The organism is Actibacterium sp. XHP0104, from assembly GCF_025751515.1.
GTDB lineage: Bacteria > Pseudomonadota > Alphaproteobacteria > Rhodobacterales > Rhodobacteraceae > Actibacterium_D.
Window position 1 is genome coordinate 110,180 of sequence record NZ_JAOWLE010000003.1, and the last position, 187,715, is coordinate 297,894.

The 187,715-nt window shown below is 62.6% G+C and carries 180 protein-coding genes and 2 tRNA genes (1 of these 182 cut by a window edge); 82 read left to right on the forward strand and 100 right to left on the reverse strand.

Annotated features, from left to right (window positions below; genetic code table 11):
- Positions 1-70: the beginning of a hypothetical protein gene (locus tag OE856_RS06715; protein WP_263715300.1), read on the reverse strand. 728 nt of this gene lie to the left of the window's left edge; 70 of the gene's 798 nt are visible here — the first part of the coding sequence; it begins with the start codon at positions 68-70; its stop codon lies off the left edge, out of view.
- 316 nt (positions 71-386) lie between these two features.
- Positions 387-992: a 3-isopropylmalate dehydratase small subunit gene (gene leuD, locus OE856_RS06720; RefSeq protein ID WP_263715301.1), complete on the reverse strand. Its 606-nt coding sequence runs from the start codon at positions 990-992 to the stop codon at positions 387-389.
- A 123-nt stretch (positions 993-1,115) separates the two neighbouring features.
- Between leuD and OE856_RS06725 the strand changes: the two genes are divergently transcribed.
- Together OE856_RS06725 and OE856_RS06730 are read left to right on the forward strand one after the other, a co-directional pair.
- A complete protein-coding gene (locus tag OE856_RS06725) occupies positions 1,116-1,769 on the forward strand; it encodes a CoA transferase subunit A (protein ID WP_263715302.1) in 654 nt (217 codons plus the stop codon).
- Positions 1,769-2,419: a 3-oxoacid CoA-transferase subunit B gene (locus tag OE856_RS06730; RefSeq protein ID WP_263715303.1), complete on the forward strand. Its 651-nt coding sequence runs from the start codon at positions 1,769-1,771 to the stop codon at positions 2,417-2,419. The genes OE856_RS06725 and OE856_RS06730 overlap by 1 nt, the downstream gene beginning before the upstream one ends.
- 57 nt (positions 2,420-2,476) lie before the next feature.
- On the opposite strand, the gene leuC is transcribed toward OE856_RS06730, so the two are convergent.
- On the reverse strand, positions 2,477-3,886 hold the full coding sequence (gene leuC / locus OE856_RS06735; protein WP_263715304.1) for a 3-isopropylmalate dehydratase large subunit: 1,410 nt from the start codon (positions 3,884-3,886) through the stop codon (positions 2,477-2,479).
- 242 nt (positions 3,887-4,128) lie between these two features.
- Here leuC and OE856_RS06740 point away from each other — a divergent pair, with 242 nt between their 5' ends.
- From OE856_RS06740 to OE856_RS06775, 8 genes are all read left to right on the forward strand, one after another.
- Positions 4,129-5,457 (forward strand): mechanosensitive ion channel family protein, encoded by a 1,329-nt coding sequence (locus OE856_RS06740; RefSeq protein WP_263715305.1) that lies wholly within the window; start codon positions 4,129-4,131, stop codon positions 5,455-5,457.
- Positions 5,458-5,527: 70 nt separating this feature from the next.
- Positions 5,528-5,992, forward strand: coding sequence for a ribosome silencing factor (gene rsfS / locus OE856_RS06745; protein WP_263715306.1), 465 nt, complete (start codon positions 5,528-5,530; stop codon positions 5,990-5,992).
- Positions 5,992-6,462, forward strand: a complete 471-nt coding sequence (gene rlmH / locus OE856_RS06750; RefSeq protein ID WP_263715484.1) for a 23S rRNA (pseudouridine(1915)-N(3))-methyltransferase RlmH — start codon at positions 5,992-5,994, stop codon at positions 6,460-6,462. Before rsfS ends, rlmH begins: the two co-directional genes overlap by 1 nt.
- A gap of 91 nt (positions 6,463-6,553) precedes the next feature.
- Positions 6,554-8,077 (forward strand): 2,3-bisphosphoglycerate-independent phosphoglycerate mutase, encoded by a 1,524-nt coding sequence (gene gpmI / locus OE856_RS06755; protein WP_263715307.1) that lies wholly within the window; start codon positions 6,554-6,556, stop codon positions 8,075-8,077.
- Positions 8,074-9,231, forward strand: coding sequence for a murein hydrolase activator EnvC family protein (locus tag OE856_RS06760; RefSeq protein ID WP_263715308.1), 1,158 nt, complete (start codon positions 8,074-8,076; stop codon positions 9,229-9,231). Before gpmI ends, OE856_RS06760 begins: the two co-directional genes overlap by 4 nt.
- Positions 9,228-10,562 carry a S41 family peptidase gene (locus tag OE856_RS06765; protein WP_263715309.1) on the forward strand — a complete coding sequence of 445 codons (1,335 nt, stop codon included), beginning with the start codon at positions 9,228-9,230 and terminating at the stop codon, positions 10,560-10,562. The genes OE856_RS06760 and OE856_RS06765 overlap by 4 nt, the downstream gene beginning before the upstream one ends.
- Positions 10,563-11,057, forward strand: coding sequence for an RNA pyrophosphohydrolase (locus tag OE856_RS06770; protein WP_263715310.1), 495 nt, complete (start codon positions 10,563-10,565; stop codon positions 11,055-11,057). It begins immediately after the preceding gene.
- A gap of 195 nt (positions 11,058-11,252) precedes the next feature.
- On the forward strand, positions 11,253-11,507 hold the full coding sequence (locus OE856_RS06775; RefSeq protein WP_263715312.1) for a YjhX family toxin: 255 nt from the start codon (positions 11,253-11,255) through the stop codon (positions 11,505-11,507).
- Between the two features lie 33 nt (positions 11,508-11,540).
- Here the strand turns inward: OE856_RS06775 and OE856_RS06780 are convergent, their stop codons facing one another.
- The 4 genes from OE856_RS06780 to dapE all read right to left on the reverse strand — a co-directional run bounded on the left by OE856_RS06780 (position 11,541) and on the right by dapE (position 16,755).
- The gene (locus tag OE856_RS06780; RefSeq protein WP_263715313.1) at positions 11,541-12,809 is read right to left on the reverse strand and encodes a lytic murein transglycosylase; all 1,269 of its coding nucleotides are present in this window, start codon (positions 12,807-12,809) and stop codon (positions 11,541-11,543) included.
- Between the two features lie 88 nt (positions 12,810-12,897).
- Complete coding sequence (gene rnr, locus OE856_RS06785; RefSeq protein WP_263715314.1) at positions 12,898-15,156, reverse strand: ribonuclease R; 2,259 nt, start codon at positions 15,154-15,156, stop codon at positions 12,898-12,900.
- A gap of 31 nt (positions 15,157-15,187) precedes the next feature.
- Positions 15,188-15,619 carry a GNAT family N-acetyltransferase gene (locus OE856_RS06790; protein WP_263715315.1) on the reverse strand — a complete coding sequence of 144 codons (432 nt, stop codon included), beginning with the start codon at positions 15,617-15,619 and terminating at the stop codon, positions 15,188-15,190.
- Positions 15,616-16,755, reverse strand: coding sequence for a succinyl-diaminopimelate desuccinylase (gene dapE, locus OE856_RS06795; protein ID WP_263715316.1), 1,140 nt, complete (start codon positions 16,753-16,755; stop codon positions 15,616-15,618). The genes OE856_RS06790 and dapE overlap by 4 nt, the downstream gene beginning before the upstream one ends.
- 209 nt (positions 16,756-16,964) lie before the next feature.
- On the opposite strand from dapE, the gene OE856_RS06800 reads away from it, so the two are divergent.
- A complete protein-coding gene (locus OE856_RS06800) occupies positions 16,965-18,056 on the forward strand; it encodes a Hint domain-containing protein (RefSeq protein WP_263715317.1) in 1,092 nt (363 codons plus the stop codon).
- A gap of 91 nt (positions 18,057-18,147) precedes the next feature.
- Entirely contained in the window at positions 18,148-19,149 is a 1,002-nt protein-coding gene (locus OE856_RS06805; protein ID WP_412174870.1) for a transporter substrate-binding domain-containing protein, read from the forward strand.
- Here the strand turns inward: OE856_RS06805 and OE856_RS06810 are convergent.
- Positions 19,146-19,514 carry a hypothetical protein gene (locus tag OE856_RS06810; RefSeq protein WP_263715318.1) on the reverse strand — a complete coding sequence of 123 codons (369 nt, stop codon included), beginning with the start codon at positions 19,512-19,514 and terminating at the stop codon, positions 19,146-19,148. The genes OE856_RS06805 and OE856_RS06810 overlap by 4 nt on opposite strands.
- Positions 19,507-20,334: a 2,3,4,5-tetrahydropyridine-2,6-dicarboxylate N-succinyltransferase gene (gene dapD / locus OE856_RS06815; RefSeq protein ID WP_263715319.1), complete on the reverse strand. Its 828-nt coding sequence runs from the start codon at positions 20,332-20,334 to the stop codon at positions 19,507-19,509. Before dapD ends, OE856_RS06810 begins: the two co-directional genes overlap by 8 nt.
- Before the next feature lie 85 nt (positions 20,335-20,419).
- On the opposite strand from dapD, the gene OE856_RS06820 reads away from it, so the two are divergent.
- Positions 20,420-21,238, forward strand: coding sequence for an LOG family protein (locus OE856_RS06820; protein WP_263715320.1), 819 nt, complete (start codon positions 20,420-20,422; stop codon positions 21,236-21,238).
- A gap of 58 nt (positions 21,239-21,296) precedes the next feature.
- On the opposite strand, the gene rlmN is transcribed toward OE856_RS06820, so the two are convergent.
- Complete coding sequence (rlmN, locus tag OE856_RS06825; protein ID WP_263715321.1) at positions 21,297-22,469, reverse strand: 23S rRNA (adenine(2503)-C(2))-methyltransferase RlmN; 1,173 nt, start codon at positions 22,467-22,469, stop codon at positions 21,297-21,299.
- Positions 22,470-22,531: 62 nt separating this feature from the next.
- Complete coding sequence (locus tag OE856_RS06830) at positions 22,532-23,071, reverse strand: invasion associated locus B family protein (RefSeq protein WP_263715322.1); 540 nt, start codon at positions 23,069-23,071, stop codon at positions 22,532-22,534.
- 177 nt (positions 23,072-23,248) lie between these two features.
- On the opposite strand from OE856_RS06830, the gene OE856_RS06835 reads away from it, so the two are divergent.
- Positions 23,249-24,247: an asparaginase gene (locus OE856_RS06835; protein ID WP_263715323.1), complete on the forward strand. Its 999-nt coding sequence runs from the start codon at positions 23,249-23,251 to the stop codon at positions 24,245-24,247.
- On the opposite strand, the gene OE856_RS06840 is transcribed toward OE856_RS06835, so the two are convergent.
- The 4 genes from OE856_RS06840 to serB all read right to left on the reverse strand — a co-directional run bounded on the left by OE856_RS06840 (position 24,248) and on the right by serB (position 26,279).
- Positions 24,248-24,562, reverse strand: a complete 315-nt coding sequence (locus OE856_RS06840; RefSeq protein WP_263715324.1) for a hypothetical protein — start codon at positions 24,560-24,562, stop codon at positions 24,248-24,250.
- Between the two features lie 3 nt (positions 24,563-24,565).
- Complete coding sequence (locus OE856_RS06845; RefSeq protein ID WP_263715325.1) at positions 24,566-25,018, reverse strand: SRPBCC family protein; 453 nt, start codon at positions 25,016-25,018, stop codon at positions 24,566-24,568.
- Positions 25,011-25,337, reverse strand: coding sequence for an ArsR/SmtB family transcription factor (locus OE856_RS06850; RefSeq protein WP_263715326.1), 327 nt, complete (start codon positions 25,335-25,337; stop codon positions 25,011-25,013). Before OE856_RS06850 ends, OE856_RS06845 begins: the two co-directional genes overlap by 8 nt.
- 66 nt (positions 25,338-25,403) lie before the next feature.
- Entirely contained in the window at positions 25,404-26,279 is an 876-nt protein-coding gene (gene serB, locus OE856_RS06855; RefSeq protein WP_263715327.1) for a phosphoserine phosphatase SerB, read from the reverse strand.
- A 158-nt stretch (positions 26,280-26,437) separates the two neighbouring features.
- Here serB and OE856_RS06860 point away from each other — a divergent pair, with 158 nt between their 5' ends.
- Both OE856_RS06860 and serA read left to right on the forward strand, forming a co-directional pair.
- Positions 26,438-27,580, forward strand: coding sequence for a phosphoserine transaminase (locus tag OE856_RS06860; protein WP_263715328.1), 1,143 nt, complete (start codon positions 26,438-26,440; stop codon positions 27,578-27,580).
- A gap of 66 nt (positions 27,581-27,646) precedes the next feature.
- Positions 27,647-29,239, forward strand: a complete 1,593-nt coding sequence (gene serA, locus OE856_RS06865) for a phosphoglycerate dehydrogenase (protein ID WP_263715329.1) — start codon at positions 27,647-27,649, stop codon at positions 29,237-29,239.
- Positions 29,240-29,308: 69 nt separating this feature from the next.
- Here serA and OE856_RS06870 read toward each other — a convergent pair whose 3' ends face one another.
- The gene (locus OE856_RS06870; protein WP_263715330.1) at positions 29,309-29,686 is read right to left on the reverse strand and encodes a hypothetical protein; all 378 of its coding nucleotides are present in this window, start codon (positions 29,684-29,686) and stop codon (positions 29,309-29,311) included.
- Between the two features lie 127 nt (positions 29,687-29,813).
- Between OE856_RS06870 and OE856_RS06875 the strand changes: the two genes are divergently transcribed.
- The 4 genes from OE856_RS06875 to OE856_RS06890 all read left to right on the forward strand — a co-directional run bounded on the left by OE856_RS06875 (position 29,814) and on the right by OE856_RS06890 (position 35,145).
- A complete protein-coding gene (locus tag OE856_RS06875) occupies positions 29,814-30,746 on the forward strand; it encodes a LysR family transcriptional regulator (RefSeq protein WP_263715331.1) in 933 nt (310 codons plus the stop codon).
- 30 nt (positions 30,747-30,776) lie between these two features.
- On the forward strand, positions 30,777-31,199 hold the full coding sequence (locus tag OE856_RS06880; protein WP_263715332.1) for a MarR family winged helix-turn-helix transcriptional regulator: 423 nt from the start codon (positions 30,777-30,779) through the stop codon (positions 31,197-31,199).
- A 115-nt stretch (positions 31,200-31,314) separates the two neighbouring features.
- Entirely contained in the window at positions 31,315-32,490 is a 1,176-nt protein-coding gene (locus OE856_RS06885) for an acetyl-CoA C-acyltransferase family protein (RefSeq protein ID WP_263715333.1), read from the forward strand.
- Between the two features lie 141 nt (positions 32,491-32,631).
- On the forward strand, positions 32,632-35,145 hold the full coding sequence (locus OE856_RS06890; protein WP_263715334.1) for a response regulator: 2,514 nt from the start codon (positions 32,632-32,634) through the stop codon (positions 35,143-35,145).
- Here the strand turns inward: OE856_RS06890 and yaaA are convergent.
- From yaaA to OE856_RS06905, 3 genes are all read right to left on the reverse strand, one after another.
- Positions 35,130-35,903 (reverse strand): peroxide stress protein YaaA, encoded by a 774-nt coding sequence (gene yaaA, locus OE856_RS06895; protein WP_263715335.1) that lies wholly within the window; start codon positions 35,901-35,903, stop codon positions 35,130-35,132. The genes OE856_RS06890 and yaaA overlap by 16 nt on opposite strands.
- The gene (gene recQ, locus OE856_RS06900; RefSeq protein ID WP_263715336.1) at positions 35,904-37,943 is read right to left on the reverse strand and encodes a DNA helicase RecQ; all 2,040 of its coding nucleotides are present in this window, start codon (positions 37,941-37,943) and stop codon (positions 35,904-35,906) included.
- 72 nt (positions 37,944-38,015) lie between these two features.
- Positions 38,016-38,306: a YggT family protein gene (locus OE856_RS06905; RefSeq protein WP_263715337.1), complete on the reverse strand. Its 291-nt coding sequence runs from the start codon at positions 38,304-38,306 to the stop codon at positions 38,016-38,018.
- A gap of 128 nt (positions 38,307-38,434) precedes the next feature.
- On the opposite strand from OE856_RS06905, the gene OE856_RS06910 reads away from it, so the two are divergent.
- The 6 genes from OE856_RS06910 to arfB all read left to right on the forward strand — a co-directional run bounded on the left by OE856_RS06910 (position 38,435) and on the right by arfB (position 43,502).
- Positions 38,435-38,965: an acyl-CoA thioesterase gene (locus tag OE856_RS06910; protein ID WP_263715338.1), complete on the forward strand. Its 531-nt coding sequence runs from the start codon at positions 38,435-38,437 to the stop codon at positions 38,963-38,965.
- A 74-nt stretch (positions 38,966-39,039) separates the two neighbouring features.
- Positions 39,040-40,413, forward strand: coding sequence for an MFS transporter (locus OE856_RS06915; protein WP_263715339.1), 1,374 nt, complete (start codon positions 39,040-39,042; stop codon positions 40,411-40,413).
- Positions 40,380-41,276 carry a penicillin-insensitive murein endopeptidase gene (gene mepA, locus OE856_RS06920; protein WP_263715340.1) on the forward strand — a complete coding sequence of 299 codons (897 nt, stop codon included), beginning with the start codon at positions 40,380-40,382 and terminating at the stop codon, positions 41,274-41,276. Before OE856_RS06915 ends, mepA begins: the two co-directional genes overlap by 34 nt.
- Positions 41,249-42,124: an esterase-like activity of phytase family protein gene (locus tag OE856_RS06925; RefSeq protein ID WP_263715341.1), complete on the forward strand. Its 876-nt coding sequence runs from the start codon at positions 41,249-41,251 to the stop codon at positions 42,122-42,124. The genes mepA and OE856_RS06925 overlap by 28 nt, the downstream gene beginning before the upstream one ends.
- Before the next feature lie 89 nt (positions 42,125-42,213).
- Positions 42,214-42,837 (forward strand): queuosine precursor transporter, encoded by a 624-nt coding sequence (locus OE856_RS06930; RefSeq protein ID WP_263715342.1) that lies wholly within the window; start codon positions 42,214-42,216, stop codon positions 42,835-42,837.
- A 239-nt stretch (positions 42,838-43,076) separates the two neighbouring features.
- Positions 43,077-43,502, forward strand: coding sequence for an alternative ribosome rescue aminoacyl-tRNA hydrolase ArfB (gene arfB, locus OE856_RS06935; RefSeq protein ID WP_263715343.1), 426 nt, complete (start codon positions 43,077-43,079; stop codon positions 43,500-43,502).
- On the opposite strand, the gene OE856_RS06940 is transcribed toward arfB, so the two are convergent.
- Positions 43,499-43,819 carry an antibiotic biosynthesis monooxygenase family protein gene (locus OE856_RS06940; RefSeq protein WP_263715344.1) on the reverse strand — a complete coding sequence of 107 codons (321 nt, stop codon included), beginning with the start codon at positions 43,817-43,819 and terminating at the stop codon, positions 43,499-43,501. The two genes, arfB and OE856_RS06940, sit on opposite strands and share 4 nt — an antisense overlap.
- A 62-nt stretch (positions 43,820-43,881) precedes the next feature.
- Positions 43,882-44,289 carry a universal stress protein gene (locus OE856_RS06945; protein ID WP_263715345.1) on the reverse strand — a complete coding sequence of 136 codons (408 nt, stop codon included), beginning with the start codon at positions 44,287-44,289 and terminating at the stop codon, positions 43,882-43,884.
- A gap of 136 nt (positions 44,290-44,425) precedes the next feature.
- Here OE856_RS06945 and OE856_RS06950 point away from each other — a divergent pair, with 136 nt between their 5' ends.
- The gene (locus tag OE856_RS06950; RefSeq protein WP_263715346.1) at positions 44,426-45,079 is read left to right on the forward strand and encodes a hypothetical protein; all 654 of its coding nucleotides are present in this window, start codon (positions 44,426-44,428) and stop codon (positions 45,077-45,079) included.
- Here the strand turns inward: OE856_RS06950 and OE856_RS06955 are convergent, their stop codons facing one another.
- Positions 45,080-45,670: a rhodanese-like domain-containing protein gene (locus tag OE856_RS06955; protein ID WP_263715347.1), complete on the reverse strand. Its 591-nt coding sequence runs from the start codon at positions 45,668-45,670 to the stop codon at positions 45,080-45,082.
- 86 nt (positions 45,671-45,756) lie between these two features.
- On the opposite strand from OE856_RS06955, the gene OE856_RS06960 reads away from it, so the two are divergent.
- Entirely contained in the window at positions 45,757-46,248 is a 492-nt protein-coding gene (locus tag OE856_RS06960; RefSeq protein ID WP_263715348.1) for a HugZ family protein, read from the forward strand.
- Here OE856_RS06960 and OE856_RS06965 read toward each other — a convergent pair.
- Positions 46,245-48,533 carry a glycosyl hydrolase family 28-related protein gene (locus OE856_RS06965; protein WP_263715350.1) on the reverse strand — a complete coding sequence of 763 codons (2,289 nt, stop codon included), beginning with the start codon at positions 48,531-48,533 and terminating at the stop codon, positions 46,245-46,247. The genes OE856_RS06960 and OE856_RS06965 overlap by 4 nt on opposite strands.
- Before the next feature lie 226 nt (positions 48,534-48,759).
- On the reverse strand, positions 48,760-50,406 hold the full coding sequence (locus OE856_RS06970) for a lysine--tRNA ligase (RefSeq protein WP_263715351.1): 1,647 nt from the start codon (positions 50,404-50,406) through the stop codon (positions 48,760-48,762).
- Between the two features lie 119 nt (positions 50,407-50,525).
- Here OE856_RS06970 and OE856_RS06975 point away from each other — a divergent pair, with 119 nt between their 5' ends.
- The gene (locus OE856_RS06975; RefSeq protein WP_263715352.1) at positions 50,526-50,948 is read left to right on the forward strand and encodes a tellurite resistance TerB family protein; all 423 of its coding nucleotides are present in this window, start codon (positions 50,526-50,528) and stop codon (positions 50,946-50,948) included.
- 4 nt (positions 50,949-50,952) lie between these two features.
- On the opposite strand, the gene dacB is transcribed toward OE856_RS06975, so the two are convergent.
- Both dacB and OE856_RS06985 read right to left on the reverse strand, forming a co-directional pair.
- Positions 50,953-52,443, reverse strand: a complete 1,491-nt coding sequence (gene dacB / locus OE856_RS06980) for a D-alanyl-D-alanine carboxypeptidase/D-alanyl-D-alanine-endopeptidase (protein WP_412174868.1) — start codon at positions 52,441-52,443, stop codon at positions 50,953-50,955.
- Positions 52,444-52,484: 41 nt separating this feature from the next.
- Positions 52,485-53,090, reverse strand: a complete 606-nt coding sequence (locus tag OE856_RS06985; protein WP_263715354.1) for a nicotinate-nucleotide adenylyltransferase — start codon at positions 53,088-53,090, stop codon at positions 52,485-52,487.
- A 185-nt stretch (positions 53,091-53,275) separates the two neighbouring features.
- On the opposite strand from OE856_RS06985, the gene ettA reads away from it, so the two are divergent.
- From ettA to cutA, 3 genes are all read left to right on the forward strand, one after another.
- Positions 53,276-54,931 (forward strand): energy-dependent translational throttle protein EttA, encoded by a 1,656-nt coding sequence (gene ettA, locus OE856_RS06990; RefSeq protein WP_263715355.1) that lies wholly within the window; start codon positions 53,276-53,278, stop codon positions 54,929-54,931.
- 2 nt (positions 54,932-54,933) lie between these two features.
- Positions 54,934-55,917 carry a PIN domain-containing protein gene (locus tag OE856_RS06995; RefSeq protein WP_263715356.1) on the forward strand — a complete coding sequence of 328 codons (984 nt, stop codon included), beginning with the start codon at positions 54,934-54,936 and terminating at the stop codon, positions 55,915-55,917.
- 148 nt (positions 55,918-56,065) lie between these two features.
- Positions 56,066-56,380: a divalent-cation tolerance protein CutA gene (gene cutA / locus OE856_RS07000; RefSeq protein ID WP_263715357.1), complete on the forward strand. Its 315-nt coding sequence runs from the start codon at positions 56,066-56,068 to the stop codon at positions 56,378-56,380.
- Here cutA and OE856_RS07005 read toward each other — a convergent pair.
- Complete coding sequence (locus tag OE856_RS07005; RefSeq protein WP_263715358.1) at positions 56,377-56,895, reverse strand: alkylphosphonate utilization protein; 519 nt, start codon at positions 56,893-56,895, stop codon at positions 56,377-56,379. The two genes, cutA and OE856_RS07005, sit on opposite strands and share 4 nt — an antisense overlap.
- Before the next feature lie 194 nt (positions 56,896-57,089).
- Between OE856_RS07005 and OE856_RS07010 the strand changes: the two genes are divergently transcribed.
- On the forward strand, positions 57,090-57,296 hold the full coding sequence (locus OE856_RS07010) for a cold-shock protein (RefSeq protein ID WP_166499652.1): 207 nt from the start codon (positions 57,090-57,092) through the stop codon (positions 57,294-57,296).
- Between the two features lie 65 nt (positions 57,297-57,361).
- On the opposite strand, the gene OE856_RS07015 is transcribed toward OE856_RS07010, so the two are convergent.
- From OE856_RS07015 to pncA, 4 genes are all read right to left on the reverse strand, one after another.
- Positions 57,362-57,437, reverse strand: a tRNA-Ala gene (locus OE856_RS07015).
- Positions 57,438-57,515: 78 nt separating this feature from the next.
- On the reverse strand, positions 57,516-58,808 hold the full coding sequence (pncB, locus tag OE856_RS07020) for a nicotinate phosphoribosyltransferase (RefSeq protein ID WP_263715359.1): 1,293 nt from the start codon (positions 58,806-58,808) through the stop codon (positions 57,516-57,518).
- A 21-nt stretch (positions 58,809-58,829) separates the two neighbouring features.
- A complete protein-coding gene (locus tag OE856_RS07025; RefSeq protein WP_263715360.1) occupies positions 58,830-59,219 on the reverse strand; it encodes a hypothetical protein in 390 nt (129 codons plus the stop codon).
- Between the two features lie 11 nt (positions 59,220-59,230).
- Positions 59,231-59,830 carry a bifunctional nicotinamidase/pyrazinamidase gene (gene pncA, locus OE856_RS07030; RefSeq protein WP_263715361.1) on the reverse strand — a complete coding sequence of 200 codons (600 nt, stop codon included), beginning with the start codon at positions 59,828-59,830 and terminating at the stop codon, positions 59,231-59,233.
- A gap of 105 nt (positions 59,831-59,935) precedes the next feature.
- Between pncA and OE856_RS07035 the strand changes: the two genes are divergently transcribed.
- Positions 59,936-60,850 carry a rhodanese-related sulfurtransferase gene (locus OE856_RS07035; RefSeq protein WP_263715362.1) on the forward strand — a complete coding sequence of 305 codons (915 nt, stop codon included), beginning with the start codon at positions 59,936-59,938 and terminating at the stop codon, positions 60,848-60,850.
- Here the strand turns inward: OE856_RS07035 and OE856_RS07040 are convergent.
- From OE856_RS07040 to OE856_RS07050, 3 genes are all read right to left on the reverse strand, one after another.
- Positions 60,840-61,658, reverse strand: coding sequence for a MaoC/PaaZ C-terminal domain-containing protein (locus tag OE856_RS07040; protein WP_263715363.1), 819 nt, complete (start codon positions 61,656-61,658; stop codon positions 60,840-60,842). The two genes, OE856_RS07035 and OE856_RS07040, sit on opposite strands and share 11 nt — an antisense overlap.
- A gap of 13 nt (positions 61,659-61,671) precedes the next feature.
- Positions 61,672-64,089 (reverse strand): DNA topoisomerase (ATP-hydrolyzing) subunit B, encoded by a 2,418-nt coding sequence (gene gyrB, locus OE856_RS07045; RefSeq protein ID WP_263715364.1) that lies wholly within the window; start codon positions 64,087-64,089, stop codon positions 61,672-61,674.
- Positions 64,090-64,219: 130 nt separating this feature from the next.
- Positions 64,220-65,134 carry a LysR family transcriptional regulator gene (locus OE856_RS07050; protein WP_263715365.1) on the reverse strand — a complete coding sequence of 305 codons (915 nt, stop codon included), beginning with the start codon at positions 65,132-65,134 and terminating at the stop codon, positions 64,220-64,222.
- A gap of 113 nt (positions 65,135-65,247) precedes the next feature.
- Here OE856_RS07050 and OE856_RS07055 point away from each other — a divergent pair, with 113 nt between their 5' ends.
- Positions 65,248-65,733: a cupin domain-containing protein gene (locus tag OE856_RS07055; RefSeq protein ID WP_263715366.1), complete on the forward strand. Its 486-nt coding sequence runs from the start codon at positions 65,248-65,250 to the stop codon at positions 65,731-65,733.
- 3 nt (positions 65,734-65,736) lie between these two features.
- On the opposite strand, the gene OE856_RS07060 is transcribed toward OE856_RS07055, so the two are convergent.
- From OE856_RS07060 to mutM, 8 genes are all read right to left on the reverse strand, one after another.
- On the reverse strand, positions 65,737-66,357 hold the full coding sequence (locus tag OE856_RS07060; protein WP_263715367.1) for a LysE family translocator: 621 nt from the start codon (positions 66,355-66,357) through the stop codon (positions 65,737-65,739).
- Entirely contained in the window at positions 66,354-66,770 is a 417-nt protein-coding gene (locus OE856_RS07065; protein WP_263715368.1) for a VOC family protein, read from the reverse strand. Before OE856_RS07065 ends, OE856_RS07060 begins: the two co-directional genes overlap by 4 nt.
- Positions 66,767-67,876: a DNA replication/repair protein RecF gene (recF, locus tag OE856_RS07070; protein ID WP_263715369.1), complete on the reverse strand. Its 1,110-nt coding sequence runs from the start codon at positions 67,874-67,876 to the stop codon at positions 66,767-66,769. The genes OE856_RS07065 and recF overlap by 4 nt, the downstream gene beginning before the upstream one ends.
- A gap of 50 nt (positions 67,877-67,926) precedes the next feature.
- Positions 67,927-69,045: a DNA polymerase III subunit beta gene (gene dnaN / locus OE856_RS07075; RefSeq protein WP_263715370.1), complete on the reverse strand. Its 1,119-nt coding sequence runs from the start codon at positions 69,043-69,045 to the stop codon at positions 67,927-67,929.
- A gap of 124 nt (positions 69,046-69,169) precedes the next feature.
- The gene (gene dnaA / locus OE856_RS07080) at positions 69,170-70,531 is read right to left on the reverse strand and encodes a chromosomal replication initiator protein DnaA (protein ID WP_263715372.1); all 1,362 of its coding nucleotides are present in this window, start codon (positions 70,529-70,531) and stop codon (positions 69,170-69,172) included.
- A gap of 606 nt (positions 70,532-71,137) precedes the next feature.
- A complete protein-coding gene (gene rpsT / locus OE856_RS07085; protein WP_263715373.1) occupies positions 71,138-71,404 on the reverse strand; it encodes a 30S ribosomal protein S20 in 267 nt (88 codons plus the stop codon).
- Between the two features lie 166 nt (positions 71,405-71,570).
- The gene (locus tag OE856_RS07090) at positions 71,571-72,347 is read right to left on the reverse strand and encodes an enoyl-CoA hydratase (protein WP_263715374.1); all 777 of its coding nucleotides are present in this window, start codon (positions 72,345-72,347) and stop codon (positions 71,571-71,573) included.
- Positions 72,348-72,410: 63 nt separating this feature from the next.
- Positions 72,411-73,262, reverse strand: a complete 852-nt coding sequence (gene mutM / locus OE856_RS07095; RefSeq protein ID WP_263715375.1) for a bifunctional DNA-formamidopyrimidine glycosylase/DNA-(apurinic or apyrimidinic site) lyase — start codon at positions 73,260-73,262, stop codon at positions 72,411-72,413.
- Positions 73,263-73,335: 73 nt separating this feature from the next.
- On the opposite strand from mutM, the gene ubiE reads away from it, so the two are divergent.
- Both ubiE and ubiB read left to right on the forward strand, forming a co-directional pair.
- Positions 73,336-74,079 carry a bifunctional demethylmenaquinone methyltransferase/2-methoxy-6-polyprenyl-1,4-benzoquinol methylase UbiE gene (ubiE, locus tag OE856_RS07100; RefSeq protein WP_263715376.1) on the forward strand — a complete coding sequence of 248 codons (744 nt, stop codon included), beginning with the start codon at positions 73,336-73,338 and terminating at the stop codon, positions 74,077-74,079.
- A gap of 1 nt (position 74,080) precedes the next feature.
- Positions 74,081-75,610 carry a 2-polyprenylphenol 6-hydroxylase gene (gene ubiB, locus OE856_RS07105; RefSeq protein ID WP_263715377.1) on the forward strand — a complete coding sequence of 510 codons (1,530 nt, stop codon included), beginning with the start codon at positions 74,081-74,083 and terminating at the stop codon, positions 75,608-75,610.
- Here the strand turns inward: ubiB and OE856_RS07110 are convergent.
- Entirely contained in the window at positions 75,607-76,263 is a 657-nt protein-coding gene (locus tag OE856_RS07110; RefSeq protein WP_263715378.1) for a flagellar hook capping FlgD N-terminal domain-containing protein, read from the reverse strand. The genes ubiB and OE856_RS07110 overlap by 4 nt on opposite strands.
- An 11-nt stretch (positions 76,264-76,274) precedes the next feature.
- On the reverse strand, positions 76,275-76,958 hold the full coding sequence (locus OE856_RS07115) for a flagellar hook-length control protein FliK (RefSeq protein ID WP_263715379.1): 684 nt from the start codon (positions 76,956-76,958) through the stop codon (positions 76,275-76,277).
- Positions 76,959-78,001: 1,043 nt separating this feature from the next.
- On the opposite strand from OE856_RS07115, the gene OE856_RS07120 reads away from it, so the two are divergent.
- The 6 genes from OE856_RS07120 to OE856_RS07145 all read left to right on the forward strand — a co-directional run bounded on the left by OE856_RS07120 (position 78,002) and on the right by OE856_RS07145 (position 81,951).
- Complete coding sequence (locus OE856_RS07120; protein ID WP_263715380.1) at positions 78,002-78,283, forward strand: rod-binding protein; 282 nt, start codon at positions 78,002-78,004, stop codon at positions 78,281-78,283.
- On the forward strand, positions 78,276-78,623 hold the full coding sequence (locus OE856_RS07125; protein WP_263715381.1) for a hypothetical protein: 348 nt from the start codon (positions 78,276-78,278) through the stop codon (positions 78,621-78,623). The genes OE856_RS07120 and OE856_RS07125 overlap by 8 nt, the downstream gene beginning before the upstream one ends.
- 200 nt (positions 78,624-78,823) lie before the next feature.
- The gene (locus OE856_RS07130) at positions 78,824-80,308 is read left to right on the forward strand and encodes a flagellin (protein ID WP_263715382.1); all 1,485 of its coding nucleotides are present in this window, start codon (positions 78,824-78,826) and stop codon (positions 80,306-80,308) included.
- Positions 80,309-80,378: 70 nt separating this feature from the next.
- Positions 80,379-80,756, forward strand: coding sequence for a flagellar biosynthesis regulator FlaF (flaF, locus tag OE856_RS07135; RefSeq protein WP_263715383.1), 378 nt, complete (start codon positions 80,379-80,381; stop codon positions 80,754-80,756).
- Complete coding sequence (gene flbT / locus OE856_RS07140; protein ID WP_263715384.1) at positions 80,753-81,157, forward strand: flagellar biosynthesis repressor FlbT; 405 nt, start codon at positions 80,753-80,755, stop codon at positions 81,155-81,157. The genes flaF and flbT overlap by 4 nt, the downstream gene beginning before the upstream one ends.
- The gene (locus OE856_RS07145; protein ID WP_263715385.1) at positions 81,154-81,951 is read left to right on the forward strand and encodes a DUF1217 domain-containing protein; all 798 of its coding nucleotides are present in this window, start codon (positions 81,154-81,156) and stop codon (positions 81,949-81,951) included. The genes flbT and OE856_RS07145 overlap by 4 nt, the downstream gene beginning before the upstream one ends.
- A 2-nt stretch (positions 81,952-81,953) precedes the next feature.
- Here OE856_RS07145 and OE856_RS07150 read toward each other — a convergent pair whose 3' ends face one another.
- Positions 81,954-83,273, reverse strand: coding sequence for a FliI/YscN family ATPase (locus OE856_RS07150; protein WP_263715386.1), 1,320 nt, complete (start codon positions 83,271-83,273; stop codon positions 81,954-81,956).
- A gap of 83 nt (positions 83,274-83,356) precedes the next feature.
- Here OE856_RS07150 and OE856_RS07155 point away from each other — a divergent pair, with 83 nt between their 5' ends.
- From OE856_RS07155 to OE856_RS07195, 9 genes are read left to right on the forward strand one after another with little or no spacing between them, the layout of a single operon-like run.
- Positions 83,357-83,743 carry a FlgB family protein gene (locus tag OE856_RS07155; RefSeq protein ID WP_263715387.1) on the forward strand — a complete coding sequence of 129 codons (387 nt, stop codon included), beginning with the start codon at positions 83,357-83,359 and terminating at the stop codon, positions 83,741-83,743.
- An 8-nt stretch (positions 83,744-83,751) separates the two neighbouring features.
- Positions 83,752-84,144, forward strand: a complete 393-nt coding sequence (gene flgC / locus OE856_RS07160; RefSeq protein ID WP_263715388.1) for a flagellar basal body rod protein FlgC — start codon at positions 83,752-83,754, stop codon at positions 84,142-84,144.
- 12 nt (positions 84,145-84,156) lie between these two features.
- Complete coding sequence (fliE, locus tag OE856_RS07165) at positions 84,157-84,450, forward strand: flagellar hook-basal body complex protein FliE (protein WP_263715389.1); 294 nt, start codon at positions 84,157-84,159, stop codon at positions 84,448-84,450.
- Between the two features lie 2 nt (positions 84,451-84,452).
- On the forward strand, positions 84,453-84,719 hold the full coding sequence (locus OE856_RS07170; protein ID WP_263715390.1) for a flagellar biosynthetic protein FliQ: 267 nt from the start codon (positions 84,453-84,455) through the stop codon (positions 84,717-84,719).
- 2 nt (positions 84,720-84,721) lie between these two features.
- Positions 84,722-85,438, forward strand: coding sequence for a flagellar hook-basal body complex protein (locus OE856_RS07175; protein ID WP_263715391.1), 717 nt, complete (start codon positions 84,722-84,724; stop codon positions 85,436-85,438).
- Between the two features lie 12 nt (positions 85,439-85,450).
- Positions 85,451-86,236, forward strand: coding sequence for a flagellar basal-body rod protein FlgG (gene flgG, locus OE856_RS07180; RefSeq protein ID WP_263715392.1), 786 nt, complete (start codon positions 85,451-85,453; stop codon positions 86,234-86,236).
- The gene (gene flgA, locus OE856_RS07185; RefSeq protein ID WP_263715393.1) at positions 86,236-86,664 is read left to right on the forward strand and encodes a flagellar basal body P-ring formation chaperone FlgA; all 429 of its coding nucleotides are present in this window, start codon (positions 86,236-86,238) and stop codon (positions 86,662-86,664) included. Before flgG ends, flgA begins: the two co-directional genes overlap by 1 nt.
- An 8-nt stretch (positions 86,665-86,672) precedes the next feature.
- Complete coding sequence (flgH, locus tag OE856_RS07190) at positions 86,673-87,401, forward strand: flagellar basal body L-ring protein FlgH (RefSeq protein WP_263715394.1); 729 nt, start codon at positions 86,673-86,675, stop codon at positions 87,399-87,401.
- 8 nt (positions 87,402-87,409) lie between these two features.
- Positions 87,410-87,871: a flagellar basal body-associated FliL family protein gene (locus OE856_RS07195; RefSeq protein ID WP_263715396.1), complete on the forward strand. Its 462-nt coding sequence runs from the start codon at positions 87,410-87,412 to the stop codon at positions 87,869-87,871.
- Here the strand turns inward: OE856_RS07195 and OE856_RS07200 are convergent.
- The 10 genes from OE856_RS07200 to fliL all read right to left on the reverse strand — a co-directional run bounded on the left by OE856_RS07200 (position 87,868) and on the right by fliL (position 97,478).
- A complete protein-coding gene (locus OE856_RS07200) occupies positions 87,868-88,212 on the reverse strand; it encodes a hypothetical protein (RefSeq protein ID WP_263715397.1) in 345 nt (114 codons plus the stop codon). The genes OE856_RS07195 and OE856_RS07200 overlap by 4 nt on opposite strands.
- Entirely contained in the window at positions 88,212-89,291 is a 1,080-nt protein-coding gene (flhB, locus tag OE856_RS07205) for a flagellar type III secretion system protein FlhB (RefSeq protein WP_263715398.1), read from the reverse strand. Before flhB ends, OE856_RS07200 begins: the two co-directional genes overlap by 1 nt.
- Positions 89,288-90,067, reverse strand: a complete 780-nt coding sequence (locus OE856_RS07210; RefSeq protein WP_263715399.1) for a flagellar biosynthetic protein FliR — start codon at positions 90,065-90,067, stop codon at positions 89,288-89,290. The genes flhB and OE856_RS07210 overlap by 4 nt, the downstream gene beginning before the upstream one ends.
- Complete coding sequence (flhA, locus tag OE856_RS07215) at positions 90,064-92,151, reverse strand: flagellar biosynthesis protein FlhA (protein ID WP_263715400.1); 2,088 nt, start codon at positions 92,149-92,151, stop codon at positions 90,064-90,066. Before flhA ends, OE856_RS07210 begins: the two co-directional genes overlap by 4 nt.
- A complete protein-coding gene (locus tag OE856_RS07220; protein ID WP_263715401.1) occupies positions 92,151-92,858 on the reverse strand; it encodes a transglycosylase SLT domain-containing protein in 708 nt (235 codons plus the stop codon). The genes flhA and OE856_RS07220 overlap by 1 nt, the downstream gene beginning before the upstream one ends.
- Before the next feature lie 55 nt (positions 92,859-92,913).
- Positions 92,914-95,067, reverse strand: coding sequence for a hypothetical protein (locus OE856_RS07225; protein WP_263715402.1), 2,154 nt, complete (start codon positions 95,065-95,067; stop codon positions 92,914-92,916).
- Entirely contained in the window at positions 95,064-95,930 is an 867-nt protein-coding gene (gene motA, locus OE856_RS07230; protein WP_263715403.1) for a flagellar motor stator protein MotA, read from the reverse strand. Before motA ends, OE856_RS07225 begins: the two co-directional genes overlap by 4 nt.
- A gap of 65 nt (positions 95,931-95,995) precedes the next feature.
- Positions 95,996-96,577, reverse strand: a complete 582-nt coding sequence (locus OE856_RS07235) for a MotE family protein (RefSeq protein ID WP_263715404.1) — start codon at positions 96,575-96,577, stop codon at positions 95,996-95,998.
- The gene (locus OE856_RS07240) at positions 96,574-96,975 is read right to left on the reverse strand and encodes a DUF6468 domain-containing protein (RefSeq protein WP_263715405.1); all 402 of its coding nucleotides are present in this window, start codon (positions 96,973-96,975) and stop codon (positions 96,574-96,576) included. The genes OE856_RS07235 and OE856_RS07240 overlap by 4 nt, the downstream gene beginning before the upstream one ends.
- Before the next feature lie 11 nt (positions 96,976-96,986).
- A complete protein-coding gene (fliL, locus tag OE856_RS07245) occupies positions 96,987-97,478 on the reverse strand; it encodes a flagellar basal body-associated protein FliL (protein WP_263715406.1) in 492 nt (163 codons plus the stop codon).
- Positions 97,479-97,606: 128 nt separating this feature from the next.
- Between fliL and fliF the strand changes: the two genes are divergently transcribed.
- From fliF to fliP, 4 genes are read left to right on the forward strand one after another with little or no spacing between them, the layout of a single operon-like run.
- Positions 97,607-99,160 carry a flagellar basal-body MS-ring/collar protein FliF gene (gene fliF, locus OE856_RS07250; RefSeq protein ID WP_263715407.1) on the forward strand — a complete coding sequence of 518 codons (1,554 nt, stop codon included), beginning with the start codon at positions 97,607-97,609 and terminating at the stop codon, positions 99,158-99,160.
- Positions 99,160-99,747 (forward strand): flagellar biosynthesis protein, encoded by a 588-nt coding sequence (locus OE856_RS07255; protein ID WP_263715408.1) that lies wholly within the window; start codon positions 99,160-99,162, stop codon positions 99,745-99,747. The genes fliF and OE856_RS07255 overlap by 1 nt, the downstream gene beginning before the upstream one ends.
- Positions 99,734-100,000, forward strand: a complete 267-nt coding sequence (locus OE856_RS07260; protein WP_166499325.1) for a FliM/FliN family flagellar motor switch protein — start codon at positions 99,734-99,736, stop codon at positions 99,998-100,000. The genes OE856_RS07255 and OE856_RS07260 overlap by 14 nt, the downstream gene beginning before the upstream one ends.
- Positions 100,001-100,032: 32 nt before the next feature.
- Positions 100,033-100,731 (forward strand): flagellar type III secretion system pore protein FliP, encoded by a 699-nt coding sequence (gene fliP / locus OE856_RS07265; protein ID WP_412174869.1) that lies wholly within the window; start codon positions 100,033-100,035, stop codon positions 100,729-100,731.
- A gap of 26 nt (positions 100,732-100,757) precedes the next feature.
- Here fliP and OE856_RS07270 read toward each other — a convergent pair whose 3' ends face one another.
- The 5 genes from OE856_RS07270 to OE856_RS07290 all read right to left on the reverse strand — a co-directional run bounded on the left by OE856_RS07270 (position 100,758) and on the right by OE856_RS07290 (position 106,591).
- On the reverse strand, positions 100,758-101,861 hold the full coding sequence (locus OE856_RS07270) for a flagellar basal body P-ring protein FlgI (RefSeq protein WP_263715411.1): 1,104 nt from the start codon (positions 101,859-101,861) through the stop codon (positions 100,758-100,760).
- Positions 101,858-102,871 carry a flagellin gene (locus tag OE856_RS07275; RefSeq protein ID WP_263715412.1) on the reverse strand — a complete coding sequence of 338 codons (1,014 nt, stop codon included), beginning with the start codon at positions 102,869-102,871 and terminating at the stop codon, positions 101,858-101,860. Before OE856_RS07275 ends, OE856_RS07270 begins: the two co-directional genes overlap by 4 nt.
- A gap of 2 nt (positions 102,872-102,873) precedes the next feature.
- Positions 102,874-104,331 (reverse strand): flagellar hook-associated protein FlgK, encoded by a 1,458-nt coding sequence (flgK, locus tag OE856_RS07280; RefSeq protein ID WP_263715413.1) that lies wholly within the window; start codon positions 104,329-104,331, stop codon positions 102,874-102,876.
- A 21-nt stretch (positions 104,332-104,352) separates the two neighbouring features.
- Entirely contained in the window at positions 104,353-105,648 is a 1,296-nt protein-coding gene (locus OE856_RS07285; RefSeq protein WP_263715414.1) for a flagellar hook protein FlgE, read from the reverse strand.
- 94 nt (positions 105,649-105,742) lie between these two features.
- Positions 105,743-106,591: a flagellar motor protein MotB gene (locus OE856_RS07290; RefSeq protein WP_263715415.1), complete on the reverse strand. Its 849-nt coding sequence runs from the start codon at positions 106,589-106,591 to the stop codon at positions 105,743-105,745.
- A gap of 154 nt (positions 106,592-106,745) precedes the next feature.
- Here OE856_RS07290 and purU point away from each other — a divergent pair, with 154 nt between their 5' ends.
- Positions 106,746-107,630, forward strand: a complete 885-nt coding sequence (gene purU, locus OE856_RS07295) for a formyltetrahydrofolate deformylase (protein WP_263715416.1) — start codon at positions 106,746-106,748, stop codon at positions 107,628-107,630.
- On the opposite strand, the gene rfbA is transcribed toward purU, so the two are convergent.
- Genes rfbA through OE856_RS07330 form a run of 7 tightly spaced genes read right to left on the reverse strand, consistent with a single transcriptional unit; the run spans position 107,631 to position 114,268 of the window.
- Complete coding sequence (rfbA, locus tag OE856_RS07300) at positions 107,631-108,497, reverse strand: glucose-1-phosphate thymidylyltransferase RfbA (RefSeq protein ID WP_263715417.1); 867 nt, start codon at positions 108,495-108,497, stop codon at positions 107,631-107,633.
- The gene (gene rfbD / locus OE856_RS07305) at positions 108,494-109,339 is read right to left on the reverse strand and encodes a dTDP-4-dehydrorhamnose reductase (RefSeq protein ID WP_263715418.1); all 846 of its coding nucleotides are present in this window, start codon (positions 109,337-109,339) and stop codon (positions 108,494-108,496) included. The genes rfbA and rfbD overlap by 4 nt, the downstream gene beginning before the upstream one ends.
- Entirely contained in the window at positions 109,336-109,803 is a 468-nt protein-coding gene (locus OE856_RS07310; RefSeq protein WP_263715419.1) for a metal-dependent hydrolase, read from the reverse strand. Before OE856_RS07310 ends, rfbD begins: the two co-directional genes overlap by 4 nt.
- Positions 109,804-109,806: 3 nt before the next feature.
- Positions 109,807-110,850: a dTDP-glucose 4,6-dehydratase gene (gene rfbB / locus OE856_RS07315; protein ID WP_263715420.1), complete on the reverse strand. Its 1,044-nt coding sequence runs from the start codon at positions 110,848-110,850 to the stop codon at positions 109,807-109,809.
- Positions 110,847-111,431, reverse strand: coding sequence for a dTDP-4-dehydrorhamnose 3,5-epimerase (gene rfbC / locus OE856_RS07320; RefSeq protein ID WP_263715421.1), 585 nt, complete (start codon positions 111,429-111,431; stop codon positions 110,847-110,849). The genes rfbB and rfbC overlap by 4 nt, the downstream gene beginning before the upstream one ends.
- A complete protein-coding gene (locus tag OE856_RS07325; protein ID WP_263715422.1) occupies positions 111,431-112,501 on the reverse strand; it encodes a glycosyltransferase family 4 protein in 1,071 nt (356 codons plus the stop codon). The genes rfbC and OE856_RS07325 overlap by 1 nt, the downstream gene beginning before the upstream one ends.
- A 15-nt stretch (positions 112,502-112,516) precedes the next feature.
- Positions 112,517-114,268 carry an ABC transporter ATP-binding protein gene (locus tag OE856_RS07330; RefSeq protein ID WP_263715423.1) on the reverse strand — a complete coding sequence of 584 codons (1,752 nt, stop codon included), beginning with the start codon at positions 114,266-114,268 and terminating at the stop codon, positions 112,517-112,519.
- Between the two features lie 323 nt (positions 114,269-114,591).
- On the opposite strand from OE856_RS07330, the gene OE856_RS07335 reads away from it, so the two are divergent.
- The 3 genes from OE856_RS07335 to OE856_RS07345 are packed head-to-tail and all read left to right on the forward strand — an operon-like array spanning position 114,592 to position 117,607.
- On the forward strand, positions 114,592-115,122 hold the full coding sequence (locus OE856_RS07335; RefSeq protein WP_263715424.1) for a serine acetyltransferase: 531 nt from the start codon (positions 114,592-114,594) through the stop codon (positions 115,120-115,122).
- A 48-nt stretch (positions 115,123-115,170) separates the two neighbouring features.
- A complete protein-coding gene (locus tag OE856_RS07340; protein ID WP_263715426.1) occupies positions 115,171-116,742 on the forward strand; it encodes a hypothetical protein in 1,572 nt (523 codons plus the stop codon).
- A gap of 52 nt (positions 116,743-116,794) precedes the next feature.
- Complete coding sequence (locus tag OE856_RS07345; RefSeq protein ID WP_263715427.1) at positions 116,795-117,607, forward strand: glycosyltransferase family 32 protein; 813 nt, start codon at positions 116,795-116,797, stop codon at positions 117,605-117,607.
- On the opposite strand, the gene OE856_RS07350 is transcribed toward OE856_RS07345, so the two are convergent.
- The 3 genes from OE856_RS07350 to OE856_RS07360 are packed head-to-tail and all read right to left on the reverse strand — an operon-like array spanning position 117,598 to position 120,886.
- Positions 117,598-118,458 carry a CpsD/CapB family tyrosine-protein kinase gene (locus tag OE856_RS07350; RefSeq protein ID WP_263715428.1) on the reverse strand — a complete coding sequence of 287 codons (861 nt, stop codon included), beginning with the start codon at positions 118,456-118,458 and terminating at the stop codon, positions 117,598-117,600. The two genes, OE856_RS07345 and OE856_RS07350, sit on opposite strands and share 10 nt — an antisense overlap.
- 14 nt (positions 118,459-118,472) lie before the next feature.
- The gene (locus OE856_RS07355; protein ID WP_263715429.1) at positions 118,473-120,026 is read right to left on the reverse strand and encodes a GumC family protein; all 1,554 of its coding nucleotides are present in this window, start codon (positions 120,024-120,026) and stop codon (positions 118,473-118,475) included.
- Complete coding sequence (locus OE856_RS07360; protein WP_263715430.1) at positions 120,023-120,886, reverse strand: ExeA family protein; 864 nt, start codon at positions 120,884-120,886, stop codon at positions 120,023-120,025. Before OE856_RS07360 ends, OE856_RS07355 begins: the two co-directional genes overlap by 4 nt.
- A 780-nt stretch (positions 120,887-121,666) precedes the next feature.
- On the opposite strand from OE856_RS07360, the gene OE856_RS07365 reads away from it, so the two are divergent.
- Both OE856_RS07365 and OE856_RS07370 read left to right on the forward strand, forming a co-directional pair.
- On the forward strand, positions 121,667-122,356 hold the full coding sequence (locus OE856_RS07365) for a sugar transferase (RefSeq protein WP_263715431.1): 690 nt from the start codon (positions 121,667-121,669) through the stop codon (positions 122,354-122,356).
- Positions 122,357-122,486: 130 nt separating this feature from the next.
- A complete protein-coding gene (locus tag OE856_RS07370; RefSeq protein WP_263715432.1) occupies positions 122,487-124,913 on the forward strand; it encodes a tetratricopeptide repeat protein in 2,427 nt (808 codons plus the stop codon).
- Positions 124,914-125,044: 131 nt separating this feature from the next.
- Here OE856_RS07370 and OE856_RS07375 read toward each other — a convergent pair whose 3' ends face one another.
- Complete coding sequence (locus tag OE856_RS07375) at positions 125,045-125,974, reverse strand: glycosyltransferase (RefSeq protein WP_263715433.1); 930 nt, start codon at positions 125,972-125,974, stop codon at positions 125,045-125,047.
- A gap of 295 nt (positions 125,975-126,269) precedes the next feature.
- Here OE856_RS07375 and OE856_RS07380 point away from each other — a divergent pair, with 295 nt between their 5' ends.
- A complete protein-coding gene (locus tag OE856_RS07380; protein ID WP_263715434.1) occupies positions 126,270-127,163 on the forward strand; it encodes a glycosyltransferase family 2 protein in 894 nt (297 codons plus the stop codon).
- Here OE856_RS07380 and OE856_RS07385 read toward each other — a convergent pair.
- The 3 genes from OE856_RS07385 to OE856_RS07395 all read right to left on the reverse strand — a co-directional run bounded on the left by OE856_RS07385 (position 127,160) and on the right by OE856_RS07395 (position 129,356).
- Entirely contained in the window at positions 127,160-128,104 is a 945-nt protein-coding gene (locus OE856_RS07385; RefSeq protein ID WP_263715435.1) for a glycosyltransferase family 2 protein, read from the reverse strand. The two genes, OE856_RS07380 and OE856_RS07385, sit on opposite strands and share 4 nt — an antisense overlap.
- Before the next feature lie 111 nt (positions 128,105-128,215).
- Complete coding sequence (locus OE856_RS07390; protein ID WP_263715436.1) at positions 128,216-128,857, reverse strand: VPLPA-CTERM sorting domain-containing protein; 642 nt, start codon at positions 128,855-128,857, stop codon at positions 128,216-128,218.
- A 274-nt stretch (positions 128,858-129,131) separates the two neighbouring features.
- Entirely contained in the window at positions 129,132-129,356 is a 225-nt protein-coding gene (locus OE856_RS07395) for a hypothetical protein (RefSeq protein WP_263715437.1), read from the reverse strand.
- A 279-nt stretch (positions 129,357-129,635) separates the two neighbouring features.
- Here OE856_RS07395 and OE856_RS07400 point away from each other — a divergent pair, with 279 nt between their 5' ends.
- The 3 genes from OE856_RS07400 to OE856_RS07410 all read left to right on the forward strand — a co-directional run bounded on the left by OE856_RS07400 (position 129,636) and on the right by OE856_RS07410 (position 132,360).
- Complete coding sequence (locus OE856_RS07400; protein ID WP_263715438.1) at positions 129,636-130,247, forward strand: polysaccharide biosynthesis/export family protein; 612 nt, start codon at positions 129,636-129,638, stop codon at positions 130,245-130,247.
- A gap of 91 nt (positions 130,248-130,338) precedes the next feature.
- The gene (locus OE856_RS07405; RefSeq protein ID WP_263715439.1) at positions 130,339-131,667 is read left to right on the forward strand and encodes a hypothetical protein; all 1,329 of its coding nucleotides are present in this window, start codon (positions 130,339-130,341) and stop codon (positions 131,665-131,667) included.
- A gap of 66 nt (positions 131,668-131,733) precedes the next feature.
- A complete protein-coding gene (locus OE856_RS07410; RefSeq protein ID WP_263715440.1) occupies positions 131,734-132,360 on the forward strand; it encodes a rhomboid family intramembrane serine protease in 627 nt (208 codons plus the stop codon).
- Between the two features lie 4 nt (positions 132,361-132,364).
- On the opposite strand, the gene OE856_RS07415 is transcribed toward OE856_RS07410, so the two are convergent.
- From OE856_RS07415 to OE856_RS07435, 5 genes are all read right to left on the reverse strand, one after another.
- Positions 132,365-133,714 (reverse strand): efflux transporter outer membrane subunit, encoded by a 1,350-nt coding sequence (locus tag OE856_RS07415; RefSeq protein WP_263715441.1) that lies wholly within the window; start codon positions 133,712-133,714, stop codon positions 132,365-132,367.
- Positions 133,715-133,883: 169 nt separating this feature from the next.
- Positions 133,884-135,191 (reverse strand): HlyD family type I secretion periplasmic adaptor subunit, encoded by a 1,308-nt coding sequence (locus OE856_RS07420; RefSeq protein ID WP_263715486.1) that lies wholly within the window; start codon positions 135,189-135,191, stop codon positions 133,884-133,886.
- 2 nt (positions 135,192-135,193) lie between these two features.
- A complete protein-coding gene (locus OE856_RS07425; RefSeq protein WP_263715442.1) occupies positions 135,194-136,927 on the reverse strand; it encodes a type I secretion system permease/ATPase in 1,734 nt (577 codons plus the stop codon).
- A gap of 156 nt (positions 136,928-137,083) precedes the next feature.
- Positions 137,084-137,953 carry a VPLPA-CTERM sorting domain-containing protein gene (locus tag OE856_RS07430; RefSeq protein ID WP_263715443.1) on the reverse strand — a complete coding sequence of 290 codons (870 nt, stop codon included), beginning with the start codon at positions 137,951-137,953 and terminating at the stop codon, positions 137,084-137,086.
- Positions 137,954-138,370: 417 nt separating this feature from the next.
- Positions 138,371-138,898, reverse strand: a complete 528-nt coding sequence (locus OE856_RS07435) for a VPLPA-CTERM sorting domain-containing protein (protein WP_263715444.1) — start codon at positions 138,896-138,898, stop codon at positions 138,371-138,373.
- Between the two features lie 605 nt (positions 138,899-139,503).
- On the opposite strand from OE856_RS07435, the gene xrtD reads away from it, so the two are divergent.
- Together xrtD and OE856_RS07445 are read left to right on the forward strand one after the other, a co-directional pair.
- Complete coding sequence (gene xrtD, locus OE856_RS07440; RefSeq protein WP_263715445.1) at positions 139,504-141,114, forward strand: VPLPA-CTERM-specific exosortase XrtD; 1,611 nt, start codon at positions 139,504-139,506, stop codon at positions 141,112-141,114.
- 18 nt (positions 141,115-141,132) lie between these two features.
- A complete protein-coding gene (locus OE856_RS07445; protein WP_263715446.1) occupies positions 141,133-142,092 on the forward strand; it encodes a sulfotransferase family protein in 960 nt (319 codons plus the stop codon).
- Between the two features lie 28 nt (positions 142,093-142,120).
- On the opposite strand, the gene OE856_RS07450 is transcribed toward OE856_RS07445, so the two are convergent.
- The 4 genes from OE856_RS07450 to OE856_RS07465 all read right to left on the reverse strand — a co-directional run bounded on the left by OE856_RS07450 (position 142,121) and on the right by OE856_RS07465 (position 148,966).
- Positions 142,121-146,125 carry a PA14 domain-containing protein gene (locus OE856_RS07450; protein ID WP_263715447.1) on the reverse strand — a complete coding sequence of 1,335 codons (4,005 nt, stop codon included), beginning with the start codon at positions 146,123-146,125 and terminating at the stop codon, positions 142,121-142,123.
- Between the two features lie 411 nt (positions 146,126-146,536).
- The gene (locus OE856_RS07455) at positions 146,537-146,806 is read right to left on the reverse strand and encodes a hypothetical protein (protein WP_263715448.1); all 270 of its coding nucleotides are present in this window, start codon (positions 146,804-146,806) and stop codon (positions 146,537-146,539) included.
- Positions 146,807-146,940: 134 nt separating this feature from the next.
- Positions 146,941-148,197 carry a glycosyltransferase family 4 protein gene (locus OE856_RS07460; protein ID WP_263715449.1) on the reverse strand — a complete coding sequence of 419 codons (1,257 nt, stop codon included), beginning with the start codon at positions 148,195-148,197 and terminating at the stop codon, positions 146,941-146,943.
- The gene (locus OE856_RS07465) at positions 148,187-148,966 is read right to left on the reverse strand and encodes a WecB/TagA/CpsF family glycosyltransferase (protein WP_263715450.1); all 780 of its coding nucleotides are present in this window, start codon (positions 148,964-148,966) and stop codon (positions 148,187-148,189) included. Before OE856_RS07465 ends, OE856_RS07460 begins: the two co-directional genes overlap by 11 nt.
- A 259-nt stretch (positions 148,967-149,225) precedes the next feature.
- Here OE856_RS07465 and OE856_RS07470 point away from each other — a divergent pair, with 259 nt between their 5' ends.
- Positions 149,226-151,799: an AMP-binding protein gene (locus tag OE856_RS07470; protein ID WP_263715451.1), complete on the forward strand. Its 2,574-nt coding sequence runs from the start codon at positions 149,226-149,228 to the stop codon at positions 151,797-151,799.
- On the opposite strand, the gene OE856_RS07475 is transcribed toward OE856_RS07470, so the two are convergent.
- The 4 genes from OE856_RS07475 to OE856_RS07490 form a co-directional block, all read right to left on the reverse strand.
- Positions 151,796-152,995 carry a glycosyltransferase gene (locus tag OE856_RS07475; RefSeq protein ID WP_263715452.1) on the reverse strand — a complete coding sequence of 400 codons (1,200 nt, stop codon included), beginning with the start codon at positions 152,993-152,995 and terminating at the stop codon, positions 151,796-151,798. The genes OE856_RS07470 and OE856_RS07475 overlap by 4 nt on opposite strands.
- A 4-nt stretch (positions 152,996-152,999) precedes the next feature.
- Positions 153,000-154,046 carry a Gfo/Idh/MocA family protein gene (locus OE856_RS07480; protein WP_263715453.1) on the reverse strand — a complete coding sequence of 349 codons (1,047 nt, stop codon included), beginning with the start codon at positions 154,044-154,046 and terminating at the stop codon, positions 153,000-153,002.
- Positions 154,039-155,187: a Gfo/Idh/MocA family oxidoreductase gene (locus tag OE856_RS07485; RefSeq protein ID WP_263715454.1), complete on the reverse strand. Its 1,149-nt coding sequence runs from the start codon at positions 155,185-155,187 to the stop codon at positions 154,039-154,041. The genes OE856_RS07480 and OE856_RS07485 overlap by 8 nt, the downstream gene beginning before the upstream one ends.
- 71 nt (positions 155,188-155,258) lie before the next feature.
- A complete protein-coding gene (locus OE856_RS07490) occupies positions 155,259-155,984 on the reverse strand; it encodes a sulfotransferase (RefSeq protein WP_263715455.1) in 726 nt (241 codons plus the stop codon).
- Positions 155,985-156,263: 279 nt separating this feature from the next.
- Here OE856_RS07490 and OE856_RS07495 point away from each other — a divergent pair, with 279 nt between their 5' ends.
- A complete protein-coding gene (locus OE856_RS07495) occupies positions 156,264-157,079 on the forward strand; it encodes a glycosyltransferase (protein ID WP_318527629.1) in 816 nt (271 codons plus the stop codon).
- Positions 157,080-157,081: 2 nt separating this feature from the next.
- Positions 157,082-157,885, forward strand: a complete 804-nt coding sequence (locus tag OE856_RS07500) for a sulfotransferase (protein ID WP_263715457.1) — start codon at positions 157,082-157,084, stop codon at positions 157,883-157,885.
- Here OE856_RS07500 and OE856_RS07505 read toward each other — a convergent pair whose 3' ends face one another.
- Genes OE856_RS07505 through OE856_RS07515 form a run of 3 tightly spaced genes read right to left on the reverse strand, consistent with a single transcriptional unit; the run spans position 157,886 to position 160,675 of the window.
- Positions 157,886-158,845 (reverse strand): glycosyltransferase, encoded by a 960-nt coding sequence (locus OE856_RS07505; RefSeq protein ID WP_263715458.1) that lies wholly within the window; start codon positions 158,843-158,845, stop codon positions 157,886-157,888.
- Positions 158,838-159,686 (reverse strand): sulfotransferase family protein, encoded by an 849-nt coding sequence (locus OE856_RS07510; protein ID WP_263715459.1) that lies wholly within the window; start codon positions 159,684-159,686, stop codon positions 158,838-158,840. The genes OE856_RS07505 and OE856_RS07510 overlap by 8 nt, the downstream gene beginning before the upstream one ends.
- A gap of 2 nt (positions 159,687-159,688) precedes the next feature.
- Positions 159,689-160,675, reverse strand: coding sequence for a glycosyltransferase family 2 protein (locus OE856_RS07515; protein WP_263715460.1), 987 nt, complete (start codon positions 160,673-160,675; stop codon positions 159,689-159,691).
- A 279-nt stretch (positions 160,676-160,954) separates the two neighbouring features.
- Here OE856_RS07515 and OE856_RS07520 point away from each other — a divergent pair, with 279 nt between their 5' ends.
- Genes OE856_RS07520 through OE856_RS07530 form a run of 3 tightly spaced genes read left to right on the forward strand, consistent with a single transcriptional unit; the run spans position 160,955 to position 164,143 of the window.
- Complete coding sequence (locus OE856_RS07520) at positions 160,955-162,490, forward strand: hypothetical protein (protein WP_263715461.1); 1,536 nt, start codon at positions 160,955-160,957, stop codon at positions 162,488-162,490.
- A gap of 7 nt (positions 162,491-162,497) precedes the next feature.
- Positions 162,498-163,535 (forward strand): glycosyltransferase family 61 protein, encoded by a 1,038-nt coding sequence (locus OE856_RS07525; protein WP_263715462.1) that lies wholly within the window; start codon positions 162,498-162,500, stop codon positions 163,533-163,535.
- Positions 163,532-164,143, forward strand: coding sequence for a sulfotransferase family protein (locus tag OE856_RS07530; RefSeq protein WP_263715463.1), 612 nt, complete (start codon positions 163,532-163,534; stop codon positions 164,141-164,143). Before OE856_RS07525 ends, OE856_RS07530 begins: the two co-directional genes overlap by 4 nt.
- Here OE856_RS07530 and putA read toward each other — a convergent pair.
- Positions 164,140-167,538, reverse strand: a complete 3,399-nt coding sequence (gene putA, locus OE856_RS07535; protein WP_263715464.1) for a bifunctional proline dehydrogenase/L-glutamate gamma-semialdehyde dehydrogenase PutA — start codon at positions 167,536-167,538, stop codon at positions 164,140-164,142. The genes OE856_RS07530 and putA overlap by 4 nt on opposite strands.
- A gap of 105 nt (positions 167,539-167,643) precedes the next feature.
- On the opposite strand from putA, the gene OE856_RS07540 reads away from it, so the two are divergent.
- Positions 167,644-168,120: an Lrp/AsnC family transcriptional regulator gene (locus OE856_RS07540; protein WP_263715465.1), complete on the forward strand. Its 477-nt coding sequence runs from the start codon at positions 167,644-167,646 to the stop codon at positions 168,118-168,120.
- Here the strand turns inward: OE856_RS07540 and OE856_RS07545 are convergent.
- The 5 genes from OE856_RS07545 to OE856_RS07565 all read right to left on the reverse strand — a co-directional run bounded on the left by OE856_RS07545 (position 168,089) and on the right by OE856_RS07565 (position 174,489).
- Complete coding sequence (locus OE856_RS07545; protein ID WP_263715466.1) at positions 168,089-171,211, reverse strand: efflux RND transporter permease subunit; 3,123 nt, start codon at positions 171,209-171,211, stop codon at positions 168,089-168,091. The two genes, OE856_RS07540 and OE856_RS07545, sit on opposite strands and share 32 nt — an antisense overlap.
- Entirely contained in the window at positions 171,208-172,509 is a 1,302-nt protein-coding gene (locus OE856_RS07550) for an efflux RND transporter periplasmic adaptor subunit (RefSeq protein WP_263715467.1), read from the reverse strand. The genes OE856_RS07545 and OE856_RS07550 overlap by 4 nt, the downstream gene beginning before the upstream one ends.
- Positions 172,506-173,114 (reverse strand): TetR/AcrR family transcriptional regulator, encoded by a 609-nt coding sequence (locus OE856_RS07555; RefSeq protein WP_263715468.1) that lies wholly within the window; start codon positions 173,112-173,114, stop codon positions 172,506-172,508. Before OE856_RS07555 ends, OE856_RS07550 begins: the two co-directional genes overlap by 4 nt.
- A gap of 97 nt (positions 173,115-173,211) precedes the next feature.
- Positions 173,212-173,790, reverse strand: coding sequence for a peroxidase-related enzyme (locus OE856_RS07560; protein ID WP_263715469.1), 579 nt, complete (start codon positions 173,788-173,790; stop codon positions 173,212-173,214).
- 39 nt (positions 173,791-173,829) lie between these two features.
- Positions 173,830-174,489: a TetR/AcrR family transcriptional regulator gene (locus OE856_RS07565; protein ID WP_263715470.1), complete on the reverse strand. Its 660-nt coding sequence runs from the start codon at positions 174,487-174,489 to the stop codon at positions 173,830-173,832.
- A 364-nt stretch (positions 174,490-174,853) separates the two neighbouring features.
- Between OE856_RS07565 and OE856_RS07570 the strand changes: the two genes are divergently transcribed.
- A tRNA-Thr gene (locus tag OE856_RS07570) sits at positions 174,854-174,929 on the forward strand.
- A 225-nt stretch (positions 174,930-175,154) separates the two neighbouring features.
- Positions 175,155-175,385, forward strand: a complete 231-nt coding sequence (locus tag OE856_RS07575; protein WP_263715471.1) for a hypothetical protein — start codon at positions 175,155-175,157, stop codon at positions 175,383-175,385.
- An 821-nt stretch (positions 175,386-176,206) separates the two neighbouring features.
- Here OE856_RS07575 and OE856_RS07580 read toward each other — a convergent pair.
- The 3 genes from OE856_RS07580 to OE856_RS07590 all read right to left on the reverse strand — a co-directional run bounded on the left by OE856_RS07580 (position 176,207) and on the right by OE856_RS07590 (position 179,203).
- Positions 176,207-176,830, reverse strand: a complete 624-nt coding sequence (locus OE856_RS07580; RefSeq protein WP_263715472.1) for a hypothetical protein — start codon at positions 176,828-176,830, stop codon at positions 176,207-176,209.
- Between the two features lie 390 nt (positions 176,831-177,220).
- Positions 177,221-177,835, reverse strand: coding sequence for a hypothetical protein (locus OE856_RS07585; protein ID WP_263715473.1), 615 nt, complete (start codon positions 177,833-177,835; stop codon positions 177,221-177,223).
- Between the two features lie 201 nt (positions 177,836-178,036).
- Complete coding sequence (locus tag OE856_RS07590; protein ID WP_263715474.1) at positions 178,037-179,203, reverse strand: tyrosine-type recombinase/integrase; 1,167 nt, start codon at positions 179,201-179,203, stop codon at positions 178,037-178,039.
- Positions 179,204-179,521: 318 nt separating this feature from the next.
- Here OE856_RS07590 and OE856_RS07595 point away from each other — a divergent pair, with 318 nt between their 5' ends.
- The 5 genes from OE856_RS07595 to OE856_RS07615 are packed head-to-tail and all read left to right on the forward strand — an operon-like array spanning position 179,522 to position 185,553.
- Positions 179,522-181,354 (forward strand): ATP-binding cassette domain-containing protein, encoded by a 1,833-nt coding sequence (locus OE856_RS07595; protein WP_263715475.1) that lies wholly within the window; start codon positions 179,522-179,524, stop codon positions 181,352-181,354.
- On the forward strand, positions 181,351-182,706 hold the full coding sequence (locus OE856_RS07600; protein WP_263715476.1) for an ATP-binding protein: 1,356 nt from the start codon (positions 181,351-181,353) through the stop codon (positions 182,704-182,706). Before OE856_RS07595 ends, OE856_RS07600 begins: the two co-directional genes overlap by 4 nt.
- Complete coding sequence (locus OE856_RS07605) at positions 182,703-183,857, forward strand: hypothetical protein (RefSeq protein WP_263715477.1); 1,155 nt, start codon at positions 182,703-182,705, stop codon at positions 183,855-183,857. The genes OE856_RS07600 and OE856_RS07605 overlap by 4 nt, the downstream gene beginning before the upstream one ends.
- Positions 183,857-184,405, forward strand: a complete 549-nt coding sequence (locus OE856_RS07610) for a phospholipase D family protein (RefSeq protein ID WP_263715478.1) — start codon at positions 183,857-183,859, stop codon at positions 184,403-184,405. Before OE856_RS07605 ends, OE856_RS07610 begins: the two co-directional genes overlap by 1 nt.
- Positions 184,402-185,553 (forward strand): ATP-binding protein, encoded by a 1,152-nt coding sequence (locus OE856_RS07615; RefSeq protein ID WP_263715479.1) that lies wholly within the window; start codon positions 184,402-184,404, stop codon positions 185,551-185,553. Before OE856_RS07610 ends, OE856_RS07615 begins: the two co-directional genes overlap by 4 nt.
- Before the next feature lie 613 nt (positions 185,554-186,166).
- On the opposite strand, the gene OE856_RS07620 is transcribed toward OE856_RS07615, so the two are convergent.
- Positions 186,167-187,715 (reverse strand): ATP-binding protein (locus tag OE856_RS07620; RefSeq protein ID WP_263715480.1); only part of this gene is annotated, 1,549 nt, incomplete at its 5' end.

Here is a 187,715-nt window from a genome sequence, read left to right on the forward strand (position 1 = left end):
CGAGGATCTGCTTGGAGTCGCCCGAAACGACGGGCAGCAGCACGGCGGGCATCACGATCAGTGATGCCACGAGAAATGCCCGTGCGATGGCTCCTGTCACTTTCGTGATCACTGCCCTGTTCCCATTTCTGGCCGGGCGCGGTTCGTTGCCGCCCCCTTGTTCCCGATGGTATCCCGCACATTATGGCGGGCTGCCTCAAACTTGCCCAATTTTTGCCATCTTTCATGTCATCCAGCAACATCTTGTTAAGGTTGATAATTTTTTTGAGGCAAATTGATGGAGAAACTGTCGCGGGATTGCATCATTTTCAAAACGAAAAAGGGCCGCCCCGAGGGACGGCCCAACATCTTGTGTCAGCGGCGTTTTTAGACGCAACTCTAGGCAGTTAGACCCAGGGGCGGTCGGCCGCGGCCTTGGCCTCGAAGCTGTCGATCGCGGCGGCCTTTTCCATGGTCAGGCCGATATCGTCCAGACCGTTCAGCAGGCAATGTTTCTTGAAGGCATCGACGTCGAACCCAAAGCTCTGGCCATCCGAGGTGGTCACCGTCTGGGCCTCGAGATCAACGGTAATGCGGGCGTTTTCGCCTTTTTCCGCGTCTTTCATCAGGATATCGACCTGCTCTTGCGGCAGGGCGATCGGCAGGATGCCGTTCTTGAAGCAGTTGTTGAAAAAGATGTCGGCAAAGCTGGGTGCGATCACGCAGCGGATGCCGAAATCAAGCAGGGCCCAGGGCGCGTGTTCACGCGACGAGCCGCAGCCGAAATTGTCGCCGGCCACCAGGATCTGGGCCTCGCGATAGGCGGGCTTGTTCAGCACGAAATCGGCGATCTCGTTGCCATTGTCGTCATAGCGCATCTCGTCGAACAGGTTCACACCAAGGCCCGAACGCTTGATCGTTTTCAGGAACTGCTTGGGGATGATCATGTCGGTGTCGATATTCACCAGCGGCATGGGCGCGGCGATGCCGGTAATCGTGGTAAACTTGTCCATACGGGCCTCCTTGGTCAGCGCCCGCTTTAACCACGGAAGGGCGCGCGAAACAAGGCCCGGCGAGTGTCGCAATCGCGTCAAATCACGGGCATAAGGTAGGGACGGCTGTAAAGGAGGCTGAATGTGAAACAGGCGATAAGTCTGGAGGACGCGATTGCCCTGATTCCCGATGGCGCATCGGTGATGGTGGGCGGCTTTATGGGCGTGGGCGCGCCGCGCAGGCTGATCCGCGCGCTGGCTGCGGCGGGGCGCAAGAACCTGACGCTGATCACCAATGATACCGCCATTCCCGGCGAAGGTCCGGGGCCGCTGATCTCGGGCGGGTGCGTGGCGCGGCTGATCACCAGCCATATCGGCAAGAACCCCGAGGCCCAGGCGCAAATGCTGTCGGGCCAGATCGAGGTCGAACTGGTGCCGCAGGGCACGCTGGTCGAACGCATTCGCGCGGCGGGTGTGGGCCTGGGCGGCGTGCTGACGCAAACCGGGCTGGGCACGCTGGTCGAGGACGGCAAGCAGGTGGTCAAGATCGACGGCCAGCGCTGGCTGCTGGAGACGCCGATCCAGGCCGATTTCGCGCTGATCCGCGCGCGGCGCTGCGATTACGTGGGCAATCTCGAATACACGCTGACCGCGCATAATTTTAACCCGATCATGGCGATGGCCGGGGCGACCGTGATCGCCGAGCCGGACGAGATCGTGCCGCTGGGCGTCATCCCGCCCGATGCGGTGAAAACCCCTGGCCTGCTGGTCGACCATGTCTTGCGGAGGGCGTGCTGATGGATGCCAAGGAACTGATCGCGCGTCGCGTGGCGCAGGAAATTCCGGCCGGGGCGATCGTCAACCTGGGGATCGGGCTGCCCTCGATGGTGGCCAATTACCTGCCCGTCGATCTGGGCGTGTTCTTCCAGGCCGAGAACGGCGTGATCGGGCTGGGCGCGCGTCCGCCCGAGGGGATGGAGGATATCAACCTGACCGACGCGGGTGGCGGCTTTGTCAGCGCGGTGCCGGGTGCGGCGGCGATCGATTCGGCCATGTCCTTTGGGCTGATCCGCGGGCGGCACCTGGATATCACCGTGCTGGGCGGCATGCAGGTCGATGCGCGCGGGCGGCTGGCCAACTGGATGGTGCCGGGCCAGATGGTGGCCGGCATGGGCGGCGCGATGGATCTGGTCGTGGGCGCGAAACAGGTGATTGTTGCGATGGCGCACGCCAACAAGGGCGTCTCGAAGATCGTGCCCGATTGCACCCTGCCGATCACCGCGCCGCGCCGGGTCAGCCTGATCGTGACAGAGCTGGCGGTGATCCGGCCCGAGGATGACGGGCTGCACCTGATCGAGACCGCGCCGGGGGTCACGGTTGACGATGTGCGCGCCGCGACCGAGGCCGATCTGATCGTCACCGGCGACGTGCCGGAAATGCGGATGTAAAAAAACGGGCGGTGAGGTAGCTCACCGCCCGTTTCAATTCCGACCCTTGCGGGTGGATTACATCATCTCGCGCACGTCGGTCAGGTGGCCGGTGATGGCAGCGGCGGCGGCCATCGCGGGCGACATCAGGTGGGTGCGGCCACCACGGCCCTGACGGCCCTCGAAGTTGCGGTTCGAGGTCGCGGCACAGCGTTCACCCGGCGCCAGCTGGTCGGGGTTCATCGCCAGGCACATCGAGCAGCCAGCCAGACGCCATTCGAAACCGGCGTCGATAAAGATCTGGGCCAGGCCTTCTTCCTCGGCCTGGGCACGCACCAGGCCCGAGCCCGGCACAACCATGGCCCGCAGACCATCCTTGATCTTCTTGCCCTTCAGGATCGCAGCGGCGGCGCGCAGGTCTTCGATGCGGCCGTTGGTGCAGGACCCGATGAACACGGTGTCGATCTGGATGTCGGTCAGTTTCTGACCAGCCTTCAGGCCCATGTATTCGATCGAGCGCGCGGCGGCCTCGACCTTGCCGCCCTTGAACGACTCGGGCGCGGGCACGGCAGCGGTGATCGGCAGCACATCCTCGGGCGAGGTGCCCCAGGTCACGACGGGGGCGATGTCTTCGCCTTTCAGGGTGATGACCTTGTCGAAATGCGCACCTTCATCGGTGTAGAGGGTCTGCCACCATTCCAGCGCCTTGTCCCAGTCGGCGCCTTTCGGGGCGTGGGGGCGGCCTTTGACATAGTCATAGGTTTTCTGGTCGGGCGCGATCAGGCCGGCGCGGGCGCCGCCCTCGATGGCCATGTTGCAGACGGTCATGCGGCCTTCCATCGACAGGTCGCGAATGGCCTCGCCGCAATATTCGATCACGTAGCCGGTGCCGCCGGCGGTGCCGGTCACGCCGATCACGGCCAGGGTGATGTCCTTGGCGGTGACACCGGGGCGCAGCTTGCCGGTGATCTCGACCTTCATGTTTTTCGATTTCTTCTGGATCAGCGTCTGGGTGGCCAGCACGTGTTCCACCTCGGAGGTGCCGATGCCGTGGGCCAGCGCGCCGAATGCGCCGTGGGTGGCGGTGTGGCTGTCACCGCAGACGACGGTCATGCCCGGCAGGGTCCAGCCCTGTTCGGGGCCGACGATATGCACGATGCCCTGACGCACGTCGGACACGGGGTAATAGTGAATGCCGAAATCCTTGGCGTTCTTGTCCAGCGCGGCAACCTGGATGCGGCTGTCCTCGGTCATGGTGGCCGGGTCGGCGCGGTCCAGCGTGGTGGGCACGTTGTGATCGGGCACGGCGATGGTTTTCTCGGGCGCCCGGACGGTGCGGCCGGTCATGCGCAGGCCTTCAAAGGCCTGGGGGCTGGTGACTTCGTGCACCAGGTGGCGGTCGATATACAGCAGGCAGGTGCCATCGTCGGCCTCGTGGGCAACATGGGCATCCCAGATCTTGTCATACAGGGTTTTCGAAGCGGTCATTGGGTCTCTCCCGCGGGGAATGATTGCATAGGGTCTGACAGAGCGAACAGGGGCGCGGCCTTATAGGCCTGCCAGCACCGACCGGGTGGCGCCAAAGAACCTCCAGGGCAGGCGCGCGCGGTCATCCATGTCGAAAATCCGTGTCATGGGCGCCCAGATACTCTTTTGACCCGAGTCTATCAAGAGCGCCCGCGCGCTTGCCGCCGCGCCCGCGCGTGCTAAGCTTGCCGAAAGGAGAGCCGATGCAGCCAGATACGCCCGACCTGATGGAGCAGATCGCCCAGCTTTTGGCGCGGGCCGAGTTCTTTCTGAGAGGGCTGGCAAGCCCCGGATGGCCGCTTTACCAGGTGCTGATCCTGTTCGGGCTGATCGTGCTGTCCTATCTGCTGTCGCTGGTGCTGCGGCCACGGCTGGATGCCTGGGTGCGCGGCAAAGAGGGCCTGTCGAAATGGCGGCTGCGGCTGTTCGTGATGGTTCAGCAGCGACTGAAGCTGATCCTGTTCACGCTGATGGCCTGGCCGCTGGTGGGGGTGATGCGCGAGATGATGCTGCCCTCGCGCAGCTATATCATCGCGTTGGCGGCGACGCTGGCGCTGTCCTGGCTGATCGTGCGGCTGGCGGCGCGGCTGATCGGCAATCGCACGCTGCGGCGGGTGGTGACATGGGGCCTTTTGGCCTATGTGACGCTGTTCTTCCTGGGTCTGACGGATGAGGCGATGGTGTTCCTTGACGGGCTGGCGATCACCTTTGGCGATTTCCGCCTGTCGGCGCTGACGGTGCTCAAGGCGCTGATCATCACCACGGCGCTGTTCGTGGCGGCGCGGGCGCTGACCCATACGGCGACGACACAGGTGCAGCAGAACGAGGACATCTCGCCCTCAATGCGGGTGCTGATCGTCAAGTTCTTGCAAATCGCGCTGTATTCGGGGGCGTTCTTTATCGGGCTCAAGGCCGTTGGGTTCGATCTGACCGGGCTGGCGGTTCTGTCGGGTGCGATCGGCGTGGGCCTGGGTTTCGGCCTGCAAAAGGTGGTGTCGAACCTGGTATCGGGCGTGATCATCCTGCTCGACAAGTCGATCAAGCCGGGCGACGTGATCAGCCTGGGCGACACCTTCGGCTGGATCGAGGCGCTGGGTGCGCGCTATGTCTCGGTCGTGACCCGCGACGGGCGCGAATACCTGATCCCGAACGAAGACCTGATCACCGGCCAGGTGGTCAACTGGTCGCATTCCAACGAATTCGTCCGCATCGACCTGTTCTTTGGCACCTCGTATCACGACGACCCGCATCTGGTGCGCAAGGTGGCGATCGAGGCCGCGCAATCGGTCAACCGGGTGCTGAAACACCGGCCCACCGTGTGCCATATCACGGGCTTTGGCGACAGCTCGGTCGATTACATCCTGCGGTTCTGGATCACCGACCCGGTCGAGGGGCTGACCAACGTGCGCGGCGCCGTCTACCTGGCGCTGTGGGATGCGTTCCAGGAAAACGGCATTTCCATCCCCTTCCCGCAGCGCGAAGTGCGCGTATTGGAAGGCAGCACATTGACCACCCGCAACGCATCAGAGTAAACGCGCAACACCCCGCCGGCCCCGGCCTGCAGCGGTTGAGAATGCACCAAACCGGTGTTACGCTTGAGATATGCCCAGCGCCGGGGTCAAGTCGGCGTCTTACAAGGAGGACAATGACCTGTCCCAAAACGCGAATGCGGCATCTGCCCAACCCGCACAGGGGCGGCCTATGACCCAGCCCCATGACGACGTTACAAGCGAAGTTCTGCTTGAACACATCCTCGCATCCCTCAATGACGACAAGGCCGAAGACATCGTGACCATCGACCTGCGCGGAAAATCCGCGATGGGCGATTACATGGTGATCTGCTCGGGCCGCTCGACGCGCCAGGTATCGGCGATTGCCGAAAAGCTGGCCGATCGGATCAAGGCTGATTTCGGGCGTCATTCAAAGATGGAAGGTAAAGACCAGGGTGATTGGGTGCTGATCGACACCGGCGATATCATCGTCCACGTGTTCCGCCCCGAAGTGCGCGAATTCTATCAGCTTGAAAAGATGTGGCTGCCCAGCGGGGCAACCGCGCCCAACAGCTGATGCGCGTGCAGATCTGCGCGGTGGGCCGCCTGAGGGCGGGGCCCGAACGCGCGCTGATCGACGATTATCTGACCCGTTTCGACCGCACCGGCCGGGCCCTGGCCCTGGGGCCGGCCTCTGTGCTTGAGGTCGAGGACAAGAAGGGCGGCGGCATGGCGGCCGAAGCCCCGCTGTTGGAGCGTGCGATCCCGAACGGCGCGCTGGTTTGCACCCTGGACGAGCGCGGCAAGGTCATGTCGTCACCCGAGTTTGCCGATCTGCTGGCGCGCTGGCGCGATGGCGGGCGCAGCGACGTGGCCTTTGTCATCGGCGGTGCAGATGGAATCGACCCCGCCCTGCGCGCCCGCGCCGATGCCAGCCTGTCATTCGGTCAGATGGTCTGGCCGCATATGCTGGTGCGGGTGATGCTGGCCGAGCAGCTGTATCGCGCCGCCTCGATCCTGGCCGGCAGCCCCTATCACCGGGTCTGAACAGGGCTTTTGGCGCTATCAGCCTCGCTGAACGGTTGTCCTGTCCGCGGGCCGCGCATACATAGGCGGCAACAGGCAGAAGGCTATTGCAATGACCACTCCGAAACCCGTCGTTTTGTGCATCCTCGATGGCTGGGGCAAGCGCGATGACCCCACCGCGAACGCACCCGTGCAGGCGAACACGCCGGCCTTTGACAGCCTGATTGCGAAGTGCCCGAACTCGACCCTGATCACCCATGGCCCCGATGTGGGCCTGCCGACCGGGCAGATGGGCAATTCCGAGGTCGGCCACACCAATATCGGTGCCGGCCGTGTGGTGGCGATGGACCTGGGCCAGATCGACCTGTCGATCGAGGATGGCAGCTTTTTCACCATGCCCGCGCTGGTGGCGTTCATCGACCGGCTCAAGGCCACGGGCGGCACCGCGCATCTGATGGGGCTGGTGTCGGATGGCGGGGTGCATGGGCACCTGACCCATATCATCGCCGCGATCAAGGCCATCTCTGACGCCGGTGTGCCGGTGGTGCTGCACGCCGTCACCGACGGGCGCGACGTGGCGCCGAAATCGGCGTTCTCGTATTTCTCGGACCTGGGCGCCGCCCTGCCCGCCAATGCCCGCGTGGGCACGGTAACCGGGCGCTATTTCGCGATGGACCGCGACAACCGCTGGGAACGCGTGTCCGAGGCCTATGCCGCCATGGTGCATGGCAAGGGCGGTCACGCCGTCACCGCCTCGGGCGCGGTTGATGCGGCCTATCAGCGGTCGGAAAGCGATGAATTCATCTCGGCCACGGTGATTGGCGATTATGCCGGCGCCCGCGACGGCGACGGGTTCTTTTGCCTGAACTTCCGCGCCGACCGCGCGCGCGAGATCCTGCGCGCCATTGCCGAGCCGGGGTTCGATGCCTTCGACGCGGCCCCACGCCCCGACTGGGCGGCGCTTTTGGGCATGGTCGAATATTCCGAGGACCACAACGCCTATATGACCACCGTCTTCCCCCCGCGCGAGATCAGGAACACGCTGGGCGAATGGGTGGCCAAGAAGGGCCTGCGCCAGTTCCACCTGGCCGAAACCGAGAAATACCCGCATGTGACGTTCTTTCTGAACGGCGGCAAGGAAGACCCCGAGGCGGGCGAAGACCGTTACATGGCGCCCTCGCCCAAGGTCGCGACCTATGACATGCAGCCCGAGATGTCGGCCGGCGAGGTGACCGACCAGTTCGTGAAGGCGATCGAGGGCGGATATGACCTGATCGTGGTCAACTATGCCAACCCCGACATGGTCGGCCATACCGGCGACCTCAAGGCCGCGATCAAGGCTTGCGAGGCCGTCGATCAGGGGCTGGCCCGCGTGCTGCCGGCGCTGGAAAAGGCCGGCGGCGCGATGATCGTCACCGCCGACCACGGCAATTGCGAGGTCATGGTCGACCCCGAAACCGGCGGCCCGCATACGGCGCATACGCTGAACCTGGTGCCGGTGATCCTGGTGGGCGGGCCCAAGGGCGCCCGGCTGCGTGACGGCGGCCGCCTTGCCGATCTGGCGCCGACGCTGCTGGAACTGATGGGGCTGGACCAGCCCGAGGAAATGACCGGCCAGAGCCTGATCGCCAGATGACCCTGCGCCGGGCCGGCCTGATCCTGGCACTGCTGGCGGGCCTTTGCGGCCCGGCCACCGCCCTTGCCCAGACCGATGACCCGGTGATCGCCGCCCGCCGCGCCGCGCAAAAGCTGGACCAGGCCGCCATGGCCCTGCAGGACGCCCAGCGCGCCGGCGACCGCATCGACGCCCTGACCCAGACCATCCGCGCCTACGAGGACGGGCTGGTCGCCCTGCGCGAGGGGCTGCGCCGCGCCGCGATCCGTGAACAGGCCATCCAGATGGAGCTGGACGCCCGCAGCGAAGAGGTATCGCGCCTGCTGGGGGTGCTGGTGACGATGCAGCGCGCGCCCGAGACGCTGTTGCTGCTGCACCCGTCGGGGCCGGTGGGTTCGGCCCGCTCGGGGATGTTGCTGACCGAGGTCACGCCCGCCCTTCAGGCCCGCGCCGAGGCGCTGCGGGTGACGCTGGAAGAGGTGGCCGTGCTGCGCGCCTTGCAGCTAGAGGCCGAAACCCGGCTGAACGACGGGCTGGCGGGCGTGCAACAGGCCCGGACCGAGCTGTCGCAGGCCATTTCCGATCGCACCGACCTGCCGCGTCGCTTTGCCTCTGACCCCGATCAGCTGCGCGCGCTGTTGCAAGGCAGCGATACGCTGGAAGGCTTTGCCAGCGGGCTGGCAACGCTGGGCCAGGGCGAGGCGCTGCCGCCGATTGCCGGGTTCGAGATGTCCAAGGGCGCGCTGCCGCTGCCGGTGCAGGGCGTCGTCCTGCGCAAGTTCAACGAGACCGATGCCGCCGGCGTGCGCCGCCCCGGTCTGATCGTCGCCACGCCGCCGCTGGCGCTGGTCACAACGCCCGCCCCGGCCACGATCCGTTATCTTGGGCCGCTCCTGGACTACGGAAACGTGATCATCCTTGAGCCCGCCAGCGACACGTTGCTGGTGTTGGCCGGGCTGGAACAGGTTTATGGTGCTGTCGGAGAGGTCTTGCCCGCCGGCGCCCCGGTCGGTCTGATGGGCGGGGCCGACCCCAATGTGACGGCCTTTCTGGACGACACGCAACAAGGCGGTGGCGCAACGCGTCCAGAAACGCTTTATATAGAGCTGAGACAGAACAATACCCCGGTGGACCCCAGCGCGTGGTTCAGTCTGAGGAAGGAAGACAGTCGATGAAAAAGTTCGCCATGGCCGCGTTTGCCGGCACCGTTGCAGGCGCCGTGCTGACCACCCAGTTCGCAGGGCCGCTGATCGCGCAGCAGGCCGACAAGACCAGCTCGGTCTATGAACAGCTGGATCTGTTCGGGGACATCTTTGAACGCATCCGCGCGCAATATGTCGAAGAGGTGGACTCGGCCGATCTGATCGAGGCTGCGATCAATGGCATGCTGACGTCGCTTGACCCGCACAGCAGCTATCTGCCGCCGAAAGATTTCGACGACATGCAGGTTCAGACCCGTGGCGAATTCGGCGGGCTGGGCATCGAGGTCACCCAGGAAGAGGGCTTTGTCAAAGTCGTGTCGCCCATCGACGACACCCCCGCCGACGAGGCCGGGATCGAGGCTGGCGATTTCGTCACCCATGTCGATGGCGAAAGCGTGCTGGGCCTGACCCTGGATCAGGCGGTCGAGATGATGCGCGGGCCGGTCGGCTCTGAAATCGTCATCACCGTCGTGCGCAAGGGCATCGACGAGCCGTTCGACGTGACCATCATCCGCGATACGATCAAGCTGACCGCCGTGCGCTCGCGCCTGGTAGGCAACACGATCGTGGTGCGCGTCACCACCTTCAACGACCAGACCTATCCCACCCTCAAAACCAAGCTGGATGAGGCCATCAAGGAACTGGGCGGGCTGGACAATGTCAGCGGCGTCGTGCTGGACCTGCGCAACAACCCCGGCGGGTTGCTGACCCAGGGGATCATGGTGTCGGATGCCTTCCTTGAGGCCGGCGAGATCGTGTCGACCCGCGGCCGCAACCCCGAGGACAGCGAACGCTATAACGCCACGCCCGGCGACCTGATCGAGGGTAAGCCGCTGGTGGTGCTGATCAACGGCGGCTCGGCCTCGGCGTCCGAAATCGTGACCGGCGCGTTGCAGGATCACCGCCGCGCCATCGTCGTGGGCACCAAGAGCTTTGGCAAAGGCTCGGTTCAGACCGTCATGCCGCTGAACGGCAACGGCGCGATGCGTCTGACTACGGCGCGCTATTACACCCCGTCGGGCCGGTCGATCCAGGCCCTGGGCGTGTCGCCCGATATCGTGGTGGCCCAGCCGCCGCGCGTGCCCGAGACCGAGACCGAGGAAGAGGCCAACCGCCGCATCCGGTCCGAGGCCGATCTGCGTGGCAGCCTGAACAACGACTCGATGACCGAGGACGAACGCAAGCAGGCGTTGGAAGAACAGCAAAAGGCCGAAGAGGCCGCCAAGCTGCGCGAAGAGGATTATCAGCTGGCCTATGCCATCGACATCCTCAAGGGTCTGTCGGCACTGGATACGGACAAGTAGATGACGCCCGAACAGATCGCGGCCCTGCCCTATCGGCCTTGCGTCGGTGTGATGCTGGTGAATGCCGACGGGCATGTGTTCGTCGGCCAGCGCAAGGATAGCGAGGTCGCCGCCTGGCAGATGCCTCAGGGCGGGATCGACCCGGGCGAAGACCCGTGCGATGCCGCCCTGCGCGAGCTGTGGGAAGAAACCGGCGTCACCGCCGATCTGGTCGATGTGGTCGGCCAGACCGGCGACTGGGTGACCTACGACCTGCCCGACAGCCTGGTCGGCCATATCTGGGGCGGCAAGTATCGCGGCCAGAAACAGCTGTGGTTCCTGCTGCGGTTCAATGGCAGCGATGACCAGATCAACATCGAAACCGATCACCCCGAGTTCAGCGAATGGGCCTGGCTGCCCGCCGATCAGCTGGTGGCCAACATCGTGCCCTTCAAGCGCGAGGTCTATGCCAGCGTGGTCGACAGCCTGGGCCCGCTGATCAAAGCCCGCGCCTGATCGCCTGCGACAATGGGCCGGTTGGCCCCGCCGCGCGGTTGCGTTATCATCAGTCACGCACCCAAGGTGCATGTGACGGAGATTGGATGTCAGAGCTTGTGTAAGACGGCCCTTCGCTAAGTCGAGGGCCTGATGAACGCCCCCGGAACCAAGTGGTTCGCGGGATATTTGCGTTTTCCTTACACGAGACCATCGATGAATTTATCCAAGATCGAACAGCGTGTTCTGCACGTTCTGGCGCAGGGCGGGCGTATTCTACACGAACGCCGCGGCGCCAAGGTGGCCCATGTCACCTGTTTCACCCGCGACGGAATGGTTCTGGCCGATTGCGACCTGGCGGTGTTTGCCCGCCTGCGCCGTCGTCGCCTGATCGAGTCGCGTCATGGCGGCCCCTATCGCATTTCGCGACGGGGTCGGCTGGGCGTGCGCGCCCAGCTCGACAACCGCTGAACCCAGACCAGAGGCCCTTGGGCCTCTGGTTGCTTACCGGGTTTTCAGGTGCTTCAGCAGCTCTTGCGAGGGGTATCCGTCGGGGGTGATGCCGCGGGCCTCTTGAAAGGCGCGGATGGCGTTGATCGTGTTGGGGCCGATGATGCCGTCGATCTTGTCATCCAGGTAACCCATCCGGGTCAGGCGGCGCTGCATTTCCTTTTTTTCGTTGAACGACAGCGGCTTGTACCCGCGCGGCCACGAGGCCTGAATTTCCGGCCCGCCTTTCAGACGATCGGACAGATGCCCCACGCCGATCACATAGGCATCGGCGACGTTATAGCGTTCGAGCACCGCGAAATTCTTGAAGATCATGAAGGCCGCGCCCTGCGACCCGGCGGGCAGCAGGATCGACGCCGCGCCGTGGTTCGGCACAGGGCGGCCCTGCATGTCGGTCACGCCCATTGCGGCCCAGTCTGAAGGCATCTTTTGGATCTTGCGGCTCGCCAGCCCATAGTTGAACCCGCGCGGCAGGCGCACCTCGACGCCCCAGGGCTGGCCCTTGACCCAGCCGTTGCGGGCCAGATAGGCGGCGGTCGAGGCCAGCGCGTCGGCGGGGTTATCCGACCAGATGTCGCGTTTCCCGTCGCCGGTGAAATCGACCGCAAAGGCCAGATAGCTGGACGGGATGAACTGGGTATGCCCCATCGCGCCGGCCCAGCTGCCCTTCATGTTGCGCGGGGCCACGTCGCCCGATTGCAGGATCTTCAGCGCGTCGATCAGCTGTGCCTCGAAAAATGCGCCGCGCCGCCCGTCGAAGGCCAGCGTCGCCAGCGCCTCGATGATCGGGATATCGCCCTTGTGGGCGCCATAGGCGCTTTCCAGCCCCCAGATCGCCGTGACGATTTCCTTGTCGACGCCGTATTTCGCCTCGACCGCGTTCAGCACGCGGGCCTGGTCGCGCAACGCCTCTTTGCCATTGGCCACCCGCGTGGGCGAGGCGGCGCTGTCGAGGTAATCCCAGATCTGCTTGGTATATTCCGACTGGTTCCGGTCCTTGGCGATCACGCTGTCATTGTAGCGCACCCCGGAAAAGGCATTATCGAACACCCGCGCCGAGATGCCCCGCGACAGGGCGCGCCCGCGAAAACCGTTGATCCAGCGGCCAAAGGCCTGGTTCGAGGTCGATACGCGAACATTGTTCTCGGGCTGCTGCATCTGGGGCCTGGCGGTCGGTTTCAGAACGGGCTCTGCCTGCACGGCCACGGCGCCTGCCGTAAGCACTGCCCCTGCCAGACCGAGCGCACCTATCCAACGTTTCATGGAGTTTACCTGCTTGCCTGTTTGTTATTTGCCGCAAGTGTAGCGCGATGTAGCGCGATTCCAAAGTGGGGTTGTGAGGGTCGGCAAGCTAGCGCCGGCGGCGTGCGACCTTGCGCTTGGTGGCGGCTGATTTCGCCTTTGACTTGGCCACCTTGCGACGCACGGCGCGGTTCTTGCCGCCCTTGGACCCTCCGCGCGGCAGCGGTTTGTCATCCAGAGACAGCAATTCCAGATGCAGCCCGCCGGTGACCGGCACGGCCTCGGTCAGGCGCACGGTGACGCGCTGGCCCAGCCCGATTTCGGTGCCGGTATCGGCGCCGATCAGGGTCTGGCTGTCGCGGTCGTGGTGGAAATATTCGCGCCCCAGCTCGCGGATCGGCACCAGGCCATCGGCGCCGGTGTCGTCCAGCTTTACGAACACACCAAACCGCGCGATGCCCGACACGCGGCCGGTGAATTCATTGCCGACCCGCTCGGACAGATAGGCCGCCAGGTAGCGGTCGGTCGTGTCGCGCTCGGCCGCCATTGAACGGCGTTCTGTTTCCGAGATGTGCTGCGCGGTGTCTTCCAGCCGGTCGACATCCTCGGGGCTGAGACCGTCGTCGCCCCAGCCATGGGCCGAGATCAGCGCGCGGTGCACGATCAGGTCGGAATAGCGCCGGATGGGCGAGGTGAAATGCGCATACGACCGCAGCGCCAGCCCGAAATGTCCAAAGTTTTCAGGGTTGTAATAGGCCTGCGTCATCGACCGCAGGGTCGACAGGTTGATCAGCTCGGAAAACTCGGTGCCCATGGCGGCATCGAGCAGCGCGTTCAGATGCTGGGTTTTCAGCACCTGCCCCTTGGCCAGCGTGAAGCCGCTGGCGGCGGCCACGTCGCGCAGGGCGTCCAGTTTCTCGGGGCTGGGTTCCTCGTGCACGCGGAACAGCAGCGGCCGGCGCATCTTGATCAGCTCTTCGGCGGCGGCGACGTTGGCGAGGATCATGAATTCCTCGATCAGGCGATGCGCGTCCAGCCGATCGCGGAAGGCCACGGAATGCACATTGCCATCGTCATCGAGAATGATCTGGCGTTCGGGCAGGTCCAGGTCAAGCGGCTGACGCGCGGCGCGGGCTTTGCGGGCGGCCTCGTAGGCGGCGTAAAGCGGGCGGATCACGTCATCAAGCAGCGGCTCGGTTTTCTCGTTCGGCGCGCCATCCATGGCGGCCTGCACCTCGGTGTAATTCAGCGAGGCCACCGATTTCATCAGCCCGCGCACGAAACGATGGCCGATCTTGACGCCATGGGCATCCAGCGTCATCCGCACGGCCAAGCAGGCGCGCGGCACGCCTTCGTGCAGCGAGCACAGATCGCCCGACAGGCGGTCGGGCAGCATCGGCACGACGCGATCGGGGAAATAGGTCGAGTTGCCACGCTTGCGCGCCTCGCGGTCCAGCGCGCTGCCGGGGGTGACGTAATGGGCGACATCGGCAATGGCGACCCAGACGATATGCCCGCCCTCATTTTTCGGGTCGTCGTCGGGCATGGCAAAGACGGCATCGTCGTGGTCGCGCGCGTCGGACGGATCGATCGTGACCAGCGGCATCTCGCGCAGATCCTTGCGGTCGCCCAGCCCGGCGGGCTTTTCCGCATCGGCCTCGGCGATCACGGCATCGGGGAAATCGTCGGGAATGCCGTGCTGGTGAATGGCGATCAGCGACACGGCCTTGGGCGCGGTCGGGTCACCAAGGCGTTGGATGATCCGCGCCTTTTGCAGGCCCAGACGCGCGCGCGGCCCGGCCTGTTCGGCCTCGACCAACTCGCCATCCTTGGCGTCCAGCGTGGCGCCGGGAGCGACCTGCCATTCCTTGTCGGCGCCCTTGTCGATGGGCATGATCCGCCCGCCCTCGGCGCCCTTGCGGAAGACGCCCAGAATGCGGTGCGGGTTGGTGCCGATGCGGCGGATCAGGCGGCCCTCATAGCTGTGGTCGTCGGCCTTGACCTCGGACACGCGGGCCAGAATGCGATCACCCGCGCCCAGCGCCGGGTCGTTGTCGCGCATCACCATCAGAATGCGCGGCGGGGTGCCCTCGCCCTGCCATTCCAGCGCGCTGGCGAACAGGTCGCCATCGTCATTGGGGCCGGTGACCTGCAACACCGCAACAGGCGGCAGCTTGTCGGTCTCGCGATAGGTCTTCTTGCGCTTTTGCAGATGGCCCTCGTCCTCAAGTTCCTTGAGGATACGCTTGAGGTCGATGCGGTCGGCCCCTTTGATCCCGAAGGCCTTGGCGATGTCACGCTTGGCGGTCAGGGTGGGGTTGTCGGTGATCCAGGCAAGGATCTGGTCTTTCGAGGGGATCTGGCTCATGACACCGCCGTAGCACGCGGCGGGTGCGGCGTCATGAGGAAAACAGCGGGCATTCCATGTCACGATGCGGAATGCCGGCATCGAGGTATTCATCGCCATAGGCGGCAAAGCCCAGCTTTTCGTAGAACCCCAACGCATGGGTCTGGGCCGACAGATAGGCGGTGGTCAGGCCAGGCTGATCGCGCAGCACCTCAAGGCAGGCCTGCATGATCTGCGCGCCCAAGCCGGTGCCGCGATGGCTGCGCAGCACGGCAACGCGGCCGATCTTGCCCACGGGCGGTTTCAGCAACAGCCGCGCGGTGCCGACGGGCACGCCATCGTCCAGCGCCAGCAGATGGATGGCGCCTGCGTCCAGATCGTCCAACTCCTCGGCCTCGGGCACCTGTTGTTCCTCGATGAACACCACGCGCCGGATGGCATGGCAGGCGGCCAGGTCGTCAGAGGGGCCAATGGTCAGCGTCATGCAAAATATCCTTGCAGAATGCGGGTATAGATCGCCTTTAGCTGTTCGATTTGTGCAACCGGCACGCATTCGTCGACCTTGTGCATGGTCTTGCCGACAAGGCCGAATTCGACCACCGGGCAGTGGTCTTTGACGAACCGCGCATCCGACGTACCGCCCGAGGTGGAATAGTCGGGTCGCACCCCGGTTTCGGCCTCGACCGCATCGGCCACAAGGCGCGAAAAGTCGCCCGGCGCGGTGAAAAAGCTGTCGCCCGAGACCGAGACCCGCATCTCGATCTTGGCGCCGGTCTCATCGGCGACCCGGTCGGCCTCGGCCTGCAACCACGCGGTCAGGCTGTCGGCGCTATGCGCGTCGTTGAAGCGGATATTCACCGTGGCGCGGCATTCGGCGGGGATGACATTGGTGGCGGCATTGCCGGTGTCGATGGTGGTGACGGCAAGGGTCGAGGGGTCGAAATGGTCGGTGCCCTGGTCCAGCTGATGCGAGGACAGGCGGTGCATCAGCGTCGCCGTGGCATGCGCCGGGTTCAGGGCGCGGTGCGGATAGGCGACATGGCCCTGCACGCCGCGAATGGTGAAATAGGCGGTCAGTGATCCGCGCCGGCCGATCTTCATCATCTCGCCCATGGTTTCGGGGCAAGTCGGCTCGCCCACGAGGCAGACCGACATGCGTTCGCCCTGTTCTGCCATCCAGTCCAGCAGGGCGACGGTGCCGTCGGTGGCGGGGCCCTCTTCGTCGCCGGTGATGGTCAGGATAATCGCGCCGTCGGGCGGGCTGTTGCGCACCAGGTCGATCGCGGCGGCGGCAAAGGCGGCCACGCCCGATTTCATGTCGGTCGCGCCGCGGCCATACATCACGCCGTCGCGGATTTCGGCGCCAAAGGGGTCGGCAGCCCAGTCATCGGGGTTGCCGACGGGCACCACATCGGTATGGCCGTTGAACCCAAAGGTGCGGGCCGCGCCCTTGTCGCCCCAGCGCGCGAACAGGTTCGACGTGTCGCCCCGATCGACGCGGGTGCAGGTGAACCCGGCCTGCGACAGCAGGCGTTCCAGCAGGACCAGCGCGCCGCCCTCGTTCGGCGTTACCGAAGGGCAGCGGATCAGGTCGGCGGTCAGGGCTACAGGGTCGGTCACGGGGTGCTCCTTGTGCGTTCCACCAGCGATAGCGCCAAGGCGGGGCGGGTTCAATGTTGCATACGGGTGACAAGCCCGCCCCCGCCGCGCGCGGCGCGCTTTCGTTCGGGCGCGGGCTGGGTCATCATGGCCTGCAATCACAGGCCCTTGCCGCGGGCGACCCGAGCAGACATGACACGCATCACCCCATATGCCCCAAAGGGCACCCGATGACCTGGCTTGCCCTGACAGGGGCAGAGTTCGGGCGCGGCCATGCCAACCGCCAGCCGGCGGCGATCTGCCTGGACATGCCCGCCGGGCAAGACCCCGAGGACGTGATCGAGCGCGGTAGCTTCTACCTCGAGGCCGCGATCAGCCGCACCCTGGCCGACGACCAGCCGCTGTTCGTGCTGCACCGCACCGGCGAGATCACCAGCCATGTCTCGGTGCAGATCTGCCGCGATGGCACCATCGTCTATGGCCGGCGGCTGGGCGACCAGCACGAACAGGTCAGCCTGACCCCAGACCGGATGCAGGCCGAGGGCTGTTTGCGGCTGACGGTGTTGTGGGATGGCCCGGCGCGGCAGGGGCTGATCACCGCCGAGTTCAGCGCCAATGGCGCCACGGTGCAAAAGGCGGTGCGCGACCCGCTGCCCTGGCTGGCGGGCGATGTCGCGGCCACCCCGCACGAGGCCGGGCTGGGCAAGGGGTTGATCTGCTTTGGCCTGTCTGACCAACACCTGCCCGTCGGCCCCGCCCCCAGCCTGGCCGCCGGCACGCCGGTGCGCACGCCGGGCGGCTATGCGGCCATCGAAACGCTTGGCGCGGGCGACCTGGTGCTGACACCCGGAGGCCAGACCGTGCCGATCCGCCGCGCCATGGCGCGCGAGGTTCCGGCGCGCGGGCGCTTTGGGCCGGTCCGGCTGCGCGCGCCCTATCTGGGGCTGCGCAGTGACGTGATCGTATCGCCGCATCAGCGGCTGCTGATCGACGGCCCCGAGGTCGAATACCTGTTGGGCGAAGATCAGGTTCTGATCGAGGCGCAGGCGCTGATCGGCACCAACTGTGCCTGGCCCGCTGGCTGCGGCCCGGCGATCACCTATCACCAGCTGATCTTTGACGACCATGTCATGCTGGATATTGCGGGCACGCCGATGGAAAGCCTGTTCCTGGGCGATCTGCGCGACGACCCCGTGCGGCTGGCGGCGACTGAGCTGGGCAAAGGCACCGGCACCGCCTTGCCTTTGCACAAGAAACTGGCCTATCGGGCGCTGCGCGAGTATGAGGCTATGACACTCAAGGCCGCGATCTTCAGCCCATGACCCCAGAAACGGACACGAACCGATGATGCGATTTCTGCGCAGCAAGCTGATCCTGCTTGCCCTGCCGATGTTGATTGCCGCGGGCAGCGGCATGGCCGTCGCGCAAGAGACCACGATCGCCACGGTCGAGCGCCCGCCGTTCTCTACCGTGGTCGATGGCACCCAGACCGGGTTCAGCATCGAACTGTGGGAAGCCGTCGCCAAGGAAATCGGGGCCAGCTCGACCTATCGGCGCCATGACAGTTTCGCCGCCATGCTGGGCGATGTGCGCGAGGGTGCGGCAGATATTGCCGTGGCCAATATCTCGATCACGGCCGAGCGCGAAAAGGTGCTGGATTTCAGCCATGCGATCTTTCAGTCGGGGCTGCAGATCATGGTGCCGCAGGGCAACCAGACCAGTGTGATCTGGCAGGCGCTGAAATCGCCCGACCTGCTGCTGGCGATCCTGATCGCGTTCCTGATGCTGTTCGGCGGCGGGATGCTGATGTGGGTGCTCGAGCGCCGCGACCAACCCTATTTCGACCGCCCGGCCAGCGAGGCGCTGTTTCCGTCGTTCTGGTGGGCGTTGAACCTGGTGGTAAACGGCGGGTTCGAGGAACGCGTGCCGCGTACCTTCCTGGGCCGGATCTTTGGCGTGATGCTGGTGCTGTCATCGCTGTTTCTGGTGTCGATCTTTGTCGCGAAAATCACCGCGATGATGACGGTCAACGCGATCCAGGGTTCGGTCAATTCGCTGACCGATCTGTATGGCAAGAATGTCGGCACGATCGCGGGTTCGACCACCGCCGCCTTTCTGCAAGAGCGCGACATAGACGGGCGCGGCTATGACGACCTTCAGGCCCTGCTGGCCGCCTTTGAACGGGGCGAGCTGGACGCGGTGGTCTTTGATGCGCCGGTGCTGGCCTATTACGCCAACCATCGCGGCAGGGGTAAGGCCGAGATGGTCGGCGCGCCCTTCCGCCGCGAAAGCTATGGCTTTGCCCTGCCCGCGGGCAGCCCGCTGTTGGAACCGATCAATCGCGCGCTGTTGCAGCTGCGCGAAGACGGCACCTATGACGCGCTGTACCGCAAGTATTTCGGGTCGCAGGGTTAAAGGGTCAGATCGTCGGGGTCGGCGGTTTCCTCGCCGTCGTAGAACGGCGTGAACTGCGCCACCACGACCGAGTTCTCCGCAAGCGCGCGATCCATCAGCGCCTGTTCGTCAGCGTCGATCTCATGCCCCTGCGCGCGGCGGTCGTCGGCGGTGCCATAGCCGGTGACATCCAGCGGGTTCATGTCGGCCTGTTTCAAGATCGCGACGGTTTCACGCACGGCCTCGGCCTCGTCCACGCCGCTGGCAAAGCACAACAGCCCGGCGCCGGTCGCGCGCGCGGGCAGGCCGTCGCCATCCTTGCGACCGACCTGCACCAGCAGGGTATAGACCTGCTGGCGCTTTTTCTTTTTGGGTTCGTCAGTCACGCAGCAGCTCGTTGATCGAGGTCTTGCTGCGGGTCTTGGCGTCGACGCGTTTGACGATCACGGCGCAATAAAGGCTGACGCCGTTCTTGGACGGCATCGAGCCTGCCACCACGACCGACCCGGCCGGCACTTCGCCATACATGACTTCGCCGGTTTCGCGGTCGACGATCTTGGTCGACTGGCCGATGAACACGCCCATGCCCAGAACCGAGCCCTCGCGCACGATCACGCCCTCGACCACCTCGGAGCGGGCGCCGATGAAGCAGTTGTCTTCGATGATGGTCGGGCCGGCCTGCATCGGTTCCAGCACGCCGCCGATGCCGACGCCGCCCGACAGGTGCACGTTCTTGCCGATCTGGGCGCAGCTGCCGACGGTCACCCAGGTGTCCACCATGGTGCCCTCATCCACATAGGCGCCCAGGTTCACGAAAGACGGCATCAGAACGGCGCCGGGGGCGATATAGGCAGACTTGCGCACCACGCAGTTGGGCACCGCGCGGAACCCCGCGGCCTTCCACTGGTCGGGGCCCCAGCCCTTGAACTTGCTGTCGACCTTGTCCCACCAGGTGCCGCCCTGCGGGCCGCCGGTCTGTTCTTCCATGTCCTTCAGGCGAAAGCCCAGCAGCACGGCCTTTTTCGCCCACTGGTTCACATGCCAGTCGCCGTTTTCCAGCTTTTCCGCCACGCGCAGGCTGCCGCTATCCAGCGCGGCCAGGGTGGTTTCGATCGCGTCGCGGGTTTCGCCGGTGGTGGCGGGGGTGATCGTATCGCGCGCGTCCCAGGCGGCTTCGATCGCGGCTTCAAGCTGGGCGTTGGACATCAGGATCCCTCCAAAACGTGACTGGTTTCATTAGGCCAGAGCCTATAGACCCAGAAGGGAACAGGCGCAATGCAAGCGAGGCGAGATGAAAGACGAACAAGGCCGGGTTTTCCCCGATGCGCAGCAGGATATCGAAAGCGCGCGCTGCATTCCCGACACCCCGCAATCGCGCTCGCCCGCCTATCGCCTGGCCTTTGCCGATGACGATTTCCTGTGCCGGGACGAATTGCGCCCGGTGCGGCTGCAGCTGGAGCTGATGAAGCCCGAGATGCTGATGACCGAGGCCGGGATCGACAGCACGATCGTGCTGTTCGGCGGCGCCCGCATCCCCGAGCCTTCGCAAAAGCACACCGCCCGCACCCAGACCCTGGCCGATCTGTCGCGCTATTACGACGAGGCGCGTGAATTCGCCCGGCTGATGACGCTGAAAAGCATGGAAAGCGGCGGGCGTGAGAACGTGATCGCTACCGGCGGCGGCCCCGGTGTGATGGAGGCCGGCAATCGCGGCGCCATGGATGCTGGCGGGCGATCGCTGGGGCTGAACATCGTGTTGCCGCACGAGCAATGCCCCAACCCCTATGTCACGCCCGAGCTGTGCTTCAACTTTCACTATTTTGGCATCCGCAAGATGCATTTCCTGATGCGCGCCCGCGCCATTGTCGCCTTTCCGGGCGGGTTCGGCACGCTGGACGAGCTGTTCGAAAGCCTGACGCTGATTCAGACCAACCGGATGAAGCCGGTGCCCTTCCTGCTGTTCGGGCGCGAATTCTGGGAAACCATCATCAACTGGGATGCGCTGGCCGAGGCCGGAACGATCGCCCAAGAGGATCTGGACCTGTTCCATTTCGTCGAGACCGCCGCCGAGGCGATCGAGATCATCGAGGCAGAACAAGCGGCATTATAATACCGCAAAATATACTCTAGATAATTGATAAATATAGCAGTCTATAACTGACCTATATTTACAGACCCGCCTCTTTCGCGATCTCGGCGCGGCTTTTGCGGGCGCGCTCGGTGGCCGATTTCAGCTGACCGCAGGCGGCCATGATGTCTTCGCCGCGCGGGGTGCGGATGGGGCTGGCGTAACCGGCCTTGTAGATGATGTCGGCAAAGGCCTCGATCCGGCTCCAGTCCGAGCGCTCATAGGGCGAGCCGGGCCATTCGTTGAACGGGATCAGGTTGATCTTGGCCGGAATGCCGGCGATCAGCTTGACCAGCCGGCGCGCGTCGGCGTCGGTGTCGTTCACGTCTTTCAGCATCACGTATTCAAAGGTGATGCGCTCGGAATTCGACAGTTTCGGATAGGCGCGCAGCGCGTCCAGCAGGGTCTTGATGTTCCAGCGCTTGTTGATCGGCACCAGCTGATCGCGCACCTCGTCGGTGGTGGCGTGAAAGCTGATCGCCAGCAAACAGCCGATTTCCTCGGCGGTCTTGGCAATCTCGGGCACGACGCCGCTGGTCGACAGGGTGATGCGGCGGCGGCTGAGGCTGATGCCCTCGCCATCCATGGCGATCTTCATCGCGTCGCGCACGTTGTCGAAATTATACAGCGGCTCGCCCATGCCCATCAGCACGACGTTCGACAACAGGCGCGGCCCGGCCTCGCCGCTGCCCACGCCGGGTTCGGGCCATTCACCCAGGTCATCGCGCGCCATCATGATCTGCCCGACGATTTCACCCGCCGTCAGGTTACGCACCAGTTTCTGCGTGCCCGTGTGGCAGAATGAACAGGTCAGCGTGCAGCCGACCTGGCTGCTGACGCAGAGCGTGCCGCGATCGGTTTCGGGGATATACACCACCTCGACCTCGTGCCCGCCGGCGATGCGCACCAGATATTTGCGGGTGCCGTCGGCCGACACCTGTTTCGACACCAGTTCCGGGATCTCGATCACGAAATTCTCGGCCAGTTGCGCGCGATAGGCCTTGGCCAGGTTGGTCATGGCGTCAAAGTCGCGCACGCCCCACTGGTAGATCCACTGCCAGATCTGGTTGACCCGCATCTTGGCCTGTTTTTCCGGCGTGCCGGCGGCGATCAGGGTTTCGCGCAGTTTGTCACGGGTCAGCCCGACAAGGTTGACCTTGCCGCCCTCGGGCAGCTTGCGGGGAATGGTCACGACATCCTGCGTAATGGTCATGGGGCGCGTCTCCGGTGGATCAAGTCGCGCTTCTTACAGGATTCGGGGGCGCAGATAAATACTCAGCCGCCGCAGTATTTCTCGGCCGAGTCGCTGGCGGCGGTAAAGCCCAGCAGCGAGAACGTATCCTTGGTGATGGTGCCCCGCGCCGAACGGGCGGTCAGCGTGGCATCCGATCCGCGCTTCATCGCGGCAAGGATCTTGGCATCGTCACCCGCCGAGGCCGGCCAGGCCCATTCGCCATCGGTAAACAGCTGATACTTGGCGCCGGCGACTTCCATCTCGACGAACGAGTCCTTGGCGAAGGGATAGCCTCCGGTAAAGGCGATCTCGCCCTTCACGCCGCTTTTCGGGCGATAGGTGACGAAAAGTAGGATTTCGCCACGGCTTACCGCCTTGATCCGGCCGCTTGAATCGGTGTTCACGGTTTTCTTGGGAACGGTCACGCCCCAGCATTCGGACGGCGATGCGGGAGGCTCTGCATAGACCTTCCAGTCGGTATGCGCCTCAACCTGATTTTCCGAGACCTGCTGTGCCAGAGCACCGGTCGCGATACATGCCACGAATGCGCCTGTAATGCCGCGTTTCACCCACGATTTCATTGATCTACAGCCTCCCAGCTGTGCTTGCCTCTGCGATGCGCCATACGGCCGTTCCCCGGAACTATTCAGGCGGCGCCGCACTTTTCAACTCGATATCGCGAGATTAACGTGAAACGGCCGATATGTGAAAGCCCTGTTGGCGGAAAATCGCGCAACACCCAGGCGGAGGCAGACCCGATGACCCGTGACATTCCCATGGTCGAGCTGACACGCGGGCCATTCGTGGAAACCGTGCATCGCGGGCAGGCGGTGATCTGTGATGCGCGCGGCGATATCGTGCGGGCCTGGGGAGACCCCGATCAGGTGATCCTGCCACGATCCGCGGCCAAGATGATCCAGGCGCTGGCGCTGGTGGAAAGCGGCGCGGCGGATGCGGCGGGTCTGACCGATCGGCATCTGGCCATCGCCTGCGGGTCGCATATCGCCGCGCCGGTGCATACCGGGCTGGTGGCGGGCTGGCTGGCCGATCTGGGGCTGGGTGACGATGACCTGTTATGCGGCGCCGAAAACCCGCGTGACCGGGTGACCAAGTTCGAGATGATCCGCGCCGGCGGACGGGCCTGCCAGGTGCATAACAACTGCTCTGGAAAACACGCGGGGTTTCTGACTGTCGCGCGGCATCTGGGCGCGGGGCCGGATTACGTTCAGCCCGATCACCCGGTGCAGCTGACGGTGCGCGCCGCCTTCGAAGAGGTCACCGGTGCGCGCAGCCCGGGCTATGGCATCGACGGCTGCGCGGCGCCCAATTTCGCCACCACCCTGCACGGGCTGGGGCGGGCGCTGGGCTATTTCGCCGGGGCGCGCGGCGGGTCAGGCGATCAGCGCGAACAGGCGGCGGCCCGGTTGCGCGATGCGATGGGCGCGCATCCCGATCTGGTCGCGGGTGAGGGCCGCGCCTGCACCGATCTGATGCTGGCCTCTGGCGGCCAGGCCGTGGTCAAAACCGGGGCCGAGGGCGTTTACGCCGCGATCCTGCCGCAGGCCGGGCTGGGCGTAGCGGTCAAGATCTCGGACGGGGCCACCCGCGCTGCGCAATGCGTGATTGCCGCGCTGTTGGCGGATCTGGGTGTGGTCGATCCGCAAGATCCGCGAGTGGCGCGCTATCGCACGCCCGACCTGAAAACCTGGGGCGGCGCGGTCACCGGACAGATGCGCCCCGCCCCCGGATTTCTCTAGTCACATCTCGATGGCCTGGGCCACCTCGACCGACCCGGTGCCCTGCACCACCATCGGACAGCCCTTGGCCATGCTGATCGCGGCGTCCATGTCGGCGGCCTCGACCAGCGAATAGCCCGAGATCGGGTTGGCGCCGCCATTGTCGGCCACACCACCGGTCGCGACGGTATAGGACTGGCCCACCGGGTTGCCCCCGTCCAGAACGGCGGCCCCCATATCGGCGAACCAGGCCTGCCATGCGGCCATGGCTTTCTGGCCCTCTTCGGGGGTCTCGGGCATCTTGCCGCCGTGATAGGCGAATACGAATTTCGGCATGTTTCAGTCTCCCTTGGTTAAAAACGCCTGCAACGCCTGTTCCAGACGGCGCAGGGTCGAAGTCCATCCCTGTTCGTGCTGTTTCGCGGCCTCGTCGCCGGGCAGATCGCGGTGGTCGATGATCAACACCGCCCCCTCTTCTTGCGCCTGCACCGTAAAGGTCACATGGCTTTCGGGGCCGCGCGTGTCGGTGTCGTCATGCCAGGCCCAGGTAAACCCGACCGAATGCGGCGGGCGCAGATGGGTGACATGACCCGTCACCTTGAACCGCTGGCCGCCGTCGCGCGCGATCATCACCGCGCGCCATGGCCCTTTGCGGGTAAAATTGATGTCATGTTCGACCATATCCACCCATTCGGTGCCAAACCACTGACCCAGCCGGTCGGGCCGCGTGACCCATTCGAACAAGGCGTCGGCGGAAATGGGGAAATAGCGTTCAAGCCTTACGTCAGTCATGTGTGCCCTCTGCTGCGATGGCCCGGGCCAGGCGGTCCAGCCCCTGGTTCCAGAAATGCTTGTGGGATATCGTCCAATCCGCGATGGCCTGCATCGCATCGGGGCGCACGGCGTAGATGCGCTGAGGGCCGCGAATGGTCTGGCTGACCAGCCCGGCCTCGCGCAGCACCTTGAGGTGGCGCGAAAAGGCGGGGGCGGAGATATCGGCCAGTTCGGCCAACGTGCCAGCAGGCTGCGCGCCGTCGGCCATCAGCTTTTCGACGATGGCAAATCGGGTGCTGTCAGCAAGGGCGGCGAATGTTTTGGTCAGATCGGTCATGAGGGCATCATGACGCGATTCGTTATTTTCGAAAAATGTTAATTAACTATTTCGCGAAATAGTGAGTCAGGCCGCGAACTCGTCACGGGTATAGCCCTGGATATAGAGCAGCGCCGACAGGTCGCCGAAGTTGATGCGAATATCGCATTCCGCCGCGACCGAGGGCTTGGCATGCAGCGCAACGCCAGCGCCGGCCAGCCCCAGCATGCCCAGGTCATTCGCCCCGTCGCCCACGGCCATCACGTCGGCATGGGTCAGCCCCAGCCGCGCGGTGATATCCTGCAACGCGGCGACCTTGGCCTCGCGCCCCAGAATCGGGTCGGCGACATGGCCGGTCAGCTTGCCGTTTTCGATCATCAGGGTGTTGGCGCGGTTTTCGTCGAACCCCAGCTCGGCCGCGACACGCGCGGTAAAGGCGGTGAACCCGCCCGAGACCAGCGCCGCATAGGCGCCGTTGGCCTTCATCGTGGCCAGCAGGGACTTGCCACCGGGCATGAACGTGATGCGGGTGTTCAGCACCTCGTCGATCACGCCGGCATCCAGACCCGCCAGCAGGCCGACGCGTTCGCGCAGCGCGCCTTCGAAATCCAGCTCGCCATTCATGGCGCGGGCGGTGATGTCTTTCACCCGCTCGCCCACACCGGCGACATCGGCCAGCTCGTCGATGCATTCCTGCTGAATCATGGTGCTGTCCATATCGGCCAGCAGCATCTTCTTGCGCCGCCCTTCGGCGGGTTGGATCACCAGGTCAACGCCCAGTTTCTGCATGTCAGCCCAGACATCCCAGCGGTTGCCCGGCAGCGCATCCAGCGGAAATTCGGCTGCGATTTCAGTGGCCAACCAGCGCGCGGCGCCCCCGCCCCAGGCATTTCGCAGCGCCTCGACGGTGGTTGCGTCCAGCGCGGGATTTGCGGGGTTGGTCAGCAGGGTGGCAACGAACATGGCGGCGGCTTTCGGTCTTTGGGATCGGATCAACGAAATAGTATCTACGCGGCGCAATAGCGCAGCTTTTTCTCTTGCGCCAGAGCAAGAACGGCCCTATCTGCGTCGACGGGACACCCCTCCCCAACGAGGGGCATATATCTGGAAGGATACCAGCAATGGCTATCGAAGCTCCGGCCGCGCGCCCGGCTAACCCGCGTTTTTCCTCTGGCCCCTGCGCCAAGATTCCGACCTTCTCTCTTGATCTGCTGGCTGATGCGCCCCTGGGCCGCTCGCACCGTGCCGCCATTGGCAAGGACAAGCTGAAAGCCGCGATCGAAACCACCCGCGAAATTCTGGGCATCCCCGCCGATTACAAGATCGGTATCGTGCCCGCCTCGGATACCGGCGCCGTTGAAATGGCCCTGTGGTCGCTCTTGGGTGCCCGCAAGGCCGAGATGCTGGCTTGGGAATCGTTCGGTTCGGGCTGGGTCACCGATGTGGTGAAACAGCTGAAGATCGACGCCGAAGTGAAAACCGCCGATTACGGTGACATCGTTGATCTGGCCTCGGTCGATTTCAACAACGACGTGGTGTTCACCTGGAACGGCACCACCTCGGGCGTGCGCGTCCCCAATGGTGACTGGATCGCCGCCGACCGCGCCGGTCTGACCATCTGCGACGCCACCTCGGCCGCCTTTGCGATGGACCTGCCCTGGGACAAGCTGGATGTAACCACCTTTAGCTGGCAAAAGGTGCTGGGTGGCGAAGCCGCTCACGGCATGCTGATCCTCAGCCCGCGCGCTGTCGAGCGCCTGGAAAGCTATACCCCCGCCTGGCCGATGCCCAAGATCTTTCGCATGACCAAGGGCGGCAAGCTGATCGACGGTATCTTCCGCGGTGAGACCATCAACACCCCGTCGATGCTGGCTGTCGAGGATTACCTGGTCGCGCTGGATTGGGCGAAATCGGTGGGCGGCCTGAAAGGCCTGATCGCCCGCGCCGACGCCAACACCGCCGCGATTGCACGGTTCGTCGACAGCCATGACTGGATCGCCAACCTGGCCAATGATCCGGCCACCGCGTCGAACACCAGCGTCTGCCTGAAGTTCACCGACGACCGCATCCAGGACGGCGCCGTTTTCGCCAAGGCCGTGGCCAAGCGCCTGGAAAAAGAGGGCGTTGCCCTCGATATCGGCGCCTATCGCGACGCGCCCGCCGGCCTGCGCATCTGGTGCGGCGGCACGGTCGAGACCTCGGATATCGAGGCTCTGTTGCCGTGGCTGGAATGGGCTTTTGAAGCCGAAATCGCAGCCCAGTGATGATCTGGCGGCCCGGTGAACGGGCCGCTCTTTCCCAAAGATTTCCCTATCAAGGAGCCTGAGACCATGGCACCCAAAGTTCTCATTTCCGACAAGCTGTCCGACGCCGCCATCCAGATCTTCAAGGATCGTGGCATCGAGGTCGATTTCCGCCCCGAACTGGGCAAGGACAAAGACGCGCTGGCCGCCGCGATCGGCGACTATGACGGTCTGGCGATCCGTTCGGCCACCAAAGTGACCGAAAAGCTGCTGGAAAGCGCCACCAACCTGAAAGTCGTCGCCCGCGCCGGTATCGGCACCGACAACGTCGACAAGGCAGCCGCCTCGAAAAAAGGCGTGATCGTCATGAACACGCCCTTCGGCAACATGATCACCACCGCCGAACATGCGATCGCGATGATGTTCGCCGTGGCGCGCCAGATCCCCGAAGCCTCGGCCAGCACCCATGCCGGCAAGTGGGAAAAATCGAAATTCATGGGTGTCGAGCTGACCAGCAAGACCCTGGGCGTGATCGGCGCCGGCAACATCGGCGGCATCGTCTGCGACCGCGCCCGCGGCCTCAAGATGAAGGTCATCGCGTTCGACCCCTACCTGTCGGAAGAACGCGCCGACGAGCTGGGCGTTGAAAAGGTCGATCTCGACACGCTGCTCAAGCGCGCCGATTTCATCACCCTGCACGTGCCGCTGACCGACAGCACCCGTAACATCCTGTCGCGCGAAAACCTGGCCAAGACCAAGAAGGGCGTGCGTATCATCAACTGTGCCCGTGGCGGTCTGGTTGACGAAGAGGCGCTGGCCGAGATGCTGAAATCGGGCCATGTGGCCGGTGCCGGCTTTGACGTGTTCTCGGTCGAACCCGCCACCGAGAACCCGCTGTTCAACCTGCCCAACGTTGTCTGCACCCCGCACCTGGGCGCCTCGACCTCGGAGGCCCAGGAAAACGTGGCCCTGCAAGTTGCCGAGCAGATGTCGGATTACCTGCTGACCGGCGCCGTGACCAACGCGCTGAACATGCCGTCCGTCACCGCCGAAGAGGCCAAGGTCATGGGCCCCTGGCTGAAACTGGCCGAGCATCTGGGCAGCTTTATCGGTCAGCTGACCGACGAGCCGGTCGAAGAGCTGAACATCACCTTTGACGGTGTGGCCGCGACCATGAACCTGGCCGCGCTGGAATGCGGCGCGGTTGCGGGCATCATGAAGGCCGGCAACCCCGACGTGAACATGGTTTCGGCCCCGGTGGTCGCACGTGAACGCGGGATGCAGATCTCGAAAACCACGCAAGAGGCCTCGGGCGTGTTCGAAGGCTATATCAAGCTGACGATCAAAACCCCGACCATCACCCGCTCGATCGCGGGTACGGTGTTCTCGGATGGCAAGCCGCGTTTCATCCAGATCAAGGGCATCAACATCGACGCCGAGATCGGCGAGCACATGCTGTACACCACCAACCAGGACGTGCCCGGCATCATCGGCACCCTTGGCGGCGTTCTGGCAAAGCACAACGTGAACATCGCGAACTTTACCCTGGGCCGCACCGCCGTGGGCGACAGCGCGATCGCGATGCTGTACCTCGACGTGGCCCTGCCCGCCGAGGTGGTGGCCGACCTGAACGCCACGGGCCTGTTCCAGCAGATCCGCCCGCTGCAGTTCGACGTCTGATCCCAAGGCCAGCAAGATGAAAATAGGCCCGCCGCGTATCGCGGCGGGCTTTTCCGTTTCGGTCCCGGCTCAGGCGCGCGCGCCGAACCCGTGGCGCAGCACCGTGACCAGAAACACCAGCATCGATGCGCCGGTTATCATCGACCCGGCGATGGCCAGCCCCTCGCCCTTTTGCATCACCGCCATGGCGATACCCGGCACCATCAGCACCACGCCCCCGATCGCCAACAGCAGGTGAATGCGCGCCAGCCCGGCCCTCGCCGCCTGGGGCGTCAGGTAATAATAGACCCCGAACAACGCCATCGTCGCCCAGCCCACCAGATTCAGGTGGGCATGCGCGCCGCCCAGCGCGTGATCGCCAGATGCGGCCATGGCGATGCCCAGCCCCATGCCGCAGGTCACGCAGATCACCGCGGCGGCAAAAAAGTAGAACGGTATTCCTCTCATGTGCAGTCCTTTCCCGCTGCCCCGCCCGCCTTGTGCGGATCTGGTTCATGTGTCGGGCAGCGGGGGCAGTGTGCCAAACCGCAATTAATTGATGAAATTGATTGATAGTATATTTATAATTACCAACATGAATTTATCTGGCTTCGATCTCAACCTGCTGCGGGTTCTCGATGCGCTGCTGCGCGAAGGATCGACCGTGCGCGCCGGGCAGCGGATCGGCCTGTCGCAACCTGCGGTGTCAGCGGCGCTGGGGCGGCTGCGCCACGCCTTGGGCGACCCGCTGTTCGTGCGGCAGGGGCAGCGGCTGGTGGCGACCGACTTCGCCCGCTCGCTTGAGGCGCCGCTGACCGATATCCTGGGACAGCTAGAAGCTTTGCTGGCCGGACCGCCCGCCTTTGACCCCGCCACCGCGCGGCACAGGTTTCGGATCTCGGGCGCCGATTTCTTTTCCCAGTTGCTGATGCCGCACCTGGCCGATGCGCTGTCGCGCTTGGCGCCGGGGATCAAGATCCAGATGACCAACATCCATCCCGGCGAGGAATATCACGCGCTCGAAGATCCCTCTGTCGACCTGGCGCTGCTACCGGAAACCCGGTTTCCCGACTGGCTAGAGCACGAACAAGTGCTGGAATCGCGCCTGGTGGTGATCGCGCGCCAGGGCAATGCCCATCTGGCCGGGGCGGGTATCGCGCCCGGGCATGGCATCCCGCTTGATCTGTTTTGCGGCATCGGCCAGATCCTGTTTTCACCCGATGGCAGCCTGCGCGGGCTCAGCGACACGGTGCTGGACCAAATCGGCCGCACGCGCGACGTGGTGATGACGATGCCGGCCTTCGTGGGGGTGTGCAACGCGGTGGCCCAAAGCGACTTTATCGCGCTGGTGCCGCATCAGGTGGCGCATCATATGGCGGGGCCGCTGGGGCTGGATATCTACCCCCCGCCTTTCGAAATTCCACCGATTCCGCTGCACATGGGCTGGCACCGGCGCCTTACCGGCGCGCCCCCGCAAATCTGGCTGCGCCGGCAGGTCAAAGACGCGCTGCACCGACTGGACGCTTGACCGAACGCAAAGTCCTGTAATTATTCCAGAATGGAACAATTCGCCCTCGACCGCTTTCTCCCTTATGTGCTGTCCGTAACCGCGTCGCGGATCAGCAAGGAATTTGCCAGCCGCTATCGCACCGAGTTCGGGCTAAGCATCCCCGAATGGCGCGTGCTGGCGCATCTGTCCCAGGCCAGCGAGGTGTCGGTGCGGGAAATCCACCGCAAGGTCGACATGGACAAGTCCAAGGTGTCGCGCGCGGCGACCCGGCTAGAGTCTGCGGGCTATATCCACAAGGTCACCGACAGCGCCGACCGACGCCTTGTCAAGCTTAGCCTGACGCCTGCGGGGCACGATCTGATAGGTCGCATAATTCCAATTGCCAACGCCTATCAGTCCGAATTGCTGACCTTGTTGGGCGACCACGAGGCGGATTTTCGCGCATACCTGGACAAGTTGGTTCAGCGTTAAATCATTTTTCCCACAGAAAAACGCCGGACAGCCCATCATAGCCGCTTGATTAGCTTGCCGTTAAGCGAACCGAGCGGCTAAACATAAGCGAATCTTTTAAAAGGGGGAGATCGGCATGACCGGTATCGTGATTCTTGGTGCAGCCCGCACCGCAATTGGCACCTTCGGCGGCTCGCTGGCCAATACTTCGGCCATTCAGCTTGCCACCGTTGCGTCCAAAGCCGCGATTGAACGCGCTGGCGTCGAGGGTGGACAGATTGGCAACGTGGTGATGGGCCACGTCATCAACACCGAGCCGCGCGATATGTATCTCAGCCGCGCCTCGTCGATCGAGGCCGGTGTGCCGGAAACCGCCACCGCGATGAACGTGAACCGTCTGTGCGGTTCGGGCGCCCAGGCGATCGTGTCGGTTGCCCAGTCGCTGATGATGGGCGATGCCGATTTCGGTCTGGCCGGTGGTGCCGAGAGCATGAGCCGCGCCCCCTACTCGCTGCCCGGCATGCGCTGGGGCCAGAAAATGGGTGACGCCGGCGCGACCGACATGATGGTCGGCGCCCTGACCTGCCCGTTTGGCACCGGCCACATGGGTGTGACCGCCGAGAACGTCGCCGGCGAATTCGGCATCACCCGCGATCAGCAGGATGCCTTTGCGCTGGAAAGCCAGGAACGCGCCGCTCGTGCCATCGCCGAGGGCCGCTTCAAGTCGCAGATCACCCCGGTTCAGGTCAAAGTGCGCCGCGACATGGTGGATTTCGACACCGACGAGCATCCCAAAGGCACCACCCTTGAGAAACTGGGCGCGCTGCGCGCGGCCTTCCGCAAGGATGGTTCGGTGACCGCCGGTAACGCCTCGGGTCTGAACGACGGCGCCGCCGCTGTTGTGCTGGCCCGCGAAGACGCCGCCGAAAAGGCCGGCCTCAAGCCGATGGCCCGCCTGCTGGGCTATACCATTTCGGGTGTCCGCCCCGACATCATGGGCACCGGCCCGATCCCGGCCGTGGAAAACCTGATGGCCCGCACCGGCCTGACCATTGCCGATTTCGACCTGATCGAAAGCAACGAAGCCTTTGCCGCTCAGGCGTTGGCCGTGAACAAGGGCCTGGGCCTGGATGCCGCCAAGGTGAACCCGAACGGCGGCGCGATCGCCCTGGGTCACCCGCTGGGCGCCACCGGCGCGATCCTCACCGTCAAGGCTCTGTACGAGCTGGAGCGCATCGGCGGCTCGCGTGCCATCGTCACCATGTGCATCGGCGGCGGTCAGGGCATCGCCCTCGCGATCGAGCGCGTCTAATCCGGCGGCGCGCCCAGGCGCGCCCCTGACAGAACCCGACCGGATCGCGGCAACGCGGTCCGGTTTTCTTTTGGGCCGTTAACCCTGTCTTCACCCTGTCGCCCCCATAGAGGAAGCAGGAGATGAACAACGGGTTACGCCATGAACCTCGAAGACAAGCTTGCAGAGGAACGGCGCGGCAGGCTGGCCGCAGAGCGCCTGTTGGACCAAAAAACCCGCGAGCTGTTCGACGCCAACGCCAAGCTGTCGCAACATGCGCGCCACCTGTCCGACGAGATCGTCGAAACCCGCCAGCAGGCCGAGAAACTGCGCGGGCAGAACACCCAGATCGCCGAGGAGCTGCGCGAGGTCAGCACCGCCTATGCCATCGCTGAACGGCGGCTGTGGGATTCGCTGGAAACCATCCATGACGGCTTTGCGGTGTTTGACGCCGATAACCGTCTGGTCGCCGCCAACCCGGCCTATCTGGGCATGTTCGACGGGCTAGAGGATGTGCGCATCGGCGCCAGCTATGCCGAGATCATCCAGTTGATGGCCGATGAGGGCATCATCGACACCCAGGGCCTGTCGCGCGCCGACTGGGTGGCCCGCGCGCTGACGCGCTGGGATCAAGACCCGGTGCCAGATACGGTGGTGCGCCTGTGGAACGGGCAATATATCCGCCAGATCGAACGCCGCACGCCGGGCGGCGACATGGTCTGTCTGCACCTGAACCAGACCGACATGATGCGCATGTGGGCCGCGGTCGAGGCTGTGCCCGACGGGTTTGTCCTTTACGACAACGAAGATCGGCTGGTCATGTGCAACGACCGCTATCGCCAGATCTATTCCGACAGCGCCCCCGCAATGCAGCCCGGCACGACATTTGAGGAAATCCTGCGCTACGGGCTGGAACGCGGTCAATACCACGAAGGCATCGGCCGCGAAGAGGAATGGCTGGCCGAACGGATGATCCGCCACCAGAAAGCCGACGGTGTGATCGAACAGCACCTGGCCGACGGCCGCTGGCTGCGCATCCTGGAAAAGCAGACGCCCGATGGCGGCCGCGTCGGCCTGCGCGTCGACATCACCGACCAGAAGGAACAGCAATCCGCGCTTGATGACGCCCGCGTCGCCGCCGAGGCCGCCAACCGCGCGAAATCGGCCTTTCTGGCCAATATGAGCCACGAATTGCGCACCCCCATGAACGGCGTCGTCGGCATGGCCGAGCTGCTATGCGACACCACGCTGAGCGAAGAACAGCGCCTTTACGCCGAAACCATCCGCAATTCGGGCGGCGCGCTATTGGGGCTGCTGAATGACGTGCTGGATTACTCGAAAATCGAGGCGGCCAAGCTGAACCTCTTCCCCGAGCCTTTCGATCTGGAACGCACCATCCACGAGGTGGTGATGCTGTTGCAGGCCACCGCTCATGACAAGGCTGTCGCGTTGCTGATCGACTATGACCTGTTCATGCCAACCTGCTATCTGGGCGATCCGGGGCGTATCCGGCAGATTTTGACCAACCTGATCGGCAATGCGGTCAAGTTCACCCAAGAGGGCCACGTCCTGATCCGCGTGGTCGGGTTCGAGGGCGAGGCGCCGGGCAGCCGCCAGATTCACCTGACCGTCGAGGATACCGGCATCGGCATCGCGCCCGATATGCAGGATCACATCTTTGGCGAATTCAACCAGGTCGAGGATCAGCAGAACCGCAAGTTCGAGGGCACCGGCCTGGGCCTGGCCATCACCCGGCAGCTGGTCGAGATGATGGGCGGAGAAATCTGGGTCGATTCCGAAAAGGGCCAGGGCAGTTGCTTTGGCGTCGCGCTGTCGCTGCCCCTTGCCGAAGAGATCGAACCGCATGTCGCCCTGCCCGCCACCAGTTTTCGCACCGCGATGGTGATCGACGACCAAGACATCAACCGAACCATCCTGGAACGGCAGTTGGAACAGATGGGCCTGACGGTCAGCTGCTATCGCAATGCCGATCTGGCGCAAGAGGCGCTGGATACCGGCGACAGGCCCGATCTGATCGTGACCGACGATCGGATGCCGGGCCTCAGCGGGCGCGATTTTGCCCGGCGGCTGCGCGAGGCGGGCGATGAAACGCCGATCCTGTTGCTCAGTTCAAACCCGACCGGGCTGCGGGCCTCGGGTCAGGGGGCGACGGCGGTCATGACCAAACCGGTGTTGCGGCGGTCGTTATATGACATGGTCGCCACGCTGGGGCCGGTGCGCAAACAGGCGCGGGAATGCCGCCCGATGCGGGTGCTTGCCGCCGAGGACAACCGCACCAACCGGCTGGTATTCAGCAAGATGCTCAAGGGGCTGAACCTCGACCTGCATTTCGTGGAAAACGGAGAAGAGGCCGTTGCCGCCCACGCCGAACAGCCGCCCGATCTGATCTTCATGGATATCTCGATGCCGATCATGGATGGCAAAACCGCGACCCGTGCCATTCGTACCGCCGAACGGGACAGTGGCGCGCCACGAGTGCCGATCGTCGCCATGACGGCCCATGCGATGGAAGGCGATGCCGAGGACATACTTGCCGCCGGGCTGGATCACTATCTGACGAAACCGCTAAGCAAGGATGCCATCCACGAGATGATCCACCGCTATTGGCCCGAGGGCTGCGAGGATCTGACGGTCGCGGCTCAGGCCTCGGGGTAGTCGCGCAGGAAAACCCAGCGGTCGCCATCGGACATGTCGGCGCGGTAGCGATAGCCGCCGCTGTCGAATTCGCGCAGGGCCCGCGCATCGGTCAGGCGGTTTTCGCAGATGAACCGCGCCATGGCGCCGCGCGCCTTTTTGGCGAAAAAGCTGACGATCTTGGCCTTTCCGGCGCGTTCCTCCATGAAAACCGGGGTGATGACCCGCGGGCGCAGCGCGGCGGGGTCGACCGCGCCGAAATATTCGACCGAGGCGCAATTGACCAAGACATCGGTTTCCGCGGCCGTGGCCGTGTCGTTCAGCGCTCGCGCCAGGCGGTCACCCCAATAGTCGTAAAGGTTGGCGCCACGTGCGGTTTTCAGGCGGCTGCCCATTTCAAGGCGATAGGGCTGGATGCCATCCATCGGGCGCAGCAGGCCGTAAAGCCCCGACAGGATGCGCAGATGCCCCTGCGCCCAGCGCAGCGCGTCGTCGTCCAGCGTCGCGGCCTCGAGCCCGGCATAGGTGTCGCCCGCGAAAATGCGGATCGCGGGGTGTAGGTCGGCAGGCGCGGGGGCGGCCTGAAACGCGGCAAAGCGGTCGGCGTTCAGACGGGCCAGGTTATCGCTGATCGCCATCAGTGTCTTGAGCGCCGGCGCGCCCAGATCATTGGCGACAGCGGCCAGCGCAACGGCATCGGCGGCAAATTCTGGCGTGGTCAGATCGCCGCCCTGCTGCGACAGGTCCAGCCGTTTGGCGGGGGAGATCACGACAAGCATTCAGCCCTCCTGCAACACATCAAGAAACGCGGCGCCGAACCGTTCGGCCCGGCGGTCGCCCAGCAGGCGGGTCAGCGCCTCGAGGTTGGCGGGGCGCTGCTCGGCCAGCTTGGCCAGCTGTGCGGTTGAGCAGCTGAGCGGTTTTTCCAGCCCGTCGGCCCCGCGCGCCAGATCGGTCTGGGTCTGCATCAGCCGGTCATACAGGTCACCCGCTGAACGCCCGGCCAGCTTGCGCCGGGCGGGGTGCAGATCGGGCGTGGTCTCGCCGGTGATGACCGCCAGAAAAGCCGCGCCGTAGCGTTCCAGCTTTTTCGCACCGACGCCGCTGATGCGGGCCATGTCGTCCAAGGTTTGCGGGCGCTGTTCGGCCATCTCGATCAGGGTGCGGTCGTTGAACACCATATAGGCGGGCAGGCCGGCCTCCTCGGCAAAGGCGCGGCGGCGGGCCTTGAGCGCCGACAACAGCGGCGCGTCCTCGTCCGAGACCAGCGTTTTCACCACCGGCCCGGCCTTGGCCTTGCGAATCGTATCGCGGCGCAGGGTGATCTCGGCCTCGCCGCGCAGGATGGGGCGAGCGGCCTCGGTCATGCGCAGGGCGCCGTGGCGTTCGGGGTCGGGGCGGACCAGATCTTGCCCCATCATCTGGCGGAACACGGCCTGCCAGCCGCGTTTGTCGAACTCTCGCCCGACGCCGAATGTGGGCAGCATATCGTGGCTGCGGGCGCGCACCTTGTCGGTGTCGTTGCCGGTCAGGATGTCAATCAGATGGCCGGTGCCGAAATATTCGCCCGTGCGCAGGATGGCCGACAGCGCCTTGCGCACGGCCTCGGTGCCGTCGAACAGATCGGCGGGGGTATCGCACAGATCACAGTTGCCGCAGGGCGCGGCGTCCTCGCCGAAATAGGCCAGCAGGGTTTGCCGGCGGCAAAGTTGCGCCTCGGCCAGACCCAGCAGGGCATTCAGGCGGGCATGATCCGCCGAACGCCGTTCAGGAGGCGCCAGGCTTTCGTCGATCTGGCTGCGGCGCAGGCGGATGTCTTCGGGGCCGAACAGGGTAAAGGCTTCGGCCGGGGCGCCGTCACGGCCCGCGCGGCCGATTTCCTGATAGTAGGATTCAATCGATTTCGGCAGGTCGGCATGGGCCACCCAGCGGATATCGGGTTTGTCGACGCCCATGCCAAAGGCCACGGTGGCGACGACGATCAGGCCGTCCTCGGTCTGGAACCGTTCCTCGACAATGCGGCGGTCGGGGGCCTCCATCCCGCCGTGGTAATGGCAGGCCAGGTGCCCGGCATCCGACAGGGCGCGGGCCAGGCTTTCGGTTTTCGCGCGGGTGCCGCAATAGACGATGCCCGACTGGCCCTTGCGGGCGGCGGCATAGGCCAAGATCTGGCGGCGGGGGTTGTCCTTGACCTCGAACGACAGGTGGATGTTGGGCCGGTCAAACCCGCGCAGAAAGGTTTCGGGCGGCGTGCCATCAAACAGCCGCGCGACGATTTCATCGCGGGTTTCGGCATCGGCGGTGGCGGTAAAGGCGGCCAGCGGCACGTTCAGCGTGCGGCGCAATTCGCCGATACGCAGGTAATCGGGGCGGAAATCGTGCCCCCATTGCGATACGCAGTGGGCCTCGTCCACGGCGATCAGCGACACGCCGATGCGGCGCAGCATGTTCAGCGTGCCGCCAGAGGCCAGCCGCTCGGGCGCCATGTACAGCAGCTTTAGCTCGCCCGCGTCGAGCGCGCGAAAGACGGCATCGGTTTCGTCCTCGGTATTGCCAGAGGTCAACGCCCCGGCGGCCACGCCCGCCTCGCGCAACGCGCGCACCTGATCGCGCATCAGGGCGATCAGCGGCGAGATCACCACCGTCACCCCGTCACGGCACAGCGCCGGCAGCTGGAAGCACAGCGATTTACCGCCACCCGTCGGCATGATGGCCAGGGTGTTGCGGCCCGCCGTCACGGCAGACACGATTTCGGCCTGACCGGGGCGAAACCCGGTGAATCCGAATACGGAGGCTAAGAGCTCTTCTGCGCGGGGCATGGGCCTGTCGGGACTGTCTGCTCGGGTTTTTTCAGACAATCCCATGTCGGGACCGGGTCGGCAACCCCTGCCCTAGATCAGGGCGTTGAAGATCGCGGGCAGAAAGATGCTTTGCAGGGCGATCACCGCGATGAACGCCACCAGCGGCGCCAGATCCAGGTTGCCCGTTTGGGGCAGAACGCGGCGGATGCGGCCATAGATCGGTTCCAGCAGGCGGTTCAGGCCATCCCAGATCTGGGCCACGCCCGCCTGACGCGGGTTGAGCACCTGAAAGGCGATCAGCCAGCTGAGGATGATATGCGCGATCATCACGAAATAGACGACATCGAGGATCAGCTGGAGAAAACGGTAAATCTCGTACATTCGGGTTTTGCCTGCGTTGTGACGCTCAACAGGTAAGGGCGAATGCCCGGCATGACAACCGCTTTGCGCAAGGTTCAGCTTGACGCAGCGCCCCTGGCTTGGTGTTTGACAGTCAAAGGAGAGCGCGCATGTACCCATTTTTTCGCATGGCCATGGAACGGATCAAGCATCGCAACGCAGGTGCGTTGGGGCCGGGCGAAACCCATGTCTCGCATCATTTGTGCCTGCCCGGCGATCTGGACATCTGGAACGAGCTCAACAACGGTCGCACGCTGACCCTGTTCGACTTTGGGCGGCTATCGCTGATTGATCGCAATGGCATTATCAATCTGTGCAAGCAAAATGGCTGGGGCCCCGCGATTGCGGGGGCTTCGGTGCGCTATCGCAAGCGGATCAAATTGCTCGATCGCATCGAGATGCGGTCGACCCTGATCGGATGGGATGCCCGATTCTATTATATTCCGCAATCCATGTGGCGGCGGGGCGAATGCGCGAATGAGGCATTGTATCGCGTGGCTATCGTGGGCGCGCAGGGGATTGTGGCGCCCGCCGAGATCGCGCGCATCCTGGGCTGGAACACGCAATCGCCGGACCTGCCCGATTGGGTGCAGGCCTGGTGTGATGCCGAGAACCTGCGCCCCTGGCCCCCGGTTTCCTAATCCCTCGGGTTTCGCTTGCGCAGCGAAGCACCAAGAGGCCATAAACAGGCGCGGGACACTCAGTGAGGTATGGGATGAAACCGAACGCCGCACGGCGCATCTGGGGCTGGTACTTCTTCGACTGGGCCTCGCAGCCCTATAACACCCTGCTGCTGACCTTTATCTTTGCGCCCTATGTCAAGGAACTGGTGGGCGACGGCACCGCCGCGCAGGCGGCCTGGGGCTATGGCGTGGGCGCGGCCGGGCTGATCATCGCGCTGCTGGCGCCGGTGTTGGGCGCGATTGCCGACCGGGCCGGCGGGCGGCTGCGGTTCATCTGGCTGTTTTCGCTGCTTTATGTCGTGGGCGCCTGCGGGCTGTGGTATGCGCAGCCAGGTGATTTCAACCTGACGCTGACGCTGCTGTTTTTCGGTGTCGGGCTGGTGGGGATGGAATTCGCCACGATCTTTACCAACGCGATGCTGCCCAATCTGGGCACCCGGGCCGAGATCGGCCGCATTTCCGGCAATGGCTGGGCGCTGGGTTATGTGGGCGGGGTGCTGGCGCTGGTGCTGATGCTGACGCTGATTCAGGAAAGCCCCGAAACCGGGCAGACCCTGATCGGGCGCGATCCGATCCTTGGCCTTGACCCCGAGACCCGCGAAGGCACCCGCGCCGTGGGGCCGTTCACGGCGCTTTGGTATATCGTCTTTATGGTGCCGTTTTTCCTGTGGGTACGCGAGCCGCGCAACCCCGACCGGCTGACCATGCGGCAGGCCGTGCAATCGGCCCTGCCCGAGCTCAAGACCACCTTGCGGCACCTGCCCGACAACCGCAGCCTCTTTGCCTATCTCGGATCCAGCATGTTCTATCGCGACGCGCTGAACGGGATGTATGTGTTCGGCGGCATCTACGCCGCCGGCACCCTGGGCTGGACACCGGTCGATGTGGGCATTTTCGGCATCATCGCGGCGGTGACGGGGGCGGTTTTCGCCTGGATCGGCGGCCATGCCGATGAATACTTCGGCCCCAAGCCGGTGATCGCGGTCACGATCGTGGTTCTGACCCTGGTGGCCCTGGCGGTGATCTTCGTGTCGCGTGACAGCGTGCTGGGCATGGCGGTCGAGCCGGATTCAGCCCTGCCCGACGTGACCTTTTACGTGCTGGGCGCGCTGATCGGGGCGGCCGGCGGGGCGCTGCAATCGGCCAGCCGCACGATGATGGTGCGCCAGGCCATTCCCGGCCGCGAGACCGAGGGCTTTGGCCTGTATGCGCTGGCGGGCAAGGCCAGCTCGTTTCTGGCGCCGCTGTCGATCGGGCTGGCCACCGACATAAGCGGATCTCAGCAACTGGGCATCACGCCGCTGATCGTGCTCTTTATTATTGGTCTGTACCTGCTACGCTGGGTCAAGGCAGATGGTGAACAGGCAGATCAATGGGCAGGACATTCCTCGCGGCCCTCATCCTGATTCTGACGACAGGATGGGCCACGGCAGCAGAGCAAAAGGCCAACCAGTTATTCGGCGCGGTCAGCCGTGCCTCGCAACAGGCGCCGGCGCCGATTGGCACCTATGCCAAGGGATGCGGCGCGGGGCTGGTGCAACTGCCCGAAACCGGGCCGACGTGGCAGGCCATGCGCCTGAGCCGCAACCGCAACTGGGGCCACCCCGACGCGATCGCGTTCATCCAGCGCCTCAGCGCCCAGGCCGCGACCCAGCCCGGATGGAAAGGCCTTTACATCGGTGACATCAGCCAGCCGCGCGGCGGCCCGATGACCAGCGGGCACAGCTCGCACCAGATCGGGCTGGATATCGACATCTGGCTGCTGCCGGCCAAGCGGCTGAATCTGTCGCGGTCCGAGCGCGAAAAGATCAGCTCGCTGGACCTGCGCAGCAAGGATCAGCGCCGCGTGAACGGCAATTTCACCCGCGCGCATTACGAGATCTTGAAGGCGGCGGCGATGGACCCGGCGGTCGACCGCATCTTTATCACCGCGCCGGTCAAGATCGAGATGTGCAAGGTTGCCACGCGGTCGGACAAGGTTTGGCTGCAAAAGATCCGCCCGCTTTATGGTCACAACACCCATTTCCACGTGCGGCTGAAATGCCCGCCCGGATCGCAGGACTGCGAAACCCAGCGGCCCAGCGTGGCCGAACTGTCGAAGGGCGGCGATGGTTGCGACAAGTCTCTGGAATGGTGGGTGACCGATTACCTGGCCCCGCCCAAGCCCGCACCGAAACCGTCGAAACCCACGCCGCGCAAACGCGGGGCGCGCGATTACACCATGCAGGATTTGCCCCGCCAATGCGCGCATGTTTTGTCGTCGCGCTGATCGCGGCCCTGTGGGCGGGCGGGGCTACGGCCCAGGCCCTGACCCAGACCGCATACTGGGAATGGCAGGATGATCGCCCCGGCTTTGGCGGCTTTTCCGGGCTGGAGGTCAGCGCCGATGGCACCGAATTCACCGCAATCTCGGATGCAGGGTTTTTCCTGACGGGCCGGTTCAGCCGTGCGGGCGACATGCCCTTGGCGGTGCGGGACAGCACTCTGGGGCCGATGCAAAACATCCTCGGCACGCCGGTTGACGCCATGCAACGCGATGCCGAGGGGCTGGCCATCGCCGAGGACGACACGGTCTATGTGTCATTCGAGCTGGACGCGCGGGTCTGGCGCTATGGCGACATATCCGGCCCGCCCGAGTATCTGCCCATGACGTGGGAGTTTCGCGGCTTTAACGCCAATCAGGGGCTTGAGGCGCTGGCCATCGACCCGGACGGCGCGCTTTTTGTCATCCCCGAGGTCGACAAGATTTCGCCGCGCAGCTGGCGGGTGTTCGTGTTTCGCGACGGCGCCTGGTCGCAGATTCTGCATCTGCCCAAACGTGACGGCTTTCGCCCGGTGGGCGCCGATTTCGGGCCGGACGGGTGGTTCTATCTGCTCGAGCGCGATTTTCACGGCGCACGGGGCTTCAGCTCGCGCATTCGGCGGTGGCAGCTGGGCGAGGACGGTTTTGCCGGCGAAGAGGTTCTGATGACCTCGCAGCCGGGTCAGTATGACAACCTTGAGGGCCTGGCCGCGTGGCGCGATGAGGATGGCAAAACCCGGCTGATCGCGATTTCGGACGACAACTACAAGTTTTTCCAGCGCACCGAATTTGTCGAGTTCACCGTGAACGAGTGACTTGATTTGCGGCCCCGGCGGCGTTAGACGGGCGCGTCCGCCGCGTTGGCGGGCCAAGTCTCCGCAACCTTGACAAAACGGATCACAAAATGAACCGCGGTATCATTCTTGGCGTTCTCGCCATGGCCATCATCGTGGTGGCCGCAAACATCCTGGTGCAATTCCTGTTCGGCAACTGGCTGACCTGGGGTGCGTTCACCTATCCCTTTACCTTCCTTGTCACCGACGTGATGAACCGCCTTTACGGCGCCAAGGCCGCCCGCCGCGTGGTGCTGGCCGGTTTCGTCGTGGGCATCCTGTGTTCGTTCGTCGGCACCCAGATCATGGGTGAGTTCGGCCCGCTGGTCACGCTGCGTATCGCCATCGGTTCGGGCGTGGCGTTCCTGATCGCGCAACTGCTGGACGTGTCAATCTTCGACCGCCTGCGCGAAGGCACCTGGTGGCGCGCGCCGCTGGCGTCGTCGCTTGTGGGAGCGTCGGTCGATACGGCGATCTTCTTCAGCGTCGCGTTCTCGGCCAGCCTGGTGTTTATCGAGCCCGGCAACGATGTCAGCTGGGCCGGCGAGATGCTGCCGCTGATCGGGATCGGCCCGGTTGTGCCGCTTTGGGTGTCACTGGCCTTTGCCGACTGGCTGGTCAAGCTGTCGCTTGCGCTTTTGGCACTGGTGCCGTTCCGCCTGATCATTGGGCGGTTCGTGGCACGGGTAGCGTAAAAAGTTTTGACAAACACTAAATCTGTGTCACCCTACCTTTGACGGCAACAGCAGAAAGGAGGTGGTCCAGTGTCTAGAGTGATGTTGGAGAGAGGGATCAAGACAGTCAGGGGGGCCGTGATCTAGGGCAAACCCAAAGATCGAACACTTCTGATTGGGCATGGCTCTAATTGGACCATCTCCCAAAGATCTCGAAGGGCTGCCATATCTAGGCAGCCCTTTTCGTTGGACCGGGGAACATGTTGCGCATCAATGATCAAATCACCATTGCCGACTGGGAACTGACAGAGCAGTTCACCCGCGCCTCTGGGCCGGGCGGGCAGAACGTCAACAAGGTGGCGACGGCCGTCGAGCTAAGGTTCGAGGCCGAACGGTCGCCCGCGTTGAATGACGCGGTCAAACGGCGACTGAAGCGGCTGGCCGGGCGACGCTGGACCAAGGACGGCGCGATCGTGATCTTTTGCGACGAAACCCGCCATCAGGCCCGCAACCGCGAGATCGCGCGCGACCGGCTGGCCGAGCTGATCACCAAGGCCCTTGTCGCCCCCAAGCGCCGCATCGCCACCAAACCCACCAAAGGGTCGGTGCGGCGGCGGCTCGAGGCCAAGAAACAGCGCGGCACCGTCAAGACGCTGCGCGGTCGGATCGAGGGCGACGACAGCTAGTTGAACGCCTCGACCACGTCATACATGACCGGCTCGAACCCTTTGCACAGCGTGCTGATCCGGCGGTTGCGCTCGCGCATCTCGGGGGTGCGCAGCATGGCCTGGAAATCCTCGCGCCGCACCCATTGCGAATAGTTCGCGACCCGCGTCTGCGCGTCGTTCACATGCAGCCCCGCGCCGATAAAGCCGGGCTGTTTCGAGATGAAGGTCGCATAGGCCTCGGTCAGCTCGTCGAGCAAGTCCTGGCAGGTGCCGGGCGTCACATCAAAAGTGGTGATAACGGTCTGATATTCGTTGCTTTTCGTAATCGTCGGCATCCGATCCTCCCTAACGGCCTGGGGCCAGTCTGACCGATCGCGCGGCGCGGGTCAAAGGCCGCTTAGCGGATCACATGCACCGCGCAATGCGCATGGCGCACGACCCGCGCGGCGGTCGAGCCAAGGAAGTAATCCTGCAGGCCCGGCTGGTGCGAGGCGATGATGATACAGTCGCAGCCGTTATCCTCGGCGAAATCGACGATCCGGCGCCCGGCATGGCCGACGACGACCTCGCGCGTGGCATCGGGATAGGCAGCCAGCGCCTTGTCGAGCGAGGCCAGAACCGCCTGGCGCGACTTTTCTTCCTGATCGGCCGGCAGGTATTGCGCAACATAGCCCGAGATCGGCTCGATCACGGTCATGGCGATGATCTCGCCGTTGTCACCGGCCAGGGTCTTGGCAAGCGCCATGACGGTCTCAAGCGTATCGACATGATCCAGCGCGATGGGAACAAGTACTTTCTGATACATGATGTGCATCCTCATTTTCCTGGCCGAAGTGTCGCATCGAACCGAGCGGGCGGCCTTGATTCAGATCAGCCTCGCGATCACGCTTAATGGCCTGTTAACCAGTTGCAGCGAATATGCCGGAAACAGAGACCGGATCATGCGCTTCACACTGGCCATCACATTGATCAGCTTTGCCCTTTTGGGCAGCCCGCCCGCGCTGGCAGACCCCTGGCTGCGGGCTGATGGGGCATGGTTCGCGACGATATCCCATGAAACCGAGGCCGGGCATGGGGGCAGTTACGACTCGGCCATGGTGGAATGGGGCCTGTCGCCGGGGGTGACGCTTGGGCTTGATATCGGCCTGCCAACGGGGGGCGATGCCATGGCCGTGGCCTATACCCGTCTGCCACTGGGCCAGGCGACAGGCCGTCCCGCCATCGCGGCCGAGCTGGGGGCGGGCACCAAGAATGATGGCCAGGCCTTTGCCCGTGTCGGGCTGGCCATCGGCCAAGGGATCGAGACCGGGCTGGGCGACGGCTGGTGGTCGCTGGATGGCCGTGCCGATATGGGCTTTGACAACAACAGCACCGGGCAGATGGACGCCACCGCCGGGCTGCACCTGTCGGATCGCGGGATGGTCATCCTGCAACTGCAGGGCGGCGCGGGTCAGGGGATCGACAGCTATGTCAACCTGGCCCCGTCCTACGCGCATAAATTCGGTGACGGCACCCATATCGAACTGGGCCTGACCACCGGTCTGATTGGCGACCGGGGCACCGGGGTCAAACTGGGATCGTGGCTTAGCTTTTGATCATTCGCCTGGCGTGATGACGGTCAGCCCCAACAGACGCCAGCTTTGCATTCCACCCCGGTAATAGTAAATCTTCTCAGCTGGATACCCCGCCGCGATCATGGCCCTGATGGCCGTGGGCGATTGCCCGCACCACAACCCGTTGCAAAATAGCGCGACCCGCTGCGCCGCCTCACAATCCCAGCCGTCGAAATCGGGCTCGCAGCCCAGCTCGCCCAGGCGATCAACCACCTCGGAATAGGGCATGTGAACCGCGCCGGGGATCGTGCCCGCCCGAAACCAGTCAGCAGTGCGGCTGTCCAACACCAGAGCGTCGGGGTCGCGCAGCATCTCGATCAACTCCAGCTCTCCGATCGTGGTCACGCCAGGGGCGGGCGTTACGGGCTGGATGCAAAAAGGTGGACAGGGGCGCGAGGTACGCGCCCATTCACCCGACAGCTCGCGCGCGGTGTCCTGCTCACGCTGGATCGTGACCGGCCCCTGTGGGGTCTCGACGATCACATTGGGCAGGTCATGCCCGATGCCCACCGCCAGATCCTCTGCCCAGGCCGCGCCGGCCATCATCATCGCCAACACCAATAGAATGCGCATCGCCACCCTCCGAAACTGGTTCCACCTTGCACCGCAAAGCCATGCACGCATGATAGACCTATTCGTCAGAAATGTGAGAGATTCAGATGCCGCAGGTGATCCGCCCGACCGATGATCAGGCCCGCGCCCTGGCGCAAAGCCTGCTGGCCGAGGCGCGGTACTGCGCGTTGGCGGTAACCGACCCCGAAACCGGCACGCCCTATGTCGCGCGGGTTGCGCTGGGGCTGGCGCCGGATAGGGCGCCCGTCAGCCTGATATCTGATCTGGCACATCACACGCGCGCCCTGCGTGCCAATGCCAATTGCGCGCTGCTGGTCGGAGAACCCGGCCCCAAGGGCGATCCGCTGACCCATCCGCGCCTGACGGTTCAGGCCCGCGCCAGCTTTGTGCTGCGCGAGGGCGCAGAGCACGCTGCGCTGACCACCTATTACCTGCAAAGCCATCCGAAATCGCAGCTGTATATCGGGTTTACCGATTTCGGCTTTGTAAGGTTCACCCCCATCGCAGCGCATCTGAACGGGGGGTTCGGCAAGGCCTTTCGGCTGACGCCCCAAGACCTTGCCGTGCCGGTGACTTAGACCGGGTTGTCGACACGCGCCGTCATCTGCACACGGCCGCTGACGGGTTCGGGCCAGACCAGATGGATTTCATCCTTGTTGCCGCCCTGTTCGACCTTGGCATAGGGCATCGCCGCCACGACTTGCAACGCGACATTCTGAACGCCGTTCTCAACCGTCACCGACGCCATGTTGCGCACCCGCCCGCCAAAGGGCAGGAACCCGGCAAAAGAACACACCCAGGTCGCGGCTGGTGTGGCCTCGTCGAATTGCAACATCACAGGGTTGGCGATGATCTGCCCGATGCCGTTAAAGGTGTTGGCCCGCACGGTGACATTCCGCATCCGGCTCATGTCGAGATCGGCATAGGTGGTGTCGACGAAATCGACACGGTCGATGTTACCGCCCACCGCCTTGAACGTATTGCCCGAGATGTTCAGCCCATGAATGAAATGGCCGACGCCCACGGGTTTCACCACGAAGAACTTGAACCACGGCACCACATCGATGGCGGTAAAGATGTTGTCGCTGACCGTCAGGCCGCCGAATGACAGCTCGGCATTGTGGTCGGGGTCTTCATCGTGTTCGTTGGTCCATTCGATAAAACAGTTATCGACATAGTTGCCCGTGAACGTTGTTTTCACGTTCGTGGTGGTCAGCACGATACCCGCCTGGCGCAGGCCGCTTTGTTCATTGTCGCCCTGGAAGAAATGGTTGCCCAGGAACATGTGGCCCGAGCCGCCCCAGACGCCAAAATGGGCAAAGCGCACCACGCGATTATCGCGGATCTTGGTGTCGTTGCCGTTGACGTTCATGGCAATGGTCGTGCGATCTTGCGAGGCCATGGGCTGTTCGTTCGACAGGAACTGGCAACGGTCAACCAGCAGGCCCTGACAGCCATCACCGATCGAGGTCAGGCCGCGATCCTTGGGTGCGGTGAAAAAGCAGTCGCGCACATGAAAGATCAGACCGCCGGTGGGCAGCATCACGCCGCTGGCATTGCCTTGGCATTGCAGGTCGACATCCGAGATGACGAACCGGCCCAGCGACTGGAAGCCACTGAAATCAAGCATGTATTTGAACCGGTGAAAGGTGTAGATCTGCGTGCCCGGCGCGTCGAACAGCGGCGCGCTAAGGGTCAGGGTGCCAGCACTGACATTCTTGGCGCGCACATAGACCTCGCGCCCGACGCCCAGCCCGGTGACCAGCGATCCCACGGCGATATTCGCCACGTTGGTCACGCCGGTCAGGGTGAATTTGTTCGTGGTCGAATAGGTCGCCTGCGAGGTCACCGTGTCGGTGTCGAAATTGGCCGAGGCCACGGCGCTGATCTGGCCGTTACGGATCACGCGACGGGTGGAGTAGCTGTCCTTGCCTGCAATCGCCGCCACGTCGATCGGCGCGTCGATCTCGACCCGGCGGCCCTTCATATCCAGGCTGTCATGGTCGGAATAGTTGAACAGCGCTGCAATCGCGCGTTTGAACCCCTCCAGCTCGTCACCGAAGGCGTCGATATAGCTGGGCAGGTCAAAGTTGCGGGTCAGCGACAGGCGCTTGTCGGCGGGCATGACCAGCGTGCCCTGAAAGCGCACTTCGTTCTCAAAGGTCATGTGATCGCCAAGGTAATAGCTGCCACCGGGCACCAGAACCACGCGGCCATTTGCGGCGGTATCGGCGGCCTCGAACGCGGCGCGGTCATCGGTGACGCCATCGCCCATCGCGCCATAGTCGCGCACATCGACCCAATCCATCATGTCGCGGATAAAGGCGCTGGTGACGTCCTCGATCTCGATATCGTCGATCCGCACCACGCCACCGTTGGGGCCGGACATGTCCAGGCCGATATGGGCGTAGACCGGCACGGTGCCCCAAGGCATATCGACGCCCGTGCGGGTGCCCGAGCCGATGATCGCGGTGATGGTTTCAACCTGGCCATAGGCGGTCAGCGTGGTCGCAGGGCCGGTTTCGGTAAGGCCGGCGACATGCAGCTCGCTGCCATCACCAGCCCATGCGGCGATGCGCAGATCGGGCAGGTTGCCGCTGATCGCCTTGACCCGCGCAGTGACGCGCAGATAGCAACCAGGCAGGATCGGCGTTTGCCCCATATGGCGCAGCTTTTGCGTGGCCTGGGTCTTGGCCAGCTCAAGACAGCCGCCGAAATCCTGATCGGCCGAAACCAGCGCGGCATTGGCCGCACCGTCATAGGTGGCCGAGCCGGGCGTGCCGTCCTCGCTGGACCATACATCCAGCCCCGCCGCGAATTTCGGCGGCATGAATACCAGCCCGTCGGTGATTGCCTTGTTCATCCTAAGCCCTTTCCATCTGCGCAAGCCAACGCGGCAGGGCTGCCCCGGCGGGGCACCTGCTGCTCGGTTGTCCGTGTCGTGAAATCTTTCCCGCCGGGCACACCGCACGGGCAGGCAAAAGGGGTAAGGCAAAGGGGTTAACGGCTCTTAACCCCAGCGTTCGGTGCCCCGAACGCAAAACCCCGCCCTTTTGGGGGGCGGGGTCGTGGTTGTCATGTCGGAAAGATCAGGCGGCCAGTTCGCCGGCCAGCCCCTTGTTGATCAGGGCAATGGTTTCCTCGACACCGTAAAGCGCGATGAACCCGCCGAAACGCGGCCCCTGGCTTTGGCCCAGCAGCACTTCGTACAGCGCCTGGAACCATTCGCGCAGATTCTCAAAGCCGTGTTTCTTGCCCACCGCAAAGACCACCGATTGCAAGAAGTCGTCGCTGTGGAAATCGACCTCGGGCAGCGGTTCGTCGTTGCCCATGGCGGCATTCTTGCGCGCGATCTGATCCAGCGCGGCCTCGGGGCTGCCCAGCGCGGCGGCCAGATCCTGCATCGCGGCGCGCTCTTGATCCGAGGGCAGGCGGAACTGGCGGGTGGGAGCCACGAAGTCGTGGAAATAGCGCACCGCAAAGCCCGCGGCCTGATCCAGGTCGGGGTGGGTATCGGGGCTGGCATCGGGCGCATAGCGCTTGATAAAGCCCCACAGCCCGTCCTTGTCGGTGGCGCCCGCGACCGAGGCCAGGTTCAGCAGCATCGCGAACGGCACCACCATTTTCGACTCGGGCGGGTTGCCGCCGTGGATGTGCCAGACCGGGTTGTTGACCTGCGCCTTGGCATCCTGCGTCGGATAGGCGCGCAGCTGCTGGTGGTATTCATCCACCGCCTTGGGGATCACGTCCCACCACAGCCGCTTGGCGGTCTTGGGCTTTTGATACATGAAATACGACAGGCTCTCCGAGCTGGCATAGGTCAGCCATTCGTCGATCGTCAGACCGTTGCCCTTGGATTTCGAGATCTTCTCGCCGTTTTCATCCAGGAACAGCTCATAGGTGAAATGCTCGGGCTTCTTGCCGCCAAGGATCTCGCAGATGCGGTCATAGATCGGCGTGTTGGTGCTGTGATCCTTGCCGTACATCTCAAAATCAACGTCCAGCGCGGCCCAGCGGGCGCCGAAATCGGGCTTCCACTGGAATTTCACGTTGCCGCCGGTGACGGGCAGCGTCCATTCGCGGCCGTCTTCGTCGTCAAAGGTGATCGTGCCGTCCTTAGCGTTCACCTCTTTCATCGGCACATACAGAACGCGGCCGGTTTCGGGGTGAATGGGCAGGAAGATCGAATAGGTCTGCTGACGTTCCTCGCGCAGCGATTTCAGCATCACCGCCATGATGTCGTCATAGCGTTCGACCGCGCGCAGCAGCACCTCGTCGAACTGACCCGATTGGTAATAGTCGGTGGCCGAGTAGAATTCGTATTCGAACCCGAACGTATCCAGGAACCGGCGCAGCATGGCGTTGTTGTGATGGCCAAAGCTTTCGAATTCCTCGAACGGATCGGGCACGCTGGTCAGCGGTTTCTGGATATTGGCGTGCAACATGTCCTGGTTGGGCACGTTGTCGGGCACCTTGCGCATGCCGTCCAGATCGTCCGAGAAACAGATCAGCCGGGTCGGGATATCGCTGATTTCCTCGAACGCACGGCGGATCATCGTGGTCCGCGCGACCTCGCCAAAGGTGCCGATATGCGGCAGGCCCGACGGCCCATAGCCGGTTTCAAACAGGACATAGCCCTTCTCCGGCGGCGCCTTTTCGTAACGCTTGGCCAGCTTCCGGGCCTCTTCAAAGGGCCAGGCTTTCGAGGACATCGCGGCGTCACGCAGGTCAGACATGGGTTTCACACCTGTTTTTATTGGTCAGACCCTATGCCTGACCGGCACCGCTACCTATTGTGCCCTAGCGTGCGCGTCAATATTCTGCGCTGCAAAGTAAAGGTGCAGAAGGAACGCCGATGTCAGACCCAGCCCCGTCGCTTACCCCTCAGGACGCGCTTGTTGCGATCATGATCGCCGAATCCATGTCGGACGAAAACATCCGCACCGCCGAATTGGTGACCATCCAGCGCATCGTGAACCACCTGCCCGTCTTTGCCGATTACGACCAAGACCGGATCAGCGTGGTATCCAGCATCGTGTTCGATCTGTTCGAGGAAGAAGACGGCCTGGACGCCCTCTTTGGCCTGGTGCGTGACGCGTTGCCTGAAAAGCTGTGGGAAACCGCCTATGCCATGGCCTGCGACGTGGCGGCCGCCGATGGCAAGCTGGTCGAAAGCGAACTGCGCCTGCTTGAGGAAATCCGGTACGAGCTGAACATCGACCGCCTGCACGGCGCCGCGATCGAGCGCGGTGCGCGGGCGCGCCACATGCGGCTGTGACGGCCTAGCCCTGATACAACGACACCCAGCGGCTGATCAGGTTGCCCTGCAACACCCGCGCGCTGGTATTCCATGACTTGCCCCCGGCCGGGCGCTCGCGTTCCTCGGGGCGCAGGGCGGCGCGGCGCGGCTCGTCAGCGGAAAAGATCGCAAAGGCAAGGTCGCGCTTGCCGGGCTGCTGCACATAGCCGGCCAGGGCGCTGACAAAGTTCAGCGTGCCGGTCTTGGCGCGGATCTGGGCGGGATGGTTCTTGATCAGGCGGCCCAGGTCGTCGCGCATGGGGGCCTCTTTCAACAGCATCGGCAGCCGCCCGTCGCGCGCCGCCAGCACCAGCGCCCGCACCATGTCGGCGGCGGGCACTTGCGACCGGTCGCTCAGGCCGGAATGGTCATGAAACCGCGCGCGGCTGCTTTCGACGCCCGCATTCAGCCAGCCCTGCATACGGCTGGCCGACCCCCGCAGCGACTCGGGCGTCGCGCCCAGGGTCTTGGACGTGGTCATCCCCACGGTTTCGGCGGTCAGGTTGGTCGAGTGTTTCAGCATCCCGCGCAGGATCTCGGTCAGAGGCGGGCTTTCACGGCGGGCGATCTCTGCGCCCTGCACCTGCCCCGGCGCGGCGCGTTGCGGGCGCGGCAGAATAATCCCCTCGGCGGCGGCAATGGTCTGGAACACCTCGGCCGTATAGGCGCCGGGGTCGCGCACGGGCAGCCAGCGCCCCCCCTCGTTGCCCAGCGCGCGGCTGGCCACGGTCCAGTCATCGACCCCATTACCGCGGGCATAGGTATAGATGGGCGTATCGCGGTTCACGATCCGCATCCGCGCCGACTGTACGGCGGGGCGATAGCGGCGGGCGCGCGCGTCCATCACCACGTTCCAGCCGGCATTGGCGCGAGTCCATTCGAAATAGACCCGGTTGAAATTGAGGTTCAGCCCCGAGACCGACGGGTTATAGCCCACGTGGTCGGGCTGATCGGGGTCGATGGCCTGAACCTGCGGCAGGGCGGCGGCATCGAACAGGAACCGCCCGCGCACCTCGCGCAGACCGGCGGCGCGCAGATCGGCGACCAGATCGCCCAGATCGTCGCTGTCCAGCACCGGGTCACCACCGCCCAGCAGGATAAGATCGCCCTCCAGCCGTCCGCCCTGGATCGGTCCAGTGACCAGAACCCGCGTCTGAAAGCGATAGCCTGCGCCCAGATTTTCCAGCGCGTAGAAAGCGGTGATGGCCTTGGCCGTGCTGGCCGGCGGCAGCGGCAGCATCGGGTTATGCGCCTCCAGCACCTGCCCGGTGGCCGCATCGGCAACGACATAGCCCGTCTTGCCGCCCAGCTTTGCCCGCGCGATCAGGCCCTGCGCGGCGGGGGGCTGCCCCGGCGTGAAATCGGTCGGACGCGGGCGCGGCAAGGGCGACCCGGCCCATGCCGATCCAGCCGCGCCCGCCATCAGGCCCGCCAGAACCGCCCGTCGAGAAAGCAAATGAGCATCATCCGTCATGGCCAGAGTGAAGCAAATGCCCCGCGCGGCCGCAAGGGCGCTTAGTGGCGTTTCCAATCACCGCGCGCACGGATCTCGCTGGACGATATCGCCATCATCGGCACGTTCAGCATGCACCAGGCCGGCGCATCCACGCGGCCCAGACTGCGGGCCTCGCGTATGGGCAGGCGCGCCGGCGCAAACCGGTCAGCCGCCCGCGACATCCGCGCCCCCATGCGCTGACCGGGGCGTGCAATGACCCCGACCGGCACGGTGGCCATGATCTGTTGCCATTTGTCCCAGCGGTGAAAACTGGCCAGGTTGTCGGCGCCCATCAGCCAGACAAAGCGCACGTCAGGATAAAGGCGCTGCAATTCGGCCAGGGTCTCGGCGGTATAGCGGGTGCCGATCCGGGCCTCGATATCGGTGACGCAGACGCGGGGGTGATCCATGATGGCGCGCGCGGCCACCAGCCGCCGCTCCATCGCTGCCGGGCCCTCGGCCTTGAGCGGATTGCCCGGACTGACCAGCCACCAGACCCGATCCAGCCCAAAGCGCTTCATCGCCTCGCGGGTGACATGCACATGCCCCTTGTGCGGCGGATCGAACGACCCGCCCAACAGGCCAACCACCTGCCCTTTGCCTGCCTTGGGCATTCCCGCGCGCATCCGGCCACATCCCCCAGAAAAATCAGCCCACACCCTATCCCGCGCGCCCTAACCCTTGTCCAGACAAAACCGTATTGGGGGGGCGCAAACCTCTTATGTGGGTGACGATCACAGATCACCGCTTGAGATAGACGAGCCTTCTATTTAAGGACAATCCAACACGCGCACGACAAGAGGGCTAGCAGATGGCATCCTATCAATACGTCTATCACATGGATGGTGTCTCCAAGACCTATCCCGGTGGCAAGAAATGCTTCGAGAACATCCGCCTGTCATTCCTGCCGGGCGTCAAGATCGGTGTGGTTGGCGTCAACGGCGCCGGTAAGTCGACCCTGCTGCGCATCATGGCCGGCATCGACAAGGATTTCTCGGGCGAAGCCTGGGCCGCCAAGGGCGCCAAGGTCGGCTATCTGCCGCAGGAACCGCAGCTGGATGAAAGCCTGAGCGTGCGCGAGAACGTCATGCTGGGCGTGGCCGAGAAAAAGGCCAAGATGGACCGGTTTAACGAGCTGGCGATGAACTACTCGGACGAAACCGCCGACGAAATGGCCGCCCTGCAGGACGAGATCGACAGCAACAACCTGTGGGATCTCGACAGCCAGATCGACGTCGCGATGGAGGCCCTGCGCTGCCCGCCCGACGATGCCAATGTCGCCACCCTGTCGGGCGGTGAAAAGCGCCGCGTCGCGCTGTGCAAGCTGCTGCTCGAAGCGCCCGACATGCTGCTGCTGGACGAACCGACCAACCACCTGGATGCCGAGACCATCGCCTGGCTGCAACAGCACCTGATCGACTACAAGGGCACCATCCTGTGCGTCACCCACGACCGCTATTTCCTGGATGACATCACCGGCTGGATCCTCGAGCTCGACCGCGGCCGCGGCATTCCCTACGAGGGCAACTATTCCGCGTGGCTGGAACAAAAGGCCAAGCGGCTGGAACAGGAACAGCGCGAGGACAAGTCCAAACAGAAAGTGCTGGAGCGCGAACTGGAATGGATCCGCGCCGGCGCCAAGGCCCGTCAGGCCAAATCCAAGGCCCGTATCAACGCCTACGAGGAACTGGCCGGCCAGTCCGAGCGCGAGAAACTGTCGCGCGCCCAGATCATCATCCCCAACGGCCCGCGTCTTGGCGGCAAGGTGATCGAGGTCGACGGCATCGCCAAGCATTACGGCGACAAGCAGCTGATCGAGGGTCTGACCTTTGCCCTGCCGCCCGGCGGCATCGTCGGCGTGATCGGCCCCAACGGCGCCGGTAAATCGACCCTGTTCCGCATGCTGACCGGGCAGGAACAGCCCGATACCGGCAGCATCACCATGGGTGACACGGTCAAGCTGTCCTATGTCGATCAGTCGCGCGATGCGCTGGATGCCAACAAGACCGTCTGGGAAGAAATCTCGGGAGGGGCCGAGCTGATCGAGCTGGGCGACGCCACCGTCAACAGCCGCGCCTATTGCTCGTCGTTCAACTTCAAGGGCGGCGATCAGCAGAAAAAGGTCGGCCTCTTGTCGGGCGGTGAACGCAACCGCGTGCATATGGCCAAGCTGCTGAAATCGGGCGGCAACGTGCTGCTGCTTGACGAACCGACCAACGACCTGGACGTCGAAACCCTGCAAGCGCTCGAGGCCGCGCTGGAAGATTTCGCCGGCTGCGCGGTCATCATCTCGCACGACCGTTTCTTCCTCGACCGCCTGTGTACCCACATCCTGGCCTTCGAGGGCGAGGCCCATGTGGAATGGTTCGAAGGCAACTTCGAGGCCTATGAAGAAGACAAGAAACGCCGCCTCGGCCCGGATGCGCTGGAACCCAAGCGGGTGAAGTATAAGAAGTTTACGCGGTAGGCATGGCGGTTCAGCTTTTCTTAGACGCCAATATATATCTGTCTTTCTACCTATCAGGGAAGGATGACATTGAAGAAATGGCCAAAGCGGTAAAGCTAATTGAGGATGAAGAGATCACGCTCTACGCGAACGATCAGCTTCGTCACGAAATCCGTCGAAACCGGGAAGCAAAGATTGCGCAGGGGTTCAACACCCTAAAATCGGGCAACTTTGGAAGAGAGTTTCCCATCTACTGCAATGACTATCCCGAGTTCAATAAGTTAAAGGAAGCTTTGAAAGAAGTGGGGCGGGTCCACTCGGCTCTGGTCGAAAAGGTGAGCCTCGACATCTCAAATGAGTCGTTGCTCGCGGACAAACTGATCAATCAGTTGCTTGAGTTGGCAGTCACACTAGAAATCACCGAAGAAACGATCAAAGATGCCCGTTTCAGGCATGAACGCGGCGACCCACCGGGAAAATCCAACTCTCTTGGAGATGCGCTTCACTGGGAGACTCTGCTGCGCAAGACTGGAAACGGAAACTTACACATTGTCTCCACGGACGGTGATTTCTCTTCGCCGTTGAACACGAATAATATTCATGCGTTCTTAGAGAAGGAATGGAGGGAAAGTAAGAAGTTTGGGAAAATCACACTGCACGGATCCCTTTCGAACTTCTTCAAAGAACGTTTCCCGGCAATCAAGCTCTCTGTTGAGTTCGAAAAAGATGAGTTAATTCAAAAACTTGATGGATCACCAAATTTCAGCGAAACCCACCGTATAATTGCTAAACTCAATGAGTATGAACATTTTACCGTAGGACAAACTAAAAGCATCTTCTCGGCGCTCGTTAATAACAGCCAAGTGTCTTGGATCGCTACAGATGCCGACATTCAGGACTTCTACAAGAAGTTTGAAGCAACTGCTTTTTTTTACGTGGATTCAGCTGTTCTTTCTCGGGCGGCAGAGCTTCTTGAACTAGATGATACCTTTTGGATTCCCTTCTAGTTTTATCCGCTGAACTGAAGGTTACGCCTGGGGCAGTTGGCTCGTAGGTCCAGTTAACGGTCCTGATGGGATGCTTAGGCCCAGCAAATACAAACGCATTCGAACAAAACCCTTGCCCGACTCGCCCCCCATGGGCGCTAATATCCCCATGTCCATTCTTGCCTTCACCATCCACTGCCCCGACCACGAAACCGCGTCCGAGATTGCCGATGCGCTGTTGGGCCAGCATCTTGTGGCCTGCGCCAACATCCTGAACCCGGTCGAAAGCCGCTATCACTGGGAAGGCAAGTTGCAGCGCGAGACCGAGGTGCCGCTAGAGGTGAAAACCCGCCCCGCGCTAGAGCGCGAGGTCGAGGCTGTGGTCAAGGCGCTGCATCCCTATGACGTGCCGCCGATCGTTCGGCATGACTGTCGCGCGAGCAAGGCCTACGAGACCTGGGTGCGCGAGGTCACCGGCGGTTAGCGCTTTTTCACGAATTCCGTCAGGATCACGATGCGCTGGCCCTCGACCCGGCCCTCGATATGGGCGGCGTTGTCGGGCACTAGCGAGATCCCCCGCACTGCCGTGCCGCGCTTGGCGGTAAAGCCCGCGCCCTTAACCGGCAGATCCTTGATCAGCGTCACGGTATCGCCCTGCGCCAGAACCGTGCCGTTGCTGTCGCGATGCACGACGTCCGACTGGCCCGCCTCGGCCCAGTCCTGCACCTCGGGCTCGAGATACAGCATGTCCAGCGCCTCGGCCGCCCAGGGTTCGGTTCGCAACTGGTTCAGCTTGCGCCAGGCCAGCACCTGAACGGCGGGTTCCTCGGACCACATCGACGACAGCAGGCAGCGCCAGTGCTGGTCGTCGGCCTCGTCGCCGGCGCAGGTGTCGCACAGGGCGACCTGATCGTCGCGCGGCGCGACCGCCACGGCCCGGGTCGCGGATGCGCCGCACAAAACGCAGCTGTCAGAGCCTGGTGTATTGCTGCCGGTCATGGGGTCTCCTTTTCGGGTGTTTCGTGCAAATGCCGCGAATCCTCTTGCAATGTCACGCGCGAAGCCCCATGTCACCCCTGCGACGTTATCACTATCGACCACTGTCTACCGTTACCCGGCTGTCAGCTTCGATCTTTGACTGACCAAGCCGACCTGCCGCATTCCGCGGGCAGCTAATTGATGGAGACAGACGGATGGCTAATGGCACCGTGAAATGGTTCAACGAAACTAAAGGCTTCGGCTTTATTGCCCCGGAAGGCGGCAAAAAAGACGTGTTCGTGCACATCAGCGCCCTGCAGCGTGCTGGCCTGCGCACCCTGGCCGACAACCAGAAAGTGACCTTCGACATCGAAGCCGGCCGTGACGGCCGTGAGAGCGCGACCAACATCGCTCTGGCCTAATCTTAGGCCCACGATTTCGACAGAGACGAAAAGGGCGCCCCGGAGGCGCCCTTTTTTTCGGGAATTGGTGGAGCCGATCGGGATCGAACCGACGACCTCGTCATTGCGAACGACGCGCTCTCCCAACTGAGCTACGGCCCCACATTGCCCTGCAGGCCAGCCTGCTGAACGGCTTTGACCTAGTGCAACTGCTGCGCCGTTTCAAGCCCAAACATCGCCTTAGACAACCAGGTCGATCGCCTGCTGGCGACCGATATCGAACACGCGTTTATAGCGCGCGATCTCGTCGGCGGGGCCCATGGCCTTGTTGGGGTTGTCCGATAGTTTGACCGTGGGGCGCCCGTTGGCGGCCACCGCTTTGCAGACCAGCGAGAACGGCGCCAGCGCGTCGTCTGCGACAAGGCCGCGAAAATCGTTGGTCAGCAACGTGCCCCAACCAAAGCTGACCTTGACCCGCCCGGCAAAGCGCTGGTGCAGTTCGGTGATCTTGTCGACATCCAGCCCGTCGGAGAAAATCACCAGCTTTTCGCGCGGGTCTTCGCCGCGCGCGCGCCACCAGTTGATCGCCATCTCGGCGCCTTCGGCCGGGTCGCCGCTGTCGATGCGGATACCCGTCCAGCCGGGCAGCCAATCTGGCGCGTGATCGAGGAACCCCTGGCTGCCATAGGTATCGGGCAGGATGATCCGCAGGTTGCCGTCATGTTCGGCCTGCCAGTCGGCCAGCACCCGGTAAGGCGCCTGGCGCAGTTCGTCATCCGTGTCGGCCAGGGCCGAATAGATCATCGGCAGCTCGTGCGCGTTGGTGCCGATGGCCTCGATATCGCGGCGCATGGCGATCAGGCAGTTCGAGGTGCCGACGAATTTTTCGGCCAGCCCTTCCTGCATCGCCTGCACGCACCAGTCCTGCCACAGGAAGGAATGCCGACGCCGCGTACCGAAATCGGCGATCCGCAGGTCGGGCAGGCCGCGCAGGGTTTCGATCTTTTCCCACAGCTTGGTCATCGCGCGGGCATAGAGCACCTGCAGCTCGAACTTGCCCATGCCATGCAGCACCGCGCGCGAGCGCAGTTCCATCAACACCGCCAGCGCCGGGATTTCCCACAGCATCACCTCGGGCCAAGACCCTTCAAACGTCAGCTCATACTGGCCGTCACGTTTTTCCAGGGTGTAGGGCGGCAGGCGCAGGTTTTCGAACCACTCCATGAAATCCGAGGAGAACATCTGACGCTTGCCGTAGAAGGTGTTACCGCGCAACCATGTGCTCTCGCCGCGCGACAGGCTGAGGGTGCGGATATGGTCGAGTTGCTCGCGCAGTTCGCCCTCGTCGATCAGATCGGCCAGCCGGATTGCCTTGCTGCGGTTGATCAGGCTGAACGTCACCTGAGCATCAGCCCGGTTGCGAAACACCGACTGACACATCAGCAGCTTGTAGAAATCGGTGTCGATCAGCGACCGGACGATCGGGTCGATCTTCCAGTTGTGGTCATGAACCCGTGTGGCGATATCGACCATGATTGGCCCCCATAACCCCGATCAATCAGTGCAACGCAACAACCATGCATTGACGAAAAACGAAGATGTCAGCGAAAGAGTTGCGTCGAAATAGCCGTCCGTGGCAACTCTGTTACCCGGCCTGTTCGGTATCGACAGCATGTCGAAACTTGCCCCGTCTTCACTTACCGCGAACCGATCCAGTGCATCCTGCATGACGAACCGATACCGTTTCTCGTTGTCATTGAAATCGGGGCTTTTGGTGAAAACAACCACCTCGTCGTCTTTCACAAGCAACTGATAGGTCTTGCGCAGGTTCTTGGCCTGGAAATCCGTGCCTTCATGCCCGAACCCGGTGAAATCTGCCGTGACGCAGTTGTATTTCTCCAGCGCCGCGACCGGGGCGGCCCACAGCAGCAGCGCAGCCGCCATAGCAAACAGTCTCATTCCATCAACCCTATTCCTTGGCTCCGCATCGCCTCGCGCGCCGCCGCAAGCGAGCCGTCCAGATCAATCGCGCGGCACAGCCCTTCGCGCACTGTCACCGTAAACCCCAGCCTTGCCGCATCCAGCGCCGAATATTGCACGCAGAAATCGGTGGCCAGCCCAACCATGGTCAGATCAGAGACGCCACGCGTGCGCAGATAGCCCTCTAGCCCCGTGGGGGTTTGGTGGTCATTCTCGAAAAAGGCCGAATAGCTGTCGATCGCGGGGCGAAAACCCTTGCGGATGATCAGATCGGCCCGGTCGGTGTTCAGGCCCGGATGAAACGCAGCGCCGGTGCTGCCCTGAACACAGTGATCGGGCCACAGAACCTGCGGGCCGTAGGGCATCTCAACCATACTGAACGCCTCGGCGCGCGGGTGGCTGCTGGCGAATGACGAATGCCCCGCCGGATGCCAATCCTGCGTCAGGATCACCGCGTCGAACGCACCCATCAAGGCATTGATCCCCGGCACGATCTGATCGCCGTCGGCCACGGCCAGCGCGCCGCCTGGGCAGAAATCGTTTTGCACGTCGATCACGATCAGGGCGTGGGTCATCGGGGGCTCCGTTCTGTCCGGCGCAGCGTGGCGCGCCAGCCCTGCGACGTCAATGCAGATGCGCCCCCTTGCCCGCAAGGGCGGATTCGGCGTAAGGGCTGCGCCATGCTTACCGTTGCCGCGCTCTATCACTTCACCCGTTTCGACGACCCTGCCGCCCTGCGTCAGGGCATTCTTGATGTCGCCACCGCCAATGACATCCGCGGCTCTTTGCTGCTGGCGCGCGAGGGCATCAACGGCACCGTCGCCGGCTCCCGCGCGGGTATCGACGCGCTCTTGGCCCATATCCGCGCCCTGCCCGGTTGCGCCGATCTGGACTGGAAGGAAAGCCCGGCCAGCGACATGCCCTTTGGCCGGATGAAGGTGCGCCTCAAGCGCGAGATCGTCACCATGGGCCAGCCCGATGTCGATCCGCGCGCGCAGGTCGGGCATTACTGTTCGCCCGAGGAATGGAACGACCTGATCCAACAGCCCGACGTGGCGATCATCGACACCCGCAACGATTACGAGGTGCAGATCGGCACGTTTCAGGGCGCGATCGACCCGGGCACGAAATCATTCCGCGAATTCCCCGCCTGGTGGGAGGAAAACAAGCACCGCTTTCACAACAAACGTATCGCGATGTTCTGCACCGGTGGCATTCGCTGCGAGAAATCGACGAACTTCCTGCTGGGCCAGGGTGTCGACGACGTGTTTCACCTGAAGGGTGGCATCCTGAAATACCTAGAGGACATGCCGCGCGAAAACAGCCTGTGGGATGGTGAATGCTTTGTCTTTGACGAACGCGTTTCGGTCGGGCACGGGCTGGTCGAAGGGCCGCACAGCCTGTGCCGCGCCTGCCGCCGGCCACTGGCGCCCGAGGATCTGAAACGCCCCGAATACGAACTGGGCGTCAGCTGTCACCGCTGTATCGACGAGATCCCCGAGGACCGCCGCGCGCGGTTTCGCGAAAGGCAGCGTCAGGTCGAATTGGCCGAACAGCGCGGCCAGAAACACGTGGGCGCGGTGCTCAAGGACTGAAACTGGCGAACCCGCGATCCAGCGCCTTGCCGCCGGCTGATCGCGCAATGAACGCTGTTCCAGCAGCCTCATCCCACATCTGCACGTCCAGCGTTTCACCCGGATAGACGGGGGCCGAAAACCGCGCCCGCAGCCCGGTCAAAGGGCGCCCCGCGCGCTGCGTCAGCACCCGCGCAACCTGCCCCAATGTGCACAGTCCATGCAGGATCGGACGATCAAACCCCGCCTGCCCGGCCACCGCCGGGTCAACATGCAGCGGGTTGCGATCACCGGTCAGCCGATACAGCACCGCCGCGTTTTCGGGCAGGTCGATTTGCGCCGCGTCATCAGACGGCCGATCAGGCACCGAGGGCAGCCGCGCCGGCGCGGGATCAGAGCCATCCAGCCCGCCATCACCTCGGCACAGCAGGCTTTCATGCGTACGTGCGATCAATTTACCGCTTTGATCGTGCAACTCGGTCATCGTGCTGATCAGCGCGCCAATCCTCGGACCCTTGTCAGTCACGCCCGTGACGCGGGTTTGGGCCAGCACCTCGCCCTCTGGCGCGAGGGGGGAAAAAACCTCAAGCTGTTGTTCTGCATGTAATAATTTTGTGGCATCCATCCCGGCGCGGGGATCGGCAAACCACATTCCGGGGCTGGCCAAGACGAAAGCCATGGTCGGAAACGCGGCTAGGTCGCCCTCGTAAACATAGGGAAGATCGCCGGCGCCAAATCCGATAGAGAGGTTGTATAATACCGTTTCATCACGGCCATATCTGCGGTGGATCGGCGGGAAAGACCAAGTCTTGATGGTATTATAGTCCATCCCGCCCCACGGATCAGAAATCCAGGTTCGCGACGCTTAGCGCGTTGCGCTGAATGAATTCGCGGCGCGGCTCGACCACATCACCCATCAGCTTGGTAAAGATGTCGTCGGCCTCGGCCACGTCTTCGATCCGAACCTGCAACAGGGTGCGCGCATCCGGGTCCAGGGTGGTTTCCCACAACTGGCCGGGGTTCATCTCGCCCAGCCCCTTGTAGCGTTGCAGCTGGAGACCTTTTTCACCTTCAGCCAGAACGGCGTTCAAAAGATCGATCGGGCCATGGATGATCTGCGGCCGCTCCTTGCGGATCAGCTTGGCCGGGTCGACGAAATGGCCGCGTGTATTGGCCGAAACCTCGGACAGCTTGCGCGCCTCTCCCGACCGCAGCACCGCGCCATCAAGGGTGCGGATCTCTTCGACCCCGCGCAGCACGCGGGCCAGTCGAATACCGTGATCCTGGGTGATCCGGCCCGTCCAGCCGCGTTCATATTCAACCGCCACGCCATCCAGACGCGCCGCAACCGTGTCAGCCACACGCTGAAGATCATCATCGGCCCGGCCCGGATCAAATGCCCCGGACAGCGCCGCCTGTTCCAGGATGTGGCGCGGGTAGTGGGTGGGGAAGGCATCCAGCACGCGGCGGAAGGCACGCGCGCCTTCGACCACGCGCATCAGGTCGGCCCCGGCGATTTCCTCGCCATTCGCCAAACGCAGAACGGCAGCGTCGATGCCCTGTTGCACCAGGTAATCATCCAGCGCCGCCTGGTCTTTCAGATAGACCTCGGACTTGCCGCGCGCGACCTTATAAAGCGGCGGCTGCGCGATATAGAGATACCCGCCTTCGATGATCTCGGGCATCTGGCGGAAGAAGAACGTCAGCAGCAGAGTGCGGATATGCGCGCCGTCGACGTCGGCATCGGTCATGATGACGATCTTGTGGTAACGCAGCTTGGACACGTCGAATTCGTCACGGCCGATGCCGGTGCCCAGCGCCATGACAAGGTTGCCGATTTCCTGGCTGGCCAGCATCCGGTCGAAACGGGCGCGTTCGACGTTCAGGATCTTGCCGCGCAGGGGCAGGATAGCCTGGGTGCGACGGTCGCGGCCGGTTTGTGCCGATCCGCCGGCCGAGTCACCCTCGACCAGGAACAGTTCTGATTCCGCCGGGTCCTTGGTCGAGCAATCCTTGAGCTTGCCGGCCAGAAAGTTCACATCCAGCGCGGTCTTGCGGCGGGTCAGTTCGCGCGCCTTGCGGGCGGCCTCGCGGGCCAGGGCGGCTTCGATGATCTTGCCGACGATCTGCTTGGCCTGGCCGGGGTTTTCCTCGAACCACTCGGCCAGCTTTTCGTTCACCAGCCCCTCGACCGCCGGGCGCACCTCGGATGACACCAGCTTGTCCTTGGTCTGGCTGCTGAATTTCGGGTCGGGCACCTTGACCGACAGCACGCAGGTCAGGCCTTCGCGCGCGTCATCGCCGGTAAAGTTGACCTTTTCCTTTTTCGCGATGCCGCTGGACTGGGCGTAGTTGTTGATCGTGCGGGTCAGCGCGCCGCGAAAGCCCGCCAAATGGGTGCCGCCGTCGCGCTGCGGGATGTTGTTGGTAAAGGGCAGAACGGTTTCGTGATAGCTGTCGTTCCACCACATCGCGACCTCGACGCCGATGCCGTCGCGTTCGCCGGTCATAAAGATCGGGTCGCTCATCACGGCGGTCTTGTGCCGGTCGAGGAAGCGCACGAATTCTTTCACGCCGCCCTCATAGAACAACTCGGTGCGCAGCGACTCTGCGGGGCGCTCGTCTTCGAGGATGATGCGCACGCCCGAGTTCAGGAAGGCCAGCTCGCGCAGGCGGTGTTCTAGCGTCTTGAAGACGTAATCGAGGTTGCTGAACGTGTCGGTCGAGGCCAGGAACCGAACCTCGGTGCCTTTTTCGCCATGGGCTTCGCCCACCACGCGCAGATGCTCGGCGGTTTCGCCGCGCACGAACTTGGCGTAATGCTCTTTGCCGTTGCGCCAGACGCGCAGTTCCAGCCAATCGGACAGGGCGTTCACCACCGACACGCCCACGCCGTGCAGACCGCCCGACACCTTGTAGCTGTTGCTGTCAAATTTACCGCCGGCATGCAGCTGGGTCATGATGACCTCGGCGGCGCTGACGCCCTCTTCGGAGTGCAGGTCGACAGGGATGCCGCGACCATTATCGCGCACCGAAACGCTGTTATCGGCGTGAATTTTCACGGTCACATAGTCGGCATGACCGGCCAGCGCCTCGTCGATGCCGTTATCGACGACCTCATAGACCATGTGGTGCAGGCCCGACCCGTCATCGGTATCGCCGATATACATGCCCGGGCGCTTGCGGACAGCCTCTAAGCCTTTGAGAACCTTGATGGAATCCGCGCCGTATTCCTCGGGCGCGTTGGGGGCATCGGACATTCGCGTTTTCCTGTATTCTACTTTCGCATTTATAGGGGTTTCAGGGGCGGTTGTCACGCGAATGACACAACATTTGGTGTTTCGCTACGGCGCGAAATCGCCTCTTCGACACTGCCCGCGCACGGGCGCGTCACCCTCCCCACAGCCGGCGCACTTCGGCCAGAACGACCCCCCGCAACCAGAGGTTCGAGGCAAGATTGTCGTTGCGCGCATGCCAATAGAGCTGCATCTGCGGCACAGGAATGTCGAACGGCGCCTCAAAGACCGTGACGCCCAACCTGTCCGCCAGTTCCTCGGCCAATTGCACCGGCACCACCGACAACAGGCGACTTTGGGCAACGGCCAGCATGATGGCCTCGAAATGCGGCAGCACCAGCGTCACGCGGCGGTGACGCCCCACGGCCTGCAAGGCGGCATCGGTCATGCCCGACATCGACCCATCCACCGACCGCATGGCATGTGGCAAATCACAGAACAGATCCATCGGCAGCACCGTGCCGGGCGTCACGCCGCGTGCCCGAATATCGGGGTTGTCTTGCGCGGCGATAACCACAAACGGCGACGGGAAAAGCAACTCGCGCGACACCCAGGGCGGGGTTTCCATCGGCTGCTCCAATGCCAGGTCGATCTCGCCCTGATCCAGCATCGACAACAGGTCACCACGGCCACTGTCGAGGAACCGCAACGCAGCCCCCGGGGCTTCGCGCGCCAGCTGGGCCGACAATGACGGCATGAGCCGCATCGAAAAGAAATCGGCGCCACGCAGCGTAAAAGTGTCGCGCGACTCTGCCGGGTCAAAGCTGGCGGTCTCGGTCAACGCGCCTTCAAGCTGTTTCAGCGCCCTTGTCACCGGTTCGGCCAAACTGTCGGCACGCGGGGTGGGCACCATGCCATTCCCGACCCGAATGAACAGAGGGTCTCCGATATGCCCGCGCAACCGCGAAAGCGCGGCGCTGACCGCGGGCTGGCTGAGGCCCAGCTGATCGGCGGCACGGGTGACATTGCGGCATTGCATCAGGGCCTCGAAGACCCTTAGCAGATTCAAATCGATCGCCCTGAAATTAGTCATGGTTATAACTATCATATTAACTATTGATTTCATAGATGATCGCGATTGCCGCATCCTTGGGCGCAGACCCGCCGTACAGGAGATGCACCATGACACTGCTCGCCCCGAACACCGACCTCTGGTTCCTCAATACACGCGTCTCGATTGCGGTGCCGGCCAGCGCCGGCAGCGATGGTTTGTCTGTAATTCACCACCACGCGCCGTTCGGGGATTCGCCGCCGCTGCATATCCACGACACCGAAGACGAGGTATTTCACCTGCTGAGCGGTCGCATTCGCTTTACGATGGGTGATCGCATCGTCAGCGCGCAGGCCGGGCAAACGCTGATTGCCCCAAAGGGCGTTGCTCACAGCTATTTCGTGGATTCCCCCGAAGGCGCCCAATGGATGACCGTAACCACACCGGGCGATTTCGAGGCCCTGGTGCGCGAAGTTGCCCGGCCGGCGACCTCGGCCGGACTGCCGGCACCGCACGGCCCGCCATCCGAAGCCGAAGCGGCCGCTTTGACAGAGGCATGCGCCCGGCACGGGATACGGCTGGTCGGCGCGCCGATGGCTCCGGCATCGGCGGTTTAGACCCTAGACGAACGGGATCACCAGCCCCACGCAGATCAGCAAGATCCCGGCCACGATATTGGTGCGGCGCAGCGCGCGGGGGGATGACACGATCTGCCGCGCCCGGTCGATGAACAGCGCAAGCGCCAGGTTGCCGATGAACGGCACCACAGCCGAAATTACCACAACCGCACCGATATCGGCCCAGGTCATCGCGCCTAAATCAAAGAACCCCGGCAGCACGCCCATGTAGAACAAGATCGCCTTGGGGTTTCCGATGATAACCGCCACCCCAGCCACGAAACCCGCCCATTTGCCGGGGCGTGTCAGGCGGCTGTCGGTGGCGATGGTCTTGTCGGCGTTGCGCAGGATCATCACGCCCATGAACAGGAAAAACCCCATCGCGACCCAGCGCAGCAGCGTCATGAACCCCGCGAATGTGCCGACAACCCAGCTGACACCGAGGATGGCCAGAAAGGGCCACAGCATGTCTCCGATCACCACGCCCATCGCCAATGGCCAGGCGGCGTGAAACCCGCCCGAAAGGGCGCGCGCAATCAGCGCCACCCAGACCGGGCCGGGCGTGAAAAACAGGATCATCAGCGCGCCGGTATAAAGCAGCAGATCGCCGGGGCTGGCGGTCATGTCAGCAATCCTTGGTCATCGAGTTGCCAAAACGGGTTATGGGCCACTTCCCAGATATGGCCGTCGGGGTCGGCATATGTGCCGGAATAGCCACCCCAGAATACCTTTTCGGGCGGTTTGCAAGGCGTGGCACCGGCATCAATCGCCGCCTGATAGGCGCGGTCTACCTCGGCCTCAGAGTTGAAGTTCTGGGCCAGCGTCATAGCGCCCGCGCCAAGATCACCGGGGGCACGGCCCAGATCCTCGGCCAGTTTTGCGCGGGAATAGAGACCGAATTTCATGCCGCCCATATCGTAAAATGCAACCTCATCAAGGGCTTCGCTGCACTGCCAGCCCAGTGCCTCGTAAAAGGCGCGGGCGCGGGGCAGGTCCGTGACCGACAGGGTGATCAGCGTGATACGGTTGGGGTTCATGCGGAAATTTCCTCTACCCGGCTGACGCCGTCGACCTCGGAGACAGTGATATGCTGTGCGCGCTCGGCCAGTTCGGCAAACAGCTCGGGGCCGGTGCCGGTCATGCACGCCTGGGCGCCCTGCGCGCAGATCTCGTCATACAGCGCGGCGCGGCGGCCGGCGTCAAGATGGGCCGCGACCTCATCAAGCAACAAGATCGGCGCCGCGCCGAAATCCTGCGCCAGGGCGCGGGCATTGGCCAGGATCAACGAGATCAGCAATGCCTTTTGCTCGCCCGTCGAACATTGCGCGGCGGGCACGGCCTTTGCCGAATATATCGCATCAAGATCAATTCGATGCGGCCCCACAAGGGTGCGGCCCGCGCCCAAGTCACGGGGGCGACCTTCGGCCAGAGCGGTTTGCAGATCGGTCTCGGTCTCGGGCATATCGCCCTCGGGGCCGGTCAGCGACAGATCAGAGGTGGGAAAGGCGGTTTCCGCGCCGTCTTGTGCCTGCATCACGCGGGCCAGCGCCTGCCGCCGGTTGCGCATCACCTCGGCCCCGGCGCGGGCCATCTGCGCCTCGAGCGCGCCATACCAGGCGGCGTCACGCACCTGATCCTTGAGCAACCGGTTGCGTTCGCGCATCGCCTTTTCATAGGTCAGCACCGCTTCGGCATGGCCCGGCTCAAAGCTAAGAACCATGCGATCGAGAAACCGGCGGCGACCCTCGGCGCCCTCGATCCACAGGCGGTCCATCGACGGCACCAGCCACAGCATCCGCGCGATCCGGCCCAGCGCCACCTGCGGCGCGGTCTTGCCGTCGATCGTCACGCCGCGCGGGCGGCCTGCCTCGGCGCGGGTGTCGATTTCGTGCAGTTGATGCAGGCTGTGCAGCACCGCGCCGACGCGCCAGCCCAGCGCCTCGGGCTTGCGGGCGATGTCATCGGGCGCGGCGCGGCGCAAACCGCGGCCCGGCGACAACAGCGAAATGGCCTCTAGAATGTTGGTCTTGCCCGCCCCGTTCGGGCCGAACAGCGCGACCGGACGACCGTCAAAAGCCAGCCGCACGGATTTGTGCGACCGGAAATGGGACAGGGTAAGTTCAGACAGAAACAGCCGGGTCATTCGGATCTCGTCTTTATCTGCGACGAGGGCCCGATCGCCCGTTCGCCGCCTCAGACACGCATCGGCATCACGACGTAAACCGCGCTGGTGTCGTTGCCTTCGCGCATCAGGGTCGGATCGCCGGCCGAGTTGAACAGGAATACGGCATTCTCGCGGTCGACCTGGCTGGCGATTTCCAGCAAATACTTGGCGTTGAACCCGATTTCCAGACGTTCATCTGCGTAGGCTACAGCCAGCTCTTCCTCGGCGGCGCCGGCATCGGGGGCGTTGACCGACAGAATCAGGCGGTCTTCGTCCAGCGCCAGCTTGACCGCACGCGAGCGTTCCGAGCTGACGGTTGCCACACGATCAACCGCCTTGGCGAATTCGGCGGCGTCCACTTCCAGCTTGCGGCTGTTGCCCTGCGGAATGACGCGGGTGTAGTCGGGGAAGGTGCCGTCGATCACCTTGGAGGTCAGGGTGATGTCAGGCGTCGCGAAACGCACCTTGGTTTCCGAGACCGACACCGCGATCTGCACATCATCATCATCCAGCAGCTTGCGCAGCTCGCCCACGGTTTTGCGGGGCACGATCACGCCGGGCATGGTTTCGGCGCCCTCGGGCAGATCGGCGTCGATGCGGGCCAGGCGGTGGCCATCGGTCGCCACGCAACGCAGCACGCGGCCGCCTTCGCCATCCGAGACATGCATGTAGACGCCGTTCAGGTAATAGCGGGTTTCCTCGGTCGAGATGGCGAATTTCGACTTGTCGAACAGCCGGCGCAGCACCGGCGCAGGCGCGGCAAAGTTCGAGCTGTATTCCGAGCTGGCCATGACCGGGAAATCTTCCTTGGGCAGGGTCGCCAGCGAAAAGTTCGAGCGCCCGGCCTCGACCGTCAGGCGGCCTGTGGCGCTGTCATCGGTCAGGGTGACCAATGCGCCGTCGGGCAGCTTGCGCACGATTTCATGCAGGGTCACGGCCGATACGGTTGTGGCGCCCGCGCGCTCTACATGGGCGACGGCCTTGTCGACCACCTCGATATCCAGGTCGGTCGCGCGAAAGCTGACGCCCTCACCCTCGGCCTCGATCAGAACGTTCGCCAGGATCGGAATGGTATTCCGGCGCTCGACCACAGACTGGGCCTGACCGACCGCTTTCAACAGCGCGCCGCGTTCGATGCTGAATTTCATTCCCTCGCTCCTCATCTGCCGGGAGGAAAAACCTAGCGGTTTCCCCCTATGGCACAAGCCTTTTTATGGAATTTCCGATGGTTTGCGGGGGGCGTCAAGGTCATACGCCCCCGGAAACGGCTGTTCAGGCCTCGAGCATGCGGCGCAGCATCTCGATATCCTCGGCAATCTGGCTGTCGCGGCCTTTCAGTTCCTCGACGCGCTTGACGGCATGCATGACCGTCGTGTGATCACGCCCACCGAAACGGCGGCCGATATCAGGCAGGCTGCGCGAGGTCAGCTGTTTGGCCAGATACATGGCGATCTGGCGCGGGCGGGCAATCTGTCGCACGCGTTTGGGGCCAACCAGGTCCGACAGGCGGATGTTGAAATGCTCGCCCACGCGGCGCTGGATCTCTTCGACCGTGACCTTGCGCTCGGATGCGCGCAGCACGTCGGCCAGGCAGTCCTGCGTCAGGTCCAGCGTGATTTCGCGGCCCACAAGCGAGGCGAATGCGAACAGACGCGTCAGCGCGCCCTCAAGCACCCGCACGTTGGTCGAAATGCGATGCGCCAGGAATTCCAGCACGCCGTCGGCGATCTTCAGATCGGGATACTGGGCGCGATACAGATCGACCTTTTGCTGCAAGACGCCAAGGCGCAGCTCGTAATCGGTGGGGTGCAGGTCGACGATCAGGCCGCATTGCAGGCGCGACTTGATGCGCTCTTCCATGTCCTTGATTTCGCCCGGCGCACGGTCGGCCGAGATGATGATCTGCTTGTTCTGATCAACCAGGGCATTGAAAGTATGAAAGAATTCTTCCTGAGTGCTGTCCTTGCCGGCGATGAACTGCACGTCATCAACCATCAGCACATCAACCGAGCGGAACAGTTCCTTGAAACCCATCATGTCGCGCTCGCGCAGCGCCTGGACGAAACGATACATGAACTGCTCGGCCGACAGGTAGACCACGCGCAGCTCGGGCGAGCGGGTGCGCAATTCGTGTGCGATGGCGTGCATCAGGTGGGTCTTGCCCAGGCCGACGCCGCCATAAAGGAACAGCGGGTTAAAGGTGACGGGGCCGCCTTCGGCCACGCGGCGTGCGGCGGCATGGGCCAGGGCGTTGGGTTTGCCCACGACAAAGCTGTCAAAGGTAAACCGGGTGTCGATCGGCGCGCCCAGGTTCTCGGTCGGCTGAGAGGCGGCGGCAGCGGCGTGCGCCTTTTCCTTTACGGGTTTCGGCGCGGCAGCGGGCGTATTGGCCGGCGCGGACACGGCAAATTCCAGACGCTCGACGGGGGTGCCCCGGTGCGTCAACAGGCGCTTGATGTCATCGCCAAAGTGACGCGACACCCATTCGCCGGCAAATTTCGTCGGCGCGCTGAAATGGGCCACTCCGGCCTTCATTTCGCAAAATTTCAGGGGCTTGATCCAGGTGGTAAAGTTATGTTCTCCGATAACCCCCTGAATATCCTCGCAAACCTCGCCCCATTTATCATTAGTCATTTTTAGCTTTCGCTCCAACTGCAACCATCCCCAAGACGCGCCAAGGGTCATCGGCGCATCTACGATCACAAAAGTTGGGAAAATAAGACTGTATCGTCCGGCCAGGTGCCGGTCGACAAGCCCCGCGTTTGGCGCGGCAGAAAGCGGCACGCGCAGGGTTGATCAGAGCGCCAGCGGCAGCTGCGCATATCTGACTTCCCCGCGTCTGCGCGGTCTGTATGGACACGCCGAATGTACATCTGCGGAAAATTCCGCAGAACTACCCCGTTCCAGCATCTAGCGCAGCGGCAGCTCGCGCCGGATGTAGAATGACGTTTTCTGATCAGGCGAGCCGGTGGCAACTATCCGGTCCGCGGAAGAGATGATCAGAACAACGCCACGGCTATGTCCCCCCAAGACGATGTGAATCGCACCCTGACGCTAGCCTGTGTCGAGGACCGCCCGCAACCGATCTTCACACTTGACGGGGCTGTTTCTGGCGCCGAATCTGAAAAGCCCTTTTGCGGTCATTCCGATGGGGATTTTTTTGCAACAGTTGCGCAAAATACGAAAAGGGCGCGGCAAAAACCGCGCCCTTCAGAACGTTGTTCAACAGGTCTTTCCGACTCAGGCCTTCAGGGCCTTCACACGGGCCGACAGGCGCGAAATCTTACGCGAAACGGTGTTCTTGTGCAGGATGCCTTTGGTGACACCGCGCATCAGCTCGGGCTGAGCGGCGCGCAGGGCGGCGGTTGCGGCGTCCTGATCGCCCGAGGCGATCGCTTCTTCAACTTTACGCAGGTAGGTGCGGATGCGCGAACGGCGGGCCTTGTTAACGGCGTAGCGACGCTCGTTCTGGCGGGCGCGTTTCTTGGCTTGGGGCGAATTTGCCATGTGTCTGTTCCCTTCAGGGTCTCATTAATCTTGAACGCACGAAACGAGCCCCGACCGGGTTCAGAACCGGCTGATTCTGGCCAAAGCGGGCCTCACGCGCATGTATGGGGGCGGCGTATATGACAGAACGCCGCCCATGGGAAGCCCAAAACCGGGCCAAAACCCCTTATTTGTCGCGGAACTGCGCTTCGCGTTTTTCCAGGAAGGCGGTCATGCCCTCTTTCTGGTCTTCGGTCGCGAACAGCGAGTGGAACACGCGGCGCTCGAACAACAGGCCTTCGCGCAGGGTGGTCTCATACGACCGGTCGACCGATTCCTTGACCGCCATGACCGAGATCGACGATTTCGACGCGATCTTTTGGGCGGCAGCCATGGTTTCTTCCATCAGCTTCTTGGCGGGCACGACCCGGCTGACCAGACCCGAGCGCTCGGCTTCGTCGGCATCCATGAAGCGGCCGGTCAGGTTCATGTCCATGGCCTTGGATTTGCCGATGAAACGGGTCAGGCGCTGCGAGCCGCCGATCGCGGCCATGACGCCCAGATTGATCTCGGGCTGGCCGAACTTGGCGTTGTCGGCTGCGATGATGAAATCGCAGGTCATGGCCAATTCGCAGCCACCGCCCAGCGCATAGCCCGCTACGGCCGCGATGATCGGCTTGCGGCAGCGCAGGATGGCCTCGGTCTGGGGGGTGAAAAAGTCTTCGGTGTAGACCTCGACAAAGTTCTTGTCGGCCATCTCTTTGATGTCCGCACCGGCGGCAAATGCCTTTTCCGACCCGGTGACGACGATGCAACGCACCTTGTCGTTGCTGCCCATATCGGTGATGCACTCGGCCAGTTCGGTCAGCAGCTCGCTGTTCAGCGCGTTCAGCGCCTCGGGCCGGTTCAGTTTGATCAAGCCAACGTGGTCTTCGATTTCGACGATCAGCGTGTTGTAAGCCATGCGCAGGGCGCCTCCGTTCTTTTCTCGGGGCGAATCCTTAGCAGGCTCAGAGGGGCAATCAAGCTATCTTTGACATAGCTTGCAATAGAACGTCGACCGGCCGGTCTGGGTTATGCGGGAAATTTTTCCTTTGCAGCCGGGCGTTAAGCAGGGCTGCCCTTCTCTGTCATAGGCTTGAAAACTGTGTTGAAAATACCCCAGTTCGCCATCGGTCTGCCGGTGATCCCGCAAGGAAGATCCGCCTGCCTTGATCGCCTCGGCCAGAACGGCGCGGATGATCGGCACCATCGTCGCCACCCGCGCGGGCGCAATCTGACCGGCCTTGAGCAGGGGGGAGATGCCAGCCCGGTACAGCACCTCGCACACATAGATATTACCCAACCCGGCGACGATCTTCTGATCCAGCAGGGCAGATTTGATCGGCATTGCGCGCCCTTGCAGGCGGTCTGCCAGATACTCTTCGTCGAAGGCGTTTCCCAAAGGCTCGGGGCCGAGGCTGGCCAGCAACGGATGCTGCGCCACCTGGTCTGTCGGGGTCAGATCCATCGCGCCAAACCGGCGCGCATCGTTAAAGGTGATGCGCGCGCCGTTTTCCATGTCGAACACCACGTGGTCATGCTTTTCCGGCGCCGGATGAACGTGATGAAACTGGCCCAGCGGGTCGCCCGACACCAGCATCCGGCCCGACATGCCCAGATGGATGATCAGGGTCTCGCCGCTATCGAGATCGGCCAGAATGTATTTCGACCGCCGCCCCAGCCGCAGAACGCGCGCGCCCGTCAGCCGTTCGGCCATGCGCGGCGGAAACGGCCAGCGCAGATCGGGCCGGTTGACCTGCGCGCGGACGATCCTCTGGCCCTCCATGCTGGGGGCCAGGCCGCGGCGCACGGTTTCGACCTCGGGCAATTCGGGCATGTGGCACGTCCTCGCATTGTAACGTCGGGCTGGCGACTATAAGGAAGAAGAGAAATCAGCGACGGCAAGACCCATGAGCGACAAAACCACCCATTTCGGCTTTAAAACAGTTCCCGAGGATCAAAAGGCGGGGATGGTCCACGGGGTGTTCACCAATGTGGCGTCGAAATACGACGTGATGAACGATGCCATGTCGATGGGCATTCACCGCGTCTGGAAAGACGCGATGATGGATTGGCTGGCGCCGCGCCCCGGGCAGCGGCTTTTGGATGTGGCGGGTGGCACGGGGGACATTTCGTTCCGGTTCCTGCGCCGCGCGCCGGGGGCCAATGCCACCGTGCTGGACATGACAGAATCGATGCTGGTCGCCGGACGCCAACGCGCCGATGCCGAACAGATGGCCGACCGCCTGTCCTGGGTCACGGGCGACGCGATGGCCCTGCCCTTTCCCGACAACATGTTCGATGTCTACACGATCAGCTTTGGTATCCGGAACGTCACGCGCATCCCCGATGCGCTGTCCGAGGCCTACCGCGTGCTGCGGCCCGGCGGGCGGTTGATGGTGCTAGAGTTCAGCCAGATGCCCAATCCGGGGCTGCAATGGCTGTATGATCGCTATTCCTTCAACGTGATCCCGAAAATGGGGCAGCTGATCGCCAATGACAGCGACAGCTATCAGTATCTGGTGGAATCGATCCGCAAGTTCCCCGATCAGGAAAGCTTTGCCCGCATGATCGGCGAGGCCGGGTTCGATCAGGTCAAATACCGCAACCTCAGCATGGGTATCGCTGCGCTGCATTCGGGGTGGAAACTGTAACATGCGCGGACCTCACAACATCTGGCGGCTGATCCGCACCGGTGCCACCATGGAACGCACCGGCGCAATGCGAGTGGTGCTAGAGGCGATGGAGGCCCCGCGCGCCCTGCGCATCGTGGCCCGCGCCGTGGCCTGGCCGGTGCAATGGCTGGGCTACAAGGGCGACCCAAGCCTGCCGCCTGCGACCCGCGCCCTGACCGCGCTGGGGCCGGCCTATATCAAGTTCGGGCAAATCCTTTCGACCCGCCCCGATGTGGTGGGGGATGAACTGGCGCAGCAGCTGCGCGTGTTGCAGGACAAGTTGCCGCCCTTTCCGGTCAGCGTCGCAAAGCGCATGGTCAGCGAAGAGCTGGGCCAACCCGTCGATACGCTGTTCTCGGAATTTTCCGAGCCCGTCGCCGCCGCGTCGATTGCCCAGGTGCACCGCGCCCGCATCGCCGCCACCGGGCGCGAGGTTGCCGTCAAGGTGCTGCGCCCGCGGATCGAGCGCGCCTTTCGCACCGATATCGACGCCTTTTATTTCGCTGCCGATTTCATCGAAACGCTGTCTCCGGCCTCGCGCCGCCTGCGCCCGCGTGATGTCGTCGCCCATTTCGAGGGCGTCGTCATGGGCGAGCTCGACCTGAGGCTGGAATCGGCCTCGGCCTCGGAGTTCGAGGCCAACACCAAGAACGACGCCGGCTTTGTTGTGCCGCATGTGCATTGGCACCTGTCGGGGCGCCAGGTCATGACCATGGACTGGGCCGAGGGCGAGCCGCTGGGTGACAATGACGCGCTGGATGCGGCGGGCCATGATCGGCGCGTGGTCGGCGAGCGGGTGATGCAGCTGTTTCTCAGCCACGCCCTGCGCGACGGCTATTTCCACGCTGACATGCATCAGGGCAACCTTAAGGTCGGCGCAAGCGGCGATATCCTTTGCTATGATTTCGGCATCATGGGGCGGATCGACGAATATACCCGCCGGGTTTATGCCGAGATCCTCTATGGGTTCATCAAGCGCGACTATCGCCGCGTGGCCGAGGTGCATTTCGAGGCCGGCTATGTGCCCGCCGACCGCGATATCGACGAATTTGCCCGCGCCCTGCGTGCCGTGGGGGAACCGATCTTCGGTATGGATGCCTCGCATATCTCGATGGGGCGGCTTCTGAGCTATCTCTTTGAGGTTACCGAACAATTCGGCATGCAAACCCGGACAGAACTGATCTTGCTGCAACGCACGATGGTGGTGGTCGAGGGCGTGGCGCGCTCGCTCAGCCCGCATCTGAACATCTGGGAAGTGGCCCACCCGATCGTCGAGCAGTATGTGCGCAACAATATCGGCCCGCGCGCCTTTGCCCGCGACCTGGCCAAGACCGCGCTGGTTCTGGCGCGGTTCGGGCCCAAGCTGCCGCATCTGACCGAGGCCATCCTGGTGCGCCAGTCGCAGCAACCCCCAGCGCCGCCACGGCCCAGCCGGTTAATGCCGGTGGTGTGGATGCTGACCGGTGCCGCCGCTGTTCTGGCGGGTGCGTTGGGTGCCCAACTGTTCTAACGTGCCTCTCGCAGGGCTTTTACATCACTGACAGGCACCGTCTGGCCACTGGCCAGCACCGCGACCGTGCCTGAATTTTCGGCGCGCACTTCGGTGACGCGGGCATAAACCTGCGCATCCTCGCGGCCCAGATAGGTCTCGCCCTCGTAACTGTCGATCGCAAAGCCGTATCGCCCGGCAGGCATCTGCGCCCCCGTTGGGCCAGTGCCAGCCCAGTCATAGGGCGCGTTCATGTCGGTCAGGTCGATCCATTGCACCTCGGCGCCCTGGGCGTCGAACACCACCAGTCGCGCGCGATCAGCCCCGGCCTGGGGTTGCGGCACAACGGTGACGGGGGTTCCGTCGAACATCGCATCGGCCTCGACCCGCGCCTGCATGCCGATCCAACCGGCATAGTCCCCCATCGAGGCGGCCTGTCCTTGCGCCTTTAGCGCAGACAGCAGATCGTTGGTCAGCACCTGCTGCTCGACTCCCGAGAACGTCGCCAGCTGCACGGCCAGCTGGCCCGAATCCATTGGGTTGAGCGGATCCTGATTCTGCATCTGGGTCGTCAGCATCTTGAGAAACGTGTCGAAATCAGTGCTGATCACGCCCCCTCGTTGCGGTGACGGCGATGCGCCGGGCTGTGCGGCAGGGCTTTGCGATATTTCCATATGGGTTTCCTTTACAACAGGATGTCCAGGTCACGACCCAGGGCTGGGCGGCGGGCAGGGCCAAGAGGTGCGATTTCCGGCTCGGCCATCGCTTGATCGGACGCGCTGGGTCCATCAGGCATTGGCTGGGGTGCGCGCCGGTTGTCATGACCAAAGGCAAAGCTGACATCGCGATAGCCAAGGCTGCGCATCTCTTGACCCAGCTGGTCGATATGGCGACGCATCAGGTCCTGGGTTTCCGGCCGATCGGCCTGGATCACCACTTGCAGGCTGTTCTCGCTTGCCGACAGAGACAGGCGAACGCGCCCCAGCTCCTCGGGGTTCATGGCCAGCTCGATCTCACCCGTACCGGCCTGTGCGATCGAATAGGCCAGCTGTTTCACCTGAGGCTGCGGCAACTCGTAGGCCGGCCCAGCGCCCACCGGCGCGCCATCTGTGCGCGTCACCGAAGGCGCTGTGGGTTGCGGCGAAAGCGTCATCTCGGGCAGATCGGGGCGTGCTGGCGCAGGGCCGTCGGGCAAAGGGGCCTGGCGTGTTGGTTCGGTTCTCTCGGGCGGCCCGGGTTTCACGTCAGATAGCGGATCAGCCTGCGCGTTCTCGGGCGGGGTCACCGGCGAAAGGCCAACCCGGTCAGGGGATACGTGTTCCGCGCCGGACATGGCGGGCGGGATCACGCTGACAGCAGGGGTTGGCATCGGCGTTTCGGGCGCCGGGGCGGGGCCAAGGCGCCCGGCGGGTTCCGTCTGCGGGGCGGGGTTGGCCGCTGGAAGCTGGCCCCCGTCAGGCCGTGTCGCAAGGTGTTGCGGCGCCAAGATTTCGCGCGGGCCGGTTGCGGGGTTGGCATCAGGGCGTGGGCTGTCGGGCAACCGGGGTATTTCCGGCGCGGCTTCGCCGGGCAGAGGCGGGGCATCGGGGGGCGCCGCTATGCGCGGCGGCACGGGTTGCGGTTGGTGCTTTGAAAACGCCGGCGCCTGCCCCAGACCCATCGCCGCCTCGGCGGGATGCGGCAGGGGTAACGCAGGCGATATGGGTTGCGCGCCCGCTATTGGGGCCTCTGTCGCGCCCGGGCCGCGCGTCGCGGTTAACAGGGGCATAGCGTCATCGGCCTTGTTGGCCGCCACACGATCAGCGGCGGGCCTTACCGGCGCTAGCTGCACAGGGGTACTGTTTGTCAGCGACGAGCTCGCGGGGCCGAGCGGCGACTCGGTTGCCCCTCGTTCCGATGAAACAGGGGCGGGAGCTGTTGGAACACCGGCAAGCAGTGTCGGCCGCGAATGGGCGCCTTCGCCAGGCGGCACCGACACTGCGGGCAGCGAATGGCCCCCGGCGGGAGGCTTGCCTCCAGCGATGCTATCAACCGGGGCAGCATCCCCCGACGTCACGAGGCCCGAAACCATTGCGTCCTGCACCAACGCGGCGGCTGGGGACAGATGACCTTGGCCGTCCCCAAGCGTAATCTCTTGATTTTCAACGGTCTTATCCACGCCTTCAGCCACCTTTCCGCCGGACGCGACAGAGTCGGTCAGCATCAGCGCCATAACGTTTGCGAACAACGCCCCATCCCCCGCGTCCGGGGCAGGCGGGGTTGGTTGCGCGATAGTGGCGACAAGATTCAACAGTATCTGCATGGGCGGCCTTCTGACTCGATGCCGGTGCAGAATGGCCCAAGCGGGTTACCGATTCTTTACCCCCTGAGGCGCATAAACGGGAAAACGCTTTCAAGTTTAGGAATTCCACGATGAGTGCCGTGTCGCCCCTGCCTCCGCCTCTGGCCGCGCATAAGACGGCGGATCATGCCGCGCTGCGCACCGCCGCCGAAGAGTTGGAGGCGGTGTTCCTGACCGAGATGCTGAAATCGGCCGGTGTCGGCAAGACGCCCGAGGCATTTGGCGGCGGGGCGGGCGAGGATCAGTTCGCCTCGTTCCTGCGGCAAGAGCAGGCGCGGGCGATGGTCAAGGCGGGGGGAATCGGGCTGGCAGAACATCTGTTCAACGCATTGAAGGAGCGCGTCGATGACTAACCCCGTTCAGGATTTCCTAACCTTGCTTGAGCAAGAGCACCGCCTGCTGCTGCGCGGCGACTGCGACGGCCTGGCGCATCTAGAGGGCCGCAAGCTGCGCGCGCTCGAGGCGCTGGGGTCCTGCGGCAACGATCTGAGCACGTTGCAGCTGACCGACATAAAGGCCCGTGCTGCGCGGAATGCGAGATTGTTGAACTCTGTTCAACAAGGCATTCGTGCCGGCCTGTCACGGCTGGACGATATTCGAAGCGGCCTGACCGCCCCGCTGCAAACCTATGGCCCTGACGGGGGGCAGCACCGCTTTGCCGCCGGGCGCAACCGTCTTGAGAAGCGCGCGTAAAACTTCTCTAAAATCCTATGCTTTTTGGTCTTGGTGTTTAGCTGGTTCTTAGGTTTTCCCGCCGAGTCTCGACCCTGCATTCCGAAGGGGATGGCGCGGCAACGTGAAAGCGTGGCGCCGTACGGGTGAAACACCGTTCCTGCCGCGATGCGGCTGTCCATACGGGCGCAAAGCGCCCTTACATGTAAAGGAACTGACCTATGTCCAGTATTCTGACGAACACCAGCGCGATGGTGGCGCTGCAAACGCTCAAGGGGATCAACGCAAGCCTGACCAAGGCGCAGGATGAAATCGCCACCGGCAAGTCGGTGGCATCTGCCAAGGACAATGCGGCCGTCTGGGCGATCTCGAAAGTGATGGAGGCTGATGTGAACGGGTTCAAGGCGATTTCCGAAAGCCTCGCACTTGGGGAATCCACCGTCGCCGTTGCGCGGCAGGCTTCGGAAACCGTCTCGGACCTGCTGACCGACATCAAGGGCAAGATCGTCGCCGCGCAAGAAGGCAACGTCGATCGCGAAAAGATCCAGGCCGATATCGTTGCGCTGCGCGACCAGATCAACTCGGTCGTCAACGCCGCCCAGTTCAACGGCCTGAACCTTGTTTCGGGCACCGAAGACGTCGACATCCTGTCGTCGCTTGACCGCAAGAACGATGGGACTGTCAGCGCCAGCAACATCACGGTCAATCGCCAGGATCTGACCACCAGCGCGGGCGTTCTGGGCACCGGCACCGACCTGTCCGCCAACGCCACGCTCAGCGCGGCCGCGGCGACCAACACCGGCAACACCGCAACGATCACTCTGGCCGCCGACGCCGATGTCAGCGCAGACGCGTTCGAGGTCACGATCGGTGGTGCGACAGTGTCGTTTTCCGCGGGCGATATCACCGGCGACCAAGATGCCGCCGCCAGCGCCATCACCAATGCCATCAATGCCCTTGGTCTGGTCGGTGTCGAAGCAAGCGTTGCCAGCAACGTCATCACCCTGACCTCGACCCGTGCGTTCGAGGACGTGTCCGTGGGCGCGACCAAGAACGGCGGCGCCACCGGGGTGACCTTGTCAGCCACGAGCATCGGTGAACGCGCCGAAACGCTGACCTTCTCGGACACAGCGGCGGTGAATGATGGTGACGGCTATCAGGTTACGGTCGGCGGCACCGCCTACACCTATGTCGCCGGCAAGGGTGAAACCTTCGAAGATGTTGCGCGTGGCCTGAAAGCGGCCGTCGACGGCGGCACGATCGACGGCGTCTCGACCCAGGTTGCGCAGAATTCGTCAGGCCAGTGGGAGCTGAAAATCGACAATGACAGTGCAACCAGCCTGTCGCTGGCGCGCGCTGGCGCGGCTGATGGCACGGCTTCGGGTGGCCTGTTCGGCCTTGGCGGCATCGACGTGACCACCAATGCCGGCGCCGAGGCCGCGCTGGGCAATATCGAGACGCTGATCAACAATGCCATCGACGCCTCGGCCGCATTCGGTTCGGCCGAGGGGCGGATCGAAACCCAGAGCGACTTTATCAGCAAGCTTACCGACGCCCTGCAAACGGGCATCGGCTCGCTGATCGACGCCGACATGGAGGCCGCTTCGGCCCGCCTGCAGGCGCTGCAGGTCCAACAACAGCTGGGCACGCAGGCCCTGTCGATCGCCAACCAGGCGCCGCAGAACATCCTGTCGCTGTTCCGCTAACACGCGCCGTGCCGGGGCAGACATGCCCCGGCCTCACCCCGATCTGCACCATCGCACGGAAGGATAGCCCGTGACCGCCCAATTCATGGCCCAGGCCGCCTATGGCGCCGCCCGGCAAACCGCCATCAAGACGCCCCGATCAATCGAGTATGAAACCTTTGCCCAGGTGACCTCGCGCCTGCGAAGCGCCGCCGCGAACAAGGGCAACTTTCCTGCCCTGGTATCGGCCCTGCACGAGAACTCTCGGCTCTGGATTCTGCTGGCCGCCGATGTGGCTGGAGGCGACAACGCCCTGCCCGCCGCCCTGCGCGCGCGGATTTTCTATCTTGCCCGCTTCACGCGCGAGCACACCCGCAAGGTTCTGACCGGCAAAGACAGCGCCGATGTCCTGATCGAGATCAACACGGTCGTGATGCGCGGCCTGTCCGGGCAGGAGGAAGCCGCATGAGCGGGCTGGTCTTGAAGCTGGCCCCAAAAGAACGGGTCTTGATCAACGGCGCCGTCATCGAGAATGGCGACCGACGATCCAAGCTTAGCATCGTGACCCCGGGGGCAAATATTTTACGATTGCGTGACGCCATTCACCCCCAAGAGGTAAACACCCCCGTCAGGCGGGTCTGTTACATCGCACAGCTGGTGCTGTCGGGCGACGCGAACCCGGAAGAAGCCAAGATGCAGTTGCTGCGCGGTATCGAGCAGCTGAGCCAGGTTTTGATGGATGCCGACAGCCGCAAGCAACTGAACGCCGCAAGCAGCTGTGTCGTGCAAGGGCATTTCTACAATGCCCTGAAAGCGATGCGCAGCCTGCTACCGCGAGAGGAGCGGCTGCTGGCCGCCGGCCGGGCATGACCTTCCAACCTATCGTGCCGATGGGTGGATATGCGGGCTGGCGCTTTCTGCAACGCACCATGCCCGCCCAACAGGCCGCTTTCGAGAGAAGCCCGCAGATGTCTCGCGACATCAGCTACTTCGAGGAAAAGATCGGCGATATCACCAGCGCAGAGATGCTGGTCGCAGATCGGCGGTTGCTGAATGTCGCGCTTGGCGCGTTCGGCTTGGATGACGACATCAACAACCGGTTCTTCATCCGCAAGGTCCTGGAAGATGGTAGTCAGGAATCCGACGCGCTGGCCAATCGCATGGCTGACAAGAGGTATCTGCACCTTTCCAAGGCATTCGGATTCGGTGATTTCGACACCCCCAACACGCAGCTTTCCGATTTCGCGGATGAGATCATCGCCAACTACAAAACCCGTCAGTTTGAACGGGCGATCGGCGCGCAGAACGAAAACATGCGCCTCGCAATGAACATGTTGCGAGAGCTGTCAGACCTGGCCGCCGAAGACAGCAGCGATGAGACCAAATGGTTCTCGATCATGGGGTCAAAGCCGTTACGTGCCGCGTTAGAGACGGCGCTGGGGCTGCCCTCGGAATTTGCGGCTCTCGATATCGACAGACAGCTCGAGGTCTTTCGCACGAAATCCGCCAAGGCCTTTGGCACGACCGAGGCAAGCCAGCTTGCCAGCCCCGAGACGCAGGACAAACTGTTACGACTGTTCCTTGCCCGCTCAGAAGCCTTGGCCATGCCGGCCCATCTGACCGGGGCGACGACCGCGCTTGCGCTGCTGCAGGCGGGCCGCTGAGGTTACGGGGCCGCCCCCAAGCAATCGGCCAACCTCGCGAAACTTGCCGCGATGCCTGAAGTTTCCTCTTCGGCCATGAACCGATCCAGCGATGGCCACACCCGGATGGCCTGATCAATCAGGGGATCGGACCCCGAGGCATAAAGACCCGCCTGGATCATCATCTCAGCCCGATCATAGGCGCCCAGCAACCGGCGGGCGGTTGCGATCAGCTCGTTCTCGTTGGCATCTGCGGCCGCGGGCAGGCTGCGCGAGACAGAGCGCAACAGATCGATGGCTGGAAACCGGCCCCGTTCGGCAATCTCGCGATCAAGAACAACATGGCCATCGAGAACACCGCGCAGAATATCGGCGACGGGTTCATCCATGTCCGACCCGGCAACCAGCACGCTGAACACCCCGGTGATATCACCAGTGCCACCCGCACCCGGACCGGCGCGTTCAGCAAGGTTCATGATCATCTGAGCGGTCGACGGCGGGTAACCCCGCAGCGAACCCTGCTCGCCTGCCGCCAGTGCAATCTCGCGATGCGCCTCTGCAAACCGGGTCACGGAATCGCACATGAACAGCACATGCGCGCCTTGATCACGGAAATGTTCGGCAACGCTCATCGCGGCCCAGGCGGCGCGACGGCGCATCAAGGGCGACTGGTCCGAGGTAGCCGCCAGCACAACCGATCGCGCCATGCCCTCGGGGCCCAGCACGTTATCGACAAACTCACGCACCTCGCGCCCCCGCTCACCCACCAGCGCGATAACGGCCACATCAGCCTGCACCCCGCGCGCCAACTGCGACAGCAGGGTCGATTTCCCGACGCCCGATCCCGCGAACAGGCCGATCCGCTGTCCCCTAACCAGTGGCAGCAGCGTGTTGAACACGGCCAGCCCGGTTTCCAGCCGCGGCCCCAACCCGCGCCGCATGGTTGCCGCCGGGGGGCCGGCCTGCAGCATACGCGCCTCACAACCCCGCAAGAGCGGCCTGCCATCCAGCGGCTGGCCGAACGGGTCGATCACCCGGCCGACCCAGCTGTCATCAGGCGCAATGGTCGCCGCACCCTGCAGCGTCACCCGGTCATCAATCGCCAGCCCATCGGGCACCCCATCGGGCAGGATCGTCACCCGGTCGCGGGTCATGGCCAGCACCTCGCCCCGGCGCGTCTGGTCGCGGTGATGGATAGAAACCATGTCGCCCAGCCGGGCCTGCGCCGACAGGCCGGCAACCTGAACGGTGCCGCCCCCGATCTCGGCCACGCGACCGACCGGCGCGGCGCGGCGCAGGGCGGCAATTTCGGCATTCAGGGCAGCGAACGAGGCATTGGTCATGGGATTCTCCGCATCAAGGGGCCTGAAAACGGTTTTTAAAGGAATCAGGGTTAAGCCTTGATTGAAACCGAGGAGAAACCCGGATGTTCGACAAGCTAGAGATCCTGAATATGGCGCATGGCATGGCCACCCATGCCGCATCGCGCCAATCCGTGCTTGCCCGCAACATCGCCAACGCGGACACGCCAGGATACCGGGCGCGCGATATTTCCTCTTTTGCAGACAGTTACACCCAGGCCGGGGATTTCACCCCCCGCCAGACCCGCGCGGGCCATATGGCCGCGACCGGGCCGGGCGGGCCCGATCTTGCCGAACATATCGTGCGCGGTCAGTCGACCTCGCCCAATGGCAACGGCGTGTCGCTTGAGGTCGAAATGACCAAGGCCGCCGAGACCCGCGTTCAGCATGACATGGCGCTGGGGGTTTACAAAACGACGCTGGGCATTCTGCGCGCCAGCCTTGGCAAATAGGGGGCCGCATGAGCGACCTGATCAACACACTAGGCGTTTCGGCCAGCGGCATGCAGGCGCAAAGCGCGCGGCTGCGGCACGTGTCTGAGAATATCGCCAACGCCGACACCCCCGGATATCACCGCAAGACGGTCAGCTTTCAGGAACATGTCTTGCGTGGGGAACGCACGGGCCAGGTCACGCCTGGACCCGTCGCACTTGATCAATCAGCGCTGACCCGGGTGTTCGACCCGGCGCATCCGCTGGCTGACAGCAGCGGCCATTATGACGGCTCGAACGTCGATCTGGTGGTCGAAATCGCAGACGCGCGCGAAGCGCAGCGCAGCTATGAGGCGAACCTCAGAATGTTCGACCAGGCCCGGCAAATGACCCAGGGCCTGCTGGAACTGCTGCGCCGATAGAGGAGTGCCAGAATGGACATCAGATCCTCACATGTCGCGGCTCAGGGCTATGCAACAGCCCGCCCCGCGACAAAGCCCGCCCCTGACAGCCCCGGCACCGGGGGCGGGTTCGCCAAGATGGCGCAGGATTTCACCCAAACCCTGCAACAGGGCGAGGCCACCGCGCGTGCGGCCATGACCGGCGGCGCGGATGCGCATTCGCTGGTGCAGGCGCTGGCGCAGACGGAACTGGCGGTCGAAACCGCCGTGACCGTGCGCAACAAGGTGGTCGAGGCCTATCAGGAAATCCTGCGGATGCCGGTGTGAACATGACCGATTCAATGATCTATGACACGTTGCGCCAGGGCCTGTGGATCGCGGTGCAGATCTCGGCCCCGATCCTGGGCACGGCGCTGGTCGTGGGCATCGTCATCGGCCTGTTCCAGGCGCTGACCTCGATCCAGGAAATGACCCTGACCTTCGTGCCCAAGGTCGCGGCGATGCTGGCGGTGTTCTGGGTCTCGATGAGCTTCATGACCCAAAGCCTGACCAGCTATTTCACCACGCGGCTGATCCCGCTGATCATCGGGGGGTAGGCATGGACAACACCGGCTATACCACCCTGACGCGTCAAACCGGGCTGCTGCGCGAGATGCAGACCGTGGCCCATAACATCGCCAACATTTCCACCACCGGATACCGCGCACAGGGCGTGATCTTTTCAGAATATCTACAACCCAGCGAGGGCCCGCTGGGCTCGGTGTCGATGGCCACGGCGAATGTGCGCAAGACGGACCTGTCGCAGGGCCCGCTGACACAGACCAATGGCACGTTCGACCTGGCGATCGAAGGGCCGGGGTTTTTCCTGCTGGATACGCCCAACGGCGAACGGCTGACCCGCGCCGGGGCGTTCCTTCCCGATGACGCGGGGGAACTGGTCTCGCCCGACGGGCACCGCCTGCTTGATATCGGCGGTGCGCCCGTCTTTGTGCCACCCGATGCGGCCAGTGTCGGCGTTGCCGCTGACGGCACCCTGTCGGTCAACGGGCAGGCCATCGCACAGATCGGGCTGTTCGCGCCGCCATCGCCTGACGCGCTGACGCGTGAAGGCGGTACGCTGTTTGTCAGCGCAGACGGGATCGAGCCGGTCGAGAACGGCGCCATTCTGCAAGGGTTCGTCGAGGCCTCGAATGTCGATGCCGTCGGCCAGATGGCCCGCATGATCGAGGTGCAGCACGCCTATGAGCTGGGCCAGAGTTTTCTAGAGCGTGAAGACGAGCGCCTGCGCGGCCTCATCCGAACGCTTGGTTCCTAAAGGAGGTGCCCCATGCGCGCCCTTTCCATCGCCGCCACGGGCATGAGCGCCCAGCAGATGCGGGTCGAGGTGATTTCCAACAACCTCGCGAACATGAACACCACCGGCTATGACGCGCGCCGGGCCGAATTCGCCGATCTGCACTATCAGCAGATGACCCGCGCGGGTACGGTCAGTGCCGCCGATGGCACCGTGCTGCCCACCGGCGTGCAGCTGGGCCTGGGCGTGCGGCCGGCCTCGGTCACCGTCGCGCTGGCGCAGGGGTCGTTGTCGCAAACCGGCGGCGATCTGGACGTCGCGATCGAGGGTGGCGGCTATCTTGAGGTCACGCTGCCTTCGGGCCTGTCGGCCTATACCCGCGATGGCGCGCTGAAACGCTCGGCCGACGGGCTGATCGTCACCAGCGACGGCTATCCGGTTGCGCCCGATATCACCATCCCCGACGACGCGCGCAGCCTGTCGATCAATGCCGAGGGCGAGGTCTACGCCTATTTCAACGACCGCGTTCAGGCCGAGCTGTTGGGGCAGTTCAACCTGGTCGGTTTCTCGAATGCCAAGGGGCTCGAGGCGATGGGCTCGAACCTTTTCCTTGAAACCGCGGCGTCGGGCACCCCGATCACCGGCACGCCCGGACAAGACGGGCTGGGCACGCTGAGGCAAGGCTATCTCGAAGCCAGTTCAGTCGATGCCGTGCGCGAAGTGACCGAGCTGATCGAGGCCCAGCGCGGCTATGAGCTGAACGCCAAGGTGATCACAGCCGCCGATCAGATGATGGCCGCCACCACGCAGGTGCGCTGATGAAACTTCTGGTGCTGATCCTGGCCCTGATGCCCGGCCTTGCCTGGTCCGATACGGTGATCGCGACGCGCACCTTGCGCAGCCAGACGATCATCGGCCCCGACGACCTGAGGCTGGTGACCGGCGACACCCCTGGCGCCCTGTCTCATCCCGAGCAGGCCCTGGGGATGGAGGCCCGCGTCACCCTTTACGCCGGGCGTCCCGTCCGCCCGCAGGACCTGGCCGCGCCGGCCCTGATCGAACGCAACCAAATCGTGACGCTGCAGTATCAGTCCGGCCCGCTGACCATCATTACCGATGCCCGCGCCCTTGGGCGCGCCGGCGCGGGCGACCGCATCCGCGTCATGAACCTTGATTCCCGCAACACCGTCACCGGCCGGGTCACGGCCGACGGCACGGTCATCGTCGGCCCCACCCCTTTGAACTAGGACACGCCATGCCCCGTCTTCTTTCCGCCCTTGTTGCCCTGGCCCTGCTTGCGGGCTGTTCCGGTCTGGATCAGGTCGGGCGCGCGCCCGATTTCACGCCCACACAGGACAGCGCCTCCTATTTCGCCATGGCCTCGCAACCCTTTCCGCAGCAGGCCCGCTCTACCGGCGGGGTGCACACGGCTTCTTTGTGGAACTCGGGGCGTGCCTCGCTCTTGGGTGACCGACGGGCCGAGGGACGTGGCGACATTCTGACCGTGGTGATCGAGATCGACGACAAGGCCGAGATTTCCAACGCCACATCGCGCGCCCGCAGCGGCTCGGAAAGCATGGGCATTCCGCATCTGTTCGGCGTGCCGCAGCGGATCAACAACGCCCTGCCCGATGGGGCCAGCATGGATAGCGCCGTGGCCACGAATTCGACCAGCAACTCTAGCGGAAACGGATCGGTCAAGCGCAACGAAAAGCTAACACTGCGTGTGGCCGCCACCATTACCGAAGAGCTTGCGAACGGCGTTCTGAAAATCGAGGGTTCGCAAGAGGTGCGGGTGAATTTCGAGATGCGCGAGTTGATCGTTACCGGCTATGTCCGCCCCGAAGACATCTCGCGCCAGAACGAGATCACCTATGACAAGATCGCGGCGGCGCGCATCTCCTACGGTGGCCGCGGGCAGATCACCCAGGTGCAACAACCGCGATACGGCCAGCAGATCGCCGATATCCTGCTGCCATTCTGAGGTCGGAAATGCGCCTGCTGCTCCCCCTCGTCATCGCCCTTGTGGGCCTGGGTGCCGGAACTGGCGCGGGCTTTTTCCTGCGTCCGCCCCCGGCCCCGATCGAGGCCGAGGCCGAAACCCCGCCGCCGGACGACCCGGCCGAGGACACGGTTGAATTCGTCAAGATGAATAACCAGTTCGTGGTTCCCGTGGTCGAGAACGAGCGGGTCACCGCATTGGTTGTCATGTCGTTAAGCCTTGAGGTCGAACTGGGCGAGCGCGCCCGCGTCTATCAGATGGAACCAAAGCTGCGGGATGCATTTCTGGGGGTGATGTTCGACCACGCCAATACGGGCGGTTTCGCCGGGGTGTTCACCTCCAGCACCAACATGACGGCGCTGCGGATCGCGCTGATCGAGGTCGCACGCAAGACGTTGGGACCGAGCGTGCATGATGTTCTGATCATCGACCTGGTGCGCCAGGACAGCTAGCCCCGCATCCGCGAAATGATCCGCTGCAGCGCCTCTGCCCGCCCAAACGCCCGGGCAGCGTGGGTTTTGCTGCGGTTCTCGGCCGCGCGGCAGGTTGCCAGCTCGATATTCAGCTCGGCCCGGCGTGCATCTGCCCAGCGGTGCCAGGCCAGATCGGCCCCCACCATCGACGCCGCATCATCGAGATCCGGAACAACCCGCCGCCGCTGAGCGTCAAGATCGCCGATGGCGCTCTCGGCCGCGCCGCGCCGTTGCGCAGCTTGCCGCAACTCTGCCAGGGCCATGTCGCGGATCATGTCGCCCATCTGCCCCAAGGCCGCGATACGCCTGTCGTCTGCCATCAGCCGCTCCGATACGTTTTCTTGCGCATCGCCTCGGCAAAGCGGATCGCGGCGGCGACAGCGGCGTAATGGTCGCGGTGTATCTCTTGCCCGATCTCGACAGTGGCGTGCAACGCGCGGGCCGTGGGGGGATCGCTGTGCAACGGCACACCATTCTCGATGGCAACCTCGCGGATACGGGCGGCGATTTCATCCACGCCCTTGGCCACGCAAACCGGCGCGCCGGGCGAGGTGGCGTCCCATTTCAGGGCCACCGCGTAATGGGTCGGGTTTACGATCACCACAGCCGCATCGGGCACATCGCTGAGCATCTTGTTCATCGCGATTGCCATGCCGCGCTGGCGACGCTGTTGTTTCATATGGGGGTCGCCCTCGGACTGCTTGAATTCCTCTTTCATCTCCTCATGCGACATCCGGTTTTTCTGCCGGTGCTGGTGGTGCTGCCAAAGGACATCGACGGCACTGATCGCCAAGGCGATCACCAGGATCAGGAACAGGAAATCCACGACCATCTGGCCCATGGCCGAAACGCCGCTGACGGTCGGCAGGTGAACCTGCGACAGGATGTCGGGCAGGTTTCGCCAGATGAACAGGGCCAGAACCAGGCTGAATATCATCAGCTTGGCCGCGCTCTTGGCGAATTCAAACAGGCCCGAGGCGCCAAACTTGTTCTTGGCATTCGCGATCGGCGAAATCCGGGAAAGGCGCGCTTGCAGTTTCTCGGGCGCGAAAACGATGCCGCGTTGGGCGACGAGAACGGCGAAGACCGCGATGGCGGGCGCCAGAAACCAGGCGAGCAAGGGCGGCGCAAGCTGGGCGGTCATATTGCCCAGCTGGGTTTGGGGCGCGCCGCGAAAGACCTCTTCGGCCGGCGAAAACGGATCGGACAGGAACCGCATCATCTGATCTGATGTCGCAATCAGGCCGACGCCCCCGATGGTTGCGGCCACCAACACCAAACCGGCATAGCTGGCCGCGGTATTCAGATCGGTCGAGCGCGGGATCTCGCCCTTTTTGCGGGCGTCATCCAGGCGTTTCTGGGTTGGCTCGTGCTGCTTGTCGTCCGATTCAGAGCTCATCGGGCAACCCCGGTCGGATCGGCCAGCAGGTGGTGGAACTGTTCCAGCCACAGCCCCAGCATCATCGGCGCGGCCAGGGCAAACAGGATCATCCCTCCGGCGGTGATCGCTGGGGCTCCAACCAGGGCGACCATCAGTTGCGGCATCGCACGGTTAATCACACCCAGCGCCAGGTTGTATAGCAACGACACCACGACAAAGGGCATGGCCAACCGCAGCGCCAGATCGAAGGAAAATGCGACGGCGCGCACCCCCCACTCGGCCAACACATCGGCGGGCAATATCCGCCCCGCCGGCATGACCTCGTATGACGATATCATCGTTTCGGCGGCAGCCACATGCAGGCCCGACATCGCGGCCAGTGCCAGGCCCGCCACGGTCAGGAAGTGCCCCAGCGCCGGTTGCGGATCACCCGCCCCCGCGCCTAGCAGCTGCGACAAAGAAATGGCCTGCGCGGCGATGTGCCCCGTGATCTGAAGCGCCAGAATCATCAGCCGCAGAACGATCCCGATCGCCAGCCCCACGATGGTTTCGCTGACAAGGAACTGCGCGGGCGCGACCCCTTGGGCAAGCGCGGCACCAATTGCGGGCGAGGCCGCCGGCGCCACGATCAGCGTAAAGCAAACCGCCAGAGCCATCCGGACGCGTGCGGGCACGACCCGTTCGCCGAAAACCGGCAGCAGGGCGATCATGGCGCCGACGCGTAGAAACACGATGCCGGCCGCCAGCAACACTTGCTGCCCCTGCCCCAGGAACTGCGCCAGATCCACCGTCATGCCGGGATCAACCCCACCAGCGACGGGCGCGCCTGGGTTCCGATTTCCTCGAATGACAGAACCGGGGCCGAGATGCCGCGTGCGGCCAGCACAGTGCGCACATATCTGCGGCGCCTGGTCGAAGTGACGATCGCCGGAAAGATGCCCGTTTCGCCCGCGCGGGCCAGCTTTTCCGAGGTGCCATTGGCCAGCTTGTTGAACTCTTCGGGCGGCAGCGCCACGTCGCGGCCGCCATTGTCGCCCTCGATCTGATAGTGGGTAAATCGCTCTTCCCATTCGGGGGCCAGTTGAAGCAGCGGAATGGTTCCGTCGGCGCGCTTGTGTTCGGCCACCAGCTGGAAACCCAGCCGGTGGCGCACATATTCGCAGATGCCTTCGGGCGACGGCATGGCCGGGCGGATTTCGGAAATCGCCTCAAGGATCAGCGGCAGGTTGCGGATCGACACGCGCTCTTCCAGCAACAGCCGCAGCACCGCCAGCAAGAGATCAACCGGCACTTTGTCTGGGATCAGCTCGGACAGCATGCGGCGGTTGGCCTCGGCGCGGGCCGGGTCGCTGAGATTGGTCATTTCATCCAGGATTCTGCGCAGCGATTTCAGCGTCAGCAGGCGCGGGAAATTCGACCGGATCACCTCTAGCAGATGGGTCGCCAGAACCTCGGTCGGGCCGACAATCGTGATACCGGCCAGCGCCGCCTCTTCCCGCATCGAGGTCGGAATCCATCGAGCGGGGGCGCCGTAGACCGGCTCGCTGACATCGCGGCCATTGGGCACGGTCATAGTTTGGTCATTGAGCAGCGCCAGCACCTGATCGGGTTCCAGCCGGTCGCGCGCCTGTTCAACACCTTGTACGCGCACCACGTAAGTGCCGGGCGGCAGTGCGCCGTTATCGGTCAGGCGGATTTCGGGCAGGATGACGCCATAGCTTTCGGCAACATGCTTGCGCATGTTCTCGATCCGCGCATCCAGGCCGGTTGCGGGGTCAAGCACCATACCAACCAGATCGGGGGCGAACTCGACATGGATATCATCAAGGTCCAGCACGTCGCCGATCGAATTGCGCCGGATGGGCTCGGCCTCGGTGGGGGTTTTCGCCTCAGTCACGGCGCGGCGACGGGCGTTGCGGCTGACCACAGCCGCGGCACTGCCAAGTGCGACGGCGCCCGCGACGAATGGCAGGAATGGCAGGCCGGGCACCAGGGCAAAAACCGCCATCAGCACGGCAACGGTCGCAAGTGCCGCCGGGTATCTGCCCAGCTGTCCGATCAGTGCCAGATCGGTTGCGCCAGTGGCGCCGCCCCGGGCCAGCAACAAAGCCGACGCAATCGAGATGATCACCGCAGGGATCTGGCTGACCAGCCCGTCGCCCACGGTCAGAATCGCATAGGTGTTAAAGGCCAGGCCAATCGGCATGTCATGCAGCGCGACCCCGATGATCAACCCCATGACCAGATTCAGCAGCGTGATCAGCAGGCCCGCAATCGCATCGCCCTTGACGAATTTCGACGCACCGTCGAGCGAGCCAAAGAACGTGGTTTCGGCCTGCTCACGTTCGCGCCGCAGCTTGGCCTCGGCATGGTCGATTGCGCCGGCCGACATGTCGCTGTCGATCGCCAGCTGCTTGCCCGGCATCCCGTCCAGTGCGAACCGGGCGCCCACCTCGGCCATCCGCGCCGCACCTTTTGTGATCACAATAAAGTTCACGATCAGCAGAACACCAAACACCACCAGGCCGATCAGGATGCTGCCGCCCATGATGAACTGGGCAAAGCCTTCGATGACATTGCCGGCCGCATGGGTTCCGGTATGGCCCTGCCCGATGATCAGTTTGGTCGACGACACGTTCAGAGACAGCCGCAGCATCAGGGATGCCAGCAGCACTGTCGGAAAAGCCGAGAAATCTAGCGGACGCTCGATGAACAGCGTGACCGTGAAAATCAGGATCGCCAGCGCAAAGGACGCGGCCAGCCCGATATCAAGAATAAAGGCCGGGACCGGCAGAATCATCATGACGATCACGGTCATCAGCCCCAGCGCCAGCAGGATCGTCGGGCGAAACAGATCCCTCATGTTCAACGCTGACATCAGCCCCGCCCCTCGGCCGAGCGGTCAAACAGGCTGCGAGCCGTGGCGCCGCCCAGGGGCACCAGCGATCCCAGACCGCCCGGGGTTTGCCCATCACGGAGCAGTGGATAGCGGTTCTGTCTGCTGACAGCGACAGGTTCGATCGCGGGTGGCGTTGGCTGATCCGACAGCGCCGCAAAATATTCATCGAACTTTTTTCGATACCTGTTCGCATAGGTGGGCGTTCGAGAGTGATATGCCCCGGCGGCAGTGCTCCAGTTACCCTTTTCCTGGTACAGCTCTTGCAGGAAACGCGCCGCGTAATCGGCGTTGGCCTGTGGGTCGAACATCTCGGTGATCGAGGCAAAATGCTGCCCGTGCCAACGATAGTTCAACTGGAAACACCCGACATCGAAACTGCGTGCGCCCTTGCGATAGCTGGCGAGGACGTAGTTTTCTGCCTTCGCCCGTTCGTCGAACCAGACGCCCTTGCCCTCCATGTTGACGGTCCAGGGCCAAGGGCGCGTTTCCCCCGCCCTTGACCGCCCGGTTTCAACCAATGAGATCGCGCGCAGCACCGAGAGCGGAACCCCGGTCTTGCGCGACGCGTTCAACGCGGCCGTTTCACATTCAGACGCGGGCTCTGCCAATGCGGCCGCGCCAAGAGAGAAAACCAATGCCAAACTTAGAATGCTGTTGAACACATCCCGGGCAAACCTGCGTGCCATTCTGACACCTCCTGCTATGCAAGGCTTACGCTATGCGGGAGTGGTTGATTTTCTGTTAGTTCTGCTCGGCAATCAAAGCCTCGACCGCCAAGAGTGCGCGACTGCCCTGTTCCAGCGTCGCCTGCGCACGCTCCAGCCTCCCTTGCGCGGGCTGATCGGGCGTCATTGCATGTGCAAGGAATGGGCCAAACCGAGCATCATCCGGCGATGCGGCGGCGCCCCAATCACTAGACATCCAAGCCATGCGTTGCGTGGCCACCAGATCACCTGTCAGCGAGTAATACCTGGCGGCATCACGATATTCATGCATCATTTCATAAGCTTGGGCTTGTAGCAACTCGGCGCCCTGCAGCTGGAAGTGGTTGATGATACGTAGCGCCTCGGTTGGCGCATGCGAAGATAATGCAAGCCGGGCACGGGCCAGGGCGACCTCTGCCGCCTCGGCCCGAGAGACTTGTGACAACACCTGCTCGGAACGCTCCAGGAAACCCAGCTGCGCAAAGCGATCGGCGATGGTCAGGCGGGCGGCGTCATTCAGCTTCTCCGCCAGGGGGGGCAGCAAAAGCTTTTGAACATTTGTCAGAAACTCGACGGGGGGCGCAGATCGGCTGGCCGATATCGCAAGCTCGTTCAGCGAGGCCGTGTCGATCGCCGTATTCTGCGAAACACGCAGCGCATCAGCGAACCGCCCCGCACGCGCATATCCGATCACGGCGATACGTGCGGCCTGGCGCCCGGCCTCTGTCCCGCGCAGCTGGATCGCGTAGGCCTCGGCGGCCAGTAGATCCGGCTCGGGCACAGCCTTCCCTTGGTCGAGATACCGATCCAATAGGTTCAGGTGGCTGTCAGAGGCAAGGTTTCCGGTCGCGTATGACAGCTCCCGTAACGCCTCTTCGCCTTGATCCGACCGCCCAAGGGCAATGTCGGTTTGAGCCTGCGAAAGGCGCATCGTCTCGGTGGGTTGTGACGTTGTTCGCGACAGAGCATTCTGAAGCTGTTTCGCGACTTCGATCTCATCTCGTGCAATAAAGACGTCGGTCAGAGGCGTGATATGCTGGATACGCATATGCTGCGGTAGTTCGGAAAATGCCGCGGCCAATGCCCCCGTGGCGACATGGCGTGTTTGCATCTGATCAGGCGCGGACAAAACCGCCCACAAGGCCACGCGCCCGTCGCAGGATTCTTGGCCAAGCAACGGATTCGCCAATGCGCCTGGCTGGTTATCTATGATCGCCGCAAGAGCCTGATAAACTGCGGCGGAAGTCAGTTCTTGCCCATATGTTCGAATGGTTTGGTCAGCCTCTACGCCCATGCCCAAAGCCAGCTGTGCCTGGATCAGCTGTTCGACATCGCGCGCCTCGACACGATCGAATTCGCCCATCAGGGCGCGGCGGGCGGCAGACAGGTTTGCCGTGGGATCACCGGCATCGAACCATGCACTGAAATCAAACAGATGATCAGAAAAACATTTTAGCCCGACGTCTGTCACAGGCGCGGGTGCGGCCCCCGGATCCGCACGATCAACGCTTGTTTCCAAGGCGACACCGATCGTTGGCGGAGCCGTCTCACTGGCAATGCCCGGCGCAGCGGGCGGATCTGGTAGTGGCGTGGGTTCGCTGGCTGGGTGGTTCGGGGTAGGGGCCGTGACAAGACCCTGCACCGAGGCCCGGCCCAGCTCTTGAACCAGCAATTCACGTAATGCCTCGGACAGGTGAAGAGACTCGGTTGAAGGCAGTGGAACGCCCGGCCCGTCTGAAATAGCGCCGGGCGTCAGTGGCATGTCGAGATGCCGATTGGGCACGGCGATATTGCCGCTGTCGGCCAATAGGGTGACGGTCTGATCGTCGCCATGGTCCTGGCTAGGGTCGCCAATATCGATGACCAGCTTGTTGGGCGGCAGCAACTGGGTGTCCACAGGGCAGTCGCAGGCCAAGCTCAGAGTGATGCGCCCCGTATCTGTGGTTACAGACCGCAACCGGGTGCGGGGAATGAAATCGAACACTCTGGTCGCATCGAAAGACAACAGTGCGTCCGAGAAGACGAGGGTAGGCTCCCCATCCGTTGTTTCAATCTGCCAATCAACACCCGACGGCAGGTCAAGCACGAGGCGGGAAAACTCTGCATGTTCGCCAGAGCGGAGGGGGATAACCTCCGCTAAGGCCTGACCAACAAAGGCGAAAAGCGCCACGGATGCCAGCAGCCACCTCATGCCGCGTCCTTGACTGTTTTGATCGCCTCTTCCAGCTCGGCAAAGCTGGGACGGTTATGGCCCGGCGTGTTCTGGCGCCCGACTTCGATACAGATGTTGGCGGCGTGATTATAGAGGTTCGCCACCAGCACCTCGCGTATCAGCTGATAGAAATGACCGTCTTCCTCGACGACCGACTTGACCTTGGCGGCGAACGGCCCGACCAGGCCGTAGGCCAGGAACACCCCCAAAAACGTCCCGACAAGTGCGCCGCCGATCAACTTGCCCAGAATTTCGGGCGGCTGATCGATAGATCCCATGGTCTTGATCACACCCAGAACGGCCGCGACGATGCCTAGCGCGGGCAGGGCATCGGCGACGTTCTGCAACGCGTGGCTAGCATGCAGGTTGTGATGCAGGTTGGCTTCCATCCGTTTTTCAAGAACTTCTTCAACCTGATGCGGATCGTCATAGTTCATCGACGCCGAACGCAATGTATCGCAGATCAGTTCTACTGCCTCGTGATCCGCCAGAATTCGCGGGTATCTGTTGAATATCGAAGAGCTTTCGGGCGCCTCGATATGTTCCTCAAGGCCGACAGGATTTTGCTTGGCCAGGCGGATCAGTTCGAACAACAGACACAGCAGATCCCTGTAGTCGGCGTGTTTCCATTTCGGCCCCTTGAATACTTTTCCGACCGCTTTCAGCGTGTGTTTGATTGCGCTCATGTCGTTGCTGATCACGAAAGCCCCGATCGCGGCGCCGCCGATCATGGTAAATTCGTAGGGCAGCGATGCCAGGATGATACCCAGCTTTCCCCCGGCGGCCATATAGCCGCCAAAGACCATCACAAAGATCACCGCGATACCAATGATGCCGATCATCGTATTCCTCGTGCCTGAGTCCCGTTGCGCTGACAGGGTGGCAGGCAGGTCTTAATATTGTCTGTTCATTCTGATGCGGCGCGGGCATTTCGGCCGGCAAGAACCACGCTGATCGAATAGGCGGTTGCCGGATCAAGCGCGGCCATGATCTGGGCCGCGGCGTCGGGGCGCATCATGCCCATGAAACCAGCGGCAAAGTCGGGCGACATTTGTTCGAACAACCCTGCGGCGTCCTTGGGCTTCATATTCTCATAAACAGCCGTCAGGCGCGCTAGATCGCTTTCGGCCGCTGTTTCGGCCAGAGCCATGGTCGCGCGCAGGCTTTCCTCGGCGGCGCGCATGTCGGTCAGCCGCTCTTCGATCTCGGCGCGGGCGACGCGCAGCGTATGTTCGGTTTCGCGCTGGCGGGTTTCGGTCTCGTCGACCCGTTTCTCGCGATCAATCAGCTCTGCCAGGATGGCGTCGGAGATCTCGGGGCTGGCGGGGTCGCAGGCCAATGGGGGCGGCACGTTATCAACACCCCGGTTCGACACTTCGCGCGCAATGGCATGGCCGGCCGGGCCGCCCAGGCGCACAAGGCCAGACGCCGCCAGCAACGCAGCAATGACAAACAGCACGCCGCGCCCGGTCTGTTTTCGCCGGCTCATCCCGCCACCTCACGCCGCCGGCGCAGGATGAGGGGCGGCTCTTTCGTTGCGGCAGAGCGCCTGAACGTCGCCGCCTGCGGCTCTGCTTGTGGGGTGGGCGCAGCCGGGGCAGACACCGGCAGGTCATGCAAGGACGCCACCAAAAGTTCGAGCCGTTGGGCCACCTCTTCGGCACGTCCGGTCAGATCACCCAGGCTTTGACTGGTAGATTGCGCGGTGCCACGCGCGCCCTCGAGCGCCCGCGTCATGTCATCGACCTGTGCCGACAGAACTGCAATCGCTCCGCCCATTCCCTTTTCCAGGTCATTGAACCGGCGCAAACGGCGCGACAGAACCATGCAATAAAACGCCGCCCCCAACGCCCCCGCGGCCAGCAAGATATCGGCGATCATCGTCATCATTCGCTCCTTTAATTGAGCACGAATTCGGTTATCAGCAGATCGCGAACGCGGCCCTCGCCCGTCACGATCTGAATGCGCCGCAGCATCTGCGCGCGCAGACGGATCAGCGCCTGCGGATCTTCGAGGTCACGCACATCGACCGCCCGCAGATAGCCGTTGAGCACATCCAGAACGCGCGGCACCAGCAGGGTCACGTCATCCTCGTGCTGGGCGGAAACCTCTAGTTGCGCGGCGAATTTCAGGTGGCGATTCGCGCTGCCCGGACCCAGCGATACGATCAGCGGCTCAAGCGGAACGAACGCCATGCTGCGATCAAGCGGGCCGGCCTGCCCGCTGGCATCCACAGCCGAATCTGCGTGGCCACCACCCATCAACATACCGGAATACATGGCAAAAAATCCGCCCGCCCCCAGCGCGATAGCCAACACCAACCCCACGACAAGCGGCAGTTTGGATTTCTTTTTCGGCGTGTCTTCTGCCTGTTCCTCGAGCTCGGCCATCGGTGTCATCCGGTGATTGACGTTAAAACCTCTATAGCCGCGCAAGAGCTAACCGATTGTTAAGACCAATCGGCCAAGAGTGACGAAACGGCCCGGGCAGAACGCCCGCCCTTTTCAGGAGTTTCGTCGTGCAACAATTGAGCGCCCTCTGGTCCGGTCTGCCCCCGAAACGGCGGGTCATCGTGGTTGCGGCGACCGTGGTCATGTTCGTGGCGGTTCTGGCCCTGTCGCGGGCGGCAACCGCGCCCCAGATGGCACTGCTCTATTCGGGCCTGGATGACGCCGCCGCGGGCGAGGTGGTTCAGGCGCTTGAACAGCGCGGCGTTGCACATGAGGTTCGCGGCAGCGCGATCTTTGTTGACCGCACCCGGCGCGACACGTTGCGTCTAACCCTGGCCAGCGAGGGCCTGCCGGCCAATAGCGGCGCCGGCTATGAGCTGTTGGACGGGTTGTCGGGCTTTGGCACCACGTCACAGATGTTCGACGCCGCCTATTGGCGTGCGAAAGAGGGCGAACTGGCCCGCACCATCCTGTCCAGCCCCAACATCCAGGCGGCGCGCGTGCATATCGCCAATGCCTCGGGCAGTGCGTTTCGCCGCGAGATCGCCCCGACCGCTGCGGTAACGATCACGACCAACGGCGCGCCGCTCTCGCCCGCACAGGCGCGCGCGTTGCGGCACCTGATCGCCTCGTCGGTGAACGGGATGCCCCCGGCCAACGTGTCGGTGATCGACAGCGTGGCCGGGCTGATCACCGATGAAACCGAAACCATCGGCGGGGCTGACAAGGCTGAGACGCTGAAGCGCAACGTCGAACGCCTGCTTGCCGCCCGCATGGGCCCGGGGCGCGCGGTTGTCGAAGTCACGGTCGACACCGTTACCGAGCGCGAATCGATTGTCGAACGCCGGTTCGACCCCGAGGGACGGGTGGCGATTTCGACGGATACCGAAGAACGGTCGACCACCTCGTCGGATAGCGGCGGAAATGCCGTGACCGTGGCCAGCAACCTGCCCGACGGCGCCGCGGGGGGCGACCGGTCGGCCTCGTCCAACAACAACGAAACCCGCGAGCGGGTGAACTTCGAGGTCTCTGAAACACAGCGTGAGCTGTTGAAAGTGCCCGGCGCGATCAAGCGTATCTCGGTTGCGGTGCTGATCGACGGTCAGCGCGTGATTGACGACACCGGCACCGAAACCTGGCAGCCCATGCCGCAGGACGAGCTTGATGCGCTTGAGGCGCTGGTGGCCTCGGCGGTCGGGTTTGATGCGGCGCGGGGCGATGTGATCACACTGCGATCAATGCCGTTCGAACCCCTGCCCCAGCCCGGCATGCCGGCGCAGCCGGGGCTGCTGGCCGATCTTAACATGATGACCCTTGCGCAGATCGGGGTGCTGTCGGTGACGGCGCTTATCCTTGGCCTGTTTGTCCTGCGCCCGATCCTGACCAGCGGCGCATCCGGGTCGGTCGCCTCTCTGCCCGCCCCGGCCCTGTCCGGGGAAATAGATGACGGCGTTTTGCCCGCAGGGGCCATCAACGCGCGGCCCGCGACCGAGGTCGACGCTGCTCCGCTGGCCCTGCCCTCTGACCCGGTCGAGCGACTGCGCCAGATGATCGAAGACCGGCGCGAAGAGACGTTGCAGATCCTGCAACATTGGATGGAAGATGAAGAGGAGCCGGTCTGATGGCACGCCTCTATGTGCTCGAAGATTTCTCTGCGGCCCCGCACACGGCCGCTCAGGTGGGCACCCAGGATCGGCTTGCCGCCTATGAAGAGGGCTATGCCGCGGGCTGGGATGACGCCGTAAAGGCCGAAACGAACGCGCAATCGCGCATCGGGGCGGATTTCGCCAAATCGCTGCAAGACATGTCGTTCACCTATCACGAGGCGCGGGCGCATGTCCTGTCTGCGGTCGGCCCCTTGCTGGAAATGATGGCAGAGCAGGTTTTGCCCGAGATGGCACAACAGGGGTTTGCCCAAACCGTGCTCGAAGAGGCGCGCAAGGCAATCGACCACGCCGCCGATACGCCATTGGAAATCATCATCAACCCCGAGAACCGGGCCTCGGTCGAGGCCCTTCTTGGCGATGACCCCGCCCTGCCGCTGACGGTTTCCGACGAACCCAGCCTTGGCCCCGGACAGGCCTATCTGCGCACTGGATCCCATGAAAGCCAGATCGACATCGGCGCGGTCACTCAGGGTATTCGCGACGCGGTTCAGGGCTTCTTGGGGGCACAAGACACAATGAGGTATCAAAATGGATCAAGCTGAGAACCCGCTTTCGAATCTGCCGCTGGAAATCACCGTGTCGGTCGGCCATGCCCGCCCTTCGATCCGCGAGGTTCTGGATCTGTCCAAGGGCGTGATCCTGTCACTTGATCGCAGCGTCAATGACCCGGTCGAGCTGTATATCGGCGACCGCTTGTTCGCCCGGGGCGAGTTGCAAGAGCTCGATGGCGATCAGAAAGGTCAGCTGGGCGTCTGCCTGACCGAAGTCATTGATCTGCGCAAAAATAGTCTCTGACAATGTGCAAAATGCTTGTTTCGATTGCCGTCATGGCGACCCTGATCGCCCTGCCTGCCCATGCACAAGAGTTGTCAATCTCGCTGGGCGATACGGAATCCCTGGCCGGGCGCACAGTGCAGATGATTGCCCTGATCACGCTGCTTAGCCTGGTGCCCGGGCTGGCGATCATGGTGACCTGCTTTCCGTTCATCGTCACGGTTCTGGCTATCTTGCGCCAGGCAATCGGGCTGCAACAATCGCCGCCAAACATGCTCATCGTCAGCTTGGCATTGTTCCTGACCTATTTCGTCATGGAACCCACATTTACCCGCGCCTGGGACATGGGCGTTGCGCCGTTGAACGCCAATGAGATCAGCCTGGAAGAGGCATTTCAGCGTGGAATAGAGCCTTTTCGCGAGTTCATGAGCAGCCGCACCAACCCCGAAACCCTGGCCCGCATGTCCGCCCTGCGTGACATCGACCCCGCCACCGCCGATCCCAAGGCCGTGCCGCTGTCGGTTTTGGTGCCTTCATTCCTGCTTAGCGAGATCACCCGCGCCTTCGAGATCGGCTTTATGATCTATCTGCCGTTCTTGATCATCGATCTGGTCGTCGCGGCAATCCTGATGTCGATGGGGATGATGATGGTGCCGCCCGCGGTGGTTTCGATGCCGTTCAAGCTGGCATTCTTTGTGGTCGCTGATGGCTGGACGCTGTTGTCCGAGGCCCTCGTGCGCGGGTATTTCTAGGGGCCGGTTGGCCCCAATATTCGTCTCTAACGCACCACAAACTCGGCATGCAGAGCACCTGCGGCCTTGATGCTTTTCAATATATCAATCATGTCGCGCGGCGCGACGCCCAGGGCATTCAGCCCGGCCACGACCTCGGACAGGTCGGCGCCTTCGGCAATCTCGGCCATGCCATGGCCGGCGTCCTCATCCAGGCTGGCGGTGGTTCGGGGCACCACAATCGTTTCACCCCGCGCAAACGGGTTGGGCTGCACGACCAGCGGTTGTTCCTCGATGCGCAGGGTCAGGCCGCCCTGGCTGACCGCAACGCGCGAGATCCGCACATCCGCCCCCATGACGATGGTGCCCGACCGCTGATCAACAACGACGCGGGCCTTGCGCTGAGGCTCGATCCGGATGTTTTCCAGCTTGCCGATCGCATGTGCGACCGAGGCTGTGCGCGTCGCCTTGATATCCAACTCGACCGTGCCAGCATCAATCATCCGCGCGACCGACCGGCCAAAATGGGCGTTGATGCCGCTCTCGATACGTTCGGCCGTGGTGAAATCAGGGGTACGCAGCGCCAGACGCAGCCGGGTTAGAGACGCAAAATCAAACTCTACCTCGCGTTCGACGCGGGCGCCGGCCGGGATCACGCCCGAGGTTGGCACACCCTTGGTCACACTGCTGCCGTCACCTTCGGCACTGACGCCACCGGCAATGACAGATCCCTGGCCAACGGCATAGATCTGACCATCGGCGGCAGTCAGCGGCGTCATGATCAACGTACCGCCCAGCAGGCTCTTGGCGTCACCGATCGCCGACACAGTGACATCAACCTGCGAGCCCGCGCGGGAAAACGGCGGCAGGGTGGCGGTGACGAACACCGCCGCCACGTTCTTGGGGCGGAACTGTTCGCCGGTCACGTTGACGCCCAGACGTTCCAGCAGATTCGACATGATTTCCTCGGTGAAGGGCGCGTTTCGAATACCGTCTCCGGTGCCGTTCAGCCCCACCACCAGGCCATACCCGACCAGATCGTTGCCACGCACGCCGTCGAATTCGACCAGATCTTTGATACGCACGGGCGTAGCCGCAGCGATCGAGGCGCAGAGAGAGAAAATCGCCGCAAAAGCAATCAGATGTTTCATGATAGGTAATCCGCCAGTGTCAGGCGCGACATGCGCGCGGTGAGGGTATAGAGCGTTTCAAGACGGGTCTGGACCTGATCCAGCCGTGTCGCGGTTTCGTAAGGGTCGGCCCCGATAAGGTCCGTGCGGGCGATCTGGAATGCATGGGACCGGGCGGCGTTTTCGGCCTGAATAGTCTCGATTCCGGCCTCTGCATCGCCGATACGCGCCTGCAGGGTCGTCAGAGGCGATTGCGCCGATTGCAGGCCTTCGCCCGCCATCACGGCCAAACGCCCGCGTTCAACCGGGTCGCCGGCAAGAACCGTTTCGTCTGCCAGCAGGGCAGCCGTGGCCATGGCCTTGAGCATCCCGCGTATTTCCGGATCGACCGCGGTGACCGAAAGGGTGATGCGCTGCCCCTCGCCGACCGGCAGCCCGCCCATCGGGGCCGTGGCCCCCTGATAGGCGACCGTGTCAAAGCCTCCGCCCGGCGTGTCGAACCACAGGTCAATGACCTGCGCCACGTCTTGGGCCGTACCAGCGCCAGACACGGCCGTCGAAAGGGCCGCCATGATCGCCGATGCGGGCGCGATGGCTGGGCTGTCGGTTGCGGTGCCGGCAAAGAGGGATCGGCCCGCATATTTGATGTTCAGCGCCGCGACCGCGCTGTCGAACCGGGCCGCGGCGGTGGCGCCGGCGGTATCCAGAGACCCGGCCGAAGGGGTGCCGCCGACCAACAGCATGTCTTCGGCGGTTTGCATGGCCATTTGGCCCAGGCTGCCAAGGCCCGCCTGCATCATCCGCGCCATTCCGGCGGCCTCGGCCGCGTTGCGGTCATAGGTCTTGAGCATGGTCAGACTGCGCTCGATCGCGGAAAGGGCCGAGAAATCACCCGCCAAATGACGCCCCTGATCGGCAACGGTGCCGGTTGTGACCTCTTGCACCAGGGTCGTCATTCGGGTTTTCAGGGCCAGGTTGTGCCGGGCCAGCAGGACCGATTGCGATTGGTCGCCCAGTGTCAGCTGTTTCATGGTCAGATACTCAGCAGGCTTTGCAGCAGGTCTTCGACCGCCTTTATGACGCGGGCATTCGCGGCATAGGCGCGTTCGATCACCAGCAGGGTTTGCATTTCGGCGTCGGTATCGACCCCGTCGGCCAGCTCGGCCGATTTGAGCGTATCGGCCTTGGCCAGGGCAAAGCTTTGGTCGGCCTCGCGGCTTTGGCGCGTCGACGAGATCCACGACAGAAACTCAGCCCCCAGCGCCGAGGCCGACCGTGCGACCCCGGTAAACTGTCCCGATGCCGGCACGCGGGTTTGCGCCAGCGCATCGGACATCGCCAACAGCAGGCCGTTGTTTCCCGCGGGACCGGGCGCGGCGGCACCCAGACCGTCGCGCAGCCGCCAGGGCGCCCCGCCCTGCGACGGATTAACCAGCGCATTCAACGACAGCCGCCCGGCGACGCCGATCTCATCTGCAGCCACGAACACCGCGCCGCCGTCGGTAAAGAGACCCGCATTGCCCGGCAGCAGGCTGGGGTCGATACCGCTGTTCTGGAACCGGTCGATCAGATCGCGGGCCAGGGCGTCCAGCTCGGCCTGCGCGGCAGGGGCCAGGTCATCGCGCTGTTCAAACAGCGCAGACAGGCTGCCCCCGGCAATCGGGGAATAGGCGCCGGTGGTGCCGATCGGCTGACCGTTGAGGTGCAGCCCCGACAGCGCGCCCGTGCCGATCGACATTTCCGGCACGATCATGGCGGTTTGCTGAAAGCTAAAGGTCGACGGGCGCCCGTCGATCAGGGCAGCCCCGGCCTGGGTGTAGATGGCGATCTGGCCGTGGTCGCGCTCGATCACGCGCAGGGGCAAAACCTGTGCGATGTCATCGACGATGGCCTGACGCTGATCCATCAGCGCGGCGGTATCCTGGCCCTGACCCTGATAGTTTCGGATCGAGGCGTTCAGGTCGGCGACCTTTGCCAGCCGGTCATTCAACAGATCAACCTGCGCGGCGATCTGGGCATCGGCCTCCATCCGGCTGGCCTGAATGTCGGTGGATATGGCGTTGAACTGCCCGGTCAGTGCGCCGGCCGTATCCACAAGGGTCATCAGGCGCGTGTCGGAATCGGGGCGCGCGGCGGCATCGGCGAGGGCGGCCTCGAACGCGGCCATGCGCCCGGAGAGCGACGCGCCTTCCTCTGGCAGGCCAATCGAGTCTTCGAGGCGGGTGTAAAACCCGGCATGCAGATCGGCCGCGGCGGCCGATGCATCGGCCAGGCGACGATCGGCCAGCACCACCTTATCGACCACGCGCGACACCCCGTCGACCATGACGCCGGTGCCGATCCCCGCCAGGCTGCGGGCAGAGAGGTCGAGCTCGCGCCGGGCGTAGCCCTCGGTCATGGCGTTGGCGACGTTGGACGACACCACCTCGGCCGCGCGCGAGGCCGCGATCAGGCCGGACAGGGCGTTGGACAGGGATCCCGAGATCGTCATGATGGGCCTCCGGGCCGGTCATCACCGTTTGATATTGGTGGTTTCCTGCAGCATTTCGTCGACGGTCTGGATGATCTTGGCGTTCGACGAATAGGCACGCTGTGTCTGGATCAGCTGGGTCAACTCGGCGGCGACGTCGGTCGCAGATTCCTCGAGCGCATAGCCGATCACGCTGCCTGTGGGGCCGTCGCCCGCATCCCAAAGGAAGAACGGCCCGCTATCCAGCGACACCTGATAGACCTGCCCGCTAAGCGTGGTCAGGCCATTGGGATTGGGCACGTCGACCAGCGGCACCTGGTAGATCGTATTGGTAAAGCCCGTGTCATAAATCGCGTGCACAAAGCCGTTTTCGTCGATCTCGACCGAGGTCAGATTGCCGACCGGAGAACCGTTTTTCGTGATCGAGGTCGGCGCAAAGCTGTCGGACAGTTGGGTCATGCCGAACGGATCGCCCAGCATGCCGATATCGACCTCAAGCGGGCCGCCGGCAACCGTCAGTTCGATCGTGCCCTCGACACTGTCATAGGTGCCGCCGGTCACGGCGGTGACGCTGGCCAGCGTTCCGCCGTTGGCGCGGCTGTCGTCGAAGGTCAGGGTATATTCGCCGACCACCGCCCCGCCCGAGGCGGAATCGGTGATGACCATCGTCCATTCATTGGACGACCCAGAGGCGGGCACGGTCGGCGTAAAGCTGACCGACAATGTTTCCGAGGTGCCGAGGTTGTCGAAATATTCGACCGACAGCTCGCGCGGGTCGCCGGGGGCGCCGGCCTCGGTTTCGGTGGCGGGCAGGTTGACGCCCAGGCTGATCTGGGTGGTGGGATCGCCGGCAAACTGGTTGCCGTCGATCTGTACCGGTTCCAGCCCGTCAGAGGTGTCGCGGGCAAAGGCGGCAACGGTGCCGTCGGCCTCGGTCGGCCAGCCCATCAGAACCTTGCCGGTGCTGGTGGTCAGATACCCGTCTTCGTCCGGGTAGAACGATCCGGTGGTCATCAGATACATCGGCGTCGGCCCGCCCGAATTCACCGCGCTGGCATCGGTGACGGGGATCATGCCAGAGCCCGACACGGCGATATCGGTCGAATTGCTGGTCGAGATCAGCGGACCGTTTTCCCCGATCATACGTGCGGTGCTGGTATGCACCCCGCCCGCCGAATAGCCGCTGGATCCACTGATGACCATGGAATGGAATTCGGTTTCCGACCGCTTGTATCCATAGGTAGACGAGTTCGCGATATTGTCGGAAATCGTCGCCAGTTGGGTTGCGTTGGCATTGAGGCCAGAAACCCCGGCATTGAGCGAGGATGAAATCGTCATGGTCAGCGCCTTTCTGCAGCTTCGACGGATATGTCCGCCAAGCGTTACGCAGGCCGGCTTAACGCGCGCCTAACAGATAAAATCTTATCTAGTTTCATCTCCCCGCCCGCAGCAGCACCAGCTCGACCCGGTTGTTGCGCACCGCCATCGGGTCGATCGTGACCAGATCATTGTCGCCAAAGCCGGTCACGCGCTGCACCCGGTCGGCAGGAAAGCCCGCCGCCTCGACCAGTTCGCGCATGGCGTGGGCGCGGCGAGTGGTCAGATCCCAGGCCGGGTCATCGGCCAGCACAACCGGATGCGCGCGCGAATAGGCGCCCACGGCCAGGCGGTTGTCGACCAGGGCAAAGACCTCGGCCACCAGACCGGCGATCATCCGGGTCATCTCGGTCGGCTCGGCCGTGCCTTCGAGGAACAGCGGGCTGCCGGGGTTGTCGTAAAGTTCGACAACCAGCCCCTCGTCGGTGACACGGGTCACGATGTGGCGCAGCGCGTTGTTGGCAGCCATGCTTTCGCCGCCCATGGCGCGCAGCATCTGATCGACCTGTTCCTGCAAGGCCGCGCTTTCGGCGGGGTCTGATTTCGTGTCGGACGCATCTACCCCGTTCTGCCCGCGCGACTGGCGCTGGCTGCTGGCGTGGCGATCGGTGCCGCCGCTGCCGGTCTGGGCCAGGATCTCCTCGGAGAAGATGCTTTCGCCGCCAAAGGCGCCCTCACCCCCGCCGGAAATGCGGTTCACGGGAATCGTCGGATTGAAATAATCCGCAATCCCCTTGCGCTGTTTTTCGGTTGTCGCGTTCAGCAGCCACATCAGCATGAAAAAGGCCATCATGGCGGTCACGAAGTCGGCATAGGCCACTTTCCATGCACCACCGTGGTGACCGTCACCGGCCACGACCTTTTTGCGCTTGATGATGACTGGCGCGTTTTGACCTGCGCCCATTTCACCACCTCATATTCACCCGCATTCAGACCTATCAAACGGCGGTGAAGAGGGGCTTAACCCCTAAAATCCTAGTGATTTTCCATGGCAGGCCTTGAAAACACCCCAAGATTGCTGTCACTGGCCCAAACACATCAGATCAGCGGATACCCAGATGAGCACCTATGCCCTGACCGTCAAATGCCCCACCACCCGCGGTATCGTCGCGGCGATCTCGGCCTTTCTGGCCGATCAGGGTTGCAACATCACCGACAGTGCGCAGTTCGACGACCAGGAAACCGGCAATTTCTTTATGCGGGTCAGCTTTCGCAGCGAGCTGGGCAAAACCATCGAGGATCTGAACGGCGCCTTTGGGGGTGTTGCGGCCAAGATGGGCATGGATTTCGCCTTTCACGACGAGGCGCAAAAAATGAAGGTCGCGATCATGGTGTCGCGCTTTGGCCATTGCCTGAACGATCTGCTCTATCGCTGGCGGATCGGGGCGCTGCCGATTGATATCGTCGGGGTGATCTCGAACCACCTGGAGTATCAAAAGGTCGTCGTGAACCACGACATCCCGTTCCACTACATCAAGGTCACCAAGGAAAACAAACCGCAGGCCGAGGCCCAGCAGATGGCGGTGATCGAGGATTCGGGCGCCGAGCTGATCGTGCTGGCGCGATATATGCAGGTGCTGTCGGACGAGATGTGCCAGAAATATTCGGGCCGCATCATCAACATCCACCACTCGTTCCTGCCCAGCTTCAAGGGCGCGAACCCGTATAAGCAGGCGTTCCAGCGCGGGGTGAAACTGATCGGGGCGACCTCGCATTACGTGACCGCCGATCTGGACGAAGGCCCGATTATCGAGCAGGACACCGTGCGCGTCACCCACGCCCAAAGCCCCGACGACTACGTCAGCCTGGGCCGTGATGTGGAAAGCCAGGTTCTGGCCCGCGCGATCCACGCGCATATCCATTACCGCGTGTTCCTGAACGGCAATAAAACCGTGGTCTTCCCGGCCAGCCCCGGGTCGTATGCGTCGGAACGGATGGGCTGATTACCGCAGCAGACCCAGCAAATAGGCGCCATAGCCGTTCTTGCCGAACATCGCCGCGCGCTCGCGCAGGGCGTCGGCATTGATCCAGCCATTGAGATAGGCGATTTCGTCGGGCGACCCGATCTGCATCCCCTGCCGGTCGGACAGGGTGCGCACGAAATTGCCCGCGTCCAACAGGCTGCCATGGGTGCCGGTATCGAGCCAGGCATAGCCGCGGCCCATCAGCTCGACCGACAGCGCGCCATCGGCCAGATAGCTTTCCAGCACCGAGGTGATCTCCAGCTCTCCGCGCGCCGAGGGTTTCACCTGAGCCGCCCGGTCAGGCGCTGTGCCGTCGAGGAAATAAAGACCCGTCACGGCATAGGGCGAGGGCGCCTTTTCGGGCTTTTCGATGATCGACCGCACCGCGCCGGTATCGTCGAAATCGACCACGCCGTAACGCTCGGGGTCGGCCACGCGATAGCCAAAGACGGTGCCGCCCTGCGCCGAGGCGCTGGCCATCAGCTGGGGCAGGCCGTGGCCGAAAAAGATGTTGTCGCCCAGCACCAGCGCCGAGGGCGCGCCGGCCAGAAAGTCGCGCGCCAGCAGATAGGCCTGCGCCAGACCATCGGGCGAGGGCTGCTCGATATAGGTGAATTCCAGCCCCCATTGCGCGCCGTCACCCAGCATCCGGCGGAACTGATCTTGATCTTGCGGGGTGGTGATGATCGCGATCTCGCGGATACCGGCCAGCATCAGCACAGACAGCGGGTAATAGATCATCGGCTTGTCATAGATCGGCAGCAGTTGCTTGCTGAGGCCCATGGTGATCGGATACAGCCGCGTGCCCGAGCCGCCCGCCAGGATGATACCTTTGCGCTGAGTCATTTGCCTTCTCCCAACTCGGCCAATACCGCGGCCAGACCGTCTTTCCACAATGGGGGTTTGACCCCGAATTCAGCCGCCAGTTTGGCGCAATCCAGCCGCGAGTTCAGCGGCCGTTTCGCCGGGGTCGGATAGTCAGACGACGGAATATCCGCCACCTCGACCGCCTTGCCCGCCTGCGCAAAAATCTCGCGCGAGAAATCGGCCCAGCTGACATGAGGCTGCCCGCCGTAATGATAGGTGCCGCCACCCTGCCCGGCCCGCATGGCCCGCGCCATGGTCAGCAGCGTCGCCGCGATATCCGCCGCCGGGGTCGGGCCGCCGATCTGGTCGGCCACCACGGTCAGCTTGTCGCGCGTTTCCGCCAGCCGCAGCATGGTTTTCACGAAATTCGCGCCATGGGCCGAAAACACCCAGGACGTGCGCAGGATCGCATGGTTGCCGCCCGCCGCGCGGACCAGCTTTTCGCCCTCCAGCTTGGTGCGGCCATAGGCGCCCAAGGGGCTGGGGTGATCGTCTTCGGCCCAGGGCTGATCGCCGCTGCCATCGAACACGTAATCGGTGGACACATGCAGAAACGGAATGCCCCGCGCCACGCAGGCCCGCGCCATCGCACCCGGCGCATCGGCATTGACCCGCATCGCGCGATCCATTTCGGCCTCGGCCTGATCGACAGCCGTCCATGCGGCGGCGTTGATCACCACATCGGGCGCGTGCTGCAAGATCGCATCGGCACAGCGGCCCGGGCGCTCCAGATCAGCCTCATCGCGGCCCAGCGCGATCACATCGGCCTGACGCTGCAACTCGGTGGCCACCTGGCCGGTTTTGCCAAAGACAAGAATCATGCCCGCGACCTCCGCAAGAACAGGGTAAGCGCCGCGCCCCAGATCATCAGTTCGGCCAGAAACGTCCAATGCAGGATGAAGGACAGCACCCAGTGGCTCTGGCTCGCGGGCACGGTGACCAGCGCATGCAGGCGGGTGTCAAAAGGCGCCCCCCACATGATGCCACCCCCTATGGAATCCAGCACCATGTGCAACCCGATCGCGGCGAAAAACACCAGCCCGGGCCAATGCCACCCGCGCCGGTAAAGCAGCGGCAGAACCAACGCCGCCACCCCGGCCCAGAACAGCGGGACATGCACCCAGTAACGGTGATGATGAATGGCACGGTGATCGACCAGGTAGAAAAAGATCATGTCAATATCCGGTAGCACCGCGCCCACCAGTGCGGCGGCTAGCACCGGCAGGGCCTGCACCGGCTGCGCACGATAAAGCAGATAGCCCGAGGGCAGATGGGCGGTCAGCATTCCCTAATCCTTTCCGGTACCCAACCGCTGGCCCACGCCATCACGGGTCTGCAACGGGCGCCACCAGTCCTCGTTTTCCAGATACCACGCGACCGTGCGTTCCAGCCCCTGATCCAGCGTGACCGAGGGGCGCCAGCCCAGCTCGGTTCGAATGCGGGTCGGGTCGATCGCATAGCGCAGGTCATGGCCGGGGCGGTCGGTGACGAAGGTGATCAGCCGGTCATGCGGCGCATCGCCGGGGCGCAGGCGATCAAGGATGGCGCAGATCTTGCGCACGATGTCGATATTGCGGGCCTCGTTCTCGCCGCCGATGTTATAGCTGCGGCCCAGCGCACCCTGTTCCAGCACCAGCAGCAGGGCGTCGGCGTGGTCCTCGACATACAGCCAATCACGCACATTCTCACCCGCGCCGTAAACCGGAATGGGCTTGCCCGCCAGCGCGTTCAGAATGACCACTGGGATCAGCTTTTCGGGGAAGTGATAGGGCCCGTAATTGTTCGAGCAATTGGTCAGCACCACCGGCAGGCCATAGGTTTCATGCCAGGCCCGCACCAGGTGATCGCTGGCAGCCTTGGAGGCCGAGTAGGGGCTGCGCGGATCATAGGCGGTGGTCTCGGTAAACTGCCCTCCGGCGCCCAAGGATCCGAATACCTCATCGGTCGAGATATGATGAAAACGGAACGTGTCGGGCCGGCCGCGGCCTTCCCAGTAGGCGCGGGCGGCCTGCAGCAGGTGATAGGTGCCGTTGACGTTGGTTTCGATGAAGGCGCCGGGGCCGTCGATCGACCGGTCGACATGGCTTTCGGCGGCCAGATGCATCACGGCGTCGGGCTGGTGCTGGTCGAACACGCGGGCCAGGAATTCAGGGTCGCGGATATCGCCATGCTCGAACGCATAGCCCGGGTCATCGGCCACCGAGGCCACGTTTTCCAGACAGGCCGCATAGGTCAGCGCATCGACGTTCACCACCTGATGGCCGCGCGCGATGGCCAGCCGCACCACGGCCGACCCGATGAACCCCGCCCCGCCTGTTACCAACAGCTTCATGCCGGCACCTCATAGGTAAAGGGGCTGTCGATTTGCGACAATAGCGGCGCGGCGGCGTCCTTGTCGGACAACAGCGCGCTGGCCGCATCAATGCCCCAGTCGATGCCCACATCGGGGTCGTCGAACCGGATCGCGCCCTCGGTTTCGGGGGCGTAGAAATCGGTACATTTATAGTTGATCTCGGTGTCAGGCGCGCGGGTGACAAAGCCATGGGCAAAGCCCGCCGGCACCCACAGCTGCTTACCGTTCTCCGCGCTTAGTTCAGCCCCGAACCATTGGCCGTAGGCGGGACTGCCCTTGCGGATATCGACCACCACGTCATACAGCGCGCCGCGCCCACAGCGCACCAGCTTGCCCTGCGCGTGGGGCGGTGCCTGGAAATGCATGCCGCGCACCGTGCCCACCGCAGCAGATAGCGAGTGATTGTCCTGAACAAAGTTCAGATCAAGCCCCACCGCCGCCATCCGCCGCGCGTTCCAGGTTTCGGCGAAATAGCCGCGCGCATCGCCAAACCGGCGCGGCGTCAGCAGCTTCACGCCGGGCAGCGGCGTTTCCTCGACCGTCAGCAACGGATCACTCATTACGCGCCCTCCAACAAAGCGGCTTCGAACAATTTCGCTGCGTCTTCCCAGGTGTAATCCTCGACGCTGCGACGGGCGGCGTCGGACATGGCCCGCCAGTCGGCATCGGGCGCGCGCAGCACGTCGATCATGCGCGCGGCAAGGGCCTCGGCATCGTCGATCGGCACGGAATAGCCGTTCTTTCCCTCACGCACGACATCGGGCACGCATCCGGCGCGGGTGCCCACGACCGGGGTGCGACAGGCCATGGCCTCGAGCACGGGCAGGCCGAAGCCCTCAGAGCGGCTGCCAAAGAGATAAAGATCAGAGCCCGCATAGATATCGACGATCTTTTGCTGCGGCGGGCGCAGGTGGAATTCAGCCCCCGGCGGCAGCGGCAGGTCGGGCTGCACGCCCTTGGCGCCAAAGGCCACAACATGCAGATCGGGGATCGACTGGCGCACGATGTCCAGCGCGCGCAGGCTGATATCGGTGCCTTTGAACGGGGTCGGCGCATACATCAGCGATACGGTGGGCCGCGCCTGTTTGCCGCGCGGCGGGGCGTTGAACATCGTTCCATCAACGCTGTTGGGCACCAACGCCGAATGCGCGTCGCCGTAGAGATCGCGCATCGTGTCGACCAGCCAGCTGGCAATGGTGATCTTTTTCAGCGGCAGAAAATAGCTGCCCGCGCGCAGGTGGTTGTTGGGGGCGCCGTGGGTTTCGTGATGCTGCACGAAATAGAACTTGCGGCCCTTTTCGGGCGGCATCAGCGCGACGGTATAGGCCGTTTCCCACCAGGTGGCGATCACCACGTCGGCATCGGGCACATCGGCGGCGGTGACGGGGCCATAGTGATCGACCACGCGGAAATCCGCGCGCATATGGTCATAATGCGACTGTGTCGGATGATCACGCAGACGGCGCCCACGCGACGCCGCGCGCAGCTTGGCCGGCAGGCGCGGCTGTTCGATCGAGGGCGCCACAACAGTGACCTCATGCCCAAGCGCCTGCAGCAGATCGGCATAGATCGCGATCACGCGCGCGCCGCCCGACAGGCTGGGCCGAGAGCTGACGAATGTGATCTTCATCGCGCGCCCCCAGACCTAGCCGTTCGAGGCCATCTTGCGGAAGGTCTCGTTGCCTTCGACCAGCTCGTCGAACGTGCCCTGCGACACGATGCGACCGCGTTCAAGCAGGATGATCTGGTCGCAGTTGCGCACGGTGCTCAGGCGGTGGGCGATCATGATGATGGTCTTTTGGTTGCGCACGTTCTGCACCGCCTCCATCACCTCGCGTTCGGTCAGGTTGTCCAGCGCCGAGGTCGCCTCGTCCATGATGATCAGCAGCGGATCGTGATACAGCGCGCGGGCGATGCCGATACGCTGACGCTGGCCGCCCGACAGGCGCACGCCGCGTTCCCCGACGATGGTGTCATAGCCCTGGGGCAGCTCGGAGGTGACGAAATCATGCAGCGCGGCGATGCGGCTTGCGCGTTCGACGGCCTCCATGTCGACCTTGTCGGCGGGCACGCCAAAGGCGATGTTCTGCGCCACGGTGCTGTCGGTCAGATAGATCGTCTGGGGCACGTAACCCAGGGTGCGGCGCCAGGAATGCATGTTCTCGCGCGTCAGGGGCTGGCCATCGACCACGATCTCGCCGCCCTGCGGGGTCAACAGGCCCAGCATCAGGTCGATCAGGGTTGTCTTGCCGGCACCGGTGCCGCCGACAACGCCAATGGTGCTGCGGGCGGGGATGATCAGGTTGATGCCTTCGACCGCAGCGCGGGCATTGTCGCCATAGCTAAAGCTAAGGTCGCGCAGCTCCAGCTTGTCTTTCAGGGGCAGCTTATTGCCAGTGCGATCGACGACGGGGTGTTCCTTGGCCTGTTCCATCGCGTCGGTGTAATCGTCATAGATATGATCCAGCACCGGGGCGCCGTTGCGGATGGTCGAGACGCTGGCATAGACCTGTTGCAGCGTCGGCAGCAGGCGCATCACGGCAAAGGCAAAGATACCCAGCGTGGGGATGGTCGCGGCAATATCGCCGCCATTGCGCAGCAGCATGGTCATGACGATGCCCAGCAGAATGGCAAATGTCAGCGCCTCAAGCGCGATGCGGGGCAGCTGTGAATAGACCTGCGACAGGGCCGCATTTCGCGCCACCAGCCGAGCGGGCTCGCGGAAACGGCGGACATAGCTTTCCTCAAGCCCCAGGAGTTTCACCTCTTTCACGCCGCCCGTGGCCTCTTGCATCAGCTGGAACCGTTGCTTGTTGGCATGCAGGCTTTCCTTGCCCAGCCGCTCCAGCCGCTTGCGCAGCCACAGATAGATCAGCGCATAGCTGCCCCCCAGCGAGGCCGCGGCGAAAACCGCCACCAGCGGGTCAAGCACCACCAGAAAGACGATGATCGCGGCCGCCATCATCAGGCTGCCAACCAGCCGCACCAGCGGGATGATAATGCGGGCGACAAGGCCCTGAACCTCGCCCAGAATGCTTTTGTTCACCTCGGCGCTGTTGCGTTCGAGGAACCATTCATAGGGTTGGTGCAGATAGGCCTGCAAAAGACGGCTCGACAGGGTGTAACCGCGCATGGTCGAGTAGCGGATGATCGCGTAGTTGCCCAGCGCGCGAAAGGTCAGGCTGATGAACACCACCAGCAGCGTCAGAACCGCAAGGAACACCTGAAACGCGAAATCGCTGTTGAAGGTGAATGTCTCGTGCAGCCAATGCAGCATGCGGTTGGTTTCGATGATCTCGGGTTTCGACAGCACGCGCAGCAGCAGCAGCAATGTGGAAAGGCCGAAAATCTCAGAGAAGGTGACAATGACCATCACCCCCATGACGACGTAGAACATTCGCCGTTCACGGGCGTCAAGCAACGCAAAAACTTTGCGGAACACATCTCTCATACAAATTTGCCCGTCATTATTGGCCTGCCTCGCAGACGGAATACAGTGGCAGAAAGCCCCGCATGGGGCGGTTTTGTGGCCCCTTCATGATACTTGGCCGGGGCAAGTTCCAGCAAATTCCCCGACTCGCGGCCCATTCAGCGCCCCAGTGTAGGGATTTTGCTGCATTCTGCACGGGTTGCGCGCGGAATGGGGCGGTGAAAATGCTGGAACTGGGCGGCCGGTTCGTGCAAGCCTCGGGCCAAAGGCGGCAAGGGCCGGATGACAGGATGACACAGCAAAACGCGGACGAACAGATTTCGGCCACCGACCCCGACTGGAGCCGCGAGGCCCCGCGCGGGTTCTGGGATCCGTCACGCAAGCTGCTGCGCAGCATCCGCCGCTATCAGGCCGCGCGCGCTCGCGGGGCGCGGATGGCCTGTCGGTGGTGGGTGCTGAACCATCGATTCTGGTCTGTGATCACACAGGCCGACATTCCGCTTAGCTGCAAGATCGCCGGCGGGCTGAAGATCCCGCATCCCAATGGCATCGTCATTCATCCGGCATCGGAAATCGGGCCGAACTGCCTGATCCTGCAACAGGTCACGCTGGGCACCACGGCCAGCGCGGATGGCGCGCCGCGCCTGATGGGGCGGGTCGATATCGGCGCGGGTGCCAAGGTTCTGGGCGCGATCACCATCGGCAACAACAGCCTGATCGGCGCCAATGCGGTTGTCACCCGCGACGTGCCCGCCCATTCGGTGGCCGTCGGCATCCCGGCCCGCGCCCGGCCGCGCGATCCTGCCGAAACCCGCGCATGACGCGGTTGTGCTGTGGCTCGATTCAGGGAATCGGGTAACAATGCGGGCATGAAACGGCTGTCTTTGCGATCGACCCTGCATGCGATCTGTCTGTGTTGTCTGGGCCTGATGCCCGGTGCCGCGCAGGCCGAACCCGGCGTGCTGACCGAAGATCAACTGCTGGCCGTGCCGCCGCTGGGCTGGCTGGCCTCACGCTTTGACATGCCCGCCCCCAACCCGGCGCTGCCGCTGGTCAGCGTCACCGATGCCTCGCCCGAGGCGGCGATCCTGCGCCAGCTCGAGGCCGCCGGACGTGCCGCGGGCTATGCCGGGGTGATCTATGACAACCGCGACCGAGGCCATTCTCTGCCCGACCCGGAATCGATGCCCGCCCTGCCGGTGCTGACCTATGGCACGACGCTGATCAAGAAGGGCGCCGATTTCGGGCTGGGGGGCGAGATCATCCTGCCGGGCATCGTGCTGGGCAATTCCTCGACCGCGATCACCAGGGGCAACGCGCGCAGCCAGCCCCGGCTGGCCATGACCACGCCGGGCTGGGCGCAGCGGTCGTTCATGACCTATGTGAACAACCACCTCTACATCTATCCCGAACACAAGGACCACGACGCCGAGGACCACTTTCCTGCGAACTGGCCCTATATGGTGATCATTCAGGGTTCGTCCCATTCTGACCGGCCGTTCCTGCGCGCGCTTGGGCTGACACTGGCGGCACTGCCGCCTGAAACCCAGGCCTTTCTGCGCGAAAAGGGGCTGGTGGCGCCGACCTTGCAGATGATCCTGCGGCGCAGCCAAAAGGGCATCTACACACGCGACTCGTATATGACCGGCAAGGCGCATCCGGTGGTGTTCGACAAGAAACAGCTGGTGCCCGAGCGGATGGTCTCGCTGGCCTCGGCGTTGATGCCCGACAGCGTGCCGCCGATGGTGCGGATCGCGGTGCAGGAGGAAAGCTTTGCCGATAATGCCGATTTCGCCGGTCTGTCCGAGCGGCTGCATGACACGCCGTCCTCCATTGCGCGGGTCTGGCGGTCCGAGGCCTATACCCAGACGCTGACCGTTTCGGCCGAGCAGACGACCGACCCGAACGGCCGACCGCTAAGCTTTACATGGGCGGTGCTGTCGGGCGATCTGGCGCGGGTGAGGGTCATCCCGCTTGACCCCTCGGGCACACGCGCCCGCATCGAGATCGACTGGCACGACAAGCGCCCGCAGAATGTCGGATCGCAACGCCTGACCAGCCGGGTCGATATCGGGGTATTTGCTTGGAACGGCGTTCACGACAGCGCGCCGGGGCTGATTTCGATCGCTTTTCCGACGCATCAGCTGCGCAGCTATGCCCCAGGCCCTCAAGGCGGCGCGCCGCGTCTGGCGGCCATCGGCTATGACGCCGACGCGGCCAATGTCTATTACGACCCGCTGCTGTTCTGGTCGGCGCCCTGGGCCGACAAGCTGATCTATGACGAATCCGGCACCCTGATCGGGCGGGACCGTGTGCGCGCGGACGAGACGTTGCACATGGACGCGCCTGGACGCCAGGTGGACGGAAACCCCGTGCGGTATCAGATGGACATCCCGAAAAAGAGCCGCCAAAGATACCTTGAAATGATCGTCGACAAGTAAGACTGCGCCCCTTTACCCTGTTTCATTTGCCTACGCAGAGAGCTGATTTCAGATGCCCCAGATCCAACCGGTTATTCCGCCCCGCGCCAAGACCGACTGGCCCAACCCCAACATTCCGCCGCTGCTGCACCAGACTTTCAAGAGCAACGAGCTACCCGAAAGAATGCATGAAGCAGCGATGAGCTGGGTGGAAAAAAATCCGGGCTTCACCTACCACTTTCATGACGATGACGCGCAGATTTCTCTGATCCGCGATAATTTCGATCCCGAAGTTCTCGCGGCCTACCACAAGATCAAGAGCGGCGCCTTTCGGGCGGATTTCTGGCGCTATTGCCAGCTGTGGACAACCGGCGGCGTTTATGCGGATATCGACACGGTCTGCCAAGTTAACCTGGAACAAATCATCCGGCCCGACGATCAGTTCGTCGTACCCCTGGCCGGGTTTTCGCCGACGGCCCTATTCAACGCTTTCATTTGCAGCGCTCCCAAGCATCCGTTCCTCGAACGTGCCATTCACCAAGCGACTGAAACCATACATCGCAACCCGAATTTCGATGGCTACGGCACCGTCGGTCCGGGTGGCTTGGGGGCAGCGGTGAACCATCTGCTTGGACGCGACAAATCCACACCGTTTCCCATAGGAACGCACGAATTTGCCGACAGCACGTTCCGTGTCATCACAAGACAGAACGGCCAAGACAATCTGCCCGGTCATGTACGGGATGGCGAGAACATCGTGTTCTATATCCAGTACGACGGCTATCTCGATGATCTAGCCCAAATTGGTGTCGAACACTGGCTGCACGGCAAGCGTCTGGGCCTTCGCGCAAAGCTGCGAAGACTCGTCCGCCGAATTCATAAATAGCCGTAATCTCGACCGTAATCCTCGTGGCTGCTCAGATAGCGGCACTTGTTCAGCATCACGCCCAGAACATTGGTGCGCGCCGACAGGTCTTGTTCGCACTTGTCCAGTTCGTGGATGGTCGACCGTTCGGCCTCGGCGATCAGCAGCGCGCAATCGACCTGGTCGATAAAGGCAATCGTGTCGTCATTGGCCAACAGCGGCGCCGTATCAAAGATCATGATGTCGGGGCGGTATTTCTTTTCCAGCTCGTCCAGAACCTCGGCCGCGGTGACCCCTTGCAACAGCTCGGCGGGGTGGCGCTCGGCGTTCTGGTTGGCGGCAAAGATCAGGTTGCTGCCATAGCGGCGCAGGTGTTTCTCGGGCTCGTCCTCGCCCAGCAGGGCACGCGAAAACTGGCAGTCATCCTTAAGGCCCAGCGCCTTGGCCAGAGCCGGGCGGCGCATGTCCAGTTCGACCAGCATCACGAACATGTCGGTCTGACGGGCGATGGAAAAGGCCACGTTGGCGCAGGTCATGGTCTTGCCCGACCCGCTGGTCGGCGAGGTAATCGCCACACGCGACCATTTGTTCGCCCGCATCTGGTGCAACAGCTTGGTGCGGATCATGTCATAGGGCACGGCATCGGGGCCGGGCTCGAATGCCAGGATACGGTGGCTGCGCAGCACGGTTTCGCGCGGCTCGAACAGGGTGACATCCTTCCAGATATCCTTGCGCCCGTCGGGCTGGCGCGCGGCGGCGCGCGACATGGGCGTGTCGACCTGGGCCGGCTCGGCCTTGGACGTCACGCGCGGATGAGAGTTCGCGGCGCGCGATTTGCGGGCTTTCTCGATGGCGGACTGGATACGTTCCATGTGTCAAAAACCCCTTAGCGCAAACTGTCGATCAGGCCGGAAATACCGCTTTTGTCCAAGACCTTCTGGATCAGCAGATCCATCGGCAGGTAAAAGACATGCAGCAGGTACAGCACCAGTGGCAGGCCAATGGCCACCGTCGCCAGCGCGACCAGAATGATGGTGCGGCGCAGCATCATCTGCCGCCCCGTCCGAATATAAGGAATGGTCGCGAAGGGCGCGATGCCCAGGTGGCTGCTGATATCGGCCGGGCGGCGCACCGACGAGTTCAGGAATTCCAGCAGCGCGATAAAGCCCAGCCCCAGCATGACGCCAGCCGCAACACTGGCGGCGGCGATCTTTTTGCGGTTGGGAGCAGAAGGTTTGCGCGGCACGGTGGCCTGTTCGACGACCGAGATCCGCTGGCCGCGCGACTGAGCCTCGATCTGGTCACCGGTGCGAGCGGCGGCCAGGTCGGCGGTGGCGCGGGTATATTGGGTGCGCAGGTTGTCATAATCGCGCTCTAGCGACCCCAGGGTCACCGCGTTCTTGGGCGTTTCCTCGATCGACTTGGCCAGTTCGTCCAGTTCGCCCTCGACGATGGTTTTCTGCTGGACGATGAAATCGACCTGGCCGTCAATATCGGCCAGCTGCAATTCAAAGGCCGACAGGTTCTCGCCCCCGGCGGTACCGGCGCTGCGACGGGCCATGACCTGGGCCTCAAGCGCCTCGACCTGGGCGCGCAGGGTGCGCACGTTGGGGTTCTGCTCGGAATAGAGAACCAGCGCCGAGGCCAGCTGATCGCGCAGCTGTTGCAGGCGCTTTTCCTCGGGCGACAGGTTGTCGCCGTTCAGGTCGGAGCGCCCGGTCTGTTCATACAGTTCCACCATGCGGGCGCGGCGGTCGCGAAGGCTGGCCAGTTCGCGGTCCATCTGCAGGCTGCGTTCCTGCAAAGAGGCCTGGCGGGTGCGGCGGTAATCCAGGCTGTCGGGCAGGGCATTCTGGTGCTGCAGGCGATATTCCAGGATCTTGGCGCCCTGCACGCCCATCTCGCGGTCCAGCCGCTCGACTTCTTGTTCAAAGAATTGCAGCGTCTGGCCCGACACCTGCGTGCGCAGGGCCACGTTTTCCTGCAGGATACGCGTCACCAGTTCGTTGGTAACCTCGGTCGACATGCGGGCGTTAGAGGCCTGGAACGACACGTTCACGAAAGACGCGGCCTCGCGCCGGCGGTTGGGCATCGAGAAATCGATCCGATTGCGCATATCTGCGACGATCGCATCGGGGTTGATACCGGGGCGCTCTGCATAAATGTCAAAATCGTTGGCCAGCTCCAGCAGACTGGCGCGGGTCAGCAGGCGCTGGCGAATGATCTGCAGGATCTCGGGCGTGCCGGCCCGCACGGTAGAGGCGGCAAGATCATCCGGGATCTGCGGCGATTCGACCAGCAAGGTGGCCTCGGCCCGGTATTCGGGGGGCAGCGTATAGGCGATGGTCAGCCCGACACCGGCCACGGCAAGCGCGATGACCAGAAAGTAGTGCAGGCGACGAAGAAACAGGGAAAAATAGAACTTGAGATCGACGGTCATTTAGTCGGTTCGTCCTCTTGACGGAAAGCGCCCGCGCCAAAAAAGGCCCCATCATCCAGGACTTCCTGAACCGTGACCAGCGTGACAGTTTTTTGATTCTTCGAGAATGCGTAGACCATTGCAAGGTCGCATAGCTGGTTGACCAGACGCGGCACGCCACCTGTGACCTGATAGATCAATTCGCAGGCAGCCTCGTGAAACAGGTTGCGCTCGGCGCCGGCGGTTTTCAGGCGGTGCGCGATATAGGCCGTGACGGTCTGGCGATCCATGGCCGACAGGTGAAAGCTGGCCGCCACACGCTGGGCGAACTGGCGCAGGTCGTCGCGGCGCACGATGTCGCGCAGCTCTGGCTGGCCCACAAGCACAAGTTGCAGCAGCTCGTCCTTGTTGGCGTTGATGTTGGTGAACATCCGCAGCTCTTCCAGCGACTCGCGGCTGAGGTTCTGCGCCTCGTCAAAGATCAGGATGACCCGGTGACCGGCGGCATATTCCTCGATCAGGTATTTCTGGAACTCGTCGAACAGGTCGACATAGGTCGCATCGGGCGAGGCGGGCTGATCCAGCGCCATCAGAACCCAGCGCAGCAGCTCCCCGCGCGACCCGTGCGCGTTCGAGATCAGGCCGACCTTTACGTCATCTTCCATGTTGCGCAGCAGGTATTGCAGCAACGTCGTCTTGCCGGCGCCAACCTCGCCCGTGATCAGCGTGATCGGGGCGCCGGTCAGGATGCCGTATTCCAGCATGGCAAAGGCCCGCGAATGCGAGGGCGACCAGTACAGAAAATCAGGATCGGGCTGCAACGAGAACGGGCGGTGCAGCAGGCCAAAATACTGTGTGTATATATCTAAGCGGCTTGCCATGTTTTCGGTGTATCCCGATTCCTTGTTACCTGCCATGGGCTTGGTCGCGCCCTGGGGCGCGGGCTCGTGGCGAAACCTCTTACCTCTGAATATCATGGGAAGCTTGGCCTCCACGCTCTCTTTCGCCGGCATGGGCACCGGTTCAGGGGCGGCGCCGATGCGATGGTGCTGGCGCAGGACCAGCGGAATAGACAATATCTTCGCGCGCTCGTTCACCTGGTCTGCTCCTTGCCGCAAGATTGCGGGCCGGTTGCCTCGAACGGCCTCGTCACTGATCAACCCGGGATGTCAGAATTGAGGCCTTGTCTTAAAGTTTGGATGAAAAATAAGGCAAGAATGCAGCAACACCAGCCCTCTTGCCCCGAATCGCGCCCGAATCGAAGCAATCGGGCATCAATAAACGGCGATTGGGCGCGCTGTTCGCGGTTTAAGGACAGTTTGAATGCATGTTTGCGCAATTATTGGTCCGATTCGGCCCCATTGTCGCCGATCAGACAACAATAATACCGATTCCCGGGCGGAATCGCAGGGCCAGCCATAGATTTGCCCCACAAAAGACAGAAATCGTTGTGGAGGCCCGGCCGGAGATGTTAAGGTTCAGTTAATAAAACAGTTTCCGCGATCCAGTTTTGAGTCTGGCAGCGGAGATGCTGAAGATAATTCACAGGGCAGTATATAGGCGGCCCCGGACAAGTGGTTCGAGGCTGAACAGGTTTTGAGTAGATCGTGCGTAACTGGTGCGCCGGTTCCGGATGTTAAATTGATGGTGAGAGATTTATTATGACCGCCCACCGAACTGACTTTTCTCCAGACTTTACCCTTCCGCATAACGCGAAGTTCGTTTCCGTCCTGTCCACCCCCGGCGTCTATCGCAATCGCGTCAAGCGTGTGATTGATGTTGCGCTGGTGCTGATGGCCGCCCCGTTCGTGGTGCCGGTCGTGGCCCTGCTGGCCCTCGCGGTATTTCTGCGCGTTGGCGGCAACCCGTTCTACACCCAAAAGCGTGTCGGCCGTCATGGCGAGACCTTCACCATGTGGAAGCTCAGCTCGATGGTAAAGAACGCCGACGAGCTGCTCGAGGGTTACCTCGATCGCAACCCCGAGGCCCGCAAAGAGTGGAACGAGAAGCAAAAGCTGTGCAACGATCCGCGTATCACCGGCATCGGCGCCGTCCTTCGCAAGACCTCGCTGGATGAGCTGCCGCAACTGTGGAACGTGCTGCGTGGCGACATGAGCCTGGTCGGCCCGCGTCCGATGATGCCCAGCCAGTGCGCGCTTTATCCGGGTTTCGCCTATTACGCCCTGCGTCCGGGCCTGACCGGTTTCTGGCAGATCTCGGATCGCAACCAGACCTCGTTCGCCGCACGCGCCGAGTTCGACAGCCACTATTACGAAACCGTCAGCTTCAAGACCGACGTGTCGGTCCTTGCGGCCACCGTTGGGGTTGTCATTCGCGGCACCGGGTGCTGAACAAACCGCGAGTATGCACACAAAAGCGTTCGCGCGGCTTGCGCGGGCGCTTAATTTTTGCCCCAATGTCATGAAATATCCAAGTCGCCGCCGCCCTGCGCCGGCGCACAGACAGTATCAGGATCAGATCATGCGTTTTGCCAAAGCCGGACTTGCCGCCCTTCTTCTCTCTGCGTCGTTGCTGACGGCCGGATGCGAGGATTCCGAAGAGCGCGCCGAGCGGCATTATCAAACCGGTATCGAGCTGCTGGAAAAGGGTGACGTCAGCCGTGCACTGGTCGAGTTCCGCAACGTGTTCAAGCTGAACCCCCAGCACAAGGACGCCCGCCTGACCTATGCCCGCACCATCAAGGGAAACGGGCACATTGCCGAAGCCTTTGGCCAGTATCTGCGCGTGGTCGAGCAATATCCTGACACGTTCGAGGCCCGGATCGAACTGGCCGAGATGGCGATCAGCATGCTGAACTGGGAAGAGGCCGAACGCCACGGCCGCCGCGCGCTGGAGCTCGAGCCCGAGAACCTGCGGGCCCGGATCGTGGTGAACGCATTGGATTACGCCAAGGCCCAACGGGATTCGAACCCGGTCGCGGCGTCGCAACAGGCCGACCTGGCCCGCGCGCTGGTGGCCGAGAAACCCGACTCGACCATCCCGCGCCGCATCCTGATCGACTATCTGTTCAATATCGGTGACCTTCAGGCCGCCCTGCCCGTGCTGGAAGACGGCCTGAAGCTGGAACCCGATTCCTATGACCTGCACGAGGCCAAGCTGCGCATCCTGCTGCGTCAGGACAACCAGCCCGCCCTGGGCGACGCGCTGCGCGACATGGTCGAGCGCTTTCCCGAGGATGAAAAGGTTCAGGGCTTTATGATCTCGTGGTTCCTGACACAGGATGACCATGCGGGTGCCGAGGCCTTTCTGCGAGAGCTGGCCAATCGGCCCGACGCCGATATCGCGCGCAAGATCACCGTTCTGCAATTCGTGCGCGCCACCCGCGGCGACGATGCCGCCCGCGAAGAGCTGGAGCGCCTGATCAACGAATCCGACGACCCGACCCGGTTCATCGTGATCCGCGCCTCGATGGATTTCGATGCTGGCGATACCGACAAGGCGATCACCAGCCTGCAAACGCTGACCTCGACCGCTGCCCCGTCCGAGGCGCTGCGCGATGCCAAGGTGGTGCTGGCGCGAATGCTGACCGGCACCGACAACGTGGTCGGCGCCCGCGCCGAGGTCGAAGAGGTGCTGCGTGACGATCCCAGCCATGTCGAGGCGCTGAAGATGCGCGCGGCCTGGATGATCGAGGATGACCGCACCGGCGACGCGATCGTCGACCTGCGCACCGCGCTGGCCCAGGCGCCGCGCGACCCGATGATCATGACCCTGATGGCGCAGGCCCATGAACGCTCCGGCGACCGTGAACTGGCCGGCGAACGCTATGCGCTGGCGGTCGAGGTGTCGAACAAGGCCCCAGCGGAATCGCTGCGCTATGCACTGCATCTGGTTGCGCAGGACCGCACCGATGCCGCCCGCGCCGTTCTGGATGACGCGCTGTTGCAGGCGCCCGATAACGTGCTGCTGCTGCGCACCCTGGCCGGGCTGCATGTCGCGACCAAGAACTGGAACGAGACCCAGCGCATCATCTGGAAGCTCAAGGCGATCGACACGCCCGACGCGCTGCAATCTGCCACCGCGATCGAAACCGGCATGATGCTCGAGCAGGAACGCGTCGACGACACGATCGCCTATCTCGAAGGTCTGGTGAAGGAAGACGAGGCCAACCTGTCGACCATCGTGCCGCTGCTGCAAAGCCAGCTGCGCGCCGGGCGCCAGGAAGAGGCGGTCAAGCTGATCGACGAACGTCTGGCCAAGGATCCGGCCAACCCCGACCTGCGCTTCCTGCGCGCCGGTCTGCACGTGCTGAACAACGAAACCGACCAGGCCGAGGCGATCTACCGCGGATTGCTGGATCAGTTCCCCGGCGAAGACAAGGTGCTGCGCACGCTGAACGCGTTTCTCGTGGCGCAGGGCCGCACCGACGAGGCCGCCGCGCTGGTCGATGAACAAATCGCCAAGAACCCCAAGGCGCTGAACGCGCGCCTGCTCAAGGCCGAGCGGCTGGAACGGATGCACGACTTTGAGGGCTCTATCGCGATCTACGAAGAGCTTTACGCCGAGAACAGCAACAACATGGTCGTGGCCAACAACCTGGCCAGCCTGATCAGCACCCATCGCGATGACGACGCCAGCCTGGAACGCGCCTTTGCCATCGCCCGCCGCCTGCGCGGGCTGGAACTGCCGCCGCTGCAAGATACCTATGGCTGGATCGAATACCGCCGCGGCAACTATCAAGAGGCGGTCGAAAACCTTGAACCCGCCGCCGAAGGCCTGCCGCGCGATCCGCTGGTGCAATACCATCTGGGAATGGCCTATCTGGCCGTCAATCGCACCGACGAGGCGAAAGCCCAGCTGGAACGCGCACTGGAAATCGGCGGAGAGATCCCGCTGCCGCAGATGGATCACGCCCGCGAGGTTCTGAAAGATCTGGCCGATCAGTAACTCTGGTCAATCACGGGCATTGGCGTGCATGTCAGTGTCGGTGATGCCGCCCGAACAATCCCCGGCACACGCCAAAGAACATGTCGCCGCCTCGTTGAGAGGAGACAGGCGACACGGTTTTCAAACTGTTGTCAGGGCTTTGTGGTCATCTCACGGCGCGCGCGAACTTCGCCCATCTTCATCGCGCCGCTTACCATTCTTCGCGCGGCCACCTTCGGCCTCAGAGTGACGCTGAAATAAACCGCAGCCAGCAATATCTGTGCCGTTACGAACCAATCTCTTAGCGTCACCGGATCGGCACCCTCGCCAGATCGGGCGATGTTGGAACGGCCGATCCTATAGTAGCGCCGAAATACCGCGCGGCGGGTCATCTCGTCGGGCTGGATCATATGCTTCACACAGGCATCAGGCACGTATAACAGCCGCCCGCCCTTGGCGCTGACGCTGCCGGCAAAACCGGTATCCTCGCCACCACCTGCGATACCTGTTCCTGCGTAATTCAGCTCTTCGGTGTCAAAGCGGATCGTGCCCAGATCCGCACGTCGGACCATCATGTTCCCGCCTTTGACGTCGGAAAACACCATCTCCTCTTGCGGGCGGTTCAGCCGCGTGCAGCCCCATGACTTTCCGATATCCGTCAGGAAGACCAGCCAGCGCTGCGGCTTTTTTCCAACCCATTCAGGCCTTATCTGACCACCAAAAAGAGTGATATCCGGGTGACTCCGCGCCGCCTGAACATAGGCCCGCAAACAGCCTGGCTCTGGCAGAACATCATCATCCCAGAACACAACGAATTCGCCGCGCGCATGCGAAAGCGCAAGGTTCAGCGCGTGCGATTTGCCGCTCAGGGGTTGGTGCAGCACCGTTGCGCCCAGACCTTCGGCATGGCGTTTCATGATCGTCACGGTTTCGTCGGTGCTGGCATTGTCTACGAGCAGAAACTCGATCGCACCCTCGGGCTTTTGCACAGAAGCAACCGTGGAAAGACAACGATCAAGCGTATCGGCCCCATTATAAGATGGGATCACCACCGAAATTTCTGTTGGACTATCTGTAGACATTTCTTACTCGTTCATTTGCTGCACAAGCATAACGGCTTCGAGTATATGTGCACAGCCTTATGGGCGTATTTCGGCCCAAACGCCCGGCTAAATCGCGACCGCCTGCGCCCCCGTTTCGGTGATTAACCGTCTAGATCTGTCCCGGGATCATAGCCCGCGATTGAGATCGTCTAAATAACTCAACGGTCCGCACCGGGTTCTAAAAATTATCCGGAAAGTCGCCGTGGCGGTCTCGTTTTGCGGCGGAGGGGCGGTTATTGTCGCGCCAGTTTGAACAGCCCAGCACGAGGCACCCATGCCCAAGGTCTCTGTTATCATTCCGGCCTATAACGCCCAGCGCTATTTGCGGCCGGCGGTCGACAGCGTTCTGGCCCAGGGCTTTGCCGATTTCGAGTGCATCGCCATTGATGACGGATCGACCGACGGCACGCTCGATATCCTGAATGAGATGGCCGCGCGGGATGCCCGGCTGCGTGTGGTGTCGCGGCCCAACAAGGGGCTGATCGCCACCCTGAACGAGGGGCTGGATCTGGCCCAAGGCGACTATATCGCCCGGATGGATGCCGATGACATCTGCACCCCCGACCGCTTTGCCAAGCAGGTGGCGTTTCTGGATGCCCATCCCGGCCACGCCGCCGTGGGGATGCAGGCGATGCTGATCGACGATGCCGACCGGCGGATCTGTGTTCTGCCGCTGCCGCAAGATCATGCCGGGATCGATGCGATGGGGCTGGAAACCAAGGCCGGGCTTTGGCACCCGTCGACGATGATCCGGGCCGAGGCAGCGCGAGAGATCGGCGGCTATCGCCCCGATTACGTTCATGCCGAGGATGTCGATTTCTGGCTGCGTCTGGCCGAGGTCGGACAGTTGGCGAACTTGCCCGATGTCGGGCTGTATTACCGGATGCACACCGAAAGCATCGGCAACAGCAAGCGCGACCGGCAAAAGCTGTCGGCCTGGACCGCCGCGCGCGATGCCGCCGCACGTCGCGGGCTGGAATTCACCCTTCCCCAACCCGAACCATCGCAGCCCGGCGCGGGCCTGTCGCTGTTCGCGAAATGGGGGTGGTGGGCGCTGCATGGCGGCAACCCGGCCACGGCGCGGCACTATGCCCTGCGCGAGCTAGGCCGCGCGCCGTTCCGTAAAGCTAGCTGGTCTTTGGCCGTCTGCGCCTTGCGCGGCCACTAGGCCTCGGGCGCCAGTTTCTGCACCGATCCGGGCCGTTTCAGCGCGCCCACAACCATCAATCGCCACGCATCACGCGACAGCGGCCCAGCCCGCAGGGCGCGGGTGGCGTATTTCCACCAGCTGGCGCGGTGGTTGTTTGTCCAGGCCAGCCAGCCATAGCGCAGCGCCAGCGCGCGCCGCGCCTCGTTTGAGGCGCCATCATGCATCGCGGCCTTGCCGGCGGGGTCGAACTGCCCGCTGATCCCGCGGCGTTCCCAGGCGGCCTGGCAGACACGGCGGGCATTGGCGGCCTGTTCCTCGCGCCGGGTCGAGCTGATGCTGGTCGAACTCAGCCGATACCGCAGCACGATCTCGCGCAGGTTGGCGATCTTGCCGATCTCGGCCAGGCGCAGCCACAGGTCCAGGTCGCCCGACGAGCGCAGCGTGCCGTCATAGCCGCCGATCTGTTCCATCGCCGACCGCCGCACCATCGCCGCCGGATGCACCATGTTCACACGGCCCGACAGGTTGCGCGCGTCGATGGTTTCGTGCCGCGTGGCGAACCAGCCGGGGCCCAGCGGCGCGCCGTCTTCGTCCATCAGTTCCCACTGGCCACCGACACAGACGTGATCGGGATGCGCATCCAGAAATGCCACCTGCAGGGCAAAGCGGTCGGGCAGCGCGATATCGTCGGAATCCATCACCGCCAGGTATTCCCCTGTGGCGCGCGACATCATCTCGTTTCGGGTGGCGAATACGCCCTTGTTTTCCGACCGGGTCAGCACGATGCGCGGGTCGCGTTCGGCATAGGTGCGGGCCACGTCATAGCCGGCGTCGCTGCTGCCGTCGTCATGGATCAGGAATTCAAAGTCGTCATAGGTTTGATCAAGGATGCCCTGGATGGCCTCGCCGATGAACTGTTCGGCATTATAGGCCGGCATGATCACGGAAATTCTGGGCATGGCTTGTCTTTGCTGTTGCGACCGGGTGTTGCGCGCAGGTTAGCGGCGGTCCGGGCAAAGCAAAAGGGGGCGCAGGGCCCCCTTTCACATGTTCATCCGATCCGGTGAGGATCAGGCTTTCTTGCGACGGCGAAGGGCAGCGAAACCGCCCAGGGCGCTCAGCATCAGCAGGCCACCAGCGGGCAGCGGCACGATCGAGATGCGGATCACCATGTCGTCATAGTCGAGGTCTTGGCGGCCATCACCAAAGAAGGCCAGCACGTTCTTGCTGTCTTCCTGAATGAACGCGATACGCAGTTTATCCAGGGTCGACCCTACGCCGTTGGTGATGGTGTAGGAAGCACCGCTCAGCTTGAAGGTGGTCTGGAAATAGAAATCCACGATACCGCCATCGTCCGGAGCCGAAATCGAGGTGCCGGCAGCGTCTTTGTTGCTGAGCGTCATGCCGTTCGACAGCGCGACGGCCAGGTTTTCAGCATTCGCTTCTTTACCAAGGAAGGTGTACTTCAGCGAGGCGGCTACATCCATCATGAGGCCAAAGCCACCGGCCAGTTCGGCACCGGTAAAGGTGGTGATCGCATCACCAGCGCTAACACCGGGAACGGCCGGCGTCGGGTCATATCCCTCAACAGTCAGGCTTTCAACCGGAAGAACCCCGGCAGAGCCCCCGACAATAGACAGGCTGGCAGCATGGCTCGTGGTCGCGAGGACCAGGGAGGTAAGTGCTGCACCAATTGCAACTTTCAGCTTCATTTTAATCTCCTTACAAATACGACTGGGCTGCGTGTCCAGCCTGGCAATAGTACCCAAGCGTGAAAATCAGCACTCGGCTAAAGAATACATTAAGGTTTCGACTGGACAAACAGCTTTTGCAAATAAATGCCGTTATGTCGCCACATTTTCAACCCAAGCGTGCATTTCGGCGGCAACCGCGCCGCCAGACACACCATAATATCCCCGAACGGGCGAGATCATCCCAAAATAGGGCCGGTCACGCACCTGCGATTCGTTAGGATTTGTTGGATTTTCAGTGATTCTGAGCGGCGCCTTCGGGCACGGCGATCAGGCCGCCCGAGCGCAGCCGTTGGGTAAGAAAACAAACCGAAACCCTAAGAATAAAGCCGAAAATTACCCAGATCACGCCAGCAAGGACATAGATGCCAAAGGCGGCAAGCACCGTTTGCCCCATGATCAATGCAACCACAGATGACAGTGAGCTAACAACGATGCCCAGCGCGATGATGGCGATCATGACCCGTGCCTTTCCCGTGTTTTCCGGCCCTTACGATCATTCTAGCAACGGATATTGCGCAACCTCAGGCCGAATCATGGCACAATTGTGGCACTCAACGGTAGACAAAACCTTGCACGATGCCGCGAAAACCGGGGTCTGCACTGTTGCAAGGGCGGCACGTCGCATCCGCGAAAACCCATAAGCCCCATGCCTTTGAAGGTTTTTCTTTAATTACTGCCGATTGCTCATTATCCTCTGCGGCGGGGCTCACCAGCAAACGTTTGAAAAGAGACTGCCATGAAACGGATCGTCCAAATTCTCGCCGCACTTCTCATTCTGCCGCTGACCGTTACGGTTGCTGCCGCGCAGGATGCCTATCGCATCAAGTCCGGCGACGTGCTGCGCATCGAGGTGCTTGAGGATAGCAACCTCAACCGCGAGGCGCTGGTTCTGCCCGATGGCAGCATCTCGATCCCGCTGGCGGGCACGGTGCAGGCCGGCGGCCTGAGCATCGACCAGGTGCGCGCCAACGTCACCGACCGTCTGGCCCCGAATTTCGCCGCGAAACCCACCGTGTTCGTGTCGCTGCGCAGCTTGGGCGCCGCCAAATCGTCGGGCTCCTATGTCGCGCCCAAGGTGCGGGTCTATGTGATGGGCGAAGTTGGCAAACCCGGTGTGGTCGAGCTCGAGTCGGGCACCACGCTGCTGCAGGCGCTGGCCCAGGTTGGCGGGTTCTCGAAATTCGCCGCGAAAAAGCGCATTCAGCTGCGCCGCACCGACAAGTCGAACACCGAGCAGGTGTACAAGGTCAACTACGACGCAATTCTGGCTGGTACCTCCAGCATCGGCACCACTGTTCTGAGCACCGGCGACATCATCGTCGTGCCGCAGCGGCGCCTCTTCGAGTAGTCAACGATAACCCGCCAAGGGGGCTGTGTTGAAAAAACATCTGGTATGGGGCGCCGCGGCGCTCGGCAGCACTGCAATTGCATGGGTTCCTGTGTCCGCACAGGAACCTTCTGCCATTAGCAGCACCTTCACCTTCGATCAGCGGCTGGAAAGCAGTTCGAACCTGGGGCTTGAAATTCCCAGCGAGGGCGACACCACACTGGCGACCACGACGCTGGGGTATGCGTTCAGCTCTGAGACCGCCACGCAAAGCTTGTCGCTAAACGCCTCGGCCAAGTATCGCGAGGGCAACGTGCCCGCGGGCAGCGACACCCAGCTGGGTCTGGTCGAGCCGCGCGTGACATTGCGCTATGCGCTGGAAGGGGTCGATTCGAAACTGACCACCAACATCGGCTATCGCGAGGATGACGTGACCTTCCTGCGGCCGCTCAGCGATTTCGTTGATGCGAACGGCGTGCTGATCCTGCCCTCGGATGCCGAAGACCTGTATGGCGGCGGCACCCGAAACGATCTGGATATGTCGGCCTCGCTGCGCACCGGAATCGACGCGCCGCTGGGTTTCAACCTCGACCTGTCGCACAAGGATGTCAGCTATCAGGACGTCACCTCGGGTGGCCTGAACGATTTCCGTCGCAGCAAGATTTCCGCCGGCAGCTCGATCGAGCTGAACGAGGTGGCCACCGCCAATGTCGGCCTCAGCTTTACCCGCTACGAGGCAGACGATATCGACAATACCGAGCGTGACACGACCCAGGTCGATGTCGGCCTGAACTATGCCCTGTCGGCCCGTTCGCGCGCCGATGTCAGCATCGGCTATACCGAGATCGAGACCACGGAATCGGGCGTTACCACCACCACGACCGGCCCGGTTTTCCGCGCGGGGTACGAAATCGACATGGCGAACGGCACTGCCGGCGCCACCTTCGCTTCGACCCAAAAGGAAGACGGCGAACGCAACACGCTGCGCTTCAGCCGCGAGATGACCCTGCCGGCCGGTTCTTTGGAAACGTCGTTGGGCGTGACCAAGTTTTCCGGCACCGGGTCCGAGCTGATCGGCGGCGTGCGCTGGCAGAACGACCTGCCCACCGGTAGCATGAACCTGCGCCTCAATCGCGACGTGCGCACCGCCAGCGATGACAGCGACCGGATCGCGACGACCATTGGCGCGGGCTACACCCATTCGATCAACGATCTGTCGAGCCTGAGCTTCAACGCGTCCTACGCCATGTTCGACAACACGGGCAGTTCGAACGATTCAACCCGCACCGATCTGTCGCTGAACTATAGCTATGCGCTGACCTCTGACTGGGATCTGAACGCGGGCGTTACCTATCGCGTGCGCGACGAAGACCTTGTCGGCAAGGCCGATTCGACCACCGTCTATGTCGGCATCGGGCGCAGCTTTACGGTGTTCCACTGATCCGTGCCCGGGCCGGATCTGACGCCAGACATGCCTGACCAGCCTGACCAGAGGCGCCGGTGGACCATGCCGCCGGCGATTCTTTTGGTGATCGCAGCCCTGTGCATCCTGATAGAGCTGGCCCTGGTCGGCGCCGATCTCAACCTGTGGGGCGCGCGCTGGTGGCGGCCGTGGCTCTATCAGCATGCCGCGTTCTGGCGCGGGCTGCTGGTCGAAGGCTGGCGCCCCAACTATCCGGCTCAGCCCTTTGCCATGTTCGTGACCTATGCCTTTCTGCATGCGGGCTGGGCGCATCTGACCGTCAACATGCTGACATTGCTGTCTTTGGGCAAAGAGATCATCACTCGCGGCGGGGGGCGTCGGTTCGGGGCGATCTATGTCGCCTCGATGCTGACGGGCGGCGTCGGGTTCGCGCTGTTCTCGGACGCGATCCAGCCGATGGTGGGCGCCTCGGGGGCGCTGTTCGGGCTGGCCGGCGCCTGGATCATCTGGGATTTTCGCAATGCGCTGGATCAGCGCCTGGACCGACGCCAGGTGATCACCGGGCTGTTGATGCCGGTGGGCCTGTTGGTGGTGCTGAACGTGGTGATGTATTTCGCGACCGGCGGCATGTTGGCCTGGGAAACCCATCTGGGCGGGTTCGTCGGCGGCGCGCTTGTGGCCCTGCCGCTATGGGCAAGGCCACAGGCCTGAGATCTTAGTTTTCGGCCGGGGCCTCGGTCGCTCGGCTGACGGCATGGCCCTCACCCAGCGCCACACGCAGGTTCACATATTCGACCGCCTGGTCACGCAGGCTGCGGGCATGCTGGGCGCGGGCATCCGACAGGGCGCGCTCGCGATCCAGCACATCCAGAACCGTGATCGGCCCGCCCGATTCAAGCAGCTCGCGCGACAGTTTCAGCGCCTCGGTGTTCAGCGCGACCAGTTCGCGGGTTTCCTTGGTGGTGCGCAGCGCGCTTTGCAGCGCGGCCATGGCATTTTCGACCTCTTCGATCGCCGTCAGAACCGCGCGCTGCCATTGGATATAGGCACCCTGGGCACTGTGATGCGCGGCCTCGGCCGAGGCAGCCAGGGCAGGCTGGTTGAACACCGGCACCGACAGGCCGGCAGAGATGCTTTCGCTGGCCGATCCGCCTTTCAGCGGGGCGGTGATCAGACCGCTGAGCGACAGGCTGGGATAGCGTGCGGCCTCGGCCACGCCGATGCTCGACACCGCGGCGGCATAAAGCAGCTCGGCCCGGCGGATGTCGCCGCGGGCCCGCAGCAGGTCAGCCGGCACGCCAAGATCCGCCACGCGTTTGGGCGTGGGCTGAAGGCCGGCATAATCCAGGTTGATGTCCAGCATGCCAACCGGGGCACCCAGCAGGGTCGAGATACGATTGCGCTGGCGAATGATATTGGCGGCGATACCCGGTGTCTGGCTGCGGGTTTCGACCACCAGGGCCTCGGCACGCACCACGTCCAGCTGCGTCGCGGCACCGGCATCCAGCTGTTCCTTGACCTCGCGCAGCGTCACCCGACGCGATCGCAGGTCTTCTTCGCGGGTCTGATGCAGGCGCTGGTAATACCGCAGTTCCAGATAGGCGCGGCTAAGTTCGGCCAGAACGGCGCGGCGGGCCTCGGTCTCGTTAACCAGTTCGGCCTCGAGCCGTTGCTGCGCGGCGCGTTTGCGCCATTTGTTGTCCAGCCCGATGCGCGCGGCCAGCCCGATCTGGCGCTGTTCGGTGCCGCCCGTGGTGCTAGAGGCCTCGACCTCGCCCTGCCCGGTCACGCTAATCCCGTCGCGGCGCGCGATAGCCTCGGCCTCGCTTAGCCGGGCGGCGGCCTGGGTAATGGTCAGGCTGTCGGACAGCGCGCGGGCAACCAGGCGATCAAGCACCGGGTCATTGAAATTGCGCCACCACTCGATGTCAGCGGTCGCGGGCGCCGTAATCGGGGCAACCAGGGAATAGCGATCGGGAAGGTCGATCTGCGGCTCGGCCATTTCCACGCCGACCGAACAGCCGGAGAGGATGGCGGCCATCCAAGCAATATGGACGATGCGCATGGTGTTGCTCTTTTCTGCCTCTCGGCCCCGGTGCCGCACTCTTGTTGGCGCGGGCATGGTCGGAACCTTTTCTTTTTCTTAGCAGATTTTTCGCGCGATTTCCATTTCTCTTGCCGTCGCGCTTATCGCGCCGCCAGCTGTTGCGCGGTTGCGCCACCTTGGCCGCGGGTCATTCGCGCATGGCGCGGTCGAAAAACACGGTCATAGGCTCGACCAGATAGGCCAGCGGGGTGCGATCGCCGGTCTTGATGTAGACGACAACCGGCATGCCGGGCAGCAGGTTGTGGTTCCCCAGCTTGGTCATTTCCTCGGTGTCTGGCACCACTTCGGCCGAGTAATAGCTGGCGCCGGTGGCCTCATCGGTCAGCACGTCGGCCGAGATGCGGGTGACGTGGCCCTTGATTTCGGGGATCTCGCGCTGATCAAAGGCCGGAAAGCGCAGCGAGGCCTCTTGCCCGACATAGACCTCGTCGATGTTCAGGGATTCAACCCGGGCCGAAACCACAAGCGGTTGATCTTGCGGGATAATGTACAAAAGCGGCTGGGCGGGCTGCACGACCGACTGCACCGCGAAAACCTGAAGCCCATAGACAACGCCGCCGGTTGCGGCGCGGATATCCAGCCGCGACAGCGTGTCTTGCAGCGAGATCTGGCGTTCCGACAGCTCGATCTCGCGGAATTGCAGGTCGCGCAGGCGGGTCACGGCCTCTTCGCGGCGGCGCGCCTGCAACTGCAACAGAGCGATGTCGTTGCTGGCGGCCTCCCCCTTGATGGCGGCCAGGTCGGCCTCCATCCGGCCGATCTGGCCCAGCAGGTCGGCATGTTCGCGCAACAGCTCGCTGACGCGGGCGGCCTGGGTCAGTTGCCGGGCCAGCAGGCGCTGTTGATCCTCGAGGTCTGATTTCACCAGATCGGCCTGCGTGCGCATCGCCTCGAGCTGGGCGTTAATGCCGTTGCTGCGGTTTTCGATCTGGGTGTTGCGCTCTTCAAGCAGGCTGTATTCCTGCCCCAGCGCCTCGCGGCGGGCCTGAAACAGCGACGACTCGCCGCGCAGCAATTGCTGAATCTCGGCATTGGTTTCGGACAGCTCGACCAGATAATCGGGAAAGGCCACCGTTTCGGTATCGTCGCGCTCGGCAACCAGGCGGGCCTTGCGGGCGTCGATTTCATAGAGCTGGCCATCGATGATGCTTAGCTCTGACTGCAGGCGGCGACCGTCAAGCCGGATCAGCACGTCGCCCTTCTCGACGACATCACTGTCCTTGACCAGAATCTCGCCCACGACACCGCCGTCGGGGTGCTGAATGACCTGGCGGTTATTTTCCACCTGCACCATGCCCGAGGCCATCACCGCCCCGGCCAGCGTGGCCTTGACCGACCAGACGCCCAGGCCGCCAATCAGCAGAACAAGGGCGAACATCCCGGTTGCCAGCGGCACGGTGGCGGGCCAGCGCGGCGCGGTCTGGTTGCTGATCATCGTCACTGTGCCACCTTTCTGCCCAGCGACTTGCGCACCGGATGCACGTTCGAAATTGTCTTTTCAAGCACCTCGTCACGCGGGCCATAGGCCGCGACGACGCCGCGATCCAGCACCAACAGCATCTCGCATTCCGCGATCGCCTGCGGGCGGTGGGTCATCACGATGACCGAGCGGCCCAGCGTCTTGAATTCGCGCACGGTATTGTTCAGAGCGACCGAGCCCTCGGAGTCGAGCATCGAGTTCGGCTCGTCCAGGATCAGCAGAACCGGGTCGTCATACAGCGCGCGAGCCAGGGCGATACGCTGACGCTGGCCGCCCGACAGTGTGTTGTCATTGCCGTCGATAAAGGTGTCATAGCCATCGCTGAGATGGGTGATCATGTCATGGGCATTCGACCGCTTTGCCGCCTCAATCACCGCACGGGCGTCGGGGTTGGGCGACATGCGCGCGATATTTTCGGCCACGGTGCCGGAAAACAGCGTCACGGATTGCGGCAGATAGCCGATATGGCGGCCCAGATGTTCGGGGTCATACTGGTCAAGCGTGGCGCCGCCCAGGCGCACCTCGCCCCCGGCAAGCGGCCAATAGCCCGACAGCGCCCGCGCCAGGGTCGATTTGCCCGACCCGCTGCGCCCGATCACGCCAAGGGCCTGGCCCGGCTCGACCGTAAAGCTAAGGCTGCGCAGCGTCGGCGTGCGGGTGCCCGGCGGCAAAACGGTCAGGTTCGCGACCTTGAGATGCGCCTTGGGTTTGGGCAGCTCGGTGCGGTGGGGCATCGGCGGTACGGCAGACAGGTATGACGACAGCGACTGCCAGCCCGCGCGGGCCTTTTGCAGCACCGGCCAGTTGCCCATGGCCTGTTCGATCGGGGCCAGGCCGCGGCCCAGCAGGATCGACCCGGCGATCATCGAACCGCCGGTCAGGTGGCCCTGGATGACGTAATACGCGCCCGCGCCCAGCATCGCCGACTGCAGGAACAGGCGAAACGATTTGGTCACCGAGGCAAAGCTGCCGGTCCAGTCGGCGGCGGCGATATTGTCGCGCAGCGCGGCGTTGCGCAGATGCAGATAGCGGTGCAGCATGTTGCTGCGCAGACCCTGGCTTAGCACGACTTCGCTGCCCAGACGGGCCTGATCGGCAAAGGCATGGGTCTTTTGCGTCGCGATCTGGGCCGAGCGCACGCGCTTTTGGGTCAGGATCTGGTTGCTCAGCGCCAACACGACGATCACCGCCGCACCGCCGACTGCCAGCCAGCCCATGGCCGGGTGGAACATGAAAATCGCAGCGATAAAGAGCGGCGACCAGGGCATATCCATCACCGCCAGCAGCACGGGCGAGGTAAACATCTCGCGGATACCATCCAGGTCGCGCAGGGCGGCGGTAGAGATCGGGCGATCCTTGGGATCGTTCGAGCGGCGCAGCGAAGCCTCGAACACGCGGGCGTCAAGTTCGCTTTGGAAGCGGGCGCCGACGCGGGCCATGACGCGGCCACGGGCGTAATCAAGCATACCCATCAGGCCATACAGGGCCGTGATCAGCACCGACAGCGCCACCAGCGTTTCAACAGAGCGCGACGCCAGAACGCGGTCATAAACCTGCAACATGTAAAGCGGGCCGGTCAGCATCAGAAGGTTGACGAAGATGCTGAAGACAAAGGCCCAAACCAGCAAAACCATCCCTTTTTTGCGCGCGGCTATCAGCTCGGCCGGTCCTTGCGGGCTTTGAGGGCTCATGTGTGTCGGTTCCTTTACGCGCTACTACCGCTCTAGAAATATCATTTAGGACGGGAATGGAAACAATTTGTAAAACCGGCCCGATGTTGTGCGCTTCTTTGCGCAAAAGAAAACGGCGACCCGAAGGCCGCCGTTGTCATTAAGCTGTGATCGCGATCAGGCGGTTGCGTGCTTGCGGCGACGCAGGGCACCAAAGCCCGCGATACCGGTCAGCAGCAGAACCCCACCCGCAGGCAGCGGAATGGTGCCGCCGATCTGGTCCTTGATTTCCTGCACCTTGATGTCGATGAAGGCCGCAGCGAACGATTCAGCCAGCAGGCCGCCCGAGCGCAGCAGGTTCAGGTCCCACACGGCGCCACCGGTTGCAGTGGCCAGCAGCGAGTAGTCCTGCTTGGTATTTCCATCATCAATGTTAGAAATGATGCCGCCAGCAGACTTGGTAAAGCCGCCCGAGCCATCGGCCGCATAGGCCTCGCCCTCGTCGTTCACGCCGATCACACGGGTAGTCTGGTCGGAATGATACAACCAGTTGTTGACGACGGCGTTCAGCACGATGTTCGAACCGGACAGGGCCGACAGCATGCTGGCATAGGTGATGCCGGCATAGGCGCCACCGATGTCGTCACGGTCTTCGTCGGTGACCAGGATAAAGTTGACAGCATCGGCATCCAGGTTGAACGCGTTCATCGCGTAGGTCATGCCGGCATAGCCATCCTCGAGAAAGCCATCGAGACGCAGGTCGTTTTCCAGGTTGGTCGCCGTGGTGGTGGCGTCACCCAGAGTGCGCACCGTGCGCGGCACGTGGTTCGCGTCACCAAAGCCCACGACACCAAAGGTGGTGGTGATGCCTTCGGCGGCCAGCGCGTTGTTCAGATCCGGGATGATCTGTTCCAGGAAGGCGTGTTCACCACCCATGGAGCCCGATTCATCGACGATGAACACCACGTTCGCGGTGCCGATTTGCGATGCAAGAGCCGACGCAGCCGAACCAACGGCAAATGCGGCAGCAAGAAGAAGATGTTTCATGAATTCCCCCGCTTGGTAAGAAAGGACAAGATTACAATTACCAAACCACACTACCCGAAATTTCAGAAAAAGTTAATGAATTCTGTGCGTTTGCGAGGCGTACCGCACATCATTCTTTGCCGACCCCCGGCCTCTTGTGGCGTGCGCGGTGATGCTGTTTGCGCCCAGATATAGCCATATTATAGCCTTAATTTCATACCCTTAGGGCCAGATGGGTCCGGGCTTGTGCCTTGCATCATCGGCCGGGCAGTCACCCAGACAAGACTGAGCGCCCTGTCGAAACACACTGTTCACAAGGTTCACAAGATGCCTCGCGGCGCGGTCGGGCATGAAAAAGCGTGGTGCGATTCGGGCAGGTGGAATGCGAAAAGGGCGGGCATCTCTGCCCGCCCTCGATCATTCAGGATGCGCCTGGTTTCAGGCGGCTTTGCGACGGCGCGCGATGGTCAGGCCACCGATGGCGCCCAGCAGCAGCAGGCCCGAGGCCGGCAGCGGAATGGTTGCGCCGCCAAACGACGAGGTGTGGCTGAGGCCGCTGCCCGTGCCTTTGGTCGGGGCCCAGGTCAGGCCCAGATTGCCGCCCGAGGTGTTGTGCACCAGGAACGTGGCATCCGAGTTGCCGCCACCCAGCTTGAACAGGATGTACAGCGCCGAGGTGATGAAATCGCTCTTCGGGCTCTCATCCTTGACGTAGGACGTATAGGCGGTGTCGCCCGGAACCAGGTTGTTGTTCACGAATGCCAGCTCGGTCGCCTTGTTGGGCGGATGAACCGTGAAGATCTGGCCAACGGTGGCGCTGTAGGTCGAGGGCTGCAGCAGCAGCACTTCGCAGCCCGCATCGCAGGTCAGGGTGCCGCGCAGGCCGGTCATGGCCGCAGCATCATCGTAGATGCCGATCGAAGCCGCTTGGGCCGTCTGAGCAAACAGGCCGAGCAGAGCGGCCACTACAAAATGCTTCAACTTAATCATTTTTCCCCACCCATGAGGTAAACAGCCAGACGGAATCATCCGGCACACTACGGATATACGTCCGACCTGTTTCCACAATTTCGCCACAAATTCCAAGACCCATTCGTAAATTTGCAGATATTCTACCTGTGGTTGCCAGCAATGTTGCCTCATAGGCCGTTTTTTCCGTCCGATCTCAGGGCATTGACCACAAATGCGCAACAGCGGGCAGATCGAAATGTGGCACAATTGTGGCGCGACTGCGAATCGAGGCGGCAGGCGGCACATGAACACTTTGCCTCCGAGCGGTTGATTGTCGCCCATTTGATGACAGCTACAGGCCGCTGACACGAACGTGACCCCTGTTGCCAAGACAGACGCCCTCCCGAAAACGCCCCGAAAATCAGCCCATTGCCTTGATTTTAATACACTTTAACGAAACCCCCGCAGCGCAGCTCCGCGATCGGCCGCAGCAAGACCTTGGGTGGCAACTGGTCAAAGCCCGCAAAAATGGGTTTCATTGGGTGTCGGGCGGTTATCCCGATCCGCTGCGGCCCCATGGTTCGCGGTGCAATGGTGTTGATAGTAGTGGGCTTTGACAGATGACGGATACCAGCCAGGTCACCAAAACGGACAGCTTGGCCAAGCTTGGCCTGACGCCGGGCATCTTTTGGCTGATCGTTACCCTTGTGGCCGCGGGGGTGTTTTTCCAGGAAGGCATCTTCGAGCTGTTCGAAGCCTGGCAACAGCCCGAGTATTCGCACGGGCCGCTGATCCCGGTTCTGTCGCTGCTGCTGTTTCTGCGCCAACTGAAAACCGTGCCGATCAACTATGGCGATGTGCCCGACCGCTGGCCGGGGATCGTGCTGCTGGTGCTGGCCCTGACGCTGGGCTTCAGCGGCAAGATGATCGAGATCGACGACATCGTCGCCTATGCGCTGATCCTTAGCGTGGGCGCGCTGTTGCTGATCAGCTTTGGCTGGCGCACGGGGCGGCATTTCTGGCCGCCGGTTGTGCACCTTGTCTATATGCTGCCGCTGCCCGGCGCGCTGTATTACGGCCTGTCGACCTATCTGCAGGGCGTCTCGTCCGAACTGGGCGTCTATTTCCTGCAGCTGCTGCATGTGCCGGTGTTCCTCGAAGGCAACATCATCGACCTGGGCGTATACAAGCTGCAAGTGGCCGAGGCCTGTTCGGGGCTGCGCTACCTGTTCCCGATCCTCAGCTTTTCCTACATCTTCGCGGTGCTCTATCAGGGCCCGATGTGGCACAAGGCGATCCTGCTGGTGTCGGCCGCGCCGATCACGGTGTTCATGAACTCGGTGCGGATCGCGCTGGCCGGGGTGATCGTCAACAACTATGGCCTCGACCACGTCGAGGGCTTTTCGCATTTCTTCGAAGGCTGGGTGATCTTTATCGCCTGCGTGCTGATCCTGTTCCTGCTGGCCTGGGTATTGGTGCTGCTGCGGCGTGACCGTGTCAGCCTGATCGAGGCGCTGGACCTGGAAACCGAGGGCCTTGCCACCCAGGCCAAGCGGGTGTTCCTGATCCGCGCCTCGGGCGCCCTGATCGCGGCGGCGGTGCTGACCGCGGGGCTGGCCGCAGCCTGGCAGTTCCTGCCGCAGCGCCAGGCCCTGGGCGTCGACCGCGACCCGTTCGTTCTGTTCCCCACCGCCTTGGGCGACTGGAACGTGGGTCAGTCGATCGCGCTTGAAAAAGATGTCGCGCGGGTGTTGGGCGCCGATGACTATCTGGCCACCACCCTGCGCCAGCCCGGCAGCGACCGCTCGGTCGACCTGTTCATGGCCTGGTACAAGAACCAGGATCGTGGCGGCGTGCATTCGCCCGAGGTCTGCCTGCCCGGCGCCGGCTGGGAGATTGCCAAGCTGGAACAGATCGACGCCCCGCGCGATCTGGCGTTGCGGGCCGGGGGGGATTTCACCCTCAACCGCGCGATCATCCAGAAAGGCGTCGACCGGATGCTGGTCTATTACTGGTATGAACAGCAGGGCGTGCGCACCGCGTCGATGTTCAGCGCCAAGATGCATCTGATGATGGGCAAGGTCACCAATGGCCGCAATGACAGTGCCATCGTGCGCCTGATCACCCCCATCGACCCCGATGAATCGCTGGCCGATGCCGAGGCCCGTCTGATCGACAGCGCCGATGGCCTGATCACCCGGCTGCCGCGCTTTGTTCCGGGCATTGACTGACAGATACAGGACGACACCATGACCGCCCCTTCTCACAGCTCTGACCGCGCGCCGGTCTTTCTGTTCGGTGCGCTGCGGTCGGGCACGACCGTGTTCCGGCTGATGCTGAACGCGCATGACAAGATCGGCAATCCGGGCGAGATGGACTTTCTGTTCGACTATCTCGACCGTGACCCCAACCATGCGACGGGCTGGCGCTATCGCGTGGCTGATCTAGAAAACAGCCGGATCTTTCGCGCCACGGGCCTGACCATCACGCCCGGTTGCGAGGGGCTGGATCTGCTGGAAAGCTTCCTGGATCAGCTGCAAGAGCGGCAGCCGGGCAAACTGCTTTCCATCAACCTGCATCGCAATATCGGCCGTGTGGCGGATGTGCTGCCGAGGGCTCGCATCATCCATATGCTGCGCGATCCGCGCGATGTGGCGCGGTCGTCGATCGGCATGGGCTGGGCCGGCACGCTGTATCACGGGGTCGAGCACTGGATCGGCACCGAGCGCGACTGGGATGCCACCGCGCCGCGGTTTCCCGCCGATCAAGTGCTGACCCTGACCTACGAGGATCTCTTTCGCGACATCGACACCACGCTGCGCCGGGTCTGCGATTTTCTGGGCGTGCCCTTTACCGAGGCGATGCTGAGCTATCACGAAAACACCACCTACAGCCCGCCCGACGTGTCGCTGGTGGAACAATGGCGGCGCAAATCCACCCCGCGCGAGCTGGCTTTGGTCGAGGGCCGTGTGCAGGCCATGATGCTGGCGCGGGGCTATCAGCCCACCGGCCCCGGCGCTGCGCCGGGTGTGGTCGAGCGACTGGCCCTGACCTTGCAGAACAAGCGCCATGTCTGGGGCGTGGGCATCTCGCGCTTTGGCGCGCGGATCTTCCTGATGGAAAAACTGGCGCGCAAGCTGGGCCTGCGTGGGCTGCATCAGCGGCTGCGCGCGCAGATGAACGAAATGTCGGTCGAATACCTGAAATGAAAACGGCCCGCCTTGGCGGGCCGTTTCATCAGAACTCCATGGCCATGATGTCGATCGTCACATAGCCCTTGGTGTATTGGCCGTGATCGTCGGTCGCCCAATATTCGAAACGCTCGGTCCCGACCTTGTCGGGGTTGGGCGTATAGAGCAGCGTGCCGTCATCTTGCATATACAGCGAGCCGTGCAGCGGGTTGGTAAACCCGTCGATGCGCAGTTCCTGACCATCCGGATCATAGTCGTTAGCCAGAACATCCAGCACGATCGCCTGTTCCTGATAGGTGGCGGCGTAATCATTGCCGGTCACCGGGGCGCCGCCTTCCAGCTCGATAAAGCCGTTGTTGATCGCGCCGATTTTGGTCAGCTGCTCATCGGTGGCATTCAGCGTGATCACATGGGCGAATTTATACAGCTCGCCCGTGGCGCGGTCAGCGATGAAGTCTTCGACGAACATCACCTTGCGGCCATCGGCGGTCTCGTAATAGCCCTCTTGCTGCAACAGGGCCTGGATGCCCTTCATGTTGTCGACATACTGGTAGTCACCTTCGAACTGCCGGTCACGAGATCCGATCGAGTCGGTCTTGATGCCATCGAACACCAGGTGATCGTTCAGCGTCAGCGTGGTCGCGCCCTGCATATTGAACTCCAGCCGGCCCTCGACCAGATCCTCAGAGGTCAGGAACGTGTGGCGCGCGGGGTCATAGCCGATCATATCGGTTTTGGTGTTCAGGATGACGACGTCGATCAGATTGTGATCAATGTCCTCGTCCGTAGCGGTATCCTGAATGCGCTGTTCAAAATCGATGCCCACATTGAAGTTCTCGATCGTCAGGCCGTTGACGGTCAGGTCAAAGGTCAGGTGGCCAAAGTTAAAGCCCGTATCGGTCGAGGCCACGCGATCGGTGTTGTAGGTGCCGATCAGATCGAAATCTTTCAGCGTGTAATGCGAGGTATAGGTGATATCCGTGCCGTTCGAGGTTTCCCAGTTCAGGAACCCGGTCATGACAGTGCGAATATCGTGTTTCTGTACCGGGCCTGCCTTGATGACAATCAGGCCGGTGTGGGTGCCGAAGGCCTCGTTATCGTGGAAACCCTGAATAGGCGCCTTGTCGACCGACATTTTCTCGCTGCCATAGGCGATTTCAGTGAAATCCAAATTGTCGGCATCGGGCATCTCGGGAGACCGGCGGGTCATCCAGACATAGCCATTGTTCGTGTTCGCGGCGATGTTATGTGCCGCTTCAACCAGGCGGCCGGCAAAGAAGAACCCGTCGCCGGTACGGCCGTTATCATGACGTTCGACATCCTCGCCCGCCTTGACCTTGGGCGCGCCATAGCCGATCCCCTCGGACCGGATGGCCATGTTTTCCCACCAGATGCCGGTCTCGTCACCATCCTCGGCGGCAAAGGCCGCGCCGAACACGTCGAACGCGATGTTCGAGATGAAATCGGCATTGCTGGAATGGTGCACAAAACCCCAGCCGGGCGACCCATCGACGATGTTGCCCAGCGCGATGGCCGGATTGTCCTGATCCTCGGTGCCGGTGCGGTGGAAGTGGAACGCATACCGGCCCTTGACGTTGCTGTCGTACTCGACCGTTTCCAGGCTGGCGACATCGAATGCAGGCTGCGATTTGTCGGTGCGGCCCAGATCGACAAAGCCTGCAAAGCGCACATCGACATCCTGATTGTGCATGAACATCACGTGGCCACGCTGGTTCACCGGGGTGGCGTCGCCATCTTCGCTGGACACGGTGATGTTGCGGGTCATGTTGGCCACATAGGCGAACAGGTCCTCGCGCGGCGTGTCGTGATCGTAGGTCAGCGGGCGGTTCAGCGTGATCGTGTTGCCGTTGATCGCGGTGATAAAGACCTCTTCATCCTCGCTTTCGATATATTGCAGGCGGTCACCGACCCAGGTCCAGCCGGTCTTGTGGGTGCCGGTCAGCACCAGCTTGTCGCCGATGTTCCAGTTGTCGGGAATGCCTTGCAGCTGGATGACGGTATCGCCAGCCATGGGGGCGGTCGATACTTCCAGGTATTCGGTCTTTTCGGCACCGTGAATTTCGGCCTGGCCGTGCGAGATGATGCCGCGCGACAGCAGGGTGGGATCCCAGCTGGTGTCGATGTTTCCGTTGTTGGCGATCACGATGTTGACGTTGACGCCATCTTCGATCGGGTTGTCGGCGGTGCCGATTTCCAGCCGCGCGCCGTGGGTCACGACCATGGTGTCGACCACCATCTTCGAGTCGACATTCGTGGCAAAGGTCAGTTCGCCATCGACGCGCACGGTGAACAGCGAGGCATCGCTTTCGCCGTTGTAACGCACCGAGATATCGCTGGGGATCAGAACCTTGGCGCCGTCGCCGGGGATGATGCCGTTATACCATGTGTCGGGGTCGAACCAGTCGCCGTCATTCACCGCGACATGGGTCGCACCGCTGCGGGGCACCAGGTTCAGAACCTGACCGTGTTCGACCATCTTGGTCATGTCGTCCATGTGCATGGCGTGCTCGGGCATCGTCATGACGCTTTCGACATAGGCGTCGATCTCGGCCTGGGTCTTGCCGGCAGTGCCGGTCCAGCCGGTGCCGCCGTCATGGCCGTCATGGCCGTCATGGGTGCCGCCACCCATATCCATGTCGCCGCCCATATCCATGCCACCGTCACCGCCGGTGTCACCGCCCATATCCATGCCGCCATCGGTGCCGGAATCGCCACCCATGTCCATGCCGCCGTCGGTGCCTCCACCGGTTTCGCCGCCCATGTCCATGCCACCGTCGGTCTCACCGCCGGTATCGCCACCCATATCCATGCCGCCGCCGGTCTCACCACCGCCGGTTTCCATCTCATCCATGGTCAGGGCACTGAGGCTGTCGCCGGAAATCACCTGGCGCTGGCCACCCGAATCGGGGCCTTCCCATTCCAGGCTCAGGGTCTGGCCGCCGGATTTCTCGAAATACAGCACCTCGATCTGGTGCGCGCCGGCGGTCAGGTCGAGGGTGATCGACTTGGTCACCGCGCCGTGGGTGCCGTCATTGTCGACGACCATCTCGCCATCAATGAACAGGGCCGAACCATCGTCCGAACGCAGGTAGATCGTATAGCTGCCCATGGTTTCGACATTCAGCGCGCCGAAGTAACGGGCGGCAAAGCGGTTGGTCGGGCCACCTTCCCAAAAGGCGACATCGCTGCCACCGACATTCAGCTCGGACACGATGCCGGTGGCATCGGGCAAGGCGCTGAAATTGATGTTGTAGATCGAGCTGACCCACGAACCGATCGTATGATATTCGGCATAAAGACCCTGCCGCATGGTCTGGTCGCCGCCATCGGCTCCGGTGTCGGCAGGATCTTCGCCGCCGGTACCACCATCGGTAGGCTCTTCACCACCCGTGCCGCCATCGGTCGGCTGTTCGCCACCCGTGCCACCATCGGTAGGTTCTTCACCGCCGGTACCGCCATCGGTAGGTTCTTCGCCACCAGTGTCGCCGTCGGTCGGCTGTTCGCCGCCCGTGTCGCCGTCGCCATTATCAATCGGATCGGCCCAGGCCGTGGCGTCAACCAGCACACGCTCGCCGTTGGTATCTGCGCCCATCCATTCAAAGGTCAGCAGCGGGTCGCCGCGCGAGGCCAGGTAGAACAGGTCGAAGTCATAGTCGCCCTCGGCCAGCTGGAAGGTGATCGCGTGATACTGCGTGCCGCCCGACTTGGACATGGTCTCGCTGCCAAGAACGCCGTCAATCGACAGTTCGGCGCTGCCATTGGCAGTGATGTAAAAGGTATATTCGCCGGCTTGGGTGATGCGGATCGTGCCGTGACTTTGCATGGCCAGCTTATTGGTCGCCGGCATCTGCATCGCATCAAAGGCGGTGGTCGTGTCTACAACCGTCGAGTCAACCGAGAAGGTCGGATCGGCCGAAAAATTGACATCCGACAGCTTTCGGATGCGCGCTTTGGTATCGTCGAGCACATAGTACTCGATCGTGAAAGACAGCGCATTTTCAGTGTCGCTGGTAACCTGCTCAATCATCATGACGGGACGTCCATATCTGCCTCGTTTTGTCGGTTTGTCGCCGAGCTGTTTGGTTTCAACGCGGCGCGCTCGTGAAAAAAATGCGGCAGAACTCCTAACGACCCGTTTCGCCCCCGGAACCAATCGGCCCGAAAGTCGCGAAAATTGAAGCTATTAGGAAACTTTAGACACACCTTCTCCGGTCACATTCCGGCCACAAACCGGTATGCGTCACGGAGTCACCCGTTACGAAAGCCACAGATTTCCAAGAACTGCCTGAAATGGCGGGGCTGGCCCCACGCGCTTGTTATGCTTCCCGTATGGGCAAGCGCGTCTGGGCCCGCAACCGATGGCGGGCGGGGCGCCGAAATTGGGCAGATTACCGCCCAAATCGATCAGAAGGTGGGGGGGATTTCGCCTAGGGCGCCGCCGCTAGAACTTGAAGCTGAAGTGGTCTTGCCACTGCGAAGTGACGAAATCGCTTTTGGAGGATTTGTTGCTAAGCGCGGCGGGCCGGCGCGGCGCGGGGCTGGGAACATGTTCGCCCTGCATCAGCACCGGTTGGGCCACACGGGGCCGCGGCGCGGGATCAACCGGCGTGGCCTTTTGATTGAGAATATAGAACAGCGCCTCGCGTTTTCCGCGCAGCTCTTGCGGAACGGTGACGTCCTTGTTCGCGCCGATCAGAGGTTCATGTTTCATGCCCAGCCCTACCCGATGGGCAGGACGCGCGCCTCGCATGATCGCGGGTGCCGCCTGACGGCCCCCCACCATACCGGATTATCCGACCGGTCTTGCGCTGCATATCGCCTGCCCTTTTGCGGCGATCCGGATGCTTACGATCCGCTTAGCGCCGCGTCATAGATTTCTAGTATCCGGTCCACTTTCTTTTCCCAGTCGAACTGGCTGTGGATTTTCCGAATGCCTGCCTCGCCCATAGTATGCCGTTTTTCGGGGGCTTTCGCCAAGGTGAAAAACGCATCGGCCAGTCGGTCGGCGAAATCGTCGCGTGGGGCGGGGTCGACCAGGATGCCGCAGCTGTCATCCAGGTAATCGGCCGGGCCGCCCCAATTGGCGGCGATGACCGGGCGGCCCATGCTCATGGCCTCGAGCACGACCGCGCCGCCGCATTCATGCAGAGAGGCCAGCACCAGCGCATCCGCCTGGCGCAGATGCTGCGCGCATTCGGCCTGGGGACGATAGCCCAGAAAGCGCACATGATCGCCCAGGCCCAGGCGCGCGGCCTGCACCTCTAGCCCCGATCGCTCGGGACCGTCGCCCAGCACGGTCAGGGTCACATCGGCGCCCATCTCGCGGGCGCGGGCGATGGCGCGCAGGGTGAAATCCATGCCCTTGAGCCGGATCAGCCGCCCCATGAACACCAGCCGCAACGCGCCGGGCACCGCCGCGGGCGCCTCGTCGGGCTGCGACCAGACCGACAGGTCGACGCCGTTTTCCACCAGCTCGATCACATTCGGATGCCGCACGGGCAGCGCCGCGCGGGTGCGTTCATTGGCCACCAGCAACACCGCCGCGTGGCGTTTGCCGGGGATCAGCCGGTTCGCCAGCGGCCCCAGGTGGCGCGCGGCACGGGTAAAGATCTGCTCGGCGCGGCTGTCGTAGTCCTCATAGCCGGGCGGGTAGGACATGTTGCCGTTCATCGGCCCGATCACCACCGGCACGCCAAGGCCATGAATGCTGGACGGCCCGCGCGGCGACACCGGGATCGGCTGGTGGATGACATCAACCTGCCCCTGCGCGATCAGCTGGCGGATCAGGCGTTTCTGATACACCTCGTTGATCTGGCCGACGATGTTGCCAAACACCGGCTTGCGAATGGCCGTGGGCAGCGGCTTGCCCAGCCGCCAGACATTGCGGTGCCAGGCGGTGTCTTCGATGAAATGCACATCGTCCAGAAAGGGCGCCAGCGTCTCTGACAGGTCGGGCCGGTTGCGGCTATGGGCGATCAGCTTGGCCGGGTGGCCGCGCTGGCGCAGAATCTGGAAATACTTGACCGGCAGAAAGGCCTCGCCGCCAATGCGCGACGCGGCGTTCTGGGCCACGATCAGAACCTTGGGGCGGTCAGCGGCCATCCGCCCGATCCCCCTCAGAGCGGGCACGCATGGCCGGGCCGATCATCGCGCCCAGCACCACGAAACAGTCGAAATAGCGTTTGGCCAGGCGTTTGGGATTGCTGGCCATGCGCCAGAACCATTCCATCGCGATGGCACGCACCCATTTCGGCGCGCGGGTTTGCGAGCCGGCGATGAAATCCAGCCCCGCACCGATCGACACGAACCCGCAGGCCGGCGCGATCTGCGCAGCGCGGGTGGCGACGATTTCCTGTTTCGGCGCGCCCAGCGCCAGGAAACAGACCTGCGCCCCGCTGTCGCGCAGCTGGGCCGCATAATCGGCCACCTCGGCGCCATTGGGATCAAAGCCAAAGGGCGGCACGATCCGCGCCACGACGTTCAGCCCCGGATATTTGGCGCCCAGCCGTTCGGCCGCCAGCGCCAGCGTTTCTTCGGTCGAGCCCAGAAACGCCACCGGCGCCCCCACCCGCGCGGCCAGGGCGCAGATCGGGTCGATCAGCTCGGACCCGGGCACCAGCTCGACCGGGCGGTTGACCATCTTGCGCAGCCAGACGATCGGGTTGCCATCGGCCACAACATGGCTGTGCGCCCCATAGGCGGCACGAAACCCCGCGTCGTGGCGCAGCTTGACGATATGGTCGAGGTTCAGCGTGGCCACGGTAAATCCGCGCCCGTCCTTCAGGCAGGTTTCGATCTCGCGCAGCAGCGCGGCCTGCGTGGGGCAGTTCACCAGCGACAGGAAATCGACCGTCCGAGACCCTTGTTTCACCAAAACACATATACCCCGTAGCTACCGGCCTGACGGCCCGTTTCTTGATGGCTTACCCATTACGCGCTGTCCACACCAGCCGCGCAACAATTTCCTGTGGCGGGTTCTATTGTCTGTTTTTGCCAAAATCTTGACGGCATTAAGGTTTACGGGTTTTGACAGCCGCCAAGGCGTAACCCATAACTGTGCCGACCCTTATCACGTTGTTTTCCCGTATGCGCACCGCCCGTTTCCCCCGTTTTCGCGAAGGCCCCCCGGCATGAGCACCGCCCTGCACACCGTCGCCGTCGAGGGGCGCAACTCGATCGAGTTCCTGACCGAGGTGTTTCGCCTGTACGACACCGGGCAGCTTTTCACCGTGCGGCGCGAGGGCATCGATCTGGGCCGCTACACCGGCCTCACGGTCAGCGACACCCGGCCCAGCGGCGACACGCGCGGCTGGGGGCGGCTGGCATTCGCGCCCTCGACATCGGATCAGCCGGTGCAGATCCTGTTTTCGTCGGGCACCGAGGGCCTGCCCAAGGCCATCGTGCTGTCGCCCCGCAACATCACCGACACGGTGGCGCGTCTGAACGCCGCGATGGGGCTGGATGACAGCGTGCGCGAATATGTCGGCATCCCGGTCACCTATTCCTTTGGTCTGGGTCGTATCCGCGCCATCGCGGCGGCCGGCGGCGCGTTCTACCTGCCCGAACGGTTCGACCCGGTCGAGATTCGCGAGATGCTGCTGGCCGGTGAAATCAACGCCATCTCGGCCGTGCCGACGCTGTGGCGGCTGATCCTGGCCGCGCCGCAGGTGATCGGCGAGGCGGGCCGGCATGTCCGCTGGATCGAGATCGGCAGTCAGTACATGTCGGGCGCCGAAAAGGCCGCCATGCGCGATCTTTTCCCGAATGCCCGGATCATTCAGCATTACGGCCTGACCGAGGCCTCGCGCAGCACCTTTCTGGATGTCAGCGCCGCGCCCATTGATCAGCTGGAAAGCGTCGGCACCGCCACCCCGCCCGCCGGGGTCAAGATCGGCCCCGAGGGCGAAATCTGCATTCGCGGCGATCATGTCGCGCTGGGCCTGTTGCAGGGCGACGGGTCGATCAAGCCTCTGCGTGATGCCGAGGGCTGGCTGCACACCAAGGACCGGGGCGAGATCCGCGATGGCGCGCTGCATTTCATGGGGCGGCTGGATGACCTGATGAACATCGCCGGCGTCAACCTTGGCGCCGAGCAGCTGGAACAGCAGATCGTCGCTCTGGCGGGTTGCGAGGGCCTGTTTGCCGTCACCGGCGTGGCCGATCCGCTGCGGGGCGAGGCCGTGCTGCTGGCCGTGGCGCCCGCCGCCCACGACCGCCTGCCGGTACTGCGCGCCGCGGCCGAGCTGGCGCTGAAACAGAACGGCATCAACCAGTCGGGCGGGCTGCATGTGTCGGCCGTTGACGCATTGCCCATGACCGGCACCGGCAAGGTGCAACGCGCCAAGCTGCGCGAAGCCTTTACCCCCGCGGATGCGCCCACCGCCGAAACCGCGCCCTCGGGTGATCTGACCGAGGGCCAGCAACGCGTGGCCCGCGCCTGGCAATCGGTGGTCGGCCCGGTGCCGATCGCGGCCCATGACACATTCTATGACACCGGCGGCGACAGCCTTAGCGCCGTGCAGATCGGCCTGGTGATGGAGCGCGGCTTTTCCCGCGCCGCCACCCGCGCCACGCTAGAGGGCCGCCCGCTGGCCGAGGTGGCGGAAATCGAAGACGGCACCCAGACCACCCCCGCCGTTGCCACCCTGCCCGACAAGACGGTCAAAAGCTGGGCGCTGAACGCCACGCGCGGGCTGATGGTGCTGACGGTGCTGATTTCGCATTGGGGGCCGGGGCTGTTCGGCCGTCTGGGCATCGCCAATGAGGCCGAGCGCCTGCTGGCGGTGATCTACCAGATGGGCACGCAGGGCTTTGCCACGGTCTTTGGCATCGGGTTGGGTTACTACTTCCTGCCCGACTATCCCGCCAACCGCGCCAGCGCCTCGCGCCGGCTGCGGGCGTCGTTCCTGCTGGTGCTGGCGGGGCTGGCGCTGATGGCCGCCGTGCGGCTGGTGCTGTTCTGGATGCAGGGCAAGCCGCCCGACGGCTATCTGGTGGCGGTGTCGTTCTATAACGTGCTGGCCTATTACGTGCTGGCGCTGGCCACGGCGCGGCTGTGGCTGGATTACCTGTCCGGCCGGTTCGTCATCGCGCGGGCGCTGCTGGTCACGGTTCTGGTCTGGCCGGTGCTGGTGCTGGCGCGCCAGGCGATGCCCGACATCACCCCCAGCCTGCTGGAATGGCCGCGCCTGATGATCGTCGCGCAATACAGCTATCTGCAGACCTCGTCGCTGGTCTTTGCCGGGATCGCGCTGGGATATTGGTTCGCCGGGCAACGCGATATGAAACAGGCCGGGCAGGCCCTGCTGGTGCTGGGCGGGTTCGGCATGGCGATACTGCTGATCATCGGGTTCGAGGTCTATGCCGGGAAAAGCTTTGCCTCGCGCAGCGCGCCGTTCTTTGGCGGGCGCATGGGCATGGCGTTCTACTTTTTCTTCTCGGCGCTGCTGTTTGGCGCGACGCTGCTGATGGTGCGGGTCTGGGCCGGGCTGCCGGGGGTGATGCGCTTTGCGTTGCAGGCGGTGATCGTGCTGGGCGGGCTGGCGCTGCCGGTCTATGCGTTCCACGGGCTGGTGATCCCGATCAAGGATATCCTGCGGATCCTGGGCCTGCCCGGTATTGCCGCGCTGGGACTGCCGATGGCAGTTTTCCTAGCCTGGCTGGGCTATGCCTGGTGGCGGCTGCGGCGGATGTATTTCACCTAGACCGCGTCACGGATCAGGCCCAACAGCCGCGCCGCGTTCTTTTCGATATCGTGCTGGTCGACCACCCGCGCGCGGCCTTCGGCGCCGCGATCGGCCAGATCGCCGGCGCTGGCCTCTAGGGTTTCGCGCATCGCCTGGGCGATATGCTCGGCCGAGCCCGCCGGAATGATCCAGCCGCAACCGTCATCGACCAGCTCGGGGATACCGGCGATATAGGTCGAGATCGCCGGGCGGCCCAGCGCAAGGGCCTCCATGATCACCACGGGCAGGCCCTCGGCGAAGCTGGGCAGCAACAGCGCCCGCGCCCGGCCCAGATGCGCGCGCACCTGGTCATTGGCCTGCCAGCCCAGCAGCGTGACGTTGTCTTGCAGCCCGTGGCGGCGGATACCGGCCTCGACCTCGGCGCGGCTTTCACCGTCACCGATCAGCACCACCTGCACCTCGGGATGGGTGCGGGCCACCTGGGCCACGGCCTCGATCACCAGCACCTGCGCCTTTTGCGGGCACAGCCGCCCGACCGACACGAACGGCGCGTCGTCATCAAAGGGCGCGCCGGTTTCGGAGAACTCGGACACGTCGATGCCGCAGCGCACGATATGCAGCTTGCCCCACGCTCCCATCCCCGAGGCACGCGCCAGCTGCGACTTGCAGAAATGCGAGATCGCCACGGCAAAGCGCGATTCATGGATCTTTAGCCCCAGCGACGACTTGTGCCAGTCGTCGAACTCATCGGGGCCATGGGCGGTAAAGGAATAGCCCGGCCCGCCCAGGCGGTGGCACAGCATCGCCACGGCGGCCGAGTTGGTAGAGAAATGCGTATGCAGATGCGCGATGCCATCGGCCTGTGCGAATTGCTTCAGCGATACCGCCTCGAGCAGATAGGCCACATGCGGCACCACATCGCCGCCCGCGTTACGCATCAGCCGGGCCAGCCCGCAGATCGCACGCCACATGCCCTTGGGGTTCGACACGCATTCGCGGGCGAAATCACCGATCATCGCCCCCACCCGGCCCGACAGCACATAGCGCGTCACCGCCTGTTCGGCCTGATCCTTGGGATCGACCAGCTCGGCATCCCAGGGGCGGATGGCATAGCGCGTGACCTCAACGCCCTGCGCCTCGATCGCATGGATCTCGCGCCGGATGAACGTGGTGCTGGTCATCGGGTAAGAGTTCATGAAATAGCCGATGCGCATGGGCCTAGTCCTTTTCTGCCCGGGCGCGATGCAGCACATCCTGCGCGGCCAGCGACAGATCATGCGGGATCAGGTCGCTTTCAGTGCGGTTGCCGATCACCAGATCGCGAAAATGGGTCATCATCGGCGCGTATTGATCGGCGCCAAAGCTGTGAAATGCGGGTTTCAGCGCGTTGCGTTTCTGCGCCATCTTGCGGGCCGCGGGCATCGCGCGCAGCCGGTCGCCCAGGCCGCCGCCCTGCCCCGGCGCACCCAGCGGGGCCATGGGCTGCACCAACAGGCGCTCGGCCCCGACCACGGGCGGCTCTAGCCGCAAAAGCCCCCCGGCGCAGGACACCGAGGCAGAATTATGCATCAGCGCATCCAGCGCGACAGCGATATGCGAGGTGGCCCCGCCCGCGTGCCGCAACATCAGGTCAGCGCCCAGATCGGCCCCGGCCTCGTCGCGGCGCAGGGTTGTGTGAACATCGCTCACGCTACCCAGCAGGCTGATCGCCAGCGACACGCCATAGATACCCCGGTCACGCAGCGCGCCGCCATCAGCCGGGTCAAAGACCGAGCCATAGCCCGCCCGCGTCACAGGATAGCCAAAGGCAAAATCCATGTGCAGCGGCGCACCCAGATCGCCCGATGTCACAACCCGCGCCATCTCGCGCCACGCGGGCAGGGCCAGGCACCACAGGTTTTCCACCAACAGCACGCCCCGGCGGCGGGCCTCGTCCGTCAGGGCGCGCGCGTCGTCGCGGCCAGCGGCCAAAGGCTTTTCGACCAGAACCGGCTGCCTGGCCTCGATCGCGGCGCGGGCGGCGGCGGCATGGGCACCGGTGCGGCCCGCCACATAGATCGCATCGACATCGCTGCGCGCGGCCAGTTCGGCCACATCGCCCAGCGCGGCCTGAATACCGAACCGCGCGGCAAAATCACGGGCACGCGCCTGTTCGCCCGAGGCCACGGCAACCGCCTGAACCCCCGGCACATGCGCCAGCGTCTGCATCATCCGCGCGGCCATCCGGCCGGTGCCGACAATGCCCAACCCCAGGGTTTTAGTCATTGGCCTGCCCCTTGATCTGCTGCGCCCATGGCATCGGTGTCACGGGATCGCAGCGGGTGGTCATCCGTTGCGCCCCGGTATCCTCGCCCGCGTTCTGAATGGCAAGCGTCACCTCGGTGAGGTGCAGCGCCAGGTCGGCACCCACGCGGCTGGGGCGGCCATCTTGCAGGGCGCGGGCCATCTCGGCCGGGCCAAGGGCAAAGTTCATCGCCGCAGCCCCCCAGCGCCCGACCTTGGGGTGGGTGTCGTCGGTCAGCCGCAGCCGCCGCGCGATGGGCGCGGTGATCAGCTTGCGCCGCAGCACGAACCGCTTGCGGAACCCGACCTTGGCGGTGTTGTTCCAGGCCTCGTCCAGCTGCAGCACGCCCTTGTCACCGATGATCTTTAGCCGGTGATCATGCGGCGCCGCGATCGAACAGGTCAGCCGCGCCACCAGACCGCTTTCAAAGAACAGCGTCGCGACTGAGAAATCGGGCGCGGCATCCTCGACCGGCAGCAGGTCAGCCACCACATGGGCCGAGGCCGCCACCACCGTGCGGATCGTGCCGAATGTGGCGATCAGCCAGGTCAGGTAATAGCCTGCGTGTTCCAGCGTGCATCCAACGCGGAATTCATCCTCGGCCGGCCAGGGCGCGCCCGATTCCGACAGCCATTTGCGATAGGGCGCCTGCGGGATGAAATCATCGTCAAGCTCGGCATAGATCAGCCGGGGCCGGCCCAGCACATCGCTGCGCACCGCCGCGGCCACGGTCTGCGCCGCCTCGGACAGATAGCTGCAGGGCGCCGATCCGATCATCAGCCCGCGTTCCTGCGCCAGCGCGCACAGGGCCTTGGCGTCCTCGGTGCGGGTGGCAAGGGGCTTTTCCGAATAGACGTGATGCCCGGCCTCTAGGCAGGCCTTGCTGACCTCGAAATGCGCGCCGGGGTTGGTCAGGTTCAGCACGATCCCGTCAGCGCCAAGCGCGGCCAGCAGATCGTCGCGGGTATCGAACCCCGGCACCTTCCAGTGATCGCAGAACCGGCGCTGCGCATCGGGGCGGGTATCATGCGCGCCGACCAGCCGCAGATCGGGAAAGGTGGCCAGCGACCGCATATACAGGTCGGCCACGAACCCGGTGCCTATGATTGCAATATTCGTCATGGGGCGGTCATATCACTTGAATCTGACGCCGATTGGGCGTGCATAAAGGGGCTGGCGATGTGCCAGGCTTGTCACGGATTATCCGCCGTCCGGGCTGGAAATGGCTGCTGCCCCGACAGGCTGGGGCAATACAAATCGTTGGTCCATTCCTCTTGCGGGATACCCATCTTGTTGAGAACGGATTCGATGATCTCGGCATTGACCAGCACGCCATGGTCGCGTGTTTTCTTGGTCGAGCGGGTATAGGGCTTTTCGGCCGGGGGCTTTTTCCCAAGGAAGGCCGCGATCTTGGCTGCCGCCTGCGGGTCGGAGATAAAGTTCACGATCAAGAGGTCATTCGGGCGATCCTTGAAATACTCCATAACCTCCAGATGATGTCTGTCCCGGTGGCGCACCCAAAGCTCTACCGCCTCGGCGGTAGGGCGCCAATAGTGGTTGTTGGGGTCCAGCAGACCCTCTTCCTGCCGCCCAGTTACGTGCTGAAACCGGCTGTCCAACCATTCCGAAAGATCGCGCGTGTTCAAAACGAATTTCGAGCGCGGATAGGTCTGGTCCAGCCCCTTGAAATCCTCGGGGGGGCCATCCGTGAATGCCCGCCATGAACGGATGATGTCACTACGCGCGGCAGGGCGCCATTGTTCTCCGTGCAAGGTGCGCGGAACGCCCAGGGATGCGAACAAAGTATCAATCGACGACGTGGCGGTCTTGTTCATGCCTATGGCGAAAATCTTGCTATAGGTTCGATCAACGCCGATCTGCGACAAGATGGTCCGGGCGGCTTCGATCCTGCCAGACATGCGTGGGCCGATCAGGGCACTGCGACTGTGCTTTGTCATATAAAGTGAAACCTTTAATTAACCCGTAACAGCCCAAGTTTTGCGAGAGCAAAAGGTCCATTGCAATAGCACAAGGCGGATTTCACGCGGCCAAGGCCCAAAAACATCTTTTGGCGGAAATTTCCACCTGATCCCTTGCCTTGAGGTAAATCCCCGTGGCACCTGTGACGTCAGTCCATCATTTGTGCCGCAGTTATGATTGCAGATCCCCCACGTCCAGGTGCCGAAGTTCCGGTTAGCGTGATCATCGCGGCCCGCAACGAAGAGGCCTATATCGCCGACTGCCTGCGCGCGGTTCTGGCGCAGGATGACGTGCCGGGCGGGGTTGAGGTGATCGTGGCGGCCAATGCCTGCACCGACCGCACCGCCGATGTGGCCCGCAGCCTGGGGCCCGATTTCACCGCCCGAGGCTGGGCCTTGCAGGTGATCGAGGTGCCCACGCCGGGCAAGATCAACGCGCTGAACGCGGGCGATGCCATGGCCACGGGCCGGGTGCTGGTGTTTCTGGATGCCGATGTGCGCTGCGACCCGCCCTTGCTGGCGCAGCTGGCGCAGGCGCTGGATACCGACGCGCCGCGCTATGCCACCGGCACGTTGCAGGTGATGCCCGCGCGCACTTGGGTGACCCGGCAATATGCCAGCCTTTGGACCCGCCTGCCCTTTGTCAAAGGCGGTGCCGTGGGGGCCGGGCTGTTCGCCGTCAACCGCGCCGGGCGGGCGCGCTGGGGTGCGTTTCCCGACATCATCTCTGACGACACCTATGTGCGGATGCAGTTCACCCCGGACGAACGGATCGAGCTGCCCGCCCGCTATCACTGGCCGATGGTCGAGGGGCTGGGCAATCTGATCCGGGTGCGCAAGCGCCAGGATGCCGGCGTGCAAGAGATCCATCACAAATACCCCGACCTGCCCGACCGCGAAGGCAAGGGCCATATCGGCGCCGCCGGTCTGGCCCGGCTTTTCGTCACTGTTCCGGCCGGATTCGTGATTTACGCGCTGGTGCATATCGCGGTGCGGCTGCGTCCGGCGCCGTCCGACTGGACACGGGGGCGCTAAGGATGGAGCATCACATCATCCTCACCCTGGGTCGCAGCGGCAGCAACACGTTGCGCGACATGATGAACCAGAACCCCGAGATCCTGAATTTCGGAGAGGTCTTGGGCGACTGGAACACGATCCGCAAACTGCAAAAGCGCCTGCCACTGATGCCGCGCGGCAATGAGGCCTATCTGGACTGGATCATGTATTCGCCGCGCTTTCGCGCCATGGCCAACTCGGTGCGATCCGCGCGCAAGATGCTGGGCCGCGAGGCCGGTGCCGCGAAACGCCTGGCCGAGGTCAAAACCTTTGGGGTCAAGGATTTCTCGCTGAATTTCCGCCGCTGCGGGTTGCTGGGCTATCTGGATGCGCGGCCCGACATCAAGGTGATCGGCCTGCAACGCGACAACGTGGTCGACCGGATGATTTCGAACGCCATGCTGGGCGCGACCGGAGTGATCGAGGTGCGGCGCGACAGCAGGGCGGGTAAGCGCACGCTGCGGCTTGACCCGGCGCGCATTAGCCAGTTGCTGACCGATATCGAGGACGAAAACGCCGAGCTGCAGGCCATGCTCGACCGCCTGCCCACGGACCGGGTGATGACCATCCGCTATGACGATCTGTTTTCCGATCAGGCCACGCGGCATCAGATCATGTCGGATGTGTTCGGCTTTCTGGGCGTGCGCGACATGCAGACCAACGAGCGGATGAAAAAGATCATCAAGGCCCCGGTGCGCGAGGTGATCGAGAATTTCGACGATTGCCTGAACGCCGTTCGCGGAACGCCGCACTGGGATCTGCTGCGCGCCGCGGCGGGCGAGTGATCACTTGTATTCGATCAACCCGCGACGTTTTCCGGTGAGGCGGCGCAGGTGATATTCCAGCGCGCCCAGCGCCTCGGGGAATTTCGATAGCACCAGGAAAAACGCGCGTTCCATCCCGTGCTGCCGCGCCAGGCGCATGACCTGCACCGGGTAAATCACCAGCCCCAACAGCGCCAGCGGCGTGGCCAGCGCGCCCAGCACGATCAGCGCCGGAATGCCCGCTCCCCAAAACAGCGCGCGGCGGGTTTCGGCCACCCAATGCCGTTCGGGCGGCGCGCCATGCATCGCGGCCCCCTCGGCAAAGGCATGCCCCGCGCGTTTGGCGCGTTTCCACCATTGGCCGAACCGGGTCATCGCGGCGTCGTGCAATGTCATCTCGTGATCCAACCGCCAGACTGTCCAGCCCTTGGCCCGCAGCCGCACGCACAGGTCGGGCTCTTCGCCGGCGATCAGATCGGGGTTGTAACCGCCCACCTGTTGCACCGCCTCGACCCGCATCAAGGCATCGCCGCCACAGGCCTTGGCACGGCCCACGGGCGTATCCCATTCCCAGTCGCACAGCCGGTTGTAAACCGTCGCATCGGGAAAGCGTTCGCGGCGGCGGCCACAGGCCACGGCGGCCTCGGGGGTTTCGATCAGGAACGCGGCGGCGGTTTCCACCCAACCGGGCTGAAGCTCGCAGTCACCATCTATGAACTGCACGAAATCGACCGGCCCACCCGCGATCAGACGATCGAACCCGGCATTGCGGGCGCGGGCGGCGGTAAAGGGCTGAGTCATATCCAGGTTGACGACCTCGGCCCCGGCGTCAGAGGCGGCCTGCACGCTGTTATCGGTCGACCCGGAATCGACATAGACCACGCGGGTGACGATTTCTGGAACGGCGTTCAGGCAGCCGACCAACCGCGCGCCCTCGTTACGGCCGATGATGACCGCGCCTATGCGGATCGGGTCAGCCATCGGTCAGAAACGGATAGCAACGGTCAAGGTCAGCGCGGCCCGGCAGCAGATCGTGCAGGCGCGTGCGGTCTTCGGCAAAGGCCGCGTGCAGCCGCGCCAGCGAGGCCGGGGACAGCTGCGGCCGCTGCTGCATCTGCCGCGATTTCTTGATCCGGTCGCGCAGCCCTTGCGGCACCAGCGCGCGGCGCAGCCCGGCGGCGACGGGGTTGTCGATCAGCAGCCCATGCAGCGGAAAGCGGCGGATGCGCTCGGCCGAGGCATTCATCTGCGCCTGTTCCTCTTGCCACTGCACGGCACCCGTGTGGCCCAGAAAGGCACAGACCTGTTCCAGCGTGGCTTGGGGGTCGGATTTCATGGCCTCAAGGCTGGTGACAAACAGGTTTTCGGCGCCATAGGCATCAATGAATGGCGCGATCTGACGGGCGTAGCAGCCATAGGAAATCAGCTCGGGGTGGGTATCTATGGCGGTGTCGATATCGGTTGTGATCACACCCATCGTCCATTCATGGATGTAATGCGATTCCGCCCGCGTTACCGGGTTGCGCATCATGTAGACCAGCTTGGGCGTGCCCAGTGCAGCCTGCATGCGCGGCAGGGTCTGCGGATAGGTGGGCAGCTTGGTGTAATGGGTGCTGGCCTCGCCGCGAATGTCGCCCGGCGCGGCGGCGTCGAACAGCGCCTGATACCAACCCATCCCGCGCGCATAGACATCGTCGTCCGAGAAAAAGTTCGGCTCTTTCGGGTCGGTCATGAACAGACCCGGCTGCGCGCCGATCTGGGCGGCCAGCGTGCTGGTGCCGCATTTCATCGCGCCGATGATGATGAAATCGGGCAGGGCCATGGCTATCCCTCGACCGCGCGGCGATCGCCCAGCGGCGTCAGCGCGTTTGTCCAGATATCGCGGTGTTCCTTGTCGGGCACCGGCGGCACGCCTTTGCCCAGCAATGCCCGCGTCAGCGCCAGCGCGCGCCCGATGCTCCAGGCGATATTGGCGCGCCAGGGGCCGGTGGGGCCGTAAAGCTGGCGAAACAGGCGTGTGCGCGAGGCGTAGTAATAGGGCGGCAGGCGTTTGCGCGCCTTGGCCAGCGCCTTGACCGGGCCGCTGCCGCCCCGGAAATGCACCGCCACGGCGTCATGCACATAGGCGATGCGCCAGCCCGCGCGATGGGCGCGAAAGCAGTATTCGACGTCTTCGAAATAGAGGAAATAGCCCTCGTCCATCGGGCCTAGCTGTTTCACCATCTCGCCGCGCAGCAGGATGCAGGCAAAGCTGGCCCATTCGATCTGATCGGGCGCGGGCGGCATGGTCAGCGGCACCCGGCGCGCGCCCAGCAGGCGCGAAACAGGGCCGCTTTGGGCCGCGCGGATCAGCTCGCTTGCGGGGCTGTGAAAACGGAAACAGCTGATCTGTTGGCTGCCATCGTCATAGTCGATGCGCGGCGCGAACAGGCCCTTTTCGGGCTGCGCGTCTGCGGCCGAAAGGATGGCGGTGAAAAAGCCCGGCTGCACGATCGCGTCGGAATTGAGCACCAGGTAATAGTCGGCCGAGCGCGCACCGATGCCCTGGTTATGCCCGCCCGAAAAGCCGGTATTGCTGGGCGAACGCACCAGCGTGACCTTATCGCGGTCAGGGCGGGTGTCGATCCAGGCGGCGATCTCGTCGGCAGACCCATCGCCCGAGTTGTTGTCGACGATCACAAGGTGGCCGTCATGGTCGCCCAGATCACGCAGAACCGACTCGGCGCATTGCACGGTCAGCCCGGCGGTGCGGTAATTGATGACCGAGATCACGACACGGTGGTGCGGGGCAGGATCGGAGGGCGATGACACAAGCGATTCCGTCAATAAACACAAGTCACGCCCCCGTTGGGCGCAGGTGGCGCGACTATAGTGACGCCCGGCCAAGTTCGTAAAGCCCTGGGCCGCGTGGGCGAAACAATGCCCGGCAAAGCGCCCCATTGTCGGGCAGAGATAGGGCGCTATGTCACAAAACCGCGCCCTTAGCCGTTCAAGGTTTTGCACCGCAACCAAAAAGGGTAAAACCGTCAGGGACGACCTGCGTTCCAGTTCTTGCCGAGTAACCCCGCCGAAAGGCCCTAGCGACAAACCATGCCCAATACTTTCGCCAACCTTGTTCTGTTCGGCTACCCGCTGGTGGTGATCATCCTGTTTCGCAGGATGTCGCTGCAAAGCGCGCTGATCTGGTCGATCGTCGCGGGCTATCTGTTGCTGCCGATGCGCACCGGGATCGACTTGCCGATGTTCCCGACCATCGACAAGACATTCGTGCCCAGCGTGACCGCGGCGATTGCCTGCATGTTCATCGTTATGTCGCAGCGCACCCCGCTGCGGGCCGCCGCCCAGCCCGCCGAACGCCCGTTCGCCTTTGACCCGCAACGTGGCAAGCTATTGTTCTGGGGGCTGACGATCCTGCTGTTCGCGACTCCGCTGATCACGGTCATGACCAATGGCGACCCGGTCGAGCAGGGCAACAAGTTCATCCGCGGGCTGCGGATGTATGACACGTTCTCGATCATCGGGGCGATGATGGTGACGATGCTGCCGTTCTATCTGGGACGGCGCTTTCTGAACACGGATGACGGCCACCGCCTGTTGCTGCGCGTTCTGGTGCTGGCGGCGCTGGGGTATTCGCTGTTCGTGTTGTGGGAGGTGCGGATGAGCCCCTTCGTCAACAAGCACGTCTACGGCTTCTTTCAGCACTCTATCGCCCAGCACGCCCGTGGCGGCGGCTGGCGGCCCAAGGTGTTTTTGAACCACGGGCTGTGGCTGGGTATCTTCGAATGTATGGCCGTGCTCGCGGCGATGGCGTTGTGGCGGGCGCGCCGCGACAAGGAACCGGCGCTGCGCTGGCTGCTGTTCGGGGCCTATCTGTTCGGGGTTCTGGTGCTGTCAAAAACGCTGGGCGCGTTCCTGCTGGCGGTGATGTTCGCACCGGTCATCCTGTTCATCGGGGTGCGCGGGCAGTTGCTGATCGCGGCGGTGATCGCGGGCACGGTGATGACCTATCCGATGCTGCGCGGTGCCGGGTTGGTGCCGACGAACAAGCTGTATAATTTCGCCGCCTCGATCGATGCGCAGCGCGCGCAATCGCTGCAATACCGGTTCGACAACGAAGAGCTGCTGCTGGAGCGGGCCAACAAGAAACCGCTGGCCGGCTGGGGCAGCTGGGGCCGCCCGCGCGTGTCGAACGAAAAGGGCAACACGATCAGCACTTCGGACGGCTATTGGGTGATCATCATCGGCGTGCATGGCTGGCTGGGCTACATCGCGCAGTTCGCTCTGCTGGGCCTGCCGATGATTCTGATGGCGCTGAACCGGCGCAAGCTGGGGGTGACGATGGAAACCGCGGGCCTAAGCATCGTGCTGGCGGCTGCGATGCTGGACCTGGTGCCCAATGCCACGATCACGTCCGTGACCTGGCTGGTGGCGGGGGCTGTGTTCGGTCGGTATCAAACCGCTGTGGCAGTCGCGCCGGAACCTCTTGTGCGCCCGCGGATGGCCCAGTCACGACAGGCGGCGACCCCTGCCGCGCCAACACCGGCCGCCCCCCGCGACCGGGCGCCATCCACGCCGCCCAAGGTCGTGCACCACCGCCGCCCGCGCCGGGCCGGCCAACACGGATAGGCCCCGCGTGATCACCCCCCCATCTGCCCAGATCGACATTGCCCCGCTGCATTGCCCCGAGGCCCGGCTGATCACCGCGCGGTCTTACCTGATCGACCGGTTCGTGCCCGATAGCGAGATCGTGCTGCTTCCCGCCAAGACGGTTGCGGGCGGGCGGCTCGGCTATCATCGGGGGCCGGTATCGGCCTCGGTCGCGCAGCCCCGCCGTCGCAGCCTGATGCGAATGGGCCAGGTGCCGGTGCAGCAGGTCGACGATGCGCTGCTGATCGACTTTCGGCTGAACGTGCCGCAGAACTGGGCGCATTTCCTGAACAACCACCTGCCGATCCTGTTTCGCATTTGCGATGATGCGGGGCTAAGCCCGGCCGACCTGTGCCTGATCCTGCCCGGCAATACGCCCGGCTATATCGCCAAGGTGGCCGCCCTGTTCGGCCTGCGCATCCTCAGCACCGACGACACCGTGCAGGGTCAGGGCATCAACTTTACGTCGGAGCCATGGACCGGCATCCGCCCCGCGCGCCGCGACTGGGCCACGCTGCCCTGGCCGACCGAGGCACTGACCCGCGCCGATATTCTGGGCGGCACCGATCAGGGCCTGCCGCGCAAGGTGTTCCTGTCGCGCCAGGATACCCGCACCCTTGAAAACGAGGCCGAGGTCGAGGCCCTTTTGGCGCAGCGCGGCTTTACCAAGCTTTACGCCGAGGATCTGACCCCCGCCCAGCAGTTCCGCCTGTTCCAAGAGGCCGAAGAGATCGTCGCCATTCATGGCGCGGGGCTTGCGCCGCTGCTGTATCTGGCGCCCGACGCGCCGCTGAAATGGTTGATCGAGCTGTTTCCCTGCGGCCACATGACCGATGTCTACCGCGTGATGGCGCATCAATGCGGCATTCGCTGGATGGGCGTGCGCGGGCGCATCCGCCCCGAACATGTGGCCCCCGCCTATGAGCTGGGCCAGCCCTTCCTGGCCTATTCGCTGCAACCCTTTCATGCCGATTGTCACGCCATTGCGCAGGCCATCGACATGCTAGAGCAAGAGACCCAATGAAATCGCAAAAGGTATTCTGTATCGGGTTCCAAAAGACCGGCACGTCGTCGCTGGGCCTGGCGCTGGAAAAGCTGGGCTATCGCGTTGCCGGCTATTACCCGTTCCGCGACATGGCCCACCAAGACGGTCTGACCATGGCCGAGGTCGAACAGCGCGCCATCGAGGTGATGCGCGATTTCGACGCCGCGCAGGATACGCCCTGGCCGGTGCTGTATCGCGAACTGGACGCCGCCTTTCCGGGGTCGAAATTCATTCACATCTCGCGCGGCAGCGATGCGTGGCTGAACAGTGCTACGAATGATTTCAACACGTTCCCGAACCAGATTCACAACCTGATCTACGGCTCGCCCTTCCCCATCGGGCACGAGGCAGACTGGCTGGCCCGCTATGACCGCCACAATGCCGAGGTGCGCGCCTATTTCGCCGATCGGCCCGATGATTTCATCTCGCTCGAGCTGGAAAAGGGCGAGGTCAACTGGGACAAAATCTGCGGCTTTCTGGGCGTGCCCGTGCCGAACATCCCCTGGCCCCACGCCAACAAGCGGCAGGTCAAGAAATACAAGCTGATCTGGTGGCGGATGCTGCGGCGGTTGGGGCTTGACCCCTAGACCCCGCCCAGCAGATCCACGTTTCCGCCCGAGGCCGTCGTGTCGATACAGACATGGCGTTCGGCCAGCACATGCGCGGCGTCGGGCCGCCCGGTGATCAGCGGCACGATCGGCCCCTTGCGCGCGGCCAGCGCCTGCACATAGGCCCGCGCCATGGCCGCGTCACCCCACCACAGCACCGCCGAAATGCCCGCCAGCGTGGTCAGGGCCTCGGGGTTCAGCGCGCTGGCGGCCTGGATCGCGGCACCGCCCAGTCGGGCAACCGTGGCAGCCTGATCGGCGGCCGCGTCGGCGCCCGGGCCGAGGCACAGAACCGGCGGGCGCGCCGTCATGGTCAGGCGGTTCGATTCACCGGTCGGGCCGGGCAGGTTCAGGCTGACCGCGGATGGCGGGGCCGAGGCGGGGCCAAGGGTTTTCGGCGGCGCGCTCTGGTCCCATTCCGTGGCGGCCTGCACCGGCGGGTTGGCGCCAAATCGCGGCAGGTAATGCGGCCCGCCCGCCTTGGGGCCGGTGCCTGACAGGCCCTCGCCACCAAAGGGCTGGCTGCCCACGATTGCGCCGATCTGGTTGCGGTTCACATAGATGTTGCCGGCGTGAATGCGGTCGGTCACGTGCTGCACCCGGTCATCAATGCGGGTTTGCAGGCCAAAGGTCAGCCTGTATCCGGTGGCGTTGATGTCGTCGATCACCTGATCCAGCTCATCGGCGGCGAATGTCGCGACATGCAACACGGGGCCAAAGATCTCGCGCCCCAGATCATTGATGCCATCCACCCGGATCATCGCCGGGCCGACAAAGGTGCCGGTGGTGGGCGCCTTGATCTGGTGGATCAAGCGGCCCTCGGCGCGGGCGCGGTCGACATGGGCCTGAATGTCGGCCTGCGCGGTGGCGTCGATCACCGGGCCGCAATCGGTGCTCAGGTTCCACGGGTCGCCCAGGCCCAGTTCCTGCATGGCGCCTTGCAGCATGTGAACGACGTTCTGGGCGATATCCTCTTGCAGATAGAGACACCGCAGCGCCGAGCATCGCTGCCCGGCAGACTGAAACGCGCTTTCGACAATCGCCGTGACGGTCTGTTCGGGCAGGGCGGTTGAATCGACGATCATCGCGTTCAGCCCGCCGGTTTCCGCGATCAGCGGCGCGCCGGGGGCCAGGCCATCGGCCATGGCCGCACGAATACGCAGCGCCGTCGCGGTTGACCCGGTAAAGGCCACGCCCGCCACGCGCGGATCAGAGGTGATTGCCGCACCCACGCGCGTGCCCGGCCCGGGCAGCAGTTGCAGCGCCGTGTCGGGCACCCCGGCGCGATGCATCAGCTGCACCGCCAGATGGGCGATGATCGGAGTCTGGTCGGCCGGTTTCGCCAGCACGCCATTGCCCGCCGCCAACGCCGCCGCGATCTGGCCGGTAAAGATCGCCAGCGGAAAGTTCCACGGGCTGATACAGGTGAACACCCCGGCGGGCGGGGTCTCGGGGGCGTTGGCGGCGTAGTAGCGCAGGAAATCCACCGCCTCGCGCAGTTCGGCCACGGCATCGGCGGGCGATTTGCCGGCCTCGCGCGCCAGAATGGCAAAGATCGGGCCAAAGTTTTCCTCATAGAGATCCGCCGCGCGGTTCAGCACGGCCTGCCGGTCGGCGCGCGGCGCCTGCCACGGACGCGCCGCGGCCAGCGCGGTTTCGACATCCTCGGGGCTGGCATCGGCCACGGTGCCGGGGCTGTCGGCGGGATCAAAGGGGTTGGTGACCGGCTGCGGGTCTAGCGGGCGCGCGGGGCCTGCGATCAGCGGCGCGGCGGCATAGGTTTCACGCCGCAGCGGATCACGCGCGGCATTGATGCGGGCCAGCGTCGGAATATCGGTCAGATCGAACCCGACCGAGTTCTTGCGCTGCGGCATGAACAGGTCGGGGCCCGTCGCAATCGCGGCGGGCGTGACGCCCAGCGCGGCAAAGGGGTCGCCCGCGACCTCTTCGGGCGGAATCTCGTCATTGACGATCTGGTTCACGAAAGAGCTGTTCGCCCCGTTTTCCAACAGGCGTCGCACCAGATAGGCCAAGAGGTCGCGATGCGCGCCGACGGGAGCGTAGATGCGACAGCGCGTGCCCTCGCCGGTCAGAACGATATCGTGCAGCGCCTCGCCCATGCCATGCAGGCGTTGAAATTCAAACGCGGTGGGGTCGGTCGCCATGTCCAGCACGGCGGCGACGGTATGGGCGTTGTGGGTCGCGAGTTGCGGATAGATGCGGTCGGTCATCGCCAGCAGCTTGCGCGCATTGGCGATATAGCTGACATCGGTCGCGGGTTTGGTGGTGAATACCGGGAACCCGGCAACGCCCTTGACCTGGGCGCGCTTGATCTCGGTATCCCAATAGGCGCCCTTGACCAGCCGCACCATGATCTTGCGATCCAGCCGGGTTGTCAGGTCATAGAGGTAATCCAGAACCGCACCGGCGCGCTTGCCATAGGCCTGCACCACCACGCCGAACCCGTTCCAGCCCGCCAGCGCGGGGTTGGCCAGCGTGGCCTCGATCACATCCATCGACAACGACAGGCGGTCGGCCTCTTCGGCGTCGATGTTCAGCCCCATGCCCGCCGCCTTGGCCGCAAGGGCCAGCTCGGTCAGGCGCGGCACCAGCTCGGCCATCACCCGGTCACGATGGGCCAGCTCGTATCGCGGATGCAGCGCCGACAGCTTGACCGAAATGCCGGGATTATCGCGGATATTGTCATGGGTGCAGGCACGGGCGATCGCGGCAATCGCGTCGCTATAGGCGCGGTGATAGCGGGCGGCGTCCTCGGCGGTTTTCGCGGCCTCGCCCAGCATGTCGTAGGAATAGCTATAGCCGCGCTTTTCCATTTTCGCGGCGCGATCCATCGCGGATTTGATGGTTTCGCCCAGCACGAACTGGCGGCCCATTTCTTTCATCGCGCGCGACACGGCGGTGCGGATCACCGGCTCGCCCAGACGTTTCACCGCGCCGCGCAGGGTGCCCACCAGGCCCGGCTGCGGGTCGTCAAGGATCTTGCCGGTCAGCATCAAGGCCCAGGTCGAGGCATTGACCAGCGGCGAGGTCGAATGCCCCATATGCCGGCCCCAGTCAGAGGGCGCGATCTTGTCTTCGATCAGGGCGTCGATGGTTTCGGCGTCGGGCACGCGCAGCAGGGCCTCGGCCAGACACATCAGCGCGATGCCCTCATCGGTCGACAGGCCGTATTCGGCCAGGAACACCTCCATCAAACCCGGATGCGACTGGGCACGGATGCGGCGCACCAGCTCGGCGGCGCGGGCGGTGATCCGGGCGCGGGCCGCGTCATCCAGCGCGGCCTGTTGCACCAGCGCGCCCAACAGCGCGGTTTCGTCGGTATAGGTCTGTGTGTCGATCTGCGAACGCATCATGGGCACCTCGTGTCGTTTCACCCAATATAACCCGCATTTGATGTTCGTTTTTCCCGAGTTGGTGCGATATGATTTCCGAAATGGCTAATTGTCGGACGGGTTTTCATGCAAAACGATCAGCCCCACCTTGACGGATATGACCGCAAGATCCTGGCCGCCCTGACCGAGGACGGGCGAATCTCGATCACCGATCTGGCAGCGCGGATCGGGCTGTCGAAATCGCCCACGCAGGCTCGGCTGAGGCGGCTAGAGGCCGAAGGCGTGATCACCGGCTATCGCGCCTTGGTCGATCCGGTGCGGCTGGGACTGGATCACGTGGCCTTTGTCGAGGTCAAACTAAGCGACACGCGGCAGGCCGCGCTAAGGGCATTCAACGATGCGGTTGCGCGCATTCCCGAGGTGGAACAGGCCCATATGATCGCCGCGCATTTCGACTATCTGCTCAAGGTGCGCACGACCGATATGCGGGCCTATCGCCGGGTGCTGGGCGAACAGATTTCCGCCCTGCCGCATGTGGCGCATTCATCGACCTATGTGGCGATGCAGGCGGTCAAGGATACCGGCTTTGCCGATCTGGGCTAGCGGCGCGCCCGGCGCGGCTTAGGCCCAGATCGCCCAGAATGGCATAAAGCCCCGGCACCACCAGCAGCACCAGAACCGTCGCCGCCAGCAACCCGAACCCGACCGAGATCACCAGCGGTTTCACCGTCTGGGCCTGGGTGCTGGTTTCCAGCAACAGCGGCATCATGCCGGCGATGGTGGTGCTGACCGACACGATGATCGGGCGAAACCGTTCGCGACTGGCCTGACCGGCGGCGCGGGCCAGATCCATGCCCTCGGCGGCGTGGCGCTTGATGACCTCGACCAGCAGGATGGCGTTGTTCACGACAATCCCGGCCAGCGAGGCGGCCCCCATGATCGACGGCATCGAGATATTGTATCCCATCAGCTTGTGCCCCAGCACCACGCCGACCAGCGCCAGCGGGATGGTCAGCATCACGATCACCGGTTCGACATAGCTGCGGAACTGGAACGACAGGATGACATAGATGCCCACAAGACCAATCGCGAAGCCCCGCAGGATCGAGCCCACGGTCTCGGCCGAATTGGCGCTTTGCCCGCCGATCTCGGCGCTGAGGCCGGGGGTGCGGGCGATCAGGTCGGGCAGATAGCCCTTGGCCAGCGCCGACACGATCGCATCGGCATTGCCCACGCGGCCATCGACATCGGCCGACACGGTCAGCGTGCGCCGCCCATCGACATGGGCAACCGAGGCCCAGCCACGCGCGTGGTCCAGCCGCGCCACGGTCGACAACGGCACTGCGGTGCCATCGGCCAGGCGGATCTCGAATTCGGTCAGGTCATCCATGCTGTCACGGTCGGCATCGGCCTGTTGCAGGGTGATCTCAAAGGCCGTGTCGCCGACCTGCACCGTGGTGATGATGCGGCCCAGATAGGCGGTGCCGATCTGCGCGGCGATGTCTTGCGCGGTCAGGCCCAGACCGGTCGCACCGGGGGCCAGGGTCAGGCGCAGCTCTGGCCGGCCGGGGCGCAGGTCGTGCAGGGCGTTATAGACCCCGGCATAGGATTGCGCCTCGGCCAGCAGGGCATCACCGGCGCGGCTTAGGACATCCAGGTCGGGATGAAACAGCCGAATTTCCACCGCCGTGCCCTGTGGGCCAAAGCCCGGCTCGGTCAGGGTGATGGCGATGGCGCCGGGCACCGGGCCGATTTCTTGCCGCCACAGGGTGGTCAGCTGATCCAGCGTGGTGCGGCGCGCGCCGGCGCCCAGCAGATCGGCCGACACCGTGGCCACATGCGGGCCGGTTTCGCCGGCGCTTAGGTTGCGGTTGAACCGGGTCTGCACCGATTGCACCAGTGGCGCGCCGCCGGGCTGATCGGGTGACAGGGTGTCGTTGACGCGGGCCAGCGCGGCCTCGACCTGGGCTGTCACCTGCGCGGTGCGGGCCAGCGGCGTGCCCTGCGGCATCAGGATGCGCGCCTCGATCACGTCGCCGTCGATCTCGGGCAGGGCCTCGCGTTTGACATAGCCGCCGCGCATGACGCCGACGGTGACGATCAGCAACGCGATCACCATCCCGGTGACGAAATAGCGCCGCGCAATCGCCAGATCGGCCAGCCGCCCGACGCCCTGTTCAAGAAAGCGTTCAAACCGCGCGTCAAACCGCTGGCGCAGTTTCGACGGCGGGCGCGAGGCATGGCGCAACCCGTGCGACAGGTGATGCGGCAGGATCAGGAAGGCCTCGATCAGGCTGGCGAAAAGCGCGGCGATCAGCACAATCGGCAGCACCTCGAGCACCGCGCCCAATTCGCCCGACAGGAACGACAGCGGCAGAAAGATCGCGACCGTGGTCAGGAAGGATGACACCACGCCCGGCATCACCTGCAAGGTGCCCGCTATCGCCGCCTGGGCAGGCGAGGCCCCGCGGGCATGGGCGGTGGCGATGGCGTCCGAGATTACGATGGAATCGTCCATCACGATGCCGATCGCCATCAGCAAAGCCACAAGCGTGATCATGTTGATCGACAGGCCGAACAAGGTCATCGCGACAAAGGCACCCAAGAACGCCACGGGCAGGCCCATCGCCGCCCAGATCGCATAGCCGGGGCGGAAAAACAGGCTCATGACCAGCAGCACCAGCACCAGGCCCATCACCCCGTTCTGCACCAGCATGGCCAGACGGTCGCGCACGATGCCGGTCATGTCCTGCACCACCTCGACGCGCAGGCCGGGGGGCATGGTTTCGGCCTCGGCGGCGATGACCTTTTCGACCGTGTCGAACACGGTCAGCGCATCGGCATCCAGCGATTTGTCGATCTGCAGGTAGACCGCGCGCTGGCCGTCCAGAAAGGCCTGTTCCTCGGCCGGGCTATAGGCCTGTTCGATACCGGCAATCTGGCCCAGCGTGATCTCGCTGCCATTGGGGCGCGAGAGGATGACGATATCGGCCAGCTCAGCCAGGGTGCGGCGCTCGGCCACCAGGCGCATGGTGATGTCCTGGCCAGGGGTTTCCAGGCTGCCCAGTGGCCGGTCAAGGCTTTGCGCCTCGATCCGCGCGGCCAGTTGGGCGGCGGTCAGGTTATGCTGGGCCAGAACGGCGCGCGGCACGGTGATCTGCAATTGCCGCGTGCCAAAGCCCGACACCGTGACCCGCGCCACGCCGGGCAGCGCGGCAAGTGTGGTTTCCAAGCCGGCGGCGTAGGTTTCCAGCGCGATCTCGGGCGCGTCCCCCGCAACCGCGACCATCGCGATCATGTCGGTGCGGTGCAGACGGCGCACGGTGGCGGGGTCGGCGTCATCGGGGAAATCGTCGATGGCGCTTAGCTCGGTTCGCAGGTCGTTGACGAACTGCCCGGCATCGCCTTTGGGGGCCATGGTGGCCACGGCGCGGGCGGCATTGTCGCGGGCGGTGCAGGTCAGCTCGTCAAGGTATTCCACAGCCTCGACCGCATCCCAGATCCGGCGACAGATCGCGTCTTCGACCTCTTGCGGAGCGGCCCCGCGATAGATCACCGAGATCTCGGCCTCGGTCGGGCGGAAATCGGGAAAGGTTTCGCGTTTCAGCATCGGCGCGGCCATGATGCCCACCGCCGCAATCAGCACCAGCAGCAGGTTTGCCGCCGTGGGGTGCCGGGTGAACCAGCCGATCATTGCGCGGCCTCAGCCGGGGTGATCAACAGGCCCGGCAGCGCGGGGGTGATGTCGTCGAGGATAACCGCATCGCCCGCGTTCAGCCCCCCGGTGATGATCGCCAGCCCATCCTGCCGCCAACCCACATCGACGCCGCGCAGTTCCAGCCGCCCGTCGGCGTTTCGGATATAGACCTGACCGTTGTGAACGGCGTTCTCGGGAATGGCGATACGATCGCCCAGCGCCGGGCCCGTCAGGGTCACGACCAGATACATGTTTGGCACCAGCGGCAGTTTCACCGGCGGGTTCGCCCCGGCATAGGGGTCTTCAACCGCGATCACCACGGGCACCGACCGCGCCTGCGGGTCCAGCGCGTTTTCCACGCGCAGCACACGGCCCTGCCAGTGCTGGCTGTAATCGCCGGCAAGGGTCAGGCGGGCCTCGATCCGATCCAGCGTTGCGGTCAGATCGGTGGCGTTCAGACCCGTGCCGCCGCTGGCCGCGCCGATCAGGCGGGCCAGGCCCTCGACCGGGATATGGGCCGTGGCCTCGATCCGGGCCAATCCATCGCCCGAGACCAGCCGCTGCCCGGCGGGCACGAACTGGTATTCCTGCACGCCAACGGGGCCGACGCGCAGGTCAAAGGGCGCGATGATCGCGGTTTTCGACAGGTCATGCTGCGCCGTTTGCTGCGCAGCATTGGCGCGGGCAAGCCGGGCCTCAAGCGCGGCCTGACGCACCGGGATCAGGCCCAGCGTGTTGGTCAGCTCTTGCACCGTGCGGCGCAGTTGCAGGGTCGCGCGTTCCTGTTCATCCAGCCGCGATTGCGACGCGGTGCCCTGCGCCACCAGATCACGGGCGCGGGTCAGGTCGGACTCGGCCAGATCTAGACGGCGCTGTTCGATCTCCAGAATGCTGCGGGTGTTTTGCTCTTCGGTGGCCAGCTGCTGCGCCTCGGCGCTTAGCGCGGCGATATCAGCCTGAACCTGCGCCAGGTTGGCCTGATAGCGCGTGGGGTCGATGGTCAGCACCTGCGTGCCGGCACCGATCAGGTTGCCGGTTTCCAGATCGGGATGGCGATAGGTGATGGTGCCGGCCACCTCGGCCACGGCATCCCATTGCTGGGCCGGGCGGGCCTCGGCAAAGCCATGCACGACCGGGCGGATCGGGGTGGGCGTAACCACGCTGACGCGGGCGGTAACCTGCCGCTCGGCATGTTCGACGCGGGCGGGCGGCCCGGCGCGCGAGACCAGAATGGCGGCGATGGCCACGCCGACGACCAGCGGCGGTACGATCCACAAGGCGCGTTTTCGGGTCATCGCAGATTTCCTTTTGCGAACAGCGACAGCTGTATGTCGATCAAACGGCGGCCCTCGGCCACCAGGTCAAATCCGTGCCCTGTCAGCGTCCAGCGCAGCACGGTACCCTGGATCAGCCCCATCAACAGATCGGCGCAATCCTGATCGCTGGCGGGCTGGCTCACCTGCCCCTCGGCACGGACCGCACCCAGTTCGGCCACCAACAGCACCCGCAAATCGCGCATCACCGCCAGATGGACCGGGCGGATATCCTTTTCGGCCTCGACCCGGCCCGAGGTGAACAAAAGCGTCGGAATGGCGGGAAACTCGGTGATCAGCGTCAACTGCGCCGCAAGCACCGCGCGAATGCGGTCAAGCGGCGTGGTGGCACCGGCAAGGGCCTCGTCCCACGAGCCGCGGGCGCGCTTGCGGATCTCGTTCAAGACCGCGGCCCAGATGGCATTCTTGGTGGGATAGTGACGAAAAATGGCGGCCTGGGTCAGGCCGACCTGGCGCGCAATCACCGTGGTCGACAGGGATTCGACAGGCGTGGTCGGCAGCAGATCAAGCACCGCCTGCACGATCTGTTGCTGTCGTTCCTCGGCCGTTTTTCGGGTGCGAGTCATGGGATGCGCCTTTAGTTAGTGATAACTCACTAACATAATTTCAGGCATCTCACAATTTGGCCGGGGGGCGACAGGTTGCCGCCCCCCGGATCAGGGCTTAGCGGCCCATCGTGTAGAATTCGGGGTTGGCGCGCATGTTGGTCACGTTGGCCATGCGGTTCGACAGGCCAAAGAAGGCGGTGATACCTGCGATATCCCAGGCGTCCTCGGCATCCAGCCCGTGGGCCGCGAGGGTTTCGAAATCGGCATCCGTGACCTCATAGGCGTGATGAGACACTTTGACCGCGAAATCCAGCATCGCCTTTTGGCGCGGCGTGATGTCGGCCTTGCGATAGTTCACCGCCACCTGGTCGGCGACCAGCGGGTTCTTGGCCCGCACGCGCAGAATGGCGCCATGCGAGATCACGCAATACTGGCACTGGTTCAGGTTCGAAGTCGTGACGATGATCATCTCGCGATCGGCATGGGTCAGGTTGCCCGGCTTGTCCATCAGCGCATCATGATAGGCAAAGAACGCGCGGAATTCGTCGGGGCGGTGCGCCAGGACGAGAAAGACATTGGGGATGAACCCCGCCTTTTCCTGCACGGCCTCCAGCCGGGTGCGAATGTCTTCGGGCATCTCCGACAGGGCCGGCACGGGAAAGCGGCTGATAGGTGCCTGGTCTGCTTGGGTCATTGGTTGTCTCCGGGTTGTGACGGCTGCGCCGCCAGATTTTCAGGACGAGGGGTTTCGGTCTTGCCGGGCGCCGATCATGGCGAAAAATCCTTCGGCAAAAATTTCAAGCGGTTCGGGCTGGCGTTCCAGCTTGGCGCGCAGAACGGCGCCTTCCCATCCGATCCAGAACAGCGCGGCCAGGCGGTCGCAATCATGGTGCGGGGCGATCTCGCCCGTATCCTGCGCAGCCCGCAGACAGTCGGCGGTCAACGCCTGCCAGGTGTCGAACACACCGGTCAGCTGGCCGCGCAAAACCTCGGGCAAGGTGCCCATCTCCTGGCCCAGATTACCCACCAGACAGCCGCGCCGATACTGATAGCGCGCCATGCCATGCATGGCCTCGGCCACAAAAGCGCGCATCCGGTTCAGCGGGGTCAGGCTGTCATCGGTGAACCAGCGGGTCAGCATGATGACGAAGTACTCCGAGTAGCGGTCGATCAGCTCTGAGCCAAAGGCCGTCTTGCTGTCGAAATAGTGGTAGAAAGACCCCTTTGGCACCTCGGCCAGGCGCAGGATCTCGTCGATCCCGACTGCCGAGAAGCCCTTTTCCGTCAGCACGGCCAGACCGGCATTCACCAGACGCTCCATCGTTGCACGATGCTGGGCCTCGTCTTTGGGCGGGCGACCACGGCCGCGTTTGGGGGGGCGATTCTCTGTCATTCCGAATTAATAGACCGATCGTCTATTAAAATCAAGAACAGACCACGGGGCCTGCCAAACCGCGGGTTTTCGCTTGGGTTTCAGGGGTCAGACGTTGCATGCAAGCCGCAAAGCCACGCGCCAGGGTGCAACGCAGCAACTGATTGCGCCTTGCGCGTTTCAAACCTACGGTTTAAAGGATCGCCGTGCGACGGCCAGTCAGCAAGACCGGCCCCGCGAGAGAGGAATGCCGCTGTAGCTCAGCTGGTAGAGCACGTCATTCGTAAGTAGCGGGTCCATCCGCGATTGACGTTTGAGACCAGTGAGTTAGAGAAGTCGCGCAGTAGCTAGTAGGGCCATAGTAGGGCCGCGGAAAGAGAAGAATGCCGGTGTAGCTCAGCTGGTAGAGCACGTCATTCGTAATGATGGGGTCGTAGGTTCGAGTCCTATCACCGGCACCATTCTTCTCCACCACCTCCGAAAATTTAGCACTGGAATCAACACCTTCGGCAAGCCTGCAAGGTGACGTTTGCGCTTTCGATTATCAGACATCCGGGTTAGGCTGCGCGTAGGATTGGCAGAAAGAGCCAGTCTCGGGGCGTAGTAACCCCACCGCAAGCGGTCGGTGTCGGCCGAAATGACACCTTGCCGAACGTTCGGACGAAAAGACTGCGCTGGCCTATGTCATGATCCAAGAAGATGTGCGCCGGTCGCTGCGCGCGTCCTCGACAGCAGAGTTTCCGGATCGCTTCGGTACTGGAACGCGGAACATGGGAAATTGCATCTATCAGGTTGTCGGTCACTTCGATGCCCAAAATGGTTTCGGCGCGATGATACGCGGTACATTCACCGGCACGACCAAGTACTTCCCCGAGCGTGGAAGTTGGCGGACGCTGACGTTGGATGTGCAAGGGTAAGCCCAAAATGCACCACCACACGTCCTTAGGCGTCCGCCTGTGGGCAGTGCTGCCCTTTGGGCACCCCCACCCCCGCAGGTTGCCCAGTAAGCACCCCGCATAGCTTCAATGTAGCGTTGCACCTGCTGATTGATGTTGCCAGGATCTAAGTTGAAGGGGGCTATAGCTGAGAGTTGATGATGGCCCCTGAAGATCGGCATATCATGGTGTTGTGCGGGCGCTGCAATTCTCGCAGAGAAAGGGATATGCCACACGACGAGGACTACCATCACGACTTTACCCGATCCACATAGATTTTCATCTGGTACGCCGCAGTCAAGAATTGGATAGCAAATATCCGACATTTCACCCACCGAAGCTTGAGCCATTCGCTCTTGGCTTCAATGCCTTCTCGCATGACCTATCAGTCAGTGATGCCCTGATGTAGTCGCAGTTAGGGTAAGTGGGGGCGGAACTATTAGTAGAGCACAATTTGTTTATGTCGATTATAGACCAAACTACTGTTTTTGTTGCAGAAAATTCCGCACAAGCATCGGTAAATGGTAAATATCGGCTGACACCACTTGTTTCAGGGTGCAAGCCGCAGTGCTGCTACCTGGGGCAGGAGGTAGTAGAGCCTATTGCCATTAGTATTATGATACTACTAATTATAGTTTAGTATAATAATAACAATGGCTTGCAAAAATTTCCTCCAAACGGCTGACTTCACTAGAATTTGCCCTGCGGCGTACCCTTTTTGGTAGAAATACGATCAAAACTAGACATTGGGTAGTGAGACCCAACTAAAGTCACTTTTGGGTCTCACTGTCAGCAAACCCAACTTATTCAAAGCTGCGCAACTCTGGCCGTTTTGATGCTTCTGCTCTTGGGGTCTGTGGTTCAAGTTGATATTCGGCCCACAGGTCCCTCCAATTGAAAGTTGGAAAAGCTGACATATCAGCAAGGTCCAGCATTGGTTGCCAGAATAGGCCTTTGAGATTGTGTTCTTCGCAGTCGGCTAGCTCGTCCAGCGCTTCTTGAACCTCTTGTTGGGATTCACCGTAAACTACTCGGCGGATCCACATTGAGATCATCCACTCCAGACCGTACTCAAGGTCCTTTGAGTTCCTAAAGCAATAGTACATGCAGGCTCTTGGATTATCCTTGGTCTTTGCCTTGAGCTTACGAGGGTCATACGCGACTGCCTGAAGAATTGTTGCTCCAAGGTGTCTCTTGGAAACCAAAGGCTGGTCCCAGAATAGATATGCGTGCAGTTCTGCTATTGGCGTACCATTCACGAACTCAGTCTTTACCCATCGATACAACTTCGTTTGGCAAATAGCATTCGCCAGATCAAATACATCGTACTGGGCATCTGGCCTAGATATATAGGTTCGATAGGAAAGTAGCTCTCCATCTTCATCACGATCTGGTCGTCTGGGTTGAAACTCATTTGGATAGATCATCACTTCACTCCTTTCCGGAAATGAGGCGAACGCGGTGATGGATTTCCAAGTTCTGCTATTGGCTGCACCAACTCCACAACGGACCTCGATCTGCTCCCAATATCAAGCATTTGAGCCTCCATTCGGGTCGCAGACCAAGTTGGCCATCCAGTTTTCGACGTCGATCCGCCGATATAGAACCTTGCCAGTGCGGCTACCGGACTTAGAACGGAGAAAGCGTGGGCCATAACCAAGATGGCGACCTTTCTCGAAATAACTTACGCTGAAACCGGTGATATCCGGCAGCTGCTTGGTTGTAAGAAGTTGGTTTTTTGTAAGAGTCATCTTGACCACCTTTCATTTTTTCGGTGGTCACTTATTTGCCGGTGTTTACGAGATTAATCCAAGGATCTAAACTATCCCCTTTAAATCCCTAATGAAATCAGACGTTAAGCTCATCGGTACGGATGTCGGTCCTAGCAGCACCTGGAGTTGGCGCGTCTTATCCGTGATAAGTTTAACTCCGCTGTCGTCCTCCGCGAATCGAATAAGTTCGTCGAATTCGCTTACGAACTTCCGCGATAGCCGCTTCACAGAGCTTTCGCAGGTGCCAATTTCCTTTCGCCCCCCATTTGCGAGCCCTTTCTCCAATGCACCCAAAGCAAGGTCTTTGAGCGAACGGCAGTCGATCTCTTCTGGTTGGCAGACGTATGTTCCATGCTCATCGGCTGGGATTTCTCCACTTCGGTCGGCAACATAACCTAGAGCCATATCTCTAAGCGCGGCGTAGTCGGCGTAGTACTTGTTGCGCGTTCCCGCTGGAATGCCGAATAATGCGCGGCGAGCATCACGGAGGCGGTCCGCTTCGCTAATGTTGCCACCTTTCTCCATCAGCGGATGCGCTCGGATGAATGCTAGTAGCATTGCGTCAACAAACGCGTTGCTAAGAACGCTTCCCCGCCAGTCGTGCTCATCGACATGCTTGCTGAGAACCCACCAGTCGTCATCTTTTGGTGTATCTATCATGAAGCGCCTTTCATTTTTCCCTGGCATAAATGCCCGAAATGATGCGCGTGTGCGTACGAAGGCGCAACCGGACGATCACCGGTTAAACACATGAATTTCGTCTTTTCTATGTTCAGGGATGCGCCCGGATTCCTTCGGAGCCGGAATGGCTATCGCACCCATGGCTCTGAGTGCCCTCGATGGGGTGGGGTCACCCGAGGGTCAGTCGCGTGGTTCTTTCAGTTCCAGGATGCGCTTGGCCACCAGTTCGACCGGCTCGCGCAGACGTTCAGCATTCACCACGATATAGCCGCCGGTTACGTCCCCATTGGTGCGGTGGTTCAGCAGCCGCTTGAGCGCGTAGTAGGGCACGTCGAGGCTCTCGGCGATGGTGATGAAGGTGCGCCGCAAGTCGTGCAGGGTGAAGTTGACGCCGGACCCGGCCGACACGCGCAGAAGGAACTTCTTGGTTTCGACCAAATGGCCGGTACGACCCGGTCCGGGGAACACCCAAGAAGAGCCTTGGTTCGCCTCGCGCCGTTGAGCCAGCAGGTCGGCCAGAAACTCCGACAGAGGGAGGGTAAGCGGGTCGCCGTTCTTGGTGGTCGGCAGGTGAAGGGTCTTGGCCGAGAGGTCCACGTTCTCCCAGCGCAGTTGCATCACTTCGCTGCGGCGCATGCCTGTGAACAGAGCGGTCAGAAGGAAATCCCGGGAATAATCCGGCTCCGCCATAACCGCCTTCCACCACGCGGGCAGATCGACAGCGGTCACAACGGTTTGGCGGCGGCGCTCTTTGAACCATGCCCGCGCTTGGGTCAGGATTTGCACCGGATTGGGCGGATAGTCGTCCTGCGTGGCGGAGATAAAATTGTAGACCGAACGAAAGTGGCGAATCACATTGTTGGCGGTGGTCTCGCCGTGTTTTTTACCAATCTCCTGATGCTTCTTAAGAACCATCTGGCGGGTGATTTCCTTGATCTCCTTCTTGCGCCACGCCTTGAGGTACAGATGCGCCGACCGGCGGTAGTTGCTGACCGTGTTGGGGGACAGCGCCTTACGGGCCTCGAAGAAACGGTCGAAGGCCATTTCCACCGTGACCCGTTCTCGCTTTTCCTTGCGTTTCTCTGCATTGGGGTCGCGCCCTTCGGCCATCTCTCCCAAAATGACCAGCGCCTTCTTGCGGGCAATCTCCGGCGCAAACACATCGGCCCGGCCAATCGTGACCCGCCGCGTGCGCCGGTTCACCTGCCCTTCGGCAAAGAACACCTTGGAGTTGGCCCCGACCCGCAACCCAAAGCCGGAAAGCATGGTGTCGCGATAGAAAACCTGACCGCTCGCGGGATGCGGAACTTCATCGACTGCGCGGCGCGTAAGACGTAGGCTTGGCATTGTGACCCTCCTTCTGACCACAAATCATTTTAAGCACATCCAGAGAAAAAGCTCGACTTTTCATCGGGTTATGATAGGATTTCCGGCCATGTACGAGAGAATGAAAGACCGCTCAAACCAATGTGCTGCTCAGGAATTGGCATGAGTTTGCGAGCGAGTTTGCGAAAAGGCTACGCATCGCACGCACGGACGAAGGAGTGGTGAAGTCTGAGCTATCCGCGACGGAAAGGGTGATTAGTACCTAGTGGTCATTTCGGCCTGGCGTGACCTCCCGAACGGCGGTATAGTAAGAGCAAGTGGACTTAGAGAGAGCCAGCAATGAAAACGAATAAAAAAAATATGATGGCTGGTCTTAAGTTACACAAGATAGTCAACCGCACAGCAACGGCTAGAGAAGCCAAGTTCAAGTTTGATTCAGGGGAAACTTTGTCTACCCGCAGGTTTCTCCCTCTAGGGAAAGGGGACGAGGTACGGACGGACGGAACACGACTGGAAGTTCTGGCAAAGCAGGACAACTCCTGGATTCGGATCGACGTGCCTTGGAAAGCCCAATCCAAAGTGCTGGTTGGTGCTCGAGAAGTCGACATTACCTTGAAGGAGGTTGAAACCGCCGAGGAGCTTTCTCAATTCAGTGAACTGAAGAACTTTCACTATAGGGGGGGAGGGGGCGCGGGTCGGGTTGTACCCCTAATAGCCACAAGTGAAGTTTGGGATCTTCCTCCGACACTTGGTTTCATCGAAATCTCATCCAGCATGATAGCTAATTCGGCAAGACGAGTTTTTTTCAACGCGCCTTTCTGGGATGAGACAGGTATTACGTGGAATACGTGGGATAGGGCCGCCTCAAAGGCCTATTCGAATACGATCTGCCGGATTTCTAGGTTCGTTATTCATCCTGAGGTTCGCGGCCTCGGTTTAGCGCGTCCGCTTATTTGCGCTGCGCGTGAGTATTCCGCCAAGCAATGGCACTACGGAGGTTTTCGGCCACGATTTATCGAAATCACAGCCGACATGCTCAACTACTATCCGTTTGTCGATGAGGACTTTTTCCTAATGGGGAAAACCGAGGGTAACGAGCATCGGCTTTCGAAAGATATGAACTACCTTGTAAGAAAAGCCCTTTCGGCTGAGGGTGTGAAGGCCATGCCCCAAGGCGGCGGCGGGGTAATGACCATGCAGCGCGGTTACGCTTCCACCCTACTCAAGCACATGCAAAGTGGAGAAAGATCTTTTGATGATGTGATTTCATCTCTGAAATATGATCCTGCGGAGTTGGATCAGGAGACATGGGAAGCATTGTACCGACTAAATCGGAGGCCAAAGCCTTGTTATATTTCGGGCCTTACACCCAAAGCCAAAAAGTATGTTTCGGATCGTTTTCAAGTGATTGGGTTCACCAAGTCGAAAGAATTAAATCCATCGAGTGAATCCAAAACGGTCATTGAGTTTTCCGACCTATCTGCATCTGTAAAAACCCCAATGTCGCAATCTACGCGAGCCAGAACCGTTCAAGACGCGTTCGGGTTTGTCGGTGCAGATTTTGAAGCGGAAATTGTCAAGCCTTTCAGCCTAGAAGTGCCGCGTGGAGGCATTTCTCTTGTTTGCGGAGCGAGTGGATCGGGAAAAACTCTACTTCTCGAGGCTATGAAGTCCAGCTCAAGTTTGGAAAGAGAATTCTCAGTGGACGGTACTTCGGTCCACCTGACTGGCGACTTAAAGGGCAGTGTGCAGGTTGATACCATGGCCGAAATCGATAACGAAAGATGCCCTTTGGACCATGTTAAGAGTAGCGACGTCGAAGCCTTCATACGAGTTGCCGCAAGCTGTGGGCTTGCGGAGCCTCAACTGTTCGTCAGACCTGTGTCTGGCTTGAGCTCAGGTCAAAAGTATCGCCTACAGCTTGCTCTCACCATGCTCTCAAAGCCTCAAGTCGTACTGATCGATAATTTTTGCGAAGCTCTTGATCAGTACACGACACATGCCGTTTGCAAGGGCCTACGAAATTTGGCAGCATCCCGAAACACAGCCGTGGTTGTCGCCACCGCTGCCTACGAGAGATTGCTTCCAATGTTGAAACAAAAGCAAACCATACTGCTAAGGCGGGGTAGCGCACCGCAGGTGAGGCAAAACTCCAGATTGGATGCAGAATGAAGTATAAGAAGGTTTTCTCAACCACCCGATTTAGAACATCAAGCCACAACACATTTAACATTGATAGCAAGCAGAAGCGGGTTTTGATTGGCGCTAGGCCGGGTGGTGACAACAGAACCGCATTCTTAGGAAAAGTGATTGAGCAAGGGAAATCATCGAACATTTTGGACTATGGGGTGTACTGTGATGTCAGTTTCCCGCACGTAGTCGGAATATTTGGTAGTCGCGGAAGTGGAAAAAGCTTTGATTTAGGCGTCTGGCTGGAAGGTGTATTTGGCGCGGCATCAACTGACGAGCAAAGGATAACAGATTCTGCCATTGTCTTTGATGTTCAAGACCAATTCTGGACATTGGCATATGAGCCCAGCCAATCGGTAGAGGCTGACAGCGATCAGCTCGCCGATCTTCTTGAGTGGGGGTTGGAGCCGAAGCTAGTTCCAAACGTCAAGGTGCTTGTTCCGCAAACCAGCGATACCGAAGTACCAAACTCGGAAACATTCTCGATCTCATCTGAACAGCTATCGACGTCAGACTATCTTGCAATTCTGGAACTCGAACGCTTTAGCGCTATGGGGCAGGCGCTACTAACTCTGATTTCTATTTATGGCAAAAGAACACCCGGTGATTTGGCTGGAAACTGTGTGGACTCTCCCGAGCTGTCGGGTTTCCAACAGTCGACGATTGATGGACTCAGGTGGAGATTGGAGGGGCTGGACGGAACTGGCTTGATCACTGCAACCGGCGTCGAAATCGACCTCTTGCTCGCACCGGGAAGCCTTACGGTCATACTGATGCGTAACCTACCGGAAATGATAAGGGGGTTAGTCGTTGGTGTCATTTCTCGCTTGGTTGCCGATAGAATGGGCAGGGTTCAGCAAGCAAGAAAGGTCGCAGATCGCACAGGCAGCCCCCCTCCGCCCGACGCAAAAAAGCTTACCAACCGCCTCTGGTTGGTATTGGATGAGGCGCACGTGCTTGTTCCTTCTGACGGGCAAACCCCGGCAACCGCACCGCTGGTTGACTACGTCAAGCGAGGTAGGGATGCTGGTTTGTCACTTGTTTTTGCCACTCAACAGCCGTCTGCAGTCAACTCGAAGCTTCTAAGCCAAGTGGACATAACAATTACACACATGCTGGGCTTCGACACCGACCTTTCGGCTGCCGTTGCTCGAATGCCCACACGATCTGCCGCTGAGTACGAAATTAGTCATGAGCGCACTACATCTATGACTGATGTACTAAGAAGCCTCGGCCCCGGAGAAGCCGTTGTCGCGGATGGTGCAAGCGGTAGGACTTTCATCGCCAAAATCAGGCCCAGAACGAGCGCGCATGGTGGAGCCACGCCCAAATGAGCTTATTCGGGACCCGATCTGAGATGGAGGCGGCGCTATCCGGCGCACTCTCGCGGTACATCGGCTACACGACAGGGGCTTATGACCTGAACAGAATCTTTTCGACACTAGATGCATTTGGCGACAATCCGTCTCTCTATAGAGATGAGATAGTTGCTTTTCTCGATGAAACAGATCACGGGGAAACTGAAGGTCGAGACCAAAAGAGAACTTCAGGTGAATACCGTTCCGAAGTTCTGAGCTTTGCCAAATCTATGGATTTGGTCGAGACCGTATCGCGGAGAGATGCACGACTCGAGCGCCTCGCCCCAACGGAACTTGGGCGAACATTGAACGGTGCAAGAGACGTGCGTGACCGCGAGTTTCTGAAGTTTTTCACAGCGAAACTAGTTTTTCTAGCGGACGCTGATGCGCTGTATCCAATCTTGAAGTTCTATGAGTCATCAACCTCGCAGGATATCCAGTCCTATTATCAAGAATTCATGCGTGAGCTTAGACATCGAAGAACGGAATGGTTGCACGCAGCTTTTCCGGAGGCGATTCTAAGAGACAGAGTGGCCAACGCCATTTCTTGGCTAACCCCAGTCAAGGGGCGGAAGGGCCAATATAAGATCGAAAGCATCTCCAAGAACACGGCGAGACACCACGTGACACCACGCAAAGGGTGGCTGGAAGACATTGGGATGTTTGACCGTTCCAACGCTACGCTTCGGAGGTTTGGCCGAGAAGCAATTGCATCACTAGAAGTGGGTGAAGAATTCTTTTGGCTCGGCCCCCAAAAAGGGCTCCAGACAGAGCTCGGAATCCCCATATCTCTCCAAGCAGGAGAGCCGTACGAAGATACATGGTTCGCAGACTCTAACAGATTGAAACCAAAAGAATTTGAGGTTCAATCCCTCATTGATGATGTTGTTCGTGTGATGGTTTTGGGGTACCCTGCAAGTAAGCTCAAGCACGCTTCTCAAGCTTCCCTTCGGCTTCCGATAGAGTACATAACGTTTCGCAGCTTCAAGGACCAAAGGAGCTATGACTGGCAGACAGTGGTAGATGAGGTGTTCAAATCACGTAAGTCGGAAGTCGAGCGGTTTTCGGCGAAAAAGGGTTCAATTGGGTTCTACCGACCCAAAGTAAAGCAAGAAAAACAAAATTGATGAGCAGTTCTAAGCGGTCAAACGTAACATTTCAAAATGTGCTTCACACGAAGGATTTTACTCGACGGTTTGTAAGTTCCTTGAGTGAAGAGATTTCCTTGTTGATGATTTGCTCTCCATATTTTGGAAAGTTGCCGGAACCGTTCAAAGATGTTGAGGAGTTTTGTCGATTTGCAAATCGGCGAGGGGTCGAAAAAATTCAGATTGTTACCGGGCCGCCAGGTGGCCATACGTCGTTGCCTATTGATACTGCTAGAGCACTGTCAGCTTTAGGGGTTGAGATTTATATTAGGTCGAAACCCTATTTACACGCGAAGATGTATCACTTCGAATACGCTAAAGGGTATTTTCGGAGCTTCGTTGGATCGGCAAATTTTACGATCGGTGGAATGGCAAACAACCATGAGCTTGTAACTGAAATGGAAGGCGTCGGAGACGCTACACCGTGCCATAGAGAAATCGCACGTCTTAGGGACAACGGTGGCGCAATATCATACCAAAGTTGGCTGCAACGTGGACAGCCAGCAGGTGAAGGAGAAGAGAATTGAAGCTGAACGCATTTGACCTCAAGCAAGACCCATTTCCAATAGTGCCCGATGGACCAGTCCACAATTGGGCGGGAAGAGACGAGCTTAGGGAGGAACTAGTAGACCTCGTTAAAGGGGTTCGCGCCCGAGATATTGGTGTGACTGAGTTTGCTGTACTGCACGGCGAGTTAGGGGCTGGCAAGAGCCATGCATTGCGTTATCTCAAAACCATGGTTGATAATAGCAAGGATGATTTTAAGTCCATCGCTATCTATATTGAACGACCTCGGGTCGCGACAAAGCTGAACTTTCTTGAGCTTTATAAGTACATCATGCGTTACCTCGGTAGGGGAAAGTTCGAGGCTTTGTGCGAAGAGCTAAAATCCAAAGTTGATGAATTGGCCAAGGAGGCGGTCGTTCCCGAAGGGCTTGATAGCGCCCCGGAGAAGACAATGCGCTATGAAACCGCAATAGCGCAGTTTCCCGCTCATGACCGTCCAATGCTGCGCTTGCTCTATCGAGGAGCTGTAGAAACCCCTCAGGTTTTTGAGTTTATGTGCGGGAACATGAAGTGTGATGGCGACGAGTATGAAGGAAAAATAGACTCTGATTTCATCGCTTCGAAAGTGCTAGCGGACTTTTTCCGCGTGCTAATGACTGAGTTCAAGGATGAAACCTACGTTGTAGAGTCAGTTTATCTATTCATTGACGAAGGGGAAGTCTTGTTTGACGCGAAGACTTCGGAAAGCGATCTTGTGTTTAATGGTATTCGTGAGCTTATCAACGGTTTGCCTTACAAGTTCTGTCTGGTGATTAGCTTCTCAGCTGCAACAGCGCTCCTAGAAGCTGTAATGCCGCAACATTTGTTGAAACGACTTACAAGGAACTACATTGAAGTCCCAATGCTGGATGACGACGAAGCTCTTAAGTTTCTGAAGGCTCAGATCAACTATTTCAGGACAGATGAATCGGAGCATGCAGATACATACTATCCGTTTTCACAAGAATCTGTGGAGTTCATCATTTCGGATACGACAAGTCTAACCCCCAGAAACCTCTTCATCGATTGCAAGCGAGTATTGGAGCGAGCCATCCGCAGGTTTGACCTACAACCAGGCGACGAAATCGATTTGAAGACAACTGAGAAAATCCTTGAGGGCTATCGCTAAACAATGCGACGACCACAAAGCGTATTGGGAAGGAGTGCTTGCCGAAAGCTTCGAGTGGTCAAGCTATCGGCATGTCGCAACGCCTGTATTTTTGCACTCTTCTCGCTTAGTAGGGCGCCAAATTGCGCGCTAGTAGGGGATTAGTAGGGTGTGTGTATCAAACAATCGGAAACGGCATCTGGCTACGTCCAAAGGCTCGCTCTGAATTAGTCAAGCAATCGTAATATGTTATACGACTGACGGTGGTGAGTTCCAGCTCCATGCAACGACCCGACGCCAAAATTCGTAATGATGGGGTCGGGGGTTCGAGTCCCTTCAGCGGCACCAGTTCTTCCAATATAATCAGATGTTTGTCCGATCCTGGCCCGTCTAGGAAATCCTTACGTTCATCTGAACGCTGCGCCCGCAGCTCGCGTTTGGGACATTGGTGCTTAGCGCATGCTGAGAACCTATAGGACGTCAGTCATGCAAAACGTAGCTTCCGCGCATTCAAAGTCAGCGCTACCGTTTTTCAAGTTGCAAGTGTGACTAGAGCACCGCATTAGCTGTCGAAAAACTTGATACCACTTCGCCGTGCAGCAGCGTGAATTTTTCACGCCCATCGTTGCAGACCTTACCTCGCACTTTGCCTTCTCCAAGCCAACACAGCGCCATCAATATCCGACTCGGGTATTTCGCCCGCCCACCGGTCCCAAAATTCTATAGTGGCGCTGTTCGGTTTGTAGCGCGGCTCTCCTACTCGAACTCTGGTTGGCAATAAACTAGCGTCACCAACGACCAGTGCTTCACCAACATCAAGAACGGGCAAGAGATCACCAAAGCCGCCCAGGCTATCTGGTAACAGTCTTCGGATAACGCTCTGATCATCGCCATTCGTCAAACGCATCGCGACCACGTTGTTACACTGGCTCAGGACCGTCCTGTTCACTTCCGAAGGACGCTGACTAATGACAACAAGGCCGACGCCATACTTTCGACCCTCCTTCGCGATGCGCTCGAAAATGCCAACAGAGATATCATCCACCCCCTCATGGCCGGCTCTCTCTGGAATATACAAGTGCGCCTCATCACAGAACAAAGCTATCGGATGACGGCGTTCGACGGGTGTCCATTGAGTGATATTGAAAACCAACCTTGCAAGCAGGCTGACCATCAAGGGCAGGATGTCGGATGGAACCTCTGAGAAATCAATAATCTTGATGCCACCTTGACCGACTTGTTGCGCCCCGCCGCTGGCGGTTAGTGCGTGCGCTAGTCTAGAGAGCCACTCCATTTCCATACATTCATCGTGTGGCTGGAATAGAAATCCTAGCCTACGATCGAGATGCTTCGCCTCGAAGCGAGCAATAAGCCGACTCAGTTTTCCATTGAAGTCTCCAGCTTTGTCGGAACCCGCTCGCGCACCTGGAACCCTCTCAGTATCAAGATACTTCAAACGCCCAAGTATTTCGCCAAGTGGGAACGGAACGGGACTGTCTACAGTGAAATTGGCAAGAACTTCCCCGTGATTGCCGTCGGTGAGATACTTGCGTTTAGCCTCTGTTATCGTGTTGGCCATGACCATTGCTTGGTTTGGCGCGTTTTGATCAGACCGGTCCACAAAAAGAGAAACCATAGCTTCGTATCCTAGCAACCAATACGGCAGATAGAGGATCCCATCATCAAGACCGTGATCCTGCCCAAGATCACCAGGACCGGCTACTCGCAGGTGGCGAAACTCTCCACCATTCAGCGTTTTGTACTCACCGTGGATATCAAATAAAATGGCGTTGGCATGAGCCAAGGCTGCGACTTGGTCTAGCACCCTCGCCGTGGTGAAAGATTTGCCTGATCCTGTGCTTCCCACAATCACGGCGTGTCTCTGGAACAATCTATTTCCATTGAGAAACGCGGTGGCATTATCATCCAGGGTATACTTTCCTAGCTCTAGTTGTGGCCCATCGCCAGTAACATTTGAAATTACTTGCATGAAGTTAGTTAGACGCTCACCCTCAAGCGCAAAGCAGTTCGCGTCGATTTCAGGAACTGTTTCGAGTGAGCCTCCCCATCTGAACTGGTCCACCGTTATGTTTAGGAAACGGAGGACTGAGAATGGCGAACAAGCGACCGAAGCCCGAAGAGATTGTCTCGAAGTTGCGGCAGGTTGAAGTTTTGATGGGGCA

Coding starts and splice junctions, on each gene's coding strand:
- leuD (WP_263715301.1), bottom strand. CDS start 992: ATGGACAAGTTTACCACGATTACCGGCATCGCCGCGCCCATGCCGCTG.
- OE856_RS06730 (WP_263715303.1), top strand. CDS start 1,769: ATGGATGCCAAGGAACTGATCGCGCGTCGCGTGGCGCAGGAAATTCCG.
- leuC (WP_263715304.1), bottom strand. CDS start 3,886: ATGACCGCTTCGAAAACCCTGTATGACAAGATCTGGGATGCCCATGTT.
- OE856_RS06740 (WP_263715305.1), top strand. CDS start 4,129: ATGCAGCCAGATACGCCCGACCTGATGGAGCAGATCGCCCAGCTTTTG.
- rsfS (WP_263715306.1), top strand. CDS start 5,528: ATGCCCAGCGCCGGGGTCAAGTCGGCGTCTTACAAGGAGGACAATGAC.
- rlmH (WP_263715484.1), top strand. CDS start 5,992: ATGCGCGTGCAGATCTGCGCGGTGGGCCGCCTGAGGGCGGGGCCCGAA.
- gpmI (WP_263715307.1), top strand. CDS start 6,554: ATGACCACTCCGAAACCCGTCGTTTTGTGCATCCTCGATGGCTGGGGC.
- OE856_RS06760 (WP_263715308.1), top strand. CDS start 8,074: ATGACCCTGCGCCGGGCCGGCCTGATCCTGGCACTGCTGGCGGGCCTT.
- OE856_RS06765 (WP_263715309.1), top strand. CDS start 9,228: ATGAAAAAGTTCGCCATGGCCGCGTTTGCCGGCACCGTTGCAGGCGCC.
- OE856_RS06770 (WP_263715310.1), top strand. CDS start 10,563: ATGACGCCCGAACAGATCGCGGCCCTGCCCTATCGGCCTTGCGTCGGT.
- OE856_RS06775 (WP_263715312.1), top strand. CDS start 11,253: ATGAATTTATCCAAGATCGAACAGCGTGTTCTGCACGTTCTGGCGCAG.
- OE856_RS06780 (WP_263715313.1), bottom strand. CDS start 12,809: ATGAAACGTTGGATAGGTGCGCTCGGTCTGGCAGGGGCAGTGCTTACG.
- rnr (WP_263715314.1), bottom strand. CDS start 15,156: ATGAGCCAGATCCCCTCGAAAGACCAGATCCTTGCCTGGATCACCGAC.
- OE856_RS06790 (WP_263715315.1), bottom strand. CDS start 15,619: ATGACGCTGACCATTGGCCCCTCTGACGACCTGGCCGCCTGCCATGCC.
- OE856_RS06800 (WP_263715317.1), top strand. CDS start 16,965: ATGACCTGGCTTGCCCTGACAGGGGCAGAGTTCGGGCGCGGCCATGCC.
- OE856_RS06805 (WP_412174870.1), top strand. CDS start 18,148: ATGGCCGTCGCGCAAGAGACCACGATCGCCACGGTCGAGCGCCCGCCG.
- dapD (WP_263715319.1), bottom strand. CDS start 20,334: ATGTCCAACGCCCAGCTTGAAGCCGCGATCGAAGCCGCCTGGGACGCG.
- OE856_RS06820 (WP_263715320.1), top strand. CDS start 20,420: ATGAAAGACGAACAAGGCCGGGTTTTCCCCGATGCGCAGCAGGATATC.
- rlmN (WP_263715321.1), bottom strand. CDS start 22,469: ATGACCATTACGCAGGATGTCGTGACCATTCCCCGCAAGCTGCCCGAG.
- OE856_RS06830 (WP_263715322.1), bottom strand. CDS start 23,071: ATGAAATCGTGGGTGAAACGCGGCATTACAGGCGCATTCGTGGCATGT.
- OE856_RS06835 (WP_263715323.1), top strand. CDS start 23,249: ATGACCCGTGACATTCCCATGGTCGAGCTGACACGCGGGCCATTCGTG.
- OE856_RS06840 (WP_263715324.1), bottom strand. CDS start 24,562: ATGCCGAAATTCGTATTCGCCTATCACGGCGGCAAGATGCCCGAGACC.
- OE856_RS06845 (WP_263715325.1), bottom strand. CDS start 25,018: ATGACTGACGTAAGGCTTGAACGCTATTTCCCCATTTCCGCCGACGCC.
- OE856_RS06850 (WP_263715326.1), bottom strand. CDS start 25,337: ATGACCGATCTGACCAAAACATTCGCCGCCCTTGCTGACAGCACCCGA.
- serB (WP_263715327.1), bottom strand. CDS start 26,279: ATGTTCGTTGCCACCCTGCTGACCAACCCCGCAAATCCCGCGCTGGAC.
- OE856_RS06860 (WP_263715328.1), top strand. CDS start 26,438: ATGGCTATCGAAGCTCCGGCCGCGCGCCCGGCTAACCCGCGTTTTTCC.
- serA (WP_263715329.1), top strand. CDS start 27,647: ATGGCACCCAAAGTTCTCATTTCCGACAAGCTGTCCGACGCCGCCATC.
- OE856_RS06870 (WP_263715330.1), bottom strand. CDS start 29,686: ATGAGAGGAATACCGTTCTACTTTTTTGCCGCCGCGGTGATCTGCGTG.
- OE856_RS06875 (WP_263715331.1), top strand. CDS start 29,814: ATGAATTTATCTGGCTTCGATCTCAACCTGCTGCGGGTTCTCGATGCG.
- OE856_RS06880 (WP_263715332.1), top strand. CDS start 30,777: ATGGAACAATTCGCCCTCGACCGCTTTCTCCCTTATGTGCTGTCCGTA.
- OE856_RS06885 (WP_263715333.1), top strand. CDS start 31,315: ATGACCGGTATCGTGATTCTTGGTGCAGCCCGCACCGCAATTGGCACC.
- OE856_RS06890 (WP_263715334.1), top strand. CDS start 32,632: ATGAACCTCGAAGACAAGCTTGCAGAGGAACGGCGCGGCAGGCTGGCC.
- yaaA (WP_263715335.1), bottom strand. CDS start 35,903: ATGCTTGTCGTGATCTCCCCCGCCAAACGGCTGGACCTGTCGCAGCAG.
- recQ (WP_263715336.1), bottom strand. CDS start 37,943: ATGCCCCGCGCAGAAGAGCTCTTAGCCTCCGTATTCGGATTCACCGGG.
- OE856_RS06905 (WP_263715337.1), bottom strand. CDS start 38,306: ATGTACGAGATTTACCGTTTTCTCCAGCTGATCCTCGATGTCGTCTAT.
- OE856_RS06910 (WP_263715338.1), top strand. CDS start 38,435: ATGTACCCATTTTTTCGCATGGCCATGGAACGGATCAAGCATCGCAAC.
- OE856_RS06915 (WP_263715339.1), top strand. CDS start 39,040: ATGAAACCGAACGCCGCACGGCGCATCTGGGGCTGGTACTTCTTCGAC.
- mepA (WP_263715340.1), top strand. CDS start 40,380: ATGGGCAGGACATTCCTCGCGGCCCTCATCCTGATTCTGACGACAGGA.
- OE856_RS06925 (WP_263715341.1), top strand. CDS start 41,249: ATGCGCGCATGTTTTGTCGTCGCGCTGATCGCGGCCCTGTGGGCGGGC.
- OE856_RS06930 (WP_263715342.1), top strand. CDS start 42,214: ATGAACCGCGGTATCATTCTTGGCGTTCTCGCCATGGCCATCATCGTG.
- arfB (WP_263715343.1), top strand. CDS start 43,077: ATGTTGCGCATCAATGATCAAATCACCATTGCCGACTGGGAACTGACA.
- OE856_RS06940 (WP_263715344.1), bottom strand. CDS start 43,819: ATGCCGACGATTACGAAAAGCAACGAATATCAGACCGTTATCACCACT.
- OE856_RS06945 (WP_263715345.1), bottom strand. CDS start 44,289: ATGTATCAGAAAGTACTTGTTCCCATCGCGCTGGATCATGTCGATACG.
- OE856_RS06950 (WP_263715346.1), top strand. CDS start 44,426: ATGCGCTTCACACTGGCCATCACATTGATCAGCTTTGCCCTTTTGGGC.
- OE856_RS06955 (WP_263715347.1), bottom strand. CDS start 45,670: ATGCGCATTCTATTGGTGTTGGCGATGATGATGGCCGGCGCGGCCTGG.
- OE856_RS06960 (WP_263715348.1), top strand. CDS start 45,757: ATGCCGCAGGTGATCCGCCCGACCGATGATCAGGCCCGCGCCCTGGCG.
- OE856_RS06965 (WP_263715350.1), bottom strand. CDS start 48,533: ATGAACAAGGCAATCACCGACGGGCTGGTATTCATGCCGCCGAAATTC.
- OE856_RS06970 (WP_263715351.1), bottom strand. CDS start 50,406: ATGTCTGACCTGCGTGACGCCGCGATGTCCTCGAAAGCCTGGCCCTTT.
- OE856_RS06975 (WP_263715352.1), top strand. CDS start 50,526: ATGTCAGACCCAGCCCCGTCGCTTACCCCTCAGGACGCGCTTGTTGCG.
- dacB (WP_412174868.1), bottom strand. CDS start 52,443: ATGACGGATGATGCTCATTTGCTTTCTCGACGGGCGGTTCTGGCGGGC.
- OE856_RS06985 (WP_263715354.1), bottom strand. CDS start 53,090: ATGCGCGCGGGAATGCCCAAGGCAGGCAAAGGGCAGGTGGTTGGCCTG.
- ettA (WP_263715355.1), top strand. CDS start 53,276: ATGGCATCCTATCAATACGTCTATCACATGGATGGTGTCTCCAAGACC.
- OE856_RS06995 (WP_263715356.1), top strand. CDS start 54,934: ATGGCGGTTCAGCTTTTCTTAGACGCCAATATATATCTGTCTTTCTAC.
- cutA (WP_263715357.1), top strand. CDS start 56,066: ATGTCCATTCTTGCCTTCACCATCCACTGCCCCGACCACGAAACCGCG.
- OE856_RS07005 (WP_263715358.1), bottom strand. CDS start 56,895: ATGACCGGCAGCAATACACCAGGCTCTGACAGCTGCGTTTTGTGCGGC.
- OE856_RS07010 (WP_166499652.1), top strand. CDS start 57,090: ATGGCTAATGGCACCGTGAAATGGTTCAACGAAACTAAAGGCTTCGGC.
- pncB (WP_263715359.1), bottom strand. CDS start 58,808: ATGGTCGATATCGCCACACGGGTTCATGACCACAACTGGAAGATCGAC.
- OE856_RS07025 (WP_263715360.1), bottom strand. CDS start 59,219: ATGGCGGCTGCGCTGCTGCTGTGGGCCGCCCCGGTCGCGGCGCTGGAG.
- pncA (WP_263715361.1), bottom strand. CDS start 59,830: ATGACCCACGCCCTGATCGTGATCGACGTGCAAAACGATTTCTGCCCA.
- OE856_RS07035 (WP_263715362.1), top strand. CDS start 59,936: ATGCTTACCGTTGCCGCGCTCTATCACTTCACCCGTTTCGACGACCCT.
- OE856_RS07040 (WP_263715363.1), bottom strand. CDS start 61,658: ATGGACTATAATACCATCAAGACTTGGTCTTTCCCGCCGATCCACCGC.
- gyrB (WP_263715364.1), bottom strand. CDS start 64,089: ATGTCCGATGCCCCCAACGCGCCCGAGGAATACGGCGCGGATTCCATC.
- OE856_RS07055 (WP_263715366.1), top strand. CDS start 65,248: ATGACACTGCTCGCCCCGAACACCGACCTCTGGTTCCTCAATACACGC.
- OE856_RS07060 (WP_263715367.1), bottom strand. CDS start 66,357: ATGACCGCCAGCCCCGGCGATCTGCTGCTTTATACCGGCGCGCTGATG.
- OE856_RS07065 (WP_263715368.1), bottom strand. CDS start 66,770: ATGAACCCCAACCGTATCACGCTGATCACCCTGTCGGTCACGGACCTG.
- recF (WP_263715369.1), bottom strand. CDS start 67,876: ATGACCCGGCTGTTTCTGTCTGAACTTACCCTGTCCCATTTCCGGTCG.
- dnaN (WP_263715370.1), bottom strand. CDS start 69,045: ATGAAATTCAGCATCGAACGCGGCGCGCTGTTGAAAGCGGTCGGTCAG.
- dnaA (WP_263715372.1), bottom strand. CDS start 70,531: ATGACTAATGATAAATGGGGCGAGGTTTGCGAGGATATTCAGGGGGTT.
- rpsT (WP_263715373.1), bottom strand. CDS start 71,404: ATGGCAAATTCGCCCCAAGCCAAGAAACGCGCCCGCCAGAACGAGCGT.
- OE856_RS07090 (WP_263715374.1), bottom strand. CDS start 72,347: ATGGCTTACAACACGCTGATCGTCGAAATCGAAGACCACGTTGGCTTG.
- mutM (WP_263715375.1), bottom strand. CDS start 73,262: ATGCCCGAATTGCCCGAGGTCGAAACCGTGCGCCGCGGCCTGGCCCCC.
- ubiE (WP_263715376.1), top strand. CDS start 73,336: ATGAGCGACAAAACCACCCATTTCGGCTTTAAAACAGTTCCCGAGGAT.
- ubiB (WP_263715377.1), top strand. CDS start 74,081: ATGCGCGGACCTCACAACATCTGGCGGCTGATCCGCACCGGTGCCACC.
- OE856_RS07110 (WP_263715378.1), bottom strand. CDS start 76,263: ATGGAAATATCGCAAAGCCCTGCCGCACAGCCCGGCGCATCGCCGTCA.
- OE856_RS07115 (WP_263715379.1), bottom strand. CDS start 76,958: ATGCCAACCCCTGCTGTCAGCGTGATCCCGCCCGCCATGTCCGGCGCG.
- OE856_RS07120 (WP_263715380.1), top strand. CDS start 78,002: ATGAGTGCCGTGTCGCCCCTGCCTCCGCCTCTGGCCGCGCATAAGACG.
- OE856_RS07125 (WP_263715381.1), top strand. CDS start 78,276: ATGACTAACCCCGTTCAGGATTTCCTAACCTTGCTTGAGCAAGAGCAC.
- OE856_RS07130 (WP_263715382.1), top strand. CDS start 78,824: ATGTCCAGTATTCTGACGAACACCAGCGCGATGGTGGCGCTGCAAACG.
- flbT (WP_263715384.1), top strand. CDS start 80,753: ATGAGCGGGCTGGTCTTGAAGCTGGCCCCAAAAGAACGGGTCTTGATC.
- OE856_RS07145 (WP_263715385.1), top strand. CDS start 81,154: ATGACCTTCCAACCTATCGTGCCGATGGGTGGATATGCGGGCTGGCGC.
- OE856_RS07150 (WP_263715386.1), bottom strand. CDS start 83,273: ATGACCAATGCCTCGTTCGCTGCCCTGAATGCCGAAATTGCCGCCCTG.
- OE856_RS07155 (WP_263715387.1), top strand. CDS start 83,357: ATGTTCGACAAGCTAGAGATCCTGAATATGGCGCATGGCATGGCCACC.
- flgC (WP_263715388.1), top strand. CDS start 83,752: ATGAGCGACCTGATCAACACACTAGGCGTTTCGGCCAGCGGCATGCAG.
- fliE (WP_263715389.1), top strand. CDS start 84,157: ATGGACATCAGATCCTCACATGTCGCGGCTCAGGGCTATGCAACAGCC.
- OE856_RS07170 (WP_263715390.1), top strand. CDS start 84,453: ATGACCGATTCAATGATCTATGACACGTTGCGCCAGGGCCTGTGGATC.
- OE856_RS07175 (WP_263715391.1), top strand. CDS start 84,722: ATGGACAACACCGGCTATACCACCCTGACGCGTCAAACCGGGCTGCTG.
- flgG (WP_263715392.1), top strand. CDS start 85,451: ATGCGCGCCCTTTCCATCGCCGCCACGGGCATGAGCGCCCAGCAGATG.
- flgA (WP_263715393.1), top strand. CDS start 86,236: ATGAAACTTCTGGTGCTGATCCTGGCCCTGATGCCCGGCCTTGCCTGG.
- flgH (WP_263715394.1), top strand. CDS start 86,673: ATGCCCCGTCTTCTTTCCGCCCTTGTTGCCCTGGCCCTGCTTGCGGGC.
- OE856_RS07195 (WP_263715396.1), top strand. CDS start 87,410: ATGCGCCTGCTGCTCCCCCTCGTCATCGCCCTTGTGGGCCTGGGTGCC.
- OE856_RS07200 (WP_263715397.1), bottom strand. CDS start 88,212: ATGGCAGACGACAGGCGTATCGCGGCCTTGGGGCAGATGGGCGACATG.
- flhB (WP_263715398.1), bottom strand. CDS start 89,291: ATGAGCTCTGAATCGGACGACAAGCAGCACGAGCCAACCCAGAAACGC.
- OE856_RS07210 (WP_263715399.1), bottom strand. CDS start 90,067: ATGACGGTGGATCTGGCGCAGTTCCTGGGGCAGGGGCAGCAAGTGTTG.
- flhA (WP_263715400.1), bottom strand. CDS start 92,151: ATGTCAGCGTTGAACATGAGGGATCTGTTTCGCCCGACGATCCTGCTG.
- OE856_RS07220 (WP_263715401.1), bottom strand. CDS start 92,858: ATGGCACGCAGGTTTGCCCGGGATGTGTTCAACAGCATTCTAAGTTTG.
- OE856_RS07225 (WP_263715402.1), bottom strand. CDS start 95,067: ATGAGGTGGCTGCTGGCATCCGTGGCGCTTTTCGCCTTTGTTGGTCAG.
- motA (WP_263715403.1), bottom strand. CDS start 95,930: ATGATCGGCATCATTGGTATCGCGGTGATCTTTGTGATGGTCTTTGGC.
- OE856_RS07235 (WP_263715404.1), bottom strand. CDS start 96,577: ATGAGCCGGCGAAAACAGACCGGGCGCGGCGTGCTGTTTGTCATTGCT.
- OE856_RS07240 (WP_263715405.1), bottom strand. CDS start 96,975: ATGACGATGATCGCCGATATCTTGCTGGCCGCGGGGGCGTTGGGGGCG.
- fliL (WP_263715406.1), bottom strand. CDS start 97,478: ATGGCCGAGCTCGAGGAACAGGCAGAAGACACGCCGAAAAAGAAATCC.
- OE856_RS07255 (WP_263715408.1), top strand. CDS start 99,160: ATGGCACGCCTCTATGTGCTCGAAGATTTCTCTGCGGCCCCGCACACG.
- OE856_RS07260 (WP_166499325.1), top strand. CDS start 99,734: ATGGATCAAGCTGAGAACCCGCTTTCGAATCTGCCGCTGGAAATCACC.
- fliP (WP_412174869.1), top strand. CDS start 100,033: ATGGCGACCCTGATCGCCCTGCCTGCCCATGCACAAGAGTTGTCAATC.
- OE856_RS07270 (WP_263715411.1), bottom strand. CDS start 101,861: ATGAAACATCTGATTGCTTTTGCGGCGATTTTCTCTCTCTGCGCCTCG.
- OE856_RS07275 (WP_263715412.1), bottom strand. CDS start 102,871: ATGAAACAGCTGACACTGGGCGACCAATCGCAATCGGTCCTGCTGGCC.
- flgK (WP_263715413.1), bottom strand. CDS start 104,331: ATGACGATCTCGGGATCCCTGTCCAACGCCCTGTCCGGCCTGATCGCG.
- OE856_RS07285 (WP_263715414.1), bottom strand. CDS start 105,648: ATGACGATTTCATCCTCGCTCAATGCCGGGGTTTCTGGCCTCAATGCC.
- OE856_RS07290 (WP_263715415.1), bottom strand. CDS start 106,591: ATGGGCGCAGGTCAAAACGCGCCAGTCATCATCAAGCGCAAAAAGGTC.
- purU (WP_263715416.1), top strand. CDS start 106,746: ATGAGCACCTATGCCCTGACCGTCAAATGCCCCACCACCCGCGGTATC.
- rfbA (WP_263715417.1), bottom strand. CDS start 108,497: ATGACTCAGCGCAAAGGTATCATCCTGGCGGGCGGCTCGGGCACGCGG.
- rfbD (WP_263715418.1), bottom strand. CDS start 109,339: ATGATTCTTGTCTTTGGCAAAACCGGCCAGGTGGCCACCGAGTTGCAG.
- OE856_RS07310 (WP_263715419.1), bottom strand. CDS start 109,803: ATGCTGACCGCCCATCTGCCCTCGGGCTATCTGCTTTATCGTGCGCAG.
- rfbB (WP_263715420.1), bottom strand. CDS start 110,850: ATGAAGCTGTTGGTAACAGGCGGGGCGGGGTTCATCGGGTCGGCCGTG.
- rfbC (WP_263715421.1), bottom strand. CDS start 111,431: ATGAGTGATCCGTTGCTGACGGTCGAGGAAACGCCGCTGCCCGGCGTG.
- OE856_RS07325 (WP_263715422.1), bottom strand. CDS start 112,501: ATGAAGATCACATTCGTCAGCTCTCGGCCCAGCCTGTCGGGCGGCGCG.
- OE856_RS07330 (WP_263715423.1), bottom strand. CDS start 114,268: ATGTTCTACGTCGTCATGGGGGTGATGGTCATTGTCACCTTCTCTGAG.
- OE856_RS07335 (WP_263715424.1), top strand. CDS start 114,592: ATGACACAGCAAAACGCGGACGAACAGATTTCGGCCACCGACCCCGAC.
- OE856_RS07340 (WP_263715426.1), top strand. CDS start 115,171: ATGAAACGGCTGTCTTTGCGATCGACCCTGCATGCGATCTGTCTGTGT.
- OE856_RS07345 (WP_263715427.1), top strand. CDS start 116,795: ATGCCCCAGATCCAACCGGTTATTCCGCCCCGCGCCAAGACCGACTGG.
- OE856_RS07350 (WP_263715428.1), bottom strand. CDS start 118,458: ATGGAACGTATCCAGTCCGCCATCGAGAAAGCCCGCAAATCGCGCGCC.
- OE856_RS07355 (WP_263715429.1), bottom strand. CDS start 120,026: ATGACCGTCGATCTCAAGTTCTATTTTTCCCTGTTTCTTCGTCGCCTG.
- OE856_RS07360 (WP_263715430.1), bottom strand. CDS start 120,886: ATGGCAAGCCGCTTAGATATATACACACAGTATTTTGGCCTGCTGCAC.
- OE856_RS07365 (WP_263715431.1), top strand. CDS start 121,667: ATGACCGCCCACCGAACTGACTTTTCTCCAGACTTTACCCTTCCGCAT.
- OE856_RS07370 (WP_263715432.1), top strand. CDS start 122,487: ATGCGTTTTGCCAAAGCCGGACTTGCCGCCCTTCTTCTCTCTGCGTCG.
- OE856_RS07375 (WP_263715433.1), bottom strand. CDS start 125,974: ATGTCTACAGATAGTCCAACAGAAATTTCGGTGGTGATCCCATCTTAT.
- OE856_RS07380 (WP_263715434.1), top strand. CDS start 126,270: ATGCCCAAGGTCTCTGTTATCATTCCGGCCTATAACGCCCAGCGCTAT.
- OE856_RS07385 (WP_263715435.1), bottom strand. CDS start 128,104: ATGCCCAGAATTTCCGTGATCATGCCGGCCTATAATGCCGAACAGTTC.
- OE856_RS07390 (WP_263715436.1), bottom strand. CDS start 128,857: ATGAAGCTGAAAGTTGCAATTGGTGCAGCACTTACCTCCCTGGTCCTC.
- OE856_RS07395 (WP_263715437.1), bottom strand. CDS start 129,356: ATGATCGCCATCATCGCGCTGGGCATCGTTGTTAGCTCACTGTCATCT.
- OE856_RS07400 (WP_263715438.1), top strand. CDS start 129,636: ATGAAACGGATCGTCCAAATTCTCGCCGCACTTCTCATTCTGCCGCTG.
- OE856_RS07410 (WP_263715440.1), top strand. CDS start 131,734: ATGCCGCCGGCGATTCTTTTGGTGATCGCAGCCCTGTGCATCCTGATA.
- OE856_RS07415 (WP_263715441.1), bottom strand. CDS start 133,714: ATGCGCATCGTCCATATTGCTTGGATGGCCGCCATCCTCTCCGGCTGT.
- OE856_RS07420 (WP_263715486.1), bottom strand. CDS start 135,191: ATGATCAGCAACCAGACCGCGCCGCGCTGGCCCGCCACCGTGCCGCTG.
- OE856_RS07425 (WP_263715442.1), bottom strand. CDS start 136,927: ATGAGCCCTCAAAGCCCGCAAGGACCGGCCGAGCTGATAGCCGCGCGC.
- OE856_RS07430 (WP_263715443.1), bottom strand. CDS start 137,953: ATGAAACATCTTCTTCTTGCTGCCGCATTTGCCGTTGGTTCGGCTGCG.
- xrtD (WP_263715445.1), top strand. CDS start 139,504: ATGACGGATACCAGCCAGGTCACCAAAACGGACAGCTTGGCCAAGCTT.
- OE856_RS07445 (WP_263715446.1), top strand. CDS start 141,133: ATGACCGCCCCTTCTCACAGCTCTGACCGCGCGCCGGTCTTTCTGTTC.
- OE856_RS07450 (WP_263715447.1), bottom strand. CDS start 146,125: ATGATGATTGAGCAGGTTACCAGCGACACTGAAAATGCGCTGTCTTTC.
- OE856_RS07455 (WP_263715448.1), bottom strand. CDS start 146,806: ATGAAACATGAACCTCTGATCGGCGCGAACAAGGACGTCACCGTTCCG.
- OE856_RS07460 (WP_263715449.1), bottom strand. CDS start 148,197: ATGGCCGCTGACCGCCCCAAGGTTCTGATCGTGGCCCAGAACGCCGCG.
- OE856_RS07470 (WP_263715451.1), top strand. CDS start 149,226: ATGAGCACCGCCCTGCACACCGTCGCCGTCGAGGGGCGCAACTCGATC.
- OE856_RS07475 (WP_263715452.1), bottom strand. CDS start 152,995: ATGCGCATCGGCTATTTCATGAACTCTTACCCGATGACCAGCACCACG.
- OE856_RS07480 (WP_263715453.1), bottom strand. CDS start 154,046: ATGACTAAAACCCTGGGGTTGGGCATTGTCGGCACCGGCCGGATGGCC.
- OE856_RS07485 (WP_263715454.1), bottom strand. CDS start 155,187: ATGACGAATATTGCAATCATAGGCACCGGGTTCGTGGCCGACCTGTAT.
- OE856_RS07490 (WP_263715455.1), bottom strand. CDS start 155,984: ATGTCTGGCAGGATCGAAGCCGCCCGGACCATCTTGTCGCAGATCGGC.
- OE856_RS07500 (WP_263715457.1), top strand. CDS start 157,082: ATGGAGCATCACATCATCCTCACCCTGGGTCGCAGCGGCAGCAACACG.
- OE856_RS07505 (WP_263715458.1), bottom strand. CDS start 158,845: ATGGCTGACCCGATCCGCATAGGCGCGGTCATCATCGGCCGTAACGAG.
- OE856_RS07510 (WP_263715459.1), bottom strand. CDS start 159,686: ATGGCCCTGCCCGATTTCATCATCATCGGCGCGATGAAATGCGGCACC.
- OE856_RS07520 (WP_263715461.1), top strand. CDS start 160,955: ATGCCCAATACTTTCGCCAACCTTGTTCTGTTCGGCTACCCGCTGGTG.
- OE856_RS07530 (WP_263715463.1), top strand. CDS start 163,532: ATGAAATCGCAAAAGGTATTCTGTATCGGGTTCCAAAAGACCGGCACG.
- putA (WP_263715464.1), bottom strand. CDS start 167,538: ATGATGCGTTCGCAGATCGACACACAGACCTATACCGACGAAACCGCG.
- OE856_RS07540 (WP_263715465.1), top strand. CDS start 167,644: ATGCAAAACGATCAGCCCCACCTTGACGGATATGACCGCAAGATCCTG.
- OE856_RS07545 (WP_263715466.1), bottom strand. CDS start 171,211: ATGATCGGCTGGTTCACCCGGCACCCCACGGCGGCAAACCTGCTGCTG.
- OE856_RS07550 (WP_263715467.1), bottom strand. CDS start 172,509: ATGACCCGAAAACGCGCCTTGTGGATCGTACCGCCGCTGGTCGTCGGC.
- OE856_RS07555 (WP_263715468.1), bottom strand. CDS start 173,114: ATGACTCGCACCCGAAAAACGGCCGAGGAACGACAGCAACAGATCGTG.
- OE856_RS07560 (WP_263715469.1), bottom strand. CDS start 173,790: ATGACCCAAGCAGACCAGGCACCTATCAGCCGCTTTCCCGTGCCGGCC.
- OE856_RS07565 (WP_263715470.1), bottom strand. CDS start 174,489: ATGACAGAGAATCGCCCCCCCAAACGCGGCCGTGGTCGCCCGCCCAAA.
- OE856_RS07575 (WP_263715471.1), top strand. CDS start 175,155: ATGATCCAAGAAGATGTGCGCCGGTCGCTGCGCGCGTCCTCGACAGCA.
- OE856_RS07580 (WP_263715472.1), bottom strand. CDS start 176,830: ATGATCTATCCAAATGAGTTTCAACCCAGACGACCAGATCGTGATGAA.
- OE856_RS07585 (WP_263715473.1), bottom strand. CDS start 177,835: ATGATAGATACACCAAAAGATGACGACTGGTGGGTTCTCAGCAAGCAT.
- OE856_RS07590 (WP_263715474.1), bottom strand. CDS start 179,203: ATGCCAAGCCTACGTCTTACGCGCCGCGCAGTCGATGAAGTTCCGCAT.
- OE856_RS07595 (WP_263715475.1), top strand. CDS start 179,522: ATGAAAACGAATAAAAAAAATATGATGGCTGGTCTTAAGTTACACAAG.
- OE856_RS07600 (WP_263715476.1), top strand. CDS start 181,351: ATGAAGTATAAGAAGGTTTTCTCAACCACCCGATTTAGAACATCAAGC.
- OE856_RS07605 (WP_263715477.1), top strand. CDS start 182,703: ATGAGCTTATTCGGGACCCGATCTGAGATGGAGGCGGCGCTATCCGGC.
- OE856_RS07610 (WP_263715478.1), top strand. CDS start 183,857: ATGAGCAGTTCTAAGCGGTCAAACGTAACATTTCAAAATGTGCTTCAC.